This window comes from Methylobacter arcticus (assembly GCF_050917435.1).
Lineage (GTDB): Bacteria > Pseudomonadota > Gammaproteobacteria > Methylococcales > Methylomonadaceae > Methylobacter_A > Methylobacter_A titanis.
The window spans coordinates 3,161,123-3,391,808 of the sequence record NZ_CP159583.1; the positions used below are offsets into that span (position 1 = coordinate 3,161,123).

At 48.2% G+C, this 230,686-nt stretch carries 213 protein-coding genes, 5 tRNA genes and 3 pseudogenes (2 of these 221 cut by a window edge); 124 read left to right on the forward strand and 97 right to left on the reverse strand.

Annotation, left to right across the window (positions count from 1 at the left end; translation table 11 throughout):
* From ABXJ76_RS15025 to ABXJ76_RS15065, 9 genes are all read left to right on the forward strand, one after another.
* On the forward strand, positions 1-130 hold the 3' portion of the coding sequence (locus tag ABXJ76_RS15025; protein ID WP_432741565.1) for a recombinase RecT. It extends 638 nt beyond the left edge of the window; the window shows 130 of its 768 coding nt (coding positions 639-768); the start codon falls outside the window, past its left edge; it ends in the stop codon at positions 128-130.
* Between the two features lie 42 nt (positions 131-172).
* Positions 173-664 (forward strand): hypothetical protein, encoded by a 492-nt coding sequence (locus ABXJ76_RS15030; RefSeq protein WP_432741567.1) that lies wholly within the window; start codon positions 173-175, stop codon positions 662-664.
* Positions 657-1,784, forward strand: a complete 1,128-nt coding sequence (locus ABXJ76_RS15035; RefSeq protein WP_432741569.1) for a helicase RepA family protein — start codon at positions 657-659, stop codon at positions 1,782-1,784. The genes ABXJ76_RS15030 and ABXJ76_RS15035 overlap by 8 nt, the downstream gene beginning before the upstream one ends.
* Before the next feature lie 147 nt (positions 1,785-1,931).
* Entirely contained in the window at positions 1,932-3,338 is a 1,407-nt protein-coding gene (locus ABXJ76_RS15040) for a DEAD/DEAH box helicase (RefSeq protein ID WP_432741571.1), read from the forward strand.
* Positions 3,335-3,514 (forward strand): hypothetical protein, encoded by a 180-nt coding sequence (locus ABXJ76_RS15045; protein ID WP_432741573.1) that lies wholly within the window; start codon positions 3,335-3,337, stop codon positions 3,512-3,514. Before ABXJ76_RS15040 ends, ABXJ76_RS15045 begins: the two co-directional genes overlap by 4 nt.
* A complete protein-coding gene (locus ABXJ76_RS15050; protein WP_432741575.1) occupies positions 3,504-3,932 on the forward strand; it encodes a putative PDDEXK endonuclease in 429 nt (142 codons plus the stop codon). The genes ABXJ76_RS15045 and ABXJ76_RS15050 overlap by 11 nt, the downstream gene beginning before the upstream one ends.
* Before the next feature lie 917 nt (positions 3,933-4,849).
* Positions 4,850-5,113 carry a hypothetical protein gene (locus ABXJ76_RS15055; RefSeq protein WP_432741577.1) on the forward strand — a complete coding sequence of 88 codons (264 nt, stop codon included), beginning with the start codon at positions 4,850-4,852 and terminating at the stop codon, positions 5,111-5,113.
* A complete protein-coding gene (locus tag ABXJ76_RS15060; RefSeq protein WP_432741579.1) occupies positions 5,110-5,313 on the forward strand; it encodes a hypothetical protein in 204 nt (67 codons plus the stop codon). Before ABXJ76_RS15055 ends, ABXJ76_RS15060 begins: the two co-directional genes overlap by 4 nt.
* A complete protein-coding gene (locus ABXJ76_RS15065; RefSeq protein WP_432741581.1) occupies positions 5,310-5,621 on the forward strand; it encodes a hypothetical protein in 312 nt (103 codons plus the stop codon). Before ABXJ76_RS15060 ends, ABXJ76_RS15065 begins: the two co-directional genes overlap by 4 nt.
* A 159-nt stretch (positions 5,622-5,780) precedes the next feature.
* Here ABXJ76_RS15065 and ABXJ76_RS15070 read toward each other — a convergent pair.
* The 12 genes from ABXJ76_RS15070 to ABXJ76_RS15125 form a co-directional block, all read right to left on the reverse strand.
* Positions 5,781-5,856, reverse strand: a tRNA-Thr gene (locus ABXJ76_RS15070).
* 52 nt (positions 5,857-5,908) lie between these two features.
* A complete protein-coding gene (gene glk, locus ABXJ76_RS15075) occupies positions 5,909-7,021 on the reverse strand; it encodes a glucokinase (RefSeq protein ID WP_432741583.1) in 1,113 nt (370 codons plus the stop codon).
* Positions 7,018-7,479: a DUF411 domain-containing protein gene (locus ABXJ76_RS15080; RefSeq protein ID WP_432741584.1), complete on the reverse strand. Its 462-nt coding sequence runs from the start codon at positions 7,477-7,479 to the stop codon at positions 7,018-7,020. The genes glk and ABXJ76_RS15080 overlap by 4 nt, the downstream gene beginning before the upstream one ends.
* 39 nt (positions 7,480-7,518) lie before the next feature.
* Entirely contained in the window at positions 7,519-8,586 is a 1,068-nt protein-coding gene (gene hemE, locus ABXJ76_RS15085; protein WP_432741586.1) for a uroporphyrinogen decarboxylase, read from the reverse strand.
* Between the two features lie 104 nt (positions 8,587-8,690).
* Positions 8,691-10,208, reverse strand: coding sequence for an AAA family ATPase (locus tag ABXJ76_RS15090; RefSeq protein ID WP_432741588.1), 1,518 nt, complete (start codon positions 10,206-10,208; stop codon positions 8,691-8,693).
* Positions 10,195-11,277, reverse strand: a complete 1,083-nt coding sequence (gene aroB / locus ABXJ76_RS15095; protein ID WP_432741590.1) for a 3-dehydroquinate synthase — start codon at positions 11,275-11,277, stop codon at positions 10,195-10,197. The genes ABXJ76_RS15090 and aroB overlap by 14 nt, the downstream gene beginning before the upstream one ends.
* Positions 11,278-11,419: 142 nt before the next feature.
* Positions 11,420-11,944, reverse strand: coding sequence for a shikimate kinase AroK (gene aroK, locus ABXJ76_RS15100; RefSeq protein WP_432741592.1), 525 nt, complete (start codon positions 11,942-11,944; stop codon positions 11,420-11,422).
* Between the two features lie 73 nt (positions 11,945-12,017).
* Positions 12,018-14,378, reverse strand: coding sequence for a type IV pilus secretin PilQ (gene pilQ / locus ABXJ76_RS15105; protein ID WP_432741594.1), 2,361 nt, complete (start codon positions 14,376-14,378; stop codon positions 12,018-12,020).
* 14 nt (positions 14,379-14,392) lie between these two features.
* The gene (locus ABXJ76_RS15110) at positions 14,393-14,887 is read right to left on the reverse strand and encodes a pilus assembly protein PilP (RefSeq protein WP_432746540.1); all 495 of its coding nucleotides are present in this window, start codon (positions 14,885-14,887) and stop codon (positions 14,393-14,395) included.
* A gap of 104 nt (positions 14,888-14,991) precedes the next feature.
* The gene (locus ABXJ76_RS15115; RefSeq protein ID WP_432741596.1) at positions 14,992-15,609 is read right to left on the reverse strand and encodes a type 4a pilus biogenesis protein PilO; all 618 of its coding nucleotides are present in this window, start codon (positions 15,607-15,609) and stop codon (positions 14,992-14,994) included.
* On the reverse strand, positions 15,609-16,181 hold the full coding sequence (locus ABXJ76_RS15120; protein ID WP_432741598.1) for a PilN domain-containing protein: 573 nt from the start codon (positions 16,179-16,181) through the stop codon (positions 15,609-15,611). The genes ABXJ76_RS15115 and ABXJ76_RS15120 overlap by 1 nt, the downstream gene beginning before the upstream one ends.
* Positions 16,181-17,242 (reverse strand): pilus assembly protein PilM, encoded by a 1,062-nt coding sequence (locus ABXJ76_RS15125; RefSeq protein ID WP_432741600.1) that lies wholly within the window; start codon positions 17,240-17,242, stop codon positions 16,181-16,183. The genes ABXJ76_RS15120 and ABXJ76_RS15125 overlap by 1 nt, the downstream gene beginning before the upstream one ends.
* 325 nt (positions 17,243-17,567) lie before the next feature.
* On the opposite strand from ABXJ76_RS15125, the gene ABXJ76_RS15130 reads away from it, so the two are divergent.
* Positions 17,568-19,868, forward strand: a complete 2,301-nt coding sequence (locus tag ABXJ76_RS15130; RefSeq protein WP_432741602.1) for a penicillin-binding protein 1A — start codon at positions 17,568-17,570, stop codon at positions 19,866-19,868.
* A gap of 161 nt (positions 19,869-20,029) precedes the next feature.
* Here the strand turns inward: ABXJ76_RS15130 and secA are convergent, their stop codons facing one another.
* Positions 20,030-22,756 (reverse strand): preprotein translocase subunit SecA, encoded by a 2,727-nt coding sequence (secA, locus tag ABXJ76_RS15135; protein ID WP_432741604.1) that lies wholly within the window; start codon positions 22,754-22,756, stop codon positions 20,030-20,032.
* 514 nt (positions 22,757-23,270) lie between these two features.
* Here secA and hypF point away from each other — a divergent pair.
* The 7 genes from hypF to ABXJ76_RS15170 all read left to right on the forward strand — a co-directional run bounded on the left by hypF (position 23,271) and on the right by ABXJ76_RS15170 (position 31,287).
* Positions 23,271-25,490 carry a carbamoyltransferase HypF gene (gene hypF, locus ABXJ76_RS15140; protein ID WP_432746542.1) on the forward strand — a complete coding sequence of 740 codons (2,220 nt, stop codon included), beginning with the start codon at positions 23,271-23,273 and terminating at the stop codon, positions 25,488-25,490.
* A 3-nt stretch (positions 25,491-25,493) separates the two neighbouring features.
* A complete protein-coding gene (locus ABXJ76_RS15145) occupies positions 25,494-25,739 on the forward strand; it encodes a HypC/HybG/HupF family hydrogenase formation chaperone (protein WP_432741606.1) in 246 nt (81 codons plus the stop codon).
* Positions 25,740-25,797: 58 nt separating this feature from the next.
* Positions 25,798-26,892, forward strand: a complete 1,095-nt coding sequence (gene hypD / locus ABXJ76_RS15150; protein ID WP_432741607.1) for a hydrogenase formation protein HypD — start codon at positions 25,798-25,800, stop codon at positions 26,890-26,892.
* The gene (hypE, locus tag ABXJ76_RS15155; RefSeq protein WP_432741609.1) at positions 26,885-27,931 is read left to right on the forward strand and encodes a hydrogenase expression/formation protein HypE; all 1,047 of its coding nucleotides are present in this window, start codon (positions 26,885-26,887) and stop codon (positions 27,929-27,931) included. The genes hypD and hypE overlap by 8 nt, the downstream gene beginning before the upstream one ends.
* Before the next feature lie 61 nt (positions 27,932-27,992).
* On the forward strand, positions 27,993-29,219 hold the full coding sequence (locus tag ABXJ76_RS15160; protein WP_432741611.1) for a competence/damage-inducible protein A: 1,227 nt from the start codon (positions 27,993-27,995) through the stop codon (positions 29,217-29,219).
* Position 29,220: 1 nt separating this feature from the next.
* Entirely contained in the window at positions 29,221-31,128 is a 1,908-nt protein-coding gene (locus tag ABXJ76_RS15165; protein WP_432741613.1) for an ATP-binding cassette domain-containing protein, read from the forward strand.
* Positions 31,129-31,199: 71 nt separating this feature from the next.
* A tRNA-Ser gene (locus ABXJ76_RS15170) sits at positions 31,200-31,287 on the forward strand.
* A 27-nt stretch (positions 31,288-31,314) separates the two neighbouring features.
* Here ABXJ76_RS15170 and ABXJ76_RS15175 read toward each other — a convergent pair.
* The 4 genes from ABXJ76_RS15175 to ABXJ76_RS15190 form a co-directional block, all read right to left on the reverse strand.
* Positions 31,315-31,470 (reverse strand): hypothetical protein, encoded by a 156-nt coding sequence (locus ABXJ76_RS15175; RefSeq protein WP_432741615.1) that lies wholly within the window; start codon positions 31,468-31,470, stop codon positions 31,315-31,317.
* Positions 31,471-31,622: 152 nt separating this feature from the next.
* Entirely contained in the window at positions 31,623-31,772 is a 150-nt protein-coding gene (locus ABXJ76_RS15180; RefSeq protein ID WP_432741617.1) for a hypothetical protein, read from the reverse strand.
* Between the two features lie 12 nt (positions 31,773-31,784).
* Positions 31,785-32,342: a BRO-N domain-containing protein gene (locus ABXJ76_RS15185; protein ID WP_432741619.1), complete on the reverse strand. Its 558-nt coding sequence runs from the start codon at positions 32,340-32,342 to the stop codon at positions 31,785-31,787.
* Between the two features lies 1 nt (position 32,343).
* Positions 32,344-32,487 (reverse strand): hypothetical protein, encoded by a 144-nt coding sequence (locus tag ABXJ76_RS15190; RefSeq protein WP_432741620.1) that lies wholly within the window; start codon positions 32,485-32,487, stop codon positions 32,344-32,346.
* A 443-nt stretch (positions 32,488-32,930) separates the two neighbouring features.
* Here ABXJ76_RS15190 and ABXJ76_RS15195 point away from each other — a divergent pair, with 443 nt between their 5' ends.
* From ABXJ76_RS15195 to ABXJ76_RS15220, 6 genes are all read left to right on the forward strand, one after another.
* Positions 32,931-35,411 carry a DEAD/DEAH box helicase gene (locus tag ABXJ76_RS15195; protein WP_432741622.1) on the forward strand — a complete coding sequence of 827 codons (2,481 nt, stop codon included), beginning with the start codon at positions 32,931-32,933 and terminating at the stop codon, positions 35,409-35,411.
* A 39-nt stretch (positions 35,412-35,450) separates the two neighbouring features.
* Positions 35,451-36,506 (forward strand): IS701 family transposase, encoded by a 1,056-nt coding sequence (locus ABXJ76_RS15200; RefSeq protein ID WP_432741624.1) that lies wholly within the window; start codon positions 35,451-35,453, stop codon positions 36,504-36,506.
* 216 nt (positions 36,507-36,722) lie between these two features.
* Positions 36,723-38,153, forward strand: coding sequence for a hypothetical protein (locus tag ABXJ76_RS15205; protein WP_432741626.1), 1,431 nt, complete (start codon positions 36,723-36,725; stop codon positions 38,151-38,153).
* A gap of 177 nt (positions 38,154-38,330) precedes the next feature.
* Positions 38,331-38,588 (forward strand): type II toxin-antitoxin system RelE family toxin, encoded by a 258-nt coding sequence (locus tag ABXJ76_RS15210; RefSeq protein WP_432741628.1) that lies wholly within the window; start codon positions 38,331-38,333, stop codon positions 38,586-38,588.
* Positions 38,572-38,904 carry a helix-turn-helix domain-containing protein gene (locus tag ABXJ76_RS15215; protein ID WP_432741630.1) on the forward strand — a complete coding sequence of 111 codons (333 nt, stop codon included), beginning with the start codon at positions 38,572-38,574 and terminating at the stop codon, positions 38,902-38,904. Before ABXJ76_RS15210 ends, ABXJ76_RS15215 begins: the two co-directional genes overlap by 17 nt.
* Before the next feature lie 458 nt (positions 38,905-39,362).
* Positions 39,363-39,563 (forward strand): cold-shock protein, encoded by a 201-nt coding sequence (locus tag ABXJ76_RS15220; RefSeq protein ID WP_006890275.1) that lies wholly within the window; start codon positions 39,363-39,365, stop codon positions 39,561-39,563.
* A 200-nt stretch (positions 39,564-39,763) separates the two neighbouring features.
* Here the strand turns inward: ABXJ76_RS15220 and ABXJ76_RS15225 are convergent, their stop codons facing one another.
* Together ABXJ76_RS15225 and metH are read right to left on the reverse strand one after the other, a co-directional pair.
* The gene (locus ABXJ76_RS15225; RefSeq protein ID WP_432741633.1) at positions 39,764-39,994 is read right to left on the reverse strand and encodes a glutaredoxin family protein; all 231 of its coding nucleotides are present in this window, start codon (positions 39,992-39,994) and stop codon (positions 39,764-39,766) included.
* 10 nt (positions 39,995-40,004) lie between these two features.
* On the reverse strand, positions 40,005-43,685 hold the full coding sequence (gene metH, locus ABXJ76_RS15230; protein ID WP_432741635.1) for a methionine synthase: 3,681 nt from the start codon (positions 43,683-43,685) through the stop codon (positions 40,005-40,007).
* Between the two features lie 94 nt (positions 43,686-43,779).
* Between metH and ABXJ76_RS15235 the strand changes: the two genes are divergently transcribed.
* Positions 43,780-43,971 (forward strand): DUF2970 domain-containing protein, encoded by a 192-nt coding sequence (locus ABXJ76_RS15235; protein WP_340123631.1) that lies wholly within the window; start codon positions 43,780-43,782, stop codon positions 43,969-43,971.
* A 98-nt stretch (positions 43,972-44,069) separates the two neighbouring features.
* Here the strand turns inward: ABXJ76_RS15235 and ABXJ76_RS15240 are convergent, their stop codons facing one another.
* Together ABXJ76_RS15240 and ABXJ76_RS15245 are read right to left on the reverse strand one after the other, a co-directional pair.
* Positions 44,070-44,504, reverse strand: coding sequence for a hypothetical protein (locus ABXJ76_RS15240; protein ID WP_432741637.1), 435 nt, complete (start codon positions 44,502-44,504; stop codon positions 44,070-44,072).
* A gap of 20 nt (positions 44,505-44,524) precedes the next feature.
* Positions 44,525-44,911 carry a hypothetical protein gene (locus ABXJ76_RS15245; protein ID WP_432741639.1) on the reverse strand — a complete coding sequence of 129 codons (387 nt, stop codon included), beginning with the start codon at positions 44,909-44,911 and terminating at the stop codon, positions 44,525-44,527.
* Between the two features lie 643 nt (positions 44,912-45,554).
* On the opposite strand from ABXJ76_RS15245, the gene ABXJ76_RS15250 reads away from it, so the two are divergent.
* Both ABXJ76_RS15250 and ABXJ76_RS15255 read left to right on the forward strand, forming a co-directional pair.
* Complete coding sequence (locus ABXJ76_RS15250; protein WP_432741641.1) at positions 45,555-45,686, forward strand: hypothetical protein; 132 nt, start codon at positions 45,555-45,557, stop codon at positions 45,684-45,686.
* 147 nt (positions 45,687-45,833) lie between these two features.
* Positions 45,834-47,726, forward strand: a complete 1,893-nt coding sequence (locus ABXJ76_RS15255) for a DCC1-like thiol-disulfide oxidoreductase family protein (protein ID WP_432741643.1) — start codon at positions 45,834-45,836, stop codon at positions 47,724-47,726.
* Positions 47,727-48,394: 668 nt separating this feature from the next.
* Here ABXJ76_RS15255 and ABXJ76_RS15260 read toward each other — a convergent pair.
* The 5 genes from ABXJ76_RS15260 to ABXJ76_RS15280 form a co-directional block, all read right to left on the reverse strand.
* Positions 48,395-49,852, reverse strand: a complete 1,458-nt coding sequence (locus ABXJ76_RS15260; RefSeq protein ID WP_432741645.1) for a TrkH family potassium uptake protein — start codon at positions 49,850-49,852, stop codon at positions 48,395-48,397.
* A gap of 67 nt (positions 49,853-49,919) precedes the next feature.
* A complete protein-coding gene (gene trkA, locus ABXJ76_RS15265; RefSeq protein WP_432741647.1) occupies positions 49,920-51,281 on the reverse strand; it encodes a Trk system potassium transporter TrkA in 1,362 nt (453 codons plus the stop codon).
* Between the two features lie 100 nt (positions 51,282-51,381).
* Positions 51,382-52,269, reverse strand: a complete 888-nt coding sequence (gene sucD / locus ABXJ76_RS15270) for a succinate--CoA ligase subunit alpha (protein WP_432741650.1) — start codon at positions 52,267-52,269, stop codon at positions 51,382-51,384.
* A 1-nt stretch (position 52,270) separates the two neighbouring features.
* Positions 52,271-53,482 carry a malate--CoA ligase subunit beta gene (locus ABXJ76_RS15275; protein ID WP_432741652.1) on the reverse strand — a complete coding sequence of 404 codons (1,212 nt, stop codon included), beginning with the start codon at positions 53,480-53,482 and terminating at the stop codon, positions 52,271-52,273.
* Between the two features lie 114 nt (positions 53,483-53,596).
* The gene (locus tag ABXJ76_RS15280; RefSeq protein ID WP_432741655.1) at positions 53,597-54,544 is read right to left on the reverse strand and encodes an HpcH/HpaI aldolase/citrate lyase family protein; all 948 of its coding nucleotides are present in this window, start codon (positions 54,542-54,544) and stop codon (positions 53,597-53,599) included.
* Between the two features lie 325 nt (positions 54,545-54,869).
* On the opposite strand from ABXJ76_RS15280, the gene ABXJ76_RS15285 reads away from it, so the two are divergent.
* Together ABXJ76_RS15285 and ABXJ76_RS15290 are read left to right on the forward strand one after the other, a co-directional pair.
* On the forward strand, positions 54,870-56,036 hold the full coding sequence (locus tag ABXJ76_RS15285) for an aminotransferase class V-fold PLP-dependent enzyme (protein ID WP_432741657.1): 1,167 nt from the start codon (positions 54,870-54,872) through the stop codon (positions 56,034-56,036).
* A gap of 136 nt (positions 56,037-56,172) precedes the next feature.
* The gene (locus ABXJ76_RS15290) at positions 56,173-57,144 is read left to right on the forward strand and encodes a 2-hydroxyacid dehydrogenase (RefSeq protein WP_432741659.1); all 972 of its coding nucleotides are present in this window, start codon (positions 56,173-56,175) and stop codon (positions 57,142-57,144) included.
* A gap of 330 nt (positions 57,145-57,474) precedes the next feature.
* On the opposite strand, the gene ABXJ76_RS15295 is transcribed toward ABXJ76_RS15290, so the two are convergent.
* The 7 genes from ABXJ76_RS15295 to ABXJ76_RS15325 all read right to left on the reverse strand — a co-directional run bounded on the left by ABXJ76_RS15295 (position 57,475) and on the right by ABXJ76_RS15325 (position 64,674).
* On the reverse strand, positions 57,475-58,119 hold the full coding sequence (locus ABXJ76_RS15295) for an HAD family hydrolase (RefSeq protein WP_432741661.1): 645 nt from the start codon (positions 58,117-58,119) through the stop codon (positions 57,475-57,477).
* A 230-nt stretch (positions 58,120-58,349) separates the two neighbouring features.
* Positions 58,350-58,586: a hypothetical protein gene (locus ABXJ76_RS15300; RefSeq protein WP_432741663.1), complete on the reverse strand. Its 237-nt coding sequence runs from the start codon at positions 58,584-58,586 to the stop codon at positions 58,350-58,352.
* A 257-nt stretch (positions 58,587-58,843) separates the two neighbouring features.
* Entirely contained in the window at positions 58,844-59,791 is a 948-nt protein-coding gene (locus tag ABXJ76_RS15305; RefSeq protein ID WP_432741665.1) for an EamA family transporter, read from the reverse strand.
* A gap of 516 nt (positions 59,792-60,307) precedes the next feature.
* Positions 60,308-61,570, reverse strand: a complete 1,263-nt coding sequence (locus tag ABXJ76_RS15310; RefSeq protein WP_432741667.1) for a hypothetical protein — start codon at positions 61,568-61,570, stop codon at positions 60,308-60,310.
* A 1-nt stretch (position 61,571) separates the two neighbouring features.
* Positions 61,572-63,089, reverse strand: coding sequence for a hypothetical protein (locus tag ABXJ76_RS15315; RefSeq protein ID WP_432741669.1), 1,518 nt, complete (start codon positions 63,087-63,089; stop codon positions 61,572-61,574).
* A 71-nt stretch (positions 63,090-63,160) separates the two neighbouring features.
* Positions 63,161-63,598, reverse strand: coding sequence for a cobalamin B12-binding domain-containing protein (locus ABXJ76_RS15320; protein WP_432746544.1), 438 nt, complete (start codon positions 63,596-63,598; stop codon positions 63,161-63,163).
* 95 nt (positions 63,599-63,693) lie between these two features.
* A complete protein-coding gene (locus ABXJ76_RS15325) occupies positions 63,694-64,674 on the reverse strand; it encodes an asparagine synthetase A (protein ID WP_340124099.1) in 981 nt (326 codons plus the stop codon).
* Positions 64,675-64,964: 290 nt separating this feature from the next.
* On the opposite strand from ABXJ76_RS15325, the pseudogene ABXJ76_RS15330 reads away from it, so the two are divergent.
* From ABXJ76_RS15330 to ABXJ76_RS15345, 4 genes and pseudogenes are all read left to right on the forward strand, one after another.
* Positions 64,965-65,435: pseudogene (locus ABXJ76_RS15330) on the forward strand (transposase); the annotation flags it as partial.
* 851 nt (positions 65,436-66,286) lie between these two features.
* Entirely contained in the window at positions 66,287-67,681 is a 1,395-nt protein-coding gene (locus tag ABXJ76_RS15335) for a PLP-dependent aminotransferase family protein (RefSeq protein WP_432741671.1), read from the forward strand.
* Between the two features lie 381 nt (positions 67,682-68,062).
* Positions 68,063-69,058 (forward strand): annotated as a pseudogene (locus tag ABXJ76_RS15340) (aminotransferase class V-fold PLP-dependent enzyme); the annotation flags it as partial.
* Positions 69,059-69,194: 136 nt separating this feature from the next.
* Positions 69,195-70,166 (forward strand): 2-hydroxyacid dehydrogenase, encoded by a 972-nt coding sequence (locus ABXJ76_RS15345; protein WP_432741673.1) that lies wholly within the window; start codon positions 69,195-69,197, stop codon positions 70,164-70,166.
* Between the two features lie 128 nt (positions 70,167-70,294).
* Here ABXJ76_RS15345 and ABXJ76_RS15350 read toward each other — a convergent pair whose 3' ends face one another.
* Positions 70,295-71,776, reverse strand: a complete 1,482-nt coding sequence (locus ABXJ76_RS15350; RefSeq protein ID WP_432741676.1) for a bacteriohemerythrin — start codon at positions 71,774-71,776, stop codon at positions 70,295-70,297.
* Between the two features lie 425 nt (positions 71,777-72,201).
* Positions 72,202-73,383 carry a pyridoxal phosphate-dependent aminotransferase gene (locus ABXJ76_RS15355; RefSeq protein ID WP_432741678.1) on the reverse strand — a complete coding sequence of 394 codons (1,182 nt, stop codon included), beginning with the start codon at positions 73,381-73,383 and terminating at the stop codon, positions 72,202-72,204.
* A gap of 148 nt (positions 73,384-73,531) precedes the next feature.
* Here ABXJ76_RS15355 and uvrB point away from each other — a divergent pair, with 148 nt between their 5' ends.
* A complete protein-coding gene (gene uvrB / locus ABXJ76_RS15360) occupies positions 73,532-75,544 on the forward strand; it encodes an excinuclease ABC subunit UvrB (protein WP_432741680.1) in 2,013 nt (670 codons plus the stop codon).
* A 76-nt stretch (positions 75,545-75,620) separates the two neighbouring features.
* Here uvrB and ABXJ76_RS15365 read toward each other — a convergent pair whose 3' ends face one another.
* From ABXJ76_RS15365 to ABXJ76_RS15385, 5 genes are all read right to left on the reverse strand, one after another.
* Positions 75,621-75,953: an ASCH domain-containing protein gene (locus ABXJ76_RS15365; RefSeq protein WP_432741682.1), complete on the reverse strand. Its 333-nt coding sequence runs from the start codon at positions 75,951-75,953 to the stop codon at positions 75,621-75,623.
* A gap of 479 nt (positions 75,954-76,432) precedes the next feature.
* Positions 76,433-78,178 carry a P-loop domain-containing protein gene (locus ABXJ76_RS15370; protein ID WP_432741684.1) on the reverse strand — a complete coding sequence of 582 codons (1,746 nt, stop codon included), beginning with the start codon at positions 78,176-78,178 and terminating at the stop codon, positions 76,433-76,435.
* Positions 78,179-78,215: 37 nt separating this feature from the next.
* Positions 78,216-78,641: a hypothetical protein gene (locus ABXJ76_RS15375; protein WP_432741686.1), complete on the reverse strand. Its 426-nt coding sequence runs from the start codon at positions 78,639-78,641 to the stop codon at positions 78,216-78,218.
* A gap of 4 nt (positions 78,642-78,645) precedes the next feature.
* On the reverse strand, positions 78,646-79,086 hold the full coding sequence (locus ABXJ76_RS15380; RefSeq protein ID WP_432741688.1) for a single-stranded DNA-binding protein: 441 nt from the start codon (positions 79,084-79,086) through the stop codon (positions 78,646-78,648).
* A gap of 299 nt (positions 79,087-79,385) precedes the next feature.
* Positions 79,386-79,559 carry a hypothetical protein gene (locus ABXJ76_RS15385; protein WP_432741690.1) on the reverse strand — a complete coding sequence of 58 codons (174 nt, stop codon included), beginning with the start codon at positions 79,557-79,559 and terminating at the stop codon, positions 79,386-79,388.
* A gap of 741 nt (positions 79,560-80,300) precedes the next feature.
* Between ABXJ76_RS15385 and ABXJ76_RS15390 the strand changes: the two genes are divergently transcribed.
* The 19 genes and pseudogenes from ABXJ76_RS15390 to ABXJ76_RS15480 all read left to right on the forward strand — a co-directional run bounded on the left by ABXJ76_RS15390 (position 80,301) and on the right by ABXJ76_RS15480 (position 97,155).
* A tRNA-Val gene (locus tag ABXJ76_RS15390) sits at positions 80,301-80,377 on the forward strand.
* A 61-nt stretch (positions 80,378-80,438) separates the two neighbouring features.
* Positions 80,439-82,346, forward strand: a complete 1,908-nt coding sequence (gene thrS / locus ABXJ76_RS15395) for a threonine--tRNA ligase (RefSeq protein ID WP_432741692.1) — start codon at positions 80,439-80,441, stop codon at positions 82,344-82,346.
* Positions 82,347-82,421: 75 nt separating this feature from the next.
* Positions 82,422-82,892, forward strand: a complete 471-nt coding sequence (gene infC, locus ABXJ76_RS15400) for a translation initiation factor IF-3 (protein WP_432741693.1) — start codon at positions 82,422-82,424, stop codon at positions 82,890-82,892.
* A 148-nt stretch (positions 82,893-83,040) separates the two neighbouring features.
* The gene (gene rpmI / locus ABXJ76_RS15405; protein ID WP_006892999.1) at positions 83,041-83,238 is read left to right on the forward strand and encodes a 50S ribosomal protein L35; all 198 of its coding nucleotides are present in this window, start codon (positions 83,041-83,043) and stop codon (positions 83,236-83,238) included.
* Between the two features lie 16 nt (positions 83,239-83,254).
* Positions 83,255-83,617, forward strand: a complete 363-nt coding sequence (gene rplT / locus ABXJ76_RS15410) for a 50S ribosomal protein L20 (protein WP_292433402.1) — start codon at positions 83,255-83,257, stop codon at positions 83,615-83,617.
* Positions 83,618-83,751: 134 nt separating this feature from the next.
* Positions 83,752-84,771: a phenylalanine--tRNA ligase subunit alpha gene (gene pheS, locus ABXJ76_RS15415; RefSeq protein WP_432741696.1), complete on the forward strand. Its 1,020-nt coding sequence runs from the start codon at positions 83,752-83,754 to the stop codon at positions 84,769-84,771.
* A 69-nt stretch (positions 84,772-84,840) separates the two neighbouring features.
* On the forward strand, positions 84,841-87,216 hold the full coding sequence (pheT, locus tag ABXJ76_RS15420) for a phenylalanine--tRNA ligase subunit beta (protein ID WP_432741698.1): 2,376 nt from the start codon (positions 84,841-84,843) through the stop codon (positions 87,214-87,216).
* A gap of 2 nt (positions 87,217-87,218) precedes the next feature.
* Entirely contained in the window at positions 87,219-87,515 is a 297-nt protein-coding gene (gene ihfA / locus ABXJ76_RS15425) for an integration host factor subunit alpha (RefSeq protein WP_340122605.1), read from the forward strand.
* A complete protein-coding gene (locus ABXJ76_RS15430; protein WP_432741701.1) occupies positions 87,499-87,852 on the forward strand; it encodes a MerR family transcriptional regulator in 354 nt (117 codons plus the stop codon). The genes ihfA and ABXJ76_RS15430 overlap by 17 nt, the downstream gene beginning before the upstream one ends.
* A gap of 103 nt (positions 87,853-87,955) precedes the next feature.
* Positions 87,956-88,032: transfer RNA gene (locus ABXJ76_RS15435), tRNA-Pro, on the forward strand.
* Positions 88,033-88,360: 328 nt separating this feature from the next.
* Positions 88,361-90,556, forward strand: coding sequence for a restriction endonuclease subunit M (locus tag ABXJ76_RS15440; protein WP_432741703.1), 2,196 nt, complete (start codon positions 88,361-88,363; stop codon positions 90,554-90,556).
* On the forward strand, positions 90,543-91,952 hold the full coding sequence (locus ABXJ76_RS15445; RefSeq protein WP_432741705.1) for a restriction endonuclease subunit S: 1,410 nt from the start codon (positions 90,543-90,545) through the stop codon (positions 91,950-91,952). Before ABXJ76_RS15440 ends, ABXJ76_RS15445 begins: the two co-directional genes overlap by 14 nt.
* A gap of 12 nt (positions 91,953-91,964) precedes the next feature.
* Positions 91,965-92,537 (forward strand): zeta toxin family protein, encoded by a 573-nt coding sequence (locus ABXJ76_RS15450; RefSeq protein WP_432741706.1) that lies wholly within the window; start codon positions 91,965-91,967, stop codon positions 92,535-92,537.
* Positions 92,534-92,734: a hypothetical protein gene (locus ABXJ76_RS15455; protein WP_432741707.1), complete on the forward strand. Its 201-nt coding sequence runs from the start codon at positions 92,534-92,536 to the stop codon at positions 92,732-92,734. Before ABXJ76_RS15450 ends, ABXJ76_RS15455 begins: the two co-directional genes overlap by 4 nt.
* 393 nt (positions 92,735-93,127) lie before the next feature.
* Complete coding sequence (locus tag ABXJ76_RS15460) at positions 93,128-93,637, forward strand: YkgJ family cysteine cluster protein (RefSeq protein ID WP_432741708.1); 510 nt, start codon at positions 93,128-93,130, stop codon at positions 93,635-93,637.
* A 119-nt stretch (positions 93,638-93,756) separates the two neighbouring features.
* Positions 93,757-93,854: pseudogene (locus ABXJ76_RS15465) on the forward strand (transposase); the annotation flags it as partial.
* Positions 93,855-94,225: 371 nt separating this feature from the next.
* Positions 94,226-94,483, forward strand: a complete 258-nt coding sequence (locus ABXJ76_RS15470; RefSeq protein WP_432741710.1) for a hypothetical protein — start codon at positions 94,226-94,228, stop codon at positions 94,481-94,483.
* Between the two features lie 375 nt (positions 94,484-94,858).
* Entirely contained in the window at positions 94,859-95,854 is a 996-nt protein-coding gene (locus ABXJ76_RS15475; protein WP_432741712.1) for an RHS repeat protein, read from the forward strand.
* 437 nt (positions 95,855-96,291) lie between these two features.
* The gene (locus ABXJ76_RS15480) at positions 96,292-97,155 is read left to right on the forward strand and encodes a hypothetical protein (RefSeq protein ID WP_432741714.1); all 864 of its coding nucleotides are present in this window, start codon (positions 96,292-96,294) and stop codon (positions 97,153-97,155) included.
* A 239-nt stretch (positions 97,156-97,394) separates the two neighbouring features.
* On the opposite strand, the gene ABXJ76_RS15485 is transcribed toward ABXJ76_RS15480, so the two are convergent.
* The 3 genes from ABXJ76_RS15485 to ABXJ76_RS15495 all read right to left on the reverse strand — a co-directional run bounded on the left by ABXJ76_RS15485 (position 97,395) and on the right by ABXJ76_RS15495 (position 104,690).
* A complete protein-coding gene (locus ABXJ76_RS15485) occupies positions 97,395-99,299 on the reverse strand; it encodes a transketolase C-terminal domain-containing protein (RefSeq protein ID WP_432741715.1) in 1,905 nt (634 codons plus the stop codon).
* Positions 99,300-99,516: 217 nt separating this feature from the next.
* Positions 99,517-103,350 (reverse strand): AAA family ATPase, encoded by a 3,834-nt coding sequence (locus ABXJ76_RS15490; protein WP_432741717.1) that lies wholly within the window; start codon positions 103,348-103,350, stop codon positions 99,517-99,519.
* Positions 103,350-104,690: an exonuclease SbcCD subunit D C-terminal domain-containing protein gene (locus ABXJ76_RS15495; protein ID WP_432741719.1), complete on the reverse strand. Its 1,341-nt coding sequence runs from the start codon at positions 104,688-104,690 to the stop codon at positions 103,350-103,352. The genes ABXJ76_RS15490 and ABXJ76_RS15495 overlap by 1 nt, the downstream gene beginning before the upstream one ends.
* A gap of 869 nt (positions 104,691-105,559) precedes the next feature.
* Between ABXJ76_RS15495 and ABXJ76_RS15500 the strand changes: the two genes are divergently transcribed.
* The 14 genes from ABXJ76_RS15500 (at position 105,560) to ABXJ76_RS15565 (ending at position 112,574) form a co-directional block, all read left to right on the forward strand.
* Positions 105,560-106,768 carry a tyrosine-type recombinase/integrase gene (locus tag ABXJ76_RS15500; RefSeq protein ID WP_432741721.1) on the forward strand — a complete coding sequence of 403 codons (1,209 nt, stop codon included), beginning with the start codon at positions 105,560-105,562 and terminating at the stop codon, positions 106,766-106,768.
* A gap of 8 nt (positions 106,769-106,776) precedes the next feature.
* Positions 106,777-107,007, forward strand: a complete 231-nt coding sequence (locus ABXJ76_RS15505; protein ID WP_432741723.1) for a DUF433 domain-containing protein — start codon at positions 106,777-106,779, stop codon at positions 107,005-107,007.
* Positions 107,004-107,336 carry a DUF5615 family PIN-like protein gene (locus ABXJ76_RS15510; protein ID WP_432741725.1) on the forward strand — a complete coding sequence of 111 codons (333 nt, stop codon included), beginning with the start codon at positions 107,004-107,006 and terminating at the stop codon, positions 107,334-107,336. Before ABXJ76_RS15505 ends, ABXJ76_RS15510 begins: the two co-directional genes overlap by 4 nt.
* A 110-nt stretch (positions 107,337-107,446) precedes the next feature.
* Positions 107,447-108,154 (forward strand): hypothetical protein, encoded by a 708-nt coding sequence (locus ABXJ76_RS15515; RefSeq protein ID WP_432741727.1) that lies wholly within the window; start codon positions 107,447-107,449, stop codon positions 108,152-108,154.
* Between the two features lie 338 nt (positions 108,155-108,492).
* A complete protein-coding gene (locus ABXJ76_RS15520) occupies positions 108,493-108,633 on the forward strand; it encodes a hypothetical protein (RefSeq protein ID WP_432741728.1) in 141 nt (46 codons plus the stop codon).
* The gene (locus ABXJ76_RS15525; protein WP_432741730.1) at positions 108,630-109,076 is read left to right on the forward strand and encodes a hypothetical protein; all 447 of its coding nucleotides are present in this window, start codon (positions 108,630-108,632) and stop codon (positions 109,074-109,076) included. The genes ABXJ76_RS15520 and ABXJ76_RS15525 overlap by 4 nt, the downstream gene beginning before the upstream one ends.
* On the forward strand, positions 109,073-110,653 hold the full coding sequence (locus ABXJ76_RS15530) for a DUF3631 domain-containing protein (RefSeq protein ID WP_432741732.1): 1,581 nt from the start codon (positions 109,073-109,075) through the stop codon (positions 110,651-110,653). The genes ABXJ76_RS15525 and ABXJ76_RS15530 overlap by 4 nt, the downstream gene beginning before the upstream one ends.
* Entirely contained in the window at positions 110,654-110,947 is a 294-nt protein-coding gene (locus ABXJ76_RS15535) for a hypothetical protein (protein WP_432741734.1), read from the forward strand.
* Between the two features lie 35 nt (positions 110,948-110,982).
* Positions 110,983-111,276 carry a hypothetical protein gene (locus ABXJ76_RS15540; protein WP_432741736.1) on the forward strand — a complete coding sequence of 98 codons (294 nt, stop codon included), beginning with the start codon at positions 110,983-110,985 and terminating at the stop codon, positions 111,274-111,276.
* Positions 111,277-111,311: 35 nt separating this feature from the next.
* Positions 111,312-111,713 carry a DUF5681 domain-containing protein gene (locus ABXJ76_RS15545; protein WP_432741738.1) on the forward strand — a complete coding sequence of 134 codons (402 nt, stop codon included), beginning with the start codon at positions 111,312-111,314 and terminating at the stop codon, positions 111,711-111,713.
* Positions 111,710-111,904: a hypothetical protein gene (locus ABXJ76_RS15550; protein ID WP_432741740.1), complete on the forward strand. Its 195-nt coding sequence runs from the start codon at positions 111,710-111,712 to the stop codon at positions 111,902-111,904. Before ABXJ76_RS15545 ends, ABXJ76_RS15550 begins: the two co-directional genes overlap by 4 nt.
* 2 nt (positions 111,905-111,906) lie before the next feature.
* Positions 111,907-112,128, forward strand: coding sequence for a hypothetical protein (locus ABXJ76_RS15555; RefSeq protein ID WP_432741742.1), 222 nt, complete (start codon positions 111,907-111,909; stop codon positions 112,126-112,128).
* Positions 112,125-112,295 (forward strand): hypothetical protein, encoded by a 171-nt coding sequence (locus ABXJ76_RS15560; RefSeq protein WP_432741744.1) that lies wholly within the window; start codon positions 112,125-112,127, stop codon positions 112,293-112,295. Before ABXJ76_RS15555 ends, ABXJ76_RS15560 begins: the two co-directional genes overlap by 4 nt.
* Positions 112,296-112,574 (forward strand): hypothetical protein, encoded by a 279-nt coding sequence (locus ABXJ76_RS15565; protein ID WP_432741746.1) that lies wholly within the window; start codon positions 112,296-112,298, stop codon positions 112,572-112,574.
* Between the two features lie 341 nt (positions 112,575-112,915).
* On the opposite strand, the gene ABXJ76_RS15570 is transcribed toward ABXJ76_RS15565, so the two are convergent.
* A tRNA-Leu gene (locus ABXJ76_RS15570) sits at positions 112,916-113,002 on the reverse strand.
* 88 nt (positions 113,003-113,090) lie between these two features.
* Positions 113,091-113,633: a Slp family lipoprotein gene (locus ABXJ76_RS15575; RefSeq protein ID WP_432741748.1), complete on the reverse strand. Its 543-nt coding sequence runs from the start codon at positions 113,631-113,633 to the stop codon at positions 113,091-113,093.
* A gap of 397 nt (positions 113,634-114,030) precedes the next feature.
* Between ABXJ76_RS15575 and ABXJ76_RS15580 the strand changes: the two genes are divergently transcribed.
* The 4 genes from ABXJ76_RS15580 (at position 114,031) to ABXJ76_RS15595 (ending at position 119,371) form a co-directional block, all read left to right on the forward strand.
* Positions 114,031-117,279, forward strand: coding sequence for an SNF2-related protein (locus ABXJ76_RS15580; protein WP_432741750.1), 3,249 nt, complete (start codon positions 114,031-114,033; stop codon positions 117,277-117,279).
* 42 nt (positions 117,280-117,321) lie between these two features.
* A complete protein-coding gene (locus ABXJ76_RS15585) occupies positions 117,322-117,777 on the forward strand; it encodes a hypothetical protein (RefSeq protein WP_432741752.1) in 456 nt (151 codons plus the stop codon).
* A 135-nt stretch (positions 117,778-117,912) separates the two neighbouring features.
* Positions 117,913-118,857: an IS1595 family transposase gene (locus ABXJ76_RS15590; RefSeq protein WP_432740442.1), complete on the forward strand. Its 945-nt coding sequence runs from the start codon at positions 117,913-117,915 to the stop codon at positions 118,855-118,857.
* 352 nt (positions 118,858-119,209) lie between these two features.
* Entirely contained in the window at positions 119,210-119,371 is a 162-nt protein-coding gene (locus ABXJ76_RS15595) for a hypothetical protein (protein WP_432741754.1), read from the forward strand.
* Positions 119,372-119,906: 535 nt separating this feature from the next.
* Here the strand turns inward: ABXJ76_RS15595 and ABXJ76_RS15600 are convergent.
* On the reverse strand, positions 119,907-120,293 hold the full coding sequence (locus ABXJ76_RS15600; RefSeq protein WP_432741756.1) for a type II toxin-antitoxin system VapC family toxin: 387 nt from the start codon (positions 120,291-120,293) through the stop codon (positions 119,907-119,909).
* Positions 120,293-120,514: a DUF2281 domain-containing protein gene (locus ABXJ76_RS15605; protein WP_432741758.1), complete on the reverse strand. Its 222-nt coding sequence runs from the start codon at positions 120,512-120,514 to the stop codon at positions 120,293-120,295. The genes ABXJ76_RS15600 and ABXJ76_RS15605 overlap by 1 nt, the downstream gene beginning before the upstream one ends.
* 215 nt (positions 120,515-120,729) lie before the next feature.
* Between ABXJ76_RS15605 and ABXJ76_RS15610 the strand changes: the two genes are divergently transcribed.
* From ABXJ76_RS15610 to recQ, 3 genes are all read left to right on the forward strand, one after another.
* Positions 120,730-121,014, forward strand: a complete 285-nt coding sequence (locus tag ABXJ76_RS15610; RefSeq protein ID WP_432741760.1) for a DUF1778 domain-containing protein — start codon at positions 120,730-120,732, stop codon at positions 121,012-121,014.
* Entirely contained in the window at positions 121,011-121,511 is a 501-nt protein-coding gene (locus ABXJ76_RS15615; protein ID WP_432741762.1) for a GNAT family N-acetyltransferase, read from the forward strand. Before ABXJ76_RS15610 ends, ABXJ76_RS15615 begins: the two co-directional genes overlap by 4 nt.
* Before the next feature lie 232 nt (positions 121,512-121,743).
* Complete coding sequence (recQ, locus tag ABXJ76_RS15620) at positions 121,744-123,879, forward strand: DNA helicase RecQ (RefSeq protein ID WP_432741764.1); 2,136 nt, start codon at positions 121,744-121,746, stop codon at positions 123,877-123,879.
* Between the two features lie 152 nt (positions 123,880-124,031).
* On the opposite strand, the gene ABXJ76_RS15625 is transcribed toward recQ, so the two are convergent.
* Positions 124,032-124,283, reverse strand: a complete 252-nt coding sequence (locus ABXJ76_RS15625) for a hypothetical protein (RefSeq protein ID WP_432741766.1) — start codon at positions 124,281-124,283, stop codon at positions 124,032-124,034.
* Between the two features lie 30 nt (positions 124,284-124,313).
* A complete protein-coding gene (locus ABXJ76_RS15630; protein ID WP_432741768.1) occupies positions 124,314-125,489 on the reverse strand; it encodes a cation:proton antiporter in 1,176 nt (391 codons plus the stop codon).
* Positions 125,490-125,779: 290 nt separating this feature from the next.
* On the opposite strand from ABXJ76_RS15630, the gene ABXJ76_RS15635 reads away from it, so the two are divergent.
* From ABXJ76_RS15635 to ABXJ76_RS15645, 3 genes are all read left to right on the forward strand, one after another.
* Positions 125,780-126,571 (forward strand): sterol desaturase family protein, encoded by a 792-nt coding sequence (locus ABXJ76_RS15635; RefSeq protein ID WP_432741770.1) that lies wholly within the window; start codon positions 125,780-125,782, stop codon positions 126,569-126,571.
* A complete protein-coding gene (locus tag ABXJ76_RS15640; RefSeq protein ID WP_432741772.1) occupies positions 126,568-127,209 on the forward strand; it encodes a TIGR04282 family arsenosugar biosynthesis glycosyltransferase in 642 nt (213 codons plus the stop codon). Before ABXJ76_RS15635 ends, ABXJ76_RS15640 begins: the two co-directional genes overlap by 4 nt.
* A gap of 443 nt (positions 127,210-127,652) precedes the next feature.
* Positions 127,653-130,499, forward strand: a complete 2,847-nt coding sequence (locus ABXJ76_RS15645) for a cation-transporting P-type ATPase (protein ID WP_432741773.1) — start codon at positions 127,653-127,655, stop codon at positions 130,497-130,499.
* A gap of 9 nt (positions 130,500-130,508) precedes the next feature.
* Here the strand turns inward: ABXJ76_RS15645 and ABXJ76_RS15650 are convergent, their stop codons facing one another.
* The 3 genes from ABXJ76_RS15650 to ABXJ76_RS15660 form a co-directional block, all read right to left on the reverse strand.
* Positions 130,509-131,564, reverse strand: coding sequence for an IS701 family transposase (locus tag ABXJ76_RS15650; protein ID WP_432741775.1), 1,056 nt, complete (start codon positions 131,562-131,564; stop codon positions 130,509-130,511).
* Between the two features lie 117 nt (positions 131,565-131,681).
* On the reverse strand, positions 131,682-131,996 hold the full coding sequence (locus tag ABXJ76_RS15655) for a hypothetical protein (protein ID WP_432741777.1): 315 nt from the start codon (positions 131,994-131,996) through the stop codon (positions 131,682-131,684).
* Between the two features lie 30 nt (positions 131,997-132,026).
* Positions 132,027-132,308, reverse strand: a complete 282-nt coding sequence (locus ABXJ76_RS15660; RefSeq protein WP_432741779.1) for a hypothetical protein — start codon at positions 132,306-132,308, stop codon at positions 132,027-132,029.
* A 222-nt stretch (positions 132,309-132,530) separates the two neighbouring features.
* Between ABXJ76_RS15660 and ABXJ76_RS15665 the strand changes: the two genes are divergently transcribed.
* Both ABXJ76_RS15665 and ABXJ76_RS15670 read left to right on the forward strand, forming a co-directional pair.
* Entirely contained in the window at positions 132,531-135,212 is a 2,682-nt protein-coding gene (locus ABXJ76_RS15665) for a GNAT family N-acetyltransferase (RefSeq protein WP_432741781.1), read from the forward strand.
* Between the two features lie 8 nt (positions 135,213-135,220).
* The gene (locus ABXJ76_RS15670; RefSeq protein WP_432741783.1) at positions 135,221-135,736 is read left to right on the forward strand and encodes a septal ring lytic transglycosylase RlpA family protein; all 516 of its coding nucleotides are present in this window, start codon (positions 135,221-135,223) and stop codon (positions 135,734-135,736) included.
* Positions 135,737-135,861: 125 nt separating this feature from the next.
* Here the strand turns inward: ABXJ76_RS15670 and lnt are convergent, their stop codons facing one another.
* Positions 135,862-137,394, reverse strand: coding sequence for an apolipoprotein N-acyltransferase (gene lnt, locus ABXJ76_RS15675; protein ID WP_432741785.1), 1,533 nt, complete (start codon positions 137,392-137,394; stop codon positions 135,862-135,864).
* 142 nt (positions 137,395-137,536) lie between these two features.
* Between lnt and ABXJ76_RS15680 the strand changes: the two genes are divergently transcribed.
* Positions 137,537-137,707, forward strand: a complete 171-nt coding sequence (locus ABXJ76_RS15680) for a hypothetical protein (RefSeq protein WP_432741787.1) — start codon at positions 137,537-137,539, stop codon at positions 137,705-137,707.
* 20 nt (positions 137,708-137,727) lie between these two features.
* Complete coding sequence (locus ABXJ76_RS15685; protein WP_432741789.1) at positions 137,728-138,684, forward strand: peptidoglycan DD-metalloendopeptidase family protein; 957 nt, start codon at positions 137,728-137,730, stop codon at positions 138,682-138,684.
* Positions 138,685-138,732: 48 nt separating this feature from the next.
* Here the strand turns inward: ABXJ76_RS15685 and ABXJ76_RS15690 are convergent, their stop codons facing one another.
* Positions 138,733-139,647, reverse strand: a complete 915-nt coding sequence (locus tag ABXJ76_RS15690) for an AEC family transporter (RefSeq protein WP_432741791.1) — start codon at positions 139,645-139,647, stop codon at positions 138,733-138,735.
* A 117-nt stretch (positions 139,648-139,764) separates the two neighbouring features.
* Here ABXJ76_RS15690 and ABXJ76_RS15695 point away from each other — a divergent pair, with 117 nt between their 5' ends.
* The 4 genes from ABXJ76_RS15695 to ABXJ76_RS15710 are packed head-to-tail and all read left to right on the forward strand — an operon-like array spanning position 139,765 to position 142,624.
* On the forward strand, positions 139,765-140,148 hold the full coding sequence (locus tag ABXJ76_RS15695; RefSeq protein WP_432741792.1) for a rhodanese-like domain-containing protein: 384 nt from the start codon (positions 139,765-139,767) through the stop codon (positions 140,146-140,148).
* Between the two features lie 34 nt (positions 140,149-140,182).
* Positions 140,183-140,917, forward strand: coding sequence for an orotidine-5'-phosphate decarboxylase (gene pyrF, locus ABXJ76_RS15700; RefSeq protein WP_432741794.1), 735 nt, complete (start codon positions 140,183-140,185; stop codon positions 140,915-140,917).
* A gap of 9 nt (positions 140,918-140,926) precedes the next feature.
* Entirely contained in the window at positions 140,927-141,655 is a 729-nt protein-coding gene (locus ABXJ76_RS15705; protein ID WP_432741796.1) for a sulfite exporter TauE/SafE family protein, read from the forward strand.
* A 9-nt stretch (positions 141,656-141,664) separates the two neighbouring features.
* On the forward strand, positions 141,665-142,624 hold the full coding sequence (locus ABXJ76_RS15710) for a sigma-54 interaction domain-containing protein (protein WP_432741798.1): 960 nt from the start codon (positions 141,665-141,667) through the stop codon (positions 142,622-142,624).
* 94 nt (positions 142,625-142,718) lie between these two features.
* Here the strand turns inward: ABXJ76_RS15710 and pdxJ are convergent, their stop codons facing one another.
* The 15 genes from pdxJ to cobO form a co-directional block, all read right to left on the reverse strand.
* Positions 142,719-143,483, reverse strand: a complete 765-nt coding sequence (gene pdxJ, locus ABXJ76_RS15715; protein ID WP_432741800.1) for a pyridoxine 5'-phosphate synthase — start codon at positions 143,481-143,483, stop codon at positions 142,719-142,721.
* Positions 143,484-143,623: 140 nt separating this feature from the next.
* Positions 143,624-144,385 carry a DNA repair protein RecO gene (gene recO / locus ABXJ76_RS15720; RefSeq protein ID WP_432741802.1) on the reverse strand — a complete coding sequence of 254 codons (762 nt, stop codon included), beginning with the start codon at positions 144,383-144,385 and terminating at the stop codon, positions 143,624-143,626.
* Positions 144,378-145,259 carry a GTPase Era gene (gene era, locus ABXJ76_RS15725; protein ID WP_432741804.1) on the reverse strand — a complete coding sequence of 294 codons (882 nt, stop codon included), beginning with the start codon at positions 145,257-145,259 and terminating at the stop codon, positions 144,378-144,380. Before era ends, recO begins: the two co-directional genes overlap by 8 nt.
* Positions 145,256-145,939, reverse strand: a complete 684-nt coding sequence (rnc, locus tag ABXJ76_RS15730; RefSeq protein WP_432741806.1) for a ribonuclease III — start codon at positions 145,937-145,939, stop codon at positions 145,256-145,258. The genes era and rnc overlap by 4 nt, the downstream gene beginning before the upstream one ends.
* On the reverse strand, positions 145,936-146,313 hold the full coding sequence (locus ABXJ76_RS15735) for a DUF4845 domain-containing protein (protein ID WP_432741808.1): 378 nt from the start codon (positions 146,311-146,313) through the stop codon (positions 145,936-145,938). The genes rnc and ABXJ76_RS15735 overlap by 4 nt, the downstream gene beginning before the upstream one ends.
* 287 nt (positions 146,314-146,600) lie before the next feature.
* Positions 146,601-147,377 carry a signal peptidase I gene (gene lepB, locus ABXJ76_RS15740; RefSeq protein ID WP_432741810.1) on the reverse strand — a complete coding sequence of 259 codons (777 nt, stop codon included), beginning with the start codon at positions 147,375-147,377 and terminating at the stop codon, positions 146,601-146,603.
* A 112-nt stretch (positions 147,378-147,489) separates the two neighbouring features.
* Positions 147,490-149,289, reverse strand: coding sequence for a translation elongation factor 4 (gene lepA, locus ABXJ76_RS15745; protein ID WP_432741812.1), 1,800 nt, complete (start codon positions 149,287-149,289; stop codon positions 147,490-147,492).
* Between the two features lie 121 nt (positions 149,290-149,410).
* The gene (locus ABXJ76_RS15750) at positions 149,411-150,214 is read right to left on the reverse strand and encodes a DUF3530 family protein (RefSeq protein WP_432741814.1); all 804 of its coding nucleotides are present in this window, start codon (positions 150,212-150,214) and stop codon (positions 149,411-149,413) included.
* Positions 150,214-151,269, reverse strand: coding sequence for an AI-2E family transporter (locus ABXJ76_RS15755; protein WP_432741816.1), 1,056 nt, complete (start codon positions 151,267-151,269; stop codon positions 150,214-150,216). Before ABXJ76_RS15755 ends, ABXJ76_RS15750 begins: the two co-directional genes overlap by 1 nt.
* Before the next feature lie 123 nt (positions 151,270-151,392).
* Entirely contained in the window at positions 151,393-151,608 is a 216-nt protein-coding gene (locus ABXJ76_RS15760) for a zinc ribbon domain-containing protein (protein ID WP_432741818.1), read from the reverse strand.
* Positions 151,527-151,880, reverse strand: coding sequence for an RNA-guided endonuclease TnpB family protein (locus ABXJ76_RS15765; protein WP_432741820.1), 354 nt, complete (start codon positions 151,878-151,880; stop codon positions 151,527-151,529). The genes ABXJ76_RS15760 and ABXJ76_RS15765 overlap by 82 nt, the downstream gene beginning before the upstream one ends.
* A gap of 112 nt (positions 151,881-151,992) precedes the next feature.
* Positions 151,993-152,517 carry an RNA-guided endonuclease InsQ/TnpB family protein gene (locus ABXJ76_RS15770; RefSeq protein ID WP_432741822.1) on the reverse strand — a complete coding sequence of 175 codons (525 nt, stop codon included), beginning with the start codon at positions 152,515-152,517 and terminating at the stop codon, positions 151,993-151,995.
* 345 nt (positions 152,518-152,862) lie between these two features.
* Entirely contained in the window at positions 152,863-153,192 is a 330-nt protein-coding gene (locus ABXJ76_RS15775; RefSeq protein ID WP_432741824.1) for a cold shock domain-containing protein, read from the reverse strand.
* Positions 153,193-153,414: 222 nt separating this feature from the next.
* Positions 153,415-153,786, reverse strand: coding sequence for a hypothetical protein (locus tag ABXJ76_RS15780; RefSeq protein WP_432741826.1), 372 nt, complete (start codon positions 153,784-153,786; stop codon positions 153,415-153,417).
* Between the two features lie 169 nt (positions 153,787-153,955).
* Positions 153,956-154,492, reverse strand: a complete 537-nt coding sequence (gene cobO / locus ABXJ76_RS15785) for a cob(I)yrinic acid a,c-diamide adenosyltransferase (RefSeq protein WP_432741828.1) — start codon at positions 154,490-154,492, stop codon at positions 153,956-153,958.
* A gap of 343 nt (positions 154,493-154,835) precedes the next feature.
* On the opposite strand from cobO, the gene ABXJ76_RS15790 reads away from it, so the two are divergent.
* From ABXJ76_RS15790 to ABXJ76_RS15810, 5 genes are all read left to right on the forward strand, one after another.
* Entirely contained in the window at positions 154,836-156,017 is a 1,182-nt protein-coding gene (locus ABXJ76_RS15790) for a hypothetical protein (RefSeq protein ID WP_432741830.1), read from the forward strand.
* Between the two features lie 103 nt (positions 156,018-156,120).
* A complete protein-coding gene (locus ABXJ76_RS15795) occupies positions 156,121-156,483 on the forward strand; it encodes a hypothetical protein (RefSeq protein ID WP_432741832.1) in 363 nt (120 codons plus the stop codon).
* 27 nt (positions 156,484-156,510) lie between these two features.
* A complete protein-coding gene (locus ABXJ76_RS15800) occupies positions 156,511-157,206 on the forward strand; it encodes a C39 family peptidase (protein WP_432741834.1) in 696 nt (231 codons plus the stop codon).
* An 18-nt stretch (positions 157,207-157,224) separates the two neighbouring features.
* Positions 157,225-157,713, forward strand: coding sequence for a hypothetical protein (locus ABXJ76_RS15805; RefSeq protein ID WP_432741835.1), 489 nt, complete (start codon positions 157,225-157,227; stop codon positions 157,711-157,713).
* A 470-nt stretch (positions 157,714-158,183) separates the two neighbouring features.
* The gene (locus ABXJ76_RS15810; RefSeq protein WP_432741837.1) at positions 158,184-159,500 is read left to right on the forward strand and encodes a transporter; all 1,317 of its coding nucleotides are present in this window, start codon (positions 158,184-158,186) and stop codon (positions 159,498-159,500) included.
* A gap of 111 nt (positions 159,501-159,611) precedes the next feature.
* On the opposite strand, the gene ABXJ76_RS15815 is transcribed toward ABXJ76_RS15810, so the two are convergent.
* From ABXJ76_RS15815 to ABXJ76_RS15835, 5 genes are all read right to left on the reverse strand, one after another.
* The gene (locus tag ABXJ76_RS15815) at positions 159,612-160,535 is read right to left on the reverse strand and encodes a PhzF family phenazine biosynthesis protein (RefSeq protein WP_432741839.1); all 924 of its coding nucleotides are present in this window, start codon (positions 160,533-160,535) and stop codon (positions 159,612-159,614) included.
* Positions 160,532-160,888, reverse strand: a complete 357-nt coding sequence (gene nirD / locus ABXJ76_RS15820; protein ID WP_432741841.1) for a nitrite reductase small subunit NirD — start codon at positions 160,886-160,888, stop codon at positions 160,532-160,534. Before nirD ends, ABXJ76_RS15815 begins: the two co-directional genes overlap by 4 nt.
* Positions 160,889-163,426 (reverse strand): nitrite reductase large subunit NirB, encoded by a 2,538-nt coding sequence (gene nirB, locus ABXJ76_RS15825; protein ID WP_432741843.1) that lies wholly within the window; start codon positions 163,424-163,426, stop codon positions 160,889-160,891.
* A 683-nt stretch (positions 163,427-164,109) separates the two neighbouring features.
* Complete coding sequence (locus ABXJ76_RS15830) at positions 164,110-165,024, reverse strand: hypothetical protein (protein WP_432741844.1); 915 nt, start codon at positions 165,022-165,024, stop codon at positions 164,110-164,112.
* 183 nt (positions 165,025-165,207) lie between these two features.
* A complete protein-coding gene (locus ABXJ76_RS15835) occupies positions 165,208-165,465 on the reverse strand; it encodes a hypothetical protein (protein ID WP_432741846.1) in 258 nt (85 codons plus the stop codon).
* A 170-nt stretch (positions 165,466-165,635) separates the two neighbouring features.
* Between ABXJ76_RS15835 and kdpF the strand changes: the two genes are divergently transcribed.
* The 10 genes from kdpF to ABXJ76_RS15885 all read left to right on the forward strand — a co-directional run bounded on the left by kdpF (position 165,636) and on the right by ABXJ76_RS15885 (position 179,112).
* Positions 165,636-165,725, forward strand: coding sequence for a K(+)-transporting ATPase subunit F (gene kdpF, locus ABXJ76_RS15840; RefSeq protein WP_432741848.1), 90 nt, complete (start codon positions 165,636-165,638; stop codon positions 165,723-165,725).
* Entirely contained in the window at positions 165,725-167,467 is a 1,743-nt protein-coding gene (gene kdpA, locus ABXJ76_RS15845) for a potassium-transporting ATPase subunit KdpA (protein ID WP_432741850.1), read from the forward strand. The genes kdpF and kdpA overlap by 1 nt, the downstream gene beginning before the upstream one ends.
* A gap of 201 nt (positions 167,468-167,668) precedes the next feature.
* On the forward strand, positions 167,669-169,738 hold the full coding sequence (gene kdpB, locus ABXJ76_RS15850) for a potassium-transporting ATPase subunit KdpB (protein WP_432746546.1): 2,070 nt from the start codon (positions 167,669-167,671) through the stop codon (positions 169,736-169,738).
* Positions 169,739-169,947: 209 nt separating this feature from the next.
* On the forward strand, positions 169,948-170,523 hold the full coding sequence (kdpC, locus tag ABXJ76_RS15855; RefSeq protein ID WP_432741852.1) for a potassium-transporting ATPase subunit KdpC: 576 nt from the start codon (positions 169,948-169,950) through the stop codon (positions 170,521-170,523).
* A gap of 15 nt (positions 170,524-170,538) precedes the next feature.
* Positions 170,539-173,283, forward strand: a complete 2,745-nt coding sequence (locus tag ABXJ76_RS15860) for a DUF4118 domain-containing protein (RefSeq protein WP_432741853.1) — start codon at positions 170,539-170,541, stop codon at positions 173,281-173,283.
* The gene (kdpE, locus tag ABXJ76_RS15865; protein WP_432741855.1) at positions 173,276-173,977 is read left to right on the forward strand and encodes a two-component system response regulator KdpE; all 702 of its coding nucleotides are present in this window, start codon (positions 173,276-173,278) and stop codon (positions 173,975-173,977) included. Before ABXJ76_RS15860 ends, kdpE begins: the two co-directional genes overlap by 8 nt.
* A gap of 494 nt (positions 173,978-174,471) precedes the next feature.
* Entirely contained in the window at positions 174,472-175,644 is a 1,173-nt protein-coding gene (locus tag ABXJ76_RS15870) for an EAL domain-containing protein (RefSeq protein WP_432741857.1), read from the forward strand.
* A gap of 46 nt (positions 175,645-175,690) precedes the next feature.
* Entirely contained in the window at positions 175,691-177,922 is a 2,232-nt protein-coding gene (locus ABXJ76_RS15875; RefSeq protein ID WP_432741859.1) for a methyl-accepting chemotaxis protein, read from the forward strand.
* 101 nt (positions 177,923-178,023) lie between these two features.
* Positions 178,024-178,416: a DUF2721 domain-containing protein gene (locus ABXJ76_RS15880; RefSeq protein WP_432741861.1), complete on the forward strand. Its 393-nt coding sequence runs from the start codon at positions 178,024-178,026 to the stop codon at positions 178,414-178,416.
* Positions 178,417-178,536: 120 nt separating this feature from the next.
* Positions 178,537-179,112, forward strand: a complete 576-nt coding sequence (locus ABXJ76_RS15885) for an ANTAR domain-containing response regulator (RefSeq protein ID WP_432741863.1) — start codon at positions 178,537-178,539, stop codon at positions 179,110-179,112.
* 54 nt (positions 179,113-179,166) lie between these two features.
* On the opposite strand, the gene ABXJ76_RS15890 is transcribed toward ABXJ76_RS15885, so the two are convergent.
* Positions 179,167-180,084 (reverse strand): GAF domain-containing protein, encoded by a 918-nt coding sequence (locus ABXJ76_RS15890; RefSeq protein ID WP_432741865.1) that lies wholly within the window; start codon positions 180,082-180,084, stop codon positions 179,167-179,169.
* A 510-nt stretch (positions 180,085-180,594) separates the two neighbouring features.
* Between ABXJ76_RS15890 and ABXJ76_RS15895 the strand changes: the two genes are divergently transcribed.
* From ABXJ76_RS15895 to ABXJ76_RS15920, 6 genes are all read left to right on the forward strand, one after another.
* Positions 180,595-181,986 carry a CmpA/NrtA family ABC transporter substrate-binding protein gene (locus ABXJ76_RS15895; RefSeq protein ID WP_432741867.1) on the forward strand — a complete coding sequence of 464 codons (1,392 nt, stop codon included), beginning with the start codon at positions 180,595-180,597 and terminating at the stop codon, positions 181,984-181,986.
* A 226-nt stretch (positions 181,987-182,212) separates the two neighbouring features.
* A complete protein-coding gene (locus tag ABXJ76_RS15900; protein ID WP_432741869.1) occupies positions 182,213-183,229 on the forward strand; it encodes an ABC transporter permease in 1,017 nt (338 codons plus the stop codon).
* A gap of 48 nt (positions 183,230-183,277) precedes the next feature.
* Positions 183,278-185,035 carry an ABC transporter ATP-binding protein gene (locus ABXJ76_RS15905; RefSeq protein WP_432746548.1) on the forward strand — a complete coding sequence of 586 codons (1,758 nt, stop codon included), beginning with the start codon at positions 183,278-183,280 and terminating at the stop codon, positions 185,033-185,035.
* A 31-nt stretch (positions 185,036-185,066) separates the two neighbouring features.
* Complete coding sequence (locus ABXJ76_RS15910) at positions 185,067-186,326, forward strand: alginate export family protein (protein WP_432741871.1); 1,260 nt, start codon at positions 185,067-185,069, stop codon at positions 186,324-186,326.
* A 186-nt stretch (positions 186,327-186,512) separates the two neighbouring features.
* A complete protein-coding gene (locus tag ABXJ76_RS15915; RefSeq protein WP_432741873.1) occupies positions 186,513-187,991 on the forward strand; it encodes a NarK family nitrate/nitrite MFS transporter in 1,479 nt (492 codons plus the stop codon).
* Positions 187,992-188,010: 19 nt separating this feature from the next.
* Positions 188,011-189,735, forward strand: a complete 1,725-nt coding sequence (locus ABXJ76_RS15920) for a protein kinase domain-containing protein (RefSeq protein WP_432741875.1) — start codon at positions 188,011-188,013, stop codon at positions 189,733-189,735.
* A 320-nt stretch (positions 189,736-190,055) separates the two neighbouring features.
* Here ABXJ76_RS15920 and ABXJ76_RS15925 read toward each other — a convergent pair whose 3' ends face one another.
* Both ABXJ76_RS15925 and ABXJ76_RS15930 read right to left on the reverse strand, forming a co-directional pair.
* On the reverse strand, positions 190,056-192,785 hold the full coding sequence (locus ABXJ76_RS15925; RefSeq protein ID WP_432741877.1) for a molybdopterin-dependent oxidoreductase: 2,730 nt from the start codon (positions 192,783-192,785) through the stop codon (positions 190,056-190,058).
* Between the two features lie 94 nt (positions 192,786-192,879).
* Positions 192,880-194,097, reverse strand: coding sequence for an NAD(P)/FAD-dependent oxidoreductase (locus ABXJ76_RS15930; RefSeq protein WP_432741879.1), 1,218 nt, complete (start codon positions 194,095-194,097; stop codon positions 192,880-192,882).
* 429 nt (positions 194,098-194,526) lie between these two features.
* Here ABXJ76_RS15930 and glnL point away from each other — a divergent pair, with 429 nt between their 5' ends.
* From glnL to ABXJ76_RS15975, 9 genes are all read left to right on the forward strand, one after another.
* The gene (glnL, locus tag ABXJ76_RS15935; RefSeq protein WP_432741881.1) at positions 194,527-195,588 is read left to right on the forward strand and encodes a nitrogen regulation protein NR(II); all 1,062 of its coding nucleotides are present in this window, start codon (positions 194,527-194,529) and stop codon (positions 195,586-195,588) included.
* A complete protein-coding gene (gene ntrC / locus ABXJ76_RS15940) occupies positions 195,581-196,990 on the forward strand; it encodes a nitrogen regulation protein NR(I) (protein ID WP_432741883.1) in 1,410 nt (469 codons plus the stop codon). The genes glnL and ntrC overlap by 8 nt, the downstream gene beginning before the upstream one ends.
* A gap of 867 nt (positions 196,991-197,857) precedes the next feature.
* On the forward strand, positions 197,858-199,111 hold the full coding sequence (locus tag ABXJ76_RS15945) for a hypothetical protein (protein ID WP_432741885.1): 1,254 nt from the start codon (positions 197,858-197,860) through the stop codon (positions 199,109-199,111).
* The gene (locus ABXJ76_RS15950) at positions 199,086-200,144 is read left to right on the forward strand and encodes an Ig-like domain-containing protein (protein ID WP_432741887.1); all 1,059 of its coding nucleotides are present in this window, start codon (positions 199,086-199,088) and stop codon (positions 200,142-200,144) included. The genes ABXJ76_RS15945 and ABXJ76_RS15950 overlap by 26 nt, the downstream gene beginning before the upstream one ends.
* A 171-nt stretch (positions 200,145-200,315) precedes the next feature.
* Positions 200,316-201,038: a hypothetical protein gene (locus tag ABXJ76_RS15955; protein ID WP_432741889.1), complete on the forward strand. Its 723-nt coding sequence runs from the start codon at positions 200,316-200,318 to the stop codon at positions 201,036-201,038.
* A 180-nt stretch (positions 201,039-201,218) separates the two neighbouring features.
* Positions 201,219-202,256, forward strand: coding sequence for a multicopper oxidase family protein (locus tag ABXJ76_RS15960; protein WP_432741891.1), 1,038 nt, complete (start codon positions 201,219-201,221; stop codon positions 202,254-202,256).
* A gap of 22 nt (positions 202,257-202,278) precedes the next feature.
* A complete protein-coding gene (locus ABXJ76_RS15965; RefSeq protein ID WP_432741892.1) occupies positions 202,279-202,935 on the forward strand; it encodes an SCO family protein in 657 nt (218 codons plus the stop codon).
* Between the two features lie 569 nt (positions 202,936-203,504).
* Positions 203,505-203,849: a response regulator gene (locus ABXJ76_RS15970; protein WP_432741894.1), complete on the forward strand. Its 345-nt coding sequence runs from the start codon at positions 203,505-203,507 to the stop codon at positions 203,847-203,849.
* A gap of 49 nt (positions 203,850-203,898) precedes the next feature.
* The gene (locus ABXJ76_RS15975) at positions 203,899-204,147 is read left to right on the forward strand and encodes a helix-turn-helix domain-containing protein (protein WP_432741896.1); all 249 of its coding nucleotides are present in this window, start codon (positions 203,899-203,901) and stop codon (positions 204,145-204,147) included.
* Here the strand turns inward: ABXJ76_RS15975 and ltrA are convergent.
* From ltrA to ABXJ76_RS16010, 7 genes are all read right to left on the reverse strand, one after another.
* Positions 204,140-205,510, reverse strand: coding sequence for a group II intron reverse transcriptase/maturase (ltrA, locus tag ABXJ76_RS15980; protein ID WP_432741898.1), 1,371 nt, complete (start codon positions 205,508-205,510; stop codon positions 204,140-204,142). The two genes, ABXJ76_RS15975 and ltrA, sit on opposite strands and share 8 nt — an antisense overlap.
* 391 nt (positions 205,511-205,901) lie before the next feature.
* Complete coding sequence (locus tag ABXJ76_RS15985) at positions 205,902-206,996, reverse strand: RNA-guided endonuclease InsQ/TnpB family protein (protein ID WP_432741900.1); 1,095 nt, start codon at positions 206,994-206,996, stop codon at positions 205,902-205,904.
* Positions 206,997-207,429: 433 nt separating this feature from the next.
* Positions 207,430-207,621 carry a hypothetical protein gene (locus ABXJ76_RS15990; protein ID WP_432741902.1) on the reverse strand — a complete coding sequence of 64 codons (192 nt, stop codon included), beginning with the start codon at positions 207,619-207,621 and terminating at the stop codon, positions 207,430-207,432.
* Complete coding sequence (locus tag ABXJ76_RS15995; RefSeq protein ID WP_432741904.1) at positions 207,618-209,765, reverse strand: hypothetical protein; 2,148 nt, start codon at positions 209,763-209,765, stop codon at positions 207,618-207,620. The genes ABXJ76_RS15990 and ABXJ76_RS15995 overlap by 4 nt, the downstream gene beginning before the upstream one ends.
* 134 nt (positions 209,766-209,899) lie before the next feature.
* Positions 209,900-210,688: a hypothetical protein gene (locus ABXJ76_RS16000; protein WP_432741906.1), complete on the reverse strand. Its 789-nt coding sequence runs from the start codon at positions 210,686-210,688 to the stop codon at positions 209,900-209,902.
* Positions 210,648-212,630: a hypothetical protein gene (locus tag ABXJ76_RS16005; RefSeq protein ID WP_432741908.1), complete on the reverse strand. Its 1,983-nt coding sequence runs from the start codon at positions 212,628-212,630 to the stop codon at positions 210,648-210,650. The genes ABXJ76_RS16000 and ABXJ76_RS16005 overlap by 41 nt, the downstream gene beginning before the upstream one ends.
* Before the next feature lie 746 nt (positions 212,631-213,376).
* Entirely contained in the window at positions 213,377-213,727 is a 351-nt protein-coding gene (locus tag ABXJ76_RS16010) for an FUN14 domain-containing protein (protein ID WP_432741910.1), read from the reverse strand.
* Between the two features lie 229 nt (positions 213,728-213,956).
* On the opposite strand from ABXJ76_RS16010, the gene ABXJ76_RS16015 reads away from it, so the two are divergent.
* Entirely contained in the window at positions 213,957-214,085 is a 129-nt protein-coding gene (locus ABXJ76_RS16015) for a hypothetical protein (protein WP_432741911.1), read from the forward strand.
* Positions 214,086-214,354: 269 nt separating this feature from the next.
* On the opposite strand, the gene purM is transcribed toward ABXJ76_RS16015, so the two are convergent.
* Positions 214,355-215,401 (reverse strand): phosphoribosylformylglycinamidine cyclo-ligase, encoded by a 1,047-nt coding sequence (gene purM, locus ABXJ76_RS16020; RefSeq protein WP_432741913.1) that lies wholly within the window; start codon positions 215,399-215,401, stop codon positions 214,355-214,357.
* 216 nt (positions 215,402-215,617) lie between these two features.
* Here purM and ABXJ76_RS16025 point away from each other — a divergent pair, with 216 nt between their 5' ends.
* The gene (locus tag ABXJ76_RS16025) at positions 215,618-216,022 is read left to right on the forward strand and encodes a hypothetical protein (protein WP_432741915.1); all 405 of its coding nucleotides are present in this window, start codon (positions 215,618-215,620) and stop codon (positions 216,020-216,022) included.
* Between the two features lie 85 nt (positions 216,023-216,107).
* On the opposite strand, the gene ABXJ76_RS16030 is transcribed toward ABXJ76_RS16025, so the two are convergent.
* Complete coding sequence (locus ABXJ76_RS16030; protein ID WP_432741916.1) at positions 216,108-216,575, reverse strand: nucleoside deaminase; 468 nt, start codon at positions 216,573-216,575, stop codon at positions 216,108-216,110.
* A gap of 90 nt (positions 216,576-216,665) precedes the next feature.
* Here ABXJ76_RS16030 and ABXJ76_RS16035 point away from each other — a divergent pair, with 90 nt between their 5' ends.
* Positions 216,666-217,610, forward strand: a complete 945-nt coding sequence (locus ABXJ76_RS16035; protein WP_432740541.1) for an IS1595 family transposase — start codon at positions 216,666-216,668, stop codon at positions 217,608-217,610.
* Here ABXJ76_RS16035 and metA read toward each other — a convergent pair.
* The 4 genes from metA to ubiA all read right to left on the reverse strand — a co-directional run bounded on the left by metA (position 217,601) and on the right by ubiA (position 221,009).
* Positions 217,601-218,677: a homoserine O-succinyltransferase MetA gene (gene metA / locus ABXJ76_RS16040; protein WP_432741918.1), complete on the reverse strand. Its 1,077-nt coding sequence runs from the start codon at positions 218,675-218,677 to the stop codon at positions 217,601-217,603. The two genes, ABXJ76_RS16035 and metA, sit on opposite strands and share 10 nt — an antisense overlap.
* A gap of 18 nt (positions 218,678-218,695) precedes the next feature.
* Entirely contained in the window at positions 218,696-219,541 is an 846-nt protein-coding gene (locus ABXJ76_RS16045; protein WP_432741920.1) for an ATPase, read from the reverse strand.
* 15 nt (positions 219,542-219,556) lie between these two features.
* Complete coding sequence (locus tag ABXJ76_RS16050) at positions 219,557-219,856, reverse strand: DUF6763 family protein (RefSeq protein ID WP_432741922.1); 300 nt, start codon at positions 219,854-219,856, stop codon at positions 219,557-219,559.
* Between the two features lie 286 nt (positions 219,857-220,142).
* Positions 220,143-221,009 (reverse strand): 4-hydroxybenzoate octaprenyltransferase, encoded by an 867-nt coding sequence (gene ubiA, locus ABXJ76_RS16055; protein WP_432741924.1) that lies wholly within the window; start codon positions 221,007-221,009, stop codon positions 220,143-220,145.
* Positions 221,010-221,091: 82 nt separating this feature from the next.
* Between ubiA and arsC the strand changes: the two genes are divergently transcribed.
* The 5 genes from arsC to ABXJ76_RS16080 are packed head-to-tail and all read left to right on the forward strand — an operon-like array spanning position 221,092 to position 224,020.
* On the forward strand, positions 221,092-221,439 hold the full coding sequence (gene arsC / locus ABXJ76_RS16060; RefSeq protein WP_432741926.1) for an arsenate reductase (glutaredoxin): 348 nt from the start codon (positions 221,092-221,094) through the stop codon (positions 221,437-221,439).
* Positions 221,440-221,450: 11 nt separating this feature from the next.
* Positions 221,451-222,044, forward strand: coding sequence for an NAD(P)H:quinone oxidoreductase (wrbA, locus tag ABXJ76_RS16065; RefSeq protein WP_432741928.1), 594 nt, complete (start codon positions 221,451-221,453; stop codon positions 222,042-222,044).
* On the forward strand, positions 222,041-222,394 hold the full coding sequence (locus ABXJ76_RS16070; protein ID WP_432741930.1) for a DUF2069 domain-containing protein: 354 nt from the start codon (positions 222,041-222,043) through the stop codon (positions 222,392-222,394). Before wrbA ends, ABXJ76_RS16070 begins: the two co-directional genes overlap by 4 nt.
* Before the next feature lie 2 nt (positions 222,395-222,396).
* On the forward strand, positions 222,397-223,101 hold the full coding sequence (hda, locus tag ABXJ76_RS16075) for a DnaA regulatory inactivator Hda (protein WP_432741932.1): 705 nt from the start codon (positions 222,397-222,399) through the stop codon (positions 223,099-223,101).
* Entirely contained in the window at positions 223,094-224,020 is a 927-nt protein-coding gene (locus tag ABXJ76_RS16080) for a ketopantoate reductase family protein (protein WP_432741934.1), read from the forward strand. The genes hda and ABXJ76_RS16080 overlap by 8 nt, the downstream gene beginning before the upstream one ends.
* A gap of 87 nt (positions 224,021-224,107) precedes the next feature.
* Here the strand turns inward: ABXJ76_RS16080 and ABXJ76_RS16085 are convergent, their stop codons facing one another.
* The 3 genes from ABXJ76_RS16085 to sodB all read right to left on the reverse strand — a co-directional run bounded on the left by ABXJ76_RS16085 (position 224,108) and on the right by sodB (position 226,012).
* Positions 224,108-224,608, reverse strand: coding sequence for a DUF3455 domain-containing protein (locus ABXJ76_RS16085; protein ID WP_432741936.1), 501 nt, complete (start codon positions 224,606-224,608; stop codon positions 224,108-224,110).
* A gap of 5 nt (positions 224,609-224,613) precedes the next feature.
* Positions 224,614-225,309: an SDR family oxidoreductase gene (locus ABXJ76_RS16090; protein ID WP_432741938.1), complete on the reverse strand. Its 696-nt coding sequence runs from the start codon at positions 225,307-225,309 to the stop codon at positions 224,614-224,616.
* A 121-nt stretch (positions 225,310-225,430) separates the two neighbouring features.
* Positions 225,431-226,012 carry a superoxide dismutase [Fe] gene (sodB, locus tag ABXJ76_RS16095; protein WP_432741940.1) on the reverse strand — a complete coding sequence of 194 codons (582 nt, stop codon included), beginning with the start codon at positions 226,010-226,012 and terminating at the stop codon, positions 225,431-225,433.
* A 317-nt stretch (positions 226,013-226,329) separates the two neighbouring features.
* On the opposite strand from sodB, the gene ABXJ76_RS16100 reads away from it, so the two are divergent.
* Both ABXJ76_RS16100 and ABXJ76_RS16105 read left to right on the forward strand, forming a co-directional pair.
* Positions 226,330-227,199, forward strand: a complete 870-nt coding sequence (locus ABXJ76_RS16100; protein ID WP_432741942.1) for a phosphate-starvation-inducible PsiE family protein — start codon at positions 226,330-226,332, stop codon at positions 227,197-227,199.
* A 65-nt stretch (positions 227,200-227,264) separates the two neighbouring features.
* Positions 227,265-227,789, forward strand: a complete 525-nt coding sequence (locus tag ABXJ76_RS16105) for a DNA-deoxyinosine glycosylase (protein WP_432741944.1) — start codon at positions 227,265-227,267, stop codon at positions 227,787-227,789.
* A gap of 33 nt (positions 227,790-227,822) precedes the next feature.
* On the opposite strand, the gene ABXJ76_RS16110 is transcribed toward ABXJ76_RS16105, so the two are convergent.
* From ABXJ76_RS16110 to ABXJ76_RS16125, 4 genes are all read right to left on the reverse strand, one after another.
* Entirely contained in the window at positions 227,823-228,713 is an 891-nt protein-coding gene (locus ABXJ76_RS16110; RefSeq protein ID WP_432741946.1) for a fructosamine kinase family protein, read from the reverse strand.
* Entirely contained in the window at positions 228,713-229,216 is a 504-nt protein-coding gene (locus ABXJ76_RS16115) for a M48 metallopeptidase family protein (RefSeq protein ID WP_432741948.1), read from the reverse strand. The genes ABXJ76_RS16110 and ABXJ76_RS16115 overlap by 1 nt, the downstream gene beginning before the upstream one ends.
* A 6-nt stretch (positions 229,217-229,222) precedes the next feature.
* A complete protein-coding gene (locus tag ABXJ76_RS16120; protein WP_432741950.1) occupies positions 229,223-230,155 on the reverse strand; it encodes a hypothetical protein in 933 nt (310 codons plus the stop codon).
* Positions 230,156-230,236: 81 nt separating this feature from the next.
* A protein-coding gene (locus ABXJ76_RS16125) for a carbon-nitrogen hydrolase (RefSeq protein WP_432741952.1) crosses the window boundary here: on the reverse strand, positions 230,237-230,686 show its 3' portion. It continues 435 nt past the right edge of the window; only the last 450 of its 885 coding nucleotides appear in the window; the start codon falls outside the window, past its right edge — the gene reads right to left on this strand; it ends in the stop codon at positions 230,237-230,239.

Sequence of the window (230,686 nt, forward strand, 5' to 3'; positions counted from 1 at the left end):
CCTTAACCGAGCAGCAGCCTTAGACGAACACAGTGAGGCAGGAATAAGCGATACCGCCGCCGTTGCTGAGTCGGTCATTGATGGTGATTATCAGGTTTTGAATGGAGGCGGCGTGCATGACACCCAATGATTTAATGATGGTCATGTTTTTATGGCTCACTTGGTGGCGATTATGAGCGCCATAAACCACGCCCTATCCCCGGCCACACACCGAGGACAAAGGCAATCACCCAACCACGCGCCTATTTTACCGAGATTCGCCGCTTACGGCAAAGCCCTTACAGATAGGCAACAATTCGGCAATAGGCCGCGCCTGGTCGTCGTGTGTATCGGCGGCAATGCGTGGAACAGCGCGAAATCTTGGAACCTGAAAGATGATGTCTCAGCCTTGGTTTTAACCCATGAGCAAGCACACAGCCTCTTACATTGGCCGGTCAAAGGCTGTCAGGTCATTATTGAGTGGGGATTGTCAGCACCGAAGCAGTTAATCGTTGACTTGGTGAAGTGCCTTTTAAGGTCCGGCGCAAAATCAGCCACGATTGTTCCGACTTGGGTGGATTTTGCCACAAGGTCTGGAGGTTACGACACAACGCAATCGACACCCCTGTTTGTGCCGGAACGCCAAACCATCAAAACCTATTTTGCCGAGGTGTCCCATGCTTAATGATTTTGAAATGCCCGAGCATATCCCTTATGACGACGAGCAGCCCGAGCAGCGGCCTAAGTTTAAGCTGATACCGGCCACCGACCTCACAACTCAACCGCAAGGCATACGCTACCTGATTGAAAGCTACATTCCAGAAAGTGCGCTGGCGGGAATTTTCGCGCCGCCGGGTGATGGCAAGTCGTTTGTTGCACTCGACTTAGGCTTTTGTGTTTCAACAGGTATCGAGTGGCACGGGTTAAAGACCCGTCAAGGTGTTGTCGTTTATATCGCTGGCGAGGGTTACAGCGGCATAGGGCAAAGGCTAAAGGCGCTGGAACTCAAGCATGGGATACCGGCAAGCAACTTTTACGTTTCGACCCAACCCGCCAGTTTAACCGACGAAGAAAACGCCGCTTGGGTGGCTGAGGCCGTCGGGGAATATAACGCCGACCTAATCATCATCGACACCTTGAGCCGTAATTTTGGTGGCGGTGATGAAAACAGCAGTCGGGACATGGCCGCTTTTGTTAGCAATATCGACATACACGTTAAGGGTAAGGCGGCGGTTTTGGTTGTTCACCATACCGGCTTATCTGAAAAGACCCGCGCGCGAGGTTCCAGCGTCTTAAATGCGGCGCTTGATTGTGAGTACAGCGTATCGAAAGCGGGGAAGTTAATCACCTTTGCTAATACCAAAATGAAAGAGTCGGAGCCACCGGACAGCCTTGTTTTTGAAATGGTCACGCAGTCAACCGGCTGGCTGGATGATGACGGCAATATCATCAATTCGATTGTGTTGGAAAAGTCAGATCAGAAACCGAGTGAGGTAAGCAATCCCAAGAGGAAGTTATCAGCCCGTGACGATGCGATTTTGACCACGTTAAATGATGCGATTGCCGCGCATGGTGTCGAGCCAAACGCTGAGATTAAAGCCAAATTTTCAGGGCTTGAAACCGTGTTCGAGGACGTTAAAAAGGTCGTGTCGATTGAGCGGTGGCGAACACTCGCATATAAGGCGATTTTAGTTGATGCCAATACTGAGGACGCGAAGCGAATGGCTTTTAAACGGTGTCGAGATAAGCTGTTGAATCAAGGTCTTATCGTTGAGTATGACAATTTTGCTTGGCGTATTTACTAGCGAACAACACCGAACAGAACAGAACATTCTTTTGATTTTGTTCGGTTAATACGACGAACGAACACGAACACACCTCTTTAGAGGTGTTCGGGTGTTCGGTGAACCCATTCATTAAACCAAGACAGTAAAAAGATAATAAAAAAGACAATGAAAATTACATTAAAAAACCATATTGAAATAACCGACATTGACGAGCAAGAGCAAGAGCTAATCGAAATGCTTTGCACCCACGACAACCCAAAATTTGAGGAAGCAAAAAAGCAAGGCCGCTATACCGGCAAAATTCTACGGGAGATTAAGACGTTTTCCCGAGTTGATGATGGTCTGGTCGTACCTATCGGCACATTATCTTGGCTGGAAACCGGCCTGTATGACAATGAGCCAACAACACGGGAGAAACAGGACGATGGTTTTATTCCTGACTTGAGCCATTGGCCGGAGATCGACGACCAGCGAAACAGTCACCCGGTCACAATTCCATTCATGGGCGAACTGAGACCCTATCAAGAGGCATTTGTGCAAAACCTTATCAATGCCGAGGGTGGTGTGGGTGGTGTGGGTGTTGCGGCTACAGGAGCAGGTAAGACCGTTTCAGGCATAGCATTAGCGGCACGATTGGGACAGCGCTGTTTAATCTTGGTTAATTCTGGCGCACTGGCGACCCAATGGCAGGCGGCAGGCAAACAATTCACCGGCTTAGAGTTCGGCATGATCGGCGGCGGCAAGAATACCCAGGGCGAACAGTTCACTATCGGATTGGTGCAGACCTTGGTTAACCGGAACTTGTCAGCATTGGACTATGGCCTTGTGATTGCCGACGAATGCCACAACGCACCTGCAAGCCAATTTTACACGGTCATTAATGGAATCAACGCCCAATACAAATACGGCTTGTCAGCGACCCCACAGCGCAGGGATTCGATGGAATTTATGATACATGCGGCACTGGGAGAGATAACGGCAACGATTGAGGCAGATCAACTTATGGGTAAGGTGTTGCCGGTCGAAGTGCGAACTATCAATATCGACTTTGATGGTGAGGTAAACGACTGGAACGGCTTTGTTAAAACCCTCATTGATGACGACTCGCGTAATGATTGGATTATTCGCCTAGCACGGCAACAGGTCCGGCCAACGATAATCTTGTGTTCACAGGTTAGGCACTGCGAAATCTTAACCACGTTGGCAGCAGAAGCCGGTTTAAAGCCGCTGCTTATCCACGGCCAACTTCAAGCCAAAGTACGCGCTGAGCGCATGGCAGCGGCGCAGACAGCGAGGTTAATCATTGGCACGGCTCAATTGATGGGTGAGGGTTTGGATATTCCACACTTGGAGGTTTTAATCTTTGCCGCGCCAATGTCAGCCGTGATTGAAAAGGCGGGTGAACCAGCGGCAACCAAACTCATTCAGTCGATAGGAAGATGCAGACGGCCATTTAAGGGCAAAACTCACGCGATTGTTTACGACCTGATTGACCGTTGCGGGTTCGGGATTGCAGCCGCCAAAAAGCGCGGTCAAATTTATCGACTGCAAGGTTTTGAGGTTGGGGCATGAGCCTAACAGATACCGACGACGAGCCGGGCTATTGCAGCACATGCGCCGGTTCAGGTGAGGGCATGCGTGACGGCTCGACCTGTTCAACCTGCAAGGGTTCAGGGCATGAACCTAATAACGATGACAACGACGACAACTTTCTTCAAGACTGGGAGCAACAACACGATGACTATTAACAGCAGAACCAAGGGCGCAAGTGCAGAGCGCGAATTTTCCAACGAGTTATATAACTGGTCAGGTGTCCGGCTGGTACGCAATCTTGAGCAAACCAGATCAGGCGGCTTTGATTTAATCGTGCATCCTGATGAAGTCGGCAGCATGGCTGAGGCGTTCAGGGGCTTGGCTATCGAGTGCAAGCGTTACGGTAAGGTTACGCCTGGACTAATAAAGACGTGGTGGGAGCAGGCAAGAGCGCAAGCAGCACCGAGAAATCTGCATCCTGTTTTAGCCTACCGAGCCGACCGGCAAGACTGGCATGTGATCGCGCCATTGTGCTTGGTGAATCCAGACCTAACCCGCAACCTAACATTAGACTGCACCGCCTCGATGGGTGTGGTGGCGTTCTGTTCTATTGTCAGAGAGGTGGCAGGGTAAAAGGTACTCCCTAGCACTTGTCCGTGCGGGTAATTCGAACCCCGTTTTCGGTGCAGTTAAAGACTATGAAAGTTACTGAACAACCGGTTATTGTCAGAACAAACCCACTAGCGGTGCTTGTTCGATGGCCGGATGTTCAGTAACCAATTAAAATCATATGGCCGTAGGGGTATCAGTTGAGACTAATAAGGGCGCAAAAACTCAAAAAAACCGGGGTTCGAATTACCCGCAATGGCTATATGGTCTGGAAGTACCTTTTACCCCCCTTACCCCCCTTACCCCTCGCCAAACATCAGCGAAAAATCGGGGCTCGAATTACCCGCATTCAAGAATCATGCCAGAGGTACCTTTTGCCATGGCGACTACGCGGCGAAACAATGACAGGCATTAGGGGGGTATTAAATCCCTACCGCATTCCAGGCATAGACCGTTCCCCCTTATCTTCATGCAAGCGCGGGAGTTTCAGAGGAGGGGTATATCAACAGGTGTGGGGGGTATTAAATCCCTGAGCCTTGCCTATACCTAGACCGCGCATCCAGTGACATTTTTACATGCTCTATTTTGGATAGAGAAAGCCCATCGAGAAGATAGGGCATAGACCGCACCGGCCGCATGCATACAGGGTCAACACTTCCGCTACCTCTTGACAGCTTCATTCATGGCGGCTATTCTTGCCCCGCTGTCGCCACATGTGGCAGTGCGGGGTGAGAGCCGGAAAAAACAAGAGATGCCAATTCAAGCGCGTCTACTTCATAGATTGCGTTATCACATGCAACAAATCATCTATGGTGGACGTTATTTGGAGGGCGAAAGCTCGCAGGATTCTCTTGTCCTGTCTCTCAATCCGGATAACGTTCACCGCCCAGATTTTGAAAGAGTCAGGCGGTGTTCTCTAACTTTCAAGAGAGATCAACACCATGCCACAATCTAATTCCGTTCACGCCCAAACAGATCGAGCCACACCAGATCGACAGGATTTAAACAAATTCGCTCACCGTGTGCCGGTCATGGATGCGGCAAGTGATGCGCTCAATCGGGCGATAGCTATAGCCGATTTATTGGAGGTTTGCACCGAAGTTGCCGATATGTGCTCTTTTCATCCGGAAACAGTGTGGCGAGTTGCCCAAGCAATCCGGTTCGAGATTTTGGACGCACAAGCCTTGCTAGAGGTGAGGTCATGAATATGTCGATTGATTTATCAAATGTACCCGAGAAAGAAACGCTAGGCATTCCCATCGCCAGCAAGGCTATTGCCCTGCTTTACAAAAAATGTAGAGGTGAATCCCATGCGGTTATGGCAGTATCATATCTCGCCGTATTACAAGCTGATTGTACGTTGCTGGCAAGTGTTGCCCAAGAGTTAAAAGGCGGTGCAGCATGATTGCCACTGCAGCCAACGCACTCACAGAACTATTTGAACACGCCAAAGACACGCTATCCGATGAAAAACTTGATTGGTTAGCAGGCCTTGATTCAGTAGCAGAATGTGAGTCAACGAATATTTCCATGACGCTCATTAATCTAGCTATTGCTCAAGGCTCAGAAGATCGATCCACCTTGCCGAACAGTAGTCAATTAGCAGCTATTTTATTTGGTCTGTCTGCTCAAGTTGAAATGATGTCGGCGTTAAGCTCAGTCAGTAGCGAAGCGGCCTATATATTGGCGCAAAAAGCCAAGTCGCAGGCATAAAAAATCATCAAATCACCAAAGCCGGGTAATACCGGCTTTTTTGTGTCTGAATTGTTGGCAAGTGTTGCGGGTGTTTTTTAGTGATTGCAGAAAAATTGCAGAAAATACAGTTTTTCGCATAAAAAAAGACTTGATAACTCTCATAACATATTGAATATATGGAGCCAATGACGAGAGTCGAACTCGTGACCTACTGATTACGAATCAGTTGCTCTACCAACTGAGCTACATCGGCTTTGATGTCTATCGTACAGTAGAGCACCACTGCAAGACTATTTAAAACTTGGCTATAATTGACAATTACCCTGATCTTTTATTTCTTTGGGAACACTCATTTTCATGGCTTTAACGTAGTGTTTTTGGGCGTAACTTAACGCACCCAACAAGGCGACTTCTGGGTTAGTACAGACTTTGACCGATATTTTCTGCAAGATAGTCCGGCAGCGTCCTTTTGCCAAAAAGCCGCGCATGAATTCGCCTTGTTGCAGCACAGGCAAGATTTTTGCACCGATGCCTCCGGCCAAGTAGACACCCGCATAAGGTAAGCATTTAAGCGCAAGGTTTCCCGATTCAGAACCATATAATCGACAAAACAGCGTTAATGCCTCAACGCATAAGGTATCACTGCCTGCAACGCCTGCTTCGCCGATAACGGCGGCTGGATCTCGCTCAGTCATTTGCCGTTCGATTTCCGGGGCGGTTGCTGCGTGGTTAATATGCTGGAGAAATTGATAAATATTAACCAGGCCTTCACCGGATATAAGTCGCTCACAGCTGACATGCTCAGGATATTTTTCCCGCATGTAACCGAGCAAGGCCATTTCCTGCTCGCTATTCGGAGCAAAATCGACATGCCCGCCTTCGCTGGCAATAACATGGTGGGCAGCGCCATCCCATGCGATGATTGCCTCACCCAGACCGGTTCCGGCGGCAACCACGGCAATATTGCCTTGCTGAGACTGCGCATCAGCATTCAACTCAACAAGGTTGTGTTCCGGCAAGCTCAGCAAGCCCCATGCGGTGGCTTCCAAATCATTCAATAACCAGACATTTTGAGTATTGACGCGTTCGCCGATTTCTTGACTGCTGAGCACCCACGGTAAATTGGTGGTTTCGCAACGACTATTGATAACGATACCGGCCACGCCGATACAAACTGCCGTTATCTGGATGCAATCTGCATCAGTCAAAAATGAGGCCAGTAACTCAGCAAATATTTGATAATCAGCACTGAAAAATTGTTCTTTTTTTAGACACTTAAGCTCATCGCCATCAGTCTCAAACAGCGCCAGGATAGTTTTTGTACCGCCGACATCACCCGCCAGATAAACCTGCTTGGAGTGGATTGGTCTGTCAGGCGTATGCAGCGAGTCGGGCAGCGACAGCCCGGCATCAGTCATTTCGTGCCTTCGTAGCTATTAAATACTTGGGCATGATTTTCATGATCGAAACTCACTACTTTATAGGGATCGATTCTATCGCCCATTTCCATGCCGGGAGTTCCAGTAACCATACCGGGAACCGCTATTCCGACAACTGTAGACTTGGTTTTTAATAAGGTTTTAATGTCATTAGCAGGCACATGGCCTTCGATAACATAACCCTCGACGATCGCGGTGTGACAGGACGCCAGTTCCTGAGTCACACCATATTTATCCTTTATAGCCTGTACGTTATCGGTAACGACATCAGTTACCGTAAAGTTATTTTGTTTCAAATGTGCCAGCCACTTGCCGCAACAAGTACAGGTCGGGCTTCTATGAACGACGATATCAATAGGCTTGTCTAGGCTCTCAGCGCTAATGCCAACATTGGCAACCAGCAAACCGATTGTCAAAAAACTTTTCACTATTTTCATGGCCGCAACCCCTTTATTAATTAAATGATATTCAATATTTTAAGCTTGATGATAAGCACGACTGTGTTCATGCACCGCATCAACCATCACTTTAACGTGATCAGGGTTCATATCAGGCAAAATACCGTGTCCCAAATTGAACACATGACCTGAACCCGAACCGTATTTATGTAAAATAGCTTTTACTTTTTCAGTGATAACTTCAGGACTGGCATAAAGCGAAACCGGATCCATATTACCCTGCAAGGCGACTTTGTCACCCACGCGAGTCCGCGCCGAACCAATATCGGTCTGCCAATCCAAACCCAAGGCATCATAGCCAGAATCGGCCATGGCTTCCAACCAAAGCCCACCGCCTTTGGTGAATAAGATAGTGGGAATCTGCTGCCCGTCTACGTTGGTGTTAAGCAATGATCTGACTTGCTTGGCATAATATAAAGAAAATTCGACATAATCTTCGCCCGTTAACATGCCGCCCCAGGTATCGAACAACATCACCGCCTGAGCACCCGCTGCAATCTGCGCATTTAAATAGACGGCGACCGATTGCGCCAGCTTATCCAACATGACATGCATCAGCTTGGGCTGTTCGTACATCATGCCTTTCACTTTTTGAAAGCTCTTACTACTGCCGCCCTCAACCATGTAAGTCGCCAGCGTCCAGGGGCTACCGGAAAAGCCGATTAACGGCACGCTGCCTTGCAGGGTTTTTCTTATCAGTCGAACCGCATCAACCACGTAGCGCAAATCGGTTTCCGGGTCTGGAATCGGCAATTTATGGACATCCGCCGCCGTTCTGACCGGGTTAGTGAATTTAGGTCCTTCGCCTTCGGTAAAATAAAGCCCCAAGCCCATCGCATCGGGAATGGTCAAGATATCCGAAAACAAGATGGCCGCATCAAAATCAAAGCGTCGTAGCGGTTGCAAGGTAACCTCACAAGCCAGTTCAGGGTTGGTGCACAGGTCTAAAAAACTGCCGGCCTGCTCTCTGACTTTGCGGTATTCCGGTAAATAACGCCCCGCCTGGCGCATCATCCAAACCGGTGTGTATTCAACAGGCTGTTTTAACAATGCTCGGATAAAGGTATCATTTTTTAATGCGGTCATGGCTTTATTTATTCAGGTTTAAATTTAGGGTGTTATCACAAAACAACTGGCTTGACTGTATCGACAGTTACAGAAATCCATCTTTATGCATGCGGGCGAACCAACTAACGTTTGATCGAACTCATTTTTTTGACGAGTGCATTACGAAATTCAGCAGGCAATGATTGCTTGGCTTTATTGGCTGATGCTACGTCGGAATATGAACCATATTCTACAATAAACACCTCTTTGCCATTGGCTGAGGATTTAATAGTCCTAAAGCCCGATTTCATTGCCGGGTATTTTTTTAGCATGTTGTCAACCGAGGCTTGTTTTGATAACGCCATAAGTTGCAAGGTGAAATTATTGGCTGACGGCAGCAACGATTTTTCAGGCGCCAATTGTTTAGACGTCGGCACTTTTAAGACTCGCGGCTCAAGAGCTGCGGCAACGGCTACCGGCTTTGCCGGTAGATGAATTGTTTCCAGATTATTAGGCGTAAACGGCTTTACACGATCAACCGCTTCACTTAACTGCACTTGTTGTGGTTGCTCGGGTGATGCCACAGGCGGTTTAGGCTGTACTGATGACAGCATGACATCATTTTCTTGATCCTCGGAGCTCAGATCAGAAGATAAAGCATCCCTCAAGCTTGCACTAGCTTTGACCGGAGACTCCTCCTCATTTTCTTCATTCTCCGGTATGAATTGCTCCGATGACTGAACAACTGGCTGAGCGGGCGGCAGCATAAGCATTATCGGGGGCTCTGACGGTGATGAAGTCATTTCGCCACCGTCTGCTTTCTGGTCAACCGCAACAAGCGCTATGACGTCTTTATTATTTGACGATGCCAGCCACTGAACGCCTACCGCTATAGCACACGCGGTCACGACAATAAGGGGAAGCATCCATTTCATTTTTCCACTTTGCTTAGCGCCTGATGCACCGGACATTTCGGCGATAATTCTTCCCGGAACACCGTGTGTTTCCCGGTAGATATGCGCAATCATGTTTTCGCTGATGGCTTTAGCCGACAAGTTCAACGCAGGTTTTGTTGACAGATAACGTAAAAAATCGCCGCACTGCTTTTCTGATAAGGTTGGGATTTCAACGACATGACAATCATCAACAGCCCGATCCGATCCGCGTTTCACCTGCAATTCGTCATGTGTTAAGGCGAAGATCATCCTTAAAGCAGAATGTGCCGCTGCATATTGAATCATTGCCGTAATCAAGCCGGGCACTAATTCACCCGCATTATCGATAATCAATACGACTTGCTTATGTTGACCTTGATACTGCGCTAAAGCCACTGATAACGACTGGCCAGGCTGACTGCCGAGAGCCTGGGTTAATTGCTGCAAAATAGCCTCAAAACTTAAGTCAGTATTACCTTGCATCAGGCAATATCGCCATGATTCAGTGTCACGCGCTTGCAAAACGTTAAGCAGCGTCGTCTTACCAATGCCTTTCGGGCCACAGACCACAAGGGTCCGTGTCAGGTTTGAAAGCAGATGACTTAATAAATCAAGCTTCTGCATTCGTTCCTTTGTTATCAAGGAATGAGCCGTCGTATTGATCGGAACCTTATTTATCGGATCATGGGATTGCTGGTTCATCCAGAGGACATCATCTTCTACCATAGGTTTTAAGCGTTTTCTCCAATAGTTCCAGGGCTACTTCGACGGGCAATGTTGCCATGCCGATTTTTTGTAATAGAATCAGCCTGATTCGGCCGTCCACATTTTTTTTGTCTACGGCCATTAAGTCTAAAAACCGGTCTGAATCAATTTGTTCGGGCGGATCTACGGGCAGTTTGGCTTTTTTAAAAAGCGCAATAATTCTGGCGACATCTTGATCGCTTAACCAGCCTTTTCTTCTGGAAAGATCGGCGGCCTGGCAGGTGCCGATGGCAACCGCCTCACCATGGAGATAGTGCCCATAACCGGCGCCGGTTTCTATCGCATGGCCAAAAGTATGGCCTAAATTTAACGTCGCCCTGATTCCGGTTTCAGTTTCATCTTCGGCGACAATTTCAGCCTTATTCATGCACGAGCGTTCAATGGCATAAGCCAATGCCTGCTTATCTCTGGCCAGTAACGCGTCGATATTATTTTCCAGCCACTCAAAGAACTCAACGTCCCTGATCAGCCCATATTTAATCACTTCGGCCAGTCCGGCAGATAATTGACGATCATCCAGCGTATCCAATACATCGGCATCGGCGATAACACATTGCGGCTGATAAAAAGCGCCAATCATATTCTTACCCAGCGGATGATTAACCCCGGTTTTGCCGCCTACCGAAGAATCAACCTGCGCCAGCAATGTGGTGGGTATTTGCAGAAAAGCAATACCTCGCTGATAGCAGGCTGCCGCAAAGCCGCCCATGTCACCAATAACGCCGCCACCTAAAGCAATCAAAGTGGCATTACGACTAAACTTACTAAGCAGCAGCTTGTCAAAAATTTGAGCGACCGAATCTAAGGTTTTAAATTGCTCGCCATCGGGCAATATGACTGTTTCAACGGTATAGCCCTGCAAGTTTTTTAAAACCGCATTCAGATACAGAGGCGCAATGGTTGCATTGGTAACCACAAGAACCTGCTTGGACTTTATATGCTTTATGAACAGTTCAGACTGGCTCAGTAAATCAGAGCCTATATAGATCGGGTAACTACGGTCACCTAATTCAACCAGTAATTTTTTCATAGTTATTAATTTTTGGAGCTGCCAGAAACAGAACGCAGATGATTATGATTTAATCAGATATTTTGAGTATCCTGCGTTCAGGGTATCTATCTGCGTCATCTGCGTTCCATTGTATTTAATGGCGCCGCGTAGGTTTTGTCTATTAACGATTAACCGAATGGTATTCTTCTAAAATATGACTGACGACTTCTTTGCTTTGCATCACGCCCGTGTCAATTTTAAAGTCGGCGCAAGACAAATACAGCGGCTCACGTTGCGCAAATAAGCTTTCTATGCGGTCTCTGGGATTATCTGATTTCAGCAATGGACGCTGTGTATCTCTGCGCGTCCGCTCCAAAATTCTTTCTACCGAACATTGCAGGTAGACAATAAAGCCATTTTCTTTCAACAACTTGCGATTTTCTTCACGCAAGATTGCACCGCCGCCGGTAGCCAACACAATGCCCTCCATTTGGGTCAATTGCTGAATCATTTTCTGCTCTCTATCCCTAAAGCCTTCTTCGCCTTCGAACTCGAAGATAGTCGGAATATCTACGCCGGTTCTTTCTTCAATCGCCTTGTCACTGTCATAAAAAGGCAATTTAAGGGCTCTGGCTAACTGTCGCCCTATCGTCGTTTTTCCTGCACCCATGAGGCCAATTAAATATATATTCTCTGATCGCGTCATGACCTGCCTTCCTGCGGGTTAAACCATTAAAAAAGGGGGCATTATGCCCCCTTTTTGCTCCAAGTAGAAGTAATCAATCGCTGGCTAGATTATCTTTGATGATTTTTGGGGTAACAAAAATCAACAATTCTTTTTTGACATTATTAACGGTTGAGTTGGTAAATAAGAAGCCGATACCCGGTAAATCAGCGAAAAAAGGGATTTTATTCTTGCCACTTGATTCGTCACCCTCATAAACCCCGCCTAAAACAACGGTCTCGCCATTTTCAACAAGCACCGATGTTTTAATCTCCCGTTTATCAATCCCGGGGTTACCCGATATAGGATTTCGTGTTGCCGTGTTCTCTTGATCTTTCTTAATCAGCAGATTCATGATCACCGACCCGCTAGGTGTGATTTGCGGTGTTACGTTTAATTCAAGAACCGCATCTCTATAAGTGACTGTTGGCGGTTGGTTTGCCGTCTGCGGCATGGTCACTGGAATTTGGACACCCTGCATCATAACCGCCGTACAGCGATCCATGGTCATTACCCTGGGATTGGATACTATTTCCGCCTTGCCTTCAATTTGTAAGGCCTGAAGCTCAAGATTCAGCACATAATCGGCGCCTCTGGCCAGCGTCATGCCCAACGCGCCTGGAGGGGTAGCCGTTAACGCAGTCACGCCTAAATCAACTAATAAGTTATCATTTATCGTACCCATATTGCCGTTCGAATCAGGATTGATTGCACCACGAGTCCCGGCCCCGCCAATACCAAAGACCTTATCAGAACCAACAGTTGCTGACTTTGCTGCGCCGAACTTGACACCTAAATTTTCGGTGAAACTGTCAATGGCAATAACAACCCGCGCTTCAATCATCACCTGACGCACCGGCACGTCAAGCTTACGTATCAGCTTTCTTATCTCTTCCAAACGTTTTGTGGTATCGCGAACAATCAAAGTATTGGTTCGGGCATCGACAACAACCGACCCGCGAGGCGACAGCATGCGTAAATCGTCATTGCTGCCTTGCGCGCTTGCGCCGCCTCCAGCGCCTTGCGGACTTGATTGCGCATTGCCCAATGATTGAGCAATGGAAGGCTTTTCATCTACCGAACCGACAGTGGCAGCAACTTCGGCGGTGCCGGTCACCCCGCAAGCACCAAAAGAACCGGCATCAGTGCCATTCAACAGCGCCCTAAAACTGGCAGCCTTCGCGTAATCGATTTTAATGTACTCAGTCACCATCGGATCTAACTGGGCCACGACTTTTTCTGTTTCCTGCTGCTTCCGCTTGTAATCCTTAATCTTATCCAGCGTTGAAATCAGGGTGACATTGCCGGACTCATACTTGCCCAACTCCTTGGTCATCATGATAAAATCCAAGGCCTCATCCCAGGGAACATCGTCCAGCTTCAGGGTAATCGTGCCGGTTACATCCTCACCGGCGACCACATTCTGTCCGGTAAACTCGGCCAGAATCGCAATCACGCTGCGTATTTCAATTTCCTGAAAATTTAACGACAAGCGGTCGCCAGAATATTGGGTACGCGATCTATCCAACGCGTCTTTCTCTTCATAGCTTAAAGGACGAAATTCAACGGTCAATAAGCCATCTGCTTGAAACACCGAATAGTCGTAAAGCTCATTTTGCATGGCCACGGTAATGGTGGTTTGCCGGTCAGACGAGACGGTATCAATAAACTTAACCGGCGTTGCAAACTCGGAAACATCCAACCGTTTAGCCAGGCTTTCAGACAACTTGGTATTGAGAAAGCTGACAATAACTTTCCCGCCTTGTTCCTTGGAGTTAACAATGGTGTTGGGATTAGCCAGCGTTATCAGTATGCGTCCTTCGCCTTTATCGCCACGCTTAAAATCAAAACCGCTAATATCTTGTACGGGAATTAACGCCGCAACCACCTGATTAGTTGTCTTTGTTAGAACAGGCGCTGCAACCGGCTTTGCCACAACCGATTTTAATGCAGCAGGCATTGCAGCCTTTGCAGAAGTCAAGGTCAGCAACACTTTATTGCCAACCACTTTGGTTTCAAACGGTGTGGTCTCAATCAGATTAACAACAACACGCAGTCTGCCGGCAGCTTCCACCACATAAACACTGCTCGCTGCGCCTTGATTTATTGGGTACATTTTTTTAGGCAGCGCACTTTTTACACCGGGAAAGTCCAGAGCAATACGTGCAGGATTGTCAGTCTTAAATATTTGGGGGGTAGTGGCAGGCCCCGTCATTTCCATTTCAATCTGCAGTTTACCGCCTAACTGTGTCGCAAAATCTATCGCTGATAGCGCTAGATCCGAGGCTTTGACAGCGGCACTTTGGCATACAAATAACAATAGCCCTAAACCGATGTAAGCAGATAATGACTGTGGGCGCGAATTGATTCGCGCTCTGTGGATAGTAGGCACAACACCGCCTTGTTCATTATTCATCTTTTTATCCTTTTTCATTGCTCTGTCAACGCTATTGAAACGGGTTGTTCACGCCATGTTCCCGGTTTATCAGGGACTATTTCCATCAATTCAATTTTATCGCTGACTATTCGTATGATTTTGCCATGATTTTTGCCCATATAATGCCCTACCTTGACGCGATAAATTGTGCCCTCGCTTGCTTTTACCAATCCCCACAAAGTCGACCTCATATCGATAGTGCCCACCATTTTTAAGCCATCCAGAGGAAACGATTCCAATTCTTCTTTACGCCGGGTGGTATCCGGCTTTATACCGTTACCTGTTGACACATCCACGCCTTCAGTCTGTTCAGGCTGCTCCAGCGGCCTAAATGGATCGCGCAGACCTTCTGGTTTAAAAATAAAAGGTTCAATCACTTTGATTTCAGGCAAGGATTTAATCGGTTGTTTAGGCCTGGCCTTAACTTCTGAGATATACCGATTTAAATCCGAAAAATCATCATTGCCGCAACCTGCCAGTAAAGCCATAAAAAACACGCAACTGACCTGCAAGTGTGGACGCGAATTTATTCGCGCGATAGGTGCTAAAAAGCGCGAATAAATTCGCGCCCACAGTAACTTGTCGTATTCCATTACTTTTGACCCCTTTTCTTCTTGGTCACTGTTTTTACGGTTTCGTCATCACCTTCGTTATAGGTTTTTACCGTTGCAGCCATCCTCATTTTCCCTTCCTTACTTTCCGGAATAATGCTGACATCATGTACGGTAACGATGCGAGGCAACGAGGCCAAACCACTCACAAATAAACCCAGCGCTTCATATTTACCAATAACTTCAATATTGATAGGCAGTTCCGAGTAAAAGTCTTTACGAATTGGAGTGCCGGGCTTGAATAACCTGAATTCAAGCCCGCTCGCTAAGCCGGTCTTGGAAATATCAATCAGCAGGCTTGCCACTTCTTCTTCGGTCGGCATTTGCCGAATCATATCTTCCAGCTGTATTTCAATTTGCGCCAATTGATCCTGGTAATCTTGCAGGTTGATTGATTTTTTTTGTTTCACCTCAAATGACTGCTTTAAGTCCAGCTCTTTTTGTTCGGAAACATCAAGCGCCGCCAACTGGTCAAGCGTGTCATAGTAAACGCCCGCACCGAAAACCAGAATGCATATCACCACAATCGTTGCCGCTTTAATGGGTAACGGCCAAGTCCCAGCCTCATTAGGATCCCAATTAATGTCTGACAGATTCATTAGTTACCCCCAACTGGGCTCTGGGCATTTTGATTACCCTGCCGGGCATGCAGAGTAAAATCGCTTAACTGTTCAGGAGTCACTTTACTGACCGACTTAATCACATCAAGCATCGGGATTTTCAACCAAGCTGAAGATTCAATGGCGCTCATGAATGCAGAAACACGTGCATTCGATTGCGACTTGCCCTCAAAAGTCAGCTCTGCACCCACTTGAGTAAATTTGGTCAGAAAAACCCCATCAGGCGTAACCCTGGGCAGCTCATCAAACAAATGCACAATCTCCGGACGGCTTTCCTGTAGCTTCTGAATCAATTCTATTTTGGTCAGCAACTTAGCTTTCTGTTCCTCAATCGTTTTAATTTGAGCAATTTTTATATCCAATAGCGCTATTTCATCCTGTATGACTTTATTTCTTTGTTCCTGATAGGCCTTTAGCCCCTCGATATACAGATGCACGCCGGCAAATATAATCACTGTACACAAAACAGCCACGCCAATAGCATTGATAAAATCTTGCTTTTTCTGCGCCCGAAGCTCTTCACGCCAGGGGAGTAAATTGATTTTTGCCATTAATCAAAGCTCCTCAATGCTAGCCCACAGGCAATCATCATTGCCGAAGCATCATTGCTCAATGCCTGGGGTCTTACCTTGTTGGATAAAGCCATGTTGATAAAAGGATTAGCGATGACGGCAGGAACCCCCATCGCCTGTTGAACCAACTTGTCGATGCCCGGTATGGTTGCACAACCGCCCGCCAGAATAAGACTATCGATATGTCTATTGGCGCTTGATGACACAAAAAATTGTATCGACCGCTGAATTTGCTGAACCATTGCGCGCTTAAACGGATCAAGGACATCAACGGTATAATTGTCCGGCAGTCCGCCCAGCTTTTTTGCCAAGCCCGCCTCTTCATAAGTCAATCCGTAACGGCGCTGAATTTCTTCAGTCAACTGCTTGCCACCAAAACCCTGTTCTCTCGTGTACACGGTACGACAATTATATAAAACATTTAAAGCGGTCATGGTTGCCCCGATATCTACGATGGCAACCGTTTGGCTTTCTACGTCATCAGGCAATTGGTCAATCAACAAGGCAAAGGCGTTCTCCATCGCAAAGGCTTCAACATCGACAATTTTGGCCTTTAGACCCGCTTTCGCCAACGCTTCAACACGATCATCAATAATTTCTTTTCTCGATGCCGCAAGCAGCACATTGACCATTTCCGGGTTGCTTTCATTTTCGCCCTGCACTTCAAAATCGAAATTAACCTCATCAAGCGAATAGGGCACATACTGATCTGCCTCAACCATAATTTGCTCTTCCATTTCATCATCGGTTAATGAAGCAGGCATCGGGATAACCTTGGTCATCACTGATGATCCTGCAACAGCAACTGACGCTTGCTTTAGCTTTGACCCGGATTGCTTTAACGCAATTCTTATCGCATCGGCTATCACGTCGATGTTTGCTATATTTTTATCAATAACCGCGTCTTGCGGCAGAGGCGCTACTGCATAACTCTCAACCCGATAACGAGCACCGACCTTGCTCAACTCGAGTAACTTTATAGCCGCTGTACTGATATCAATACCAAGAACAGCACTCTGTTTCTGACTAAACCAACTCATGAAATAACCCTTGAAAAACTTGATACCTACTGCAATCAATTGTGACCGATCTGTTTGCAAAACCGACCTATGGAGCAACGCTACGCTACTCAATGCATTACTCTCGGCAACTGCTCCTGCGTTGCTCTAGCTCCTGCATCCATGCAGTCGTCGGCTATAATTAACATTTACAAACCTTATTTACCGGCGAAAGTATAGTAGCCTTTTTTATTTTGATGCTTAAAATGTTTGATTTATTTGTTCGACCTGTTATTTTCAGCTCCAGCAAAAACACTGTAAGGGACGACTTTTTTATCTTTGCCCTTACCGTTTCCCAGGATCACTTGTGGCTAAAATTTTAAAATGGTTAGTTATTTTTTTTATGACCATCACGTTATCCGCTGCCATTTCAGGCTATTTTTTATACAACAAGCTTTCAGTCGACCTACCTGATATTAAGACCCTGCATAATGTTAAATATCAGATACCTTTAAGCATTTACACCAAAGATAATCTGCTGATTGCCCAATTTGGCGAAAAGAAACGCACACCGATTAATATAGAAGACGTTCCTCAGCAACTGATTAACGCCTTCATTGCCGCAGAAGATGACAGTTTTTATCAGCACCCCGGCGTCGACTTTAAAGGCTTGCTTCGAGCTGGTCTGCAACTCGCCTTAACCGGCAAGAAAAAACAGGGAGGCAGCACTATCACCATGCAAGTTACCCGAAACTTCCTGTTGAGCAATGAAAAAACTTACACTCGCAAGCTAAAAGAAATCATGCTGGCGTTAAAAATAGAACAGGAATATCCGAAAGAAAAAATTCTTGAACTCTATTTAAATCAAATATTTATGGGGCACAGAGCCTATGGTATTGATGCCGCCGCTCAAACTTATTACGGCAAACCGTTATCTGAGCTTAGCTTGGCCGAACACGCGATGATTGCCGGCCTGCCTAAAGCACCTTCCCTATACAACCCCATCACTAATGAGACACGAGCTATTGAAAGGCGTAATTATGTCCTGCAGCGCATGCTTGAACTTAACCACATTACTCAACGGGACTATGAGAATGCATCCCGGCAACCCTCCAGCGCAAGGTTGCAATCGATTTCCCCTGAAATTTCAGCACCTTATTTAGCTGAAATGGTGCGACAAAAAATTTTCGAGCTCTATGGCGAGCAAGCCTACACCTCTGGATTCAAAGTCTATACAACCCTAAGCGGAGCGCTGCAAACAACGGCAAATCAGGCACTTACCGATACTTTACACGCCTATGATGAACGCCACGGATACCGCCATTCAAGCATTAACAAAGACGGTAATTTCAGCGAATTACCTGTTATTGGCGATACCTTACCCGCTACCGTAATAGGCGTAAAAAATAATCTGCCAACCGTTAGACTTCAAAATAACACCCTTATTGAAATACCGAAGGAAAACATAAAATGGGCAGTAGGGACAACCGGTCGGCCGCCCCTACAAGTCGGCGATATTACCCGTATTCGTCAACTTCAAAATAATACGTGGGCTTTAACACAAATACCCGAGACGGAAGGCGCATTTGTTTCATTAGATCCATCCAATGGTGCCATTTTAGCATTAACCGGTGGTTTCGATTTTTTTCGCAACAAATACAATCGCGTTACTCAATCAAAAAGACAGCCTGGGTCAGGCTTTAAGCCGATTATTTACACCACGGCTCTGGAACAAGGCTACACCGCTGCCAGCCTTATTAACGACGCACCGATCATCGACAATCCCGGCAAGGAAAACGAGTGGCGACCCGAAAACTACAGTAAACGATTCTATGGCCCAACCAGCATTAGGTCGGCGTTAACCCACTCAAGAAACATTATTTCCATTCGCCTGTTAAAAGAAATGGGCGTTGAAAAAGCCGTTACAACGGCATTGCGCTTTGGCTTTACTGAACAGCAAATACCTAAAACGTTATCCCTGGCATTAGGTAGCGGTTACGCATCCCCGCTACAAATGGCCAGGCTTTACGCTACCTTTGCCAATGGCGGCTTCCTGATCAAACCCTACTTTATTGAACGCATTGAATCCAACGAGGGTGAAATTATTTATCAGGCTAAGCCTAAAACTGCCTGCCCTAGTTGCGATAGCAACCAGGAATTAAACCGCAACTACGCACCCCGGATTATTACCCCGCAAATTTGTTTTCTGATGAATTCGTTATTAAGAGATGTCGTTCAACACGGCACGGCAACAGGCGCTAAAGTACTGGGTAGACAGGATCTTGCCGGAAAAACAGGCACGACAAATGAACAGCGGGATGCCTGGTTTAACGGCTATACGCAGTCCAATGTAGCCATTGCGTGGGTTGGATTTGATGATTTCTCGCCACTGGGAAATCGTGAAACAGGCGGCGTCACTGCATTACCGATGTGGGTTGATTTTATGAGGACGGCGCTGAAAGACACAGCGGAAAACCCTCTTGAAGTGCCGACGGGCATAGTCAAGGCTTTTATAAGCCCCAAGACCGGCCTGTTAACCACATCCAATAATAGCGATGGCATATGGGAGTTCTTTCAAGCAGATCATGTACCCACTAGCTTCAGATCGAACGACTCGACAAAGAGTTACGATCATGCTGCCGAAAGATCGATAGAAAACTTGTTTTGAAACAGGTCGGCGTAGATATGGATGAACACTCAGTCGTTAGAAAAACGGCACAACGACCAAAGCCAGCTTTACCTACATGGATGTAGGTAAAGCTGGCTTTGGATTTTCAAAAACGTCATACCAAGCTTCGCGATGCGCGTTAACTCCGCATCTAAATCAAATCAACTTAACTTGCCGTGACACTGCTTAAACTTCTTGCCTGAACCGCAAGGACAAGGATCATTACGACCCACTTTATTGCCATCCCTGATAAATGGCTGCTCTGTAGCAGCGACATCTTCCTGTTCAGGTTCAGCAAGCAACGACTGCTCATAAGCATCCAAAGCAGGCGCCGGTGCATGCTCAAAATGCATTTCTTTGGGTACTTGCATTTGCTCATCAATAGCCTGAACATCTTCTTCCTGTCTGATCTGAACTTTAAATAAAATTCCTATCACTTCATACTTGAGATGTTCAAGCAGACTGGTAAACATCTCAAATGCTTCGCGCTTGTATTCCTGCTTAGGATCTTTTTGCGCATAACCTCTAAAATGTATACCCTGACGCAAATAATCCATCGCCGCCAGATGCTCTTTCCAGCTATTATCCAACACTTGCAACATCACCGACTTCTCAAAGTGTTGCATCACGTCTTTAGACATCTGCTGCTCTTTGTCTTTATGACTTTGCTCTAAAACATCGATAATACGCTTACGTAAAGAATCTTCATGCAAGGCGTGATCTTCAGCCAGCATTTTACGCACGGGGATTTCAACATTGAATTCCTGATGCAAATGATCTTCCAGCCCCTTGGTATCCCACTGTTCGACCATAGTTTTTGGCGAGATATACTGGGTAATCACATTATTGACCACATCTTCGCGTATCGCAGTGATGATACTGGAGATTTCCTCTGCCGCCATCAGCTCATTACGCTGCGCGTAAACCACCTTGCGCTGATCATTGGCGACATCATCATAGGCCAGGATTTCTTTACGCACATCGAAGTTACGACCCTCAACCTTACGCTGAGCGCTTTCGATAGAACGGGTTACCCAAGGATGCTCAATGGCTTCGCCATTGCCCATGCCTAATTTCTGCATTAAACCGGCCACCCGATCCGATGCAAAAATACGCATCAAATCATCTTGCAGCGACAGGTAGAAGCGGGTTGAACCGGGATCGCCCTGACGACCCGAACGGCCTCTTAACTGGTTGTCTATACGACGCGATTCATGACGCTCCGAACCGATCACATGCAAACCGCCGGTGGCGATAACTTGCTCGTGCCTGTCCAACCAAGCGCCACGCACCCGTTCTTTATCGGCGTCACCGGCATCCTCTCCCAATGCCGCCAATTCCGCTTCCAGATTGCCGCCGAGTACAATATCGGTACCCCGTCCGGCCATGTTGGTGGCGATAGTGACCGCTCCCGGCATACCGGCTTGTTCGATGATATGAGCTTCGCGCTCGTGTTGTTTGGCGTTAAGCACTTCGTGTTTAATGCCTTGCTTGTTCAATAACGCAGACAGTCGCTCGGAGTTTTCAATCGACGTGGTTCCTACCAACACCGGTTGTCCACGACTAACGCAGTCTTTAATATCATCGGCAACGGCGACATATTTCTCGTCGGTAGTCAAAAACACTACGTCGCCCAAATCCTTACGAATCATGTTGCGATGCGTAGGAATAACGACAACTTCAAGACCGTAAATCTTGTTCAATTCGAACGCTTCGGTATCTGCAGTACCGGTCATGCCAGACAGTTTTTCGTACAAGCGAAAATAGTTCTGGAAAGTAATCGAGGCCAGGGTCTGGTTTTCATTTTGAATGGAGACATGCTCTTTGGCTTCAATCGCCTGATGCAAGCCCTCCGACCAACGCCGTCCCGGCATGATCCGACCGGTAAATTCATCAACGATAACGACTTCATCATTGGCAACGATATAATCAACATCTTTTCTGAATAACACATGTCCGCGCAATGAGGCATTAATGTAGTGCATCAGGCGAATATTGGTCGCATCATACAAACTACTGCCTTCCGCCATCAAACCATGTTCGACCATTAAACTCTCAATCCGTTCGTGGCCTGCTTCGGTCAGATACAACTGGCGTACTTTTTCATCAACCGAATAATCGCCCGGTTCGCCCTCTTTTTCCTGCTTGGTCAGGAACGGGATGATCTCGTTGATTTTGATATATATTTCAGTGCTTTCTTCGGTAGGTCCGGAGATAATCAATGGGGTTCTCGCCTCATCGATAAGAATCGAATCGACCTCATCAATAATAGCAAAGCTTAAATCCCGCTGGACTTTCTGCTCAAGACTAAAAGCCATATTGTCGCGCAGATAATCAAAACCGAATTCGTTGTTGGTGCCATAAGTGATGTCTGACGCGTAGGCTTTACGCCGCTCGTCGCTTTCCATCTGACTGATAATCACACCGGTAGTCAAGCCCAGAAAGCTGTATAGCTTGCCCATCCATTCGGAATCGCGCTTGGCCAAATAATCATTAACGGTAACAACATGTACGCCGCGTCCTGGTAAGGCATTTAGATAGGCCGACAAAGTAGACATCAGGGTTTTACCTTCCCCCGTTTTCATTTCGGCAATTTTACCGTCGTCAAGGATCATGCCGCCGATCAATTGCACATCGAAATGGCGCATACCAAAGACTCTGGTCGACGCTTCCCTGACTGTCGCAAATGCTTCTGGAAGCAGATTGTCCAGCTTTTCACCTTGCGCTAAGCGATCACGAAACTCCTGAGTTTTTGCCTTTAAGGCATCATCAGATAATTTTTCGTACTCAGAAGCCAAGGCATTGATCTTTTTGACCACTGCTCTTTTCTTCTTTATCAGCCTGTCGTTACGGCTCCCTATAACAAATCTAACCAACTTACCCAGCATGTTTTTTTCCGGTATGAATTTAGTAAATGATTGATTGACATCCTCCCCCACCTAAAGAAAAGGGATTCCTGATGTTACTCAGGAGTGAGTGTGCATTGCTACTACTCACTGGTTTCTGCTGCTGGCAACATGACGGCATTGCTCACTTCACAGACTAACCCCGTATATCCTACGGTTCTTTACTGATATACTTTTATTTTTAAGATTTTACTGCCACAGCCTGGTTTTCGCAGAAACAGAAACAAACCTTCACTTCTATTTTTATCCTAGCATTAGGGAATGATTTGAGACAACGACATATCGATAGCAGCGAATTGATCCGCTTACATCCTCGCTCTTAACTGTGGAATTTTATGCTACTCCAGGATAAAGCCATGAAATTATATACCGTCTACTGTTTTAGTGACAGCTAAAAACACGGGTCACCCCACAGGCAAAAGGCTTTAGCATCAACAAAGAACATTTAAAAATCAATATCAAAGGCTTCGTTCAGGGACTTGGCTTTCGCCCATTTATTGTTCGTCTTGCCAGGCAACACCAACAAAAAGGCTCGATTGCCAACACCAACGGCGGAGTAACCGTAGACATTGAAGGCCTACCCAAACAACAGCAGGACTTTATTGACAGCCTGAATAATCGACTGCCGCCTCATGCAAAAATAGAATCAATAACCATAACCAGCGAACCTCTGGCCGACTTCGATAATTTTCAGATTACAGCCAGCACCAGTGATGGCGAACAATCCGCCTTTGTCTTGCCCGACATAGCCACCTGCCCGGATTGCATCCGCGATATTTTCGACCCGGCCAGCCGCTACTATCACTATCCATTTACCAGCTGTTGTCATTGCGGGCCACGCTACAGCATCATGATCCGCCAGCCTTACGACCGCAGCCAAACCAGCATGGCGGCATTCATCACCTGTAGCGACTGTGGCCGGGATTACCAAAATATAGACAACCGGCGCTACCACGCTCAAACCATCGCCTGCCCGGAGTGCGGCCCGAGCCTAAACCTACTCGGCGAATCCGGAAATCTTTTAGCCGAAAAACACGACGCTTTAATCGCCGCAATCCAACAATTACGAGCCGGAAAAATCGTCGCCATTAAAGGCATCGGCGGCTATCAATTACTGGTCGATGCAACCAACCAGCAAGCCGTCGAACGCCTGAGATTACGCAAACATCGCCCACAAAAACCCTTTGCGCTGATGGTCGCCGATTTGGCAACAGCACAGCAGCTTTGCATAATCAACGACCTTGAACAACAAGCCCTGACTTCTGCTGCTGCGCCTATTGTGTTGTTAAAGGCCAAATCTTGTGGGGGCGAATTTATTCGCCCAAAGGCGACTGAAGTCGCCCCCACATCTGCCGTAGCGCCCGGCAGCAACCTACTCGGCATCATGTTGGCTTATTCGCCGCTACACCACCTGTTGCTGAACAAAGACAGTGGCCTGCACACCCTGGTCGCAACCAGCGGCAACCGCCAAAACGAACCCATTTGCATCAATGAAGACCAGGCATTAACCCGGCTTGCCGGTATTGCCGATTATGTCCTAAGCCATAACCGCCCTATCTTGCGTCCGCTTGATGATTCCGTCGTCCGTCTCATCAACGACAAAATCACCGTATTGAGGAGAGCCAGAGGCTACACCCCGCTACCGCTCACCTTAAAGACAGCCATGCCCGAAACGCTGGCCGTGGGCGGCCAGTTAAAAAACACCATCGCCATCAGTCATGGCAAGCATATTATCTTAAGCCAGCATCTTGGCGATCTTGATGTCGAAGCGACCCAACAACAATTCCATACCACGCTGACCGACTTGCAAAAATTTTATCAAATCACCCCGACCCGGATTATGCACGATCTGCATAGCAGCTATGCCAGCAGCTTGTTTGCCGCCAATTTAGGCCAGAAAACCCACCCAGTGCAACACCATTACGCCCACGCCTTATCCTGCATGGCCGAACACGGCCTGGAACCGCCCGCACTGGGCATTTGCTGGGACGGTTCGGGTCTGGGTACCGACAACACCCTGTGGGGCGGCGAATTTTTGCTGATTAACAGCCAAGGCTTTGAGCGCTATGCCCACTTTGCGCCGTTTTCATTACCCGGCGCACATAAAGCCATGCAGGAACCCCGGCGCGCCGCATTAGGACTGCTCTACGAAGCCTTTGGAAGCTGCGTCTTTGAGCGCGAAGACCTGCCTTTTTCCGCACAAGAATTAAAATTATTGCGGCCTGCCTTAAGCCGCCAACTCAACTGTCCGCGCACCAGCAGCGTCGGACGCTTATTCGATGCGGTTGCCAGCTTGCTGGGGCTATGCCATATCAATCAGCATGAAGGCCAAGCGGCAATGGCTCTGGAAATGAGCGCAACATCAAGCGCATCCGACCAACATTATGATTTCCGCATCGAATACACAACGCCCATCGTTATCGACTGGAAAATCACCCTGGAACAGCTTTTGGAAGACAGATCTCACAGCCCGGTGGAGTTAATTGCCGCCAAGTTTCACAATACCTTGGCCGAAATTATAGTGGCCATAGCCCGACAGGCCGGGCAAAAAACCGTATTGCTAAGCGGCGGCTGTTTCCAAAATGCTTACCTCACGACAAAAGCCGCCAAACGATTAAAATCCGACGGCTTTGCGGTATACTGCCACGAAAACATACCCCCTAACGACGGCGGATTGGCTCTCGGCCAGTTGCTTGCCGCAAAATATATAGGATAACTTATGTGCCTGGCCATACCCGGACAAATTACCAGCCTGTCTGATCACAGCGATCCTTTAGCGCGTACCGGACGCATCAACTTTTCCGGCATTAGTAAGGACATCAGTCTGGCTTATGTGCCCGAAGCCAAAATCAACGATTATGTGATCGTTCATGCCGGTTTCGCGCTGTCGATTCTTGATGAAGCGGAAGCTCTGGCCAGCCTGCAGGCGTTCCAGGATTTAGCGGATTTCGAGAGTACGTTATGATAAATTTGCCTGGAACAACAAACAGAACACCACAAGGCGCTGGACAGGAGAATCGTGCATGAACTACCTGGACGAATTTCGCGACCCGGCAACCGCAAAAAAAATAACCGCCGCGATAAAAGCCATCACCACGCAGCCGTGGAACATCATGGAAGTGTGCGGCGGTCAGACTCATAGCATCATTAAGTATGGCATCGATCAACTGCTGCCCGATCAAATCAACCTGATCCACGGCCCCGGCTGTCCGGTTTGCGTTACGCCGCTGGCTTATATCGATAAGGCGCTGGCAATTGCCGTGCAACCTGAGGTCATTTTCTGTTCTTTCGGCGACATGCTGCGCGTCCCTGGTTCGCATCATGATTTACTCAGCCTGAAAGCGCAGGGCGCCGATATTCGCATCGTTTATTCGCCGCTGGATGCGTTGGCTATCGCTAAGATCAATCCCGATAAACAGGTGGTATTCTTCGGCGTGGGCTTTGAAACCACCGCCCCGACCACCGCCCTGGCCGCCTACCAGGCCAAACAGCAAAAACTGAATAACTTCTCGCTGCTGATTTGCCACGTCCGCGTGCCGCCGGTAATGCAGGCGCTGCTCGATTCGCCCGCCAACCAGGTGCAGGGTTTTTTGGGCGCAGGCCACGTCTGCTCGATTATGGGTTACCACGAATATTTGCCGCTGTCCGCACGCTATAAAATACCTGTCGTGATCACCGGTTTTGAACCGGTCGATATTCTGCACGGGCTGTATCTGTGCATCAAACAACTGGAAGAAAAGCGTTATCAGGTTGAAAACGAATACCGCCGCGTGGTCAAAGAACAAGGCAATCAGCCCGCGCAACAGCTGATAAGCCAAGTGTTCGACGTCGTCAATCAAAGCTGGCGCGGCCTCGGTGAAATCGCCGCTAGCGGTCTGGCGCTCAATGCCGACTACGCCGACTGTAATGCTGAACTGCGTTTTGAGGTCGCCGCCATTAACACCCAGGAACCTGCCGCCTGCCGTAGCGGCGAAGTGCTGCAAGGCCTGATCAAGCCCGCGCAATGCGCAGAATTCGGCACGACTTGCACACCCGAGCACCCGCTGGGCGCCACCATGGTTTCCTCCGAAGGCGCATGCGCCGCCTATTACCGCTACCGTCGCCATCAACATGTCTGATTTAAAACTGAACTGTCCCCTGCCCCTGCACTACGAACAAATCGTCATGGCTCATGGCGGCGGCGGCCGCCTGATGCAACAACTGCTGGACAGCGTCATCCAGCCGGTATTTAGCAATCCCCTGCTAAACCAGAAACACGACAGCGCTGTACTAACCGTCAACGGCTCCAAGTTGGCCTTTACCACCGATTCCTATGTGGTCAAGCCGCTGTTTTTTTCCGGCGGCGACATCGGCAAGATGGCGGTATGCGGGACGCTGAACGATTTGGCCATGAGCGGCGCCTTACCGTTATATCTGAGTTGTGCGCTGATTATTGAAGAAGGTTTCGCGATCAGAGACCTGCAACGCATCGTCGAATCCATGCAGCACACCGCGCAGCAGGCCGGGGTGTTGATCGTGACCGGCGACACCAAAGTGGTCGATCACGGCAGCGGCGACGGCGTTTATATCAACACCGCCGGCATCGGCCTCATAGCCGAAAACATCAGCGTATCGCCTGCCCAAATTCAAGTCGGCGACAGCATCATCCTCAACAGCGACATAGCGCGGCACGGCATCGCGATCATGCTGGAGCGCGAAGGCATGAATTTCGACAGCAGCATAGCCAGCGACTGCGCCGACCTGTCCGGCCTGGTTCAGGATCTGATTCAAGCCGACATTAACATCCACTGCATGCGCGATTTAACGCGCGGCGGCCTGGCCAGCGGCCTGATAGAACTGGCCGTCACCTCGCATCATGCACTCGAAATCGACGAAGCGGCATTGCCGATACATCAGGATGTCAGTAGCGCCTGTGAAATATTGGGTTTTGATCCGCTGTACATCGCCAACGAAGGCTGTTTTGCGCTGTTTGTGCCCCAAGCGCAAGCCGCGCATACCCTGAGCGTGTTGCACCGGCACCCATTGGGCAAACAAGCCTGTCAAATCGGCACCGTTACAGCGACTCACTCGAAAGGCTCTGTTACCCTGAAAACAGCAATGGGCATCAGCCGGGTGCTGGATTTACTGAGCGGGGAGCAGTTGCCTAGAATTTGTTGATTCATCTTGCGCGATGCGTGCAGCGCACCCTTGCACTTTTATTTAGCCTTGAACCTTGAACATGGACCCAACGTTAGAAATATTTTCCCAGGGCGCAGAAATCGTTACCGGGCAAACCGTCGATACCAATGCGGCATGGTTGTCTGAACACGCCGTCAACATGGGATTGACCGTAACCCGGCATACCGCAGTGGGCGACAAACTCGATGACCTGATAGCCTTACTGCGGGAAATTTCAATCCGTGCAGATTGCTGTATTTGCACCGGCGGACTGGGACCTACCAGCGATGATTTGACTGCCGAGGCAGTCGCCAAAGCGTTCGACCTGCCGCTGGAATACGACGCCGTTGCCTTTGAGCAGATTAAACGGTTTTTTGCGCTAAGAAACCGCGAAATGCCCGACTCCAACCGCAAACAGGCGATGTTCCCGAAGGGAGCCGAGCGTATCGACAATGCCTGGGGTACTGCGCCGGGTTTTTCCTTGCAAGCCGGCCGCTGCTGGTTTGCGTTTGTGCCCGGGGTACCTAGCGAAATGCGCCATTTATTTCTGGAATCGATCCAACCCACACTGGCAAGCCGGTTTTTATTGCAGCCTGATCGATTAATCACCATCAGAACCTTAGGCATCGGCGAGTCGGCCATACAACAGTGCATTGGCGCAATTGAACTTCCGGATCACGTTTACCTGGGTTTTCGGGCCAGTCCGGACGATGTGCAAACCAAGCTGCTGTTCCCTCAAAATTATCCTGAAGCAGCGATGACCGCCTTGGTCGACAAAGTTGCAGCTGCTCTGGGCGCTCATGTTTTTGACATTGACGGCTTAGGTCAGGCAAGCGGCGATCTGGCTTTTACCGTCGGCCAACTGATGGCTGCCGGAAAACACACGCTAGCCGTGGTGGAGACCGCCAGTCAGGGCTTGTTGGCGGCCAAGTGCCTAGGCGCTCAATGGCTGTTGGAAAGCCGCTATCAGCAATCCCTGGAAAAGCTGGGACAAAGCCTGGCGATTACGCTTAATGCCGATGATTTGCCGTCAAGCGCACAGGCCATTGCCAGCGAAATATACCAGACCGGCAGCGCCGAATTTGTGCTGGTTCAGCTTTACTCCGGGGACGATAAAACATTTCACGATAAAGACCAGGCCATTATTCTATATAATATACTGCTGACTGGAGATGGATCTCATCAAACGACCCATTCAGTGGCAGGCCCTATCGAACGCAAGCAAAATCAGGCGGCGTTACTGGCACTGGATTTATTACGACGCTATTTACAACATAAAGAATTTTAAAATGCCCTTATTACGACTGACCAATGTTTCCATCGCTTTTGGAACTCACGCTTTATTGAAAAACTCCGACTTTCAGCTGGATGCCGGAGAACGGGTAGGCTTGCTAGGCCGCAACGGCGAGGGTAAATCAACCTTGATGAAGATCATAGCCGGCAATATCCAGGCCGATCATGGCGATATCTGGCGGCAACCGGAATTAAAATTGGCCTGGTTGGAACAAACCCCGGATTTGCCTGAGGACGCGACCATTTACGATGCCGTTGCCGGTGGTTTGGGCGAGCTGGGCGAGTGGCTTACCCGTTATCACGCGCTGTCGTTAACCATGGACTACGATGATGACAAGGCCCTGAATGAATTGGGCGATCTGCAGCACCAGCTCGAAACCCATAACGGCTGGCATTTTCAACAACGGGTTGAAACCACCTTAAGCAAACTGGATTTGCCCGGCGAATTAAAGATCAGCGGCTTATCCGGCGGCTGGAAACGGCGCGTGGCCTTGGCCAGAGCCTTGGTGATAGAGCCGGAAGTATTGTTGCTGGATGAACCGACCAACCATCTGGACTTTGAAAGCATTACCTGGCTCGAAGACCAGCTGCTCAATTTTCAGGGTGCGGTATTGTTTGTGACCCATGACAGGTCTTTCCTGCAAAAACTGGCGACCCGGATTGTCGATCTGGATCGCGGTAATTTAGTGTCCTGGCAAGGCAGTTATGACGATTATCTGGCCAGAAAAGCAGCAGCCCTAGAAGACGAAGCCAATCAAAATGCCGAGTTCGATAAGAAGCTCGCCGATGAAGAAGTTTGGATCAGGCAGGGTGTAAAAGCCAGACGTACCCGTAATGAAGGTCGAGTCAGGGCGCTGGAAAAATTGCGTGACGAACGTAGCCAACGCCGCAACACTCAAGGCACCAGTAAAATGTCCCTGGAGAGAGGCGATGCCTCCGGTAAAAAAGTGATAGAGGTCAACGACATCAGCTTTGCTTATGAGGACAGACAGATCGTTAAGCATTTTTCCACACTGATTCAACGCGGCGACAAAATCGGTCTGATCGGCCCTAACGGTGCCGGTAAATCGACCTTGTTAAAATTACTGCTAAAACAATTGGAACCCAACAGCGGTACCGTAGAACAGGGCACCAAGCTTGAAATCGCCTACTTCGACCAGTTGCGCGACCAACTCGACCCGAACATGACCGTTGCCGAAACTGTCGCCGATGGTAATGAGTTTGTCGAAATCGCCGGTAACCAGCGGCATGTGATGTCGTATCTCGGGGATTTTCTGTTTGCCCCGGCCAGAGCGCGTTCACCGGTAAAAAGCTTGTCGGGCGGCGAGAAAAACCGCTTGTTACTGGCGCGGTTATTTACCAAACCCTCCAACCTGATCATCATGGATGAGCCGACCAATGACCTGGATTTGGAAACCTTGGAGCTGTTAGAAGAAAAACTGGTCGACTTTGACGGCACCTTGTTGCTGGTGAGCCATGATCGGGCTTTTCTGGACAACGTCGTGACCAGCGTTTTTGTACTGGACGGCACAGGCGAAGTCGATGAGTTTGTCGGCGGCTATACTGATTGGATGAACCATGTTAAGCAGGCCAAGCAGCGCAAACCTGCCAAGGTAAGCAAGCCCGAAAAACCTGCGGCAAAATCCGCTGCATCTACAGTAACGAAAAAAAAGCTCAGCTTTAAAGAACAGCAGGAACTGGACAAATTACCGGAACTGATTGCTGAACTGGAAGCTAAGCAGGCCGAATTAAATCGGCAAATCAGTGCGCCTGAGTTCTATAAAAAAGATCAGGCTGTCACGGCCAAGACTCTGGACGAACTTAAACAGATAGATGCCAAACTGGAGCAAGTTTACCAGCGGTGGGATGAACTGGAAGCGCAAACCGAAGCAAGCGGCGGATAAAGATCATTGCGTCAAAACGCAATATCGATTATTCTACTCGGCTTCCCGTGATCTACGGGAAGCAAAAAACAGGAGAGATGGCCGAGCGGCCGAAGGCGCACGCCTGGAAAGTGTGTATACGGCAACGTATCGAGGGTTCGAATCCCTCTCTCTCCGCCATATAAAGTATTGATTTTAAACATAAAATCAATTTTCAAAATAAAAATTTGGCGATAATTGGCGGTTGATAGTCTCCATTAATCCCCGTATCAGTTCAAAAAATGCCGGTTCAATTTTTCGCTCTATTCCTCCGGCAATCGGCTGTTTCGCCGCTTTAGCGATAACCCGTGCTTCAAAATTCATTTCAGTGAAAAAAAATTTCGCAAAAACAGCGCGGGTGAGGAGGAGTGATTTTCAGGCGGGCGGATCGATAGGTTGGCGTAATGGTTGGCGTGGGGATAATTGGCGGTTATAGCGGTGAATGTGCCGGGCTTGGGACCCGGCTTAGGATGAGGTTAGTGGATGGTTGCGGATAGTTGTTGGATCAGGGTTTTGAGTAGGCAGTAGATCTGTATGGGGGTGATGGTCTCTTGCTCTACTGCGGCGCTGATGCCTTGGGCTGCACCGTTTAGGGCGTGGATGAGCTGTTCTTGTTCTTCTGTCATCGTCTGCTCCTGTTAGCTTAACTTGGCGGGTGAGCCATCGAACAGGTCTACCTGGTTGCAGTCCATTGCTATCCAATCGTCCGGCGGTATCGGCTGGTTGACAATGTTGCAGAGTCGGCGCAACTGGTCTTGTAGCAATTTTCTTCTGAACGCATTCTTATTATTTACGATTTGTAAGGATACGCTTTCAATCTGCCTTGATATACTGATTTGATCTTTAATACTGATGGTGCCGAAGAAACCGGTTTTGCGGATCTCGGGCAGAACGGTTTCACAAACCCAGTTGGCGAACTCTTTGGCTTTGGGTTTATTAGAGCGAAAGATCAGGTGATAAAGACCGGCTTCGTTGATGAAATAGGCGTCTCTTTCGCCTTTTATGGTCATGAGATTCATGACCATAAACCAGTTATCCGGCATGTTTTCGAGAGTGATTGATGCACCTGACCAGACAATATCGAGCGCAGCGCAAACATCTTTAGCGCAGAACCAGACCTCGCTGTGTTCGTCGGTGGCGGTGCGGATATCCAGATCGGCGAACTGGAACGGATTGGCTAAGGTTTTTAAATCCATGTTACACCTCCCGAGTTAAAGCAGGGGGTAACAGCTGGGCACGCAATACACGCTTTGCGCGTTGGTAGCGGATTTGAAAAACACGGACGGGGATTTTGTGGCGTAGCGGCGCATTGGCGACTAGCCAAGTTAATAGCTTATTCATGGGTGACTCCTGAACTGCGGTTGATTTACCACCGGACGGAGCTACCAAACTCAGGGCGGCGGATGATGTATCGGGTTAGTCGACCGGGTCAAGGATCCGGCGAGCCTCACGGCTCCCCAATACGCCACCCACCATAACTGTGAGAGCATAAAAAAAGCCATGAACCTTCATAGGCGCATAGCTGCTGCGCCTGAACCATTCGGGCTACCAAACCCGACTCTCGTTTTTTACGAGAGCGTAATTAGGTTAGATGTTAATTTTTTTGTTTGTCAAACGAGGAATAGATAATTAGCTCCGTATATTCGGCAATATCTTATCGTTTTGGAATGTAGGGCATTAAGGGCATGCTCTACCAAGACTAAAACTAATTGGCTCAAATCGGCCAAAGCCGCCATCCAAAAATAGCGTCAGTATTTTTAAAATAACTCAAAGAGGAAGCCAGTGTGGTCGATTTCAAGAAGCACTTAGCAGGAAAAAAGACGGAAAAACCAGTTGATCCCGTAAAACTTTACGATACTCTTGACCGCGCCCATGACAAAGGTCCATTGCGGCCAGCTCAAGAGTCAGTCCTCGCGGAATGGTTTAATTTTCATCGAACATCGCGTGATGTTATTGTGAAATTACATACAGGCCAGGGAAAAACATTGATTGGCTTGCTCTTGCTTCAAGCAAGACTGAATGACAATAAGGGCCCTGCACTTTACTTATGCCCAGACAATTTCCTAATTTCACAAACATGTGAACAAGCGAAACAGTTTGGTATAGCAACGTGCATAACCGATTCTGAACTACCGCCTGAGTTTTTGCATGGCGAAAGGATTCTTGTCACTTCGGTGCAAAAACTATTTAACGGTCTTACTAATTTTCATCTAAACCGATCTTCCGAAACTGTGGGCACGCTACTGATGGATGACGCCCATGCATGTGCCGATAGGATTCGTGGAGCATGTCGCATTCGTATCCCCAGTACTGAGCCAGCTTATGCCAGTCTGAAAGCACTTTTTGCCGAAGAATTAGAGCAACAAGGAATTGGTACTTATGCTGATATTTGCAATAACAAGCGAGACGCTCTATTACCTGTTCCCTATTGGACATGGCTTCAACATGAAACTGATGTCGCAAACATTCTGTCTTCCAATGCGGATCGAGTCTCGATTAAATATGCATGGCCGTTGTTGAAGAACATGCTTGGAGGCTGTCAATGTGTGATTTCGGGGATTGCCATAGAGATTGAGCCATACATTCCTCCCTTATCTGTGTTTGGGAGTTACTGGAAGGCTCCACATAGAATTTTCATGTCTGCTACCGTCACTGACGATGCGTTCCTCGTAAAAGGCTTGCAACTTGAACCAAAAACAATCACTAAACCTATTACCTACGCTAAAGAAAGTTGGTCAGGGGAAAAGATGGTTCTGCTGCCTTCGTTAATCCATGAGGATCTTAATCGGGAACGAATAGTCGAATTATATGGTGAGCCAAATCCAAAAAGGCGTTACGGTCGTGTTGTCCTGGCACCTAGCTTCCTAAAAACAAAGGACTGGGAGGCTTATGGGGCTCTTGTGGCAACTAAAACTACCTTGCCTAAAGTTATAGATGACCTTCGTAAGGGTCAATATGAAAAAACCGTTGTCTTGGCGAATCGCTACGATGGTATCGACCTTCCCGACAATACATGCCGCGTCCTGATTTTTGATGGCAAACCATTTTCAGAGAGTCTCATCGATCTGTACCAAGAGTCTTGTCGCCCAAATAGCGAAGCGACTCTAATACGGACAGTTCGCACAGTCGAGCAGGGTTTGGGCCGGAGTGTTCGTGGAGAGAAAGACTACTCGGTTGTTATAATCATCGGAACCGATATAACCAGACTGGTTCGTAACAAGGAATCCAGAAAATATTTATCACCACAAATGTCGACCCAGATCGAAATCGGGCTGGAACTTGCGGATATGGCACAACAAGAAATAGAAAATGGGGAAGAACCATCAGCTGCATTTAGTGGTTTAATCCGACAGTGCCTGAAGCGCGACGATGATTGGAAAGCTTTTTACGTTGAGCAAATGGCAGACGTAAAACCTGCTGGGGCCAACGAACACATTTTGCAAGCTTACGCGGCTGAATTAGCAGCGGAGGAGGCATACAGTCTCGGTGATTACTCTAGCGCAAGCGATATACTTCAAAAGCTTTTGGATAGTGGAAAAATCAATCCAGAAGATAAAGCGTGGTATCTGCAAGAGATGGCTCGTTATCACTTCCTCTCTAATCGTGTCGAATCTCAGCGCCTGCAAATTGCTGCCTATAAGATTAATCGTTTGCTATTGCGACCAGCATCTGGAGTAACCGTGGCAAAGCTCACTGTAGTGAGTCAGGGACGTGTGGAGAGAATTGCTGCGTGGTTAGGCGAATTTGAAAGCTATAGTCAACTTGAAGTAACTCTTTCCGATATTCTTGGACGACTTGTCTTTGGTAGCAAAGCTGATCAATTTGAACAGGCATTGGATGAACTCAGTTTCGCATTGGGTTTCGCTGGGGAACGACCTGATAAGGAGTGGAAAGAAGGTCCTGATAATCTTTGGGCGCTTGACGATACACACTATATCGTTTGGGAATGCAAAAATGAAGTTGATATTACTCGCTCAAGAATCAACAAACGGGAGGCTGAGCAGATGAACCGTTCGAGTGTTTGGTTTGAAAAACATTATCAAGGATTGAAAGCGAAGCGGATAATTATTCATCCAGCGAATGCTGTGGAAAGTGCAGCTGCGTTCACTCATGAAATAGAAGTCATGAGAGTAAGTGAACTCAAAGGCTTTGTAAGAACCATTAGGGATTTTTTTAAGTCATTCGAATCAGCTAATTTCAGAGATTTCTCTCCGATCCAAATACAGAAGTTACTAAATTCTCACCAACTTGCAGTTAATGACTGATGTTACGCACCCACCCCTCAAAAAGCGTATTATTTCGGGATGGAAAAAATAAAACTAGAATTATACACAGACTACCTGATCTGCAATAACGGGTTTGCGACGGCGACCGGATTGTCGGCAATGATGGAAGGGGATATAAGCCATGACCAGATGACGCGTTTTCTGGCATCGAAAGCATTTACCTCCAAAGACCTGTGGGGGCAAGTTAAAGCGACAGTACGCCAGATAGATCGGGAAGATGGTTGCTTGATATTTGACGATACCATTCAGGAGAAGACCTGGACGGATGAGAACGAAATCATGTGCTGGCACTATGATCACTGCAAAGGGCGTTCGGTCAAAGGAATCAATTTGCTGAACGCCCTATACTATAGTGGGGAAGTTTCAATTCCCGTCGCCTTTGAAGTGGTGCGCAAGCCTTACCAGTTCAGTGATGTGAAGACCCGCAAGGTCAAGCGGGCCAGTGAGTTCACCAAAAATGAGCTGATGCGGGAGATGATAGCGACCAGTGTGGCGAATGCCATCAAGTTCCGCTATGTGTTGACGGACAGTTGGTTTGCCAGCAAGGAGAACTTTGAGTTTATCCTGAAGAAAGGCAAGCACTTCATCAGCGCCCTAAAGGATAACCGCTTGGTGGCTTTAACAGAAGAAGACAAGAAAGAAGGCCGTTTTGTACGAATCAGTCAGCTGGAATTGGCGGATCAGCAGGCGGTGCGCGGTTGGATGAAAGGCTTTCAACAGGAAGTGCTTTTCGTCCGCCGGGTCTTTACAAACAAAGACGGCAGCATCGGCCTATTGAATCTGGTATGCAGTGATTTAGCGTGCAATGGCGAACAAGCCGCCACGATCTACCAAAAACGGTGGAAAGTTGAGGAGTTCCACAAGTCATTAAAATCCAATGCGGGGTTGGCAAAATCACCAACCCGTACGGTCACTACCCAGAACAACCATGTCTTCATGTCGATCTATGCGGTGTTCAAGCTGGAATGTCTGAAGATAAAACACAAGGCCAATCATTTTGCGCTAAGAACTAAGCTGTTTATCAAAGCGAACCAGATAGCTTATGAAGAGTTGCAAAAATTACTGGCTGCGTAACATCAGTTAATGATATTTTAGACAACTACACGAAGAAGCCGAAGAATTTAAAATAAAGCCGAGTAGATACCGTCTCACTGTCCTTTATGCAAACGTAAAATGAGGGTCAAATGGTTTACTCGATTTGAGGATAGAAAAGGCAATATTCACTAGTTCTGTCGTCGGGCATGTTATTTATGCCCGACGTTATCACTAACACTATTTCTCCCAGATAATATGACTTCAGATTCACGTAACTTAATATATGAAAGTAAAGACGAGCTTAAGCTCACCTATGATATTTTACCTGTTGTAAATAAATATTTCCTAGATATCAGTAATTTTTCTACTATAAAAAATGACGATTTAGGCGGAATTTGTAATATTTCATTTCACTGCAAAGATGAGATAAGAAACGAATCTCATGAATTCCTACTTCATATTAGTATTGAAAAATTTAAAGACGGATCAAGTAAAATAAAAAGTACAATTATAGAATTAATAACAGAAGGAAAAAATATAAACCTATACGACCTAGAATCATATTTGAATAGTTTATATTATAAGATTCTTTTGAGTAGAAATAACAACGCCACGACAAAATATATTGTGAGGTTATATTCAAAAATATACAACTCGCATCAAATAGTAGGAAATTATTTAATAAAATATAAATATAAGACGCTATTGAAACCAGCCGAATCGGTATCTAAGCAAGAACCTAACACAGAACATATAATAACATTTGACGTTGAATTAAATGCTGTTAGCATCGAACATGCAAGAACACTAGCCTATGAACACGTCTATAATTTACACGCATTTCTTTCCATTTTACTTGATGTAGGTTTTGAATTTGTAGATTCAGAGTATAGATGTTTTGTTTTTCATAAAAGACATCCTCAAGGAAGCGTATTCTCAGTAAAGCGTCATAGAACTGGCTACTTTGATCCAGAGTTAGGGCTCGTCGTCCGTGATAATTTAAATTATTTACGACATTTATCTGACAAAGAGGATATGAATGGTTTTTTTTCTGGAAAGGTTGGTCTTTCTTTGGTAAATGAAGATGAGTTAAATAATAAAAATGAATGGATAATGTTTGATGCATCCGCGAAGCCAAATTTAGAGAAAGTCTTTTTGGAAAGAACGCTTGGTAAACCTTCCTATAATAGTGCAAGTTTAAGGGAGGGGTTGCAAAGGCAGCGACACTTCTCCAACCTTGAAATAAAATTCCCGCGTGAAATAAGAAAGTATTTCATCGGTATAGAAAGATTAAATAATGAAGAACTAGAGTCATTTCTCGCTTGCTCACGAATGTATAATTTAGCCCTGAAATTACATAAATCAGAACCAACGGCTTTCGTCTCTTATTTAATCTGTGCAGTTGAATCTCTTACTCAACACAAAAAAATTAGTTTTTCCGAGTTTTTGAACCAGTATAACGATGGAAAATATGATAAAAATCTATGCGACTATTATTATGCAATTCGCAGCTCACACTTTCATTCAGGTAAGTTTCACTTTCACGAAACAAATCCTAGCTTATTAACAGAAACAGATATTGCTTTTGCAAGTAAAAGAACATTATTTAATGATTTTTATAACATCATTAGGGGAGTCCTAGTTAAATGGGTTGAAGACGAAGTATTGGAGCTAAAAGTACTATAAAGCTGTAAGGTGAATTCGCCGCTAGGCAATCCACCACACTGCGACAGGCTGTAATCGACGTCGTGCGTATGAGGCGGTTTGCTACGCGAAACCACCCTACAAATAATCCGCCTTACAGCGATTAATCCTTCCCGCCTTATCGTTGACAAGTCTTATAAAATACTTATAATTTGGCTTATGAACTCGATCAACTGGAAACCCAAAGCCCTTAAGCAGCTTGAAAAGATCAAGGAAATCGCCATGCGTCAGCGGATTTATACCGAAGTGCAGGTATTGGCTGATTTCCCGAATTGCCAGGGCGTTAAAAAGCTGACTAACCATGCTTACAGCTACCGCCTGCGGGTGGGTGATTTCCGGGTGTTTTTCGAGTTCGACGGTGACGTACGTATTATTGACATTGAAGAGGTGAAAAAACGCGATGAGCGCACTTACTAACTACCAAACCATTCTAGGCGACGACGGCAAACCGGCGTTTGTAGTGCTGCCCTATGCCGATTTTGTTAAATTGCCCGGCGTTGTCCGCCCCGGCATGATTCCGAACGCTGTCGTTGGTAAGCGCGTCATGGATGGGGTCAGTCTGCTGCAAGCTTGGCGTGAATACTTGATGCTGACTCAAACCGACATGGCAGAACGCATGGGTATCAGCCAAGCAGGTTACGCGCAAATTGAGGCCGCCAAGCGTCCACGCAAAGCCACACTGCAAAAAGCCGCAGATGCTTTGGGGATTACGCTGGAACAGTTGGCTTATTGAGATGAATGGCTTTGCTGGAGGCTGGGTTATCGGCAGCGTAACCCAACACAACAAAGCCTTTATTTCTCCAACCGCCCCACCGCCCCATCAAACTCCCCTGCCCCCGTCTTACACCCTCTGTCTCTCTCGCAATTGCTTAATCTCTGAAAAATTATTTGGGGCGAATTTTTAATTAGCCTACTTATAAACTCAAGTGCCTCGACTATTCCGAACACAGTGAAGCGCTTTAATCCAAATTATTTAACCCGTATGGTCACCTACATGACAATCTAAAAGCTTGACATTGCCAGATTCCAGCTATAAAATCCCCCCAGCTTGAAATAGTTTTACCGTTATGCTTATCTTTACGAAGTTCTTCTTGTAATTGTTCGTCCTGTTATCATTAAGTAATTCTCTAATTTCCCGGCTCCATCAGCCCTAATAAGGCTATTAATTACTAAAAATAGGATTACATTCAAATGACTACAGGTACAGTTAAATGGTTTAACGCTGAAAAAGGCTTCGGTTTCATTCAGCAAGAAAATGGCCCAGATGTTTTTGTTCACTTTCGCAACATTAACAGCTCAGGCTTTAAATCTCTTGATGAAGGACAGAAAGTACAATTTACTGTCACTCAAGGACAAAAAGGCCCACAAGCAGAAGAAGTAACAATCATCTAATTGCAGGCAAAAAAACCGTAGCTCTTTCGGGGGCTACGGTTTTTTTATGTCTACCGATAAAGCAAAGCAGCTAATACTTTCCGTTACCTTCCCAAACGAATCGCCCGGCCACCGAATAGTTCGGATATAACGAAAAAATCAGGATCTCGTCAATCTAAAAAATCGCTCAAGATATTCTGGTCTTCGGGAAAGCGTTTAGGCTACAGACTAACTACGCGACCAATAAAATCACCGACTTCCGCCAAATCAAACGGCCATCCCAAGTCCCGCTTGGTCCTTGGATCATATAAAACAGGAATGCGAATAGCGTATTGTTCTTGCCACTGCTCCTGTTCGGCAATATCGACATAGTCGACGCCGCCCGGCACACAGGCATTAACAATAATTTCCGCCTGTTCGCAAAGATGGCAGCCGGAGGTGCCAAACAGCATCAAGCGCATATTAATGATGCAAATGCGCCGCCAACCAGCGCTCGGCCACTTCTTCGGCGATGCCTTTGCGCCTGGCATAATCTTGCAGCTGGTCTTTATCTATCTTGCCGACATTAAAGTACTGCGATTCGGGATGGGAAAAATACCAGCCGCTTACTGCTGATGCAGGATACATGGCGTAACTTTCTGTAAGTTCTATGGTGGTATGCTCAGTCACATTGAGCAACTCAAACAGCTTGCCCTTTTCGGTATGATCGGGACACGCAGGGTAACCGGGTGCAGGTCGTATGCCTTGATAGGCTTCATTGATTAACTGATGAGCCTCCTGAGCTTCATCTTTGGCATAACCCCAATACTCTTTTCTGACCACCTGATGCATATACTCTGCAAATGCCTCGGCTAATCTGTCGGCCAGCGCTTTGAGCATAATCGAACTGTAATCATCGTTATCCAGTTCAAATTCATGCAGTTTTTGCTCTATGCCGATGCCGGTCGTTACCGCAAAAGCGCCGATATAATCGGCCTTGCTGCTACCAACCGGGGCGATAAAATCGGACAGGCAATAATTTGGCCTGCCCGGCGCCTTGACATTCTGCTGACGCAAATGCTGCAAGATTTCTTTTTTCTGGGTACGCGTGTCGTCCGCGTACACCACCACATCATCGCCGTCACTGTTGGCCGGGAAGAATCCGACCACGGCGCGGGCGCTCACCCACTGTTCGCTGATAATTTTTTTCAGCATCGCCTGCGCATCTTCGAACAGTTCTCTGGCTTGAATGCCGATGACTTTATCATCGAGTATTTTGGGATAACTTCCGGCCATTTCCCAAGTTTGAAAAAACGGCGTCCAATCGATATACCAGACCAGCGTGTCCAAGGGGAAATTATCAATGACTTTTATGCCCAAAAACGCTGGCTTAACCGGTTCATAATTGCCCCAGTTGAATTTATTACGTCGGGCTTCTTCTAAAGAGTGTTGCTTGGTTTTGGCTTCCCGGCCTTTATGCCGCTCCCTGACGACCTCGTATTCTTCCCTGACGCTGCTGACGAACTCGTCTTTTAACTCAGTGCTGAGCAAGTTGCTGGCGACACCGACACCGCGCGACGCATCGGTCACATAAATAACCGGCCCTTGGTAATGCGGGGCGATTTTTACGGCGGTATGCGCGCGCGAGGTTGTCGCGCCGCCTATCATCAACGGCATAGTAAAACCCTGGCGCTGCATTTCTTTGGCGACATGCACCATTTCATCCAGCGACGGTGTAATCAGGCCGCTTAAGCCGATAATATCAACATTTTGCAATCGTGCGGTTTGCAAAATCTTTTCGGCGGGCACCATCACGCCCAGATCAATCACTTCATAGTTATTGCATTGCAAGACCACGCCGACGATGTTCTTGCCGATGTCATGCACATCGCCTTTGACAGTCGCCATCAGGATTTTGCCGTTGGTTTGCCGTTCGCCTGCGGCTTTATCGGCTTCCATAAACGGCATCAAGTAAGCCACGGCCTTTTTCATCACCCGCGCCGATTTGACCACTTGCGGCAGGAACATTTTGCCCGCGCCGAACAAATCGCCGACCACGTTCATGCCGTCCATCAGCGCGCCTTCGATGACATGTAGCGGCCGCTCAGCTTCCAGCCTTGCCTGTTCGGTATCTTCGTCGATGTAGTCGGTAATACCTTTTACCAGCGCATGCTCCAGACGCTTGGTGACCGGCCAGCTGCGCCATTCCAAATCCTGTTCTTTTTCTGCGCTGCTGCTGCCGTCACCGCGATATTTGTCGGCAAGCTCCAGCAACCTATCGGTACCACTGCCGTCGTGAGTATTTAAGATGACCGCTTCAACCGCATCACGCAGATCTCTGGGTATATCCTCATAAATCGCCAATTGCCCCGCATTGACGATACCCATATCCATGCCCGCCTGTATCGCATGGTATAGAAATATCGCATTTATCGCTTCCCGCACCGGGTTATTGCCCCGAAACGAAAACGATACGTTGGAAACGCCGCCGGAAATCAGTGCGTAAGGCAGGGTACGTTTAATCTCGCGGGTGGCTTCAATAAAATCCAGGCCGTAATTGTTGTGCTCGTCGATGCCGGTGGCAACGGCGAATATATTGGGATCGAAAATAATGTCTTCGGGCGGAAAACCGACTTGTTCGGTGAGAATCTTGTAAGCCCGCTGACATATTTCGACTTTCCTGGTCTTGGTATCCGCCTGCCCTTCTTCGTCAAAGGCCATGACAATAACTGCCGCACCGTAGCGACGCACCAGTTTGGCGTGTTTGATAAATGCCTCTTCACCTTCCTTTAGCGAAATGGAATTGACCACACCTTTGCCCTGAATGCATTTAAGACCGGCTTCCAGAATATCCCATTTGGACGAATCCAGCATAATCGGCACTTTGGCAATGTCGGGCTCGGACGCGATCAGCATCAAAAAGCGCACCATCGCTTCCTTGGACTCCAGCATGCCTTCGTCCATATTGATGTCGATGATTTGCGCGCCGTTTTCAACCTGCTGTTTGGCAACATCCAGTGCCGCTTCAAAATCGCCTTCGATAACCAATCGTTTGAATGCCGCCGAACCGGTCACGTTGGTGCGCTCGCCGATATTGACGAATAATGAGTCCGGGCCGATGTTCATCGGTTCGAGCCCGGATAACCGACACTGTTTAGGTATATCCGGAACTATTCTGGGGCTATAGTGCTGTACGGCCTCGACTATCGCTTTAATCGTCGCAGGCGAGGTTCCGCAACAACCGCCGATAATATTCAGGTAGCCGCATTTAGCCCAATCGGCAAGCTCTTCGGCCATCGCTTCGGGCGTTTCATCGTATTCCCCGAACTCGTTAGGCAAGCCTGCATTGGGATGAGCAGAAATATGCGTATCGGCGATACTCGATAATTCATCGATATACTGGCGTAATTCGGTTGCGCCTAACGCGCAGTTAAAGCCGAAAGAGATCGGCTCAACATGTTTCAATGAATTCCAAAAAGCGGCAACGGTTTGCCCGGACAGCGTTCTGCCTGACGCATCGGTAATGGTGCCGGAAATCATCACCGGCAATTTATAGCCTATCTGTTCAAAAACTTGTTCTACCGCAAAAATGGCGGCTTTGGCATTCAGAGTATCGAACACGGTTTCAATCAGGATAATATCCGCGCCACCGTCAATCAGGCCATGCGTGGCTTCCGTGTAGGCGACAACTAATTCGTCAAAAGAAATATTACGAAAGCCCGGATCGTTAACATCGGGCGACATGGAAGCTGTACGATTGGTAGGGCCTAATACGCCGGCCACAAAACGCGGTTTTTCCGGGGTTTTTTGGGTGTATTCATCGGCCGCCTGTCTTGCCAAACGCGCCGCCTCAACATTGATTTCATACGCCAGCGATTCCATTTTGTAATCGGCCATCGCGATACGGGTAGCGTTAAAGGTATTGGTCTCGACAATGTCGGAGCCGACTTCAAAATAAGCACTATGAATCGCTTTAATAATGTCCGGCTGGGTCAACGACAAAAGATCGTTATTTCCCTTAAGATCGACTTCCCACTGGGCAAAACGCTCACCACGATAATCTTTTTCTTCCAGCTTATAGCTTTGGATCATCGTACCCATCGCACCATCGAGAAATAAAATGCGCTGGGATAATTGCTGTTTTAGTAATTCTGTTTTGCTCATAAGGATCGGGTCAAGGTTTATTGATTTGGATATAATCATTGCTTAAAAGGCAATCAAGCACTATTATTTTTCACTATTTATATCGGAGATGAGCATGTCAAAACCAACGATTACTCAAGTCATCAAGAGCGTTTTAGCTGCCGCTATTGGTGTACAAAGTAATGATAACAGGCAAAAAGACTTCGAACAGGGAGCTCTCTCAACCTATATTATTGTGGGAGTGGTATTTACCGTGCTTTTCGTTTGTGGGCTCATCTTTCTTGTTTCTACTATTTTAGGCAAATAGCCTCTGGAAAATCAGAACCTATAATCTGCAAAATAGTGTACAGCCATAAAAAAAGCCCAAGTATCGCTTGGGCTTTTTTTTATAACCAACTTTGTCCCTTACTTGTCGTCAGCTGGCGTTTTAAAGCTTTGTTTAATGCCCTGAAACATTTCTTTAATGTCGCCAAATAAATTACCCAGTGTAAAGGCCTCTTTGGTAATAAATTTTATCCTGATCAATGCTGCCGCTAGAACACCGACGATTTGCGGCATTAATTCCATATACACTGAAAGCAAAATACCGCCAAATCCCTGAAAACCGCCTTCATTTTTTCTATCGCCAATAGTCGTTAAATCACGCTCGTAGTCGCCACCACCTTGACTGCCTTTTATTGCCTCTAAAATGTAAAGATTGATATCGATAAACGCTAGTTGCACTACAAAAAAAACAACCGCACTAATCGCGACCCACATTATCACATTATCCACCTTAGCTCTCATAGCAGACTGGTAAATCCAGAGAGCCACTAGAATCATTAGTATGCCACCTATCATAGCTATATCCTTTTTTTAAATTATTTTTTTGTTAGAAAGAAGTAAAGATATGTACACTTTAAAATCATGTTTGAACCCTCTTTTTCAACAACTTTGCAGGATTCATATTTTTCTCGCCCAGGAGTTGTCTGTTTTTTAATTTCGCCATTTTCGACGGAATATTTAATGGCTATTTTCATTTCTTTGGTTCGGCCAACAGAATCTGTTGACGTTGTTTGCAGAGTGCCATCCTTTTTAAACTCCCATTCAATTTTAACGGCTTTTTGCTCCCCATCCAATTTAGCCGCTTCTGCATATAAATTCCATTCTCCAAGGATTTCAGAGCTATCTTTTAATGCAACTTCAGCATTGGCCGATAACGTAAAGAAAATTGCGACCAGTGGTAATATTTTAACGTATCTATTCATTATAATTCCTTATCTTAAAACCTATCCGCACTCAAAAAAAAGATTCTAACCTATAACACATCGTATATCGAACATTGACACCCTCCCCCAGCTAAAGCAAGGAGATTCCTGATGTAACTCAGGAGCAGGCATATATCGCTATTACCTGCTGGTTTCTGCTGCTGGCGACATTGTTGCATCGCTCACTTCACAGACTAGCCCCGTCAGCCCGACGGTTGTTTTGTACTTTTTAAGCGCTTATTCAAGACCTCACACTGGTTGCTTGGTTTTCGCTGAAAGTGAATTTGAAGTCTTTTTTAAAACTAAGTTGCCGTCATGGAGCGAGCCGATAGCGTTCTCTGGTAGCATTTTTTAATTTTAACACAATAGAGATTCATACTATGGAAAATACGAAACTGAGCCGCTTACATCACCGCCATGAAAGCATAGCGAGCCAATAACTTGTGTAGATGGCTATGCCTTGAACGGTGGGGTTTTACGCTACACATGGATAAATTCAACCGAGAACAAAATTCATATCTTATCAATATAAGCACTGAACAATAAGCCTTGACTTTAACTTTTCCTAAAGTATTATGATCTTTCCGTTTGCTATGTAATTAGCAATATTTCTAAAAATACAAAATTATAGGTAGGACATCCCATGGGAGCGATCTTAGATATCACCGAAATGTTAAAAGAACCAGCCGGTATGATCGGCGCGGTTGTAGTTATAGCTGCTGGCTACTTCCTCGTAAAGTGGGTATTCGCCGAACACCCAGACGATGAAAAATAAGTCTTAACCGATTTATTCTTAACTTAGGCCGCTTACTTCAATTCACTATGAGTTGAGTACGGCCTTTGTTTTGTCTACACATTTAAACGCATAAACCCTACATTTCTTATATAATTTATACATCCTCTCGATTTTCCAAATCATGAAATGTATAAACTTATCTCCGCTAAAATTTTAGAACTTCACTCCAAGCAAGCTCCTGCTACCGGCATTGGCTTATTCCGGATTTTTTACGGCCTGATCACGCTACAGGAAATTATTTTCCTGCTGTACTTTAATCATTTAATTTTCGACCCTATCCCTTATATAGATATCGAATTCCCGATGATTCCTTTTTTCTTGTGTCTTTGGGGCGTTATTGCTGCTTTTATTGTGACCGGTTATCGCTACCAGTTTGCGATGACCTGCAACTACATTATTTGGATCATTTTTGTAAACTTTACCCCGATGCAAAGGGACTTTGATGGCGGCTTTGATTTATTCATGATCGGAACCGGGTTTTTTCTGCTTTTTATGCCCGGAGATCGGGCCTTTTCAATCGACAATCTTCGACATAAACTGAGCACACCTTTTACCCATTACAGTACTTATCCAAAGCCAACAGTCTCAGTCCTTGCCTACTACCTGCCCGTTGCCATCTGTCTCGGTTTCCTCTATTTTGACTCCGCCACACACAAAATGTTTGCCGAACACTGGCTTAATGGCTTGGGCACTTGGCTACCAGCAACGCAGCCTTATTATGTTTCGGCTATCGACATGTCGCATTTACTAAACAACAAACTACTGCAAAACATCCTCGGCTATACCATTTTAATTTTTCAATTTACCTTTATATTCTTTTTTAACCAGCGTCAATTGCGTATCGTCTATTTATTAATCGGCCTTATGCTGCATCTTGGCATTACCTTGTCTTTTAATATTTATCCTTTCGGCTTGGGCATGCTCATTTTTTACACCTTACTGATTCCTTTTAAGTGGTGGCGCTGTATCGGTCGCCTAATGACAGCTAATGAGCCATCACTCACAGTATTTTATGACCAGCTGTGCCCACTGTGTAATCGCACCGCGCTCATCATTAATCATTTCGATATATTCAGTCGCATAGCTTTCAAAAACGCTCAGGAACATGCCATACACTACCCGGCACTGGCGTTCATCAACAACGAAACGCTGTTAACCGATTTATACGCACTGGATCGCAACAACCGCATTTATTCAGGCGTCGACACCTACAGCCAGATCTTTATAAAAATGCGCTATCTATTTCCACTTGGTGTTATTCTGAGTCTTCCGGGAATTCATCAACTGGCTTTAAAAAAATACCGGTCTATTGCCGATACGCGCAATCGCGTCCCATGCACATCAACATGCCTTACCCCACAAGCACTGCCGGACACCACTTTTTACCATCAATTTGCTGAAGGTATTGCCGCACAAAAACCCAAGGCATTTTCCAGAAGACTGACAAAAATATTGATTGCGCTACTCGCTTTGCAATTAAATAGCTCCATTCATTACGGCCTTATTTACAGGCTTAATGCTGACAGCCCTAAAAATCCCATATCACAAGCCAGCAATGCTGTGTTAATGGTCTCGCAGACATTTTTAGGCATCACCCCGCACGCGCTTTATCTACACGACCATTTCGCAGGCTATGATCATATTTTGGCGATCACCTACACCGATCAAAATGGCTCTGAACACTGGCTGCCGTTTGTCAATGAACAAGGACGGCTTCTTTCACCCAACTGGGGCCGAGTTCATTCTATGTGGGCCAATATTGCCGTTACGCCAAACATTGACAACAAGCGTTTGCATAAATTCATCATGAAAGTCACCGCTTTCTGGGGGAAAAATTGCGGCTTAAATCTTGACAACGTTGTGTTCAACATAAAACTTAAAAAAATCAGCGCGCCCTCACACTGGGTTCGCGATCAATTACACAAAAATTTTACCTCTCCATGGAGCACTATCGGAACCGCTAAATGGACCGATCAAAAAATCTCTGTTGATTTACCTGACAACATCAATCAGCTTTAATTGCACGGATATTTTCCGGTTTTTCTCGAAAAGCACCGTAAAACCTTGCCGTTTAGGGTGAGAATGTAAGGCGTGCTCTTGACTTGGTTTTTATCTTTACTCATAATTAAATTTCCTTAATTAGGATACCGTTGGAAATCAGCGGTACTGCCAGTGGAGGAGACATAAGACTCATGCACATAATGCCGAGTATCACCCCGTTGAAGCTGGAAGCTCCGTCTTTTAGGTCGGATAATTCACTATTGCATCATCATTCTAATCATGATATAAAATGCACGTGCTTTAATTTATTGGCGCAACTTAATAAAAATAATTGAAACCCCTTTGGAGGATATTCTTATGAATAAAATTTTATCTGTTCTAGCTATGACATTAATGATTGTTGGCTTAACTGGCTGTTTGGACAATCCTGATGATTCTAAGCAAAAAGTTTCTAGTTCTATTCAACTGTAAATAGAATTTTTAGCAGCACCAAAAAACCCAGCTTTTGGCTGGGTTTTTTGTTTTTACAAACCTTAAATTTACTTGCAAAAACACAAGCTTACAACTCCTCTCAATCCGTATCATTCATACACGCACAATCACCTTTTGTTAAGGCTAGTTAATTCGCAGCCTTTAGCTTTCCTCACTAAAAAATTCAAACTCTGCCGCACTTACTCGGACGCAGATTATTTTCTCCAAAATTCAGGCACAAATAAAATAACAATCGAAAATATTTGCACCCGCCCCAATAGCATTGCAAAGGCGCAAACACCCGTTTGAAAATCGCTCAGACTGGCGTAATTGCTGGCAGGTCCTACCTGATTAAGACCGGGGCCAGCGTTGTTAAAACAGGCGACAATAGCCGAAAATGCGCTGATAAAATCCATGCCGCTTAACAACAGCATAAACACCAGAATGACGATGCTAATGAAATACAGGAAAATAAATCCAGTCACCGAGGTGACGATTTTATTGCTGACCACGGTGTCGCCGATTTTCATCGGTTTAACTGCAAAGGGATGAATAAATTTAAACAGCTCCAGGCGCGCCTGTTTCATCAGGATAATGGTGCGAATCATCCGGATACCTCCGCCGGTGGAGCCGGAAGAAGCCGAAATACAACATAAAAACAGCATCCACATCGGCACAAAAATGGGCCATTGATTAAAGTCCTGAGAGGCAAAGCCGCAATCGGTAGCGATCGTAACCAGATTAAACGTTGCATGACGTAATGCAGTCAAAAAATCCGGATAGGTGCCTTCGCTCCACAATACCAAGGCTGCTACCAGACAACTCCCCAATACTAAAACAAGAAAAACTCTCGCCTCCCTGTCATCGGCGTAGGGATTGAATGAACGTTTTCGAAGCGCTACAAAATGAGTGGCAAAATTGATCGCCGCCAGCAATTGAAAGATAGTCAGCACCATCTCAATGGACAGCGAGTCGAAATATCCGATACTGCTGTTATGAGTGGAAAATCCGCCCAAACTCATTGCGGAAAACGCGTGACAAACCGCATCAAACCAATCCATACCTGCCAAACGCAAGGAGATAATACAAGCCAGAGTGATGCCCGCATAAACCGACCACAACGCTTTTGCGGTTTGCGCTATACGCGGCGGCAAATCCGATTCTTTGACTGTTCCCGGCGATTCGGCAATATACAATTGCATGCCGCCGATACCTAGAATAGGCAAAATGGCGACCGCAAAAATAATGATACCCATCCCCGCTATCCAACATAATTCATGCCGCCACAAATTGATCGACATGGGTAACTGATCGACGCCGCTGAATATGGTCGCGCCGGTCGTAGTAAGGCCGGAAACGGTCTCGAAATAAGCGTCGATAAAGCTGAGTTCCGTCAGGTAAAGCATCAGCGGCAAGGTGCAAAACACGGGTATTATTGACCAGGTAATCGCTACCAACAAAAAGCCTGTTTGCCGCGTCACCTTTTTTGGTATGCGTAGCGTTGGAATAAACATCAACGCACCCGACAACAAGGTAATCAAAGTACCCTGAAAAAAAGCCGTAGTAGCCCCATCATCCGCTATAACAGCGGTCAATAAACAAGTGACCATCAAGCCACCAAAACCTATGGTGACCAGGCCGAAAATATTAACGATGGTAAAGATGACATTCATGGAATAAGTTCAAGACGAAAGACGAAAGACGAAAGGCTAAGGTTTTTGGCCTTTCGCCTGCCCTTACTTAAAGAGGCTGGAATTTTTTCTCGATATTAACGACCAATTTTTTATCCATCACAAACATCACTACATGATCGCCCTCTTCAAACACCGTGTCACAGTGTATGCAAATAACCTGCTTGTTACGTATCAACGCCCCCATCACTATGCCTTCGGGAAAACTGATCTCATCCACCCTGCGCCCGACAACTGAATTCAGATCGACACTTTGATGGGCAATAGCCTCGATTGCCTCGGCGGTGCCGCCGCAAAGGGAGCTTACTTGCGCCACATCACCGCGACGTACGTGCTTTAGAATACTGCCCAGCGTTTCCTGATTGGGCAACACGGCTACATCAATCCCTGTTCCAAGCAATAGCTTGCTGTACGAAACATGATTGAGCAAACAGATGGCTTTACGCGCCCCCAAGCTTTTTGCCAAAGAGGCGGAAACGATATTAACGCCGTCATTTTCAGTAATCGCACAAAACAAATCGGTACTATCGATAGACTCATCAAGCAACATCGCTTCATCGGCGCAATCGCCCAAAAGCACCACGGCATGATCAAGATCATTGGCTATCTTGTGAGCACGTCTGGGATCTTTTTCGATGATTTTTACTTGGTGGTCTTTTTCCAACGCCAGCGCCAGACGCTTGCCGACATGACCGCCACCGGCAATGATAATTCGCTTTAACGGAGCCTCCAGCTTGTTCAGCTCCTTCAATACTCGACACACCTCTTCACGAGGCGCCACAAAAAATACTTCATCACCGGTTTCAATAACGGCCTCACCGTTTACTACCATCGGAATCCCTTGCCGAAAAATAGCCGCCACGCGAATTTTACCGCCGACCAGGCGTTCTTTCAGGGTTTTAATTTCTTTGCCGGTTAAAATGCCGTCCGCCACCACCTTGACCGAAAATAGTCGCACCAGGCCATCGGCAAAATCGGAAATATGCTGAACACCGGGAAACTCGATTAAATTGCGGATAGCCTCCATAACGATTTGTTCCGGACTGATGACAATATCCACCGGAATACCGTTCGGGCCGAATAATTGCGGATTTTTCAGATAATCGACAGCACGCACCCGGGCAATCGTTTTCGGTCGACTGTAAAGCGCATTGATGATCACACACGCCAGCATATTGGTCTCGTCGCTGTCGGTAACCGCGATAATCATATCGGCAGTCCGGGCTCCGGCCTGTTCGAGCACTTTCGGATGCGCTGCGTTACCGGCAACCGTGGCAATATCGAAACGCTCTTTTAACGCATCGAGCAACTCCGTCCTGAAATCAACGACGACAATATCGTTCTCCTCGCTTGCCAGCGCCCCGGCAACCGATGAACCGGTCACACCGGCTCCAAGAATAAGTATTTTCATTTATGCCTTGTGGGTATTAAAAAATAAAAGCAGGCAAAGGGCGAAAGACAAAAGGTGAAGAAACTCCCCCCTTTGCCTTTCGCCTTTTGGTATCTTTCCCTTACAACCGGGCCAACACTGCCGCTACCGTTTCGCCCATGGCCGCCGGTGTTGGGCAGATGGTGACTCCCAACTCTTTCAGTATAGCTACTTTTTCTGCGGCGCTTTCACCAGCAGATGAAATAATCGCACCGGCATGACCCATGCGCCGACCTTCCGGTGCAGTTAACCCAGCAATATAAGCGACGACCGGCTTAGTCATGTGAGCTTTGGCAAATATGCCGGCTTCGACTTCCTGAGGACCGCCGATTTCGCCAATCATAAGAATGACTTTAGTTTCAGGATCGGCTTCAAATTTTTCCAGAATATCACGATGCGAACTGCCGTTAATAGGATCGCCGCCGATACCGACTGAAGTTGAAATACCGATACCCAAACGTTTCATCTGATCGGCGGCTTCATAACCTAAGGTGCCTGAACGGCCGACAATACCGACATTGCCTTTCATGTATATATGTCCCGGCATAATGCCCAGCATGGCTCGCCCCGGACTGATAGTACCGGCGCAGTTGGGGCCGGTCAGGATCATTCTTTGCTCCATCGGCAAACGACGCAGAAAGTTTTTAACCGTCATCATGTCCTGAGTAGGAATACCATCGGTAATCGCCACGCAATATTTAATGCCCGCATCGGCGGCTTCCATGATCGAATCGGCGGCAAAGGCAGGCGGCACAAAAATAATGCTGGCTTCGGCGCCCACCTGTTGCACAGCTTCCTTGACGGTATTAAAAACCGGCAAGCCTAAATGGGTTTGACCGCCTTTACCGGGGGTAATGCCGCCAACGACATTAGAACCGTAGTTAATCATGTCCTGAGCATGGAAGCTGCCGATTTTACCGGTAAAGCCTTGAACAATAATGCGTGTTGTTTCGTCAATTAAAATAGCCATGTTATGCTCCCTGTAGGGGCGACTGGCCGGTCGCCTCTTCGTGTGCAACCGCTTCATTGCGCGCTTGCACCGCTTTTTCAGCCGCTTCGGCCAAGGTTTCTGCGGTAATAATAGGCAGGCCACTCTCGGCAATAATCCGGCGACCCTCTTCAACGTTGGTACCGGATAACCTGACGATCAACGGTATTTTCATGTCGATTTTCCTGACCGCTTCAACCACGCCTTCGGCAATCCAGTCGCAACGGTTGATACCGGCAAAAATATTCACCAGCATGGCTTTTACGTTCTTATCGGCCAATACTAAGCGAAAAGCTTTTTCGGTGCGTTCGGCCGATGCGCCGCCGCCTACGTCGAGGAAGTTGGCAGGTTCGCCACCGGCCAGCTTAATCATATCCATGGTCGCCATCGCCAAACCGGCACCGTTAATCATGCAGCCGATGTCGCCATCCAGACCGACATAACTTAAGCCGCGATCGGCAGCCGCCATTTCCCGAGGATCTTCCTGGGTTTTATCGCGCAATTCGGAAATTTTCTGTTGACGGAACAAAGCATTGTCATCAAAGCCCATCTTGGCGTCCAGCGCGATCAATTCACCGCTACGCGTAACCACCAGCGGATTAATTTCCAACATGCTGACATCAAGATCGCGCAGGGCGCGATAACAGCCCTTGATGGTTTTAACCGCATGACTCATCAATTCAGGCTCCAGGCCCAGCGCAAAAGCCATTTCGCGCGCCTGGAAGTCGCGCAGACCCACCGCAGGTTCGATATAAATTTTGGTAATTGCCTCGGGATTGTTTTTGGCCAGTTCCTCGATCTCCATACCGCCTTGAGCGGAACCGACCATCACAATACGCTCGAAACTGCGGTCAACCAGAAAACAAAAATACAGCTCTTTGACAATATCGGTTCCGGCCTCGATATACAACCGGCCGCACACCTTACCGGCCGGACCGGTTTGATGAGTGACCAGTCTTTTGCCTAACAAGGCTTCTGCCGCCGCTTCAACCTCGTCATGAGTCTTGCAGATTTTAATGCCGCCCGCTTTACCGCGCGCACCGGAATGAACCTGCGCCTTGACCGCCCAAATGTGTCCGCCAATATCTCTGGCGCGTTGCACGGCTTCTTCCGGGCTGTAAGCCATACCGCCTTCGGCGATTTTAACGCCGTAACCGCTTAAAATTTCTTTCGCCTGATACTCATGAATATCCACAGCATCTCCTGCTTATGTGTTAGGTAGGTTGGGTTGATGCTTTTCTCAACCCAAGATTTCTGACCGCCATAAGTCGGGGTACGAAAAAACCGTAACCCAACCTAATTAAGACTATTATTTTTTTGCTGCGATAGCTTCAGCGGCTCTGACCACGTTATTGGCCATTTTTTCCGATGCGGCATCGATTAATCGACCATCTAATGCTGCTGCGCCTTTACCTTGAGCGGCCGCTTCTTTCAAGGCGACCAGTATACGCTTGGCCTTGTCAACTTCGGCCGCAGGCGGAGTAAATATTTCATTGGCCAATTCGACTTGCGACGGATGGATCGCCCACTTGCCTTCACAACCTAAAGCCGCCGCACGTCTTCCGGCCGTTTTATAGCCTTCGGGATCTTTAATATCGCCAAAAGGGCCGTCGATAGGACGCAAGCCATAGGCCCGACAGGCAACCGTCATCCGGCTGATTGCAAAATGCCATTGATCGCCGGGATAATCGGGGTTTAAACCGCCGATGTTGGTGGTTCTGGCCCGATTGCTGGCGGCGTAATCTGCTACACCGAAATGCAAAGCTTCAAGACGACCTAATGCGCCATTGCGGGCAATATCTTCAACGTTTGCCATGCCCAGCGCGGTCTCAATCAAGGCTTCAACGCCGATTTTGTTTTTCAGTCCCTGCTGCATTTCCAATTGATTAAGCATCGCTTCAACCATGTAAACATCGGCATAAACGCCTACCTTAGGAATCAAAACCGTGTCCAGCTTTGCACCGCACTGCTCGACCAGATCCACCACATCACGGACCATGTACTGAGTGTCCAGGCCATTGATACGCACCGAAATAGTGACGCCATGTCCCTTCCAGTCCAGATCATTAATCGCTTCAATAATGTTTTTTCTGGCTTGTAACTTGTCGTCAGGCGCTACGGCATCCTCAAGATCCAGAAAAATAAAATCAGCGCCACTTTTCATCGCTTTTTCAAACATTTCAGGGCTAGAACCCGGAACGGCTAATTCACAGCGCTGAACTCGTTGAATTGACGCTGCATATAAGGTGTGGCTCATTGGTATTTTCCTAATGTCATGGGTGTAAATCAAGTCGCAGGTTGAGTTAGCAATAGCGCAACCCAACATTTTTCGCATTAATCATGTTGGGTTAAGGCTACCGCCTAACCCAAGCTACAAGGCTTAAGACGAACATAAATTAACCGCACATTTTACTTCTAGGGGTATCAAAGTCAATTTTTATAGCGTGTTTAACGGCTCAAGCCCTAATCTAACCTTGCCGATTTTTAGCGGCTATGTCATTATTGTTGGTTTTTGGACTTTGGCTTTTTCAAAATTCCAAGCTGTGTTAATCACTCAACTACTATATTAAAGAGGCAATTCAATGGCTGGTCGTAACCACCTATATATTCCAGGCCCTACCAATGTGCCGAATGAAATCCTGAATGCTATGCATATCAACATGGAAGACCATCGGTCTCCCGTGTTTCCTAAACTGTTGACGCCTCTTTTACAAGACCTGAAAAAAGTCTTTAAAACCGAAACCGGGCAAGCCTTCATTTTTCCTGCTACAGGTACTGCTGGCTGGGAAGTTGCATTGACCAACACCTTAAATCCGGGCGACAAGGTTTTAATCTATCGCTTTGGACAATTCAGCCATTTATGGGCTGAAATGGCAAAACGCTTGGGCTTCGATGTCGAAATTCATCAGGAAGTCTGGGGCAAAGGCATTCCTTTGGACAGAATGGAAGCGCGTTTAAAGGAAGACACCCACCACGAAATCAAGGCCGTTTTGGCGACGCATAACGAAACCGCCACTGGCGTTACCAGCGACATTGGCGGTGTTCGTAAAGCCCTGAACGCGGCAAATCACCCGGCGCTATTATTCGTTGACGGCGTTAGCTCTATTGCCAGTCTCGACTTTCGCATGGACGAATGGGGCGTTGACGGCGCCATCAGCGGCTCACAAAAAGGCTTTATGATGCCCGCCGGCGGTGCATTTTTGGCATTCAGCCAAAAAGCGTTAAAAGCCGTTGAGACATCAACCTACCCGCGTTGCTTCCTGGACTTAAAAGACCAGATGAACACCAACAAAGACGGCTACACCCCCTACACGCCGGCGCTACCCATTCTATACGGCTTGCGCAAAGCGTTAGACTTGTTGCAGGAAGAAGGCCTGGAAAATATTTTCGCACGTCATCACCGCTTGGCCGAAGGCGTTCGTAAAGCCGTTGCCGCCTGGGGATTAACAACATGCGCCCAACCCGGTTTCGAGTCGGACACGGTGACTGCGATTATTGTCCCGGAAGACAAAGATGCCAGAGACGTGATCAGCACCGCTTTTAGCAAATACGACATTTCTTTAGGCGCCGGTTTATCCGAGCTTGCCGGCAAAGCTTTCCGTATCGGCCACGTCGGCGACATGAACGACGTTTCGATGCTGGGCGCTATTGCAGGCGTTGAAATGGCGATGCTGGACAATGGCTTTGATTTCAAGCCAGGTTCCGGCGTTGCTGCGGCGATTGAATACTATCGTTCAACAGCACAGTAAATATCGTAATTGTGTAGGCTGGGTTAACCGCTTCGCCTGAAGCGCCTACTGTTGGTATCGTTAACCCAACACACGGAGCATCAAATGTTGGGTTGCAAAAAGCGCAACCCAACCTACGCCATTGGAAAGATAACCCATGAGCAAACCCAAAGTCTTTGTTACCCGCAAGTGGCCTGCCTCAGTCGAAGCAAAATTAAAAGCCCTTTACGATGTCACTTTAAACGAAGATGACCGGCCTTTAAGCGCAGACGAGTTCAGATCCGCGCTGCAAAATTACGATGCCGTTTGTCCTACCGTTTGCGATTCATTGCCTGCCGACGTGATCAACGTCGAAAACAAGCGTTGCAAAATTCTGGGCAACTTCGGCGTAGGCTACAACCATATCGACATTAACGCCGCCAAAGCGCAAGGTTTAGTCGTAACCAACACCCCCGGCGTGTTGACGCACAGCACCGCCGATATTGCGATGACCTTATTATTAATGTCCGCGCGGCGCGGCGCAGAAGGCGATCGCCTGGTTCGCGCCAAACAATGGAAGGGTTGGTGCCCAACGCACATGCTGAGCAGCGATGTAACCGGCGCAACTTTAGGCTTGATCGGCTTCGGTCGTATCGCACAAGCCATGGCCAAAAAAGCCCATCACGGCTTCGGCATGAAAATCGTCTATTTCAAACCCAGCCCTGCCGACGAAACTATCACCGACGACCTTAACGCCACCCGTTGCGAGTCTATAGAAGACCTGCTGCAAACGGCCGACTTCGTTTCGTTGCACTGCCCCGGCGGCGATGCCACCCGGCATTTAATCAACGCCGACATGCTTAACCTGATGAAACCGTCCGCGCACTTAATCAACACCGCCCGAGGCGATGTCGTTGATAGCGCCGCGCTGATAGCCGCGCTTAAAAATAAGCGGATTGCCGGTGCCGGTCTTGATGTGTATGAAGGTGAACCCAATGTACCCGAAGGCTTCCTGAGCCTGGATAATGTGTCGCTACTGCCGCATTTGGGCAGCGCCACCTTAGGAACGCGTACAGCCATGGGTGAAAAAGTACTAGCAAACCTGGCCGCATTCTTTGCCGGGAATCATCTTCCTGATCGGGTTGCCTGATAAACCCTGACTACAACTACAAACAAGCCCGAATGCACTTTATTTCGCAACGCATCCGGGCTGAACAATCTTTTGTGTAACGAAAACGCTTAACGATTATCGTCAGTCAGAGAGATAATTTCTTTAATTACCGTTCGGTTTCTCCAGTATCTGGTATGCGCCAAAACCATAGGTTGCCAATGTTTATTTATTTCAATAAATGGAAAATCGCTGATGCTATGTATTGACCAATTGTCACTTGAACTTCGTCAATATTATCGCCTGACGCCTAACACAATATTTCATTAACACATTGGTTTAAAATGGCTTAAAAATCCCTAGGGGTTGGGCTTAGAACCCCTTCAAGAAAGAAGCGAGGCTTTGTTGTGATGGTAGTATGTGATCTGGATCAAAAGCTGAAAGATAATCCATTGGTTGATATCCATAGCCTACAGCCGCAATACGGATTGGGACTCCCCTGCAATACAAAATATCCGAAACCATATCGCCAAAATAAATAGCTTCTGATGCATCAATTCCCACATTTTTAAGTAGATTCGAAATCTTCGCCGTTTTGGTTTGTCGATATTCTCTACCGAGAATATCGGTAAACATGTCATCATTATAAAAAGTACTTTTGGACAGCACTGCCCGCACAGTTTCACTGCATGATGAAGTGACAATTGCACAACGTCCTGCCACAGATTCGCTGATAGCTCTAAGCACGAGTTCAAACGGTATCAATTCATCAACATGCTTACTCATTTGTTCGGTGTGCAAATCAAAAAATTTGATAACGTCTTGTTCATCCAAGCCAAATCTTTTAAAAGAAGTTCTGAAAAGTCCTGGATAAGCTAACGCCATATCCTCCTGATTTACGACTTTTGGTAAGCAAGGAAAGTACTCATCCGCGATTAAGTTAAACATTCGACATGCTGTCGAAAGCGAATCGATTAGCACTCCATCGGCATCAAAAATATAATATTTTGGGCTCATGCAACAATCTCATTAATGATCTTTGAAAATATCGGGCTTGTCCAAACAGGCTGTGCCGCAAATATTTATAAGGCTACAAACCGCACTTATCAGCAGGTAAAGTGACCCGGCTAAGGTTATAAGCTGCTGAAATGCCGGTATGCTTCCATCTGAAAGCAGCTCTGTTCGAATCATGTGCGGAGTTTTAAATCTCATTATGGGTTGGTGATTTTTTTAATAAACCGATGGCCTTATTCAATCAGGTTGTGCAAATATTGAATCGGGCAAGTTTCTATAAAGCTAGCTGAGCCTGCTGCTGACATCACCAGCATGTTGATGCTTTCAATACCCGCACCACTGTTATCCGTAACGATATTTATGAAGGAAGAAAACCATTGGCATTGATTGTTTTTACGAAAAAACCGGGGAGTCGCTATTTTTGCGAAAGCTTTTATGGGCATCCCTGCCCAACAAGCGGCAAAAAACACGCGACCGCTAATGCCTTTGGCTGCCCCAGCCGTCCTGCTTCATTCGTTGGATACCCAGCAAGGGGTGTCCAACATCCTTCTCGCAATGACTCGACGCGATTTCGGAAAGCCTGCATTTTCACTACGCAAAAAAACGCTTCGTGAAAACACATGCATTATCGCTTCTGGGGACTACTCGACTCCTGTCTCGCAGCGGTTGAGAATTTGCCTCTGAATTTGGAAAACTTTGCGATATAACCGTCCAATGCTGCTTAAATTTAAATATCTTCGGTTTTTGCCAGTTTGCGACGGAACGCAAATATTCGATTACCAAAGATTATGATCAGCAATCCCATCATGACCAACGCACATCCCTGCCATTGCCGCTCATTCAGTTGCTCGCCCAGCACCAGAGATGCCGTAAGTAACCCGAAGATCGGCACAAGTAATGAAAAAGGCGCAATATGTCCAGCAGGATAACGAGAAAGTAATCCGCTCCATACGCCGAATCCGAACAATGTCGCGCCAAAGGCAAGATAAGCGATTGCAGCAAAAGACAAAATGTTGAAATTTTGCAGGGATGCTATAACCGTTTCACGGCCATCTAATCCTAATGAAAGAAGGAGAAATGGAATCGGCGGCACAAGACTTGACCATACTACGAATCTGAACATGCTGAATTGACTGTCACGAGCAACTGCCTCCCGCCAAGCACTCCTCACTAAAATATTTGATACCCCCCAAAAAGCGGCTGCGCATAACGTCAATATAAGTCCAACAAGAGGAATTTCACTGAATGCCTTGTACAGTGTTGGCTCAATATGCGAATTGCCAATTACTATAAGTCCACCGCCGGCTATAATAAGTCCCAGCACTTGGGTCATATACCAACGTTCACGCAGAAATAAACTTGCAAATACCAGAGTAAACAATGCCTGCGATTGGAGCACTACCGATGCGAGTCCCGCTGGCATCCCTAGCTCAATTGCGTAAAAGAGAAGTCCGAATTGACCAACTCCTGCAGTCAGTCCATATGCTGCGATCCATCGGAATGAAACTGCCGGGGGTGAGATGAAAAGGACAGCCGGAAAAGCAGCGAGCAAGAAGCGAAAACACCCCAAAAGCATGGGCGGCATCCCTTCCAGCCCCAACTTAATTACGGTGAAATTAACCCCCCAAACAATCACAACTGATAAGGCAAGAAAAAGGTCACGTAGTGAAATCATTTGGTTTTGTTTCCGGTTATTGACGACTATGACTAAAGGGCTCCTCGAAAAACCCCATCCTATGAGATAATGACACCGCCATACAGCCATTTCTGACTCGCCATGATCAAAGAAAACCTGTTTGCCCGAGTAACGCGAAACCAAACTAAACCGGTTGGGCGAGGTGTTGCAACTGCTGGAGAAGCACATCGACTTTGCTGTCCAGCTGATGTTTCTCACCAAAATCATAGTGCGCACTACTCATTCGGCAACTCTATAACCTCAGCAACGAGCAGTTGGAGTTCCAGCTACTTTCGATCAGCACCGTGAAGGCGATGTCGAACGTGATGCGGCCTGGCTGGCGGTTGAATAGCCCGTAGGACATTGTCCGTCCCGTTCCCTGTCAATTAGGCAGTATTTCTAGGTGCCCTAAAGTACGCGATAAGTTTTTATGCTCAGGACCTTACTGAATCTCGAAATAACCTACATAAGCACATCACTACCCCAATCCTGAAAATACGATAGATGCAAATATAATCAACAAGTTACGCAATCATATTTATTGGCTACGTAATTCAACATATTAAGTAACTCTGAAGACGAAACATCATTCTGCCTGCAACACAAATATCGTAGATTGGATGGTATAGGTACTGATCCGCTTCTAGCCCAGCGTAACGCACCATTTGTATCGATATACGAGGACGTGCGGCCTGCGTTATCCGCATGTAAACAATATGGAATATCAAGTAGTCCACTATTGAATGCCTTCAATAGACATTGACCAACATCGACATCAAGACTCAGAATTTCGTCGAGCAATATTTTGGCTTCTAGGTATATCTCATCTCGATAAGCTACTTCCTGCTGTGAAAGCATCTTCATAGAGTGAATATCATTAGCAGTCTTCGATGACAGTTGAAGTGAATATAAGTTGTCATCCACGCTAGGAATTTGCCGCGCTTCCTGGATGGTCTTCACAATAATACGCTCACAACCAGTTTCCTTTCCCAGCTGTGCACTATCCCGGATTAACGCGGTAGCACCTTCGAATGATGAGGGAAAAACTCCCATGTATGTATATAACACCACATGCCAATCCAATCCACTGAGATATTGTCCTGCTAGTTCCCTTAATGCGGCAATTGCCCCACGATCCTGAATTAGCGAGGTACCCTGGGCGTAACTAATCGACACACTATGCACACCATGTTGGTGGAAAAACAAACATTCAAGTACAGCCACAGCTATTAAAACAGATGGTGGACATAATTGCCCAAGCAGGCAACCGCCAAAACTTTCGATATGAGCACGCTCGGCGCCGTCGCTCAAAATATGGCAACTTTCGGCCCACGCCTCTATTGCTTTATATAATGGTATATTGCTGTAAGGGAGGCAGTACGACACGGGGCCGCCTTCGCTCGCATCAAGCCCGATTTCCACGAGTTTCCTAAAAATCGTCTGAGGTAACGCTGTGCCATGCCTGACTTGCACGGGGAAGTTGGTTCCGTAAAGGCCTTCTAACATATTGCGTGTAGCTTCCGCTGAATGGGTAACTATGGGATAACCATTGAGCCTTTCTCCCTTATCAAGACACACTTGTGGTGTCCTATAGTCACCTACCCTGGTGTAACTATCGAGCGTAATCGTACCTATAACAGGGAAATCCAATTTCGCTACATCGGATAACCCCGATCGCATCTCTACGACGGTTCCGAATCCCATTCGTGGCTGCACCACTAGCAGTCCAGCATCTCTACAGCGCCGGATAAAGGAACTGAAATAGCTATTCACATTCATCTTAGCGTCCAGAAATTAATTCTGTGATTTCTTCGCCGGATCTAGGATCGACAGTTTTGATACGCTTCTTGTGCGGATCGCCGACGCGAACCCTGGCAATTAGCGAATCGTTACTTTCAAAATCCACCAGACTGTTGCGATAAAGGGCACGTATCTCCCGTAAACTCATACCACTGATATTCTCAAGCCAGGTTTGCAGTTGCAACAGATTGTTAGGCACCTGCTTATCATCGGCCAGTAGACTATGTATATTGGCCTCTTGCGTAACATATTCCGGATGATAAACTTGAAGAAAGTATGGTAGAGATTGACCTCGACCAACAAATGGTGAAAACACTAGACACACGAACTGTTGCTCGCTCACACCGTATGCCTGTTCAGCAAAGGCGTTAATTTTGTGACGCATGGTACATATCTTTATTTCATTGTCGTAACGGGAAATAGCCATCCGAATAAGATTTTCAGGCATTTCTTTCTTAACCATTAGACTCTTCGCCAATTCAAGGTATTCCTCGATTCCTATGCGATAACTACGTCCCTGCACGTACTGAGCTTTTAGGCCACGTAGGTGCGCCATCAGGGCCGGGTTTGCGCAGTCGGATTCGGTGAAACTGAAGGCGAGCTCATCAAACTGAAAACCTAAAAAATCAGTTACGAAGTTCCAGTGGTCGTTAACTCGATAACTGACATGCTCATAAATCGAAATGAACGTTGGTATCATGTCCGCGAATCCACTGTGAACGCGCCGCAAAGGCACCTCTGCATCTAAGTCGGCACCAAATAACTCCCTATAATAAGCTTGTGATACACAGTCCAGCACTTTGAGCAAACCATGGAATCCCAACTCCCGGTACTCTTCTATGTTCATGCCGGCATTTTGTGCAAGCCGCATTATCCATGTGAAGTAATGCTTCTGCTCTTTGAGCGAATCGCCCGTCACAACCACATCCACGCCACCACGCCACCAGGCAGAAATACCGTAAAAGCTTGCTACGCTCAAGTTGCAACTATTGCAGAACGTAGGACGTCCATCACCAGCGGTGCGATGACCGTTCATCAGCATATTAAGCCTGTTAATCGTGTGCAGATGCTGTGGAACCGGCAAATCTCGCGTAAATTGTGATACTTGGTCGTGATCGATGACAATTAATTCCGCAGTGATATCATCGATGAGCCCAAGACGCAGGTAGACGCGTTCAATATTTTCCATCACTGAGTAAGGCATTCCAGACTGCCGCATGGTGGCGATACGCAGGATAAAAGTTCGCCCCAGCATGTTCTCAACATACAATTGCACGGTGCGTATGAATCCCACAGTATAAGTACTATCCTTCCCCCCACCATAGGCGACCATTACTCTGCGACGGCCAATATCTCGGCCGTGTTCGAACATGTTTACCAATTTGGTAGCCAGCAACCTCACGCTTTCCTGATCCTGTGGCGTTAGATATGCCATTAGTTCACAAAAAATTGCTTGGCGTTGCGCTTTTATTGACAATTTCGAATTTGGTTGCAGCATTTATGTTAGCCCTTTGGAGGTAATAGAATGTCTCTGTTGATCTGATTCTACAATCTTCGAGAAAAAATGGCTTAACCCGACGCCACGGCCTGTTGCCGGAACTCTTGCAGGAAGAGAGTAAAATCGTCAATCGCTGACTTCCCGACAAACACCCTGTCATAACCAGCTTCCTGTAGATCGACTCTGATCCACTTGTTATCCTCTTCTACGGTTGTCAGCTTGCCGCCGACCACGAATACAGGACGGTATGCTCCGAGCGCCTGAACTGCGTTTGCAATTAGTTCGCGACCCTGATGAAAGCCATGACCATTGACGCTCGACACCACAACCAGATCAGGCCGGAAGCCCTTAATAGCATCCACGGTTTCACCAGGAGACACACAACATCCAAGAATCTTGGCTAGACCTCCATGCTCATGAATGAACCGTTGCAAGTAGACAAGATTCCATGTATGGGAATCGGATTCTATTGTCGTTAATAAACACTTGAAATGTGGTGCCGTTTGCATAATCAATTTACTCACTCAAATAAATGGCCGCATTATTTGGTCGTTAAAGCTTATCGACCAAGATAAGCAAATGGATGACTCTTTCTCACACATTGTTAGAATAGAAAGCTTGTGGCAATGCTACGATCAAACAGCCCGATATCCTTTATTTCGGCCTTTCCGCAAATGAAACGCAATAAACGCTCTATACCAATACCCGCGCCTGCGGTACTCGGAATGTCTCCCCGCTTGGCCGCATCCAAATAGTTCCGATAAGGATCAAGATCCATTTGTAGTTCATTCATCCTATAAATGATCTGCTCATGCTCGTATTCACGTTCTGCACCAGACAGCGCTTCTCCATAGCCTTCCGGATAGATTAAATCAAAGTTATTATATTCATTGCGTTTGTCTGGGTTTTCTCGATCATAGAACTCCCTTTTAAAATTTGTCACAAAACAAGGTGTGGTAGCTGTTTCGGAAAGGATTTGCTCAAAGTTATCACCATACTTCTCACGTAATTCATCAGAACTGTAGATCGGAAACTCCAGAGCATAGTCCGGCAACTTCCGACCCAATTTATTCAACTGCTCCCCAGCATGTGCATTTACTTGATTGAAGACGTGCGTCATTAATCCATTTATAAACTTCATGACGTCGTATATAGTGGCGCCTTTTATCTCAAGGTCGAATTGGGAAAACTCCAGCAAGTGGTTTGCAGAACTCTTGATGGTGCTTTTCTCTAACCGGATATTCGGGGCAACGATAAAGATCTTTTCTAATCCTTCTGCACGTAACGCTAACTGCTTGTGAAAGATCATGCTTGCTGTCAACCTCAACGGACGTCCTTCGTACTGTATTTCTGCCGGATATACAGCATGATTGAGCGGATCGGTGATTGGTGACATCAATATCGGCATGAGTTGGTAGAACCCTGCGTCCTGCGTGTAGCTTTGTAGCGAGCGCAGCACTACATTGCGGATATGTGCAATATCTACCACATCCGATCTTTTGAGACGTGTTACAAATTCATCCAGATCGATATTATCCACTTCTGAATTTTCAATTTTTACAAAATCCGCCACTTCACAGTTCATATTCAAACATCCTATTGCAAGTAAGTTAGTAAAAAAATATTCATCTTCTATTAAGCATGTAACGCATCAATCTGGGTCTAAGTATATGGATGAGCGTTTATACAAACGATATACAGAATCCAGCAAAATAACTGTACAGATCTGTTAGCTTGATTCTCTAAGCAGCTAGGGACCCTGTCGGACTTATCAACTTTTAAGTTTCACCTGTTGTAAAATAGCCCTGAACTCAACAATTTCGCCGGTATGATTTTATAAGTTGCTTTATACAATTTGATTGAGACCAACAATATTTGCTCCCGCCGTTGGTGGATGAATGATTGCCGGAAGGATACTTGGCGCGGTTTATCGTCGAGGTGATCGATCAGCTCGATTTGTCAAAGTTGACGCGCCGTTATGCCGGGAGTGGTTCAGCTGCTTATCATCCTGCCATGATGTTGGCCTTGCTGGTCTACGGCTATGCTGGCGGTACCTTCTCCAGCAGCAAGATCGAGAGGTCGACTTACGATTCGGTAGCATTCCGGTTCATTGCCGCCAACCATCATCCCGACCACGACACTCTGGCTCATTTTCACAAGACCTTTTTAATGGAGTTGGAGGACTTGTTCGTACAAGTTCTGCCGCTGGCTCAGGCAATGAAGCTGAGACAGATTTCGCTGGATAGCACCAAAATCAAAGCCAATGCTTCAAAACACAAGGCGTTGTCGCACGGCCACATCGAAAAACTGGAAGCGCAGCTGCGTGAAGAAATACCGGCCTTGCTGAAAGCGATCACCGATGAGCTGTTCACCCCACTGACAAAACTACCGGCTGAAAATCGCATTTTTATTGTTCATGTGCTTGCCGAAACACTGATGCGTAGCGTGGTTCTAGCACGCGTTAGAAACCATTTCCGGCACCACAAAAATTCAGGAGAGGAACATGCGAGTTGAAGTGATAGGGGCATTTCAGATTAACCGTGCCGTTAAATCAGGCTGGATACTATAAAACCGAGCGCCATAAAAGATGTTTTTCAGCAACACATTGGACCCAACGCGTACAGCGAAATTGCGCAACAAAATGTTACGGGCAGGCTTACCGATATAAACCGTCAGTCGCAATTAATGTGCGCCGAAAATAGCGAGGATTGCGAGCCCGGCTGATTTCGATTGCAAGCCGTTACACATATCCGTTATGCTGTCTGAACATCGTGATGAAGCGACGGCAACTGCTTTTTTCGTAAAAACAATCAATGCCAATGGGTTTCTCCATAAAATAGTTATGAATAACAACGGCGCGAACGATGTGGGCATTGAAAATATCAACATACTGTTAATGCTAGGAGGATCGGTTTGCTTTATAGAATTTTGCCCGATCCAATATTTGCACAACCAGATTGAACAAGACCATCGGTTTATTAAAAAAAGCACCAACCCATGATGGGGTTTAAAGCGTCACACTCCGCACAGGCAACCATCGAAACTGCGCACATGATCCGAACAGGGCTGCTTTCAGATGAAAGCATACCCGCATTTCAGCAGCTTATGGCTTTAGCAGGGTAACTTTGCCTGCTGATAAGTGCGGTGCAGTCTTATAAATATTTGCGACACAACCTAACCGTTACATAGGTAACCCGATGGCATTCGAATATCAAAAGGTGTGCGACTATATTTGCTCACTCATTCATAATCACCAACTGCGTAAAGACATGAAACTGCCTTCTTTGAGACAAATGGCGCAAAAGTTTGATCTATCAATACCAACCATCCATCGCGCATACTGCCAATTGGAAAAACAGGGTATCGTGCACTCAATGCCACGATCTGGTTTTTACATAGCGAAAGCCGCTGAGAACCTACATTACGAGTCCGGTTGTAGTTTATTAGAGACGGTATATATAAACTCGCGTAAGCCGGGTGTAATTCCTCTTACGATAGATTCACCAGCCTGTTTATTGTCACTTGATCGCGAGCTGCGTCGCGAAGAGCTGCGATTGGCTAGCAGCGCTCTCAATTCTCCACTAAAACAGGGCATTTTATATGGTGACAGTGATCTACGTGCGGCAGTGGCCCATAGATATACCAGCGATTTGGATAAACCCTGGTATCCAGATGACGTGTTTATTACCGATAGTTATCATTCTGCACTTCTAGCTGCTGCAAGGGTTTACAATCGAGGCGGCTCCGTAATTGTGGAATCGCCGTGCTCTTGGGCCATCATCAAGACATTGGAAACGCTGAATCTGGATGTTGTCGAACTTCCAGTAACGCTAGGTTCCGGTTTGAATCTGACGTGTTTGAGCAACTTGCTGAGCCGTACAGATATTTCTTTTGCCATTCTTTCCTCGCATATAAATTCTCCAACCGGTACTGTCATTCCAACTAAACAAAAGCTCACAGCCGCGAGCATGTTAATTGAGGCAGGAATTCCGGTCATCGAGAATGACATTTACGGCGATCTGTATTTTGGGATGGCGCAACCGCTGTATTACCGTGACTTCATTGATCCCGAGATGTTGGTCATATGCAGCAGTTTCGACAAGATAATCGGCCCCCCAGCTTCGTTCGGCATGGTTCTTTGCAAAGGCGATCGTGACGGGCTACGCAAGGTATTACTATCTCATACCCATAAAATCTCAAGCCCCGCCCGCCAAAAGGCGATAGGCAATTTGATACAGAGTGGTCAGGTGATGAGTCACATTCATAACTTGCGAAAATTACTGGAGGCCAAAATGCTTCAAATGCATGATCTCTTGCAAAAGTATTTGCCGTCCGGATGCAGCTATCAATTACCGCAAGGTGGGGCTGTATTTTGGGTGGAATTACCGGATGGTGTCGATTCCTCAGTATTGTTATATCGCCTCATGAAAAAGGGGATCGTTGTGGCACCAGGGTATTTGTTCTCATCTTCCAATCGCTACGCCAATTACATTAGGATCAGCTATGCTACCGATTGGACGATGGACATTGAAAACAGTATTTTTTGTCTTGCCGAAAACATCCGCGAACTTACGGAAAGCCCTCCCGTTTAAGCAATAAATTTTCATCAACAAGTTGATTTTCCGTAGAATTCGCGTTTTCAAATTTTGGTGAAGTGGTGGTTTTGACGGACATCGAGCGATAAAGTCTGCCGACGACTCTCACGGTGATGCCAACTTATTCTGAATACAGGTCGAAAACTCTCGTTGACTGGCGAACTCCAGCTTTAACATACCCAATCAGCCAAATTTCCTCGCCAATACAACGATGGAAACTTAATTTACAGAGAGCGATCATGGACGAGCAAGCGTCACACGGATGCATCAATTGCCACGGCTTGGCCGACGAAACAGACTTGAACTTCCAGCTGACTAGAGCCTATTCACATCCGGCCCACTTTGCCAAAACATTTTTTAAGAATCACGGCGTAAGCCTTCATTTTTCCTGCTACAGGCACCGCAGGCTGGGAAGTTGCATTGACCAACACCTTAAATCCGGGCGACAAGGTTTTAATCTATCGCTTTGGACAATTCAGCCATTTATGGGCTGAAATGGCAAAACGCTTGGGCTTCGATGTCGAAATTCATCAGGAAGTCTGGGGCAAAGGCATTCCTTTGGACAGAATGGAAGCGCGTTTAAAGGAAGACACCCACCACGAAATCAAGGCCGTGTTGGCGACGCATAACGAAACCGCTACAGGTGTAACCAGCGACATTGGCGGTGTTCGTAAAGCCCTGAACGCGGCAAATCACCCGGCGCTATTATTCGTTGACGGCGTTAGCTCTATTGCCAGTCTCGACTTTCGCATGGACGAATGGGGCGTTGACGGCGCCATCAGCGGCTCACAAAAAGGCTTTATGATGCCCGCCGGCGGTGCATTTTTGGCATTCAGCCAAAAAGCGTTAAAAGCCGTTGAGACATCAACCTACCCGCGTTGCTTCCTGGACTTAAAAGACCAGATGAACACCAACAAAGACGGCTACACCCCCTACACGCCGGCGCTACCCATTCTATACGGCTTGCGCAAAGCGTTAGACTTGTTGCAGGAAGAAGGCCTGGAAAATATTTTCGCACGTCATCACCGCTTGGCCGAAGGCGTTCGTAAAGCCGTTGCCGCCTGGGGATTAACAACATGCGCCCAACCCGGTTTCGAGTCGGACACGGTGACTGCGATTATTGTCCCGGAAGACAAAGATGCCAGAGACGTGATCAGCACCGCTTTTAGCAAATACGACATTTCTTTAGGCGCCGGTTTATCCGAGCTTGCCGGCAAAGCTTTCCGTATCGGCCACGTCGGCGACATGAACGACGTTTCGATGCTGGGCGCTATTGCAGGCGTTGAAATGGCGATGCTGGACAATGGCTTTGATTTCAAGCCAGGTTCCGGCGTTGCTGCGGCGATTGAATACTATCGTTCAACAGCACAGTAAATATCGTAATTGTGTAGGCTGGGTTAACCGCTTCGCCTGAAGCGCCTACTGTTGGTATCGTTAACCCAACACACGGAGCATCAAATGTTGGGTTGCAAAAAGCGCAACCCAACCTACGCCATTGGAAAGATAACCCATGAGCAAACCCAAAGTCTTTGTTACCCGCAAGTGGCCTGCCTCAGTCGAAGCAAAATTAAAAGCCCTTTACGATGTCACTTTAAACGAAGATGACCGGCCTTTAAGCGCAGACGAGTTCAGATCCGCGCTGCAAAATTACGATGCCGTTTGTCCTACCGTTTGCGATTCATTGCCTGCCGACGTGATCAACGTCGAAAACAAGCGTTGCAAAATTCTGGGCAACTTCGGCGTAGGCTACAACCATATCGACATTAACGCCGCCAAAGCGCAAGGTTTAGTCGTAACCAACACCCCCGGCGTGTTGACGCACAGCACCGCCGATATTGCGATGACCTTATTATTAATGTCCGCGCGGCGCGGCGCAGAAGGCGATCGCCTGGTTCGCGCCAAACAATGGAAGGGTTGGTGCCCAACGCACATGCTGAGCAGCGATGTAACCGGCGCAACTTTAGGCTTGATCGGCTTCGGTCGTATCGCACAAGCCATGGCCAAAAAAGCCCATCACGGCTTCGGCATGAAAATCGTCTATTTCAAACCCAGCCCTGCCGACGAAACTATCACCGACGACCTTAACGCCACCCGTTGCGAGTCTATAGAAGACCTGCTGCAAACGGCCGACTTCGTTTCGTTGCACTGCCCCGGCGGCGATGCCACCCGGCATTTAATCAACGCCGACATGCTTAACCTGATGAAACCGTCCGCGCACTTAATCAACACCGCCCGAGGCGATGTCGTTGATAGCGCCGCGCTGATAGCCGCGCTTAAAAATAAGCGGATTGCCGGTGCCGGTCTTGATGTGTATGAAGGTGAACCCAATGTACCCGAAGGCTTCCTGAGCCTGGATAATGTGTCGCTACTGCCGCATTTGGGCAGCGCCACCTTAGGAACGCGTACAGCCATGGGTGAAAAAGTACTAGCAAACCTGGCCGCATTCTTTGCCGGGAATCACCTGCCTGATCGGGTAATTTGACAGAGTCAACGCGCCCACCTTACCTGACTCACCCGATACGATTTCCATCAGATTTTTTGTAAAAAATGCGCTCCGCTGATACCCGAGGAACGGGTAACACTCCTGGAAGATGAAGCATCAAACAGCAATCATTTCGTGCTCATGCGAATCTTAACGACAGGATTGTTACCGGTGTTTTCTCTTAATGCTACGATAATGTCGATTAGTTTTTGATCTGCAATACAATTTTTAACATAAGGTGTATTATCAAAATAGATACCTTCTATTTCCATGCCGGGCTTCAATTGAGTCCATGAAATCTCAAAAACCAGGCAATCCAAGGTATTTTGCGATGTACTGAGGAGCCTACTGTTCTTCCATGACTTTTTAATCGCAGGAAGCTCCTCTTTGATTTCAACGGTTATATCTTCTTTGAGTATCTTAATGAAAGCGTCAACAATAGCCGGATCATAATAGCTTTCTTTCCGATTCATTAATTGACTGATTGCGGCGCTGCCGGACATGACTTCACCCGTCATCGAGCCCTCAAGATACCCGATATAATCAGCGACAACACTGAGAATACGTGAGCCCATCGGAATGCTTTTTTTAGTCAAGCCATCGGGCAGGCCTGAGCCGTCATAGCGTTCGTATTGATGCCGGATTAAAATAGACGCACCTTTTAACTGTATCAATCCATTTAATAAAGCTTCACCTTCTACTGCATGATTTAAATAGCGTTGTTTGTCGGCAAGAGATATTGAGTAAAACGACTCTGCCAGCAAGGTGTCCGGCAAACTCATCTTGCCGATTTGCATCAGTAACCCGGCATAAAGAATATTTTTCTTTTCTTCTGCATTCAGGTTCATTTCACGGGCAACCAACGTGGCTTTTTCGATGATATATTTTGATTGTCCGCTCTTAACGCCAGGGCGCATTTCAATAATATGTGCGAATGTCTTAATGGAATCAATATATTGTTTTTTTAGATCTTTATTTGCCATGTCAAGAGACCGTACCGTACGCTTGAGCTGTTCGGCAGAAATGCGCAGCTGCTGTTCGGTTTGTTTGCGCTTCTCTGCCTCCTTCATCAGCTGTATGCTATTAACCGCAAGACTGCTGTAAGTCGAGAGCACCATGTTAATCAGCAATCCAATCCCATCACGCAATTGATCATTTGCTTGCTTCTTTGCCTGTTCCTGTGACAAACCGGATTGCATAGCCAGCACCACTAAGGCCAGGTATTTGTCGTTTTCCAGCATATGAGCTGCCAACCAGTGAACTAAAAACGCAAGGACTTCGCTTACCATGCTATCGACTGAATGGATGTCTTCTCCTGCCTTTAGAATAAGAACAGTTGAGATAAAGTTGTCATGCTCTTCTTTATGTTTTGTTTCTAAAGGACTTTCCTGGAAATATTCGTGCCAAATGGCTTCTTCAGTCTGAAAATGGTAAACAGCATAGTCGGCAAGTTCTTGGAAAATGGTATCTAAGGTCTGAATATCAGCATGAAAAGCCATATGACTGGCCAAGCGATTCAATAACTGAACTAGTTTTTGGTGCTGTTCATCAATCGTAGCTATGCCGGTATTGAAATGTTCATTCCATGGAAAGACATTAATTGATTTCATGAGTATATTCTCATATTGTTTATCCGTCATGAGGCGCCAACTCGGTATTCTTGCTTGTCAAAATGGTCATCGTTTTATCACAATTTATTTTTCAATTGCCTCATAAGCAGCCTATGATGGCGTTATAACGATTGAAGGTCTTTATGAGTGAGACTTGTGTCGCGTAGAACTAGCGAATAGACGATACGTTAATACCTTGAGCGATACTCAGATTCTTGATAATGGGAAACAAGCCGCCTTATTTTTCGATACACTTCGCGGCGTACACTCATTTTTACAACCCGTATGCGCAAAGCACGAGCCTTTAATCACGTAAGATAGGTAGAGCAAGCGACACCCATCACATCGACCCTTGATTATGATGGGTGTCGAACGCCTCTCCACCCATCATACCCAGCTCCTACCCAGCGTTTTTTTACAAGAACCTAAATCGCTTTCTTAATCCGCTCCAACGCATTTTGCAGATTGGCCATGCTGGTGGCTATCGAAATTCTGATATGCCCCGGTGTGCCGAACGCGGAACCCGGCACCAGCGCAACGCCAGCTTCTTCGATCAAATATTCGGAAAAGTCGAGATCGTCATTAATATTATCCAGTCTGGCAATCAGCTTTTCCACGTTAGGGAACACGTAAAACGTACCGTCGGTTTTAAGGCACTCAACGCCGTCTATGCTGTTGAGTTCGGCAACGACATAATCGTGGCGCTTTTTAAACTCAATACACATGTTGTCGATAAAACTTTGGTCGCCGGTTAACGCGGCTTCGGCGGCATGCTGTGAAATCGACGTCGGGTTGGAGGTGCTTTGCGACTGGATAGTGGTCATCGCCTCAATCAAATCCGCAGGCCCTGCGGCATAACCGATACGCCAGCCGGTCATCGAATAGGCTTTGGATACGCCATTCATAACTACCGTGCGGTCATAAAACTCAGGATGCGCATTTAATATGTTAACAAACGTGCCCTTGTTCCAAAGAATGTGCTCATACATGTCATCGGTGGCGATGATAATGTTGGGGAAATCCTTCAACACGTCGCCCAGCGCTTTAAGCTCTTCCAGGCTATACGCAACGCCGGACGGGTTGGACGGGCTGTTGATAAAGATCAACCGGGTTTTATTGGTGATGGCAGCGCGCAATTGTTCCGGCGATATTTTAAAATTCTGCGCCTGGGTGGTTTCGATAATAACCGGCACACCATCCGCCAATAACACCATATCAGGATAAGAAACCCAGAACGGCGCGGGGATGATAACTTCATCACCGGAGTTAAGCAGGGCCTGGGTCAGGTTGAATGAGCTTTGCTTGCCGCCGCAGGAAACCAGGATCTGGTTGGCTTGGTAATCAAGACCGTTATCGTTCTTGTACTTGGCGATAATGGCTTTTTTCAGGCTGGGTATGCCGTCAACTGCGGTGTATTTGGTGTAGCCATTTTCAATAGCCTTAATCGCCGCCGCCTTGATATGATCCGGGGTGTCAAAATCCGGCTCGCCTGCGCCAAGACCGATAATGTCTTTGCCTGCAGCACGCATTTGCGCGGCTCTGGCGGTAACCGCCAAAGTAGGTGATGGTTTAACTGCCTGGACTCTGTTAGAAAGTTTGATGCTCATGTTTCCCCGTGTAAAATCAATGTCAAAGATGGAGTGGATTATACATTATGTATAATGGCTTACTAACAACTAGGTGTTAAATTATTGGCATCGTTCCCATGCTCCGACGTGGAAACGATAAAGTAATTGCGTTTATTGAGAAATCCAAGTGAAAAAGAAGTTCAAACTCCACAGCCGATTCCAGCCTGCCGGTGACCAGCCTACCGCGATACAAGCCTTGGTCGAGGGCTTGAGCGACGGCGAAGTGCATCAGACTTTGCTGGGCGTGACCGGTTCCGGCAAAACCTTCACCATCGCCAATGTGATTAACCAGGTGCAGCGTCCGGCGATGATCATGGCGCCCAATAAAACCCTGGCCGCGCAGCTCTACGGCGAGATGAAGGAGTTTTTCCCGGAAAACAGCGTCGAATATTTCGTCTCGTATTACGACTACTACCAGCCGGAAGCTTATGTTCCGGCCTCCGATACCTTTATCGATAAAGATGCGGCGATCAATGAGCATATCGAACAGATGCGCTTATCGGCGACCAAGGCGTTAATCGAACGGGACGATACCATCGTCGTCGCCACGGTTTCGGCGATTTACGGCTTGGGCGAGCCGGAATCGTATTTCAAAATGGTGTTGCATCTGGTCAAGGGCGACATGGTTAACCAGCGCGACATCCTGCGGCGACTGGCGGAAATGCAATACACCCGCAACGACATCGATTTGCGCCGTGCGACCTACCGGGTGCGCGGCGAGGTGATCGACGTGTTTCCGGCCGAGTCGGACAGCGAAGCGTTACGGATAGAGTTATTCGATGACGAAGTGGAACGCCTGTCATTATTCGACCCCCTGACCGGCGAAATCATCCGGCGACTGGCGCGTTACACAATTTACCCGAAAAGCCACTACGTCACGCCGCGAGAGCAACTATTGGAAGCGGTTGAATCCATCAAGGTCGAGCTTAAAGAACGCCTGGAGCAATTGCGCTCGCTGAATAAACTGGTCGAAGCGCAGCGGCTGGAGCAACGGACGCTGTTCGATATTGAAATGATCTTGGAAGTCGGCTATTGCTCCGGCATCGAAAACTATTCCCGCTACCTGTCCGGCAGAAGTGCAGGCGAATCGCCGCCGACCATGTTCGATTACTTGCGCGACAATGCACTGGTAATTATCGATGAAAGTCATGTCGCCGTGTCGCAGATCGGCGCGATGTACAAGGGCGACCGGTCGCGCAAGGAAACGCTGGTTGAATACGGTTTCAGGCTGCCTTCCGCGCTGGATAACCGCCCGCTGACGTTTAATGAATTCGAGGCCAAAGCGCCGCAGCGGATTTATGTGTCGGCAACGCCGGGGCCCTACGAAAGAGAGCATTCAGGCGTTTTTGCCGAGCAATTGGTCAGGCCGACCGGCTTGCTTGATCCAATAGTGGAAGTGCGCCCGGCGACGACTCAGATCGATGATTTGTTATCGGAAATCAACAAGCGCGTTGCCGTAAAAGAACGGGTACTGGTAACTACGTTAACCAAAAGAATGTCGGAAGATTTGACCGAGTATTTGTCGGAACACGGGGTGCGGGTGCGTTATCTGCACTCCGACATCGATACCGTGGAACGGGTCGAGATCATCCGGGATTTGCGGCTGGGGCAGTTCGACGTGCTGGTCGGCATCAACCTGTTGCGCGAAGGATTGGATATACCGGAAGTGTCGCTGGTTGCGATACTGGATGCCGACAAGGAAGGCTTCCTGCGTTCGGTCGTATCGCTGGTGCAAACCATCGGCCGGGCGGCGAGAAATATCAACGGCAAGGCTATTTTGTACGGCGATAAAATCACCAAATCGATGCAGCAGGCGATAGAAGAAACCGACCGTCGCCGTGAAAAACAGCACCAGTTTAATATTGAGCATCGTATAGTACCGACGTCCATTGTTAAGTCGGTAACCGATATTCTACAGGTATCGATACCCGGTTCCGGGCTGACCAGTGCCAATAAGCTACTGAGCAAAGTGGCTGAATTTCCAGCCGACTACAAGGCATCCCTGACACCCAAGCAGGCGGGCAAGAAACTGAAACAACTGGAAGACGCCATGTACCAGCATGCGAAAAATCTCGAATTTGAGCAAGCTGCGAAGATCCGGGATGAGATTAAGGTGTTGCAGGAGTTGATGCTGATCTAATGTACAGGTTGAATTACGACTGCATGGACAGACCTTTGCGCCGCAATCCAACGAGTGGACATTGTCCGATGGTTAACTAATCGGCCTTAGCCGCAAAACTATGCACCCATACCAGACTGTCGGCTTCCCAGGTCATTCCGGCATGCATTTTTAAAATTATATCGCGGTATAGTTCAAGACTCGGATAGCCTTCCGCCCGGGCATCGGCATCAGTCATATCGCCTAAGCGCTGACGCTTTAAATCGGTAACGACAAAAGTCATCCCGTCCAAATCGAAGGTTTCGCCGGGCAAGCCATAGATGCCATCACGACGCTGCTGTGTTTTCATTCCGGCTTTTGTCGCTTCTACCAATTTCGCATGAGTGACCAGTCGGTCTATCGAACAGGTTTTCTCGGGGTAAGCTTCCATTGTCTATCCTAATCTAAAAAAAATCCTATTGTACACCACGCATGAGACTGGACTACTGCGGCAATACCCTGTCTTTGATGTTGCCTAAATTCATTTCGATATAAATATACCCTGAGCACTTAAGTTTTCGGTTTTTACAAGTCACTAAGTCCATGTGAGGGCGACTTCGCCTAAAGCGCCGACTGTTGGTAGTCGCCCTGGGCGAATGAATTCGCCCCCACAATACCTGCTTCCTAAATCCGTGCGGACGCACTAAACGAAAATTCGACCAGATGAAGTATGCAAACACTGCCGCCAAACAAAAATAGTGTTATATAAGTATTCGTACGGATAAATCCCATCAGCATATTTTGTTAGCCTATAAGCGACAGGTAGGGCAGGATGCTATATTTTGTCGAATTATCTCTTTTACAAAGGCCACCTGAGGCTTGCGCCTCTTTCTCTCTCTGGGGTGGTCTTTTTTTTGATCTCGATGTTCATCATTGCTGAAAAACCCTTAACGACCTGATTCTGTTAATAGCGGCAGCCAGTTCATATTTGCGCGGCATCGAAAGGGTTCCCGGATAATCAGGCGCCAATACGGCCAGCCCGTGTTTGCTAATTTCGCCCTCCAACCAATCTATCCAGAAACGAATAGCCTCAGGTTTACTCGACTGCTTTAATTGAGTTCGCAATGCCAACAGGCAATAACCGATGGTTAACATCTGCGGCGCTTCGGCGATTTGCACTACCGCGTCCAGATTGATCAGATCCATGCCGTATTCCAGTTGTCTCAGTGCGCTGCGTAAATCTTTTATGCGTTTTGCCAGGGTCTTGTTCAGACGCTGATTGGTATAAGCGGGATCGAAATTATCGGCGTCCAAACAGCGCGATACGGAGAAATCGGCAATCGGCGTATCCTCCTCGGCTATCGCCCCCAGCCTGTCGCGCACTTTAGCGGTAATATCCGCGCAACGGTAATTGTCCATCAACAGACAGGTATCGGCTTTTTGCAAAAAATAACCCAAGCCGCCGACCACGAAAATCATCGAGACCTGCTGTTTTTTCCGCAGCGAGCGCACCGTTGAATATAGCGGCTTGATCGGTTCTTGCGCCGCATCCACAATTTTTTTGATCAGTTCGTCGCGTACCAGAAAATTAGTTGCGCAGGTATCTTCATCAAACAGCAGCAATCGGCTGCCGCTCTCGATGGCCTCGACAATATTGGCCGCTTGCGAGGTGCTGCCGCTGGCATTATCGGATGAAAAACAATCGGTTTTAAGGCCGTTCGGCAAATTGCTGATAAAAGGGCTGATATCGACATGACGGATGCTGCGACCTTCTTCAGCCCTGATAAAAACAGCATCCTCCCGAGTCACTACATATTCCCGCCCGTCTCCCGGAATATGCGCATAAACCCCGGCTAAAATCGCCTGCATCAAGGTCGATTTGCCATGATAGCCGCCGCCGGTAATGCAGGTGATGCCCTGTCTAATGCCCATACCGGTTATGCTGCATCCACCCGGCAAGGGAATAGTTATTTGCAACGACGAAGGAGATTGAAAGGCTTTAACAGGCTCGTCCATAGCAGGCCGATCATCGACGCCGCTTTGCCGTGGCAACTTGGCATCATTGGCGATAAAGGCGAGCAGATCGTGCCGTTGCATAAACCGGATAATCTCGGCGCGTGTTTTTTGTACATCGACAAACTGCTGAAACAGCGCGCGGGTTTGCTCGTCGTAATGTTGGTAAAAAAAGCAGTCGTCAACAATGGCAACCAGTTCCCGGCTCAGCATGATCCACGCCTGTTCTGCATCAAAAATGCCGCCGCCCTGCCCTTTTGCCGGCAGACTGATCATAAAACGCAAATAAACCGCATCGTCATCGAACAAAACGCTATCCCTGATCAGCATCGTTTGACTCAGGGCAATAGTGTTAAAGGAGCCGCTGCCGTCTTTGCCGCGATTTTGCTGTGCAAACCGGGCTATGCCGTCACGAAAACGCCGAATCAAAAAATCGGCTACCGCCAGTTTACGCTCGGCTGTATGCAAAAAATTCTCGGGGATTTTACTATCTTGTAACGGTATTTTTACCGCTGCAATGGAAGCAGGGTTAGCGCCAGCGCTGCCCTGCATTTTGATGAAGCTGAGCTCAAATCGGGGGAAGTGATAAGAGCCACGCAGCTTTTGTATAGCCTGAAAAGACTGGTCGGCAATAGAAGCTAGTAACGCTTGTAGTGTGTACACATCCCCTCCTGTCTTGCCGATTTAAAAACCGGAGAAGTCAGCTGCCTTTAAGATCATTTCCGTGACAGTCCATTCCGGCAATCAGCTTCATTTTCACCAAATTGTCGTCAATGCCCAAGGTCTTAAAAGCGGCCTTTATACCCATGCCTTTTACTGCGTCAACAGAACCGAATCTAAAACCAAACAGCCGGTTTCTCTTGCCCTCAGGAAAACTGCGCATTATTTGCTTGATGCTGTCGTCAATAAGCGCCCTTGCCTCGTTCAGCTCTGTCGCAACTTCCGAATTCAAGCCGGTTAACAGCTGTTTTTCAGGGGATAGCGCGGCAGCAACCGGCAACTCCGATTGTTGCCTTTTGCGGATGTCCGCCAGTTTTTTATTTTGCCCATGAGCCACCAGCAGGCTACGCTCAGTAACACTGACCTTCTGCCGGTCGGCTCCCGGGTTATCCGCTATTTTCCCCATAAATTTAGAATGGGATGTCGTCATCATACGGTGCATCGAAATTATCATGGCTCGGGGCTTGTTGGGCAGATGGCTGGCCTTGCTGCGCACCTTGCGCTTGATAGTTTTGTTGCGATGGCTGGTTAGACTCGTTTCTTTTGCCGACCAAATCGATAATATTGGCGTTAAGCTCCAAACTGGTTTTAGTCGAGCCATCTTGCGCCCGATATTCACTTTGACTCAGTTCACCCGAAACGAACACCTGTTGGCCTTTTTTCAGGTAATTTTGCAACTGCCCTTCGGCGCGTTTACCCCACACCGCACATCGGATCCATAAGGTTTGCTGCTTTTCGCCAAAGCCGATATTGTTAGCTACGGTAACATTCAATACCGCTTGGCCTGACGGCAAATATCGGACTTCCGCATCGCGACCCACAGTCCCGGTAAAACTAAAGACGTTGCTCATTTTTTCTCATTCCTGGTTAAATTAACAATACGGCTATTATCAACTGGTTCCACTAAAAAGAAAATGCAAAACCTCAAACCTGTTTTGATTACCGCTCGACAAAATTCTGTTGTTTAACTGAATGGTCTAAATAATGCGTTTTTTACAGCGGGTATTTATTTTGAATAAAGCAATGGGTGAGAAATAGAGAACTAGCAAAGGGGGGATAAAACGATGGGTAGCTTAAAACAAAAAACTTCCAAGGCTGTTAAGCCTTGGAAGTCTTCAAGTTGTTTGGTTAAGCAACTCAGGCAAAGGGGTCATTCGCATGATAATTGACCTGATTTAACGCGTTTACGGTTCATGTTAACATTGCTGGCAATGGCCGCTGATGCGAACAGCGTCGATGAAATAATAAATTCGCCGGAAATAAATCCGAGTAAACCGGTTATAAATACTACTCCGGTTAAAATATCTTTGTAAAAGTCGTTCATGGGTAAATCCTCGAATAAAGTTGAAAGGTTTTTATAAATGATGTCTTAACTATACGGAAGAGGCCTATTGTTAACAACAACCCTAGGAACATATAGATTGTTTCCCAATTTGATACATTGAATTCATAAACCATTCATATTAATAGTTTACTATTCACCCTCCTGCCTTAAGACCGACGATTCATAAGACGATCAAACAGCTTTTTCCTGAGTCGCTTCGGACAAACTCCTGTTTCAGAAGAATAGCGTGACCGCACCGACTCTTCACCGTCCTGTGTAGATTTCCTGGCGCAAAAAACAATTAACGCTATCGTGGGAAATAGACATCTCTTCCCCCAAAACGACAACAATCTGACTGTTTCCGCTCGTTCTATAAAAATCCTATGTACATCGATAAAACACAACAGAGGTTTGTTAAAAACGCTCCAAATAATGTCGTACTGGGTGGCGCATCATTGAATTGCTGGAACTTCTATCCCAAACCGGCTTTCTTCCGCCAGATGACCGGACTTTTAATTTCATACCAAACTTACCCGGTAATATTTTGTGAAATAGCACCGTATCAAACACATAGAAAACGCAACGAAATACACAATAATCAACATTCACGATTAATCTATAACGTAAACTCATAGGTACAGGAAAGGTTGAAAACTGCACAGTTACAACAAAATGTTGGTTTAACAGTTGCGTAACAGAAATCCATTGGTATAATGGCCAGCTCGAAGTTACATAAACTTCAGGCGCGTAGCTCAGTTGGTTAGAGCACCACCTTGACATGGTGGGGGTCGGTGGTTCGAGTCCACTCGTGCCTACCAAACATTTAAAGCACTGCGCTGCAGTGCTTTTTTTATTGTAGACACAAAATACAGATAAAAAATGCCGGTAATTACCCTTCCTGATGGATCCAAGCGAGAATACGCCAACGCTGTAACAGTAATGGATGTTGCATCGTCCATCGGTTCGGGATTAGCTAAGGCGACCTTGGCAGGCAAGGTTAACGGCAATCTGGTTGACGCTAGTACGTTAATCGATCAGGATGCAACACTTCAACTGATTACCGCAAAAGATGACGACGGTATCACCGTTATTCGCCATTCAACTGCACATCTATTGGCTCAGGCCGTCAAACAGTTATTCCCCTCAGCACAAGTCACTATCGGGCCGGTTATCGAAAACGGTTTTTTTTACGATTTCGCCTACGAAAGACCTTTTACGCCAGATGACCTCAGCGCCATTGAAAAAAAGATGGCGCAACTGGTTGCCGAGGATTACCCGATCAATCGCTCGGTGCTATCACGGGATGAGGCGGTCAAATTCTTCAGAAATCTCGGCGAAGCGTATAAAGCCGAAATCATCGAATCTATCCCCGCTAATGAAGATTTGTCTTTGTATGAGCAGGGCGGATTTACCGACTTGTGTCGCGGCCCACATGTGCCCAGCACCGGTAAATTAAAATCCTTTAAGCTGATGAAGATTGCCGGGGCCTATTGGCGCGGGAATTCCGATAACGAAATGCTGCAACGCATTTACGGTACAGCCTGGGGCGACAAAAAAGAATTACAGGCCTACCTGCATCGCCTGGAAGAAGCGGAAAAGCGCGATCACCGCAAATTGGCGAAAACCTTGGATTTATTTCATTCTCAGGAAGAAGCTCCCGGTATGGTGTTCTGGCATGAAAAAGGCTGGGTCATCTATCAACAGGTTGAGCAGTACATCCGCGAGAAATTACGGGTAAACGGTTACGGCGAGGTTAAAACGCCGCAGGTGGTGGATCGTTCTTTATGGGAAAGATCAGGCCATTGGGAAAAGTTTGGCGAAATGATTTTTACCACGCATTCCGAGAATCGTGATTACGCGATCAAACCGATGAACTGCCCTTGTCATGTGCAGATTTATAATCAGGGGCTTAAAAGCTACCGTGATTTGCCTATTCGTCTGGCGGAATTCGGCTCCTGTCATCGCAACGAGCCTTCCGGCACCTTGCATGGCTTGATGCGAGTCAGGAACTTTGTCCAGGATGATGCGCATATTTTCTGCACCGAAGCCCAGATTCAGGACGAAGTATCGACCTTTATCGACATGCTGTTCGATGTTTACAAAGATTTCGGCTTTGAAGAAGTTATCATTAAATTATCCACCCGCCCTGAAAACAGGGTCGGCGATGATTCGGTCTGGGATAAAGCGGAAAATGCCCTGGAACTGGCGCTGAATACCAAAGCCTTGAAATGGGATTTGCAGCCGGGTGAAGGCGCTTTTTACGGACCTAAAATCGAATTCTCCTTAAAAGACTGCATCGGACGAGTCTGGCAATGCGGCACGATTCAGGTGGATTTCTCGATGCCGGGCCGTCTGGATGCCACCTATATTGCCGAAGACGGATCAAAACAAGTGCCAGTCATGCTGCACAGAGCGATACTCGGCTCCCTTGAGCGCTTTATCGGTATTTTAATTGAGCATCATGCAGGCACCTTCCCGCTGTGGCTGTCTCCGGTGCAGGTAGTCATACTGAATATTACCGACCGACATGCCGAATATGCGTCGCAAATTATGCTGGACCTTGAGAAACAAGGTATTCGGGTAAAATTAGACTTGAGAAATGAGAAGATCGGGTTTAAAATTCGCGAGCACTCTATGCAGCGCGTACCGTATATTGTCATTATTGGCGACAAAGAATTAGAACAACAAAACATTACAGTACGCACGCAAAAAGGTGACGACTTAGGTAGCCTGACAATCCATGAATTTACCGAACGGTTAAAGCAAGAGATGACAGGTAGACAATGAATGATTTTGGAGGATTAGAATATCGCTGCTAAAAAAGACGAAACGCGCCTGAATGACGCAATCACCGCAAGACGCGTGAGAGTAACAGGTGCAGATGGTGAGGCGTTAGGCATTATGTCATTAGATGAGGCCAAACAGATTGCTTACGCTGCAGACTTGGATTTAGTGGAAATATCACCGAATGCGGATCCTCCGGTTTGCAAGGTGATGAACTACGGAAAATACCAGTTTGAGTTAAATAAAAAACTGGCCGTTGCCAAAAAGAAGCAAAAGCAGATTCAGGTTAAAGAAATCAAATTTAGACCTGGAACTGACGAAGGCGATTACCAGGTTAAAATGAGGAGCCTAACCAAGTTCCTTAGCGATGGCGATAAAACCAAAATCACCTTGCGTTACCGTGGCCGCGAAATGGCGCATCGGGAAATCGGTGTTGATCTGTTGAAGCGCATAGAAAAAGACTTGGAAGAGATAGCCATCGTCGAGCAATTCCCTAAAATGGAAGGTCGCCAAATGGTTATGGTTATGGCACCGAAAAAGAAAAAATAGCAGACCCTGCAATGCAGTGTCTCTACAGCGGCACAGGATGAGCCGCTAAGTATCAATAAATGATACGGTTAATTCTTCAGGGCCATGCATTTTGCCTTGCTGGGTTACAAACTCAGGGATTCATATTTTAATTTATTGGAGCAAAAAAATGCCAAAGATCAAAACTAACCGTGGAGCAGCCAAGCGTTTTAGACGCACAGGCAACGGCGGTTTTAAATGTGGCCAGTCCCACAGACGTCATATCCTGACTAAAAAATCGACTAAGAGAAAAAGACAGTTACGCTCGCCGGCAACTATTCATCCGTCAGATGTGCGCATGGCTGCACGTATGATGCCGTACAGTTAATCTAAGGAAATAAATCATGCCTAGAGTTAAACGCGGCGTAACAGCCAGAGCAAGACATAAAAAAGTATTAAAGCAAGCGAAAGGTTACTACGGCGCACGAAGCCGGGTTTATCGCGTTGCCAAACAAGCGGTAATCAAAGCCGGTCAATATGCCTATCGTGACCGTAAACAGAAAAAACGCCAATTCCGCGCTTTGTGGATCGTTCGTATCAATGCGGCGGCCCGTTTAAGTGGAATGTCATACAGTCGCTTCATCAATGGCTTAACGAAGGCCAATGTGAAAATCGACCGTAAAGTACTAGCTGATATTGCCGTTCGTGACATTAACGCATTTGCAAAGATTGCGGAAATTGCCAAGGAACACCAAAGCAAACCTTAAGGAACGACCTGGATTTTAATGAACTGAAATCCAGCTATTCCCCCTCCTCTTTCTGAGGAGGGGCGGGATTTGGTTTTAAACATTTCCCGACAAATAAAAATTCTCCCTCACTCCCAAACACAGCGAGCTAAAACGTGTCCGCTACCCTAGAAGAAATTCTCGCGCAGGCATTACATCAGCTTCGCGACGCACAAGACCTTAACCAACTCGACCTAGTTCGCGTTCATTATCTCGGGAAAAAGGGTTTATTTACCCTCCAGATGAAAGAACTCGGTGCGCTTGATCCTGATCAAAGACGCTCTGCCGGTCAAATCATCAATCAAGCCAAAGATCAATTTCAACAGCAACTGGAAGCCAAAAAAGAGCTGCTGCAAAATGCCGCCTTGGAAGCAAGACTGGCCAGCGAAGGCATAGACGTTACACTCCCTGGCAGAGGTCAAACTGTTGCCGGCTTGCATCCGGTGACTACCACCTTACGCCGCATCTCCAAGATTTTTGCCAGCGTTGGCTTTCAAGTCGTTGAAGGACCTGAAATCGAAGACGATTATCATAATTTTGAGGCATTGAATATTCCTGCTCATCACCCGGCAAGGGCGATGCACGATACGTTCTATTTTGATGCCCACACCGTATTAAGAACCCATACCTCACCGGTACAAATCCGGGTCATGGAATCGGAAAAGCCGCCGCTGAAAGTAATAGCTCCAGGCCGGGTATATCGTTGCGACTCGGATATTACCCACACACCGATGTTCCATCAGGTAGAAGGCTTTCTGGTTGATACCGATGTTAGTTTTGCCGACTTAAAAGGCGTAGTTTACGAATTCCTGCGTGCTTTCTTTGAAAAAGATATACAAGTACGCTTTAGGCCGTCGTATTTTCCCTTTACCGAACCATCCGCAGAAGTCGATATTGAATGCGTGATGTGCGGCGGCAAAGGCTGCCGCGTATGCAGCCATACCGGCTGGCTGGAAGTGATGGGCTGCGGCATGATACATCCCGAAGTTTTCAAAGCGGTCAATATCAACAGTGAAATCTATAGCGGCTTTGCCTTTGGCATGGGCGTAGAACGCCTCGCGATGTTGCGTTATGGCATTAACGATTTAAGATTATTTTTTGAAAACGATCTTAAATTTTTAGAACAATTTAATTAAACAGGCGCCGCACTTGCTTTCGGCAGGCTTGCGGCATACACACCCATCTCTGGAGATAAAGTTTGAGTTATGCAAATTAGTGAAGCCTGGTTAAGAGAATACGTCAATCCCGCAATAAGCACCGAACAACTGGTCGAACAATTGACCATGGCTGGTCTTGAAGTCGATTCGGTAACACCGGCTGCGGCAGCATTCAGCGGCGTGGTGGTCGGCGAAGTCATTGCCATCGAACCTCATCCCGATGCTGATAGATTAAGAGTTTGCCAAGTCGCAGTAGGCGAAACGGAACCGTTGCAAATTGTCTGCGGCGCTAGCAATGTCCGGATCGGCCTAAAAATCCCTGCGGCATTGATCGGTGCAGTATTGCCGGGTGATTTTAAAATCAAAAAATCCAAACTCCGTGGCGAAGAATCTTTCGGCATGCTGTGCTCTGAAAAAGAACTGGGCCTGGCCGCCGATGCCAACGGCTTAATGGAGCTGGCGACCGATGCACCCGTAGGCGTTGATATACGCGACTACCTGTCGCTAAATGACAACATCATCGAAGTCGACCTGACCCCCAACCGGGCCGATTGTCTGAGCGTTGAAGGCCTAGCGCGTGAAGTGGCGGTACTGAACCAAATGGACTGGTCAATCACTCATGTTGAAAAATCAACCGTCAACCATGCCGACACTTTAACCGTCTCCGTAAAAGCGACTAATGCTTGTCCGCGTTATTTGGGCCGATTACTCAAAGACGTCAATGTTAAAGCCGAAACTCCGTTATGGATGCAGGAACGTCTGCGCCGCTCGGGCATAAGAAGTTTAAGTGCAGTGGTTGACGTGACCAATTACGTGCTGATCGAATTAGGCCAGCCGCTACACGCCTTCGATGCCGCCAAATTAACCGGTAGCATTAACGTTCGCTATGCTCAAACCGATGAAAGCCTGGCTCTGTTAAACGGCCAGACCATTAAACTGGATAATGAGACCTTGATTATCGCCGACGATAAACAGGCGTTGGCCTTGGCTGGCGTCATGGGTGGCAGCGAATCTGCGGTTACAGACGAAACCCAGAATGTATTTCTGGAGTGCGCGTTTTTTAGCCCGCTAAGCATCGCCGGTAAAGCGCGGAATTACGGCCTACACACCGACTCATCGCACCGTTTTGAACGCGGCGTAGATCCGTCCTTGCAGGAACGCGCCATAGAGCGCGCCACCCAACTGATTATCGACATTGCCGGTGGCAGCGTCGGCGCAATTACCGACGTGACAACGGCAGCAACCTTGCCGCAACGCGCTGCAGTATTGCTCAGAAAATTGCGCCTGGAAAAAACCCTGGGTATCGATCTGGCTGACGAACAAGTCGTCGATATTTTTCAGCGCCTGGGGATGTCCGTACAAACACAGTCCGATGGCTGGTCTGTGACTCCGCCAGGATGTCGTTTCGATATTGCTATTGAAGCTGATTTAATCGAGGAAATAGCCCGTATTGTCGGCTACAACAAGTTGCCGAGCAGCAGCTTGTTAATGCGCTCGGAACTGGGCAAAGCCACTGAAGCGGTACTGGATCTGGATCGGGTTAAAGATTTGCTGGTTGACCGGGGCTATCAGGAAGCGATTACCTACAGCTTTGTCGATGAACAAATACAACAAGCCATCGCCCCAAATGATGACCTTATCCGCCTAAAAAATCCGATTTCCGCCGATTTATCGGTAATGCGCACTACCCTTTGGTGCGGCTTGTTAAAGGCTGCCTTGCACAACACCAATCGCCAGCAAAACAGAGTTCGTTTCTTTGAATCCGGCCTGCGCTTTGTTAATAAAGGTGACCACACACAGCAACAAAGAATGCTGTCGGGACTGGCCTTAGGTAGCGCCTACTCTGAGCAATGGGGAATCGCAACCCGAAAAGTCGACTTTTTCGATATTAAAGCCGATGTACAGGCCATGGTTGCGTTGACCGATGCAGAGGTGGAATTTATTCCGGCTAAACATCCTGCATTGCATCCAGGACAAACCGCTGAAATCTTATCACCGCAAGGCGAAAAAATAGGCTGGCTGGGCATGTTGCATCCAACATTGGAAAAGCAGTTGGGTTTTGATACCCAGGTTTTCCTGTTTGAATTGGATCAGGATCTGTTACTGAACAAGCAAATCCCAAAATTCAAGCCACTGTCAAAATATCCGTCAGTACGTCGCGATATTGCCTTGATTGTTAAAGAAGAAGTCGCCGTTAGCGCGATAATAAATTGCATTAAAGACTGCGACGAGCCCACCTTACAAGATATAGTAATCTTTGATATATACCGGGGTAAAGGCGTCGAAGAAGGCAGTAAAAGCGTCGCTTTAAGTTTAATCATACAAGATTTTTCACAAACGCTAACAGATTCTGGAATAGATGCTATATTTAGCGGACTGTTAGAAACATTGACCACAAAAATAAGTGCAAAGCTGAGGGATTAACAATGGCATTAACTAAAGCAGATTTTGCCGAAAGGCTGTTTGACGAGCTTGGCTTAAACAAGCGCGAAGCAAAAGATATGGTCGAAATATTTTTTGAGGAAATTAAAGCCTCCCTGGAACAGGGTGAGCAAGTAAAAATTTCCGGTTTTGGCAAATTCGAACTACGAGATAAAAGCAGTCGCCCCGGCAGAAATCCAAAGACAGGCGAAGAAATCCCCATAACAGCCCGTCGCGTGGTAACATTCAGATCAGGTCAAAAACTAAAAGCCAGAGTAGAAGCGTATGCTGGAGCCGAGTAATAATAATGAGTTGCCAGTCATACCGGCAAAACGCTATTTCACCATAGGTGAAGTCAGTGAATTATGCGGTGTAAAACCTCATGTACTGCGCTATTGGGAACAAGAGTTTACAGAGCTTAATCCGGTAAAAAGACGCGGCAATCGTCGTTATTATCAGCGCCATGATGTGTTGATGATACGGCAAATAAGATCATTATTATACGAACAAGGCTACACCATTGGCGGTGCCAGAGCTCATTTAAGCAGCGACGACGCCAAAGAAGACTCAACCCGCACCAAACAATTGATTCATCAAATGGTTAGCGAACTGGAAGAAATTCTGGAGTTGCTAAAATAGATTCATGACTCAATGCGGCAAAATGTAGTATAATTTGCCGCATTGAATTATTGGGGATTGTGATCATAATCCTTTCAGCTTTAAATTCTTTATTTCATACTGTCGGGGCGTAGCGCAGCTTGGTAGCGCACTTGTCTGGGGGACAAGGGGTCGTAGGTTCAAATCCTATCGTCCCGACCAATTGAAATAAAGGCTTATACTATTTATTGTTCTTTCCTGTCTAAATTATTTTCTTCTGTTTAGTGAATTTGTCACAACTTTTAGAATTTCCCGAGTACTCTTCAAGATGTACATTCGACAGATGAGCGCACCTTAACACCATCGATAAATCAGCCTAACCGTCCGGCTCTTTCAATACAGGTAGAGGCGTACCGTTTTGGATGTCAATAATATGGCAATCATTGACCATATGAATCACCTGCCGGGTGATAATCTGAAATAAAATTCAAAGCTGAAGCTTGCTACGTCAAAGCTAATTGTTCTTACCCATCACCCAACAACACAATAAATGAAAGAAAACCAAGTCATTGACTACATACAGCTCGGCATCGAAAAAGAGCTAATCAAAATCCTCGATGACGGCAAACGCATCGAATATGTTGAGCAAAAGAAAAGCCGCTTATACACCAATCCCGAAGAACAAGTACAAGCCGAAACCTATTGCCGGTTGATACTCGAATACGGTTATCCCAAACACAGGGTACAGAACTTTGTCGTAGTAACGATGGGGTCCGGTAAAAAAGAGGCGGATATTGTTGTTTATAACGATGATGAATGCTTAGAGCCGCACATTTTAGTCGAGTGCAAAAAACAGGAAGTCTCCGAAGCCGAATTTACCCAATCCGTTAATCAAGCCTATTCATACGCCTTTGCCTTACCTAACAACGTCAAATGGGTGTGGGTAACATCAAAAATTAAAAACGACTATTTTCAGGTTGATAAACGCAAAAATACCCGTAAATCCGAGTCTGATATTCCGCCTTACGGTGTGGACAAATTGGCGCCTTATAAATTTGTTAAAGGTGCGGACAACCTGAAATACAAAGCGGGCGAACAAAAGTTTTTCGAGCTGCATGTGGTTGCTGAAGATGAACTGACCCGCCGTTTTAAACTAGCGCACAATGCCTTATGGGCAGGTGGCCAACTTAACCCATCAGAAGCCTTTGATGAACTGGACAAACTCATCTTTTGCAAAATCTGGGATGAGCGTGCGTATCATGAGAAAGGTAAACCGTATGATTTTCAAGTCATTCAAGAAGACGGTAAAGGTAAAACGGAAGAAGAAAAACAACGCGATGCGCTTACAAAAACCAACGAAGCCTTATTAAATCGTGTTAAAGCACTCTACGAAAAAGGTCGAGAGCAAGACAAAGAAGTATTCCGCGACAATATTCGACTGACACCTGAACGTGTGCGTACGATTGTTGAATACCTGCAAGACATCAACCTGAACAAAACCGATTTAGATAGCAAAGGCCGTGCCTTTGAGACCTTCATGGATTCCTTCTTTCGCGGCAGTTTTGGTCAATATTTCACCCCGCGCCCGATTGTAAAATTCATCGTCGATGTCATGCCGATCACCCATGAATCTTTGGTATTAGATACCTCCTGCGGCAGTGGCGGCTTTTTATTACATGCGTTGGATAAAGTTCGCCATAAAGCAAGCCAATTATATCCAGATCATGAAACCGATCCTGATGAACGCATCCGTTGGCATAAATATTGGCACGACTTTGCCGAAAAACGCTTGTACGGCATCGAAATCAACGAACAAATCAGCCGTGCCGCCAAAATGAACATGATTATTCATGACGACGGTCATACCAACGTCATCAGCGCCGACGGCTTGCTTAAAGACAATAAATTACAAGAACTCACCACCAACAACGGTTTTAAATACGGCCGCTTTGATTTCATTATCACCAATCCGCCGTTTGGCAGCGCGGTAAAACTGACCGAAAAAGCCTATTTGGATACCTACGCTTTCGGACAAAGAGACACCTCCTGGTTAGACCTTAAAAACAGCGGCGTTAAAAACCGCGACACCCAAAGTACAGAAGTCTTGTTTATCGAACAATGTCACCAGTTCTTAACCGCTGGCGGCTATTTGGCGATTGTCCTCCCTGACGGCGTACTCACCAATAGCAGCCTGCAATACGTGCGCGACCAAATCGAAGAGTGGTATCGCATCGTTGCCGTCGTCAGTCTGCCGCAAACCACCTTTACCGCCACCGGCGCAGGCGTAAAAAGCAGCGTCTTGTTTTTGCGCAAATACAGTGAAGATAAAACCCACGCTTTGCAACAGCAAAAACTCGGCTTACAAACTGCCTTATTGACTAAAAATTGCTATCAATCAGAAGTTACTAGAATTGAAAAGGAAAAGAAAAAAGTTATTGACCAAGCTACCGGTGCAATCTATGAAGGCGAGCTAAGCAACTTTAAAAAAACCGAAGCCTATAAAGCCTGGAAAACCGAGAAAAGTGCCGAATACACCGAACAAATCAATGAATTTAAAGAGCGTTTGGAAGAAGCTTATTTGCTCAAAAAACAAAGCGAATTGCCTGACTACCCGATTTTTATGGCGATTGCCGAAGATATTGGCTATGACGCCACGGGGAAGCAAACAGGCAATAACGAATTAGAAATTATTGGCGCAGAATTGGCGCGGTTTATCAAGACAGAGGTAAATCGTGAGCCAAATTAGTACTGAAACTAATATACTTAATGGCAGGGTATTTAAAGTTAATCGCTCGGAATTAGTTGGAAGATGGGATGCATATTTTAATTATGCTTTAAAAATTTCAACCTTAAAAACGAAATACCCGACAATTTCGATCAGTTCGGCATTTAAGTCTTATAGCGGAGGAACACCCAGTAAAGCGAATTTAAGTTATTGGAATGGTTTTGTACCTTGGGTTTCACCCAAAGACTTTAAAGCATTAATGTTGGTAGATACTGAAGACCATATTACTGAAGAAGCCATAAGCAATTCTGCTACCATAATAGCTCATAAAGGTAGTCTGCTTATGGTGGTGAGAAGTGGTGTTTTGGCACATACAATCCCCGTAGCCATAACAACAAAGCCAATGGCATTTAATCAGGATGTTAAAGCGTTTATTCAACAAGCAGACATTTCAACTAAATTCTTAGCGGTCTATTTTCAGGTGTATAACGATCAACTATTACCGTTAATTGTTAAGCATTCTACAACTGTTCAAAGTATCAACACCGTACAATTGAATACATTAAAAATCCCTGCACCTCCAAGTGACTTACAAGAAAAAATTGTTCATTTGTACTTGGATGCCGTGGCTGAAAAAAAACAAAAAGAACAACAAGCCCAAACACTTTTGGCAGGGATTGATGCGTATTTATTGGCGGCGTTGGGTATATCACTACCGCAACAAGACAATACGCTTGAAGGACGTATTTTTACAACTACGTTTAAAGAAGTTTCTGGCAGTCGCTTAGATGCTTATTTCTATAAAAACGAATATCAACTTTTAATTGACCGCATAAAAAACGTCAAAAGCTATAGACTTAAGGATATTATCTGTTTCTCTTCAGAAACTTGGAATCAGCAAGATCATTTTGTTGGAACCTTCCCCTATATTGAAATCAGTGAAATTGACTTGTGGTCTGGTGAAATTAAAAACATAAAACATATTTCTATTGCTGAAGCTCCCAGTAGAGCAAAAATGTTGATTAGAGAAGGTGATATTATTGTTTCAACTACTCGCCCCACGCGAGGTGCGATTGCCCATAATCAATTCCAAGGAATACAAATTGCATCAACAGGTTTTGCTGTTATTCGCGAAATAAAAGGAAACGCCATTACGAAAGATTTTTTATTCCACGTTTTACGATTGTCGTCCTCATTGAAACAGATGGGCCAGCGTAGTACTGGCGGGAATTATCCAGCTATTACACAAGAAGAACTTGGCAATATATTGATCCCTTATGTTGATATAAACCAGCAAGAAAAAATTGTGATGCGTATTAATGAAATCTATAGTCATGCCAAACAACTCCAAACCGAAGCCGCGCAAATTTTAGCCGATGCCAAGGCCGAAGTGGAACGTATGATTTTGGGTGAGTAAGGAGACGGACAGATGCCAACCTGCTGGATAATCGCTGGGCCAAACGGATCAGGTAAAACCACCTTTGCCCTGGAATACCTGCCTACCGTAGCGGGTTGTTGGCGCTTTATTAATGCCGACTTAATCGCAGCCGGCTTATCGCCACTGGCACCGGAACAGCACTTACTGGCCGCGAGCCGCTTGTTTCTCCGTGAGCTTGAGGACTGCATTGCCGCACAGCAGGATTTTGCTTTTGAAACCACCCTCTCGGGACGCAGTTATCTTAAACTGATAGACCGCTTACAAGCCACCGGCTGGCGAGTAGAGCTAATCTATCTGGCCTTACCCAGCGCCGAAATGTCACGTCTGCGGGTGGCGGAGCGCGTGACTCACGGAGGCCATAATATTCCTGAAGCCGACGTCATGCGGCGTTTTCCGCGTAGCCTGCACAATCTGTTAAATGTCTTCGCGCCCAAGGTTGATCAAGCACAGTGTTACATGAATAACGGCGCAAGCCCTGAACTGGTATTTCAGCAAGAAGGCGCTATACGCACCATCTACCACCCCGATTTTTTAGTGTTTTTACAGCAGAAGGCCCAATCATGAATGCCGATGTAAACCCTACACCCAAAGCAGATATTCAAGCCACGCTAGATTGCTTGCGTTTAGCCGTTAGCAAAACCCTGGAACGCAAACGCCGCCTAGGTCAGTATTCAGTGCAATGGAATGGTAACGCCCCCTTCGCCATAGGCGAAGATGCCCCAGAATTCTTACAATTGCCGCAACAATCGGATCATTATTGAGCGGCTAGTACTCAGTCAGCTTTATTCTGACGGTCAAGCAACTGGATGTGGGGGCGACTTCAGTCGCCTCCACAGTTACAGCATAGCTATCTACACAAATTATCCGCTCTCCCGTGGCACTGTCATTACGTTAGACTGAAAAGACAGTGATGACTGAACAGTGTGGGCGCGAATAAATTCGCGCCCACACTAATGCCAAGCCCTTAACCTAATGGCGGTGATGCCACCCGCGAGGGACATGTTTTTTTAAAAATTTGCGCATGGGCAGTCAGTCCAATCAGGATGTAGTGTAGATAGCTATCCCCCAAAACCGGAAATATTAGGCGCTGTTTTATAAACAATGGGAGAATTACGCGGTTTTGGACTTACAACCTCATTCAACTATAAGCAAAAATGAACACACTTACTCAAATCCATACTGATATCGATGCGCGCGTACAAGCCATTCGTGATGACAATCTTGATTGGCTATGCGGCTTGGGTTGCGACGGCTGTTGTCATCGGCTCGCCGAAATACCCCGACTCACTGCGGCGGAATGGGATTGGCTGCGGGAAGGCTTGGCCGCGCTGCCCCCGGAGCAGCTTCGGGAAATTGGCCAGAACATCGCCGCGTTGGCTGAGCAGTCATCACGTCCCATCATCTGCCCGTTGTTAGATCAGTCGGCGGGCGCTTGTAAGGTCTACGTCCACCGCCCGGTGGCTTGCCGCACCTACGGGTTTTATGTCCAGCGTGACCAAGGGCTTTACTGCAAGGACATCGAGTCGCGCGTGGCCGGTGGGTCTTGGGCCGAGGTAGTGTGGGGTAACCAGGATGCCGTTGATCACCGTCTTTCCAGTCTTGGTGAAACCTGCGATTTGACCGAGTGGTTCGCGGACTGGAAGCCGAACGAGGACATGCCTTGAAAGGATCAGCATTGTCCGGGCGAAATATCAGTCTCAGATAAGAGCCGTAGGGCGAGACGAAAGGCCCAAGAAAAGCCTTTTTCCGAACGTCAGCCCTTGACCCTATCTGGGTCAAAAAGAACGAAATAATGAGGAGAATGAAAGGAAGAAGTTCGATAAAGCTGTTCGAAACCTTTCCGGATTTGAAAAAAACGGCTATTGGGCGTGTCATTTTTGGCTCAGTTACATTGACCACCAACAGATAAGCCAAACACAAAATTAATGACTGATGTTACGCAGGCAAACTAAAAATCAATAACTTACGAAGCAAAAAATGAGCGTAAGTTATTGATAACTTGTAGTCGGTGCGTAACATCAGTTAATGATATAATTTCATCAAATTTCTTCGCTGGTCTGAAACCTCACCCTTCAGGGGATTATTTGAGTTTGACAACGATGCACTGGCATCGTTATCCTTTTTGGGAACCTCCTCGTTCACGGGGAGGAACAATCCACCGACCTCTATCCGTCGGCGGTTGTCACTCGACGGATGAGGTCGAGTGTGGATTGAAACATATATTTCAAAGTATCGTTATAGCGGCATAGATAATGAGATTTCTGTTTGCAACGGTCTTGAGTGATTGTTACTTTCCACTTGGGATCGCTGTAAAGCATTTTCTCGCCGACACCGATTTTCTACAGTTGAACGACTGGATGGCGGGGCGATCGACCCAATATGATGCCAATGAACGTATTCTCGGTTTTGGATTGTTTGGCTCGAAGTTGCAGATGAGTGTTATCAACTGCGACGACAGTGAGAAGACCTACACGCACGCAATGGATCAAGATATTCTAGAGTTTTGTTAGTGAAAAAGACAATAGACATCTTTCCCAAATACAGCCATGTAGGCTGGAATAAGTCGGCTCAAGCGATAGCGAGAATCGGTGTTCCGGCGCACCCCACGAATTTGCCGGAAACGCTACCACGCGCTACGTTTGGGTAGCCTTATTCCAGCCTGCGTCATTATTTAGGAAAGATGTCTAATAAAGAACCACGAATTATCATGACAATCATAAGCAAAATCCGCATGAATAGTTAATTTTTCCGCTTTCTCTCTATGTGCATTGTCTCGAAATGGTTTTTACGCCCGCTTCGCAAAGCAAGCACTTAACTGGGCGGGAACCCAACTCAACGACGCAGAACAGTTACCTTTTTTACTTCTTATTACGGAGATATATCATATGAAATTTGTTATTTCTTACCCTCAAACTAATTGGGATTACGCGAAATTTAGGCTCGAAAGAATTATAAAAGGTAAAGATCGTTCGAATGAAGTGTTCAAAGGAGAACCCGGGGGGAAAATTCAACTGTTAGATCATCAGGGGCAATTGGGTAAGATCCAATTACTAGACGAAATCTATCCGACTAAGCCTTTTGGTATGGAATTTGTTGAGGGTGAGGGTTTGTATTACATTTGCGGACTTCCCTGCGCAGAAGATGGAGTCGCAGGTGATGAGCATATCGAAAGGTTAAATGATAAAGGTGAAGTTGATTTAAAAATAAGAAGTCCATTATTTTCGCAATTGCGCTCGCTACGCCGTACCAAGGACGGATTTCTGGTAACAGCCAGTGGCATCGATGCCATATTGGAAGTCGACTTCGAAGGCAATGTTATCTGGTCGTGGTGGGCAACAGAATGCGGTTATCCTAATGCCTATGGAGGGGGAGTTAGACAGATCGATAAGACCATGGATCATCGACTCAAATGTTATTCAGGAAAATTGCAATCGACGCACTTGAATTCAGCCATAATCGATCCTTACGATAACAATAAAATTTTGACTATTTTGTTTTATCAAGGTGCGGTTGTTCGTATCGACAGAAAAACATTAGCGTTAGACGTTGTTATAACCGGACTGAACGGAGCGCACCACATCCGTCCTCACTCAAAAGGTTACATGCTGTCGAACTCTCGAAAAGGTGAAGTCCTAATTTATGATCATGATTTTAAATTGACTGATCGCATCAAAGGGACAAATGCATTGTTCCCGGTTAAATGGGTTCAAGACGCTTTTGAAATGCCAGGAGGCCTATCCCATTTAATAGCGGACTGTAATACTTTCAATCTAAGAGAACGGGACTCGGAGGGCAACGAAAAAACATTTAATACTCGCATGCCAAATCGTATTTTTCAAATTGAACCGGTTTCGGATGCTTTTTCGTTCAAGGGATATTAGTCTGAATGCTTAATAAATCCTTACACAACTTTATCCACTAAATAGCGAAAAATCCCGCCGTTCAGGGCGGGGATGTAAGCGGCTCAGTTTCTTGTTTTCCATAGGTTTAAATCTCTATTGTGTTAAAATTAAACAGTGCTACCAGAGGACGCTATCGGCTCTCTCAATGACGGCAACTTAAGTTTTAAAAAGACTTCAAAAACCACTTTCAGCGATAACCAAGCTAACTGTGTGAAGCCTCAAATAACCGTACAAAAGTAAACCAACCGTCGGGCAGACGGGGCTAGTCTGTGAAGTGAACGGTGCAGTAATGCCGTCAGCAGCAGAAACCAGCAGGTAATAGCGATATACGCCTGCTCCTTAGTGATAAGGAATCCCCTTCCTTTAGGTGTGGGGGAGGATGTCAATAGCAAGCTATTTTTATTTAGGAAAAATACATGAAAAATTGTAATAACATCGGCGTGTTGCTTTTGCTTTCGTTGCTTGGCATCCAGGCCGCCGTTGCTGAAGAGGCTACAAAAAGTCCTGAGAATTGGCTAAAGTCTGCCCAAAATCCACTGGCTCCGGTATTAAGCGTCCCTCTTACTTACACGCATCACGGTGGAGCAGATAACGGCGATGTGTCAATCGGCAGTATACAGCCTATTATTCCTGTATCACTCGGCGAGTGGAACATGATTAATCAGTTGTCGTTAAATTTTATAGGTACCCCCGGCGTAGTAACAGGTATTTCCGAGTTGCCTGAGCCATTTCCAGGTTCAGGGGTAGCGGGTCTCGCTGATACTAATTTCACTTCTCTTTTTACTCCGGTAAGTTCCGGAAATATTTATTGGGGGGTTGGGCCAACTTTCGTTTTTCCAACGGATACTCTTCTTTCTGATACAGAGGATCGTAGATCGCGGGAACTGGGTAGCGGAAAGTTCAGCGTTGGCCCTGCATTGGTGTTTGTGGTCCAACCCGGGCCATGGTCAATAGGTTTAAAATCCAGACAAATATGGTCTGTAGTGGGTAATGATTCTCGTAACGATGTCAGTCAACTCGTCGTTGAACCCTTTGCTAATTACAATCTTGATGAAGGTTGGTATTTGACGACTAATATGGACACTGTTGCCAACTGGAATTCCAGTTCTGATAACCGATGGACAGTTCCGGTAGGCGGCGGAGTGGGTAAATTATTTGCCTTAGATAATTATGCCGTCAACACTAAATTAGAAGGCTACTACAACGCAGTAAAACCGGATTACGCGCCGGACTGGTCATTAAATTTCACCTTACAACTCATGTTACCTGATCTTTATTGAACCATTGACATCCTCCCCGTCTAAAGGAAAAGCCATCTACACATCTTTACAGTCAATTGATTTTATTAAAGATGGCTTTTTATCGAACGCCACCGGCTAAAACGGGTGGTTGTTCAGCTACTTTGTCGAAAATTAAAACCGCTGTATTTCACCTAGAGCCAGAATATTGCTTAATGCGCCGCTGACGTTTTTTAAGCAAAAAAAGGGGCGCTCTATGCGCCCCTTAACGATAAATCCGATTAAGCTTTCAGCAGATCCTTAACTTTAGCCATAATCCCGGCAGGATCAATGCCTTGATGAGGGAATTGTTCCCACAGACCGCCGCAGCCTTCTTTATGCGTTGCAATATGCGCATATTTTGGGGTCAAACCACGTTCCAGCAACCAGGAGCCAAAACGGCTGCCTAATCCGGTTTTGCGGTTATACGACTCGACCACCAACACCATCGGCGAATTGCCAATTTTAGCCATCATTTCTTCATCGATGACATTCAAGGTAGGTTTGTTGATCAAACCCACATCGATGCCTTCTTGTTTTAGACGCTCGACGGCATCCAATGCCCGGTACAACGATTCGCCAAAGCTGATGATGTAGCCTTGAGTACCTTCGCGGATAACCTCATCTTTGCCGGAAACAAATTTATAGTCGCCACCAAAGTAGTCCTGACCGTCAGTATTCAAAATAGTCGGTACTTTAGAGCGGGTCGAAAAGACAAAACGCAAGCCTGGATTAAAAAAGATGGTTTCCAAGCAGGCTTTCATTTGCAACGGGTCGGCAGGAAAGTAAAGGTTGGTCGCATAGCCGTCACTCAAACCATTATCGGCAAACATGTTGTTCAGACCGAAATGACAGGTATTGTCAGCCATGTCGTCAATCCCGGAGTGCGAGAAATGACTGAGCACATTAGAATTATTCAACCGCGCCATGGTGATTTCAGACAGCAGCATTTCCAAGAAGGCGCTAAAGGTACCAAAAATACCCTGCTTGCCCGCTTCCATACCGAAACCGGCGGCTGCCGAGAAGTTGCCACGCTCCATAATACCCGAAGAGATAAAGACTTCAGGGAAAGCCGCGTGAATTTTGAACAAACCGCAAGAGCCTTCCAGATCACTGTCAACAACACGGATTTTTTCGATACGTTCGGCTTCGCTCAATCTGCCCATGATTTCAACGGCTGCATCGCCGAAAACGTTGCGGTTGGCATCCCACTTGTCGCTGGAACCTAAAAATACCGCGTCATTCTTTGGCGCTTTAATGCCTTTAAGGTGATCGGCTGCCGCTTGTTGACCACGAGACTCAAGATACTCGACCGCCACTTTGACAGAAATGACGTCATGACCATGAGTAGAACCTTCCAGGCCGACAATGCCGGGACACATGGGGCGATGGTTAATGACGGCGACCGGGCCATCGGTGTTTACGGCAATACAAATACGTTTGTAAAGATCATCAAGATCTTCACCGTCGCCTTCTAATACGGTGACGCCTTGACCCGCCAAGGTTTTAGCCGTGGTGCAACCGGGCAGATAATGTGACGGATGACCGGCAATGGTGACGTTATTGTCGTCGATAATCAGCTTGACATTCAGTTGTTGAGCAACGGCCAGACGCGCGGCTTCTGCGTCGTTACCTTCCTGCTGCGAGCCATCAGAACCCAGGCAGAACAGGGTTTTAGTTGAATTAGCGATAGCCACGCCGTTGACGTAAGGCCACATATGACCTAATCGTCCCGAGCTGAATTTTACGCCGGGCGTAAAGCCCAGTTCAGGGTGGCCCGGTAAATGAGAATGCGCAGCGCGGTATTCCATCAGACGTTCTGCGGGCAGATCGCCGTTAAGCGTAGACATCAGATATTGGGTGGCTACGCGATGTCCGGCTTCGTCAAAGAAAATAGGCACGTATTTATCCGCATCGCCCCGGAACAAAGCATCCATAATCATCACTTCCGGCACGGTATCGTAAGGACCGCCGGTATGACCGCCGACGCCTCTGGCAGCGCCGGTCGCGGTAAAAAAGACGATGGCGTCGCGACACAGTTGAATATTCGCCTTAAGACTGGCGCGTTGCTCGTCGGTCAGCGTGCTATTGCTTGCGTTTAAAGTGATGCGTTGATAAGCACCAAGATCGATTGGAAATGAATTCATAATTAAGCTCTTGTTATTATAGTAATGAGTATAGTGGATCGCTGTTCCTCTGCGCCTACTGGCGATCCCTGTGGCTTGGCTGCCACGATATTTAGGCTGCTGAAACCATTGTCACTATGACTAGCCTCGGTGGTGAAATAATGGCCCGGGCAATATTACCAAACGCATCAAGGATTGTCAGTCTTTTGACGTTATTTAACGCAATAGATGCGCTACGCTAAGCGCCGCCCGCAACAATCACAACACGACTGCGCCCCCCGCCCTGTTTCTCCACCATCACCTTGGCACCGATACGCTCAACCAAAATAGGCACATGCGAAATAACGCCGACTTTTCTGCCCAGCGCTTGCAGGGTGTCCAGGCTGGCGATGGCTATGTCCAGCGTTTCCGGGTCCAGACTGCCGAAGCCTTCGTCAATGAACAGCGATTCAACCTGGGTTTTATTGGATGAAAGCGACGCCAAGCCCAAAGCCAGCGCCAGCGATACCAGAAAGCTTTCGCCGCCGGACAGGCTGTGTACGCTACGCACGTCATCGGCCATGTCGCGGTCGATAATTTGCAGCTCCAGATCGCTGCCCGGCACCCGTTGCAGGGCATAACGCTTGGCAAAGTCTTCAAGATGCTGATTGCTGTGCGCCAGCAACGCTTCCAGGGTCAGGCTTTGGGCAAAAGTACGGAACTTGGCGCCACTTCTTGAGCCTATCAATTCATTCAGGCTTTCCCACTGCTCCCAGCATTGTCGTTGGCCGTCCAACGCTGCTTTCAACAGCCGTCCTGCTTCGATTTTTTTATCGTCTTCCCGTAGCAGGATGACTTGCTCTTGTTTCTGCGTATGCACTGCCTGTCTTTGCTGCTGCAATTCAACCGACAGTTTATGGGCGTCTTCCTCCACTATTTCGACAGGATGGCTTTGGTCGCATGGGTTCCCTGCCCCTTGCGACACTTGCACCATCCATGGCGGTCGTTGCTTAAGACAATCGTCGGATTTAACTTTTAATAAGGTTAAAGACTCTTGCAAAGTGCGCTCCAGCGCCCCCATTTTGGTTTTCTGTGCAGCCAGCCAATGCTCGTCTTTTTCCAGCAACAGGCTTAACTGCTCAAGATCGATGGCCTGTTTTTCCAGCGACTGGTTCAATGCACTTAACGCTTTTTCCAGATTGCGGTAACGTCTGCCGGTCTCGGTTTGCCAATGCTGCTGATTTTGTTTGCAGGTTGCCAGCTCGGTTTCCGCCTGACTGACGGCTTGACCGGCTTGCTGATGAACGGTTCTTGCTTTCTGTAGGCTTTGGTTAATGCTTTGCTGATAATTATCAGCGCTAATCTTTGGCAGCACAGCCTCGCGCTGTTGCGACAGTTTGTGCTGTTCTTCTGTTTGGGTATTTAACTCGGCCTGTTTGATTTGGTGCTGTTGCAGGCATTGATTCAGCGCCTGCTCGGCGAGTTTTTGATCGTGGTTGATTTTTTCCAGGGATTTGGCGGCGGTTTCAATCTGCTGCTCGGTGCGCTGGAATTGCTGCGCTTTTGCCGCGCAATTATGCCTGAACTCTGCTATAGAAACCTGCAAACAAGATTGCCAGTTTTCCACTTGCCGGAACGGTGTCGCCAATAACTCGACAATCGCTTGCAGTTGTTTTTCCTGCTCCTGAATGCTGATTACGACATGCTCCAGATCGGCTTTATTTTTGGCGTACTGCTTATCCATCGTGGCGTATTCGACAGATAGTTTTTCCTTATTCCTCTGATCCGCATCGAATAAATCCTGCGCCGCTTTAAGCTGTTTTTGTAATTCGAGGGCCGCTTTTTCCTGTTGCTTGATGAGCTCCAACGCTGAATTTATCTGTTTATCGTGGATTTTAAGTGCAGGCAAAAGCTGAATATCGGTGATGGAAAAATCAGGCGACTGCCAAGGATGGTGGAAGTGTCGCAATCGGTCGGGAACCGATGCGACCTTATCGTGCATAGCTAATACGGCCCAATCATTGCCGCATTGAGCCAGTTTTTCCAGCGCCTCGGCCAGCTTGTCAGTCAGCGCTGTTTTTTGTTCCTGTCCTTGGCTGATGCTTTTGGTCAATTCGGCGATAGCTTTAATCAGCGTTTCATTTTGATTTTCCAGCTCTGCGACCCGTGCCGACTGTGCCGCAGCCTGTTCATCACCTATGCTGACCTGACCTTTCCAGGGATGTTCCAGTGCCCCGCAAACCGGGCAAGGCTGATTGTCCTGCAATAACGAACGGAATTGCTCGGCGTTTTTGTGGGTGCTTGCCTGAATCAGTTCCAAAGCTTTTTTAGCCTCGCTTAACCCGGCACCATTAGCTATCCGCTGCTGATTGACTGTTTGCAGTTGCAGCGTACTGTCATTGATCGTCTGTTCGGTTGCTGCCAGTTTATCCGTGTCCTGCTTGATAGCCTGTTGCAGCTCCTGGGCATGGTTCGTCAAATTCAGCGCCTTGATGACTTGCTCGCGCTTGATTTCAAACTCGTCTTTTGAACGATGCAGGTCTTCAAGCGATTGCCGGCTATCCTGCGTTTTCAGTTGCGCCAGCGTCTGTTGCTGCAACTCCCCTTTTTTGTGACTGTCATCAATCGCCAGCTTTAATGCTGCCAAGCTGCGTTCATCCTGGGTAACGGCTAGTCTTAACTGCTCCGCGTTCAGTATATCGTCTGCTTTCCGGGCATTCAGCGTTTGATAGCGGTCCAACTCAGCATCCCACCGACTCCATTCGGCGGCGATGGGTTTGATCGCCTGATGTTGTCCCAGCCAAACAGTTAGCCGTTGCAACGTCGTCGTTTGTTCGGCCTGTTCAGCCAATAAGGATTGATGGTGTTTTTCGGCGACATCCCATGAAGTCAGCAGCCGGTTTTCATCAAAAGCCAAGCTACTGACAGTTTGCCGGATGACATCAAGGCGCGTATCTAATGCCCGCGCATTGATTAATACCGGTTGCGCCTGCTGTTGTTGCTGTTCGGCCGCCACTAACGCGCCTGCCAGCAAACCGAGCTGTTCCTTTGCCGTTTGCAGCCTTGTTTCAGCGGCGAGGTGCTGGTTACTGCTGTCTTTGAGTTGGTGCTGGGCATCCAAATATTCGGCGTTTGCCGTTTGGTACTGACTTAACAGCGGTCTTAAAGGCTGCGCAAGTTCAACTTGTTGTATCAACTGGCGTTCAGCGTCTGCCGCATCCCACGCCTGTTGGCTGACGGCAACGACCTCACGCGCAAGCTGTTCAGCAGCTTGCCGTTTTTTCAGTTCGGCATACCAGTCGATGATTTGCTGGTTGCTGGCGATGTGTTTATCCAGATCGGCCAACTGCTCGGTGAATTGATCGCGTTGCTGTTCCAATAGTTGACGAGCCGTATCATCCAGCGGAATTTGATCCTGCATCCGGTTTGTAATCTGAGTTAACGCGTTCTTTTCCTGACTGGCACGGTCGAAGGCGGCAATAGACAGCACCGAATACAGTTCGGTACCGGTGATGCGCTCCAACAAACTGGAACGCTCGTCTTTTTTGGCTTTTAAAAACGCGGCAAAATCGCCCTGAGCCAATAACACCGAGCGGCGGAACTGGTCGAAGTTAAGATCAATCAACTCGCTGATTATTTCCAGCGTGTTTCTCTTGCCCTGCCCGATGCGCTGGCCGTCGTCAATTTTGCTTAAGATGACTTCTTGTGCCTGCAAGCGTCCGTCCGCTTTGCCGCGCGCTTTGCTGACTTCCCAGCGCGCACGGTAATGCTGCTTGTCCTTGCCGATGAAATCCACTTCGGCATAAGCATGGCTGGTGCCCCGACGTAATATCGAACGTACGTCGGTACTGATCACGCGCAGATTTTCAGCTTCATCCTTATGGCCTACCGCAAAACCGTGACCGTCCGGCAGGCGCGGAATTCTGTCGTACAGCGCCAGACACAAGGCATCCAGAATCGTGCTTTTACCGGCTCCGGTTTGTCCGGTAATGGCGAATAATCCGGCCTGCTCCAAGGGACCTGCATTCAGCAAAATCTCGAACGGCTCGGCAAGGCTGGCCAGGTTTTTTCCGCGTATCGCTAAAATGCGCATTATTCCCTTCCTTGCAGATTTTCAACCAACTCATTAAATAACGCATTCATCATTTCAGGCGTTTCCCGGTCATACTTATTTTGATAACAGCGCTGAAAAACATCCAAGGGTTGCAATTCTTCTAGGCGTTCTTCGATTTTCATGTCAGCCAGACTTTTTTCGCTGCCGCTGTAAGCGGTGGATATTTTCAATAAGCGCAGCGGCAGTTTGGCGATGGCTTCTTCAATCTGCTGGCGCAATCCGGGTTCCGGTTTTTCCAGCCTGATGCGCAATTCAAGCAGCGGTCTTTGCTCTATCGGCAGATCGCCCAGAATCAGGTTTTCCAATTGTTTGATCACCTCAGGTAATAGCGCAAAGTCTTTGCCGTTGGGGATTCTGAGTAATTGAACGCTGCGGGGAATTTTAACGGCGACGGTTTCGACCGGCTGACCTGAACGGACATCGACCTGAACCACTTGATGCGCATAATCGGTTTCATCAAATGACAACGGAATAGGCGAACCGCTGTAGCGAATATGCTCGTTCGCACCGACCTGTTGCGCCAGATGCAAATGGCCTAAGGCCACATAAGCAATATCGTCGGGAAATAATTCGACCGGCAGCGCATGTTGGTTGCCGCCCAGTATTTTGCGTTCGCTCAATTCGGACAACGCGCCGTTGACCATATAACAATGCCCGGTCAGGATAAGGCTTTCGGCATTGCCCGCCTTTTGTTGCAGCTTTTCGAACAGCTCGGCATACAGCGTTTTCATGCCGGAGATTAACGGATCGCTGTCTTGTTCGCCGGGTCGCATCGGTTCCATACCGCTTGCGACACTCCTAACCTCCATGGATGGAGGAAATGCCGGCGACTGCAGGGAGCAGTCGCGGCCGCCATCCCTGGCAGTCGGCAGATCGGCATTGCGCAAAAACGGCATGGCCCCGCACCAGGTTTTAATCTGGCCCGTCGCATTGGTCAGCGGCACCAACAAGCGCTCCCAATCGATACCGCCCTGATCGTCACGCGACAAGCCGCCGACCACAGTAACGCCCAACGCATTAAGAATGGGCGATGGCGCATCCAGGCGTGACGCCGAATCGTGATTGCCGCCGATTAAAACAATATCCAAATTCGGTTGCTGCGCTTTAGCCTTGACCAGAAAATCGTACAGCTGCGACTGCGCTGCCGAAGAGGGATTGGCCGAGTCAAAAATATCACCGGCAACCAGCAGCGCATCGGCCTGTTTGCTTTGCAATTCCAGCAACAGCCAGTCCAGAAACTGCTGATGCTCCAGTTGCCGAGAAACGCCATGTAGATGATGTCCAAGATGCCAGTCTGCGGTATGAAATAGTCTTAACATGAGTTTTCTTTTTTAGAAGAGATTGATGGTGTGCCATATACCAACAAAAAGCTGTCTGCAGGTATTGACTCAGTCCCATCATATATTGAAGCGGATTCCACAATCATCGCCTCATATCATTGTCGTGAGGCTTTATCGTAACACTCGATAGGTAATAGCACTTATTGATTGAAAAAGTTGAACTCCCTATCCTACGACTAGCCTATATAATAACGACCGTTTTTTTAGGCTTATCTGACTTAGTCTGTAATCTTCAAAATTGAAACACACTAAAGCAGTTTATTGTGCCATTTTCGACGTAGATGTGAAATAAAATGATGCTTAGGAAATTAACAACAGAGGCGTGGCTTCTTTATCTGAAAATCTTAAACGCTGAGCAGATCTCCGATCTTCCCATGAAGAACGAGGATAGGCAGTACAAATTAGCAGATAGAGCTTATTACAGATACAGACGGCGACGCGCGTCAGATGCTTAGTGGCCGGAAATAACGGCAACCTGGCGGAGGGCTTTTTGTATTACGGATTGTTATGGGGTTTTATTTTGACCTGCCGCCAGCGGGTCTATAGCGGTCTATAAAAGCGACAGGCATAAAAAAAGAGCTTTGCAGATTACATAAGTCCTTGATTTTTATGGTGCCTCGGGCCGGAGTCGAACCGGCACGTCCTTACGAACGAGGGATTTTAAGTTCCCAGACACACGCACTTTGCAGCCCCCGCGTTTTCTACAAACAACCCCTGCAAGCCTTGCTATTACTGAAACAATGACCTTTCTTGACATTACCCTATCATTCCCTAAAATACGTAAAACAGTGTTAAAAACATGACCCGGCCATGACCCGGATCTTTACCTATAACAGGGGATTTTTGAAATGGCAGAAAAAATAAACTTTACTCAGGAGCGAATTAGAAACTTGCCCACTCCAAAAATTGGCCGCGTCGACTACTATGACATCAAGGTTCCCAAGCTCACATGCCGGGTAAGTAGCACTGGCGTAAAATCGTTTGTCGTACTCAAATGGACGGGTAAAACCATGCAGCGTGTTACTTTGGGGCGATTCCCTGATCTGACGGTAAACGACGCGCAAAAATTAGCACAGACAGCATTAACAGACTTATCCCAAGGCATTAACCCAACAGCCGAAAAACGCGCGGAAAAAGCCAAAAGGTTGATGCTATCCGAATTGATGGAAAAATACATTGACCAAAAAGGCTTAAAATTAAGCACGGGTACAGCAGCCGATTATCGTAAAAAACTAGGTGAAGGCTTTCCTGATTGGCTAAATAAGCCCGTCAACAAAATCAGCCGCGAAATGGTAGCGAAGCGCCATAAAGATTTACCCGGCAACAGCACATCAAGAGACAACAAAATGCGAGTATTACGGCTTTTAATGAACTCAGCATTGGCGCTAAAGATTATCACTGAAAACCCTTGTGATGTTCTTAAAAAATCAGAGCTGGATTTGTGGAGCAAGCCCACGCGCAAAAGTCGTATTATCCCTGCCGATAGTTTAAAAGATTGGTATGAAGCAGTGTTACAGCTCACCAACTCCAAAGCAAAAACTTATCTGCTGCTATTGCTTTACACCGGACTGAGAGCCAACGAAGCGCTGCACCTGGAATGGAAAAACGTAGACTTTAAAAATGACACTGTCACGGTGATGGACACCAAAAACCACAGCAACTTTACCACCTACATTCCCAAACAATTAAAACCTTACTTGCGAAATCTGCAAGAGCTTACCGGTGATAATATTTTTGTTTTTCCTGGCGATAATGCCGATGGAGTTATGGCGATTCCTCGTTGGCCTTTAGATCAAGTCACTTTAAAAACAGGCGTTGAGTTCAGCAGTCACGACCTTAGGCGCACATTTGCCACGATTGCCGAAGCCTCGTTACTGCCCGAAACAATCATTAAAAAACTGTTGAATCACATTACCGACAATAATGTGACCGGCGGCTATATCCGCACCGAAGCCAACACACTCAAACAAGCTGTTGATCGGATAGCCGGATTTATTCAGGATCGCGCCACACCGGATGGCGAAAACGTCATTAATCTAAAAACCGCTACCAAGTGAGACAAACCATGAGCATTGACTACCACAACATTATTACTATTGAGCCCGGTAAACGCAGCGGAAAGCCCTGTGTTAGAGGATTACGGATTACCGTCGATGACATTCTTGATTGCTTTGCATCGGGCATGACCGAGCAAGAAGTTTTAGAGGATTACGACTATTTGACCCAAGATGACGTTAGGGCATGTTTTGCCTATGCCGCCGATAGAGAACGGCACACCCGCGTTATTGCTGGATGAAGCTGTTATTTGATGAAAACCTATCGCCTAAAATGGTGATGGCTTTGGAGGATGTTTTCCCCGATTCCGTCCATGTTGACCGGATCGGATTAGGTGGCGGTTCTGATGATGACGTTTGGCGTTATGCCAAAGATAATGGCTTTATGATCGTGAGTAAAGATTCTGATTTTTACGAAAAAAGTATTTTATACGGACATCCTCCCAAGGTAATCTGGGTAAAACGCGGCAACTGCACCAACCGACAAATTCAACTGATACTGAGAAATAAAGTAGAAGTAATCACTGAATTTTATCAAAATAATGAGGTTTCATTTATCCGTATCACCTGATATTGATAATGTGGTCAGTATTTTAAAGGCGGTATAATCAAATTTAACCGGATAGCTCGACGGAGCGATAAGCAAGACTCATTACCTTGTTTCCGGTTAATCCTTTCGTAATGAATAATGCTTTAATGGAGTGTTGGCTAATGCTAGTTAATCGAAGAAAAATAGATATTAAATATCCTGACTATAGCGTCAATGAATTGTCCTTAGCTTTTTATGACAGAATTAATGCTACTAAAGATGCCGCAATTGATGAAATAAACAAATTGACTGGAAATGATGACCTTGAAATATTCAGAATTCAAATGGCTATAGAGTGGTACATGGCTAAAAATGCGCAAGATGTAGATTTTTCTGAGTTTGCGCCGTTCGATTTAAGTGTGCTTAAGGATAAAGAGCCGACGACTATAGAAATATTCCTTTCAGCGTCCCTTCACTCTTCATATTTTGGGGAGGATCATTTTGAGTCTGGGAATTTATTAGAAGCATTTGATTGCCTTGCCCAAGCAAGTGAAACGCTTGGACTTGCACAGGGGTATAGGTTGGCCGAAGATTTTAAAAACGAGGAAACTTTGATAAAAAAAATTATCATTTCTGATAAAGCATCACAAGCCCGGCACGCTGAAAATAGATCTATAAAGAATGCTTGCATTGATTATTATGCGTCAACCTATGAAAGCAAAATCAATAGTTTAGATAAAAAATATCAGGCCGGGGCAAAAGATAAAGCGGCTACGGATCTAACCACTCAGCAGCCAATAGTATATAGAACAGCAAGAAAATATATAGACGAGTATCTCAAAGAAAAAACAGTGTCCTAGGAGACTGTACAGCCTACCAGTACAGCGTACAGCCTGCTAGTAGCAGGCTTTCTACCCCTCCCACCTTTCGCCAGAATAACCACTACTTAAACAAAGAGAGTGATTATTATTTATGGCAGCAACCCGCAGCATTTCATTAGACGACAATATCATTGTCGATACATCCGAAGCATCAATACTTATTATTTGCACACCTGAGAAGTCATTAATCAAATGGCGCTCAACTGGCGCTCAACTGGCGAACATAATATCCCCTTCATCAAGATTGGTCGTAATGTCAGATACAGGACTAAAGATTTAAGAGAGTGGATTGAGGCGCGTATTCAAGGTGGTGTAGCATGAAAGCCACCACCGGGCGGGAACCCGGCAGCGTAAAGCAACAACACCCTGATTTTACGGCAGTTTTTCTTCATATTAAAGCGGCTTTTGCGGTGGCCTCAGTATGGTTTCTGGCGGTTTTCGTGTGGGACTTGTTATGAGCAGCACACAACAAACGACATCATTTTTATCAAAATACCCAGCCTACGGCAAAATCCTTGCTGATCGTAAAGACTGGGACAATCTGCCGATGTTTATCTTTATCTGCCTGGGCGGCGATGCCTTTAGATCAGCCAAAAACCATAACAAAGACCGCGATAAATGCGCAATGGTGCTAACGCCCGGACAAGAACCCAACTCGCTTAAATGGCCTGTTAGTGGCTGTCCGGTCATTATTGAGTGGGATGGTAGCGCACCGAAAGACCTAATCATTGAGCTGGTTAAATGCCTACTAAGAGCGTTAGCAATATCCGTTACTGTCTGGCCTACCTGGGAGGACTTCACAACCCCGATAGGTTTCTTCGATAAAGCACAGCAGCCGATTAAATTCATTCACAGCCGTGAAATTATCCGCACTTATTACTCAAAGGCGATGCAGTCATGATGCCCGATGAAATTGATTATGAAGAAATGGCGCCGGAAGCTCAACAGCCCGATGCTGAAATCATCCAAAAACTATCAGCCCTTAATTCTATCGACTATGACCGACAACGCGATGCACACGCAAAAACTTTGGGCGTTAGAGCGCCAACATTGGATAAAGAGGTTAAAGCGGTAAGAGGAGCCGATAAAGAAGCCGGACGCTTGCCATTCGCTGCAATTGAGCCGCACCCAACCTCGATAAATCCTGATCAATTGCTTACTGAGATCGCCGGAGCTATTCGCCAGTTTATTGTGTTGGATGACTATCAGGCCGATACAGCCGCGTTATGGTGTGCACTGACCTATTTCATTGATGTTATAGATGTCGCCCCTCTTGCAATCATCAACGCGCCGGAAAAAGCATGCGGAAAAACTCAGCTTTTGAATGTGATGGGAAAAATGGCTTATAGGCCTATACCAGCGTCTAATGCTTCTGCTTCCGCACTATTTAGAGCCGTAGAGCTATGGAAACCAACGATATTAATAGACGAAGCCGACACTTTCTTTAGAGATAACTTAGAGCTACATGGCATGGTGAACGCTGGCTATTTGAGAGGCGGTTTTGTGTTACGGAGTGAGGCAGTTGGTGATAGCTTTGAACCACGGATGTTTTCTGTTTACTCAGCAAAAGCCCTAGCAGGTATAAAGTTAGAGAAGCATTTGCCCGATGCCACTATGAGCCGTGGAATTGTTTTTAATCTCAGGCGCAAGTTATCAGGTGAAAGCGTTAGCCGGTTAAGACATGCCGACCCTGATCTATTTACGGGCTTAGCATCGAAGCTGGATAGATTTGCATTGGATTATTCAGAGCAAGTAAGAAAAGCACGTCCGGGGCTACCAGAGGCTCTTTCAGACAGAGAGCAAGATAACTGGGACGGTATGTTAGCAATCGCTTCATGTGCTGGTGAGGAATGGATAAATAAGGCTACAACAGCAGCGTTAAAAATGGCCGAAGTCTCCAATGATAAAACCGTCAGTGCTGGAAATGAGTTGTTATCAGATATTCAAAATATATTTGAAACTAAGCGTATCGACAAAATATCTACAGCGGATCTGTTAACGGCTCTTTGTGACGATGATGAAGCCCCATGGTCAACTTATAATCGAGGGAAGCCAATTGTGCCAAGGCAGTTTAAAAAGCAACTTGAACCTTATCAAATTGAATCAAAAAAGATAACGGTAGATTTTCGAGAGGTGCGTGGGTTTAGGATGGAACAATTCACTGATGCTTTTATGCGTTATCTCACCCCTCCGATTTTATCCGTCTATCCGTCGATAATGCCAACAAACCCACGAACGGCGCGGCCTATAGCGCCGACAGATAACCCGACAGATAATTACTTATCCGTCTATCCGTCTGAGGTGAAATCCGTAGCATCGACAGGTAACCCGACAGATAGACAGATAGGCATTTATCCGTCGGGGCTACAGCCCACGAACGGCGAGGCCTCCGACAGCAAGACAGATAAAACAGCGTTTTTAGAGGTAGGGGTAAACGCACCGATTAACGACGATAATAATGATACGGAGTATTTTTAAATGAGCGCATTATCGAGAATTGAAAAGGCAGGATTTTCTATTGTGCTTGCTGGCGATAGCTTGGAAATCACCCCGGCAAGTTTATTGACTCAACCTCAACGAGAGTTCCTGAAATCTCACAAAGCCGAAATCATAACGGAGCTATCCACCTATCAGAAAATTATCAACTGGCTGGCTTCCATTGGCGAAGATGATCAGGAAATGATTGATGAAATTATCGACCGATGCAAAGCCGACCCTGAGACGCTCAGTTATTTTTTGCAGAGATCCAACGGCACAGCAAAACCCCATTAATTTAAATGCCGAACACCGGCAAGGATCGAAAACAAATGAACATCGAACAAGAAATTAAGAACGCAGAACAAAACCTGATGATGTCACAAACAATGGAACGCTTGTGGCAGTTATCGCAAACATCCCCAACTAACGCAAACAGTCGAGAGGATTTAAAGGTGGCGTTTAGTTCCTGTGGTGTTGACTTAATTAACGCACTGGACAATAACCGTATTCATTTTGACAAGATGGAAGATAAGGCTATTTTTTACGGCCTGTTAAGCGTGGTCATAGATTATGTGATGGATGGCAGACTAAAAACCAGCTTTACCCAAGCAACGATGAATTAAGCGGTTTTTATCTGCAATTAACAGGAATCGAACAGATGAAGGAATCAACAAAGTTTCAGCCGGGCGTGTCCGGCAATCCCAAAGGAAAGCCAAAGGATAAAACACCGGCCACCCTTTTAAGAAAATCCATTGCCGAAGCGATGCCGGAAATAATCTTAAGTCTGATTGAGCAGGCCAAAGCTGGCGATGTGGCAGCGTCAAAGTGTTTGCTTGATAGGGTATGCCCAACGCTCAAACCCCAAGCGATGCCGATATGCCTGCCGGTTAATGGCTCATTGGCTGACCAAGGCGGCGAAATTATCCGGGCAACAATGGCCGGACAGATACCGCCTGATATTGGCAGCCAGTTAATAACGGCATTATCGAATCAAGGAAAATTGGTTGAGTTGCAAGAACTTACCCGGCGGATTGACGAATTAGAGCAGGTCAAGAAATGAGCAGCTTAAAAGGGCGTTTAAACGCATTGGAACGAATCGCAGAAGATGCATTACCGCTCCTGCCTGGTGTGGTTTTGTTTCGTGATGGAGAGCTGACAGAGGCGCAACAGCAAACGATTGCCGAAGCAGAAGCCAATGGTCAAGAGATTATCATTTTTAACATTGTCGATGCCAGCATTGCAGAGGAATAACTATGGCCACATTAAGAACACGTTTAGCGTCGCTTGAATCGGCTGTACCCAATAAGCCTTGGTTGTGCCTGGACATTAACGGAGATCCAACCGCACAGGAACAAGAACAGATGACCGAGGCGCACATGGACGGGCGTGAAATCTATATTTTCCAAACGCTGGGCGATACCCTAGGAGTTTGGTTGATTGGTGCAGATGATGTGGTGTGGAGTGATAAATTATGAGCTTAAAGAACAGACTGGCTGCACTTGAAGCAATGGCGCGTAGTGTTAGAAAGATTGTGCGTTTTTGGCATGTAGTCTTGGATGATACCGACGAAGCACAGGCCAAAGAAATCGCTGCCATCGAGAAGCAAGGCGGCAAGGTCCGCTTATTTCATGTGGTGGAATAGATGGGATTACACGCCAGATTATCAAGATTAGAATATTTAGTTCCACCGGCACAGGAAAACAGATATATTTTTACGACTAGGGCAGGCTTCGATAACAGCCAGATTACCGGCTTTAAATATAAAGAGTTAGACGTTGCGCGAGCAGTTGGTGAGTCACTGGAAATTTTAAAAGATCGGGCAGCAGTACTCTTTGCTGAAAATAATCCGGCTCAGGACAATTTTTTCATCCAGTCACTTTATGATAGAAGATTCACCAACTGGCGAAACAACAGCGGCTAAACGGATTATTCGTAATCGGTCAATCAGGGATGACCGTGCGGCAGGTGTAGCCATTCGTGAGCTGGTCGGCAAGTATGATCTAAGCGGCAGACATATACTTTTTATTTGTGCAGACAAAGATATTAAGAAATAAATTGAAGGTCGGGTAACACCGGCCTTTTTTGTGCCTGAAATTCTGGCAGGTGTTGCGGGTGGTTTTGTACCATTTTGATCAGACTTTGAGAGCAGTTTAAACAATCCTGTCTATTCTGCAATCCTCGTTAAAACATGACCTCGCCATGACCCGTAAATTTCAGGCATAAAAAAAGAGCTTTGCAGATTGCATAAGCCCTTGATTTTTATGGTGCCTCGGGCCGGAGTCGAACCGGCACGTCCTTACGAACGAGGGATTTTAAGTCCCTTGCGTCTACCAATTTCGCCACCGAGGCATCGATAACTTTGGTAAGCCGGGTATTATATAGCAACAAAAAAAATAAACTAGACTTATTGCTAAAAAAGGCGCGCTAGCATTTAAACTTAATAAAAAGGTGAGCGCATAAAGGGGGAATACGCTGGCCAATAGTAATCGCCCCAAAAATAAGGATAACCGCCATAGTAAGGACCGTAACCATAGCCGAAACCGCCGTAATAATCGTAACGATAGTCGTACACATAAACCGGCCAAAGATGAATGTTCGTGGCGGCAACCAACGGCAAGTGCAGCACTTTTTTGCCTATTGTGCGTTCGACATCACCTGTAAGTGTTCCCGCAACTGTGATTTTCGTATTTCTGGTGTAGACAGCCGGATCGAGAAACTCAGGGCTTTTGATCAGGAATCGTCCCTCATTCGGTTGATCTGTCTGGGGGCGAGCATTGCTGCTTAACGGATAATACAGCACCTGAATCAGACTGAAATTTTGTTCATTTTCCACATCAATAATAACGCCGCCCCAACGCACCGGCGCATTTTTATAATTGGCAATCTGCTGGATTGCCTGAGCATAAGAAATGTCATGCAGCGGGGGATTTTTTATCGCGGGCGGCAAACTTGAGCAAGCGCCCAACAATAAACAGGTCATTGACATCCACCCCCAGCTAAAGCGAGGGGATTCCTTAGTACAGCCCTCCATGCCCGAAGGGGACGGCTCTGAAAGTCGTCTTACTTCACGCCATCTCAGTGTAAACCTAATGACAGGAGATATGCAGCAACAACGCACCCAACAGAAAAAATGATAGATGAACAAACAAAATAAATCAAGGGCATCCTTACCTCCCCCACCTAAAGGGAGGGGCTTTACGGACTTTTTTGGTAAAAAATATCGTTTCATATTTTTTCTCCTGAAATGTTCAAATTTTATTGACCCTACTTAATCAGAAATTACCTGAAAACGCTATTGTTGAATATACCTATTCCTGCAATGGCGCCTAATTGCAGTACAATAAACGCCCCTTGTTCAACTGTGTACCCATGCCTTCATGAATCAACAAAAGAAACTGCTACGTTCCGATATACGCCACGAATGTGGAGATGCTTTTTATGAGCGTGGGCGCGGCTATTTTGAAACAAACCGAGTGATTAATCTCGCTGTTAAAAGCGAAGGCGCTTTTTTTGTACAGCTCAATGCCGCCGTTACCGGCAACCATAAAGACCCGTACCGGCAAAATATTCGCATCGTCTGGCGCCCAGACTATAGCGAGGCAGAAATTGAAGGCGATTGTACTTGCCCTGTCGGTTTTAACTGCAAGCATGTTGCGGCAGCTTGCCTGATGTATCAAAATTCCGGTCAAAGCCTTGCTATATCGAAGAAAAAATCCAGTTGCCTGGATTGGCTCAACAGCCTTCATCAGCAAACGCCGGGGCAACATAATGTCCATCAGGAATTTATTGCTTACATCCTCAAGCCCGGCCCTGCTAAACACGAATTCACGATTGATTTTTTAATCACCAAAGCAAAGAAAACAGGGGGGTTAAATAAAGGCAGAAAAACGACCTTAAATAACCTGCGCTACAGCTACTCCTATGCCAGTTATATTGGACAGGAAGATCAGGAAATTGCCAAACTGCTGACGGCTAACTTATCGTTAAGAGGCACACCCTCAATTGACGGCGCTACAGGTTATTTAACCTTATCTAAACTGCTGAAAACACGTCGGTTGTTCTGGCAAGACACTGAGCGCGCTCCGCTAGCAAAGGGAACCGACCGCGAGTTAAAATTTAACTGGCAGACAGCCGATAACGGCGATTATCAATTAACGGTCGAAATCGATCCTTCGGCCCTATTGCTGCTGACCGATCCGCCGCAATACCTGGACGGCGCATTGGGTTTAATAGGCACGCTCAACGCTCATAAGCTCTCGATAGATCAACTTAGAAACATTCTGGCCGCCCCGCTAATTCCGGCCGAATATGCCGATGAATTCAGTCAGCGCCTGATTATGGAACACCCGGGCCTGCCGCTCCCAGCGCCAAAAAAAGTCGAATTAATCGAAGCCGATCAGCTAACGCCTATACCGAAGCTATTGCTGCTCGGCCGTCAGCTATCGCCCCAGCAGTACACCCATTTTATGGCAGTCAGTTTCAATTACGGCGAGTGGACGCTTTCTGCGATCACCCCGGAAGACTATAGCGTGGTAAAAACCGAGCTAGGACTGGTGCGGATTAAACGCGACCTAGAAACCGAGCAGCTGGCAATACATCGCCTGACCGAACTCGGATTTGCCCCGGCTCCTGCTCTGGAATCAGGCATACAAGAACTGCTGTTGTTCAGTCGGGCACAAACCGTAATGGACAGCGCCGCACGCTGGGGGGACTTTCTCCAAAATACCCTACTGGAGCTGGAACAGGACGACTGGATTATCGACATAGACGAGAGTTTCCTGCTTAATTTTCAAACCGCCCAGAACTGGGAGGCCGAAATCAGCGAAAGCCAGAATGACTGGTTTGAAATGCGCTTTAACATAGACATTGACGGCCAGTCCTTGCCTTTACTGCCGTTGATTATGCCGGTACTGGAAAACTACGACCTGGAAAACCTGCCGGAAATGCTCAGCATCCCGCTGGGCGAGCACAACTACCTGACCTTACCCAGCGACAAAATCAAACCGTTTCTGAACGTGCTGATAGAGCTGTTTAACAGCAGCACGATGGGCAAAGACGGCTCCTTGAAACTGTCCCGTTTTAACGCCGCCGCGCTGGCCGACATGGAAGAACATAGCTATGGCCTGTTCAGTATTAACGGCGGCAAAGAGTTACGGGAACTGGGACAAAAACTTAAAAACTTTACCGGCATTGAAGATGTCGCCCTGCCCAACAACTTGCAGGCAGAACTGCGTCATTACCAACAACAGGGACTCAACTGGCTGCAATTTTTGCGAGAATACAAGTTCTCCGGCATTCTGGCCGACGACATGGGCCTGGGCAAAACCATACAGACCCTGGCTCATTTGTTAATAGAAAAACAAAGCGGCCGGATGAGTCTGCCCAGCCTGATCATCGCGCCGACCAGCCTGATGAGCAACTGGCGACGGGAAACCGAACGCTTTACGCCCGACTTAAAAATCCTGATCTTGCAGGGCACCGAACGCAAGCAGCTGTTCTACAAAATCAGGGACTACGACCTGATCCTGACCACTTACCCCTTGCTGACACGGGATGAGGAAACACTGCTGGAACATGACTATCATTATCTGATTCTCGACGAAGCCCAGGTCGTTAAAAACCCGCTGTCCAAAGCCGCGCAATTGGTGCGCCGTATAAAGTCCAATCACCGCTTATGCCTGACCGGCACACCGATGGAAAATCATCTGGGCGAACTGTGGACCCAATTCGACTTTTTGATGCCGGGTTTTCTTAGCGACAGCGCCACCTTTAAAAAACGCTACCGCACTCCGATTGAAGTGCATGGCGATAGCGAGCAAAGATCACGGCTGTCGCGTCGCGTTGCACCGTTCATGTTGCGCCGTACCAAGCAGGAAGTCGCCACCGAATTACCGCCTAAAACCGAGATTATTCGCTCAGTGCCGCTTTATCCGAAACAGGCCGCTTTATACGAGAGCATCCGCCTGACCATGGAGAAAAAAGTCCGCGATGCGATAGCCCAAAAAGGCCTGTCGCGCAGCCATATCACCATCCTGGACGCCCTGCTTAAATTGCGCCAGACCTGTTGCGACCCACGCACCCTGCGGCTAGTAGAAGCGCAAAAAGTGCAGGAATCCGCCAAACTCGATTTGCTGATGGAGCTATTGCCGGAACAACTGGAAGAAGGTCGCCGCATTCTGGTATTCTCGCAATTCACCCGCATGATTGCGCTGATTGAAGATGCGTTAAGCGCCCAAAAAATCGGCTACACCAAACTGACCGGCCAAACCCGCAACCGCGACGAAGCCATAGAACGCTTTAAAAGCGGCGAAGTGAACGTGTTCCTGATCAGCCTGAAAGCCGGCGGAGTCGGCTTAAACCTGACCGAAGCCGACACCGTGATTATTTACGATCCGTGGTGGAACCCCGCCGCAGAAAGCCAGGCCGCAGACCGCGCCTATCGTATCGGTCAGGACAAGCCGGTATTCGTGTATAAACTAATTACCGAAAATACGGTAGAAGAAAAGATTATCGCGATGCAGGATAAAAAACGCGCCTTGGCCGAAGGGATTTACCAGAAAGGAGCCAAAGAGGAATCGTTGAAACTGACGGCGGAGGATCTGACGGCTTTGTTTGAGCCGTTGTAAGACGTTAAGGCAATAACATAAAGCCATGGAACCGCAATAAAAATGAATATAAAAGTTCGCGTTATTTTAAAAAAACTATCAAATCCTCGCGTTAGAAGGCGATTAAAAATTGGCCTCTGTGCTTACGGTGGTGTGGTTATGATGGGTCTGTTATTTAAGCTTGTCTATGATATTGGTTATTTTAACGCGCAGTCATTTAACAATGATAAAAACGCTGAGCTACCTATTACGCATCCAGTACTGACCATAGAATCTGCTCAGCGTATTGTGTCTGGCGCGCTAAAAGAAGACCCGACCAACCCAAAAACCATGGTGAATCAGATTATTGATAGCAATCATAATCTTTCAACCATTATCATAGAAAACAATACGCTAAAAAAAATTGCCTGGATTATAGATAGGCGTTTATTTTTTACCGGCGATCTATTCAATGACGCCGGTTATAATTTAACCGAAGGTATTGAGCATCAATACAATATCAAGCGTGATGATCATTGATTGCTCGCAACAGGACTAGCCGGGCATTAAAACAAAAACTTACCTGATTACCCATAAAGAACAGCCAATGTTACAAAAATGTCTATACTGACAGTATCTACATATGCAGTATCTACATATAAATGGGATAACGTCATGAAAAACAAAGTTCAATTTCAAAAAGGCTATAGCCTAGGCGAGTTCATGAAAAATTATGGGAGTGAAGATCAATGCCGAAAAGCCTTGTTTCAGTGGCGCTGGCCTCAAGGCTATGTTTGTCCTGAATGCGGCGGGCAAAGCTACTGCACCCTGAAAACACGAGCGGTTTATCAGTGCAATCGCTGCCACCATCAACATTCCCTCATTAGTGGTACCATTTTTTCTGCGACGAAACTCCCGTTAACGATTTGGTTTCTCGCGATCCACTTGACCACACAGGCAAAAACTGGCGTTTCTGCCCTTTCACTGCGCCGCCAATTGGGTGTTTCATACAATACCGCCTGGAGCATCAAACAGAAGCTGATGCAGGTAATGAAGGAGCGTGATGATAGTAAGCTATTATCCGGCGTCATCCAGCTGGATGACGTGTATTGGGGCGGCGAACACCGGGGAGGCAAGCGTGGACGGGGTTCCCCCAACAAAACACCTTTTGTGGCGGCGGTGTCGGTCAACGAAAAAGGGCATCCTATTGCCATGAGCATGACTGTGGTCAAGGGGTTCCGCTCCAAAGAAATCGCTCGTTGGGCTAAGCGCCACCTTAGCACCGACAGTCACGTGGTCTCGGACGGACTGGCCTGCTTCGCCGCTGTTAAGGATACAGGATGCCAGCACACCTACATCGTAACCGGTGGCGGCCCTGAATGTGTCTCACTGGAGTCTTTCACTTGGGTAAACACCATGATAGGTAATGTCAAAAGGTCGATTGACGGGGCGTATCACGCTATCAATCACAAACACCTTCCACGCTATTTGGCAGAGTTTTGTTATCGCTTCAATCGGCGATTTGTCCTTGAGGATATGCTGCCCCGCCTATGTTACGTTGCAGCCAGAACGCCACCTATGCCTATGCGGCTACTGAAGATGGCTGAGGATTATGGGTAATCAGGAAAACTTATGGTTGTCTAGGCTAATCAGAGAATCGTTCTGGAATTAGCGGAGCTGAGCACCTCAGTACGGCCAGGAAGAGACAGACACTGGGTGCCAGTGAACCGTCGGTTAGGCCTTGAAAGCGGTCATTCAGAGGCTGTCAGAGATCGTTAACCACACACCAACAACAGACAGTCATATCATTTTTTCAAATATTTTGGTATTTTGATGCCAATGTAAGGCGCATAAAACCTAGCGCGTGGTTTTGAACAGTAGACAAAATGGTTCAAAGTGTCTGATTCTATCAACATGTTTTAATTTCGTTTGATAACCCCCTTTTTTCATACACAACTTCTCAATTCAAATAATGAAACCAAGAACAAAAATTAAAGGAAGAAACATAAAAAATTCATTGAAACGATATGAAGAGTTTATTGATGAAAAGCTAGGTACTGTTTTAATCAATGACTTCATGCAATTAAGCCAAATTCTTGAATCTTTACAAAGACAGCGACAAAAAAGCATTTAACGCATTTTATGCCATCATATCTGAAAATATCGAGCTAAAAGAAGAGCTCAAAGAAAGAGGAGCTAGGATTGTCAAGTTATCAATAGGTAGAACACAGCCAAAGTAACCTAATCAGTGCTCTATGCTTATCTTGATTCCAGTTATGCTATTAGACAAAACGTATCGAATTGTCTAATATTGTGCGGATTCCATCTTGCCACCTAAAAATCATAACAAGCTTATTATTGCGTCCTATTTATTGTCTATCAGATGCTTGCATTGTTCGGAAATAATCATCTCGGAATGATTCGTGCATTTTTTGGGCGGCTTTACTTGCAAAGAAGGGCCGTAGGATGTGCTGAACAAAGTGAAGCGCATCAATCGCGAACGATGCGCCTCCTATCGTCGACAGCATCCTGCACCACCTCAAACCCCGTCACGCTTCAACACAGATATATCAGTCCGCATTCTGCGATGCTGCATATATAAACTACATCGTATAATGAGCGGCTTAATATAAGTTTTGTAAAGGTTTTACGCAGGCTTACAAGCCCTATCAAGACCTTAACATCACGTCCAAAATCGGCACATCATAAGATTTGAAAAAACCATCATCCGTAATCACGGTAAATTTTTCTACTATTGCCTGCGCAATTATTATTCGATCAAATGGGTCGCGGTGATGAAAAGGTAAATTTTTTAAATGGCCGATATGTTCTATGTTTAAAGGCAAAATAATAATCTCTTTAGGCAATAACGTCTCAATAGGCTGCGTTATATCCAATTTACCAATGTTTCGTTTGATTTCTATTTCCCACAAACTCACGATACTCAAAAATTTTTGATGGTCATCGTTTTCTATCAAATCACTGGCTTCAAAACTCAATTTCGGATTATCGGCCAAATGCCAAAGCAGAATATGCGTGTCTAATAAAAGATTCATCACATATAGTCCTTGAAATCATCTAATGGTTCGCAAAAATCATCGGCTATAAAGGTAATCATTTTTTTTGCAGAACCACGTTTTAAGCTTACTGTTTTATCTTCATAAGCCGGTTTAGTTGTTAATTTGCTCATTAATGACATTTGCGTTTCGATGGTTTTGATATATTGCTGAACAATATTGGCGGGTAAATCATCTGGAATATTAAGTGTAATTTGCATAATTTTTTCCTGATTTTAAGTTTTGACACTTCGATTTTCTGGCTGACGCACTCACTCGGCAATTCCAAAGCTATGCGTTTTAGGGTAGGTGACATTGTATCTTATTTGCGATTTTGCTGGAATGACAAGGACTTTGTAGCTATTTTGGCGTTGTATAATATTTGACATTGTCCGGCTGTATTCCGTACACTGCAAAAAAGAACGAGGGAATCATCATGCCAACAGAACCCATACGCACATCCCGGATTGAAGCCCGCATTGCGCCGGATGTGCTTGCCGTCGTCAAACGTGCCGCAGAGCTTCAAGGTCGTAGCGTCAGCGACTTTGTCGTGACCGCCGCGCAGGAGGCTGCGTATCGTACTATTGAAGAAACCGGCATCATCCGCATTTCCGCTGAAGATCAACGGCGCTTTGTAGACTTGCTGCTCAATCCATCCACTCCTCCGCCTGCATTGGTGCGCGCTAAAGAAGCCCACGATCAGTTATTCGGTTCGCAGTGACAGGCCGGTTTCGTATTGAGGTTTTAAACGCTCAACACGACAGGGAAAAGTTTTCTTGTGGCGTGGAAGCCTTGGATCGTTATTTACTGGAGCGCGTCACACAAGATGTGCGCCGCCGAGCTACGGCCTGTTATCTGGCATTGGAAACCGATACAGACCGCGTTGCAGGTTACTACACCCTTGCGGCCGGCGGTGTTCCTTTAACCGATATGCCGGAAGACATTATAAAGCGTCTTCCGCGCTATCCATCAGTACCCGTTGCCAAATTGGGGCGACTCGCCGTTGATGCTGATTTTCAGGGGCAGCGGTTGGGTGGAGCGCTGCTCTGGGATGCCGTTATGCGGACTTTGCGTTCCGAGATGGCGGTTTTTGCCGTTGTAGTTGATGCCAAGAACGAACATGCGGAAGCTTTCTATCGCCATCACGGCTTTACTAGTCTAGGCTCTCTACCTAAGCAACTCATTCTCTCGCTTACGAATCTTACTTTTAAAGGATAAATCCCCTTAACCCGTAGGCGGCAGTAGGCGCTAAACATATTGTGCGGCATAATGACATATAGTGTTTGCACATCTTTAGTCGGTTTTTTAAAATCTCCTCACCCTAACCCTCTCGGCAATTGCTCCTGCATTGCTCTACTACCTACACATCCGTGTAGGCATCCAGCAGGAAAGGGAACAAAAATACCGATTTTTTGATATACGATAGATATAGACCGATCCAAAAAATGTTATGAACAACAAACCAATCGAAGTCCTCAAAGCCGTTTTCGGCTATGACAAATTCAGGGGTCAACAACAGGAAGTCATCGAACGACTCATAGCCGGGCAGGATGCGTTGGTGCTGATGCCGACCGGCGGCGGCAAGTCGTTGTGCTACCAAATTCCTGCTCTCATCCGGCCCGGCGTGGGCATAGTCATTTCGCCATTGATCGCGTTAATGCAGGATCAGGTCAACGCCTTGCTGCAATTGGGCGTCAAAGCTGCGTTTCTTAACTCGACCTTATCGCTGGAACAATCCCGCAGCATCGAGCAGCAATTGCTTAACGGCGAGCTGGACTTGCTGTATATCGCCCCGGAGCGGTTGACTTCGGCGCGTACCGGCGCATTGTTCGAGCGCATCCAGATTGCGCTGTTTGCGATTGATGAGGCGCATTGCGTTTCCCAATGGGGGCATGATTTTCGGGTGGATTATCTCCAGCTTTCGCTACTGCACGAGCGCTTTCCCGACATTCCCCGCATCGCGCTGACCGCAACCGCCGACGACAAAACCCGCGCAGAAATCAAATTACGCCTGGGACTGGAACAAGCTCAGCTCTATCTCAGCGGTTTCGACCGTCCCAACATCCGTTACCGGATCGTGCAAAAACAAAATGCCCGCGACCAGCTGATCGATTTTATTCGGGCCGAACATGCCGGTGATGCCGGGATTGTCTATTGCCTGTCGCGGAAAAAAGTCGATGCCACCGCCGAATGGCTCAGAACCAAAGGCGTCAACGCCCTGCCCTATCATGCCGGCATGGCGTCCGATTTGCGCTCCAAGCATCAGCACCGGTTTTTAATGGACGAGGGTTTGGTCATTGTGGCGACCATCGCGTTCGGCATGGGTATCGACAAGCCCAATGTGCGCTTTGTCGCGCATCTGGATTTGCCCAAAAGCGTTGAGGCCTATTATCAGGAAACCGGCCGCGCCGGGCGTGACGGCCTGCCCGCCAACGCCTGGATGGCTTACGGCTTGCAGGACGTGATTACGCTACGGAAAATGCTGCAGGACTCCAATGCCGATGAGGCGCATAAACGGGTCGAATTCCACAAACTGGATGCGATGCTGGCTTTGTGCGAGCAGGTTCACTGTCGCCGCCAAGCCTTGTTGGGCTATTTCGGCGATTTGCTGGAGCAGCCCTGCGGCAACTGCGACACCTGTCTGGAGCCGGTCAACACCTGGGACGGAACGGTGGCTGCACAAAAAGCACTGTCCTGCATCCACCGCACCCAACAACGCTATGGCGTCGCCTATTTAATCGATGTGTTACTAGGCAAGGCCACCGAGCGCATTGTCAATGCCGGTCATGATAGCTTGTCGACCTTCGGCATCGGCGCGGATCTTGAGCAACAGCAATGGCATTCGGTGTTCAGGCAGCTGGTCGCACGGGGTCTGGTTGCGGTCGATTTCGACCGCTTTGGCGCGTTGCAACTGACCGAAGCCTGCCGCCCCATTTTGCGCGGCGAACAGCAGCTGATGTTGCGCAAGGACTTGAAAGCTACAAAAGTGAAGGGCAGCAAAAGAGAAAGCAGGCAGTTCGGCAAAGCTGACGATACCCTGTTGTGGAATGCCTTGCGCGCCAAGCGCAAGGCGATCGCCGAGGCTCAGGACGTGCCGCCTTATGTCATTTTTCATGACGCCACCTTGATGGCGATGCTGGAAGCGAAGCCGACCAACCGCCAGCAAATGAGCCTGCTGTCCGGTATCGGCGAACGCAAACTGGAACTTTACGCCGATGAATTTCTGGCGGTGATCAAAGAATTCGCCAACCTTAACAACGGGCCGATTGGTCTGTCGGATACCATGGCCGAATCGGTCGCCTTATTCCGGCTGGGATACAGCGTCAAGCAGATTGCCCAGCAACGAGAGCTTAAAGAAGAAACCATTTACAGCCATCTGGCCGAGTCTTTGGAACAGGGGATGTTGATGCTGGCCGATGTGGTTGAATTGCCCGAGCAGGAAATCAGGCGGATAGAGGCCGCTATGCTCGATTTGCCTGAGGATCAAAGGAACGCACTTAAACCGGTTTATGAGCAGTTTGAGGGACAATACAGTTATGGAATTTTGCGTTGCATCCGGGCGGCTTTACAGCATCAAACCAGGTGATGGCAAGCCGGGCTAAAGGTAGAAAATAGTGTCGAACAGCACCAAAGAAAGGCGTGGGCAGCTGTGTGGTTGTGGGGGCGACTTTAGCAATGAAAAGGACATAACTCATAGCGCAGCACAAGGGGCGACCGGCCGGTCGCCCCTACCCTTTATTATTTTAATTTCGGCTTATAAGGCTCGCACAGCGCAAGATACAACGGCACTGAAGTAAATCCCATGACAACAGGCGGCATGACAAAATCAAACCAGGGATATTGTAGCGAAAGACTGCGGTAGGCTTGAGTCGCCCATTCGCTGAGCGAGGTCATCATAACGATAACCAAGCCGACAATGATTGCGCCTACCCAGAATACGAGGCGTTGTTTCCAGGCGATATAGGAAAGAAAAACCCTACGTTTTTCCACAATAAGCCCCAAACCCAAAGTTACCTTGGATCACCAAGGCAGCGTGAATTTTCCGCGTAATTTTACGGCCAGGATGGGAAATAACAATACCGAAATCATACCCGCGCTCACCAGTATGGAGGCTCTGTCCTGTGGCATAAGTCCGGAGGAAACGCCGATTTCGCTGATGATAATAATCAGAGGCAGACCTGTAGCAGAATAAAACGCGAAAGGCAGTTTTTCTTCGGGTGTCAGTTCCTTCTTGTATAGCAGCAACGGAACGCCTCGAATCAACAGCATCAAAGCCAACAAAAGAGCTATTTGTACCGGAGCCAGAGGGGCAGACCATAAGGCGCTGACTTCAAATTTCATGCCTGCAACGATAAAAAATATGGGTATCAGAAAACCATAACCGATCGCATCCAGCTTATGCCGCAACAATTCGCCCTCATTTCCTTTAATGGCAAGACCGACCACCATGCCGGCAACAAATGCCCCCAACACGATATTCAGGCCAAATGTAGCGGCAAGCGTGACCAATAGAACCTGCAACAAGAGACAAATTCTGACCGGAAGCTGGCCACTGCTCTGCATGGTGTGCGCCAGCTTTTCAATTAATGGGGATGAGCGCATTTGTAGGGCAATATTGGCCACGATTAGGGCAAAGATGATAAAAGTCACCATGAACAGCGTATGCAGAAAAGTGTCCTTAGCAGGGATCACCACAAGCGAAATTAACATCAAAGGAACAAACTCACCGACAGCGGCTGTTGCCAACATATACTTCCCGAAATCGGTGTTCAGTTCTCCCCGGTCACGCAGAATGGGGGCCAGTATACCGAAAGCGGTAGTGGATAAGGCGACTGCGGCCAACATTACCGGCGTCTCGATGAGTCCGATGCTATTGAAAAAGAACATACAAAGCATCGCCAATAAGAACGAAAGAAACCAACCACCTACCGCCAATGACAAGGCTTTGCCGCGAATTTTATCAAAATCGATCTCAAGTCCGACCATGAATAACAAAAAAGCTAAACCAAGCTCTCCCAATGTACCGATCATACCGCCCGGAGTGGCCAAGTTGAACATATGAGGCCCTATCAGCATGCCCAAAACGACTTCAAGAACCACGACAGGTATGCGAACGATACTAGGCAACTCCCTAAGAAGCGCCGCCAGCATGGCAACAAATGCAATCAGCAAGAGTTCAGAAGGATATGATTCCATAGTTTGTATCCATTATTGGTTTAATTAAACTTAAGGGGCTTGAGTTTAAATCAGTTATCCATCACAAACCATTTTTTAGTAGTAGAATTCGTCTAACTGCTCAGTAGTTACAGCGATTCTTTGTAACTTCAGCTACAGACAATTGGGCGCTTTTATTCACCACGAAGATCATAAAAAAAGCTGTCTTTCGTACTCTTCGTGGTTATGATTTTTTAAGCCTGCCTATCGATTTTTTGTGGATTTAGCTGCGCTAATAAGAAGCTACGATTCTTTAACACAAGGAGACAATTTTGGAAACCATCATCCGTTTAAGCGCAGCGCTCGGTATTTTCTGCATCATGATTGCCTGGGAATATGTCAGTCCCAGAAGAATCAAGCATATCAGCCGCAAACAACGCTGGCCGGTTAACCTGGGGCTCGCCGCATTCAACATCGCGATCATGCGCTTAAGCCTGGGCGGCATTGCCTACCTGAGCGCGGTTACCGCCGCAGACCAAGGTTACGGCCTGCTAAACCAGTTGCCAACGCCCGAGTGGCTGTCGATTATCGTGACTTTGCTGTTCCTTGATTTTGCCATTTACTGCCAGCATATCCTTTCGCACAAATGGCCGCTGCTTTGGCATTTACATCAGGTGCATCATACCGATCTGGAATTCGACGCCACCACCGCCGTGCGCTTTCACCCGCTGGAGATTATGATTTCCATGCTGTACAAGGTGCTGTGTATTGTTTTGATCGGCGCCGACCCGTGGGCGGTCATCGCTTTTGAAATTATCCTTAACGGTGCTGCAACCTTTAATCACAGCAATATCAACATTCCACCGGCAATTGATAAAAAACTGCGCTGGCTGGTTATCACGCCGGACATGCACCGCATCCATCACTCGACTATTCCGGCCGAAACCGACAGCAATTACGGCTTTTCCATTTCCTGCTGGGACAGGCTGTGCAAAACCTATGTTGCCGAACCCCGGCAGCCGCAAACGACCATGGCTATGGGTTTAAAGCCTTTCCGCCAGCAACAGGAATTAGGCTTCATGCAGTTATTGCTGCTGCCTTTTAAGGCGTTACGGAAACGATGACTTACCAATATCCCAATGCCGTGCTGATGATTTTCTGCAAAGCCCCGATTCCCGGCCAGGTCAAGACCCGTTTAATCCCGGAATTAACCGCCGAACAAGCTGCCGAACTTCATATCGAACTCAGCACAAAAACGCTGCAACGGGCTATACAAAACAACTTATGCCCCGTACAACTCTGGTGCGCACCGACAACCGACCATGACTTTTTTACGGCGTCGAAAGCCGCCTATCCGTTAGTGCTAAAGCAACAACAGGGAGCCGATTTAGGCGAACGCATGCACCACGCTTTTTGCTCGGCACTTGCCACCTATTCCCGCGCCTTGCTAATGGGCTGCGATTGCCCGTCATTAAGCGGACAGGATTTGGAACAAGCGTTAACCGCCTTAAATCAGGAAAATGAAATCGTCATAGCCCCCGCAGAAGACGGCGGTTATGTGCTGATCGGACTCAACCGACCCCACCCGGAACTCTTTGACAACATGCCCTGGGGAACGGCGCGAGTGCTCGACCAAACCCGTAACCGTATCGCTTACTATAAGCTACGTCATCATGAACTGAGTGAGCAGTGGGATTTGGATACGCCGGAGGATTTGGCGCGGTATCGGGGGGCAATGACTCTGAACATCTCTTCAAGTTAGTCAGTCCGCATTTCATAATTTTTCCTCGTTCCCTCGCGGGTGGCATTACCGCCATTAGATTAAGAGCTTGGCATTAGGGTGGGCGCGAATTTATTCGCGCAGTGACAGCCAAATGCGCGAATAAATTCGCGCCCACAATGTTCAGTCATCACTGTCTTTTCAGTCTACCTTAATGGCAGTGCCACGGGAGAGCCAATAAGTTATGTAGATACCTATGCTTCTTGACAGGGATTGACTCCGCGTTCTAGCCGGTTTCCGGAATGACGGCAATATGACTTATGTAACCCTGCAAACCGAATTGCCTCACCACGAATTGTCCGGCATACTTAAAGTTGAATAAGTTGATTTTTATAGCCATAACAAGCTTAGTCCCACGAATGATTTTTCAGCAATTACTTTAAACATACCCCAAAACGCACCCTGATAAAACACAGGACATCATTATGAAAGATTCAGTAATTTGGCATTACCTAGCCTCACTCACGTTAGATGACCTATCACTGACCCTGGTGCTCTCATTCGTTTTTGGCTTAAGCGCTCTTTGGCAGCTGTCACGAGTGCGCCGAAAGCGCCATACCCAGACAACAACCGGGGCAGAACCGATAACCGACACCCCGGACTGGCATACCATGACAGCTGAAGCGGCGCTGAAAGCGTTGCACGTCGATGCCGAGCAGGGTCTCAGTGACGCTGACGTTGAACAACAGCTTGCGCTGCACGGGCCAAATCATTTACCTGAAAAAAAACCGCCCAGCGCTCTGTTACGCTTTATCAGCCAATTTCATAATCTGTTAATTTATGTGCTACTCGTCACGGCTGCCATTACCGCCTTGCTGGACCACTGGACTGACACCCTAGTTATTCTGGGGGTGGTCTTGGTCAACTCAGTCATCGGCTATGTGCAAGAAGGTAAAGCCGAGGATGCCTTGCGTGCGATCCGACAAATGCTGTCCTCCCATGCCATCGTGCTGCGCAATGGCAAAAAAACCACCCTGGCTGCCGGAGACCTGGTTCCCGGCGACATCGTCATGCTGCAATCAGGCGATAAAGTGCCTGCCGATATGCGCCTGATTAACGTTAAAAATCTTCAAGTTCAAGAGGCTGCTTTGACTGGCGAGTCGGTGCCGGTCGAGAAAAAGACCAATCCGGTCGATATCGACGCAGTGCTTGGCGACCGGATTAATCTGACCTATTCAGGGACTTTAGTCACCGCTGGTCAAGCAAAAGGCGTGGTCATTGCTACCGGTGCCAACACCGAAATCGGCCATATCAGTCGGATGGTTGCCGATGTACAAACCCTGACGACCCCGCTGCTCCTGCAAATGGCAGTGTTTGCCCGTTGGATCACTGCTGCTGTTATTGTGTTATCCAGCTTGGTTTTTGCGTTCGGCATGATCGTGCGTGGCGGCAACGCAATAGATATGTTTATGACCGTGGTCGGGCTTGCGGTTGCTGCTATACCCGAAGGTCTGCCCGCGATTTTAACGGTGACATTAGCCATAGGCGTACAAAGCCTGGCCCACCGTAACGCCATTATCCGGCGATTGCCTGCGGTTGAAACACTGGGAGCGGTGAGCATTATTTGCTCCGATAAAACCGGAACACTCACCCGAAATGAAATGACGGTTCGTTCGGTGGTGACCGCCGATCGACAATTGGAGGTCACCGGAACCGGCTATGAACCGGTCGGCGAATTCCTATTCGACGGAAAAGCACTGAGCCCGGATAGCGATGCGGTACTACTGCAATCGCTGCAAACCGCAATCTATTGTAACGACGCCAGCGTTGAGCAAAAACACGAAACCTGGAAAGTACACGGCGATCCGATGGAGGCGGCGTTACTGATTGCCGGACTTAAAGCCGATTTACACGCCGAAGAGGCATTAACAGCATGGCCGCGTGTCGACATCATTCCTTTTGAGTCGGAACATAAATTTATGGCGACGCTGCATCGCAATCATCAGGGCGACGCCATGATTTATCTGAAAGGCGCACCTGAGCGCCTGCTAAAGCTGTGTTCGCTTGAACGCGCAGCTGATGGCGACCGGCCTATCCAGCGCGATACCTGGAATACTGCGATAGAAGCGCTGGCCAAGCAAGGGCAACGAGTGCTTGGCGTCGCCTGCAAACCGGCACAGACGCATCAGGCCGAACTCGATTTTAATGACCTTGACCAAGGACTGGTTCTTTTAGGGCTGTTCGGCTTAATCGATCCGCCGCGCACCGAGGCCATTGCCGCTGTCAAAGAATGCATTACCGCCGGTATTCGGGTAAAAATGATTACCGGCGATCACCAGGTGACAGCTTGCAGCATCGCCGCCCAATTAAATTTACAGAACAGTCGAGAAGCGATTACCGGTCAGATGATCGATACCTTCAGCGATGAGGAATTGCTGGCGCGCGTTCAAGACGTCGATGTTTTTGCCCGGGTCAGTCCCGAGCATAAATTGCGCCTGGTCAGCTTGTTGCAAACCGGCGGTGCCATTGTGGCGATGACTGGCGATGGCGTTAATGATGCGCCAGCGCTGCGCCGCGCCGACGTAGGTATTGCGATGGGGCACAAAGGCACCGAAGCCGCCAAGGATGCATCGGAAATGGTGATTACCGACGATAATTTTGCGACCATTGTCCATGCCATCGAGCAAGGGCGCACCGTTTATGCCAATCTTAAGAAAGCGATTGTGTTCTTATTGCCGGTCAATGGCGGCGAATCCATGAGCATCATCGTCGCTATTTTATTGGGTTATACCTTGCCGATTACCCCGTTACAAATTCTCTGGGTTAACATGGTCAGCTCGGTTGCTTTAGCCATGGCCTTAGCCTTTGATCCGGCCGAACCCGACCTGATGACGCGCCCGCCGCGTCCAGCTAAAGAACCAATTCTTTCGGGCTTTTTAGTCTGGCGTATCGCCCTGGTATCGGGATTATTTGCGCTGGGCGTATTTAGTATTTTTTATTGGAGCCAACGGCAAGGCTCCAGTCTGGAAGAGGCTCGTACTTACGCCGTCAACACGCTGGTCGTCATGGAAATATTTTATTTGTTAAGTGTCCGTTATTTAAGGGTTTCCACATTAAGTTTTAAGCGCATGTTTAACTCCATGGCGGTTATTTATGCTCTAGGCACTGTGATAACACTGCAACTTATTTTTACTTATGCACCGTTCATGGAGCGCTTTTTTGATACCCGGCCGATCGATTTTGTCCATGGTCTTGAAATTCTGGGTATAGGCTTGGGTTTATTTCTCTTATTGGAGCTGGAAAAAAGCGTACGCAGAAAATTTTTCAATTAAAGACTGATGTTACGCAGCCAGTAATTTTTGCAACTCTTCATAAGCTATCTGGTTCGCTTTGATAAACAGCTTAGTTCTTAGCGCAAAATGATTGGCCTTGTGTTTTATCTTCAGACATTCCAGCTTGAACACCGCATAGATCGACATGAAGACAGGGTTGTTCTGGGTAGTGACCGTACGGGTTGGTGACTGTGCCAACCCCGCATTGGATTTTAATGACTTGTGGAACTCCTCAACTTTCCACCGTTTTTGGTAGATCGTGGCGGCTTGTTCGCCATTGCACGCTAAATCACTGCATACCAGATTCAATAGGCCGATGCTGCCGTCTTTGTTTGTAAAGACCCGACGGACGAAAAGCACCTCATGAGGAAAACCTTTCATCCAACCGCGCACCGCCTGCTGATCCGCCAATTCCAGCTGACTGATCCGTACAAAACGGCCTTCTTTCTTGTCGTCTTCTGTTAAAGCCACCAAGCGGTTATCCTTTAGGGCGCTGATGAAGTGCTTGTCTTTTTTCAGGATGAACTCAAAGTTTTCCTTGCTGGCAAACCAACTGTCTGTCAACACATAGCGGAACTTGATGGCATTCGCCACACTGGTCGCTATCATCTCCCGCATCAGCTCATTTTTGGTGAACTCACTGGCCCGCTTGACCTTGCGGGTCTTCACATCACTGAACTGGTAAGGCTTGCGCACCACTTCAAAGGCGACGGGAATTGAAACTTCCCCGCTATAGTATAGGGCGTTCAGCAAATTGATTCCTTTGACCGAACGCCCTTTGCAGTGATCATAGTGCCAGCACATGATTTCGTTCTCATCCGTCCAGGCCTTCTCCTGAATGGTATCGTCAAATATCAAGCAACCATCTTCCCGTTCTATCTGGCGTACTGTCGCTTTAACTTGCCCCCACAGGTCTTTGGAGGTAAATGCTTTCGATGCCAGAAAACGCGTCATCTGGTCATGGCTTATATCCCCTTCCATCATTGCCGACAATCCGGTCGCCGTCGCAAACCCGTTATTGCAGATCAGGTAGTCTGTGTATAATTCTAGTTTTATTTTTTCCATCCCGAAATAATACGCTTTTTGAAGGGTGGGTGCGTAACATCAGTTAAAGAATAAAATCATCGCGGTACCAATCAGATTCTGCCCGGATTTTTCCAGGCAGATTCTGTTATGCCATGATCAAACCCGCTTGTTAAAATCCTTCTCCCCAATCACCAGAACCAGAACCATAGCAATCATTACCATTATCTTAGTCACCGGAATACCGACCAGAAACACAAAGTGCTGTTGCTGTGGATTACCCGAAGCCGCTTGTAAGGTGATATTAAGCCTGTAGATGCCGCGCTGCCGGATGGTTTGCGAAATTGACGGCCCAGAGTTCATAGACTGTTCCGGCTGCCGCTTAATCACGGTAAATGCCTGGGCGGGATTTAACCACGAAGTCAATGCCGCTAATTCCAGTGCGACTAAGGTCTTTTCCTGTTCTGCTGCCATTGGCTCCACCGCCAACACGATTTGCCCAAGTTAGGGAAAAAAGTGGCAAAAGTGTTTGCCTACAGGACGTAGGTAAGGGGCGTGAGCAGGAGCGGAAGCTTTGCCTACAGGACGTAGGTAAGGGGCGTGAGCAGGAGCGGAAGCTTTGCCTACAGGACGTAGGTAAGGGGCGTGAGCAGGAGCGGAAGCTTTGCCTTCCAGCTCCGGCTGAAAGGAGTAACCGCTGATTCGCAATCGGGTTTCGCCTACTGTCATAAAACAACTTTTGTTGTGATCGACTCCGGCATGGGCCAATACCGGTTGATAAGTCATTAAGCTAAAAAGTGCGCCGATCAGAAGGCGCGCGCGGCAAGCCCTACTCCGCTGGGTCAGCAATCGTTTCAAAATATTTCCCGTCAAGTCGAAAAGGCTAGTGTAGCAATTTATCTCGCCGCTTATGACCTCGTCATTAAAATTTAATCAGCTCAATAGGTCATCAATGTTAGAATTTTTAACTATAAACCGCATTTTCATTACCTTATTTCCGGAGCACCGATGGGCCCTCATTATCTGAACCGTTTTTTCACCCCCAAATCCGTTGCTATCGTTGGCGCTTCCGAGCGCGAGGAAAGTGTAGGCTACCGGTTATTGCTGAACATGCAGGAAGCGGGTTTCAAAGGCGGACTTTATCCGGTCAACCACAAACGCGAAACCTTATTAGGTTTAAAAGCTTATCCTGATCTCAATGCCGTTCCCGAGGATCTCGATCTGGTGGTGATTGCGACACCGGCACTTAGTGTGCCAAGCGTAGTACGTCAGTGCGGCGAAAAAGGCGTTACCTCGGCGATCATTATCAGCGCCGGTTTTGGCGAACTCGGTGCCGAAGGCAAACGGCTGCAACAGGAAGTTCTGGACATCGCCCGTCGCTACAATATCCGCATCATCGGCCCGAACTGTCTGGGCGTTGCTCGTCCCAGCGCGCAGCTTAATGCAACGTTCGGCGACGGCACCATTAAAGACGGCAATCTGGCGCTATTGTCCCAATCCGGCGCGGTGTGTACGGCGATTTTGGATTGGGCCAAATCCCAGGACATCGGCTTTTCAACGGTGGTTTCAATGGGCGGCGCGGCGGATATTGATTTCGGCGAAGTTTTGGATTATTTGGCGACAGACGGCAAAACCACCGGTATTTTGATGTACGTTGAAGGCATACGCGATGCCCGTCGTTTTTTAAGCGGTCTAAAAGCTGCGGCACGGTTAAAACCGGTAATTCTGATTAAATCGGGCCGACATGAAGCCGGCTGCAAGGCCGCTATGTCGCATACCGGGGCGATGGTCGGCGGCGACAATGTATTCGATGCGGCGATTGCCAGAGCCGGTGTGGTCAGAGCCTACAATATTAACGAATTGTTTTCTGCGGCCCGCGTTTTGGCCAACAATTATGTGGTCAAAAAAGACCGCCTGGCGATTATCACCAATGCCGGCGGCCCCGGCGTGATGAGTACCGATCGCGCCGAAGATGTCGGCATCCAAATGGCGGAACTCAGCCCTGCCAGCATCGCCGCGCTGGACGAGGTGTTGCCGGTACACTGGTCGCATGCCAATCCGGTCGATATTCTGGGTGACGCGACTTCCGAGCGTTACCAAAAAGCCTTGGAAATCTGCCTTAAAGATAAAAATATCGACGGCATCCTGGTCATACTGACGCCCCAGGCGATGACCGATCCGACCCAGGTCGCCGAATGCATTATCGAAGGCGCAAAAACCAGCAAAAAACCGGTGCTGGCTTCATGGACCGGCGGAGCACGGGTTCAGGAAGGCCGTAATCTTTTTGACAACAGCAAGGTAGCTCACTTTAGTACGCCTGAAGTCGCTGTCGATGCGTTTGGATTCCTGGCCAGCTATGCCCAGAATCAAATCCTGCTGAAACAAATCCCCTCGCCTACCGATGAACTGGCGACTCCCGATGTTACCGGCGCCCGCCTGATTATCGAACGGGTGCTTTCAGAAGGCCGACAGGTGTTAACCGCGCAGGAATCCAAGGCCATCCTGGCCGCATTCCATATCCCGGTCACCCAAACTATCAAAGTTTCCAGCGCCAAAGATGCGATGATTGCCGCTGAAACCTTGCGCTTTCCGGTGGTGTTAAAAGTCAATATGGCTGAATTCAGCCATAAATCCGATATCGGCGGCGTGCGGCTTAACATCAACAGCGTTCAGGATATTTCCCACAATTACCTCGAAATGGAAGCCGAGATTAAACAAAAATATCCCGAGATCACCGAAGTCGGCATGACGGTTGAGCCGATGTTTAAATCGCCGAGCGGCCGCGAACTGATGATAGGCGTGGTCAGGGATCCGGTATTCGGCCCTGCGATTAGCTTTGGCCTTGGCGGAACCATGGTGGAAATCTTGCAGGATAATGCGGTCGCCCTGCCGCCGCTGAATGCTTATATGGTTGAGCAAATGATTGCCAAAACCAAGGCAGCCAAATATCTGGATGCGTTCCGTCAATTGCCGCCCGCCAATAAGAAAGCGTTGGTGGATGCATTGCTGAATATATCGACGATGGTCAGTGAATTGCCGGAGATTTTAGAGCTGGATATTAATCCGCTGATCGTCGATGAACACGGCGTAATGGCGGTTGATGCCCGTATTAAAGCGGAAACGTCGCATCAGTTAAGCCCGTATTCGCATATGGCGATTCATCCTTATCCGCATGAGTTAATCCAGCATCACCTATTGACTAACGGCGTCAATATTAGCATCAGGCCGATTCGCCCTGAAGATGCAGGCATGGAAAAAGATTTTGTCCATCGCTTATCCGAACGCACGAAATATTTCCGCTTCATGCAATCCTTGCAGGAATTGACCCCGGAAATGGTGGTGCGCTTCACCCAAATCGATTATGACCGGGAAATGGCTTTTGTTGCGGTAACCGACGATAAAAGCATGCCGAACGAATTGGGTGTGGGCCGCTACATGGTTAATCCGGACGGACATTCGGTAGAATTTGCGCTGGTCGTTGCCGACGACTGCCAGCATTTGGGTATTGGCACCAAGCTGATGAAAACCTTGTTGCAAACCGCCAAAGCCAAAGGCATGTCATTCTTTGAAGGTGAAGTGCTGGCTGTTAACAAGCCGATGTTGTCGCTGGTAACTAAGCTGGGTTTCAGCATCGAAAGTATCGCCGATGATCAGGAAGTAGTGCGGGTTGTTAAAGATTTGAGGAAGTAATCATTACCATGAACACTCCGCTGGAGTCTTATTTTGATCGCAGTCGCCATTATTTCGGTTCCGGATTATTAGGGCTGATGGTGCTGTTAACCGGCTTATTAGGCGGTTGCGCGTCTGAACCGCCCTTATCGTCGTCTATAGGACCGCACGTTTATCGTCATGCGACTAAGGCCTATAACCGGCCTTATAAAGTTCACGGAAAAACCTACTATCCAATGGCGTCAGCAGCCGGTTACAGCGAACGGGGCATGGCTTCATGGTACGGTTCCGAATCCGGCAATAAAACCGCGATGGGAACCCGTTTCAGACCCCAAGGGATCACGGCCGCCCATAAGACCCTGCCGTTACCGAGCAAGGTACGGGTAACCAACCTGCATAACGGCCGTTCCATTGATGTCGTGGTGAATGATCGCGGCCCGTTCAGAAAAAATCGGCTGATTGATTTGTCTCATGGTGCCGCCAAAAAATTGGGTATCAGAGGCACGGCTGAAGTCAAAGTCGAATATATCTCGAATGCAGACTAGCCGAACGGAACAAACTCAAGCTGCCACGGCCCATTTTTGCTATCACATTACCTGCTATGATCATGTGGGTATAGCTGCTCCCAAGCCAGACGGGGTTTGCAAACCCCGGTACACCAAAGACAACACTACTCTATTAATTTAAAAAACCTGGCATACCCCAGCAAAGCCAACGACAAAATAACCATTAGCCCAATAACCGGCTTATCGCCCCATCTGGCATAAGGCGTCATGCCGCCCATCGGGATTATCGTTCCGGTCAGCGCGGTTTCCTCAAACAAAGGTGCTTGACTGATAATTTCGCCCTTTGGCGAAACAATAGCAGTCACGCCGGTATTGGTCGAACGCAATAAAAAGCGCCCGGTTTCCAGCGCCCGCATACTTGCCATTTGCAGATGCTGATGCGGCTCAATCGAATCGCCGAACCAGCCGTCATTAGTTACGTTAACCAGGAAAGCTGCATCCGGTAAGCCGCGAATACTCAAATCACCAAAAGCATCTTCATAACAGATCAAGGTGATGAACGGATAGCCGCCCGCTTTCAACAAAGGCTGATTGTTGGCTCCAGGGGTAAAATCACCCAGCCTTATATTGATCGTGTTCAGCACAAACCCCGACAAAGGTTGTAGCGGCAAATATTCCCCAAAAGGCAATAAATGGGTTTTACGATAGATACCTTGTTCCCTGCCTAGGGTGATTACCGCATTGAAGCTTTTCTTCGGGGCGACTTCCTGAACGGGAACGCTGATGATCAAATCGGTATGGTGCAATTTGGCGTCGTTACCTAAGGGAACTAAAAACGCATCGTTAACCTGATCCAAATAAGCGGGAATGGCGGTTTCGGGCCAGATAATGATAGTGGAATCCCAATGGGCTTCGGTCATCTTTTTATATTTCAACAGCGTATTGATTTTATTCTCAGGCCGCCACTTTTGATCCTGCGCTATATTGCCTTGAATCATCGACACGCGAATGGGTTGGCCGATTTCATGCGTCCAGGTTTGATGGCGCAACAAGCCGCCCGCGCTCCATAGGATTACCAGCATCATGATTAACTGCAGGTGCGACGCAAGGCGCCCAAGGCGACTGAAGTCGTCACTACAATACGCTGCAACTCCCCGAACAATCTCCACGACAACCGAAGCCGTTAACGCCAAGATAAAGCCGGTACCGTAAACACCCATTACCGGTATGTATCCGGCCAGAGGCGTCTCCAATTGGGAGTAAGCAATCTGCAACCAGGGAAAGCCGTTCAGCAGCCAATAGCCCCGCAGATATTCAACCAGTATCCAGATAACCGGCACCAGCATGATCCGGCTTTGTCCGTTCGTTTTTGCCGAAAGATAACCGGCCAAAGCCGGAAATAAGGCCCAAAAAGCAACGAAAAGGCCGGTCAGCACACTCGAACCCAGCACACCGGCTCCGCCAAAATCATGCATGCTGATATAGACCCAGGACACGCCCGAACCGAATGCGCCCAAGCCGAATAAATAGCCGCGCAAGGCCGCCCGTTTAGCCGAACCGTTCTGCCAAGCCGCAAACAAAAAAACCAATGCTGCCAACGCTAAATAGGAATAATCAAAAGGGGCAAAAGATAGGGTGAGTAAAAGTCCGGCAATGGGAGCGCAAAAATCCCAATATTTACTGTTCGAATGCTGCATGTTTACGTTTAAATCGGTTTATGGGCGTCTTTTGTCAGTGGACGCCCATTGAAATTAACTGTCATAATACCAAAATATATAGGATCAGCCGAAAACGTGTCCCTATCACCCCAACTAGGCTATTTACCCTAAGGAGCATAGTTTGAAAATTGTTAAAATGCCAAGACCGATGCGTATGGTCTGGGGAAGCCTGGTAGCTTATTGGCTGGCTGGTATGATTAATCCCGCTTTTGTTGCGATTGCAGTGATGATTGCGCTGTTTATTCCGGTTTTTATCGTTGACCCTTTGTTCCCCAGCCGACCTGAAAACTGAAGCTCGGCAGGTTTTTTGCAATGAAAATATCACTGTTAATTTTCATACTATTGTCACTGTGTTCAGTTAATGCCGTCGCTCAAAAACTCTATAAGTTCCAGGATAAACAGGGCATATTTCACTTTACCGACAAGCCGCCGAAAGCAGAGCAAAAAGGACTTGAAGTCAGACAGCTTAAAGTTGCGCCCAAACAATTAGTTCGGCTATTGCAGTCGGGCGAAGAACGACGCCCCCAATACTCTATCCGCAATGATTATGCAGGCCCTGTTGAAGTCGAAATCGATTTTTCCGAGCGGGACAATGTCCGGGCTACGCCTGACTTGCCCAGGCTGTTTGTTATTGAACCGGGAAAATCGGACACGCTTTTTCAGATAAATGCCATCAATGCGCGTGAATCATCGAAACTTGCCGTTAAATACCGCTACATTATCGGCAGTCCTTTAGCGCATTACCGTTCCACGGCACCCTATTTGCCGCCGATAGCGCCCAACACCTCGTTCCAGATTTCTCAGGCTTTCGGCGGCAGTTTCAGCCATACCGACGAACAAAACCAATTCGCCGTAGATATTGTGATGCCGATTGGCACGCCGATTCATGCGGCCAGATCGGGCGTTGTCCTGGAAGTCGAGGATGACTTTTTTAAGGGCGGCACCAATAAGGCCTACGGCTCCGAAGCCAACAACATCAGAATTTTGCACGATGATGGTTCTATGGCTGTTTATGCCCACCTGGAACTGGAAAAAGCCCAGGTTTATCCGGGCTTGGCGGTGGCAGCCGGACAATTGATTGGTTATTCGGGCAATACCGGCTTTTCCACCGGCCCGCATTTGCATTTTGCGGTTCAGATCAACAAAGGCATGGCGCTGGTTTCAGTGCCGTTTACCTTTATCGATCAGCAGGGACTAGCCGAGGAACCGGCAATCAGCGCATGGCTTAAAGGAGTTGCTCCGTCCCAGATGGGGCATGCTCTTGAATGAAGCCGGGCAACGGTTCCGCCTAATAACAGGACGGGGCATGTTTTGCCCCTACAAAAACCGCCCGCCGTTCATCAGCACCCCATGCCAGAACGGCAGTGCTATCAAACTGATTACCGTCGTCACCGTTACCGCCATCGCATACAGCGAACTATCCAGCCGGTAGCGGTCGCAAAAAACGATGCCCAGCAGCATGCTCGGCATGGACAGATCAAGCACCGCCGCCGCACGGTATTCGCCGGTTATAGGCAAATACCCGACCAAAACCATCGCAAACAACGGCATCAACGCCATTTTAATGACCATAACCGGAATGATATAAGGGATATTTCGGACGGTTACTGCCTTCCAACTTAATGCCAGTCCCAAAGAAAACAGCATCAACGGCACCACTGCGGCGGATAATTTTTGTAACACGCCTAAAAGCCAAGCCGGAGCGACAACGCCGTTCATATTTAGCATAACCGCAAGCGCCGCCGCCCAGAATGGCGGCGCATTAAAAAACAGCCAGACCGGCCTGGATTTTTCCGCTGTCTCTTCGCCGTAGTGTCGCGCGACAAGCGCACCGACGGTAAACAATAACGGCGTGGTAGCAAACAGGTCCATTTGTATGACCACCGATCTAGCCCAACTGCCAAAGGTTTGCTCTAAAACCGGCAAGCCCAGATAAGTCACATTGGGAAATGCCGCAGCCAATATCATTGCACCCATGCGCCGGTCTTCAAACTTGAATAGTACGCCAATCATCCAGATGCAGAGCATGGCTAAAGCAATACTACCCACGCCCAGCAAGGTATACTGGAACGAGTGCAAACCGATGTCAGCAGACCACAAAACCTCCAGAACCATGGCCGGCAGCAGCATATAATAAACCACTGTAGTCAAAACCTGCCGCGTGTGCTCTGCGGACAAGCCTGCCGGTTTTGCAAATCGCCACCCTGAGCCGCACGCCATTATCAAGGTCATTTGTATCAATATTAAGTTCATCATCGAGCACTATTGTGACAATAGTGCATTTTAACATTCACCGTTAAAACAAGTTCCGGTAATATATAGCGACTTAAATCTTCTGGGAGCGTTTACATGCGTCTATTTTCCAAGTATTGCCAACTCGGTGTTCTTTTATTAATAACCGGTCCTTTTGCTTTAGCGGAGACGGATACTGTCTCACCTAAAGCAGCGTCAGCAATGCAGGGCGAAGACAAAGCCGTGATCGTCGATGTGCGTGAAGATGACGAATGGAATGCGCATCATATTCCCGGTGCTATTCATATTCCGCTAGGTCAACTCAATGAACGACTGGCAGAACTTGAACCTTACAAAAACCGTCCAGTAATCACCCAATGCCAAAGCGGCTTACGTTCCGCAAAAGCGCAACTGACATTAAATTCAGCCGGATTTTCCAAGGTTTATAGTATGGATGGCGGAATACAAGCTTGGGACGAACAAGGCCTGGCAACTGAATAAACTTTCCTTTCACCTTTCACCTTTCACCTTAAATATGCCCCAGTCATTTATCTCAACCAAACCCATCCCCGTCCGCGAACGACTCATCATGGCGCTGGATGTCTCCAGCATTCCCGAAGCACAGGCGTTGGTCGAAGAACTCGGCGATTCGGTGGTCTTTTACAAAGTCGGCATGGAACTGTTTATGTCGGGCGATTATTTCGGCTTCATTGAATGGCTAAAACAACACGATAAAAAAATCTTTGTCGACCTGAAGTTTTTTGATGTACCCGCCACCGTGGGCCGTGCCATTAAAGCCTTGAGCAGCAAAGGCGTCGATCTTGCCACCATTCACGGCAACGACGCGATCATGGAAGCCGCTGCCAAGGAAAAAGGCGATCTCAAAGTACTGGCCGTCACTGCGTTAACCAGCCTGGATCGTGGCGATCTTGACGATTTAGGCTTTAAATGCGATGTCCGTGAACTGGTTTTATCCCGTGCCAAACGCGCCCTGCAAATCGGCTGCGACGGCATAGTGTCATCCGGGCTTGAAGTCTCTATGCTGAGAAAGGAACTGGATCATAAGCTGTTAGTCATCACTCCGGGTATCAGACCGGTCGATAACCGCGAAGAAGACGATCAAAAGCGCGTAGTCAGTGTAGAAATGGCCTTCCAGAATGGTGCTGATTATATCGTCGTCGGCAGACCTATACGCGATGCTGAAAACCGTAAAGCCATGGCTGAAAAAATTCAAGGCCAAATTCTTGCGCAGTTTCAATCGGTTCAATAAATTCAAATCATGGAATTTGGTCTCGCATTTACCACCTCACATCTGGTCGCATTTACCATGGGACTGTTCAGCAGCATGCATTGCATCGGCATGTGCGGCTCGATTATCGGAACATTAACCTTAAGCCTTAGCCCCGAAATACGGAACAATAAAAATCGGTTACTTCCCTTTGTGTTTAATTACAACATTGGTCGCATCACCAGTTACACCATAGCCGGGGCATTGGCCGGCATTATTCAAGCGTTAATCACGATGCCGATGGGCGACATCAGCGGACACCGACTGCTGCAATTGCTGTCCGCTGCCGTTATGAGCGGAGCAGGACTCTATATAGCCGGGTGGTTCCCGCGCTTTGCCTATATTGAAAAAATCGGCCTGCGTTTTTGGAAAATGATTGAACCTTTCGGCCGTAAACTGATCCCGGTAAAAAATTACACTCAGGCTTATCTTTTCGGCATGGTGTGGGGATGGCTGCCATGCGGTTTGGTCTATTCGGCTTTGGCGCTCGCCGCAACTGCAGGCGACATCAGACAAAGCGCGTTGACCATGTTGTTTTTCGGACTGGGCACTTTACCTGCCGTCATGGGAGTCGGTATAATGACCGGCATATTAACAAGGCTGTCCAGAATGCAGCACTTCAAACAGGCTATCGGCCTGTTCATGATTGCACTCGCTTTACTGGCGGCCCTGCCCTGGCTTAACCCCATGGCGATTACATCACATTCGGCATTACATTAAGAGGGTTTTATGAATCATTTTAGCGCGATCATCGGTCAATCTCCTGCAATCGATTCCTTAATTCGTAGTGCCAGAATCGTTGCCGCTACCGACGTTACCGTGTTGCTTAAAGGTGAAACCGGCACCGGCAAGGAAGTGCTTGCCACCGCGATACAACAGGCCAGTGCTCGCGCCAATAAAGCCTTTATTAGCTTAAATTGTGCTGCATTACCCGAAAGCCTGATCGAATCCGAGTTGTTCGGCCATAAAAAAGGTTCGTTTACCGGGGCCAGCGCCGACAAACAAGGCCTGTTTCAGGCAGCCGATGGCGGCACCCTGTTTCTCGATGAAATCAATTCCTTGCCGCTATCGATTCAGGCAAAATTATTACGCTGTCTTGAATCAGGCGAATGCCTTGCCGTTGGTGATATCAAGCCTTACAAAGTCGATGTCCGCGTCATTTCGGCAACCAACGCCGACCTCGATAAACAAATTAAAGCCGGTGAGTTTCGATCGGATTTGTTTTTCCGTTTGAATGTTGTGCCTTTAGAGCTGCCACCATTGGCTCAGCGCACTGAAGATATTGAGTCGCTGATCAAACATTTCATGGTCTTGTTCGAAGATACCTATACGCTGACGGCGCCCAAATTCAGCAAGCCCGCTTTAAAAACGCTAAAAGCCTACTCATGGCCGGGCAATATCCGTGAATTGCGTAATTTATGCGAAAGACTGAGTATTTTATTAGCTGGCAGAGTTATCGAAGCAGAAAATCTACCGCCTGAATTTAACAACAAAATCAGCAGCAATGCGCCTATTGCAACCGACTTCACTTTACCTGAAACCGGCTTAAAGCTGGATACCTTAGAGGCTAATTTAATCTATCAAGCGCTAAACCGTACTAAAGGCAATCGCAGCCAGTCCGCAAAACTGCTGGGCATTTCCCGTGATACCCTGCTTTACCGTATGCACAAGCACGGTTTTGCCATGTAAAACCGATAGCCTCTAAAAATCTATTTTGGAGGCTATTCTTTCAAAACCAAACACCCTACTGCACAAATCCGCCGGGAGCGGATTTGCATTTACCCTAAGGGTGCCGGGCAGGACAGCCCTGCATGAATCTTGCGCTGCGCATGATCTGCTTCAAATCCCTAACAGTCTGAGCCAAGCCTGAAAACACCGCCTGCGCGATAATCGAATGGCCGATATTAAGCTCTGCTATTTGCGGTAGCGCACAAATGGGTTCAACATTATAAAAATTTAAACCATGCCCTGCATTAACTTGCAACCCGGCACTATGTGCATATATAGCAGCGTGCCTGATGCGTTCTAATTCATCCGCTTGCTGTAACGGACTACGTGCCTCTGCATAACACCCGGTATGCAATTCAATAACCGGAGCGCCTGCTTTTACCGCTGCATCAATCTGCATTTCATCCGGGTCGATAAACAGCGACACTTCAACGCCCGCAGCCGCCAACTTATCACAAGCCCATTGTATGCGCTGCAAATTGCCGACGACATCCAGTCCACCTTCGGTGGTCAATTCTTCCCGTTTTTCCGGCACCAGACAGCAAGCAAATGGCTGTACCTTCACCGCGATACCGACCATCTCGTCGGTCACCGCCATTTCCATATTCAGCCGGGTATGCAGCATGTCTTTTAACAGGTAGATGTCTCTGTCCTGAATATGTCGACGGTCTTCACGCAAATGCGCGGTAATGCCGTCAGCACCGGCCTGTTCTGCAATTAATGCAGCTTGAATCGGTTCAGGGTAAAGTGTGCCTCTGGCCTGTCTCAAGGTGGCAACATGATCAATGTTCACGCCTAATAGGATATTTGTTTTATTCATTTTTAGTGTAATTTTATAAGGGAAAACGGATGCCAAAAGTAGGCGCCGCTAAGCGAAACTGATCATTATGTTGATTAAAAAGATTAAAGACGAACGGCTAAGGGTAATCATGTTGAAGCTTAGGTTTTTTCGCCTTTCGCCTACCGCTGAACAGTTGCGAAGACTTTATTTATAACTCCCCGGCTTTTAAGTTGCCTGCCCTGCAAATACACATCAATGATCATTCTCATCAGTATTTTTGCTTCGCTTAACACCTGCGGATCGGCCAATTCTCTGGAACTGAGCGCCTGAAAAGTCCGACCTGAAAACTGTCCACCCGCAACATCAACCGGTCCCTGACCCACATTGAAACCATATTTTTTTAATGCTTCGACGGGATTGTTATGGTCGTCATGGCTCAACTGCAAGCCGTAGCCCGAACACTCAAGCAGTCTAAGCTCAAACAGGCGCAATGCCGCTTCCATACTGAAGCCATCCGCCAGACTCGATAAACATTCATGGTAATAGTCAAATACTTCGGGGTGAGGGTCGTATTTATGCAGAAAACAAGCAACCAACTCATTGATATAAAAACTGCAATAAAGTGCAAGCCCCTTTATCTCGCCAACCGAATGAACCCTATCGCCAGGGATGGTGTGTATGCCGCCAACTTGGCGAAAATAGTCGCGGCGCTCGACATCAGTCAGCGTTTTTAACTCTGCCTTACCAAAAAAAGAAAGGGTTAACGGGATAAAGGGTTGCAGCAACCCTGCTGTTTTGGACTTGGCTTTTCTTACGCCTTTGGCCAGCAGGGAGATACGGCCGAAATCCCGGGTTAACGCATCAATAATCAGACTGGTTTCCCGGTATTTACGAGACTGCAAGATAAACGCAGGCTGTAAATAAACGGCGGATTCAGTCATTAAATCCCAGACTTTGTAAGGCGCGTTCACTATCCGACCAGCCTTTTTTAACTTTAACCCATAGCTGTAAATAAACCTTCTGCCCGAGCAGCTTTTCTATATCCAGCCGGGCATCGGTACCGACTTTTTTCAGCATCTCGCCATCCTTGCCAATCACGATGTTCTTTTGAGTCAAGCGTTCCACCCAGATAATGGCATATATTTTGGTAATGCCGGGTTTTTCCTCGTAGCGTTCAATCTCTACCGTCAGCGCATACGGCAGCTCATCGCCTAAGCGCCGGGTCAGCTTTTCTCTGACAATTTCAGCGGCCAAGAACCGCTCGGATCGATCGGTAACCTGATCCTCGGGATAGATCAAATCCCGTTCAGGCAACAACGCCATGATCAAACTTTCCAGCTGCTCAAGATTGGTTCTTTTTAACGCAGAAATAGGCACCAAATGCTTGAACGGAAAACGATGCTGGGCATCGTTAAAGAACGTCAAAATAGCTTCTTTGTCAGCTACCTTATCGACCTTGTTTACCGCAAGAATAACCGGCAAACCCGCCTGCTCCAGTTTTTTGAAGATGACCTCATCATATTCATGCCAGGACAAACCATCAATCAGCCAGACTATCACATCGACACCCAACAAGGTCGTCTCCGCCGTCCGGTTTAAATAACGGTTCAAAGCTCGCTTTTCACTGTTATGCATGCCCGGCGTATCCATATAAATGGCCTGCCCTGCGTCAGTGGTGTTAATGCCGAGAATTCGATGCCGGGTTGTTTGCGGCTTGCGCGAGGTAATACTGATCTTCTGCTTCAACAAATGATTCATCAATGTTGATTTGCCGACATTGGGACGCCCAATCAGGGCTACGAAACCGCAATTCATTTACTATCCTTATTTAATAATTCGAGCATAAGCTCTGCCGCCGACTGCTCGGCTTTTTTTCTGGAATTTCCCATACCAACACAAGACCCTGTTGTTAATGGCGTAGTACATTTAACCTTGAAAGTTTGTTCATGTGCAAGTCCGGACATGGTCATTAAGGTATAATCCGGCAGCTCCATTTTTCTGGATTGCATTAACTCCTGCAATTGAGTTTTAGGATCTTTCCGCCAATTATCCAACGATAAATTGGCCAGCTTTTCTGCAAATAATTGCAAGATCCATTGCTGACAAACATCCATACCCTGATCATTGTACAGCGCACCTATAATGGCTTCGACTGCATCGGACAGAATGGAATCACGACGAAAGCCGCCGCTTTTTAACTCCCCCGAACCTAGCAATAAATAATCGCCTAACTGATGTTTTCTAGCCAACTCTGCCAACGACCCTTGATTAACCAAACTCGCTCTTAACCGACTTAAAACACCTTCACTGGCACTGGGGAACAGTTCATATAATTTTTGGGCAATAACAAAGCCTAAAATCGAATCACCCAAAAATTCCAAGCGTTCGTTATTGTTAGAACTTGCGCTCCGATGGGTTATAGCCACGGTAAAAAGCTGTGGATCATTAAATACCAGGCCCAGTTTTTTACATAACACTTCGGGCTTTTTTATCACTCTTGGCCAGCCTCGAAAGAATCATGAAACTCGGCTAATAAACTCAGATTATCGACCAATTTCACGACAGTCTCATACTCGATATCCACTTTCACATAATTGCCCTGTTTGACGACCTTAATATCATCCTTGGTGACATCGTAGACATAATTGATGTTAAAGCGCTTGCTTAAGCTGTCCCTGATTTCAAACTCGCTTTTCGTTTGGATATCAGGCATTGCTTGTAAGGCCGCCAAAGCACTTTTTACCTTGCCGTGATCCAGGTAAATCGGAACCACCTTAAGTGTCAATACGACAAAAAATCCGATGAGTCCCAGAATTAAAACAATCGAAATCAAGGTTAAACCTTGCTGATTTTTAGGTGACGAATTCATTTTTTCTCCAGATGATTGATTAAATAAACGTAACTACTCAGTAGTTAGAAAAATGGAACACAGATAACGCTGATCATTAAGATCAAATAAGATTTTTTCGAGTTATCCGCGTTTATCATATTTATCAGTGTCGCCTACAGGGATGTAGCCGCTTAGCGTGAGCACGACTTGCATGGACGCAGGAGGTAGAGCAATGCAGGAGCAGTTGCCGAGGAGGGGCAGCTGCATCTGCGTTCTATTATCATATTGATGGCTGAGTAGTTACAAATAAACAACTATAACGCAGGTTATTTTAACACCGTGCCAATACGATCAAACCCCACGCCTTTATGTTGCCAATCCCAGCTCATCCAGATAAAAAATGCTTTTCCAACCAGATTTTCTTCAGGAACTGTGCCCCAGTAACGGCTATCGTTACTGTTATCGCGATTATCGCCCATCACAAAATAACTCCCCTTCGGCACCACATAAACACCTTCGGCTGAAGCGGCACCATTTCTGATCAGAATATTGTGCTCAACACCGGTTAAATCTTCTAATATAAGCTCATTGCCGGTCATGTCCTCGCCTTGCCCTACACCCTGATAACGCCCCAAAGACACTTGGCTGACGGGTTGTTCATTGATATGCAGCTTCTTATCGTAATAGGCGACCCGGTCGCCCGGCAAGCCAATCACCCGCTTGATATAATCGACAGCCGGATTTTTAGGATACCGAAAAACGACGATATCCCCACGCTTGGGTTGATTCATTTCAATGATTTTTGTGTTTAAAACCGGCAAACGTATTCCGTAAGTAAATTTATTCACCAGAATAAAATCGCCTATCAGTAAAGTCGGCATCATCGATGCTGAAGGTATGCGAAAAGGCTCGGCTATAAATGAGCGCAGCACCAGAACAATCAGCACAACCGGAAAAAAAGAGCGCGCATACTCTACCAGTACGGGTTCATTTTCTTCATCAAAAGCCGCTCCCGTTGATTTGAGCACCAGCAAATACCCGCCCCAAATAACGCCGGTAACCAGCGTGGCGACGGCAAGAAAAAAGGAAAAATCGTAGTCCATAATTATATACTTTAGGTTAAAGGTTTAAGGCGAAGGGCTAAAGACGAAAGGCAAAGGCGATGTAATTGAAGCTTGGTTTTTTCGCCTTGCGCCTTTTGCCTTTCGTCTGCTCTTATTCTTTATTAAGCTGCAAAACAGCCAGAAATGCCTCTTGAGGGATCTCAATATTGCCGACCTGTTTCATGCGTTTCTTACCGGCTTTCTGTTTTTCCAACAATTTTTTCTTACGGCTAATATCGCCACCGTAACATTTGGCAATCACGTTTTTACGCATCGCTTTAACGGTGGAGCGGGCGATAACCTTGGAACCAATCGCCGCCTGTATCGCAACCTCATACATTTGCCGCGGGATCAGCTCTTTCATTTTTTCGACCAGATCCCGACCCCGGTTATTGCTTAAGTCGCGATGCACGATGATAGACAAGGCATCCACTTTTTCGGCATTGATCAATACATCCAGCTTGACCAGCTCGGCCGGCTGGAAGCGCAAAAACTCGTAGTCAAACGAGGCAAAGCCCCGACTCACCGACTTTAAACGATCGAAGAAATCCAGCACCACTTCGCTTAGCGGCATTTCATAATGCAACGCCACCTGCCTGCCGACGTACTGCATGTCCTTTTGCACGCCACGCTTTTCTATGCACAGCGTGATTACGCCGCCCAGATAAGCCTGAGGAACCAGGATATTGGCCCGGATAATAGGCTCCCTGATCTCCTTGATAGTGCCCATATCCGGCAGTTTAGCCGGATTATCGATCATCAAAATCTGATCGTTATGGGTAATAACTTCATAGACAACGGTGGGTGCCGTAGTAATCAGATCGACATCGTATTCCCTTTCCAAACGCTCCTGCACAATCTCCATATGCAGCATACCGAGAAAACCGCAGCGAAAACCAAAGCCTAAAGCCTGAGAGGTTTCCGGCTCAAAGTGCAAGGAAGCATCATTCAGATTCAACTTATTGAGCGCTTCGCGCAAATCTTCATAATGATCCGAAGTCACCGGATACAGGCCTGCAAAAACGCGCGCCTGAACCTTTTGAAATCCAGTCAACTGTTCGGCAGCCGGATTATCCGTCCAGGTAATGGTGTCGCCGACCGGCGCACCAAAAATATCTTTGATACCGGCCACGACATAACCCACTTCACCGGTATTGAGTATGTCTTTTTCCAGCCGTTTGGGCGTGAAAACGCCGACTTTTTCAGCAATAAACGACTTGCCGGTGGACATGATGGTGATCTTTTGTTTTCTGCGGATACTGCCATGCATAATTCTGACTAGCGACACTACGCCCAGATAGCTATCGAACCACGAATCGATAATCAAGGCCTGTAACGGGCCGTCTATATTGCCTTGCGGCGGAGGAATCTTGAGCACCAGCTGTTCCAGCACATCCTCAACACCTAAACCGGTTTTAGCGCTGATCATCAGCGCCTCGTCAGCAGAAATACCGATCACTTCTTCGATTTCGGCCTTCACCCGCTCAGGCTCGGCAGAGGGCAAATCGATTTTATTCAGCACCGGCACCACTTCCAAGCCCTGCTCTATCGCCGTATAACAATTGGCAACACTTTGCGCTTCAACACCCTGAGCCGCATCGACGACCAACAGCGCGCCTTCGCAAGCCGCCAGAGACCGGGAAACTTCATAAGAAAAATCCACATGTCCCGGGGTATCGATGAAATTAAGCTGATAGGTCTCGCCGTCTTTCGCCTTAAAATCGAGGGTGACGCTTTGCGCCTTAATGGTGATGCCCCGCTCTTTTTCAATATCCATCGAATCAAGTACTTGCGCTGACATCTCCCTGACGCTTAAGCCGCCGCATAGTTGAATAAAACGATCCGCCAGCGTCGATTTACCATGATCGATATGCGCGATAATGGAAAAATTTCTTATATGTTTTAAATCCACTTAGTTTTCAACTTGTTATGATAGTGTTAATGCGTTGTGCCAACGTCTGCCGTTATCGTATTTGCACGCCTGTTTTAGCCGTATATTGTAACAGATTTAGGCCTGTTAAAATAACCACAAGTCATTGAACTGAGGGTTCGGGAGCAGGAACCTTCACCGCCACCCCCAGCCAACTGTATATCCGTTTAACCAGCAAGCCTTCATCATGCAGATAAGCATGGCCTTCATCATTGATCTTAATCTGCCGATAAGCCGTATTTTCTTTTGCCGCCAAGCGCCGATCTCTGGCGCTGCCGGTAACATCCGCCACGTCTAATGCGCCATAAATATCCAGCATCGGAACCTTGATCTTCTTGATAAACTCCAGCGTTTGAGCCGCCTTGTTTTCGGTCTTCGGCACCGGCAAACTAATGGTTATCAGCGCCATAATATCTGCCGCCGACTCACTTAGCGCATAAATTCCCATCAGACCGCCCAAACCATAACCGACCACAACAATATTTTCTGCACCGCTGCTCTTCGCATAGCTAATTGCGGCCTGAATCCGCGCCACTGCCTCGGGAAACAACGCATAGTATTCTTCTCTTGCAACGCCAATTTCCCGAAGCGGCATTTGCAGTGACAGCGTTGCCCACTTATGTTCGGGTAAAAAAACTCTCAACCCGTAAATGAGTTGCCGCTGATTGGGATTTCCATCCATATCATGAAGAATAATAACAACGCCATTGCCACTCAATTTTTCTATTTCTGTATAAAGACCGAGAAACTTTTTTCCTTCAGCCTCCAGCCAGACCGCCTTACCGATAGCCAAGGTCTTATTGATGCTTTCGGCAAAATCAGCCTCCCGCTTTTCATCGCTAGCCCAGCACACATCGCCCAGAAACCGCGCGATACAAAGCATCAAAATGACAGTTCTAAGTAACATTATTGACGAACGTAAAAATCGCTATCTCGATATAAATCATGCATATGCCGTAATAACACCATACTGATCGACGCGACAGGCAATGCCAGCAAAACACCCAAAAAGCCGAATAATTGACCGCCAGCCAATACCGCAAACATCACAGCAACTGGATGCAAGCCAATTTTGTCGCCCACCAACATCGGCGTTAACAGCATACCTTCCAGCGATTGCCCTATGATAAAAACGATGGCGACCGGCACCAGTTGTATTAACTCATGAAATTGCACCAAAGCCGCAATACCCGCGATAACGATGCCGACAATAGAACCCAGATAAGGCACAAAACTGACCAGACCTGCCAGCATGCCTATCAGCAAAGCCAAATCGAGGCCCGTCATCCACAGCCCGATACTGTAAATACAGCCCAAGGCCAGCATCACATAAAATTGCCCCCGAACAAAAGCCGATAATACCGTGTCAACTTCGCCCGCGAGCTTGGCTGTGATCGGCGCTATACGCCGGGGCAATAAATCATGCATTTTGACAATCAGGCTGTCCCAATCGCGCAATAAATAGAAAGTGACCACGGGAATTAGCAGCAGATTCATCACCCATTCGGCCAGCACCCCACCGGAATGCGAAACAGAGCTCATAAGCGCCGCAGCAATGCCGCCCGCCTGCTCCCAATGATTTTTAACCAGATTAATAATCTGATTGAGGTTAACCGGCTTGATGCCCAGATGAAATCGGCGCTGCGTCCAGGGAATGACAGTCTCATTCAACCATGAGACATAAGCGGGCAGATTGCTCAAAAAACGCTCGATTTGGTATTCCAGAAGGGGAACCAGCAGCAGTAAAACCAGTACAAAAACCAGCGTCATCGCCGAAAAAACGACCAATACTGCTTTGGTTCTGGATAATCGGTAAGTTTCCAGCTTATCGGTCAGCGGATCGCCTAAATAAGCCAACATTGCTGCAAATGCAAACGGCATCAATACCGGGGCCAGCAGGTAAAGCAGCCAGATCGAACCTGAGATAAAAGCGAAAACCAGCCATTTTTGTGAATCAGTCATTACAACTCCTTAGCGTATGCCTCTATTGGAATCCGCTTTCAAACTGACCGCATCGCTCCATGCGAAAGCTATCAGTTAAAATTGGGTCGAGTTTCACAGCCGTTTGATACAAGCATTCCACCGCTAGGCGGCTTTATCAATTTGGTATACATCTCCACTCAGGACTAACCCAGCCCTTTTAATATTGAGCGCGGCATTTAAGTCGCGATCAATAGTTAAACCACATTCGCACGCATAAACCCGTTGCGATAATTCCATCATACGGACTTGACCGCATGAACTACAGGTCTTGGTACTCGGCTCCCAGCAGCTAATCTTAACGACCGTTTTCCGTACCATGCCGCTTTGTATTCAATCTGTCGATTCAACTCGAAGATGCACACATCAGCAATCGCCTTGCTTAAACAGCGGTTTTTCATCATGCCGGACACATTCAAGTCTTCAACACAAATTACATCATTTTCGCTTACCAGTTTCGTGGTAAGTTTGTGCAAGAAATCCTTCCGGGAATTGGCTATCTTCTCGTGAATCCTCGCTACAACAAGCCGTTGCTTTTTCCATCCGTTACTGCCTTTCTTTTTCCGGCTTAAAACCCGTTGCGCCTTGCTCAATCTGCGCTGGTAATAATACGTGATTTCGGTGCGCCTGAGTGAAAACCATCACTGGTAACAACCACGTCCTTGATGCCAACATCAATACCCACAACTTTGCCAGTCATTGGCTTTAATTCCTGCTCGACCTCGCACATAAAACTGACAAAATACTTGCCGCTGACTGACTCACGGTTACCATCTTGGGTATTCCGCCCGGTACTGGTGACCATTTCACTGTTAATTCACCCAGTTTGGGTAATTTCAGCAATTCCCCGGCATGATAATTATTCAGCACAATCCTTTGATCCAGCTGGTAGCGTATGCTTTGTGCGTGGCTTTTCTTTTTGAACTTGGGAAAACTGGCCCGACCCTTGAAAAAGTTATCAAAGGCTTTATCTTGATCCATTAACTTCTGTGTTAAAACACCTGCTGTCGCCTCGCTTAGCCACGGATACTCTTTTTTCTTATACTGCGTGATATTGCTGCCAATATCATGAGCCGCGTTTAAGCTAACGCCCCACTCCTTGAAGGCATAACCCCGTTCAATCAACGCCCGATTCCAAACCCATCTAGCGCAACCAAATTCACGTACAAGCTGTTGTGCTTGTTGTGCGTTTGGATAGAACCTGAATTTATAGGATTTCTGGATTTTCATGTGCTAATATCAACACACTTATTAGTAATTACAATTACACCATTACGCACATGAAAAGCAAGATTAAAACTGAACGATTCCATATCGTCATGCCAACTTGGTTACTTGGTTACTTGGTTACTTGATTTCATGAAAATGGACGCTGAAAAGTTAGGTGTTTCAACATCAGACTATATTCCTAATATTTTAAAAGCACATCAAAAGCAGAAAGTAGATGCTAATTAATCGGCCCTCTCGCTCGATGCTCCACTATGTTACGCAATCTTACTGGAGGGTCGGCTTCGTCCATGAAGCCTTCAATGTAGCGCGACACATCGGCTTGTAGAAAAATATCCTCAGCTTTTCTTAACTGGCAACAAATACAACAACTGCGGCAATAACCGCTAAAGCCAGCGCTAACAGCATGACGCCTGTCTTGGTATTAAAAAAGCCGGAAGCTTTGTCCTCCAGAATTTCAACGCCGTCAATATAGGCGTCAACCGCTTTGAACTTGCCCCGGTTATCTCTTGCAATCTGATAATAAATAACATCGCCGGTCACGGGACGACGGCTCGTACCTTTAAGCGCAGAAATATGGATAAAAACATCTTTTCCGCCATCATCAGGGCTGATGAAGCCAAACCCCCGATCTTCTTTCCATGTCTTTAAAACTCCCTTAATCATTGTTTTTGTCATAAAAATTTCTTTTTGTTGTTTTTAGCCTTATCTACATGCATGTAGATTAAGGGGCGTTAGCCTTGTAGTATCTATGTTTTACTGCTGCTTTTAGACTGAACAAACAAAACATATTCCAGAGTCACGATAAAAAACACCGCTCAATAAATCTAATGGCATGCACATCAGCTGATTTGGATCAAGTCATGCCTGTCGTGTGATTTGATCCAAATTCCACGTAACCTAGATTTTTTTCTTTATGATGACCTTATCATCAATAATCAGTTCCGAAATTCCACCCAAAGACGAGTGCAAAGTACATGATGCGTTTTTAAATCCACCCTTTTCAGCATTTTCGCCCACCCATTTTAAAGTGAGGTAAGTCTCCTTATCACTCTCGGTTTCAGACGTAAGATATACCTGCTCTCCTGTTATCTCTTTAATTTTCTCGGGGCATTTTTCATTTGCCATCATTTGCATGGCAACGACGGCTCTAATCTTTGCCGCGCTTTCCATTTGTTCTATAGTTTGATCCTCTTTACTGGCGCTGACCAAAACGAAACCCATTATAAAAACGGCTGCAACAGCCATGATGATTTTTTGTACTTCAGACATACTTCTTCTCCTCATTTATAACAATCAATTTTTATTTTACAGGTTGCCGAGAGCATTTGCCTTAAAATTCTATATGATGATCTACCTAGCCTCAACAACTTATGTTGTACCGATTCAACGTTTTGCACCCGCTACACTAGCCAATACTACCGATCAAATAACCCGCACTTTAAAATTCAATGCCCTGTTCGGCTTTAATCCCTTGTTCAAAAGCGTGTTTTATTTTGGTCATCTCGGTTACGGTATCGGCACAACTGATCACTTCGGGAGCGGCATTGCGACCGGTCAAGATCAAATGCGTCCAGGACGGTTTTTGCTCGCGAATAAAATCGGCGATTTCCTCGCCGGAAATCCAATTATAGCCGCAGCAGTAATTGATCTCGTCCAGCAACACCAGATCAAACTCTCCAGACAGAATTTTAGCCTTACTAAACTCCCAAATTTCCCGACTGGTTTTAATATCCTGCTCAGGATTCTTAGTATCCCAAGTAAAGCCGTCACCCATCGCATGCCATTCAATATTATCAAAACGTTCGGCGGCTTTTTGTTCGCCGGTTTGCCATTGCCCCTTAATATATTGAATCACACAGACCTTCATATCCCAGCCTGCGGCACGAAAAACCATACCCAAAGCACTGGAAGATTTCCCTTTGCCTGTGCCAGTGTTGACTAAAACCAGCCCCCGTCTTCTATCTCTCGATTTCATAAAGCTTATTCCGTCATTTGAGCGCGCATAAAAGCACGCGTGTCATAGTGTGGCCCGCATTATCACCTGAATCGACTTCAAAACAAACGACAAGCCTTATTAAATACACCTCGCAACACGTATTTTGACAACAATGAAAATTGGACAGCCCTATTAACCATACGCCTTAGCACCTAAGTAATTCTACGTATCTAAATGATTTTTAATGTTTTTTTGATATTGCTTCTATGGAAATTTAAGAACCAATTAAGGATACTGCAACCGTGATAACCAGTTATCTTGCCGAAAGGGGGGATAGGCGGTTGTTCCAGTCTCATCAGATATTATTAACGTGCAATATCCGATGATTTTTGAATATATTCATGGAGTAACAACAATGAAACAATTTAATAAAAAAATATTAACCGCAAGTATTCTTCTTGCATTAGGCTCAGTTTCCAGTGCATGGGCGAATCCTACCAACACAACGGGTGGAGCAGCATATGGCGATCAGACTGCAACGGCGACTAGCGACCAGTCTGGAGCAAGTACAGCTGCAAATGAATTTTCGACTGCGACTGATAACACTAACAACAGTGATAACTCTACAAACGTTCCTGTTACCGTTTCTGACAGCTTAAATGACAACTCTGACAACACTAACAACAGTGATAACAGCAATAACAGTGACAACTCCACAAACGTCCCTACTACCGTTTCTGACAGCTTAAATGACAACTCTGACAACACTAACAACAGTGATAACAGTAATAACAGTGACAATTCCACAAACGTCCCTGTTACCGTTTCTGACAGCTTAAATGACAACTCTGATAACTCAGATAACTCTACTACAGACAACAGTACTGCAGCTACTGCAACCGATGCAGCGGCTAACGGAACCAGTCTCGCCATATCAGATCGTTCAGATAACTCTGACAATTCTGACAATTCTGATAACAGCGATAACTCTGACAATAGTGCTGCTACTGCAACTGACGCAGCGGCTAACAATGGCAGTAATGCTTGGTCGGATCGCTCGGATAATTCTGACAATTCTGACAATTCTGATAACAGCGATAACAGCTTGGCTGATGCAAGTGCTCAAGGATCAGCTGCGGCTAATAATGGCAGCACTGCAACGGCAACTACAGACAATAGCCAGGCAAATGCAAGTGGAATCGGATCAGCTGCGGCTAATGGCGGCGGCGATGCAATTACAGACAACAGCAACCACTCTGATAACAGCTATGCGAGTGCAGGTGGAGACGGATCGGCTGCGGCTAATGGCGGCGGTGATGCAAGTAGCTATTACAAAGTCAACAATCAAGATTTGACCGGTTCAGTTACAGGTCTTGCTGGCACTATCCCCGTCAGTTTGGCATTTAACAATGTACCCGTTGGCAATAGTATCGATCACTCGATTGTAGGCAACGCAGGTATTACTCAAACCTTTCAAAACTCTGGCAATGGTTTAGCGCAACAATCTGTATTAGTTGACGGCACTGTAAATGTTACCCAAGGCTCTGCATCTATTGCTCCTTAAGATTTATTAACGGTATTCGTTAATAAGCTTCAGTTTGCCGGTGAGTGAGTCATTGCTCACCGGCTCTTAACTGGCATATCATTAAATAGGTAAGGAGTATGTCATGGGAACAAGTTTAAAGAGCTGTTTGTTAACGCTACTTGTCGTTATTATGCAAAATCAGGCGGCGAATGCTGATTCTGCTCAACATCAGGATACGTTACTTTTTTCTGCTACGGAAACGGTGCAGTTAGAAGAGCTGGACAATGCGCGGGGGCGTGAAGGAGTAGATATATTGACTCTTAATAACATGAACTTGCGTGCCACCCTGACTGATAACCAAGCAAGCAACACTATAAATGGTGCCAATATAATCGATGGAGGCTCCTTTACGCAGGCAAGCGGCATTACCAGTGTTATTCAAAACAGCGGTAACAACGTCATTATTCAGGATTCGACTATCCTTAATGTAACGATCATACCTTAATCATTTTTTATTCAGTGGAACTGCGACATGAGACGATTTTTTGCTAAATGTGCTCTTCTGATGCTGCCTACGCTTTGTAGTCATGCAGATTCCCTCGACTTTAATGGCGGCATTGCAGGTGGCGGTAACTATAACGTTCCTGTGACCAGTTTTTTAGAGCGACGCTTCAAGACGGTATACAAGCAACAGTACGATTTCAGTTGCGGCTCGGCAACTTTAGCCAGTCTGCTGACTTATCACTATGACGATGTGGTAAACGAACAAAGTGTGTTTGTTGATATGTATAAAAATGGCGATCAGCAGAAAATTCAAAAGCAGGGGTTTTCGTTACTGGATATTAAACTTTTTCTGGAAAGACGCGGCTATCGCTCCGATGGTTTCAAGATCAACTTGGATCAATTGATTACAGCCAATGTGCCGGCAGTCACGATTATCAATAATAACGGTTACATGCATTTCGTTATTATTAAAGGACTCAATGAGCAGGAAGTTCTGGTGGGAGATCCCGCTGTAGGTATAAAAGCAATACCTCGCGATGAGTTTGAACAAATGTGGGGCAACCGTATTTTATTTTTAATCCATGATAAACAGGATGTAGCGGCCAGGCATTTTCAAGATCAGCAAGAGTGGGCGCTTAGGGTCAAGGCGCCGTTAGGTTCTGCCGTTGATAGAGCCAGTTTAGGTCAATTCAATATGTTGCAACCTGGACGCTGGGATTTTTAATTAAGCGGAGTGTTTAACGTGAAAGCATATCAATTTAACGTCTACCGGAAATTTATCAAGGCTGTATTTTGCATAGTCGTTTGGGGCGGTTCCGGCTTCGCCTGTCAGGTAGTGGCCGATGAAATTTCAACCATTGCTGCCCACCAGTTTGACAACTGGGAGCGAGCATCTGACAGTGAACTGGATCAACTAAGAGGCGGCTTTATACTTCCAAACGGAGTGAACATAGATTTTAGTTTAGAGAGAATTACTTCGTTGAATGGCGCGGTCGTTTCTTCCTCGTTTTTCCAATTACCGGGCAATGCTTCATTGTTTCAGAATGGCAATATGAATCAAGCTCAAGATTTGGCGATGCCAGAGCTGGGTTCTGTTATTCAGAATAACCTGGATAATCAAGTTATCAGCACTGTTACCGATATTAATATAGCTGTCAGTAACTTAAAAAACTTGAATTCAAATAGTAACGGTATGGTTTTTAACAACCTTATCTTACCCAACATGCGTTAACTGAATTTAAGAATTCGACGCTCGACGAGATCACGATTAACTGCGACTAAACAAATCAAAGTCTTACCGCAGCCTGCCATTTAAGCCGAGACAACCCTTTAAAACTTGATAGCACTGATGCTATATCCATATGGGAGGGAGCGCTGCTATCATCGCGATGAGAGTGTCGTTACCGCAAGATAGCGCTGCCATAATGGTCCCAACTGTCCCCGCTTAAGTTAAAAACGCTTACCACTTATTTCTGTCGAAGGACTAAACCGGCGTTCTTCTAAGTATTTACACTAATTGCCCTGATGGAACTAATAACTTATAAAGTCAGCGGGATGATTGATTTATTCGCGCATGTCCTTGTCATGACGTTTTTTACTTGCGAATAAGTCCTTAAAAGTCATTGCAATTGGATTGAACCCTTAAATCTAGCGGGGAATTCAATAGCTCTTACTTTACTACTGAAACAGGGAAACAATCATATGAAGATGTATTTTAAGAAGGAGCAGTTTTTTTTATTCGGTGCCATTAAAGGGTTCATTTTTATCTGCTGTGTTTTTTTTGTAAATCCGAGCTATGCAGAAACCGGCAAGCAAAATAATTCTGTGGCGCAATATAAGAAACTGCTTGCCGAACAGCAAAAAGAATTTCAACTACAACGGCAGATTATTGCTGAGCAAGGCAAAGCGCTGGAACAACTAAAATTGCGCCTTGATTCTTTGACAAATCAAGGCGCAGAGAAACAGATGCCGGTCAAACAGGCATCTAATAAACCCCAAATTGTCGCAGCGAACACTAAAAAACAGCCATCAACATCGCCTAATCCGCTTCCATCCAAGCCAGTTGGCCAGGCACCTCCCGGAGCAACAGAAAAACCACGACCACCGGAAATACCCAGATTAAGCAATACCGTGGGCGGCGTGTTAACCCGAAAAGGGAATATTGTTTTTGAGCCATCCATGCAATACGCCTACACCAGTAACAACCGGGTATTTCTCGATGCATTTACCTTTCTTCCGGCCATTGCCATCGGTCTGATTGATCTTCGCGAAGTTAAGCGGCACAGTTTTATCGGCACGCTGGGGACTCGTTATGGGGTGACGGATCGACTGGAAGTGGAGTTTAGGCTTCCTTATGTCTACCGTGATGATACCCAACGCTCACGACCGGTAAGTATTGGTGCGGGCGCTGATGAAACGTTCAATGCCACCGGAAATGACATCGGCGATCTTGAATTTGCCGGACGCTACCAACTTACCAACGGATCTAATGGCTGGCCGATTCTTGTTGGCAATATAGTGGCAACGGCGCCCACAGGAAAAAGCCCTTTTGATGTTGAATATGTACAAGCTCAAGGGGTGCCCGGCGCAACATTTCCAACCGAATTACCGACGGGTGCCGGATACTTCAGTTTTCAGCCCAGTCTTACCGCGCTTTATCCAACGGATCCGGCGGTTTTTTTCGGCAATCTTAGCTATAGTTACAATGCTGAAACCAGTACGAATTTCGGCAAGGTTAATCCTGGGGATACGCTAGGATTAAGTTTTGGTCTGGGCTTCGGCATTAATGAACGCTCATCATTTAGTTTAGGGTACTCGCACAAACATGTTTTAGAATCTGAAATTGATGGCAATGCAATTGGGGGGAGTACATTGGATATAGGGCAGCTCCTGGTGGGTTATTCGTTCAAATACACCCCAAAAACCACTTTCAATTTATCTTTAGGTATTGGCACGACTAACGATGCACAAGACGTTTCACTGAATTTCAGGGTGCCAATGACTTTCAATTTTTTATAGCCCGAAAGACCCGCTAAGGAATGAAAATCAAATAACTCAGCCCTTTGCGCAAAGGGCGACCAACCGACCGGTCGCCCCTCGGATTTATCGCGTGTTCACGTTATGTAGATTTCATTCCTCAGCCGGAATCGTCATCACCCCTTCCGCCACCATCACCGCCGCGCCACCGACCCGAATAGTCAGCGTGTATTCGCCTTTATGATCCATTTCCAGGTTCAGCACACTGCGGCGGCTGTTTTGATCGCCGCGATCCACAGCAAAGGTGTACGTGCCTTTTTTCATAAAATCAAATGAACACAGATACGAGGCAAAGGCGGGCATCGCATTGCCGACCGGCGGATCTTCGTGCATGCCGATACGGGGACCGAGCAAGCGGGCATTAAAATCCGAATCCGCAAACGGAGTTTTCGGGGAAAACAGCAGGATTTCCTGGGCGGCAGTTTGCGGGGCGCTAGACTGACTCCAGGCCGCGTAATTGAATTTTGCTGCCCTTACGCTTTCATATTGCCAAACGGGAACGACCAGATACGGAACACCGCAAGACACCAGGCGCGTGGCATATTTTTTATGATCGAGTTCCGACGGCTGTATCGACAGAAAACTTGCCAACTCCTCATCACTGGGGGTGAATCGGTCAATGATAGACGTCACTTTGCGGGTGAACTGCACAAAGCTGGGCTGATCATTTTCAACGGAAATATTGACTTTAACCGGGCCGGTATTTTGCTCAAACACCATCGGCGTAATCGCAGCGCTCAATTGAATATCGCCGCAACTCGCCAACACGAAGGCGGCGGCGATAATAGGGTGTCCGGCAAAATCGATTTCGGCCTGCGGCGAGAAAATACGCATCACGCGCGTGGTTATTGGTTTATCGGAAGGAAATACAAATACCGTTTCCGACAGATTCAACTCCCTGGCCACCCGCTGCATTTGCTGTTGGCTTAAACCTTCGGCATGAGGGAAAACAGCGATTTGCGCGCCATTGAAAATCTGCTTGGTAAACACATCGGCGATGTAATAAGGGTATTTCATAACGCGGCTCCGCCATGCTGTAATAATGAAAGATTGACTTTAACGCTGCCGTTTTCAATGCGTATCGGGTAAACAGGTATTTGCACGGTTTCATCTTCCAGGCAAACACCGGTTTGCAGGTTAAAATGCTGTTTGTATAGGGGCGATGCAACCACCGGCTGGCCGTTAATGTCACCGATTAAACCGCGCGATAACACATTGGCCTTACCGAACGGGTCGTAATTGCCGACCGCATAAATACGTTCAGCTTCCGGCAGGTAAAAAATCGCCACCTGCTCCCCGTCAAGCAACGCGCAAACGCCGGAATCAGGCTGTAAATCATCAATACTGCAAACCTCTATCCACTTAGCCATTTACGCCATCTCCACCAGTTTGAAATGTTTCCGTTCATCGTCATCCGCAGGGCGAATTTGACCGCGTTCTTCGACAAACACCACATTATCGTCGGGCCGGTCGCTGTTAACAAAATGCCTAAAGCGCTTGAGTTTAGCCTCATCTTCAATCGTAGCTTTCCATTCGCATTGATAAGTGTCGATCACATACTGCATTTGCTGTTCCAGCTGATCGCACAAGCCCAGCTTGTCTTCAAGCACCACCGATTTTAAGTAATCCAGCCCGCCTTCCATGTTTTCCATCCATACTGCCGTGCGTTGCAAACGGTCGGCGGTGCGCACATAAAAGCTCAAGAAGCGGTCGATGTATTTAATCAGGGTTTCCTTATCCAAACCGGTGGCGAATAAATCCGCATGACGCGGTTTCATGCCGCCGTTGCCGCAGACATAAAGATTCCAGCCGTTTTCGGTGGCGATAATGCCGACATCCTTGCCCTGCGCTTCGGCGCATTCCCGGGTGCAACCGGACACCGCAAATTTAATTTTATGCGGAGAGCGCAAACCCTTGTAGCGGTTTTCCAATTCTATCGCCAGTCCCACGCTGTCATCGACTCCGTAACGGCACCAGGTGCTGCCGACGCAAGATTTAACCGTACGTAGCGATTTGCCGTAAGCATGACCCGATTCGAAACCGGCATCGATCAATTCTTTCCAGATATGCGGCAGTTGATCGACCCGCGCGCCAAACATATCCACGCGCTGGCCGCCGGTAATCTTGGTATAGAGCTTGTATTTTTTACCGACCTGCCCCAACGCAATCAGCATGTCAGGGCTTATTTCGCCACCGGTGATGCGCGGCACCACCGAATAAGTGCCGTCTTTTTGCATATTGGCTAAAAAGGTGTCGTTGGTGTCCTGCAACCCTAAGTGATCTTTTTCCAGCACATGCTCATTCCATTGCGACGCCAGGATATTAGCGATGGTCGGTTTGCAAATTTCACAACCCAAGCCCTTGCCGTGTTTATGCAGCAATTCGGAAAAAGTTTTGATTTCATTAATCCGAATCAGGTTATGAAGATCCTGCCGGGTATAGGCAAAGTGCTCACAGAGATCGGTATTCACTGCAAAACCCTGTTTCGACAGTTCCGAATCCATGACCGATTTCAGCAACGCCGCACAGCCGCCGCAACCGGTTGCGGCTTTGGTTTCGGCTTTTAAAGCGCCCATCGTCATGCAGCCGCCTTCTATCGCCGAACAAATCGCGCCCTTGGTCACATCGTAACAGGAACAGATTTGCGCCGAAGCAGGCAACGCATCCGGGCCCAAGCCGACCGACTCATCGGAGCGGTGCGGTAAAATCAGCGCATCGGGGTTCGCCGGCAGTTCGATACCGTTCAGGCAATACTGCAATAAAGTACTGTAACCCGACGCATCACCGACCAATACTGCGCCCAGCAATTGTTTTTTATCCTGACTGACGACCAGGCGTTTATACACTTCGCTATCGCCATTTTGGTAGGTATAAACCATCGCGCCCTGGGTTTTGGCATGAGCGTCGCCGATACTGGCGACATCCACACCCATCAGCTTCAGCTTGGTGCTCATGTCCGCGCCGGTAAAACTGGCGACATCGCCTGCCAAATCAGCCACCACGGTGCGCGCCATCGCATAACCCGGTGCGACCAGACCGTAAATCATGCCATTCCACAACGCGCACTCGCCGATCGCATAAATGCTGTCATCGGAGGTGCGGCATTGGTTATCAATGACGATGCCGCCGCGCTGACCGACTTCAAGGCCGCAGGCCCTGGCAATATCGTCACGCGGACGAATCCCTGCCGAAAACAGCACGATGTCGGTTTCCAGCTCTTCGCCGTCGGCAAAGCACATTTTGTTGATGCAGTGTTCGCCGTCGGTAATGATGCTGGTATTTTTGCCGGTATGCACGATCACGCCCAAATCCTCGATCTTACGCCGCAGCATCGCACCGCCCGCGTCATCGAGCTGCACCGCCATCAAGCGCGGCGCGAATTCGACCACATGGGTTTCCAAGCCTAAATCCATTAACGCCTTGGCCGCTTCAAGACCCAACAAACCGCCGCCGACCACGGTGCCGACCTTGCCGGTTTTGGCAGCGGCAGCCATGGCCTCAAGATCCTCAATGGTGCGATAAACCAGACATTGAGGCCGATCATGCCCGGGAACGGGCGGTACGAATGGATAAGAACCGGTCGCCAGCACCAGCTTGTCGTAAGCAATGCTTACACCTTTTGCCGAGGTGACGGTTTTAGCAGTCCGGTCGATGCTTGCGGCCTTGTCGCCCAAATGAAGAGTGATACCATGCCGCTCAAAAAAACCGTCTTCGACTAAAGACAACTCCTGTGCCGTGGTGCCGGTGAAAAAAGACGACAAATGCACCCGGTCATAGGCCGCTCTGGGTTCTTCGCAAAAAGTGATGATTTCGTACTGTTCTTTAAGGGTACTTTCGGCCAAACCTGCGAGAAAATGTTGCCCGACCATGCCGTTGCCAATGACGACCAATGTTTTTTTTACGCTCATACTACAACTCCGATAACAATGTTTGCTGTTTAGGGGTTATAGAGCAATGGCTATGCCAAAATAAACAAGCTATTGATTTTAAAGTAGCGGTAACTTGTTAAGATGAAAATCAAGCTTGTTGATGAACTAGATTGGTGCGCAGAGAAAATTAATGCGAGGTAACGGTGCACCGTCATTAAGTGAAGCGGAAAATAGTTAGAGTTGAATATCGTTGGCGCGAATTTATTCGCGCGATAGATATTAAAAAGCGCGAGTAAATTCGCGCCCACGATAGATTACGAAACGGGACGCTGGAGCGTCCCGAACTGCATTCCCACGCCGGAGAAATTGTGAAAGTTTTATCTAATTCAAGCTGAAAAAATGTTTTACCACAAAGAACACGGAGAAAATAACAGCATTAATTCAAGGCATTAAAAACTTCGTGCTCTCGGCAACTGCTCCTGCGTTGCTCTCGATTGCTGTTCCAGACGCAATTCTACCTCCTGCATAATCCACAGGGATGTGGTGAATGCAGATATTGCATAACGCCATGGATGGCGTGTAGTAGAGCAACGCAGGAGCAGTTGCCGAGGAGCAAATATCTGTCCTTGCAGTCGTCCGTGCTCTTCGTGGTTATTTTCTAAATACGAATAGTTTCGCAGTCTCCGGAGCATGGGAACGATAATTGCCGTAGTGCGATACCCTTATTTGCGATATTTTTTCACCCAGCTTTTCACCACCGGCAAGCCGCGTGTTAGCCACTGTTCGGTGACAAAAGCCGCTGCGGGTTTAATCTGCTTTGCCAGCAGCTTAAGATAAAACCATGTCCGATCCACAAATGATGCCTCAGTACTATCGCGCCGTTGTAAATAACGCGCACCCAAGCCATTAATAAATACCGGTTTAAACAGCCACATTTCCAGAATAGACGTGACCCACATAAACATGAATGAAACGCCCATGCCCATACCGGCAAAAATAACCAACCAGGCAAACATCGGATGAATCTTGGTCAACCACCACGACAATATATCGGCCACCAGAAAGGCATAGGGCATGCCGATAGCAATACATTTATATTGAGTGGTCGTGGTCTCCGAAAAACTAAAAATCAGTCCCACAAACATAAAAATAAAACTGATACCGAACATATGCACATGGGAAACACGGGTTAGCGAGGCGAAGGTAGCGCCGGTATCCTGTTCGGATAAGGCTTGTAACGCGGCAAAGTCGGTAAAATCCGGTATCCCGGAGGCTTCCTTGTTATGGCACATCACACAACGGTTCTCAATGATTTTGTCGACACCTTCATCTTTATAGGCATCAATATCCGCTCCCTCTCTAACCCATTCCATGATTTTAAAACGCTCCAGTTCCGGCGCTTTATCTTTCATCGAACCATTCAGTTTCTGCTCCAAAACCGTGCCGGAACGGTTGCCGTAATAACTGTAAACGATATCGTCAACAGACAAACCGAATTTGCCGTCCGCCATCCCATGCGTAAACAAAATCTGGATTAGGGCGAAAAAATAACCTAGGGCCACTGTACACAAATAACCGGTAAATAATACCTTGATAGGGGTATCGTGATCTTTTAGGGGAGTATATTTTGTTGTCATAATATCGATTAATAATTTAGTGTATTGCAGGTTCAATCATGAACCCGTGATGTTGATGCCTGATGCATCGCAGTACGAATCAATGCTAAAACTACGAATGAGACAACATTATAACTGATATTGAACAGGCGATTATTACCGTTCCGTCAATGCGTTGTATCCGCAGCGCGACGCCCTCTTGCTTCATCGACCTCGCGACTGAAAAACAGCGCAGCAGCAAATAAGACAAAACAAGATAGCACTTTTTAGGCCAACCAAAATCTGCAGCAGGCCGATAGCCAGAAGCCCGGCCATACCGGCCAATTTCATCGACAAACCCCAAAAGCCAAAATACTCGGCTGAACGCGATAACGGCGTAAATAAGCCTACCAGAGTCCGGGTAGACGACTGACAGGAGCCCAGACTTAACCCTGCCACGCAGCCGACCAGCAAAAACGCCACCGCAATAAAAGGTTCTCCTGATGAATCGTGCCTCTGCGCACCCTCCTATAACAGCACTTCTTCAGCCTCGGTGATCCTGGCGCTATAACGATATACCGCGATTTTTACAGTTTTTTTATAACAACAACGTTACATTAACTACTCGGAACATCCATAAAAAAGAGGTAACCATGACCATTATCTACGGCTTGAGCGGCTTGCTCGCATTCGCTTTATTCATTTATCTGCTGGCGGCGTTATTTTATCCGGAGAAATTCTGATGACTGCAAACGGCTTATTGCAAATCTCTTTATATTTTGTCGCCCTGCTGCTGTTGGCTAAGCCATTGGGTGTGTATATGGCGGCGGTATATGAAAACCGCCCGTTACTTCTTAAGCGCATCTTGGGGCCTTTGGAAGCAGGGTTTTATCGTTTGAGCGGCGTTAACCCGGAACAAGAGATGAGCTGGAAAAGTTACGCCGCCGCCCTGCTCTGGTTCAATCTGTTCGGCGGGCTGGCGGTATTCGCATTGCAAATACTGCAATCCCATTTGCCGCTGAACCCGCAGCAGATGGCTAATGTGACCGTCGATTCGGCATTTAACACGGCGGTCAGTTTTGCCACCAACACCAATTGGCAAGGGTACGGCGGCGAAACGACGATGAGTTATTTGACCCAGATGCTGGGTTTGAGTGTGCAAAACTTCGTCTCGGCGGCCACCGGCATGGCGGTTTTGGTCGCCATGATACGCGGCTTTCAACGCACTCATGCGGACGGCATCGGCAACTTCTGGGCGGATCTGACCCGTGGTACTTTATATATCCTCCTGCCGCTGTCGTTTCTGCTGGCGTTGGTGTTGGTTGGGCAAGGCGTGGTGCAAACCTTCAAACCTTACCAAACCATTCCGTTAGTTGAGCAAGTCAGTACAGCAACGGAAAAGACTACACAAACCTTGGCAGTAGGGCCTGCCGCTTCGCAAATCGCCATCAAGCAACTGGGCACCAACGGCGGCGGTTTTTTTAACGCTAATTCCGCGCATCCTTTCGAAAACCCAACGCCGTTGGCTAATTTCCTGGAAATGCTGTTACTGATACTGATCCCGGCAGCGCTATGCCATACCTTTGGCACGATGGTCGGCGATCCGCGTCAGGGTTGGGCAATTTTGGCTGCGATGACGCTGGTGCTGGTCAGCTTGCTATTTGTCGCCGTTGGTCTTGAGCAAGGCGGTAATCCTGCGTTGACTACACTTGGCGTTGAACAAAGCGTTAGCGTTGATCAGTCAGGCGGCAACATGGAAGGTAAGGAAACCCGTTTCGGTATCGTCAATTCGGTGATCTGGGCGACTGCGACTACCGCCGCATCCAATGGATCGGTCAATTCGATGCACGATTCTTACACGCCGTTGGGCGGCATGATTCCGATGTGGCTGATGCAACTCGGTGAAGTCATTTTCGGCGGTGTCGGTTCAGGCCTTTACGGAATGCTGATTTTTGTACTGATCGCGGTGTTTGTCGCCGGTCTGATGATAGGCCGTACGCCGGAGTATCTCGGCAAAAAGATTGAAGCCTTTGAAATAAAAATGGCAGCTATCGTTATTTTAATTCCGGCTTTCTTCATTCTGGGTGGAACATCGTTGGCGATCATGGTGGAGGCTGGCAAAACAGCGGTTGCCAATCCCGGCGCACATGGGTTTAGCGAAATTCTTTATGCATTTTCCTCTGCGGCCGGCAACAACGGCAGCGCGTTTGCCGGTCTTAGCGCCAATTCTCCGTTTTATAACACGGCGTTGGGTATCACGATGCTGGTCGGGCGCTATGGCATCATGATCCCGGTACTCGCTATTGCCGGTTCATTGGCTGCAAAAAAGACGGTGCCAACCACCGTCGGCACTTTGCCGACACATACGCCGTTGTTCGTGATGTTGCTTATCGGCACCGTAGTTTTGGTTGGTGCGTTGACTTTCGTGCCCGCGTTGGCTTTAGGGCCGGTGGTCGAGCATTTAATTATGAATACAGCTCTGTAGACCGGAATAAGGCCATCCAAGCGCGTAGCGGGCTGTGGCGTTGCCTACATGGATGTAGGTAAGGGGCGTGAGCAGGAGCGGAAGCTTTTCCGGCGAATTTGGGAAGTGTTTGCCGGAAACGCCAGTTCTTCGCTGCCGCTCGAACCGGCTTATTCCGGCCTACGGCAAGACTATGAATTTAAGCAAAGTGAGAAACAATCAATGAGCACAAAAAATCATAAGCAACAGCTATTTAGCAGCCGGATCCTGTGGGCTGCGCTAGGTGATACCCTGCGCAAACTGGCGCCTCAACAACAATGGAAAAACCCGGTGATGTTCGTGGTCTATACCGGCAGTTTACTGACCACCGGACTCTGGCTGTGGGAATTGTTTTCCGGAGACCACACGCAAACTGGCTTCATGTTGGCCGTGACCTTCTGGCTGTGGTTCACGGTGTTGTTCGCCAACTTCGCAGAAAGCGTCGCCGAAGGCCGCAGTAAGGCGCAAGCGGCTTCATTGCGTAGCGCCAAGCGCGACATCATGGCGAAGAAACTGGATAAACCGTGTTACAGCACCGATTACGCCAAAGTCACAAGCTCATCATTGCGGCGCGGCGACATCGTACTGATTGAAGCGGGCGATTTTGTCCCCGCCGACGGCGAAGTCATCGAAGGCGCCGCCAGTGTCGATGAAAGCGCTATCACCGGCGAAAGCGCGCCGGTGATTCGCGAATCGGGCGGCGATTTCAGTTCGATAACCGGCGGTACGCGGGTATTGTCCGATTGGCTGGTGGCGCGGGTCGTGGTCAATCCTGGCGAAGCGTTTCTGGATCGCATGATTGCGATGGTGGAAAGCGCATCGCGGCAAAAAACGCCTAATGAAATCGCCCTGACCATTTTGCTGGTGGCGCTGACGCTGATTTTCCTGCTGACCACGGCGACGCTGCTGCCTTTTTCCCTGTACAGCGTGGAAACTGCCAAAGCCGGTACGCCGGTTTCAATCACCGTGCTGGTAGCCTTGCTGGTCTGCCTGATTCCTACCACCATCGGCGGTTTGCTGTCCGCTATCGGTGTTGCAGGCATAGGCCGAATGATGCAGAAAAACGTCATAGCCACATCCGGTAAAGCCATTGAAGCGGCAGGCGATGTGGATGTGTTGCTGCTGGATAAAACCGGCACGATTACTCTGGGTAACCGGCAAGCTTCGGCATTTTTTCCGATCGGCTTGGTCAGCGAAAAAGAATTGGCCGATGCCGCGCAACTGGCGACGCTGGCCGACGAAACGCCGGAAGGCCGCAGTATCATCATTCTTGCCAAGCAGAAATTCGACATCCGGGAGCGCAATATTCACGAGCTGGGTGCGACGTTTGTCGCCTTTAGCGCACAAACCCGGATGAGCGGGGTCAATATCGGCGACCGTCAAATTCGTAAAGGCGCTGTCGATGCGATACGTGGCTTTGTGGAAGCCCAAAATGCAAAATTTCCCGCAGAAGCGACACGAATCGCCGATACGGTCGCACGTCGGGGCAGCACGCCGCTGCTGGTTGTCGACGGCGGACAGGTATTGGGCGTTATTGAGCTGAAAGACACGGTCAAGGGCGGCATCAAGGAGCGTTTTGTCGAGCTGCGAAGCATGGGCATTAAAACGATCATGATCACCGGCGATAACCGCTTGACCGCGGCGGCGATTGCGGCCGAAGCGGGCGTCGACGACTTTTTGGCCGAGGCGACTCCGGAAGCCAAGCTCAAGCTGATCCGCGAACAACAAGCCGAAGGGCGCTTGGTGGCGATGACCGGCGACGGCACCAACGATGCGCCTGCTTTGGCCCAGGCCGATGTGGCGGTGGCGATGAATTCGGGCACCCAGGCGGCCAAGGAAGCCGGTAACATGGTCGATCTCGATTCCAACCCGACCAAGCTGATCGAAATCGTCGAAACCGGCAAGCAAATGCTGATGACGCGCGGCGCGTTGACCACGTTTAGTCTGGCTAACGATTTGGCCAAATATTTCGCCATCGTTCCGGCCGCGTTTGCCAGCACTTATCCGCAACTTGGAGCACTTAATATTATGGGACTTAGCAGCCCTAACAACGCGATACTTTCGGCGGTTATTTTTAATGCGTTGATTATCGTCGCCTTGATTCCCTTAGCCTTGAAAGGCGTGACTTACCGGCCGCAAAACGCGGAGGCATTGCTGCGCAATAACTTGCTGGTTTACGGTGGCGGCGGCGTTATCGTGCCGTTTATCGGGATTAAGTTGATCGATCTTGGCTTAACTGCGTTATCGTTCTGATTATGAGGAGATTACTGTGATTAAGTTCTGTAGGATGCGCATCACGTACCATTTTCAAAGCGTTCCTGTTAAGCAATCGCCATTAAAGTCCGCGCGTTCCGCTCGTTCCCAAGCTCCAGCTTGGGAATGCAGTGCTGGAAGCTCCAGCTTCCAGTCACACAATGCTGGAGCTTGGGAACGCGCACAAAAAACAAATACAGGAGTCATCAATGACAAAGCACATTAAACCCGCAATACTCATGCTATTGTTTTTTACCGTGCTGACCGGCATCGCCTATCCATTGGCAGTCACGTTCAGCGCACAAACCCTGTTCCCCAGCCAGGCAAACGGCAGTTTGCTTGGCGGCAAAGAACACCCGGTCGGTTCCGAATTAATCGGCCAAGCGTTCAGTCGTCCCGAGTATTTTTGGGGACGGCCTTCGGCGACTTCGCCTGCCCCCTATAACGGCGGCGCATCCGGCGGGTCCAATCAAGGGCCGACCAACCCCGCACTGATCGATGCTGTTCAGGCACGCATCAAAGCGTTGCGCGATTCCGACCCCAGCCATTCGGAAGCGGTACCCGCGGACTTGGTGACCGCCTCGGCCAGCGGACTTGATCCGCACATCAGCCCTGCGGCGGCCGCCTATCAAATTAGCCGCGTTGCCAGAGTCAGACATATGTCGCCGGATAGCGTGCGTGAATTGGTTGGGCGTTATACTGAACCTCGGCAATGGGGTGTGTTGGGTGAACCTCGAGTGAATGTACTAAAATTAAACTTGGCGTTGGATCAGCGTCTTAAGTAAAAACTGGACTCACGCATGAACGACACACGACCAGACCCTGACGCCCTGCTTGCCCGTGTAGAACGCGAGGAAAACCAGCGGCGACGCGGCCGTCTCAAGGTTTTTTTCGGCGCGGCAGCAGGCGTTGGCAAAACCTACGCCATGCTGTTGGCGGCTCAAGCCAAGCGGGCTGAAGGCGTCGATGTGGTGGTGGGGCTGGTGGAAACCCATGACCGGCAAGAAACCGTCGCGGTATTGCAAGGCCTGGATGTGCTGCCGCCCAAGCTGGTCAAACATCGGGGCACGGTGCTGCGCGAGTTCGATCTGGACGGCACGCTGAAACGCCGCCCGGTCCTGGTTTTGGTGGACGAGTTGGCGCACAGTAATGCCCCCGGCTGCCGTCATCCCAAGCGCTGGCAGGATGTCGAAGAATTACTCAATGCCGGTATCGATGTTTACAGCACGCTGAACGTCCAGCATCTGGAAAGTCTCAACGACGATGTCGGTCAGGTGACCGGCGTGCAGGTTAGGGAAACCGTGCCGGACACGGTATTCGAGCTGGCGGACGAAGTCGAATTGATCGATTTACCGCCCGATGAATTATTGCTGAGGCTCAAGGAAGGCAAGGTTTATGTGCCGCAACAGGCGGAACGGGCAATGCTCAATTTCTTCCGTAAAGGCAATCTGATTGCGTTGCGGGAGTTATCCTTACGCCTGACTGCCGATCGGGTCGATGCGCAAATGCAGGACTACCGGGACGACCACGCGATACGCGATGTTTGGCAGGTCGGTGACAGGATATTGGTCTGCATAGGCCCCAATACGATCGCCGAGCGGCTGGTGCGCGCCGCCAAGCGACTCGCTACCAGCCTTCATGCGCACTGGATCGTGGCCTACGTGGAAACGCCGGAGCTGCAACGTCTGCCTGCCGAACGTCGCGACGAGGTGTTGCGGGTACTGCGTTTTGCCGAACAGCTGGGCGCCGAAACGGTGACCTTGTCAGGCCCGGACATGAGCAAGGAAATCCTGGGGTTTGCCAAAAATCGCAACGTCACCAAAATCGTGCTGGGCAAACCCCGTCGCCGGGGTTGGAAGCGCTGGGTGCTGGGCTCGGTCGTCGATACCCTGATCACCGAGGCGCATAACATCAACGTCTATTTGCTGGGCAGTCCGCGCGGCGAAGACGCCTTCGAGCAAAAAGCGCCTAAAGTAATGCCGGGGGTAAAAGTACTACGTCCCAGTTATCCCTGGGGGCGCGCCAAGCGGCGCTGGTTAAATTGGGGCTGGGCGCTGGTGATGACCGCTTGCACCAGCTCGCTTGCCTGGTTAATGTCCGGAAAATTCGAATCGGCTAATCTGGTCATGGTTTATTTGCTGGGCGTAGTTTTTATAGCGGCCCGTTTCGGTCGCGAGGCATCCATCCTGACCTCGGTGCTGAGCGTTGCCGCATTCGATTTTTTCTTTGTAAAACCAATTCATACCTTTACGGTTACGGATGCCCAGTATTTAGTGACATTTATCATTATGTTGTTGGTAGCGTTGATCATCAGCCACCTGACCAGCAATATGCGTTCCCAGGCGAAGGTTGCTTCGCATCGGGAGCGGCGCGCCAATGTTCTTTACGCGCTGAGTGAAGAACTGGCGGCCAGTCGTACTGTGGCAGATACGGCCAGAATCGCCGTGCGTCATATTCAGGATGAGTTCGGCGGCGCCGGCGTCTTGCTGTTTCCCACCGATGACAGCCGGATCGTCTACCCGATAGACCCGCCCGTGCCGCAATCCTTACGCGATTGCGATCTCAGCGTGGCGCAGTGGGTTTACGACCACGGACAGATGGCGGGACAAGGCACCGATACCTTGCCCGGAGCCAACGCGGTGTTTTTTCCCATGTCCGGTTTTCGCGGCGTCATCGGTGTGCTGGTGTTGCGTGCCGCCAATCTGCGCCGGGTGTTTCTGCCGGAACAGCGTCGGCTATTGGATACCTTTATCAGCCAGATTGCCCAAACCGTTGAACGGGTGCGTCTCTCCGAAGAGGCGCAACAGGCGCAATTGCGCATGGAATCCGAAACCCTGCGCAATTCCTTGCTCAGCGCCATTTCCCACGATTTGCGCACGCCGTTGGCATCGATCGTCGGCGCAGCCAGCACCTTGGTGGAAGAGGATGCCCAGCTGGCCTCTTCGGATCGACAGGAACTGAGCCTGACCATTTATGACGAAGCGCTACGCATGTCGAACCTAACCAATAATATTCTGGACATGGCTCGCCTGGATGCAGGGCAAGCGTCACTCAACCGGCAATGGTATCCGCTGGATGAAATAATCGGTGGAACCTTGACGCGGATGCGCAAGCAACTTGCAGGGCGCGCCGTCAACGCCAAACTGCCGGATGGGCTCTGTTTGGTGCGGGTCGATGCGGTGCTGATCGAACAGGTGCTGGTCAACCTGCTGGAAAATGCCTGCAAATATACGTCGGCGGGCAGTCCCATCGACATTATCGCCGAACTCTCCGCCCATATGCTAAAGGTGACCGTGGCCGATCGAGGCCCAGGCATACCGCCGGGAGAAGAGGAAAAACTGTTCGATAAATTCTATCGGGTACACCGGGAAGGCACGCAAAGCGGCGTCGGTTTGGGACTGGCTATTTGCAAGGCCATCATTATCGCGCATGGCGGCGTTATCGGTGCAGCTAATCGGCAGGGCGGCGGGGCGCAATTCTTTTTTCTGCTCCCCGTAGACGAAGCGCCGCCGCAACTGGCAGCGGAGCAGTTGCAAGATGAATAACATTAAACCCGTCATTGTGGTTATCGAGGACGACCCGCAAATCCGCCGGTTTTTGCGTACCGGCCTGAGCGTGCAGGGATTTCAGGTGATTGAGGCCGGAACCGGCGAACGGGGCGTGGTGGAAGTCGGCACCCGCAAACCGGAGCTGGTCATCCTCGACCTGGGTTTGCCGGGCATGGACGGCATAGAGGTGATCCGCAAGGTTCGCGAGTGGTCCGCGGTGCCGATCATCGTGCTGTCGGCCAGGAGTCAGGAAAGCAACAAGATAGCCGCACTGGATGCCGGAGCGGACGATTACCTGACCAAACCGTTCAGCATCGGCGAACTGCTGGCGCGTATCCGCGTATCGCTGCGCCATGCCGCGCAGCTTGCCGGGGACAGCGTCGAAACGCTGTTTAGCGTCGGCGATTTGCAGGTTGATTTATCCCTGCGCAGCGTACATATCGGCGACCGGGAAATTCATCTGACCCCGATCGAATACCGGCTGCTGACCGTGTTGATCCATCATGCGGGCAAGGTGCTAACGCACCGGCAGTTATTGCGGGATGTTTGGGGGCCGGCCTACGTGGAACATGCCCATTATGTACGGATTTACATGGGGCAATTGCGCCGGAAGCTTGAGACGGATCCTACTCAGCCGCGTTATTTGCTGACCGAAGCGGGCGTAGGTTATCGTCTGGCGTATAGGGAGTGAAGTCCTGAGACGGATTGCCAGTTGGAATGCTTAAAATAACTGCCCGGCACATTCATGCAGACTTGCTTGCCATTTGCATCAAACAGGTAAAGCAGGTTATGAATGGTTATGCCATGCGCCTCATATTTCTCAATAAAACATTGAGATGACTCATTTTAGATATGCTCTGATCCTCAGAATTAATGATGACTACCCAGATTTCAGCAGATTTTATACCCAGAGATCAAATTGAGCGTAAACCGATCTACGCGATCCAAGACGCCCGGTATCGGAGGACAAAAATAACTTAATTGGTGCAATGCTTTGGGAAACCGCACAAAATTGAGGCGCTATCGCACCAAGTCTAGCAAGCATGCCGCATCAGATAACAGCTATAACCATTTAATCTGAACAAACAAAACCGGCATCATGATAGTTTGCTAATATTGGCACATCGCTTGCTTTAGGCGTATCAAGGACGCCAATGCCGCCCTCTTCAAAAAAATCCTATTAACATGAACCCAGAAAAACAACTGTTCCCTTATTTTCAGCCCATTGTCGGTGCCGCCAGTGGCACGATTATCGGCTATGAGGCCTTAGCTCGGCAACACGATACCGAAGGCCGGGTTATTTCCGCAGGCGAATTGTTTTCTTCTCCAGATATTGCGCCCGATCAACTGATAGCCTGGGACCGCATGGTTCGTCGGCAAGCGCTGGAGCAATTCAGCCAAACAAATTTCAACGGTTATTTAACCCTCAACATCTCGGCCGCCTGGATCGACCGAATCACCGACCTGAATGCATTACCGACCCTGCTGATGCTGGACGAGTTTACTATTGACAGAAGCCGCATCATTATTGAAATAACCGAATCGAAAGGCGATCTGGACAATCTCGTTGAAATTGCCGCCATATATCGCAAGCATGGCTTGAAAATAGCGATTGATGATTTCGGTGCCGGCTTTTCTCAGCTGGAAAGAGTCATGGCCATTCAACCCGACATCATCAAATTGGATATGCAGTTATTCCAGAATGCGGCCAAAGGCGGCATTGCCAGGGATATCGTGCATTTGATATCCCGTCTGGCGAAACGCACCGGTTGTCGTATCGTTTGCGAAGGCGTGGAAACCGATGAAGACTTCTATTTCGGTTTGAGCTGCGGTGCCCAATATATGCAAGGCTACCTGTTTTCGCCCGCCACCGCCCAATTCAAACAACCGCTGCATTTTCAACAACAAATCAGCTCACTCAGAAAGACCTTCCTGAAAAGAACCTTAGTCAAAGAAGAACGCAAGATACAGTTTATCTCCCACATTAAGGACTTGGTCGAAGTCCTGAGAAAAGCGCTGGAAACCGATTTCAACCTTAATCAATTAGCAGCGCAGCCCTTCGAAAAAAGCGGCGTGCTACGGTTCTATTTATGCAATAACCAAGGCGACCAAATCTCATCCAATTTTAATTTTGCCGATGGCAAGTGGTTCGATGACGCCACACAACTGGGTTTTAACTGGGCATGGCGACCTTATTTTTACCAATTGCTCGCATTGGAGTCAGAAAATGACTGCTACCGCATTGTAACGTCGGAACGTTATCGGGATGTTAATACCGATATACTGTGTAAAACCCTGTCACTTAGACTGGACGACGAGCGTGTTTTATTAATTGATATTGCCGCCGAATGGCTATGATTTCAACTAGCCATCAACATTGGGTAATAAAAAACAGGTATGCATCATGTTAAATAACATAAAGAATTTTGGCCGGTTAACCATCAAAATGCGTTTTACGCTCATCGTAGGCACCTTGGTTATCGGTTTTTCGCTGTTCGGTTTCGCAACATTCAAGGCCATGAATACACTGAATGTTAATGGCCCGATTTATCAGCGTATTGTCCAAGGCAAAGATATTATTGCCGATGTACTGCCGCCGCCTGAATATATCATCGAATCCTATCTGGTGGCGCTGCAACTGACCCAGGCTAACGACCCTGTCGAAATCAGTGCCTTGGTGTTGCATTTTCAAGCGCTAAAAACAGAATACCAGTCGCGTCATAGCTATTGGTTAGGCCAGTCTTTGGAACAGGAGCTTCATACGCCTTTACTTGAACACTCTTATCGGGCGGCGCAAAGCTTTTATGATGAAGCCGAGCACAATTTCCTGCCAGCCATTCAGTCCGCAGAACGCAACGGATTAATGCTTAGCCTCCAGAAAATGCGTCTCGCTTACGAGCAGCATCGCACTGCTGTTGACGAAGTCGTGCGGCTTACAACGGCCCGTAATGCAGAAGATGAGGCGCAAGCACTGAGCACCATACACGGATACAAAATCGTCTTGGCTGGCATTTTTGCATTCAGCATTGCCATAGCCGTTGTATTGACTATCCTAATCAGTCGCGGTATTTTACGCTCGCTTAAAACCGTCCAACAGGTGGCCGGAGCCATTGCGGTTGGTGATCTGAACTCCAATATCGATATTGATCAAAGCGATGAGATCGGGGATGTATTGCGCTCCATGAAAACCATGCAGAATTCTATTAACGCTTTCGTTACCGATTTAGATACTATGGCGCAAAAGCACGCAGAAGGCATGGTCAAAGAGCAGCTGAATGTTGCAAAATTCTCCGGCACCTATGCCAAAATGGCGCATGAAGTTAATGAATTGATTCAATCGCGTATCGCGATTAATAGAAAGCTGCTCGGTATCGTCACTCAGTATGCCAAAGGCGACTTTTCTATTGATATGGATATTCTTCCAGGTGAAACAATCGTCATTACCGAGACCATGAACAGCGCAAAAAAGACCTTCCTTGCCATTAACAACGAAATCAAAATGCTCGCAGAAGCAGGCGCCAAAGGCGATTTCTCCCTGCGTAGTGATGCGGATAGATTTGAGTTCATGTTCAAAGGGATTTTGACTAATTTCAATAACCTGATGGAAACCTGCGATATCGGCTTCAACGACGTATTGCGGGTCGCCAATGCACTATCTCAAGGCGACCTGACCCAAACCATCGACAAAGACTATCCCGGCACTTTTGGCGAGGTGATTGTCGGCATCAATAGTATTGTAGAAAACATCAAAGGCTTGGTAGGAGACATCAAGGACTCCACCAACAGCATTAATACCGCAGCTAAAGAAATTGCCGCCGGCAACAATGATCTCTCGCATCGCACTGAGGAGCAAGCGGCCAGCCTGGAACAAACCGCCGCCAGCATGGAACAACTGACATCCACCGTCCAGCATAATGCCGCAAACGCCAAGCACGCCAACCAACTTGCTGTTGATGCCTCCAGCATAGCCAGCAAAGGTGTCGAAGTGGTCGAGCAAGTCGTTATGACCATGGGTGATATTAATGAATCTTCGCGTAAAATCGGGGATATTATTTCGGTAATCGACGACATCGCTTTCCAGACCAACATACTTGCCCTCAATGCTGCGGTAGAAGCGGCTCGTGCCGGAGAACAAGGCAGGGGCTTTGCCGTGGTGGCGGTTGAAGTGCGCAATCTTGCACAACGTGCCGCGATGGCTGCTGGAGAAATTAAAAGCCTGATTAATGATTCAGTAGACAAAGTCTCAGGAGGTAGCAAACTGGTTGCCCAGGCAGGACTCACCATGGAAGAAATCGTCAACTCCATCTCTGGCGTTACCAAGATGATGGCCGAAATCACTGCGGCTTCAATTGAGCAAACCTCCGGCATCGAACAAGTCAATCAAGCCATCACTCAAATGGACGACGTAACCCAACAGAATGCAGCACTGGTAGAACAGGCAGCCGCTTCAGCAGAATCGCTGGAAGACCAGGCGCAACACCTGGTAACCACAGTCGATGGATTTAAACTGGATAATAATGCCGTTTATAAAACACTCGTTCAAAAAGAACCGGCATCCGTTAGAAAAAACCCAAAGGCAATAAGTCATAAAACGCCGGAGCTGGCTGTTGTTAATGGCGACTGGGAAGAATTCTAATGTTGTGGGCGCAAATTTATTCGCGTAGCAGGATTAAATTCGCGCCCACGATATAAACTTAATGGCATACCGCACTTACAGTAACCCTTATTTAAAAAGCCATGGACATCACCATCACCACACCTGCCCTGTTGTTTCCAGCCATTTCAGTTTTGTTTTTAGCCTATTCCAATCGCTTTCTGGCGATTGCCGGCCGGATCAGGGAACAACATAACCTGTTTAACAAAACCCAAAGCCCGATTGCCAAAAAACAGATCGACAGCCTGAGGCAGCGCATCCGCTTTATTGTGGCGATGCAGTTGCTGGCGGTCATCGGCATTATCTGCTGCATAATCGCCATGGGACTGATCTTTTACGGACTGCAATATGACGGCAACCTTGCTTTTGGCTTCAGCATGATTTTTATCGTGTTATCGCTATTAGCATCCATAAGCGAGCTGTTGCTGTCAACCAAAGCGCTCAATATTGAGCTGGAAGATATGGAAGCGCATTAATTATCGATGTGTCATCAATGCTACAAACAGGCAAAAAATGCACCCGCTTGTTGCATTACCGTCATGTTGATACCCTACCCTCCTTTTAATAAACGGCGTAGTTTGTACTGACTATTTAAAATGAACGCCTTAACGATATTACTTATTGAAGATGAAACTGCCGATCAGTTATTGGAAAAAATACTGATCGCCAAGGGCTATTCGGTCGCCAGCACTGCAATGCCTGAAGCGAACATACAATCCTTAGTGGCGAACAACGACACCGAACTGCTTATGTTTAATATTGACAGCCCTAAAAAATATTTTCAGGACATCGCTTACCTAAACCGGAATCATCCGCTGCCCATGATTATTTTTGCCACTGACGACACGCCTAACACCATTGATCAAATCATTAAGGCCGGAGTCGGTGCTTATGTTGTCAACGGCCTGGAAATCGGTCGCATTGACAGTATTATCCACATCGCCGTGGCAAGATTTAAAGAACGGCAACAGCTTAAAAACGAACTGGAAAAAACAAAATCCAAGCTAGAAGAAAGAAAACTGGTAGACAGGGCGAAAGGCATTTTGATTAAAACCCGTGGTTTTACCGAAGACGATGCCTACCACACCCTGAGAAAACTGGCGATGGATCGCAATATCGCCATCGGAGAAATGGCAAAAAACGTTATTGCTATGGCTGAACTTCTCAAATAGTGAATGTTGGGGTGCAAAAAGATGCAACCCAGCCTAGGCGGCAAGTCTCCTTGGCTAAAATAAAAAAGTAACCACTGCTTTCAGCTTTCCACCGTCTATCACCGGCATTGCCAGCATCGAATTCAAGCGGCCTTCTACCACAGCGCCATCTGAGTTATTTCGGATAGCCGGAACCCCGGTCAACCAGACTCTACCCAATAATCCCTCGCCTTTGCGCACCGAGACGGTTTCAAGTATTTCGGCCAGTTCATCATTGTGTTTGCTATATCCCGACTGGCACACCAAATACTGCCCGCTTTGATCCGGCACCCATATCTGTAACCGTTGGGCAATTGGCGTCGCTTTGGCCGATAAAAAAGTCATGATGTAAACCTGATTGGCAACCACCGAAACCGGAATACCCAGCGCCGTGGTTATCCCGGCTTTTCCGGCATCCGCGCTTCGGATAAAAGCAGACGCAAGCCCCATATCTTCTATAAGCATAGGCATGCCTGTTGCCCATACCCGCCCAGGCAAACCGCAACCGCTGCCGAATTTCATATTTCTGGATATACGTTCAAAATCATCCAGCGTACCGTAATAGCCGTCAATAACAGTCAGTTCAGTCTTTTTCCCTAAACTGTTACTCCACACTTCTATGGCACCGGCATGGTGTTGATCGTCCCCGCACAAAAAAACCACTACAGCCATTAAAAACTCGCCTGAAAAAACAGGCAGGGCAATACCGCAGGGTAAACCGGCCTTTTTAGCCGATGGTGTTCGCTTAAAATAAGAATGATCGAATGCCGTTAATACCACAGGATGACCGGCAGCCCATGCTTTGCCGGGCAAACCTTCGTCATAAGCGAAAGATTCCTTTTCGCTGGCGACGCGAAACTCAGTCAAGGCGCCGTACAGTCCGGCACCAAATTCCAATCGGGTCCGATCTTTTGTCGGCAGCCAGATTTCCGTTACTTTAATAAATGTATTCATGTTGAATGAGTAGCATAGGGCGTTATGTCAATATGGGCGCCGCTCCCACAAGAGTCTCAACTCTCCCGGTTTAGGTTAGAAGCCGACAACTGCTTTGACAAAGCAGATTCTATGCCGGATTGCAGAAACAAGATAAAACCGCCGTGCCTTATCGGTACTTAGGGAAAAATCGCCCACGACATGCCCATTAAAAGAACTCAATTGGTGCATAACACCGGGAAATCGCCCAGATTCGATGCGTTGCCTGCAACAGACTTGCTCTCATTGCCAGCCCAAAGACAAGACATAACAAACTGTATTTATTAAACAAACCTTATAAAAACAGTTAACAGGCGATTTTGGCATAACATTTGCCTTTAACAGGATAAGGCTCCAATGGCGGAGCACTAAAAAAATCTTGGTTCAACGGCGAACCATATTGACAAAGGCGTCTAACCGGACTGAGTGCATCGGACATTCTGTTTGGCGACGCTTTTTTTTGCTCGATTTTTTCAGCTTGATGAGGTCATCATGAAACAAACCCGGATAGTGATTATTAAGAAACTGGCTGCGGCATTAACGGCTGCATCTCTATTAACTTTTAGCTTAAGTGCCAATGCGGCTGAAAAGCTGGAAAAAGACAGCCTCAAACTCGGCTTCATCAAACTGACCGATATGGCGCCTTTGGCGGTTGCCTTGGAAAAAGGCTATTTCGATGATGAAGGTCTTTCCGTACAAGTGGAAGCGCAAGCCAACTGGAAAGTGTTATTGGATCGGGTGATAGGCGGCGAACTGGATGGAGCGCATATGCTGGCAACCCTGCCCTTCGGCACCGCCATCGGTTATGGCACCAAAGCCGATATTGTCAGTGCCTTCACCATGACCTTAAACGGCGATGCGATTACCGTATCCAACGAGGTCTGGAAGCAGATGAAGCCGCAGATTCCGCTCAAAGACGGAAAACCGGTACATCCGATCAAAGCGGATACCTTAAAACCGGTGTTGGAAAAATACAAAAGTGCAGGCAAACCCTTCAACATGGCGATGACTTTCCCGGTCGGCACGCACAATATGAAACTGCGTTACTGGCTGGCGGCCGGCGGTATTAAGCCCGGTTTTTACGCACCGCCTGAAGATACGTCCGGTCAAATTGACGCCGAAGCCATGCTGTCGGTCACGCCGCCGCCGCAAATGCCGGCCACCATGGATTCAGGCACGATTGTCGGCTACTGTGTCGGCGAACCGTGGAATCAGCAGGCGGTATTCAAAGGCATCGGTGTGCCGGTCATCAGCGATTACGAACTGATGAAGAACAGTGCTGAAAAAATCTTTGGCGTGACTAAAGAATGGGCCGATAAAAACCCCAATACCCACAAAGCGGTGATCAAAGCCTTGATTCGCGCCTCGATGTGGCTGGATGCGGAAAACAACAAAAATCGCAATGAAAGCGTGGAAATGTTGTCGCAAAAACACTATGTCGGCGCTGATTACGAAGTGCTGGCCAACAGCATGAACGGCACCTTCGAGTATGAAAAAGGCGATAAACGCGATTTACCCGATTTCAACGTATTCTTCCGCCATAACGGTTCTTATCCTTATTACAGTGATGCAGTTTGGAGCCTGACCCAAATGCGCCGCTGGGGACAAATCAACGAATACAAATCCGATGCCTGGTTTATGGAAACCGCTAAGAAAGTGTATCGCCCTGATATATACATGGCTGCGGCAAAGACTTTGGTTGCCGAAGGCAAGGCCAAAGCCAGTGATTTTCCTGCCGACAGCGAAACCGGCTTTAAAGCGCCTAGCGGTGATTTTATTGATGGCGTGGTCTTTGATGGCACTAAGCCCAATGATTATCTGACTAAGTTTTCTATCGGTCTTAAAGGCAAGCAAAAAGTGGTCGGCGGCAAGGTAGTTGAGTAGTTGATATTTTCAGTACTCCCACGCGCTGCATCACTGCCATTGAGTTAAGGATTGGGTCTATTGTGGGCGCGAATTTATTCGCGCCCACAAAGATACAACCCTAACTATATTCAGACGTAATTTAATGTCAGCAACGCATGGGAACGATGCTAAGTTGAGTTAGCGCAAGGACGCACCTTTTTTACCTTTAACTTTTTTTTACCACCTGCTTTTAGAGGTACCGACCATGTATAACCGACTGATCAAATTTTTAAACATAACCGGACTCACCTGGTTTGTTCCTCTGGCAAAAATAGCGGCCGGAGAGAATCCCTCGCTGCAAATCCGCCAACTGTGGCTGATCATGGGCGTGCCGATACTCGCTTTTATGATTTTCCTTGGACTGTGGAGCTTTTCCGCATCCAAGGTTAACACCAGTCTGGGCACTATTCCCGGGCCGGTCGCGGTGTGGCACGAAGCAGGCGGATTGCTTGACGATCATTACGCCGAACGCGCTAAAGAAGCCGAGTATTACCAGCGCCAGCAAACCCGCAATGAGCAAAAACGTGCCGAAGATCCCAATGCCCAAATCAAAGTCCGTCCCTATAACGGCCAGGCTACCTATCTGGATAAGATTTATACCAGTCTGTACACGGTGTTTGCAGGCTTTGTCATTGCCACACTGATCGCCGTGCCGCTGGGTCTGTTCTGCGGCATGAGTCCGGTGTTTAGCGCCGCGATCAATCCGCTGGTGCAGATTTTCAAGCCGGTATCGCCGTTGGCCTGGCTGCCGATTGTCACGCTGGTAGTCAGCGCCGTGTATGTGACCGGCGATGACTCCTGGTTTGAAAAATCGTTCCTGACTTCCGCAATTACCGTCACCCTGTGTTCGCTGTGGCCGACGCTGATCAATACCGCTATCGGCGTGTCATCGATAGACAAAGACCTGATCAATGTCGGCAAGGTGTTGCGCCTTGGCTGGAGCACTCAAATCAGGAAGATCATTTTGCCGTCCGCGTTGCCTTACATTTTCACCGGCATGCGTTTGTCCTTGGGTGTCGGTTGGATGGTGCTGATCGCTGCGGAAATGCTGGCGCAAAATCCGGGGCTGGGCAAATTCGTCTGGGATGAATTCCAGAACGGCAGTTCCAACTCCTTAGGGAGAATTATGGTCGCGGTGTTTACCATCGGACTGATCGGCTTTGCCTTGGACCGCATCATGCAGTCACTACAAAACCTGTTCTCTTTCGGTAGAGCACTTTAACCAGGAGCCGAGATGTCTGTCGTAAACCTAAAAATTGCGAATAAACACATGCAAAATAACCCGCCTGCGCCATCGAATGACGCCCATCAGCCTTTGCTGGAATTAAAGGCTGTATGCAAAAGCTATGGCGCGACATCCATACTCAACAACATCAACCTGAGCATTAGAGAAGGCGAGTTCGTTGCGATAGTCGGTTTTTCCGGCAGCGGCAAAACCACGCTGATTTCAACCATTGCCGGATTGATTCAGGCCGATAGCGGCGAGGTGCTAAAACAAGGATCACCGATTACCGCACCGGGTCCGGATCGCGGCGTCGTGTTCCAAAACTACTCGCTGATGCCGTGGCTGACGGTGTTCGAAAACGTGGCTCTGGCGGTCGACCAGATATTCCAACACTGGCCTGCCGATCAGCGTCGCGCGCATACCGAAAAGTACGTCAGGATGGTCAATCTCGGCGCGGCGATGGCTAAAAAGCCCGCCGAACTGTCCGGCGGCATGCGCCAACGGGTCAATGTCGCCCGCGCACTAGCCGCCAGCCCCGATATTTTGCTGCTGGACGAACCGCTCAGCGCACTGGATGCGTTGACACGCGGTAACCTGCAGGATGAAATTTTGCAAATCTGGGAGCAGGAAAAGAAAACCGTCATCCTGATTACCAACGATGTCGATGAGGCCATCTATATGGCGGATCGGGTTATTCCGCTTAATCCCGGACCCGATGCGACCTTCGGCCCGGATTTTCCGGTCAATATCGAGCGTCCCAGAGACCGGACTGCGTTAAACCATAACCCCGAGTTTAAACGCTTACGCGCCGAAATAACCCGTTATTTAATGGACATCGGCATCGAAAAAAACCTGGGTTCGAGCGTTGATAAAATCGTCCTGCCCAAAATAAAACCTAACACCGACAGCGACTGGAATCGCGACTACTATTCGGCCTTCGCCGCGCCTGCTCCCGGCAGGCTTGCGGCATACACACCCTCCCTGGCGATAAAATCCGGGCATGATGAGATTGTCCGCCCGCGTTATCTGGAGTTTTCAAAGCTGTGTAAAATTTATCCAACCCCTGACGGCAATAGTTCGGTTAAGGTCGTGGACGGTTTCGACCTGAAAATGAAAAAAGGCGAATTCATCTCGATCATCGGCCATTCCGGCTGCGGTAAATCCACGGTGCTATCGATGACCGCTGGTTTAAACAGCATCTCCGAAGGCGTTATTATCCTGGACAACAAGGAAGTTGACAGCGCCGGTCCCGATCGCGGCGTGGTGTTTCAGGCGCCCAGCCTATTTCCCTGGCTGACCGCCTTTGAAAACGTGATGTTGGGCGTTGACAAGGTCTATCCCCATGCGGCCAAATCGGAACGCAATGACATCGTCGGCTATTACCTGACCCGCGTCGGTTTGGGCGACTCGCTGTACAAAAAAGCCGGCGACATGTCCAACGGCATGCGCCAACGGGTCGGCATTGCCCGAGCCTTTGCCTTGTCGCCCAAGCTGCTGTTGCTGGACGAGCCGTTCGGCATGCTGGATTCTCTGACCCGCTGGGAACTGCAGGAAGTGTTGATGGAAGTCTGGGAAAGAACCCAGGTCACCGCCATTGTGGTCACCCATGATGTCGACGAGGCCATCCTGCTGGCAGACCGGGTGGTCATGATGACCAACGGCCCGCACGCCAAAATCGGCAAAATCGAAGACATTGACTTGCCCAGGCCGCGCAGCCGCAAAGCCCTGCTGGAACATCCCGATTACTACAAATACCGGGAAAGCATCTTGAGCTTTCTGACCGAGTGCGACCATACGCATTAACAACCGCTTTAATAATACTTTAGGAGGCTTTATGCCGCAGCAGCAAAGAAAAATCTCATTATCTGCATCACTATTGGCCCTATCGGTAGCGAGCGGTTCAGCCTTAGCCGATGTTACCCAGGACGTTGAAGACGCGCTCAATTTTTATCATTACGGCAAAAACGGCGCGGTCAAGATTGACTTGAATTACCGTTACGAAAATGTCGATCAAGACCGAGGCCCGCAAAAAACCGCCAATGCCAACACCGCACGCCTGCGGGCAGGCTTGCTGTCGCCGACTTTTCACGGCCTGCAAGGCTATGCCGAATACGAAGGCAATCTGGCCATGCAGGAAGATTTCAACAGTACGCGCAACGGCAATACCGGCTACTCAACAGTGGCCGATCCTGAAAAAAGCGAACTCAACCAACTATGGCTCAGCTATGCCGGCATTCCCGATACGGTGATTAAAGGCGGACGGCAACGCATCAAGCTCGACGACGACCGCTTTATCGGCAACGTCGGCTGGCGGCAGATGGAAACCACCTTCGACTCGGTGCTGATCACCCACAGCAATCAACAGCTGTTCGGCCTGACCGTTAACGCAGGCTATATCGGCAACGTCAATACATTTACCTCCACCACCGAAAACATCGAAGCCCCGATTCTGAACATCAGTTATAAAGTCGGCGATTACGGCAATCTGGTCGGTTACGGCTACTGGCTGGATTATACCGAACGCGAAAATTATGAAAAATCCAGCCAAACCTACGGCTTGCGCATGACCAACTATCAAAAACCGGGAGACGCTCTAAAGCTGAGTGATAACTACGGCGTGGTCTATACCGCCGAATGGGGACATCAGGAAGATTACGGGCATGGTGCAACCCGCTACGCTACCGACCGCGTCAACCTGATGGGCGGCGTTACCGCCTATAACTTCACTTTCCAAGGAGCAGTTGAACAACTTGACGGCAAAGGGCTCAATAAAACCTTTGATACGCCGCTAGGCACCAACCATGCATTCCAGGGCTGGGCGGACTTATTCCTGGTTACGCCTAGAGACGGTATCCGCGATGTATCCGGCGCAGTGCACGCCGTACTGGATCGCGGCAGCGTGGTATTAACCGGTGTTTACCATGATTTTACCGATGACGCCGGACAACTTCATTACGGCAAGGAATGGGATTTTCAGGCCACTAAAAAATTCGGCAAGCATTATTCCCTGTTGGCCAAATACGCTTATTACGATGCCGATCAATTTGGCACCGACACCCAAAAAATCTGGGTGCAGGGGAATATCAGTTTTTAAGCCCTTGCGCCGCACCATAATGATGCAACCAGCATTATTATGGTGCTTCTTAATCACTAAGCATTAGCCGCTTTTTTCGTTTTATACCGCTACGTGGCCCAAATAACCCGGTATTAAACGGTCTTTGCCGGTGTGGCATGCAACCTGCATTTCCCCGAGTAAATCTTTACTAACTGGGAATCAACCATGTCATCTTCACACCTTAACCTGCTGTCCTTCTCGGGGAAAACCAAAATTCTCCATATGAGCTGGATGGCTTTTTTTATCAGCTTTGTGGTGTGGTTTAACCACGCGCCGTTAATGATGGTGATCGCTAAAACGCTGGGTATGAGCAGCTCGGAAATAAAAACCATCCTGATTTTAAATGTCGCCTTGACCATTCCGGCGCGGATTGTGATCGGTATCCTGGTCGATAAGTTCGGCCCTAAACGGACTTATTCAACACTGCTGGCAGTCGGCAGTATTCCCTGTTTTATGTTCGCTTTTGCCACCAGTTTTGAACAGCTGGCCCTGGCCCGTTTCTTGTTAGGCTTTATCGGCGCCGGTTTTGTGATCGGCATACGCATGGTCGGCGAATGGTTTCCGGCCAAACAAGTGGGCATTGCCGAAGGCATTTACGGCGGTTGGGGAAATTTCGGTTCAGCCGCTGCGGCCGGAACTTTACCTGCTCTCGCCTTGATCTATGGCGGCGACGAAGGCTGGCGCTATGCGATTGCAACCACCGGCGCCATGTCCCTGATCTATTCGGTCATCTATTTTTTCAGTGTCTCCGATACCCCCAAAGGCTCGACTTATTTTAAGCCTAAAAAAGCCGGGGCGATGGAAGTGACCAGCATCAGGGACTTGTTCTTCTATGTTCTGATGACTATTCCGTTGTACGCCACCTTAAGCCTGTTAACCTGGAAACTATCGCCAACAGGCGCTAACCTGTTATCGAACGTCGCCGCCATTGGCATTTATATCGGCATTTGGGTTTTATTCCTCTATAACGTCTATAAAATTATCCACGTCAATGAGGAACATCTGCAACAACCGATAGATCCAATCCATCAATACAAATTCAAGCAGGTTGCCATTCTGAATTTGGCGTATTTCATTACCTTCGGCTCGGAACTGGCGGTAGTTTCGATGTTGCCGCTGTTTTTCTTTGAAACTTTCCATGAATCGCAAGGCATCAGCATGGTGCAAGCCGGTTTACTGGGCGGGAGTTTCGCCTTTATCAATCTGGTTGCGCGGCCGCTTGGCGGCTGGGTTAGCGACAAATTCGGCCGTAAACTGTCGTTAAGTATTTTTGTTTTGGGTCTGTCGGCGGGCTATTTTTGCATGTCGCTGATTGATCCGGAATGGTCTATTGCGTTGGCGGTATTGGTCACCATGGCCTGCTCTTGCTTTGTATCGGCCGGCTGCGGTGCCGTCTATGCGATAGTTCCGTTGATAAAACGGCGGATGACCGGACAGATTGCCGGCATGGTCGGCGCTTACGGCAATGTCGGCGGCGTACTGTTTTTGACTATATTATCGTTCGTTACCCCGGCGGCATTTTTTACAGTCATCGCGGTCGTGGCATTATCCGTGTTGGTCGCCGTACAGTTTATCGATGAACCCAAAGGACACATGGCCGAAGTTCAGGAAGACGGCACCGTGGAAATGATCGAGTTGAATTAATTATCCATAAACATAAACCATGCCCAAACCAACACTCAAAGTCAGCATCGGCTCTGCCAGCGATAAAGGCATCAAGCCGGATAATGAGGATTTTTTCGGTTCGTTAATACCGGAAGGCCCGCAGCTTATCCATAAAGGCATAGCCGTTGCGATCGCCGACGGCATGAGCGGCAGCGACGCCGGGAAACAGGCCAGCCACTGCTGTGTGATCAGCTTTTTAAGCGATTATTACAGCACCCCGGACTCGTGGTCGGTCAAACTTGCCGGGCAGAAAATTCTTTCCGCGACCAATTCCTGGCTATACAGTCAGGGACAAAGCCGCTATGAATCGACCAAAGGCATGGTCAGCACGCTCAGCATCATCGTCCTGAAATCGACCACGGCGCATATTTTCCATATCGGCGATTCCCGCATTTATCGCTTGCGCCAAGGTAACTTCGAGCAGATAACCCGCGATCACCGCATCTGGGTTAAAGAAAAGAATTATCTTAGCCGGGCCATGGGCATAGAGCCGCGCCTGGAAGTCGATTACCAGGCGCATCCTGTGGAAAAAGGCGATCTGTTTTTGCTGACGACTGACGGCATACACGATTTTCTCGATGAAAAAATCCTGAAAAAACTCGTCCAAGAGTCTGCGGATTTAACGCTGGTTGCCGAAACAATTTTGCAACAGGCCGCAGCCAATCATAGCGACGACAATCTGACCTGCCAGCTGCTCAGAATCGATGAACTGCCCGAAGCCAACGAAGACGAGATTATTCGCCGCCACAGCAACCTGCCCTTCCCGCCGCCGCTGGAACCCGGCATGGTCATCGACGGCTACCGGATTGAGGCCGAATTGCATGCCAGCAAACGCACCCAGATTTATCGGGCATTCGACACCCAAACCCACACGCAGGTTATTTTAAAAACCCCGTCCATCCTTTATGACGACGACACCCATTACATCGAGCATTTTCTGCATGAAGAATGGGCGGGGAAACGCATTCATCACGACAATGTGCTGAAAGTTCTGAGCGCCGATCGGGAAAAAAGCTGCATTTATTACGTCACCGAATTTCTCGAAGGTCCGACGCTTAGACAATGGATTACCGACCACCCCAAGCCTGACATTAAAGCAGCCAGAAAAATTGTCGAGCAGATTGCCAAAGGTCTGCGCGCTTTTCATCGCATGGAAATGCTGCATCAGGATTTAAAACCTGAAAACATCATGTTCGATAAAAACGGCGTCGCTAAAATCATCGATTTCGGTTCGGTTAAAATAGCCGGCATCGCAGAAATCACCCCGCTGGATCGAGGCGAGGCCGACAACATACTCGGCACCTTAAATTACGCCGCGCCCGAATATCATCTGGGGCAGCGGGGCACGGTAAAATCCGAGCTGTTTTCGCTGGCGGTGATCACTTACGAGATGCTGAACAACGCCCTGCCCTTCGGCCAGGACATGCCTGAAAAACCCGATAAAATGAATCTGGCAAAACTGCACTATGTGCCCAGTTTTCATCACAATGCGATGGTTCCTCTCTGGATTGACGGCGCCTTGGAAAAAGCGACCGCAATAAGCCCGCAATTTCGCTACGACAATTTATCGGAGTTTCTGTATGACCTGTCCACACCCAACCCTAGATTCCTGAGCGCTAAAGAGGCTATCCCTTTAATTGAGCGCAATCCGTTATTATTCTGGAAAGGCTTATCGGCAATCCTGCTGCTCACTAATCTGGTGTTGCTGTATTTGTTGACCTAGAGCCATCGTCCACGAACAGCACGGCCTGCTCAATACTTACCCTCGTTCCCACGCTCCCGAGACGGTGAAAGTATTATCCAGATCGAGCTGAAAAAATTATTTACCACAGAGAACACGAAGGACACGGAGAAAACAACAGCATTAATTCAAGGTATTAAAAACTTCGTGCTCTCGGCAACTGCTCCTGCGTTGCTCTACCTCCTGCATCCTTGCAGTCGTCCGTGTTCTTCGTGGTTAATTTCTAAATATGGATACTTTCACAGTCTCTCCCAGTGGGAACCAGAGACAACAAGATTTCCGGGTTCCCAATTACGCCGTCATCACAACAGCGCCTTGATCTCCGGCACACAGGAACCGCAGTTGGTTCCGGCTTTAAGACAATGACCGACGTCCTGATGGGTTTTGAGTCCTTGTTCCCTGATCGCGTTTTGGATGGTAAGTTCCCCGACATTGAAGCAGGCGCAAACGATAGTGCCGACATCGGCGACGCCTAAGGGCGGCTTGCCGGTCAATAAGGCCATGCGTTCCGCTATTTCCAATTCTGTTTTTACAAACAGGGAGAGCAACCAATTGCGTTCCGGCAACGCAGACTCGGTCGCGATAAAAACCACGCTTTCCAGCCGATTGTTGACGATACGCGCGGCCCGGTAATTGCCCTGAGCGGAATCTTGATATTCCTGCCATTGGGCAGTTCCGCCAGCGCTGTCGCAGAGGTTCTGTTGCGCCCATGCCTGCCAGTTTTCGGGCAAGGTCATCCCGGCCAGTTCATAGCGGTAAACCTGTTCGCCTTTCATTTTTACCCAATAGTCGGGATCGCTGATGCTTAACTCGCGCCGGGACAGGATAAAACCTTGCCAGGCAGGTTGATAGGCCTTGATCCGCACCGGCGTATGCTTGCTTTCCGGTTGCTTGGAAATCGGATCGACCACCGCATTGACTAGCGCGCCCATGCGTCCGCGACTGGCGTATTGTTCGGTCCAGTGCATCGGCACGAAGATGCTGCCTTGCTGTTGACTGTCGGTAATCTGTACCCGCGCAATCATTGAACCCCAACGGCTTTCAATGATGGCCAAATTGGGTATATCAGCAAGCTGTTGTGGGCGCGAATTTATTCGCGCAACCGGCGTAGCGCGAATAAATTCGCGCCCACAGAAAGGCTCAGCGCACTCTTTTGGGCTTAAGTAATGTGCATCAGCAGGATGCACTTCGACAAATGGCTCGGGCTTGTGCTGATTAAGTTGCGCCGCAATAGCGGTGCGGGTCATGGTATGCCACTGGTCGCGCAAACGGCCGGTATTTAAAATCAGCGGATAAGCCTGATCCGGCGGATTGACCGGTGGGCGTGGCGTAACCGCAATAAACCGGGCTTTGCCCGATTCGGTATAAAACCGCCCGTCCTCGAACATTCTGCTTCGGCCTTGCGGATAGGCCTGATTAACCGGCCACTGGATCGGCTGCAAACGGTCGTAATCGTGCTGAGTCATGTCGGCAAACGCCGATATGTCGAAGTCACGTTGGCCGTTATTTTCAAAGCCGGAAAGCCGGGCGTGTTCGCGAAAAATCTCCACCGGGCTTTGATAATGGAATGCCTGTTCAAAACCCATGCGCCTTGCGACTTGGGTAACGATCCACCAATCCGGTTTGGCGCTGCCGGCAGGTTTAAATAACGCCCGTTGCCGTGAAATGCGCCGCTCGGAATTGGTGACCATGCCGTCTTTTTCACTCCAGCCTTGCGCAGGCAACAGCACATGCGCCAGAGCGGTGGTATCGGTATCGTTGATGCAATCGGACACCACCACAAACTCGCAACGCTGCAAGGCCAGTTTGACTTTATTCGCATTGGGCAGGCTGACCACCGGGTTGGTGCCCATAATCCACACGGCTTTGATGTTGCCGTCGTAGATGGCGTCAAACAATTCCACGGCCGGATAACCCGGCTTTTTGGCAATGTTTGCCGTATTCCAGAACCGCGCGACCCGATCTATGTCGTCGGCATTGAAAAAATCCATATGCGCGGCCAGTTGATTCGACAAGCCGCCGACTTCGCGTCCGCCCATCGCATTGGGTTGTCCGGTCAGCGAGAATGGCCCGCAACCCGGTTTTCCTATGCTGCCCGTTGCCAGATGGCAGTTGATAATGGCATTGACCTTGTCGGTGCCGGATGTCGATTGATTGATGCCCTGGCTGTATAAACTCATCACTTTTTTATGCCCGGCAAACCATGCATAAAAACGGTGCAGGTCGTCTTTATCTAGCCGGCAAGTCTTTGCAACCTGTTCAATACCGATACCGGCAGCATTCAGGGCTTCAACGAAGCCTTCGGTATGCGCTTTTATATAAGCCGAATCCAGCGCGTTTTGTTCGCTTAAAAAATGCAGCAGGCCGTTAAATAAGGCGGCGTCACTGCCGCTCGCCAGCGGCAAATGCAAATCGGCGATGTCGCAACTGGCGGTGCGGCGCGGGTCGATCACCACGATTTTTAACGCCGGATTGGCTTCCTTGGCTGCGCGTATCCGTTGGAAACCGACCGGATGACACCAGGCGGCATTGGAGCCGATCAGCACGATCATCTCGGCGCGTTCAAAATCTTCGTAACAGCCCGGCACGGTATCCGAGCCGAAGGCGCGTTTATGCCCGGCCACCGACGACGACATGCACAAGCGGCTGTTGGTATCCATATTGCCGCTGCCGATAAAGCCTTTCATCAGCTTGTTGGCGACGTAATAATCTTCGGTCAACAATTGCCCGGAGCCGTAAATCGCCACCGAGTCGGCGCCGTATTTTTCGATAGCGCGGATAAAGGAGTCGGCGACCAGATCCAATGCTTGGGTCCAGCTGGTTTCTCGCCCGTAGACTTGCGGCTGCAACAGTCGGCCTTTGAGTTCAACCGTCTCGCCGAGCGCGGAACCTTTGGAGCATAGCCGCCCGAAATTGGCCGGATGCGAGGTGTCGCCGCCGATTTTAAGGCGATGGTGGACGTCATCGACTTTCGCGCTAATGCCGCAGCCTACGCCGCAGTAAGGGCAAGTGGTTTGTATGGTTTTAGTCATGATAAGTATCAGTATATCAACAAGCTGTGGGCGCGAATTCATTCGCGCAATCGGCACAGCGCGAACGAATTCGCGCCCGCATTGGGTTCACAACTTACCCCGCATAAGCTTTACCAAAAATCAGCGCATCCCTTATCTCGGAAATAGTCTCTTCCTGCTCCAGCAATTGCTGGTACCAGCTGCCGTCTGCGGTGTCGCCATAGAGCACCGCGCCGATCAGCTTGTCGGCCTTAATGACCAGTTTCTTGTAAATACCTATCGCAGGATCGGTAAAACAGAGGCTTTCAGAATGTTCATCACCTTGAAAATCGCCAACCGAAAACAGGTTGATACCGGTGACTTTAAGCTTGGTCGCGGTCGGCAAGGTAATATATTCGGCCACGCCATGCGCACTGAGATGATTGGCGCAGACTTTGGCTTGCTCAAACAACGGAGCGACCAGGCCGAAGGTAGCGCCGCGATGCTGAATGCATTCGCCTACCGCGTAAACGCTGGGATCGTAACTTTGCAAAGTATCGTTAACGACGATGCCGCGCTCGCAATAAATCCCCGCTTCCTGAGCCAGCGCCATGTTGGGGCGTACGCCGATGGCCATAATGAACAGGTCGCAGTCGAGTTGGCTGCCATCATCAAAACAAACAGAGGTGATATGACCATTTTCATCCCCCAGTAATTGCTTAAGTTTGGCGGCCATCTTAAATTTCAGGCCGCGTTGCTCCAGTTCCGTTTGCAGCATTTTTGCTGCGGGTCTGTCCATTTGCCGGTTCAGCAAGATTTCATGATTATGGATCACGGTCACATCCATGCCTCTTAAAACCAGACCGTTGGCGGCTTCCAGGCCTAGCAACCCCCCGCCCAAGACCACCGCTTTTTTATGGCTACGACTGTAGCTAAGCATTTTGTTGACATCGACAATATCCCGAAAGCTGATCACGCCCTCCAGATCATTGCCGGCAATCTCCGGTATAACGGCTTTGGAACCGGTAGCGATTAACAGCCGGTCATAGCCGGCAAATGTGCCGTCTTGCGCATAGACTTTTTTGTTTTTCCGGTCTATCCGCGTCACGGCTTTGGCTTCGCCCGCATAGAGCGTTATGCCGTTGTCGAGGTACCACTGACGGTTATTGATCACAATATCCTCAATGGTTTTTTCGCCGCACAGCACCGAGGACAGCATGATGCGGTTGTAGTTGCCGTAAGGCTCGGCGCCGAACACGGTAATGGCGTATTTATCCGGCGCGGCGGTCAGCAGTTCCTCTACGGTACGCATACCCGCCATGCCGTTGCCGATCACGACCAAGCGTTGTTTCATCGGGTGTTCCTTATGATTGAATGCTATGTTCAATATTCCTAAGCAATCTGTATGCCTACTCTAACGCTGTAGGCCGGAATAAGACTGTTCGAGCGCCAGCAAGAACTGGCGGTTCCGGCAACACGCGCCGGAACCGCCACCTCGCGCTACGCCCTTCGGCAAGCTCAGGACAGGCTTGGGTGGCCTTATTCCCGCCTACATTTAAAATTTTTATGCGCTAAAATGGTGCGAAACTAAACTGCTGGCGCACTTAATTGGACAGTCAGGTAAAAAGACAGACGAAAAGCAAAAGGCGAAAGACGAAAAGGGAAAAAATCTTTTGCCCTTAGCCCTTAGCCTTTAGCCTTTAGCCTTTTCTCTGCCTTTGTCGGCCCACAAATTGCTTTAAAAAACGATAACACTCTTTCTTTAAACAACCTTAAGCAAGCCATGCATAAACGTATACTTGATCACCTTAATACCGCCATCCTGTTATTTGATCGCGCCCTAACGCTCACTTACATCAATTCTGCCGGTGAGATTTTGCTTGCCGACAGCTCGCGCCACTTGGTAGGCCTCGGCGCTTATGAGTTATTCAAGTCTTCCGATCCCGCGTTGCTGGTGAATTTGCAGCAATGCCTGACCATGGCGGAACCGCTGATGGACCGTGAGCTTATTCTGGATCGTATGACCCACAGCCTCACCATTAATTTGAGCTTAACGCCGTTATTGAAAAATGAGCGGGTCAACGAGATTCTGGTCGAATTGCAACAAGTCGATAATCATCTGCGCATATCCAAGGAAGAACACTTATTAACCCAGCAGAACACCGCCAGATTGCTGGTCAGGGGCTTGGCGCATGAGATCAAAAATCCGTTGGGCGGTTTGCGCGGCGCGGCACAATTGCTGGATCTGGAGTTACACGACCCGGAACTCAAGGAATACACCCAAATTATCATCGCCGAATCCGACCGTCTGCAAGGTTTGATGGATAAAATGCTCGGCCCCAACAAACTACCCAATAAAAAGGCCATCAATATTCACGAAGTGCTGGAGCGGGTCAGGCAGTTGGTTCAAGCCGAAGGAAGCTCCAGTCTCACCGTTAAATCCGACTATGATCCCAGTATTCCCGAGATCCTGGCCGATAAAGACCAACTGATCCAGGCTATTTTAAATATCGCCAAAAATGCCGTTCAGGCGCTGAATGGCGAAGGCGACATTAGCATCAGAACCCGGATTCACCGGCAAGTGAACATCGGTCGCAAGCGCTACAAATTAGCGGTCAAATGCGACATTATCGATAACGGGCCGGGCATCGACGCCGACATGATGAACCAGATATTCTACCCGATGATTACCGGACGCGCCGACGGCACAGGACTGGGATTATCCATAGCCCAAGCCTTGATCAATCAGCATAACGGTTTAATTGAATGCAATAGCGAACCCGGAAACACGGTGTTTTCAATCTTCTTACCGATTATTACCCAAGGGGAATCAGAAAATGACTAAAGCCGAAACTGTCTGGATCATCGATGACGACAAATCGATACGCTGGGTTGTCGAAAAAGCCCTGCAAAAAGCGGACATCATCACCCGCAGTTTTTCCGGTGCGGCCGAGTTGCTGAGTGCCTTACAGGACTACCTGCCCGATGCGCTGATTACCGATATTCGCATGCCCGGCATGGACGGACTGGAACTTTTGGACAAGATCCAACTGAGCCACCCGAATCTGCCGGTTATTGTGATGACCGCACATTCCGATCTGGAAAGCGCGGTCTCGGCATTCCATGGCGGTGCCTTTGAATACCTGCCCAAGCCCTTCGATATTAAGGAAGTCGTCGATCTCGCCCATAGAGCCTGTATTCATAGTCGGCAACAGCAAATCTCGGATTCCCCGACGTATGCGGCAGAAGAAACCACGCCGGAAATCATCGGCGAAGCGCCGTCGATGCAGGAGGTATTCCGCGCTATCGGCAGACTGGCCAGATCGCATATCACCGTACTGATCAACGGCGAATCGGGGACCGGCAAGGAACTGGTCGCCAAAGCCCTGCATCGCCACAGTCCCAGAGCGGGCAATCCGTTCATTGCGCTGAACATGGCCGCCATCCCCAAAGACCTGATGGAATCGGAACTGTTCGGCCATGAAAAAGGGGCTTTCACCGGCGCGCAATCACGCCGCGCCGGACGCTTTGAGCAGGCCGATCGCGGCACCTTGTTTCTTGATGAAATCGGCGACATGCCCGCCGAACTGCAAACCCGTTTATTGCGGGTGCTGGCCGATGGCGAATTCTACCCGGTCGGCTCATACGCCTCCGTTAAAGTCGATGTGCGTATTATTGCTGCCACCCATCAGGACCTTGAAACGCTGGTGGAGCAAGGGCGCTTTCGGGAAGACTTGTTCCATCGCTTAAACGTGATCCGCATCCACATCCCGCCGCTGCGTGAACGCAAACAGGACATTCCCTTGCTGCTGCGCCACTTTTTAAATCAGGCGGCGCTCGAACTGAATACCGAAATTAAAGTGTTAAAACCTGACGCGGAGGCTTTTTTAAGCACGTTGGACTGGCCGGGCAACGTCAGGCAATTGGAGAACAGTTGTCGCTGGCTGACGGTGATGGCCTCGGGCCGGGAAATTCATCTGCACGACCTGCCGCCCGAGTTGCTAGCCACGCCAGCAGAAAAAAATGCTGCCGAAAACGGCTGGGAAACCTTACTCAGAAACTGGATAGACCAACAGTTATTGCGCGGGAACGAGGCCGAAATCGCCAAACAAATCATCCCTGCTGTTGAGACTATTTTGATTGAAGCGGCGTTACACTTTACCCACGGCAAGCGCCACGAAGCGGCTATTTTATTAGGCTATGGCAGGAATACCCTAACCCGGAAGATTCAGGAACTGGGAATATGATTGTCGATCTATACACTTTCAGATAAAGAGAAATGATAACTTGTTAAGATACTGCGACAATATGTCACATTCCAATGTTCATCATTTATCGCTAATATACGTACAACTCTTGAGATGTAAATTTCCTCCTCGGAATTCAGAGTTTTATATCCTTCTCTAATGCGGCCTCATAGGCCGCATTTTTTTTGCCTACTGTTTAGGCAATCCAACCTGTACCCCACTAAATAGCTTGTTATATTTTGCGGGGATACCAAAATCCACTCATTATGTCCGCTCTATATCCATAGGACTTATGTGAATTACTCCTACCTAAAGCATAGCTATCTACACAAGTCACTACATCCCGACTGGACTGGCTGCCCATGCATCAATTTAAGAAAAAAAAACATGTCCTCGTTCCCTCGCGGGTGGCGTCACCGCTATTAGGTTAAGGGCTTGGCATTAGGTGGGCGCGAATAAATTCGCGCCCACACTATTCAGTCATCACTGTCTTTTCAGTCTAACTTAATGGCAGAGAGCGAATAACTTGTGTAGATAGCTATGCACCTGAAGGAAGGGGTTTTACAGACAAAATGGATAAATACCTATGCTCTATATCAGGTATTAACCTGAGTCCAAATCAGGGTTCCACCCGAGTTCATTTTCTTTGCTTTTCTTATACATTAATCCCAACGGAGTAAACCCTCAGACTGGTCGTCGGTGTTATTCGTTTCGTTTTCCGAAAGGAGTGTCGAACGGTGGTATTGATAACAAAAATTCAGTCGGGGAATGGACACAATGAAAAGCACAATGTATCTGGATGTTGTCGTCAATATCCAAATGCGCCTATTTGACTCTTTGCTAAGAATAACAATGAGGTAAATTCAAATGAAAACCAAACATACCGTAGCTGCGATAGCGCTCACTATGTTGAGCCTATCCGCTTATGCCGACCTGGCACGGGTCGGGCCGATTAACTTACCTTCCCCGGCAGGACACGGTTTTCCAAACTGGCATCAGGATTTGAACGGAACCGTCCTCGACTTATGCTTGCCTAATGCCAGCAATCCGGGCGCTGCGCAACAGAATGCCTGTTTGCTGGTCGGACCCGGCCTACCCGATCCGCCTTACAGTTTTCCAAACAACTTCCCCGATGAGGCCTTTTACTTTAATGCCACATCCTTATTGGATGTGCCTGGCGGCAAGCGCGCCACCCTGGTTCTGGCGCTGGAAGCAGCCTTCTTTGTAGGCGCGGTGGCTGTAGGCGATCAAATAACATTCACGCGCATCCGCGTATTTGCTGGCGTTCTGGAACCCGGCATTTACACCGTGACCCATTCTTACGGCGTCGAGACTTTCCCGGTTGATGCCGTTTCTGCCGGCAATAGCGATATCTGTTTCAGCGAAGACGTCGGCGTAACGCGCGGCGTGTTTGACGGCGCGCTCCAGAGCCGTCTGCAACGGTCCGCCAGCAGCGGTGGCGCGCCACTCGCACCGGTCACGCTTAACGGCGCTCAATTCCTGTCGAACGGGCTTGCCACGGAATTCATCACCGGCAGTCCCTTCGGCACCAACTATCTCGAGATCTGCGGCGAAACAGCCGCCGGCGCTCCCATTTTACTGGGAGACCAAGGGATCAGCGGTACGTGTCTTCGCTCCGACCAGTTCAGCCTGATGGGCCGCCTGCACAATTTTGTGGCAAGCCCAATCCCCAGTCCGCTGGATATCTACAATGGCTTCTACAAACGTGATGATGCTACCGGTACGCAGGTTGATGTGTATGCCCGCGACATCAAGGTATTGGCTTCTCAGCCTAATCCTTCATTGACAGCGGCTGCAGCAAACATAGCGCCTGTCAAGATGATCTCATTCGGCTCCACCGCGCTCGGGCAGTACTATACCCAAGGCATGGTGGATCCCAGCGGCAATTTGCCGGGTCCCGTATCGGTCATCAATAGCGCCGACACCCCGCCCAGCCTATTCACCAAGCATGTAGTCGATGTTGTGACGGCGGCTTCGGCGAATTACGCCAACCAGACGCTGACTGTAGTTGCGACCAGCAGTGACAAGGGCTTCGGAACCGGCCAACTACCGCCTGCACTGACGCTGGAGGGCTATGGCGACAGCCGTGTCAACCAATAACGGCAACGATCCGGCCGAAGTGACATTGACAGTGACCGGTGTCGACACACCGCCGGATACCGTTACCGTTAAATCGACTGCCGACGGCAGCGGGACATTCACCGTGGCGCGCGATCGGGTAACAACAATAGCCGGTGCTATCCCTGGGCCTGGCGTGCCGCTTGCCCTGAATGACAGCGCAACGGCAGAAGCAGGAGGTTCGTTCGTTGATATTCCGGTTACCGCTAACGATGTCGCGAATCCGGCAGCGCTGATCACCTCTGTGCAACTGGTTGGAGCGGCAATTCCAGCCGGCTCTGGCTCGGCGGCCGCTAATGGCACATCCATAACTTACACGCCGGGTTCTGTAAACGGCGATGTGACTTTCCAATATACGGCAGCCAACAGCGTCGGTCAGTCCAATGTGGCGACAGTAATTGTCGCAGTCGTGCCATCCGCAGCCGGGCCCGCTCCTATTGTTAATCCAGACGGACCGGTCAATGTGGCCATCAACCAGTCGGTAGTGATCGACGTTCTGGCCAACGACTCGGGCAATGGCGCTACGTTGAATCCGGCGCCGGTATTGGTATCCAACATCACCGGCGGCACGGTGTCTTCTCCTGATGCAACCGGCAAGGTAACTTTCGTGGGCGGTGCCACGGCAGGTAACTTCGGCTTCGATTACACCGTAGCCAATGACAACGGTCGTCAGGTTTCACCGCTTGCGCATGTCACGGTGACGGTCGTTAATACTGAAAACATCCAGACAACCGCATCGCAGTGCAAACGCATCAATGCCACTTCGGGAGAATGGCGCGTAACTGGAACCAGCACGGTACAGACTAACAACAATATCCAGTTGTACCTGGCTGCCTCTGTGCCAACCGACCTGAACACCAATAAACTGGGTTCAGCGGTCCCCGTAGTTGCAGGTACCCCTAACGGTACGTGGGACCTGCGGTTAAAACCAGGACCTGCCTGCACCGCACCGATCAGCTTGCGGTCATTAGCGACCGGCGCCACGAGGACAAATGTCGGCGTTACCATCAAGTAAACGCAAGGAACCAGAAACCGGCTCCGCAAGGGGCCGGTTTTTAAAGCCATACATTTAAATAATAACCCTATCGCCCAACCGCATGATGAGGCTATCGATCAGAAGCGCTGTTGAGCATCGAATAAAGAACGGTGAAAAATACTGTGTTAATACAGTTTCTTAAAAACTGTAATGAGGCGTGTCATGTTAAAGAAAATAATCAAGGTCACGAACATCAGCCAACGCGAGAAGACCGTCGCTCGCTATATGCAGGAAGTTAACGACATTCAAAAGGCCGGCATCACCCTGCGCGAATTATTCAAAATGGGTTTGACTGCAGGTATTGGCGGTCTGACCGCAATGGGTGGACGTCACTTTCTGCCCAATTTGGCTGAAGCGGCTAGCGTCGGTTTGATCAGTCCGCCCTGCAACAAGCCCTGGACGGAGCTGCTGCCGATCCCGAAAGCCTGCCTGTCGGTCGGATCAAATGTCGGTCCCACGCCGGAAAAAGGCAAATGCGACGAAAAACAGACGCTTTGGAATCCAGGATTGAATGATTTCGACGATTTCGAGGAAGCGCGCAACGAGGAGCATCAGCGCTGGGACGAGCTGGGCGGCCTGGATGCCTGTACGAAATACGAGCTGATGACCAAGGAAGTCGGCTGGAATTTTTATTCGACGGTGGAATACCCTGCATTCAACTCCAGGGTCTGGACCTATGTCGATATGAATTCGGATGCCGTCGGCGTGCTGCGTATCAATGCCCATTACGGCGAACCGGTACTCATGCGCATGTACAACGGCCTGCCCAAGGACAACAACGACAACCAGGGGTTCGGCATCAACCAGTGCACGCCGCACCTGCATAATGCCCATAACCCGCCGGAATCGGATGGCGGGCCGACCCGGTTCTAGGACTCCGGTAAGTGGTGGGACTACTGGTATCCCAATGTTCGGGCAGGCTTTGCCAGCACTCATAAAAACGGTACTGACTACAATGGAGCATGGTGTCCAGGCGACTGGAAGGAAACGCAAAGCACGCTGTGGTTCCACGATCACCGTTTCGACTTCACCGCCGCCAATGTCTATAAAGGCATGGCCTCCTTCTACACGCTGTTCAGCAACGGTATTAACCTCGATACCGGGGATGAATCGACCGATCTCAAACTGCCCAGCGGTGAATACGACATCCCGCTGCTATTCACCGACAAGGTGTTCGACCAGACCGGGCAGATGTTCTTCGACACCTTCAACCTTGAGGGCATCGTCGGCGACCACCAAACGGTCAACTTCAAGATCAAGCCCTTTATGAATGTCAAAAAACGCAAATACCGTTTCCGCTTCCTGGATGCCGGTCCCTCGCGTTTTATCGAATTGTTTCTGAGCAATGACGCCAAGTTCACGCGCATCGCCAATTGCGGTAATCTGCTGCCCAAGGCGCAAGTCGTTTCCAGCGTGCGCCTGGGCGTGGCCGAAAGGGCGGACGTAATAATCGATTTCAGCCAATACCCGCCCGGTACAGTAATTTACCTGGAAAACCGGCTGGAGCAGCTCACCGGCAAGGGCACCACGGGCAAGATTCTGCCTTCCAGCAGCAAGACCCAACTGCTCAAGTTCGTCGTATCCGGCGATCTGGTTGTAGATAACAGCGCATCGCTGAGTATGCTCCAGTCTCAGGTCATGGTGCCTATGCCGGCCAGAGCCAATCCGGTCAAGGTTCAGCGCCGATTCAAGTTTGATTCCAGCAACGGCGCCTGGACGGTCAATGGTCAGTTATTTGATCCCTCCAAAATCAGTGCGTATCCGGCAGAGGGTACGGCGGAACAATGGACGCTGGAATCGGGCGGCGGCTGGTCGCATCCGGTGCATACGCATCACGAGGAATTTCAACTGCTCAGCCGCAACGGCAAAGCCGAGAATCTGGCGATCGATGGTAAGTCCCGCAAGGACGTGGCCAGGATTGGCGATGGGGCCGTTGGCACGTCGGGAACTGGCTCGGTCAGCTACTACATGCAATATCGTGACTGGTACGGGGATTATCCATTGCACTGCCACAACGTCGTGCATGAAGACCACGCCATGATGATCCGCTTCCGCATCGTGCCGCCCGATGACTCCAAAGCCGGCAAGTAATCAACCGAACGAGGATACAGCCATGAACAAAAGAGAATTTATCAAAAATGTAACCGTTGCTTCTCTTGGCGCTGTGGGATTGGGTGCAATACCCCCGATATCAACTGCCGGGGAGCGCTCCCATTCAATCATGCCCAGCCGGGCCGAGCGTCGCAAAAAGTACTTCCCGAATGTGCCGCTGGTAACGCACGAGGGCGAGACAGTGCGGTTCTATGATGACCTGATCAAAGACAAGACCGTGCTCATTAATTTTATGTATGCGCGTTGTGCCGATATTTGCCCGGGCATGACCGCGAATCTGAAGCTGGTGCAGAAAGAACTGGGGGAGCGAATGGGGCGCGATATCTTTATGTATTCGATCACGCTTGAGCCGGAACATGACACGTCGGCGGCGCTGAAAGCCTATGCCGAGCTTTTTAGAGTCAGGCCGGGCTGGAAGTTTCTGACAGGCAAAAAAAGCGACATTGAGCTGCTGCGCAGGCAACTGGGATTTACTTTCTCGGATCCGGTGCTGGATCGGGACAAGACCCAGCACATCGGCGTCGTCAAATACGGCATCGAGCCGTTGAAGCGTTGGGGAACGTGCCCCGCCCTGGGTAATCCCAAATACATCGCCGAATATATTTACTGGATGGAACCCGGTGGGCTAAAACCGAAGCAGTCGGAGATGATGGGGTGAATCCGCATCAACAGGGAAGACGTCGGTTTAGCGCCATGGATGGCGAAGCCTATCCCTATGTGTTTTAAGTCAGAAATCCCGCAAAAGTGCGCATCAAAAAGGCCGTCCAGTTATCACTTTCTTACGCTCCGCTTTCGGCGGAAGTCTACGCGGCAAATTGCCATGCGTAACATCAGTTATATAAACATATGAAGCACATTTATCGACAAATTTAAGGGTGTGTTGGAGATACTCTAAAGGAGACAGGCCCATTGGACTGGTTCGGAAGCATTTTCGGGCCGGTCTTTTTTTTGCCTGAACAAAACCCGAAAAATCAACCGGCTGTCATTCCCTATTTTGGCGAAACCTCGTACTGGTACTTATTTATTGGCCAAGCAATTAAGCATACCATCAACCGCTCTAGGTAAATGTAGCGATGGTTTTCGTAACCGGCACACGAACTTCATTATATACAGTGATGATGTAGACGAATTTTAGTCCGCACTGCTTAAATAATATTTAAATTTGGGTTATCCGCGTAAGGATGGCCTCTTTCTAAAGACATCGAGGTATGCTGTGAGGGGATGGACATGTACAAGATTGCAATAATTGAGAGTGAACACATTATCAGGGAAGGATTGTGCGCTCTTTTAGCCAATGGCTCCGGTTTTACTGTCGATTTTCAGGCTTCTGCTCCTGTAGCGCTTTTTCGACAGGCTTGGCTTACTCCTCCTGACTTGGTTTTATTAGACATGATGATGCCAAAAAACTACGGCATAGAAGTGATAAAAGAAATAAAAAAACGCTGGCCAGCTACCAAAATTTTGATTTTCACTCTTAAAAGATACCGAAAAAGATATTTGCGCTGCATTCCGCGCCGGTGCCGGTGCCGATGGCTATATACTGAAAAACACAACAGTACCTCAATTAATTGAAGCGATAAAAAATTTTTTGTCAGGCCAGTATTACCTTTGCGCCGACATCTTGCCAAAGATTATCAATAGCTATCTTAAGGTAGAAAAAACACCCCAAGATAATCAGTTAAACTGGAACCTAACCAGCAGGGAGGCGCAGGTGCTGAAACTGATCGCCGCAGGGTACAAGAATAAAGATATCGCCGATAGTCTTTGCATCAGTTTGAACGGCATAGGGGGCAGCTTTAAGCTGCGCCCCTGCCACACCACCTGGCATGCGGGTCCGCACCAGGCGGTTCGAGAAGTTGAGGTCATGTGAGTTTCGGAATGCCAATGCTGTCAAAATAGCTCACCGTGAGGACTTTGTTCAAGGCAGAGCCACTGTGACTCCACCATCGACCACCACCACCCGCTGTTTGCAGGGCCAACTCGTGTGACGCGCCAAGCTTTCGTAGCCCACGATAGATTGTGGTGCCAGTCCGCCAGTGCTTCAGTTGAATCGCCCTGAGTCGATGTCGCAGCCAAGAGTCCAAATCTTTGAACGTCGTTGGCGTTTGCGCCAGTCGGAAGTAGGCCTTCCAGCCGGGCATATACGCTTGCAGTTGTTCAGCCACTTGAGCCATGCTTTGTCCACCCACCCGGCGTGTGATGAGCCTGATGCGTTGCTTAAACGTGTCGAGCGCCTTGGGTGCCACAGCAATTTTGACCGTATCGCCTGACCACCGCCGAAGGCAGTAGCCAAGGAACTTGCGCCCAAATACCGGACCCACCTCGGTTTTCTTCTCGTTCACCCGAAGGTGCAGCCTCTCATACAGGTTCCTCAGAAAGCGAAGCACCCGCTCGCCGGCTTTCTGACTGTGCAGGTAAACATTGCAGTCATCGGCATATCGGGCGAATCGATGTCCCCGTTTCTCCAAAGCCTTATCCACTTCATCGAGCAACACGTTGGCCAGAAGCGGCGACAGCGGCCCGCCTTGTGGCGTCCCCTGTTCTCGCTCCATCACCATACCCTTGGCCATGATCCCGGCTTGTAGATACCGCCTGATCAGCCGTAGAACGGCCTTGTCGGCAATACGTTTGGCAAGCCTGTCCATGAGGATGTCGTGATTAACCAGATCAAAGAATCTCTCTAAATCCACATCGACCACAACCCGGTAGCCTTCTTGCGCGTATTGCTGTGCTTTGAGCACTGCATCATGCGCACTTCGGCCAGGTCGAAAGCCATAGCTGGACTCTGAAAAAGTCGGATCGATCAGCGGCTGCAAGACTTGCAGCAAGCCCTGTTGGATCAGTCTATCGACAACCGTCGGTATCCCCAACTCCCGCGTACCACCTGCCGGTTTTGGAATTTCCACGCGCCGCACGGCTTGAGGCCTATACGTCCCGTTTAAAAGCTCTGACCGGATTCGTGGCCAATGGGTCTTGAGGAATTCCGGAGTCTGCCCGATAGTCAGTCCATCGACACCAGCACTTCCCTTGTTGGCTTTGACGCGTTTCCACGCCGCAGCCATGTTCTCACGCGAGAGAGCCTGAGCAAGCAAGTCCTCCCGCCCCAAGCCTTCTTGTTTATGAAACGCCGGACGTGTTTCATCGCGTGCCGCATCGGCTTGGGCTTCACCCTTGCCGGTCACGACCCGCTCCGGTTTCCCGGACTTCTGATGCAGTACATTTCCAAGATTCATAACTTTTCAGCTCTCCTTCTCGTTTGGCCCTTCGCTGGTCACCCAGCTACTATGGCCTCTGCTGACTTCTCGTCCCGGCTTACGCCGTCGCCCTTTCAGGCGTAAAACGAGATCTCCCCAGGTAAGAACGTGATCCTTCCCCGCACAACCGCCAGATCTACGCCACCTCTCATTGACCACAAAAGCTTCGCAGTAATGTGCCTGCTCGCCTTGATTGGACGCGCCTCATATCTGATTTTTGTTCATCGGCTCACGGTTTCTTTCCACGCTTCCTTCCCACGCTCAGTCACCTTTGCGCAGTTGCGCTTCCATTCGCTCGCTGTGGTCAGCTCACGGGAGGACTTTCACCTCCGAGATCGCGCCCATGCTGGGCGCACACATCCTCCCCGACCTAAAGGACGGGGATTCCTACCGCTAGACGCTTATGCCCAAGCGCGAGAATGTTCATAGCCGCATTCATATCTCTATCATGCGTCGTGCCACACTCGGCACACGTCCATTCTCTTATTCCAAGTCCCGCTCTACCTTTCGGACTACTGGCGCTTATGCAGCCGCAGCACGAACAGGCTTGGGTAGTGTACGACTCGTTGACTTCTATAAACACGCCTTGCGTCGCTATCGACTTATATTCAAGTTGTGTTTTCAGCATCGCCCAGCCTGCATCTAAAACGGACTTTACCATTTTAGTTTTCGCAAGGCCGGACGCGCTGACGTTGCCGACGACGATTAAACTGTTTTCTTTAACTACTTTGTTGCTGAATTTATGGATTGCATCCTTGCGTCGATGCTTAATCTTGGCGTGAATCGCCTTAATGCGCTTTTTATCCTTAGCCCGTTGCGCTATGCCCATCTTTGACTCTAAATTCCGGTAGCAGTCTTGGCGCTCCAAAGTATCGCCATTGGAACAGGTGGCTGTGGTCTTTAAGCCAAGATCAATGCCTATTTGACCGCCTTCCGCTGGCCTGATGTCAACATCAACATGCACCACGATATTGAAATACCAGCGGCCGCGCGAATCCTGGCTAAAACAGCCGGAACGAAAATCAAACTGGCTCAAGCCGTAGCTATCCCAGACCTTGAAGTAGTGACCGGCATAGCGGATCTGACCGTTCACCCATGTAGCCGCGCCTGATTTGAATGGAACCCAGCCTAATGCGCGTCTGGCTCCACCAGAGCAGCGCCAATTGAGCTTGTTTTTCTTGAATTGCTTTCTGGCTTTGGCATGAACGGCAATGGTTTCCTGAACCGCCGTCGAGTCGATGATCATGCCGCGCTCTTTGCGAATGCCTTTCAAGTCTTTCATCAGCTCAAACGCCGAGGTGCCACAATTTATGTAGCCGACTTCCGGCACAGGAACCCATGAAAACTCAGCCGAATACGCATTAGCAGCATTCCAAACCTGATTGACATCAAAAGCCATGCGATTCAACACACAGGCGTGTTTATCGCGGACTCTGACTGACAAGGTTCTGATTACGGGTTTCATGGTCGCCAACATACGGCCTGTCGATTGCGCTGTCAAAAAAAATCAAAAGCACACCTTACATCCGCGCCCTGAATGACAGGGCTTTACGGTGCTCTTTGGTAAAAACTGTAGAGACACATCGTGCCACGTTAATGAGGAAATTTAATGCTCATAATGTAGCCACATTGTTATCGGTTACAAACCAGACAGATCCCCGTTCTTCTCCGCAGCTCTGGTAAGGCCTTTATCTTTTTCTTTACTCTGCTGCTGTCAAATAAATGCGCTAGTTCCTGATCAGTGCACCGACTTCTATTTTTCGGCATTCCATTTAAACCGGGACAATCCTTTAAAATTTGATAGCACTGATGTTATCTCAATGTAGAAGCGATGCCATCATCGGGACGAAGGCGTCGCTCCGACAAGGATCTCAACTGTCCCGGTTTACGTTAGAAACCTATCTTTCTACCCGGAATACTCCCCACAAACCATTATCAAACTGGAACGATGCTTGATCCCGATACAGATAATCACCGGGGGTACCGTAATAGCCGCTCGCTCCGTTGGTTAACAGCAGATTAAGATGACTACCAGCACCTATGCCGGGCTCAGAACCTTTCCATTCAGACCAGTTATTTTTACCCATCACCGTTGTTGATCCGTTGGTATAGGGTTCTTCCTGCCAACCGTGCCCACATGCAACTGGAATACGTGGTTACGCGCGTGACCGCCCGGCTGCAACACACGCAGCCGAACGCTATCGCCGACTTTAGACTTGAATACCGGAGTTTCTGCGGGGCCTTGCAGTACGTTGGTGAAGTCTTCGTTGTGGGTTAACCCCAGTGCCGTTTCCGGAGTAAATCCCATCCGCGTCCACAGCGGTTCGGTCTTGTAGTTGAAGGCTTTCTGACCGGAGTCTTCGGAATCTTCAGACTGGGCAGTGTTTGGCACCGGCATTCCATTCTGCTGTAGATTCAGGTCGTCCTGAAAAATCAGCACATGTTCCCTGAATTTACCCTTTCCATCAGCCAGCGTAACCGTTGCCGAGGCGCGCGAGTCAACGTCCTCGACCCAGGTCGAACCCAAGGGTTCGACGATCATCGCGGCGATAGCACCCTTGCTGGTTTGCTTGATACGATCCGACGGCATCAAGTTGATTGCGCCGTATTCTACCGGCTCGGCAAAAAGGCGCTCTGAATTAACCTTGGCATTAGAATCGGTTTTAACCGTCATCCTACCCGCATACCATTTATAGCTGACCGATTTACCAGGTGCTGCGATGATTGAATCGCCTTTCCATAAAGTCCAATTCGAGCCCACACTCAAACCGCCGCCGGTCAGCGCATCAAACTCCAGCAATTGCGGGGTTAATCCTACATAACTGGAAGGCAGTATATCGTTATTGTTGAAGCCTTCAATAATCATCGGCAATGTGCTATAGCCGTCAGCTTGGGTGTCGTTTAGATCTGCAGGAAGATGGTTGACCAAATCCAGCTTAATGCAGTCCCCTGCTTTGGCGCGAAGAATCAGAGGTTCTATGGGAACACCGGGTTTCAGCCGGTTTGTTTTAATGTTCAAATCCTGATCACGTACATACAGCATAGCGCCTCGATCTTCGATTCCGGCACTGTAGTTATAGACCAGAGGACCGCCCAGCACATCCTGAGCCAGGAAAGCATGAACCTTGAAGCTAACCACAGGCGCATTAGTCGGGCAGACGCCGTTCATACCCGCGCAATTCGGATGACCTGCTTTACCTCCGGCACAGGTCATCAGCGGCAGCGCTGTCCCATTCGGATTGCTCGACAATTTCGCCAAAGTCGGCGTGGGATACTGTGTGGAGAAGGTTCCTTTGCCGTTATAAGCGCGCCGGATTCCCCAGAGGCCGTTCCAGATGTCGTCGGTCGCTGTGCCGGGGAAATAGGCGGGATCGGCCCACGGCGTTCCCGGCTTAACCGCGTCTACTGCCGGTATCTCAAACTCAAAGTGCTCGGAAATGCCCAGCATCTGCGAGTTTTTGTAGCCGGAGTCTTTCAGGGATGGCTCGAACAACCATTTGACGCCGTGTGCGCTGAAGTTATGCCCTTCTTCATGGGCTCCCATTAAAATCCTGATCTGAACTTTATCGCCGGAATAGGCTTTCAATAACGGGGTAAACGGATCGCCGGGCATGACATTCTTGGTTAATGGCCAGGGAAAAAACGCTGGTTGACTGTTCAATGCGGTAATGGCGCGATCTGTCCGCGACTCGAAAGCGAACGAAAGATCGCCCGGCTTACCGCTTGCCTGACCATTTACGCCATTATGTATGCGTTGGGCTATCGGTTCGTTTCGATAGTTTACGGTCATGGTGCCGGGATCTTCGGCGGAAATAGCTTCAGGGCAAGGCCTGGGAGCGCCGCCTTCACAGGTTGGCGCCACTGCCAGCAAATTATGCAGCCCGTCTTCCATTTTTCCGGGTGGGTTAACCGGGGTACCGTCAGGCCGGTAGGCGAGTGAAAAATCGCCCATTTCCAGCATAAACTCGCGGTAAGGTTTTTCGCCATTACCCGGTTCGATGGTGGCCTGCCAACTGGTCGGGCCGCCGTCGCCTCGACCGCCCAGAACTGCACCGGTTTCATTATGTTTCCATATTGAACCCACCGGTTCAATAACCAGTCCGGCATAAAGTCCGGGATGTTGATGAGTTGAGGGCCCGAAGTGGTCATGGGTAAATACCGTGCGTAGCGTCCGATCTTCCCCTACATTGTTGACGACATCATCTGCGTACCAGCGCTGTATTGTGGTTTGCACACAGGTCCCATTGCCTTTTTCAAATCCTGTCAAGGTACATACGCCAGGTTTGTCTATCTCCGTGTTGTCAGTATCCAACCAATGACCTGCCGTTCGTGGGTTTCTTCAGGGCTGAAAGTGCCGTCCTCGTAGTTCTAGCCGTTGCCGGAGCCGTCGGACGGGGTCACATCGAATTTAACCAGATGGATATGCTGGCCGACAATATCGGTCGGTGTCTCGACCTGAAAATCATCTTTTTTATAAACATTGGGCACCAAGTTGGTGTGCTCAAAGGTAATGCATTCGCCGCTGTTGGCTCTAAAAAACATCGGTTCAGGAGGCCTGATGCCATCAATCGTAGCTGCCACATCGTCCCATAAGGTCAGAATGCGCTGTTGCGGGAAATGCCAGCCAGTCTTGTTCATTTTAACGTCCAGCTGGATAGCTGCCGCATGGTAAAAACGGTTCCTGCCGGTAACGAGTTGCTGGGCATCGTTAATGCACGGGTCGGCATAGGGCGCACCGGCAACAGCAGGCAGGCCGTTGCCCTTGAATGAACCAGTGCCGCCATCCGGTTTCGGCGTGGTGTAATGATTCGGCCCCGCCGTAATGCCGTCGCCGCCATGAAATATCATGGCCTGCCTTTCCCGCGGAGTTCCTGTCTCCGGCAGTTTTTTAGCCGCCAGCGTGTTCAGTATTTTATTGAAATTATCCCGCTGTTGATAGCTGGTTGCGGTGCCGCCAGTGACGATATGACGGGGCAGTCCGCCATCGACAAGGGTATCCATCGGCGGATGCGGCGGACGATGTCCGGCAATGCCGGGAATAAAAAACGGATAACCGGAGTTGCCTGCTGCCACCTCCGGCAATTTGACCTGACCGGTCGGTGCACCCGCATTGTATTCAATCTCCACCTTGGCACCGGGCATTGGTGCCATAGCCATCGTCGGCATAGGCACCAACCAATGCCGGAATCGGCGTTCCCGCCTTGATTTCATAATCCGGCAGTGCCCTGGAACCTTGTGCAGGCCGGCCATCCTTGGCCAATACGGTGCCGGTCTCCAGCACGTCATGAACCCGCCATAATTCCCACATGCCTTGGGCAAAATGGGTGTAAAAATGGCAATGAAATATCGAATCACCGACCGTCCGGTTGCGGTTGCCGCTGCCGTGATGGGCAATTTCATAGGTATATCCGCCGCCCGGCCCAATGCTTTGGCTGTCTAAATGCGCGGAGTTGTCGCTATCGGGGCTATGCAGCCATTGGTGGGCGTGCAGGTGGAAGATATGATGTTCCTTGGGGCCTGCGTGCAGACTCCTGAATTTGACCCGATCATTGAGATAGCTGTGATGCACATTGGACGGATCGTCAGGAAAATAGGCTTTGGTCGCGAACTGGGGATTGTCGGCTACGCCCAACCCTCTGGCATTAACGCCCGCAGGCATATCGACCACCATCGCCGGATCGCCCAACACCCAAGAGGTTAAAAAGAATTCTTCATACTTGCACTCGACGCAGTCTTTCATTGGGCCGAGTTTTAACCGGTTAGCGATGATTTCCGAGCCGATGCCGCCGGAGCCGTAATTGATTGCAAATCCATCTCTGACACCATGCAAGGTGTGAATAAAGACTGGATCGTTATACCAGGCGGGAAATGCCTGTACTGCTTTGATTTCGTCATGAAAAATCACGGTAAATTCGCGGAACGGGTCGCTACGTCCCGGATAGACGGCGTTATTAGGTTCCTGATTCATGTCAAATGCACCTAAACCGCCTCCGGTGATGATCGCATTAAGGTCGGAATGAGCGATTTTGCCACCATCCAACATATTCAGTATCGGCGTTCCGGCAAAAGGATGGGGCGCAATGCCTTCGATCTTCCAGGTGTAAGGCGGTATTTCACTGTTAAAGGCTTCTGTTATCATCACCCTGGCCGAGCCATCGCTAAACACCTGTTCAATATGCGCCTTGCCTTGCTCTCCGCTCAAGGTTTTACCGACGTCATCGCCAATAAAGCCGATATTGCTGGTCAGAGTGGTCATGGTTGCCTGAGTGATGCCATCCGGGTTGGTGGCTAAGATCAATTGCTCGGACGGTTTTCGGGTTTCAACGGTGGGATAAACGGCATCGTAATTGATGACCGGGTAGTATTTTCCATTCGACTGAGTAGACCCCGTTGCTGCTAATGCCATATCCTGTTCGGTAACTTGACTGCGAAACCATTGAGAGCCCTTGTTTTCTACATTAACCGCTCCAAACAAGCCATGGGCCAGTGATCCGCCATTGCCTTCACCACCTGTAGACGCGGCCGTACTGTAAGCAAAATAGGTGCCCTCTTTTTGGGCATAAAAAGTGTAGGTTTTGGTTTCTCCGAGATTTGCCAGGCTGCTGGTATTATTCGCTACGTTGGAGCCATCCGATTCGATGCCTTGCGCCTGCATGCCGATAACATGGAAAGATGCGGTACGTGTGCTTGGGCCATCGTCATTTTTAGCCGCCGTCGCGTTGGGATTGGGAGTGCTGGGCGCGATAGGGTTCACTAAAGAGCCTGTTAAGCTAGGGCTTAGCCAGTTGGTGAAGTTGACGGCTAGACAATCGCCTTCGTTAACGCGCAGCACCAGAGGCCTGGGCCGCTTGTCAGATCGCAACATCGCATTGCCAGGGAATGGAGTCGTTCCGGTTATCGCAACGACATCACGCTTCAACGCATAAATCATCCCCGAAGGGTTCATCGCGCCGAGCCGGTTGTAATAGAAAACTTGGTCTAACGCAACCACATCGGCGGTTATGCAAGCCTGAGCCAAGTTGGTTAACACTAGCATCAGCATGAATAAACACGACTTAGCGGGCAATCCGGTCTGAACGTCTGCTGGTAATTTCATCATCCCCCTCCTTGATCCGTTTAAGCAAGTTGCGGCAACTTCCTTCTTGGATCATGCATGGTTGAAAAGCTCTCAGTTTTAGCATGATTAAACATGCATTTTTCTTGAGGAATCAACTCTACAACGTAGAACGGCAATAAAAAATCAGGTAAAATCCTGATCCTAATTACCGTAATACCTAGGGAAATAAAGCACTGCCATTAAGCTGTCGTAGTGGGCTTGTCGAACAGTTGAAGTTAAATATGAGTTCGCATGCGTCGCCTGATTTTTTAGGCTGAAAAAACGACCCAACTTCTGCGACACTCTGACACGCGGCAATTTGCCACATTCCATTGTTTAGCCTTTATCGCTAAGATACGTACAACTCTTGAGATGCAAACTTCCTTCTAGGAATTCAGGGCGTTATATCCTTCTCTAATGCGGCCTAATCAGCCGCATTTTTTTTGCCTACAAGGCAGTGATTGCTCCCGGCAATCATTCTGCATTTCCTCCATCCATGGAGGTCAGACGTAGGCAAGGCAGATAAGGCTCCTGCTATATCCGCATTCACCACATCCCTGTGGTTCGGGCGTGAGCACGACTTGCATGGATGCAGTCGTGCCGAATCGCCCCTACCCTTTATCGCGACAACGGGCCAATAACTTGTGTAGATACCTATGCCTTTAGGTAGGAGTAATTTACGCAGCAAAACTGCGCAACCTAAGCGGGTCTCATAAGCTAGGCTTAATCCGTTACTGATCCCGGAAAAACTAGCCTAACTTCAATCCGACAAAGAAGCCGCCAACCCCGCTGGCGCCCTTGCTGGTAATGCTGGTCAGGCGCTCAACCAGAAACCCGCCGGAGCTTTTTGCAGCTTCCGCCGCCGCACTGGCGGCATGCTGCAGCTTTTCATCGGTTATATCGATAACATCGTAATGCTCCGCGACAAACAACAGCACGATTGTCGCTCCTCCCAGAAATAATGCCGTACGCAACATTTTTTTGGCGAAATAACCGACCGCCAATCCGATAACAAACGGCGCGCCGACACTACCAATTAAAAAAGTCGAGGAAAAAATGTCGCTAGAAGAAGATGCTGCTTCGACTGAATGGGTGTTCATGGTTCTGAGTTTCCGCTGTTGTGTTTATTGCAATAGCACGTAGGATGGATTGAAGATGAATCTGGATATTATGGCGCTGCCGGACTCGCTACGTGCTCAAGGTGTTCCGTATTGCTATTGATGACTTTGGTATCGATTTTTCACGCGGGTTTATCTGAAGCACTTTCCGCTGAATAGGCTAAAAACCGACAAAAATTTTATCGACGCTATTCCCTTTTTGCAAGACGACATGGAAATTGCCGCCACTACTATTATTGCGGCAGGGCATATTCTGCGCTTTAAAATTCAAGCCGAAGGTGTGGCACACTTTGACACAACAGCAGAATTGCTTACGGGAACAAAGTGCGATACCTATTAAGGTTGCATCAAAAGCAGCGCCGTACCGGCAGAAACGTTTATTGAGCTATTACGCAACCAAGGAAAATTGAAACTTGCCGCGCATCAAGTTCAGCTGTAGGCCCGAATAAGACGGTTCGAGCATAAGCAAGAACGGGGTTTCACGTCAGGCTATCGTGCCTGACGCCCTTCGGGTAAATGCAAACCTGTTGCACACAGATTTATCCGCCACTCCATCCGAATTCGCCGGAAACACCACCCCGCGCTACGCTTGGGCGGCCTTATTCCGGCCTACGTCAGATAGATAACTTGCGGCTTGCCTTCAGACGCAACCAGTTCGCCGATAGTAAAAACTGTTTCGCCTAACTGGGTAAGCATCTCAAGCGTCGCCTGCTCATCTTCGGCAGCCACACAAACTATCATGCCGATACCGCAATTAAAAGTGATCAACATGTCCGCTTGCGATACCTTACCTTTCTCCTGCAACCATTTGAAAATAGGTGGAAATTCCCAGGAAGCAAGGTCGATATGGGCGTTAGTCCCGACGGGAAGCACACGCGGCAGATTCTCGGTTAAACCGCCGCCGGTAATATGAGCCAACGCGTGTACCGGCACTTTATCCAGTAGCGACAATAACGACTTAACGTAGATTCGGGTGGGTTCCAATAAAGCTGCGCCTAACGATTTACCTTCAAAGCTATCCGTCAACGCACTATGGCTGTGGGCAATGATTTTGCGGATTAATGAATAGCCGTTGGAATGCGGCCCGGATGAGGCAATGCCAATCAGCTTATCGCCGGTGCTGACTTTGCTGCCATCGAGTGCTTTGCTTTTTTCCACGATGCCGACGCAAAATCCCGCCAGATCATACTCGCCATCGGCATACATGCCCGGCATTTCTGCGGTTTCGCCGCCAACCAGCGCCGCACCTGAGAGCTCACAGCCTTTACCTATGCCTTCTACAACCGATGCAGCGGTATCGACATCCAGTTTTCCGGTAGCGAAATAATCCAGGAAAAACAACGGTTCTGCACCCTGAACGATAATATCATTGACGCACATGGCAACCAGATCAATACCGATGGTATTATGTATACCTAATTCATTAGCCAGTTTTAGCTTGGTTCCTACGCCATCGGTGCCGGAAACCAGAATCGGATGTTGATAACGATCCAACGGCAGTTCAAATAGGGAACCGAAACCGCCCAAACCACCCAAAACTCCCGCTGTACGTGTTCTGGCGGCAATAGGCTTGATGCGTTCGACTAAGGCATTACCTGCCTCGATGTCAACGCCGGCACTTTTATAATTCAAGCTTTCTTGATTTTGTTCGCTCAATGTTGCGTTCTCTTGCTAAAATTTAAATTACCGATATTGTACAAGACATCGTCGGTTTTGTCTGAAGGATATAAATGTGCATAGATTTTATCTATCAAATTTCCGTAACGTTTGCATAACCGTTGCGGCAAGTTGAAAAATGATTAACGCGATTCCTTAAGCACCCAGGAGTCAATCGCAATCACCCATAGCAACACCAAGTTTTTAGGAGTAGATATGAAAGTAACAAGATCATTTAGCCCGATACTATTTATTGCTGCGGCATTATTTACCGGCACAGTTTCCGCCTATGATCCCGGCGAGACCGAAATAGCTTGCAAAAAGCCTCAATTTAGAGACTTTAATCTTCCTGTCTATAGTGAATCCGAGAAAATCGAGGTTGCGCCGGAATCGACATTCTCCTTTACGCTCTCCCCTTGGACTGATCCACACAGCATAAAATTGACCGCTAAAAAACAAGATATCGACTTTACCGTTGAAAGTAACAGCAGTTTTCACCGCGTTAACGCAAAATTGCCCGCCGCTTTCACCGGTAAATTTGTCAGGATCAATAGCAATGCCAACGCGGTATTAGGCTGTTCCGAGAAGATTGGCTGGCTGATTAAAGTTGCCGATAAATGACAGAGGCGCAAGACGAAAGGCTAAGGGCGAAAAAACCCAAGTTTCAACAGGATCGCTCTTAGCCTTTTACCTTTAGCCTGTTTTTTTAATAAACGACTTTATCGCTCTTTTCAGCCCAAACAGTAAACGGTTGCATCGCATTCGGCAGGTTTAGATGCAGCATCGCGATGCGGCGCTGATGCGGCAACACCGAAATCTCATCATAAATAAAGCTGTCGTCAAAATTGGCGGCAGCGGCATCATGTCGACTACAAGCAAAATAGACTTTTGCCAGCCTCGCCCAATAGATTGCACCTAAGCACATCGGGCAGGGTTCGCAACTGGAATAAAGGATGCAATCCTGCAACTGAAAGTCATTCAGCTTTTTACACGCCAGGCGTATCGCCATCACTTCGGCATGAGCGGTAGGGTCAATAGTGCTGGTGACCTTGTTGCCGCTGGCGGCAATCAGCTGCCCATCTTTTACGATAAGCGCACCATAAGGGCCGCCCTGCCCTGACATGGCATTTTCTACTGCCAGGTCAACAGCTTGCTGCAAAAATTTCCTATCCACCTATAAACCTACCTGATTACCCATAAAGAACAGCCAATGTTACAAGAATGTCTATACTGACAGTATCTACCATACGGATGGGATAACGTCATGAAAAACAAAGTTCAATTTCAAAAAGGCTATAGCCTGGGCGAGTTCATGAAAAATTATGGGAGTGAAGGGCAATGCCGAAAAGCCTTGTTTCAGTGGCGCTGGCCTCAAGGCTATGTTTGCCCTGAATGCGGTGGGCAAAGCTACTGCTCCCTGAAAACACGGGTGGTTTATCAATGCAATCACTGCCACCATCAACATTCCCTCATTAGTGGCACCATTTTTTCTGCGACGAAGCTCCCGTTAACAACTTGGTTTCTCGCGATCCACTTGACCACACAAGCAAAAACTGGCGTTTCTGCCCTTTCACTGCGCCGTCAATTAGGTGTTTCATACAATACCGCCTGGAGCATCAAACAGAAGCTGATGCAGGTAATGAAGGAGCGTGATGATAGTAAGCCGTTATCCGGCGTCATCCAACTGGATGACGTGTATTGGGGCGGCGAACATCGGGGAGGCAAGCGTGGACGGGGTTCACCCAACAAAACACCTTTTGTGGCGGCTGTGTCGGTCAACGAAAAAGGACATCCTATTGCCATGAACATGACTGTGGTCAACGGGTTCCGCTCCAAAGAAATCACTCGTTGGGCGAAGCGCCATCTTAGCACCGATAGTCACGTGGTCTCGGACGGACTGGCCTGTTTTGCCGCTGTTACCAAGGCAGGATGCCAGCATACCAGCATCGTAACCGGTGGAGGCCCTGAATGTGTCTCGCTGGAACCCTTCACTTGGGTCAATACGATGATAGGTAATGTCAAAAGGTCGATTGACGGGACTTATCACGCTATCAATCATAAACACCTTCCGCGCTATTTGGCAGAATTTTGTTATCGCTTCAATCGGCGATTTGTCCTTGAGGATATGCTGCCCCGCCTATGTTACGTTGCAGTCAGAACACCACCTATGCCTATGCGGCTACTGAAGATGGCTGAGGATTATGGGTAATCAGGTAAACCTAAGGGATTGTTTGGGTCTATGCCATCCATAAAAGGCAGACCTCGTTCTTGATGGGTGAGTTGATATATTTTTCCCAACCAGTTGTTGAATACCGCTTTTGCGGTGTCGCTCCAGGTATTGTCAATATGCTCCAGAATCAGGCTTTCCGGGAATTCTTCCAGCCTCTTCCCGTTCTGCTTGGCTGATCTGACCTGCTGCTCATAATCGACTAAAATCTGCTGGACGATCTCATTAAAATAATTTTCGGGGAACGGCGGATAGTCGTTTATTTCGGCGCGATAAAAGCGCAGGACTTCACGCTTGTATTCTTTCAATAGGCTAACGTCATCATATTCAGGATGTCCCTGAAAAAACACGATACGAAAACCGTCCGGGCTAACGGCAAGATGCACACCCGCTTCTTTGCTGGCAGCCAGAACTTTGAGTCCGTGTTGCTCCATATCGCTTTGGAATATTTCATTAAACCGGGAATGCGGCACATCGAAACGGGTGTTGATTTCCGCAACCAACGGATGGCTGCGGTCGATTAGCTTATGCGAAAATACTCCCCAGCGTTTGGCCGGTAAGCGGGTGCGCTCGATACCGTAACAATATTGAATGACCGCATGAGTGGCAAGACATGAACACAGTATCGAAGTGACATTTTCCTTGGCCCAGAAAAAAACCTCGTTTAACGGCTCCCAAAAGTCTTCTTCGGGTAATCGAGGGCGAGTGACATTTGCGCCACTGATGATCAGCGCATCGAGGCCGTCCCGTTTGATTTGCTCAAAGGGTTCGTAATATTTAGCAATATGGGCTTTTGCTTCCGGACTTCTTTGCAGTCCTTCAATGGTAAAAGGATGCACATGAAATTGGACAATTTGATTGCACGCCCCCACCAGCCGGAAAAACTGTCTTTCTGTCGCTTCCAGCGCCGCATCGGGCATCATATTGAGCAGTCCGACATGCATTTCCCGTATATCCTGATTACTGGCGTGCTCAGGATCTAATATTTCCTCCCCTTCTTCACGAAGGCGTTGGAATGTGGGTAAATCAGTATAGGCAACTAAAGGCATAAGCGGACTCCATCCATATCATTGCTGTGAACCCAGCGCATCGGCGATAAGCCGGATAAAATCATCCTCACTTTTAACGGTGGCGACATCATTCGCATCGATAGTATAGCCGTATTGATCGGCGATAGCCTGATAACGAGGCAGTCGGGATTTAAATAATTCAGGAAAAACCCAGGAGACAAAATCATCCGGCGGCATATCATCCGTAGAAGCGTAGTTTTTAAGGCGCATGAATTCGGCAAGCTTTTCATCAAGAAACGCTTCCCGATAATAAAGCGGCTTGGGATCGGATTTAGCGCGTTCAATAATGGTTTGTTCCAACGCCGGAGGTATTTTGATATAAACAATCAGCGTGTTTTGTGCCAGCGTTTCCAGCACGTCCGGGCTATCCAGCTCACTGACGCTGCCCCCGGCGTCATTGACAAAATGCTTATAACCGTAAATATCTTCAACCTTGCTGATAAAATCCGGCACATCATTCATCGCGGCAATTTCAGCCTGATGATGCAGCTTTTGGCGACGCTTGAATTCCTGCAAAGACAATCCGCCCAAATCGGCATTGCCGAGCTTGCCAAGAAAGCTGGAAACAGGAGCCAGATTATCGACGGTTATTTTATTGCTGATATGAATGGAGTCGGAAAGCAGCAACTCGCGCAGAAAAGGAACACGCATAGCCTGACGTTTAATATTGTCCAGAATAGGCTCTTCCAGATATTTTGTGCCTATCCGGTAGTCGCCTGAATAGTGAAACCATTTGGCTTTGGGTAGTTTATTGGCCAGCGTGGTTTTACCCGCACCGGACATTGCCAGTAGGGTAATGCGTTTCGATTTCCAGTCCAGAAATTCCTGCGGACTCATTTTCATGTAATGGTTTCCTAATTAATCCAGATAATCTTCGATGTCTACGTCTTCAGGATTTGGCTTGTGTTTGTCGGTATCGGTATAGCCCAGATCATCGGTTTCAATGTCGTCAAAAGGCGCGCTCCAGTCTTCGGGATCCTCGATATAATCGAAAGTTGAGCTATACCAGCTGTCATGATCATATTCGCCGATATCGCCGTTAAGGTATTGAACTTCGATAGAGTCATCGCTTTCTTCAATGGCGACGACCTTAAACTTCAGATTGTTCTCTACATCCTTGTACCAACTACCGATGATGGGGTCTGTTATTGTTGTCATGATTATTCCTCAATACTTAGCTAAAATGATTCGATCCAAAATATCTAAAGGTAGGTAATATTACTAGGAAGGCTAAATAAAACACAACGGTATTTTGCATGATTCGGGATAAATTCAGCCCAAAGCCTTTTATATTGAAGTTAACGTTAAAGCCTGTTACGACCTGTTGATTAGTCGTATTCGTGCACCATATTGGCCGCTATGTTGCAAGAGTTCGGCGCGCTTGGATACTATCTGATACGAAAAACTGCTGGGGAAAACACCGGCCCAACCAGGCGCCTTTGTTTCATCGCAGCCAATAATCCACTAATAACCCAAGAAATACGACTAGACCAAACCAGTTATTGTTCAAAAATGCCTTAAAGCAAAGCGTTTTTTCCCGATGAAAAATCAATTTTTGCTGATAAACCGACAAGCCTGCCGCCAGTAAAAGACCGCCATAATATGGCCAGTTTGCGTCTATCATTTGCCCGACGGTCATCAGCAAGCCGAGTATGATAAGCTGCAATCCCCCCATGATTTCCCGGTCATAAGCGCCGAACAGGATGGCGGTCGATTTAACGCCTATTTTTAAATCATCCTCCTTATCGACCATTGCATACATGGTGTCGTAAACCAAGGCCCATAACACCACAGCCAAATACATCACCCAGGCCACCGGCGGAATGCTGTTTAGCTGTGCCGAAAAAGCCATCGGCACCGCCCAACCGAACGCAATACCCAAATAGGCCTGAGGCAGCTGGGTATAACGCTTCATAAACGGATAGCTGGCGGCCAAAAATGCGGCAACAAACGACAGCAGGATGGTGTAGCTATTCAGCAATAACACCAACCCGAACGCGCATAAACACAACACCACAAAAACCAGCAGCGCTTCCTTGGGCTTTACCTTGCCTGCGGCGATAGGCCGATGTTGGGTGCGCTGCACATGCGGGTCAAAGTCGCGGTCGGCGTAATCGTTAATCACGCAACCGGCAGCCCGCATCAGCACGACGCCCAGACAAATAACCGTCAAAACCAACACATCGGGCTTGCCGTCGCTGGCAACCCACAGTGCCCACAATGCCGGCCACAATAAAATCAGGATGCCGATAGGCTTGTCAAATCGCGCTAATATCCAATATTGCCTGAGTCTATCTATTGCTCTGTCCATAATTAGGGTTGTTGCCTTTTCAAGGCCTGTATTTTGTTAAAAATGCTATTATAGCTTTTTTATTTTAATGAGCGGGCGAACCATGAGCGTAAAGATTTATCACAATCCGCGTTGCAGCAAATCCCGGCAAACCTTGCAATTGCTACAACAGCAAGGCATAGCACCGGAGATTATCGAGTATCTTAAAACGCCTCCCAGCGTTCAGGAGCTGGACGACATCCTGCAAAAGCTGGACATGGAGCCGCGAAAGTTGATGCGCAAAAATGAAGCCGCCTATAAAGCCAACGGCCTGGACGATGCATCACTGGATCGGCAGGCGCTGATAGCAGCCATGGTGGACCATCCTATTCTCATTGAACGGCCCCTTGTTGTTGCCAACGGCAAGGCGGCGCTGGGCCGTCCGCCCGAAGCTGTACTCGCCATCCTTTAATTGCCCTGCTTATGACAAAGATCCTGGTGTTATATTTCTCCCGCAATGGCGCTACCGCCGACATGGCTAATCATATCGCTCGCGGCGTTGAATCCGTTGACGGCGTTGAAGCGGTACTCAGAACCGTCCCCGATGTTTCAGCTGTCTCTGAAAAAACCGCAGCCAGCATTCCCGACCATGGCGCAGTTTACGCGACCCTTGACGATTTAAAATCCTGCGACGGCCTGGCGCTGGGCAGTCCGACCCATTTCGGCAATATGGCCGCGCCGCTAAAATACTTTATCGATAGCACTACCGAAATCTGGTTCTCAGGCGCGCTATCCGGCAAACCCGCTGGCGTATTTACCTCAACCGGCAGCATGCACGGCGGCCAGGAAAGCACCTTGTTATCGATGATGTTGCCGCTCTTGCACCACGGCATGTTGCTGCTGGGCTTACCCTATACTGAACATGCGTTGCGTGAAACCACCAGCGGCGGCACGCCCTACGGCCCCAGCCACGTATCGACGGATCACGCGCGTTTAAGCGATCCCGAAAAAACCCTGTGCAGAGCGCTCGGCGCTCGGCTGGCTAAAACCGCGCTGCAGCTGAAACAATCGTCATGACCATAAAACCGATTTACTACTACATCATCGCCCTGACCGGTTTTTTCGGGCTATTCGCATTGCTAATGCTGTGGAATACCGTGCTCGCACCTTCGACCCGCTTACCGGTAGCCTTGGTTTTACTGGTCGCCGTTACGCCGTTATTGCTGCCGATGCGCGGCTTGCTGGATCGCAATCTTAGAAGTTGCGCGTGGGCGGCCTACATCAGCCTGATTTATTTTCTCCACGGTACTGCCGAAGCCTACGTTAATCCCGATGAACGGCTGTATGCATCGCTTGAAGTTATGCTGAGCCTGATGCTTTTTTTCGGCACCACATTTTATATACGCTTTGCGGGAAAACAGAACTGACCATGGCGCAGCAACTGCCTTTGCATTTTGAGTTCAGAGCTAATCAAACGTTTGAGGATTTTTTCCCCGGAGCCAATCAGGAAATCGTCACGCACTTACAACAGTGCGTTGCAGGCGTAGGTGAGCAGCAAATTTTCCTCTGGGGCAAATCGGGACTGGGCAAAAGCCACTTACTGCAAGCCTGTTGTCACCAAGCGCAGCGTCACAAGCTCAGCTCGTTCTATTTTGATTTAGCCCATGCACAACGGCCTGATCCGGCCATGCTGAGCGGACTGGATGACTATAATATCGTTTGTTTCGACAACATCGAAGCCATCGCCGGCAACGCAGCCTGGGAGCGGGCTTTTTTTAATTTCTTTAATCAGCACCGTGATCGCGGCCACAAACTGATCGTCTCGGCATCTTCCGCGCCCAATGCGATTGCTATCCAGTTACCCGACCTTAAAACCCGTCTTAATTGGGGGCTGACCTTAAAAATACAGCCCTTAACCGATAGCGACCGGGTGGCGGCATTGATCTTTAAAGCCGATCACATGGGCTTTGAAATCGCACCGCAAGCCGGACGCTTTCTGCTGACGCATTACCACAGGGATCTGGCCTCTTTATGGGCCTTACTGGAAAAACTGGACAGGGCATCATTGGCTGCCAAACGCAAATTAACCATTCCTTTTTTAAAGCAGATTCTGGACGAAGACAGCCGTGATTAAAGTGCTTGTTATTGGGGCAGGCGCCATCGGCGCCTTTTACGGCGCGCTACTGGCAAAGGTCGGCGCCGAAGTTTCGGTAGTGTGTCGGTCCGATTACGATCAGGTCAAGCAACACGGTTTTGTCATCGACAGCCATCCGCTCGGCCGCTGGAATTTTACCCCGGCTCAAGTCCTAAAAAATGCTGCGGATTTTGAAGGCGCGGCAGACTATATTTTACTGTGCACCAAAGTCATTCCGGCTCTGGATAGGGTCGCCCTGCTGCGCCCGGCTGTTACTGAAAACACGGCAATAGTCTTTATCCAGAATGGCGTGGAAATCGAACGGGAACTGCAGGATGCTTTCCCCAATAATGAAGTCGTCAGCGGTCTGGCGTTTATTTGCTGCAACCGGGTCGGTCCCGGCGAGATAGTGCATTTGGCCTATGGCCGTCTGGCTTTAGGCAATCTGCCGAACGGCGTCAGCCCTAAAACCGCGCAGTTGTGCGAACTTTTCAGGCAATCCGGCATAGACGGCAACGCGACCGAAAACATTGTTACCGGGCGCTGGCAAAAATGCGCCTGGAACGCGCCGTTCAACCCGCTATCGGTATTATCGGGAGGCTTGCCGACGCTGGACATTTTGCAAACCCAGGAGTCTTTCGTACGCAGCATCATGCAGGAGGTTTGCAACATCGCGGCGGCTTCGGGACATCCGTTGCCAGGCGATATTGTTAACATCAACATCGAACATACCTACGCGATGCCGCCTTATAAAACCAGCATGTTGCTGGATTATGAAAACGGCCAGCCGATGGAAACCGAAGCCATCCTTGGCAATGCATTGCGCGCCGCGCAACGGCTAGACGTAGCCGTCCCCCATCTGGAATCGGTCTATGCATTGATGAAACTCAGGGAATTGAAGCTAAGGAATGAAAATTAAATAACGCATGCCTTTGCGCAATGGGCGACCGATCGGTCGCCCCTATAATTTATCGCGTATTCACATTATGTAGACTTCATTCCTAAGTTATTTCCCGTAAAAAATATAATCTGCCGTATAAGCAACCCGCTTTTCACTGCCCAGATGATTAGCCGTACATCCCGACGAAGGCGGCAGACCGCCATGGGTATTGACCCGATTAATAAAGCTCACATCCGAAAACAGGCCGTCACCCTGATGCGAGACCACCTCGACCAGCAACCAGGAAATCGCCTTGCCCGGCGCCTTATCGATTTTGTTGACTACCCGACCGACGACGCGACTGCCTTCTTTATATTCCCAAAGCGGCCCAGCGCTGTGATTGCCGACCAGCTTCCCTTCCTCATCGAATAACTTGGCATCGGGCGCCAGCATTATCCAGGCATACTCGCCTTGATTCAGCGAGCATTGATAAATCTGATCACCCTTGGCATGCACGGTCAAAATAGGACTATAGCCTTGCGGCACTTTAATCTGTTCGGGTATGACAGTCTCGGCATAAGCCGCGCCTTGTAACATCACCGATAAAATAACGATCTTTTTAATCATAGCGTTCACCACGGCATTGGCGTTCCGTCATACTTGACGAAACTACCCGATTGATCCAATGAAAAATTCTCTATCAAAGCGCGCATTCCGCTAACGCTTTCCTCGGCATTAATTAAGCCATTAGGCCCGCCCATATCGGTTTTAACCCAGCCTGGATGGAAAATCAGCACACCGACAGACTGATCTTTCAGCTCTATCGCCAGGCTCTTCATCGCCGCATTCAACGCCGCCTTGCTGGAACGATACAAAATACTGCCGCCACCGGTATTATCGGCAATACTGCCCATCAGGCTGCTGATATTAACCACCAGTTTTTTATCGCTATGCTTAATTTGTCTTAAAAACGCGGCGGCCATTTTTACCGGGGCCTGGGTATTAACCACCAAAGACTTGATCCATGCCTGATAATCAAGCTGACCAAAACCGTCGCTCTGCTTGTCTCCGTAGATACCTGCGTTGTTAATCAACACATCGATACCGCAGTCTGATAATTTTCGCGACAGCGCATCAATTTGTTCAAATTTTGAAACATCCAGCTGTTCCAGTTGAATGTTAGGGTGACAACTGGCAAGATTATTTAAATCGAACGCATCATCCGGGTTACGCGAACAGGCGATAACATGCCAGCCGTCCGTCGCATATTGGCGGCAAAACTCCAGACCCAAACCGCGATTAGCGCCGGTAATTAACACTGTAGCCATTTTATTTCTCCCATAAAAAAACCTCCTGCATCGGCCGATGCAGGAGGCTTCATATTACTTCAAAATCAAGCTGAAAAGTTTTTTCGGTCGTTGGATTAGGCGAAGCCGTAACCCAACACAATTAAGCCGAAAAGTTTTTTGCAGCAAAATCCCAGTTAACCAATGCCCAAAATGCTTCCAGATAGGCTGGGCGTGCATTGCGATAGTCGATGTAATAAGCATGCTCCCAAACATCGCAAGTCAACAAAGGCGTTTGGCCTGTCGTTAACGGACAACCTGCATTGCTGGTGCTAACCAACGCCAAACTGCCGTCGGCATTTTTTACCAACCAAGCCCAGCCTGAACCGAAGGTGGTTACTGCGCATTTGGTAAATTCTTCTTTGAATTTTGCAAATGAACCGAAAGTTGCGTTGATCGCATCAGCTAAAGCGCCGGTAGGTTCGCCGCCCGCTTTAGGTGCCAAACTGTTCCAGTAGAAAGTATGATTCCAGACTTGCGCCGCGTTATTGAAAATACCGCCGGAAGATTTTTTGATGATTTCTTCTAGCGACAATCCTTCAAATTCAGTTCCCGGAACCAGATTATTCAGGTTGGTTACATAAGTTTGATGATGTTTACCATAATGAAATTCTAAAGTTTCTTCAGAAATATGGGGTGTTAATGCGTCTTTAGCATAAGGTAAAGCAGGAAGTTCAAAAGTCATGAGATTCTCCTAAATAAAGTTGTTGTAAGGTGTTACGCGCAAACAGCTGGCACAAAAACAAATCCCCAGTGTTTTAATAAACAATTACTTTAGCACTGCTAGCCGATTAAATAAAGCAAAGCACCCGTAAAAAGCTGTCAAACCGTTAAAATTGCTTGTGAATAATGCCCAAAAATTAACGATAATTAAAAAGATAGCTAACGTAAGGCATTCAGCTCATAGCAAGCTCTCCCTGATAGGTAACAGCGCTTATTGATTGAACCCGTTAAACGCCCTATCCTACAGACACGCGCACAAACACCAGCCGGTTTTGTAACATGATTAGACTGACTTATGCCAGCACCGCAATTAAAGACTTTAGCCCTGAAAATTTGTTGGAGCTGTTAAAAACCTGCAGAACGAATAATGGGGCTAACAATATAACCGGGATACTGCTTTATTCGCACGGCACTTTTTTTCAGGTATTAGAAGGCGACGAGACAGTCGTTGACAACACATTTGAAAGCATAAAAAAAGATAAGCGCCACAAGGACGTAACCTTGATTGATAAACTGCCGATAACGGAACGGGAATTTCCTTACTGGAGCATGGGCTTTGAAAAGCTCGAAAGCAAAGAGCTGAACGAAATAGACGGCTTGAATAATTTTTTTGAAAAGAATTTTACGCCCGCCGGTTTTGCCTCTCACAAGCACATTATCGGCCCGTTATTGGCTCATCTGCGCAGCAAACTGGTCAAACAGGTCACCGTGGAAAGTCACGAAGAACTACCCATGCAACACGAAGACCCGTTCATCCAATTCCTGCACCGCACCATACGCTTGGGCGTCAAGTTTCTCGCGTTGCTGATGGTCATAGTCATTTTATTTGGCATTATAGATGTTGTTTATGTGATTTTTGACAAAATAAGCCAGCCGCCGTTTATGCTGCTGAGCATTAATGACATGCTGGAAACGTTTGGGGCTTTTTTGGCGGTGTTAATCGCCATTGAAATTTTCCTGAATATTACCTTGTATATCAGAAGCGATGTCATCCCAGTAAAACTGGTGGTGGCGACCGCGCTAATGGCTATTTCCCGGAAAGTTATCGTGTTTGATTACAAAAAATTACCGGCAGAATATGTCAGTGCATCGGCTTTGGTTTTGGTAGCGCTGGGCATTACCTATTGGCTCATTCAAAAGAAAGAATAATCGAGTGCTGCGGCGTAACCATGTTTCATTAATTTTTTATCCGGTTAATTCAGCGGTTAAACCTCATGACCAAACCACTATTATTCTGTTTCGACCCCATCGCAGATTTGAACGCCGAGCTATTGATTCTGGGCAGCATGCCTGGACAGGAATCTTTAACGGCAAACCAGTACTACGCGAATCGCCGTAACGCTTTCTGGAAAGTCATGGCTGAAATAGTCAAGTTTGATCCCGGCGCTTCCTACGAGATCCGGCTACAGGCATTAAAGACAGGCCGCATCGCACTCTGGGATGTGCTGCAGTCTTGTACCCGAGTCGGCAGCTTGGACGCAAGGATAGACGCCAATTCCATCAGCGCAAATGACTTTCAAAGCTTCTTTCGTCGCCATGAAAATATCCGTGCGGTATTCTTCAACGGAGCAAAGGCGGAGTCGGCATACCGGCAACATGTCTTGCCTACCGTCAGTAGCGTTGCTGTCAGCTATATACGCCTGCCCTCGACCAGTCCGGCTCATGCCTCGCTTTCCTACGAACAAAAACTTCAGCTATGGCAGGCAGCGCTAAGACCCGAATGCAGCGCTGCACGTTAAAGATGCGGCTCGACATCGGGTTAAAACAACTGATTACGTCGCATGACTTTTTTCGGCCAATAACTGACTGATCCTGTTTTCTGCCTGATGCAGATAGCCTTGCCCGAACAGATTCAGGTGGTTGAGTATATGGTATAAGTTGTACAGGTTTTTTCGGCTGGCATAGCCTGGATCGAGCGGATAAACAGCTTGATAAGCCTGATAAAATGCCGGACTGAAGCCGCCGAACAATTCGGTCATCGCCACATCCGTTTCCCGGTCGCCAAAGTAGCAGGCCGGATCGTAAATAACCGGATTGCCCCGTTCGTCTGCCGCGACATTGCCGCCCCATAAATCGCCATGCACTAAAGCCGGTTGCGGCCGGTAGGCTAAAAACCAGGGTTTTAAATTGCTACAGAGTTTTTCGCCCAACCCTTGCAAGCGGCCGCCATAACCTTGGTCGGCGGCCAGCGCCAATTGATGCCCCAAGCGTTGCTCCTGCCAGAAGCTAAGCCAGTCGTCATAACGGCCGTTGACTTGCGGAGTAGTGCCGATGGTGTTGTCGCGGTGCCAACCGAAATAGGCCTGTTTTTGCCGATGCAGCTGCGCCAGTTGTTGTCCCAGCAACTGTTCGGAACGGCTATTGCGCTTATTTAAGGCGATAGACTCCAGCACTAAAAAGGCATAATCGGACGTTTGTCCGCAAACAATCAATTTCGGTACGCGGATAGTCCGGGTCTGTGCCAGCGCTTGCAGCCCTTCGGCTTCGGCCTCAAACATCGGCAGTCGATCTGGCGTGTTCAGCTTGACAAAAAAACGGCGGTTTGCCGCCTGCAACTGGTAAGCCGTATTCATATCGCCGCCGGCCAGCGGTTTGGCATTTTGCAACTGAAAAGGCTGTCCGGTCGCCGATTCAATCTGTTGCACAATAGCCTGCCAATGCATCAGTAAAGCTTGCCGACTAAATCCATATGTGTCAGGTACAGCCGCATATCCAGCTCGAACCGGTGATAACACGGTTCCATGTGTTGACACAGTTGATAAAACGCCTTGTTATGCTCCTTTTCCTTTAAATGCGCCAGCTCATGCACGACGATCATCCTTAAAAATTCCAGCGGCACCTGTTTAAACAACGAGGCCACCCGGATTTCATTTTTTGCCTTGTGTTTGCCGCCCTGCACCCTCGAAATAAAGGTATGCAGGCCTAAGGCATGATGCAAGTCTTTAATCTTGTCGTCATAAATCACCTTGCTCAGCGGCTGGGATTGTTTCAGCGAAGCATTTTTTATATCGACCGCATAACTATAAAGCGCCTTATCGGTTCTGACCGTGTGGGCGAGCGGATATTTTTTCAACAGCGTCTCGCCCAGCTTGTCGTTGTCGATCAGCTGGCGTACCTGGCTGGTTACGTTTTCGGGATAGCCGATTAAATATTTTAATTCCTGCATGGCCGATTACTTCAGGGTGTTCAATATTTGCTCTAACGGAGCCAGGGAAATCAGCGCCCGGTACAGAATCGTTTTATCTTCCATCAGACCGTAACATTCATAATGATAAGGCGATTCTATCGCATGGCCTATGCCTTCTTTCCTCTCTTCCGGTGGAATTTGCCTGATCAGTATATACAGTGCATCACCGGATTTGAGCAGCGCAAGGTAGCTGCGGTCGATGCTGATTTTATGCGACATATACACCAACGGATTGCGTTCAAAATCATGTTTTTCTATCACCGCCTTTTCCAGCAAGGCGCTGGATATCAGGCTGCACGGGAATATTTCAGGAAATACTGCTTTATCTTTAAAAGGGTCGAAAAAAGCATCCTGATCGACCAGCGAACCGCATAAAAAGTTTTTTGCATTGCTGGTGGTGATAAATTTTCGTTTCAGAAAAAAACTGCTATCAGAGATAAAAGACCGATCGGGATGCTGATTAAGGACGCCACACTGCGGAATATGCGGATTGGGCAGAAACAAGGCAAATTTGGATTCGGTTTTATAACCCAGCAAGGCCAATGCGCCGCCCGATTTAACCGTAATCCGGTTGCTGAGCATGGTCTCGGGATCTTGTTTAAATTGCGACTTTTTTATATCGATTAAGATCTCTTGTCCAGGCTTGACGGCGTTAACGAAAGAAAACTGGTAGTTACTAAAATGCAGGTTGTTATCGCTAATCAGTAGATTTTCATTATGTAACCGGCGATGAAGAAAAACTTTGTGTTCAACCAACGATTCCAATTGAAACCCAAGTGCAATCGGGCCTTTGAACGGATTGTGATTGATGCGCCGCCATCTGTTTCTATCGTGAAACAGGTTGAAATCGTCCGTTGCATTACGTGCAACATCAATATGTATTTGATGAAAAACATCCGAACTGTCTGAATTATTCATAGCGCCTCAACGAGAGAATCCCTGATTTGGTCAATTTAAGACAGGAAACTCCAGTTTCCATAACGTTTACGGCAGTGAGTTTTAATCAATAAAGCGTCTGGTCAAATCGCCATATTCATCAATTCGACGGTCGCGCAAAAACGGCCATATTTGCCTGACTCGCTCAACCCTGGCACTATCGATGGTGCAGCAGAGCAGCTTGGTTTCCGAATCATTGGCGCTGGTGATAATTTCCCCTTGCGGCCCCGCTATAAAACTATTGCCCCAGAAGTTAATACCGGTAGCCAAGTCCGGCGCTTGCTCAAAGCCGATACGGTTGCAGGAAATGACCGGAATACCGTTGGCGACGGCGTGAGAGCGCTGAATGGTTATCCAGGCATCCAGCTGGCGCTGCTGCTCCACCGGCGTATCTTCCGGGTCCCAGCCTATCGCGGTCGGGTAAATCAACATCTCCGCACCGGCTAAAGCCATCAGTCGAGCGGCTTCCGGGTACCACTGATCCCAGCAAACCAATACCCCTAATTTACCGAT

What these genes read in the sequence shown, in the direction of transcription:
- ABXJ76_RS15030 (WP_432741567.1), top strand. Translation starts at nt 173, where the DNA reads ATGAGCGCCATAAACCACGCCCTATCCCCGGCCACACACCGAGGACAA.
- ABXJ76_RS15035 (WP_432741569.1), top strand. Translation starts at nt 657, where the DNA reads ATGCTTAATGATTTTGAAATGCCCGAGCATATCCCTTATGACGACGAG.
- ABXJ76_RS15040 (WP_432741571.1), top strand. Translation starts at nt 1,932, where the DNA reads ATGAAAATTACATTAAAAAACCATATTGAAATAACCGACATTGACGAG.
- ABXJ76_RS15045 (WP_432741573.1), top strand. Translation starts at nt 3,335, where the DNA reads ATGAGCCTAACAGATACCGACGACGAGCCGGGCTATTGCAGCACATGC.
- ABXJ76_RS15050 (WP_432741575.1), top strand. Translation starts at nt 3,504, where the DNA reads ATGACTATTAACAGCAGAACCAAGGGCGCAAGTGCAGAGCGCGAATTT.
- ABXJ76_RS15055 (WP_432741577.1), top strand. Translation starts at nt 4,850, where the DNA reads ATGCCACAATCTAATTCCGTTCACGCCCAAACAGATCGAGCCACACCA.
- ABXJ76_RS15060 (WP_432741579.1), top strand. Translation starts at nt 5,110, where the DNA reads ATGAATATGTCGATTGATTTATCAAATGTACCCGAGAAAGAAACGCTA.
- ABXJ76_RS15065 (WP_432741581.1), top strand. Translation starts at nt 5,310, where the DNA reads ATGATTGCCACTGCAGCCAACGCACTCACAGAACTATTTGAACACGCC.
- glk (WP_432741583.1), bottom strand. Translation starts at nt 7,021, where the DNA reads ATGACTGATGCCGGGCTGTCGCTGCCCGACTCGCTGCATACGCCTGAC.
- ABXJ76_RS15080 (WP_432741584.1), bottom strand. Translation starts at nt 7,479, where the DNA reads ATGAAAATAGTGAAAAGTTTTTTGACAATCGGTTTGCTGGTTGCCAAT.
- hemE (WP_432741586.1), bottom strand. Translation starts at nt 8,586, where the DNA reads ATGACCGCATTAAAAAATGATACCTTTATCCGAGCATTGTTAAAACAG.
- ABXJ76_RS15090 (WP_432741588.1), bottom strand. Translation starts at nt 10,208, where the DNA reads ATGGTAGAAGATGATGTCCTCTGGATGAACCAGCAATCCCATGATCCG.
- aroB (WP_432741590.1), bottom strand. Translation starts at nt 11,277, where the DNA reads ATGAAAAAATTACTGGTTGAATTAGGTGACCGTAGTTACCCGATCTAT.
- aroK (WP_432741592.1), bottom strand. Translation starts at nt 11,944, where the DNA reads ATGACGCGATCAGAGAATATATATTTAATTGGCCTCATGGGTGCAGGA.
- pilQ (WP_432741594.1), bottom strand. Translation starts at nt 14,378, where the DNA reads ATGAATAATGAACAAGGCGGTGTTGTGCCTACTATCCACAGAGCGCGA.
- ABXJ76_RS15110 (WP_432746540.1), bottom strand. Translation starts at nt 14,887, where the DNA reads ATGGCTTTACTGGCAGGTTGCGGCAATGATGATTTTTCGGATTTAAAT.
- ABXJ76_RS15115 (WP_432741596.1), bottom strand. Translation starts at nt 15,609, where the DNA reads ATGAATCTGTCAGACATTAATTGGGATCCTAATGAGGCTGGGACTTGG.
- ABXJ76_RS15120 (WP_432741598.1), bottom strand. Translation starts at nt 16,181, where the DNA reads ATGGCAAAAATCAATTTACTCCCCTGGCGTGAAGAGCTTCGGGCGCAG.
- ABXJ76_RS15125 (WP_432741600.1), bottom strand. Translation starts at nt 17,242, where the DNA reads ATGAGTTGGTTTAGTCAGAAACAGAGTGCTGTTCTTGGTATTGATATC.
- secA (WP_432741604.1), bottom strand. Translation starts at nt 22,756, where the DNA reads ATGCTGGGTAAGTTGGTTAGATTTGTTATAGGGAGCCGTAACGACAGG.
- ABXJ76_RS15145 (WP_432741606.1), top strand. Translation starts at nt 25,494, where the DNA reads ATGTGCCTGGCCATACCCGGACAAATTACCAGCCTGTCTGATCACAGC.
- hypD (WP_432741607.1), top strand. Translation starts at nt 25,798, where the DNA reads ATGAACTACCTGGACGAATTTCGCGACCCGGCAACCGCAAAAAAAATA.
- hypE (WP_432741609.1), top strand. Translation starts at nt 26,885, where the DNA reads ATGTCTGATTTAAAACTGAACTGTCCCCTGCCCCTGCACTACGAACAA.
- ABXJ76_RS15160 (WP_432741611.1), top strand. Translation starts at nt 27,993, where the DNA reads ATGGACCCAACGTTAGAAATATTTTCCCAGGGCGCAGAAATCGTTACC.
- ABXJ76_RS15165 (WP_432741613.1), top strand. Translation starts at nt 29,221, where the DNA reads ATGCCCTTATTACGACTGACCAATGTTTCCATCGCTTTTGGAACTCAC.
- ABXJ76_RS15175 (WP_432741615.1), bottom strand. Translation starts at nt 31,470, where the DNA reads ATGAATTTTGAAGCACGGGTTATCGCTAAAGCGGCGAAACAGCCGATT.
- ABXJ76_RS15180 (WP_432741617.1), bottom strand. Translation starts at nt 31,772, where the DNA reads ATGACAGAAGAACAAGAACAGCTCATCCACGCCCTAAACGGTGCAGCC.
- ABXJ76_RS15185 (WP_432741619.1), bottom strand. Translation starts at nt 32,342, where the DNA reads ATGGATTTAAAAACCTTAGCCAATCCGTTCCAGTTCGCCGATCTGGAT.
- ABXJ76_RS15190 (WP_432741620.1), bottom strand. Translation starts at nt 32,487, where the DNA reads ATGAATAAGCTATTAACTTGGCTAGTCGCCAATGCGCCGCTACGCCAC.
- ABXJ76_RS15200 (WP_432741624.1), top strand. Translation starts at nt 35,451, where the DNA reads ATGGAAAAAATAAAACTAGAATTATACACAGACTACCTGATCTGCAAT.
- ABXJ76_RS15205 (WP_432741626.1), top strand. Translation starts at nt 36,723, where the DNA reads ATGACTTCAGATTCACGTAACTTAATATATGAAAGTAAAGACGAGCTT.
- ABXJ76_RS15210 (WP_432741628.1), top strand. Translation starts at nt 38,331, where the DNA reads ATGAACTCGATCAACTGGAAACCCAAAGCCCTTAAGCAGCTTGAAAAG.
- ABXJ76_RS15215 (WP_432741630.1), top strand. Translation starts at nt 38,572, where the DNA reads ATGAGCGCACTTACTAACTACCAAACCATTCTAGGCGACGACGGCAAA.
- ABXJ76_RS15220 (WP_006890275.1), top strand. Translation starts at nt 39,363, where the DNA reads ATGACTACAGGTACAGTTAAATGGTTTAACGCTGAAAAAGGCTTCGGT.
- ABXJ76_RS15225 (WP_432741633.1), bottom strand. Translation starts at nt 39,994, where the DNA reads ATGCTGTTTGGCACCTCCGGCTGCCATCTTTGCGAACAGGCGGAAATT.
- metH (WP_432741635.1), bottom strand. Translation starts at nt 43,685, where the DNA reads ATGAGCAAAACAGAATTACTAAAACAGCAATTATCCCAGCGCATTTTA.
- ABXJ76_RS15235 (WP_340123631.1), top strand. Translation starts at nt 43,780, where the DNA reads ATGTCAAAACCAACGATTACTCAAGTCATCAAGAGCGTTTTAGCTGCC.
- ABXJ76_RS15240 (WP_432741637.1), bottom strand. Translation starts at nt 44,504, where the DNA reads ATGATAGGTGGCATACTAATGATTCTAGTGGCTCTCTGGATTTACCAG.
- ABXJ76_RS15245 (WP_432741639.1), bottom strand. Translation starts at nt 44,911, where the DNA reads ATGAATAGATACGTTAAAATATTACCACTGGTCGCAATTTTCTTTACG.
- ABXJ76_RS15250 (WP_432741641.1), top strand. Translation starts at nt 45,555, where the DNA reads ATGGGAGCGATCTTAGATATCACCGAAATGTTAAAAGAACCAGCCGGT.
- ABXJ76_RS15255 (WP_432741643.1), top strand. Translation starts at nt 45,834, where the DNA reads ATGTATAAACTTATCTCCGCTAAAATTTTAGAACTTCACTCCAAGCAA.
- ABXJ76_RS15260 (WP_432741645.1), bottom strand. Translation starts at nt 49,852, where the DNA reads ATGAATGTCATCTTTACCATCGTTAATATTTTCGGCCTGGTCACCATA.
- trkA (WP_432741647.1), bottom strand. Translation starts at nt 51,281, where the DNA reads ATGAAAATACTTATTCTTGGAGCCGGTGTGACCGGTTCATCGGTTGCC.
- sucD (WP_432741650.1), bottom strand. Translation starts at nt 52,269, where the DNA reads ATGGCTATTTTAATTGACGAAACAACACGCATTATTGTTCAAGGCTTT.
- ABXJ76_RS15280 (WP_432741655.1), bottom strand. Translation starts at nt 54,544, where the DNA reads ATGAGCCACACCTTATATGCAGCGTCAATTCAACGAGTTCAGCGCTGT.
- ABXJ76_RS15285 (WP_432741657.1), top strand. Translation starts at nt 54,870, where the DNA reads ATGGCTGGTCGTAACCACCTATATATTCCAGGCCCTACCAATGTGCCG.
- ABXJ76_RS15290 (WP_432741659.1), top strand. Translation starts at nt 56,173, where the DNA reads ATGAGCAAACCCAAAGTCTTTGTTACCCGCAAGTGGCCTGCCTCAGTC.
- ABXJ76_RS15295 (WP_432741661.1), bottom strand. Translation starts at nt 58,119, where the DNA reads ATGAGCCCAAAATATTATATTTTTGATGCCGATGGAGTGCTAATCGAT.
- ABXJ76_RS15305 (WP_432741665.1), bottom strand. Translation starts at nt 59,791, where the DNA reads ATGATTTCACTACGTGACCTTTTTCTTGCCTTATCAGTTGTGATTGTT.
- ABXJ76_RS15310 (WP_432741667.1), bottom strand. Translation starts at nt 61,570, where the DNA reads ATGAATGTGAATAGCTATTTCAGTTCCTTTATCCGGCGCTGTAGAGAT.
- ABXJ76_RS15315 (WP_432741669.1), bottom strand. Translation starts at nt 63,089, where the DNA reads ATGCTGCAACCAAATTCGAAATTGTCAATAAAAGCGCAACGCCAAGCA.
- ABXJ76_RS15320 (WP_432746544.1), bottom strand. Translation starts at nt 63,598, where the DNA reads ATGCAAACGGCACCACATTTCAAGTGTTTATTAACGACAATAGAATCC.
- ABXJ76_RS15325 (WP_340124099.1), bottom strand. Translation starts at nt 64,674, where the DNA reads ATGAACTGTGAAGTGGCGGATTTTGTAAAAATTGAAAATTCAGAAGTG.
- ABXJ76_RS15335 (WP_432741671.1), top strand. Translation starts at nt 66,287, where the DNA reads ATGGCATTCGAATATCAAAAGGTGTGCGACTATATTTGCTCACTCATT.
- ABXJ76_RS15345 (WP_432741673.1), top strand. Translation starts at nt 69,195, where the DNA reads ATGAGCAAACCCAAAGTCTTTGTTACCCGCAAGTGGCCTGCCTCAGTC.
- ABXJ76_RS15350 (WP_432741676.1), bottom strand. Translation starts at nt 71,776, where the DNA reads ATGAAATCAATTAATGTCTTTCCATGGAATGAACATTTCAATACCGGC.
- ABXJ76_RS15355 (WP_432741678.1), bottom strand. Translation starts at nt 73,383, where the DNA reads ATGAGCATCAAACTTTCTAACAGAGTCCAGGCAGTTAAACCATCACCT.
- ABXJ76_RS15365 (WP_432741682.1), bottom strand. Translation starts at nt 75,953, where the DNA reads ATGGAAGCTTACCCCGAGAAAACCTGTTCGATAGACCGACTGGTCACT.
- ABXJ76_RS15375 (WP_432741686.1), bottom strand. Translation starts at nt 78,641, where the DNA reads ATGGGGAAAATAGCGGATAACCCGGGAGCCGACCGGCAGAAGGTCAGT.
- ABXJ76_RS15380 (WP_432741688.1), bottom strand. Translation starts at nt 79,086, where the DNA reads ATGAGCAACGTCTTTAGTTTTACCGGGACTGTGGGTCGCGATGCGGAA.
- ABXJ76_RS15385 (WP_432741690.1), bottom strand. Translation starts at nt 79,559, where the DNA reads ATGAACGACTTTTACAAAGATATTTTAACCGGAGTAGTATTTATAACC.
- thrS (WP_432741692.1), top strand. Translation starts at nt 80,439, where the DNA reads ATGCCGGTAATTACCCTTCCTGATGGATCCAAGCGAGAATACGCCAAC.
- rpmI (WP_006892999.1), top strand. Translation starts at nt 83,041, where the DNA reads ATGCCAAAGATCAAAACTAACCGTGGAGCAGCCAAGCGTTTTAGACGC.
- rplT (WP_292433402.1), top strand. Translation starts at nt 83,255, where the DNA reads ATGCCTAGAGTTAAACGCGGCGTAACAGCCAGAGCAAGACATAAAAAA.
- pheT (WP_432741698.1), top strand. Translation starts at nt 84,841, where the DNA reads ATGCAAATTAGTGAAGCCTGGTTAAGAGAATACGTCAATCCCGCAATA.
- ihfA (WP_340122605.1), top strand. Translation starts at nt 87,219, where the DNA reads ATGGCATTAACTAAAGCAGATTTTGCCGAAAGGCTGTTTGACGAGCTT.
- ABXJ76_RS15430 (WP_432741701.1), top strand. Translation starts at nt 87,499, where the DNA reads ATGCTGGAGCCGAGTAATAATAATGAGTTGCCAGTCATACCGGCAAAA.
- ABXJ76_RS15440 (WP_432741703.1), top strand. Translation starts at nt 88,361, where the DNA reads ATGAAAGAAAACCAAGTCATTGACTACATACAGCTCGGCATCGAAAAA.
- ABXJ76_RS15450 (WP_432741706.1), top strand. Translation starts at nt 91,965, where the DNA reads ATGCCAACCTGCTGGATAATCGCTGGGCCAAACGGATCAGGTAAAACC.
- ABXJ76_RS15455 (WP_432741707.1), top strand. Translation starts at nt 92,534, where the DNA reads ATGAATGCCGATGTAAACCCTACACCCAAAGCAGATATTCAAGCCACG.
- ABXJ76_RS15460 (WP_432741708.1), top strand. Translation starts at nt 93,128, where the DNA reads ATGAACACACTTACTCAAATCCATACTGATATCGATGCGCGCGTACAA.
- ABXJ76_RS15470 (WP_432741710.1), top strand. Translation starts at nt 94,226, where the DNA reads ATGAGATTTCTGTTTGCAACGGTCTTGAGTGATTGTTACTTTCCACTT.
- ABXJ76_RS15475 (WP_432741712.1), top strand. Translation starts at nt 94,859, where the DNA reads ATGAAATTTGTTATTTCTTACCCTCAAACTAATTGGGATTACGCGAAA.
- ABXJ76_RS15480 (WP_432741714.1), top strand. Translation starts at nt 96,292, where the DNA reads ATGAAAAATTGTAATAACATCGGCGTGTTGCTTTTGCTTTCGTTGCTT.
- ABXJ76_RS15485 (WP_432741715.1), bottom strand. Translation starts at nt 99,299, where the DNA reads ATGAATTCATTTCCAATCGATCTTGGTGCTTATCAACGCATCACTTTA.
- ABXJ76_RS15490 (WP_432741717.1), bottom strand. Translation starts at nt 103,350, where the DNA reads ATGCGCATTTTAGCGATACGCGGAAAAAACCTGGCCAGCCTTGCCGAG.
- ABXJ76_RS15495 (WP_432741719.1), bottom strand. Translation starts at nt 104,690, where the DNA reads ATGTTAAGACTATTTCATACCGCAGACTGGCATCTTGGACATCATCTA.
- ABXJ76_RS15500 (WP_432741721.1), top strand. Translation starts at nt 105,560, where the DNA reads ATGGCAGAAAAAATAAACTTTACTCAGGAGCGAATTAGAAACTTGCCC.
- ABXJ76_RS15505 (WP_432741723.1), top strand. Translation starts at nt 106,777, where the DNA reads ATGAGCATTGACTACCACAACATTATTACTATTGAGCCCGGTAAACGC.
- ABXJ76_RS15510 (WP_432741725.1), top strand. Translation starts at nt 107,004, where the DNA reads ATGAAGCTGTTATTTGATGAAAACCTATCGCCTAAAATGGTGATGGCT.
- ABXJ76_RS15515 (WP_432741727.1), top strand. Translation starts at nt 107,447, where the DNA reads ATGAATAATGCTTTAATGGAGTGTTGGCTAATGCTAGTTAATCGAAGA.
- ABXJ76_RS15520 (WP_432741728.1), top strand. Translation starts at nt 108,493, where the DNA reads ATGAAAGCCACCACCGGGCGGGAACCCGGCAGCGTAAAGCAACAACAC.
- ABXJ76_RS15525 (WP_432741730.1), top strand. Translation starts at nt 108,630, where the DNA reads ATGAGCAGCACACAACAAACGACATCATTTTTATCAAAATACCCAGCC.
- ABXJ76_RS15530 (WP_432741732.1), top strand. Translation starts at nt 109,073, where the DNA reads ATGATGCCCGATGAAATTGATTATGAAGAAATGGCGCCGGAAGCTCAA.
- ABXJ76_RS15535 (WP_432741734.1), top strand. Translation starts at nt 110,654, where the DNA reads ATGAGCGCATTATCGAGAATTGAAAAGGCAGGATTTTCTATTGTGCTT.
- ABXJ76_RS15540 (WP_432741736.1), top strand. Translation starts at nt 110,983, where the DNA reads ATGAACATCGAACAAGAAATTAAGAACGCAGAACAAAACCTGATGATG.
- ABXJ76_RS15545 (WP_432741738.1), top strand. Translation starts at nt 111,312, where the DNA reads ATGAAGGAATCAACAAAGTTTCAGCCGGGCGTGTCCGGCAATCCCAAA.
- ABXJ76_RS15550 (WP_432741740.1), top strand. Translation starts at nt 111,710, where the DNA reads ATGAGCAGCTTAAAAGGGCGTTTAAACGCATTGGAACGAATCGCAGAA.
- ABXJ76_RS15555 (WP_432741742.1), top strand. Translation starts at nt 111,907, where the DNA reads ATGGCCACATTAAGAACACGTTTAGCGTCGCTTGAATCGGCTGTACCC.
- ABXJ76_RS15560 (WP_432741744.1), top strand. Translation starts at nt 112,125, where the DNA reads ATGAGCTTAAAGAACAGACTGGCTGCACTTGAAGCAATGGCGCGTAGT.
- ABXJ76_RS15565 (WP_432741746.1), top strand. Translation starts at nt 112,296, where the DNA reads ATGGGATTACACGCCAGATTATCAAGATTAGAATATTTAGTTCCACCG.
- ABXJ76_RS15575 (WP_432741748.1), bottom strand. Translation starts at nt 113,633, where the DNA reads ATGACCTGTTTATTGTTGGGCGCTTGCTCAAGTTTGCCGCCCGCGATA.
- ABXJ76_RS15580 (WP_432741750.1), top strand. Translation starts at nt 114,031, where the DNA reads ATGAATCAACAAAAGAAACTGCTACGTTCCGATATACGCCACGAATGT.
- ABXJ76_RS15585 (WP_432741752.1), top strand. Translation starts at nt 117,322, where the DNA reads ATGAATATAAAAGTTCGCGTTATTTTAAAAAAACTATCAAATCCTCGC.
- ABXJ76_RS15590 (WP_432740442.1), top strand. Translation starts at nt 117,913, where the DNA reads ATGAAAAACAAAGTTCAATTTCAAAAAGGCTATAGCCTAGGCGAGTTC.
- ABXJ76_RS15595 (WP_432741754.1), top strand. Translation starts at nt 119,210, where the DNA reads ATGAAACCAAGAACAAAAATTAAAGGAAGAAACATAAAAAATTCATTG.
- ABXJ76_RS15600 (WP_432741756.1), bottom strand. Translation starts at nt 120,293, where the DNA reads ATGAATCTTTTATTAGACACGCATATTCTGCTTTGGCATTTGGCCGAT.
- ABXJ76_RS15605 (WP_432741758.1), bottom strand. Translation starts at nt 120,514, where the DNA reads ATGCAAATTACACTTAATATTCCAGATGATTTACCCGCCAATATTGTT.
- ABXJ76_RS15610 (WP_432741760.1), top strand. Translation starts at nt 120,730, where the DNA reads ATGCCAACAGAACCCATACGCACATCCCGGATTGAAGCCCGCATTGCG.
- recQ (WP_432741764.1), top strand. Translation starts at nt 121,744, where the DNA reads ATGAACAACAAACCAATCGAAGTCCTCAAAGCCGTTTTCGGCTATGAC.
- ABXJ76_RS15630 (WP_432741768.1), bottom strand. Translation starts at nt 125,489, where the DNA reads ATGGAATCATATCCTTCTGAACTCTTGCTGATTGCATTTGTTGCCATG.
- ABXJ76_RS15640 (WP_432741772.1), top strand. Translation starts at nt 126,568, where the DNA reads ATGACTTACCAATATCCCAATGCCGTGCTGATGATTTTCTGCAAAGCC.
- ABXJ76_RS15645 (WP_432741773.1), top strand. Translation starts at nt 127,653, where the DNA reads ATGAAAGATTCAGTAATTTGGCATTACCTAGCCTCACTCACGTTAGAT.
- ABXJ76_RS15650 (WP_432741775.1), bottom strand. Translation starts at nt 131,564, where the DNA reads ATGGAAAAAATAAAACTAGAATTATACACAGACTACCTGATCTGCAAT.
- ABXJ76_RS15655 (WP_432741777.1), bottom strand. Translation starts at nt 131,996, where the DNA reads ATGGCAGCAGAACAGGAAAAGACCTTAGTCGCACTGGAATTAGCGGCA.
- ABXJ76_RS15660 (WP_432741779.1), bottom strand. Translation starts at nt 132,308, where the DNA reads ATGACTTATCAACCGGTATTGGCCCATGCCGGAGTCGATCACAACAAA.
- ABXJ76_RS15665 (WP_432741781.1), top strand. Translation starts at nt 132,531, where the DNA reads ATGGGCCCTCATTATCTGAACCGTTTTTTCACCCCCAAATCCGTTGCT.
- ABXJ76_RS15670 (WP_432741783.1), top strand. Translation starts at nt 135,221, where the DNA reads ATGAACACTCCGCTGGAGTCTTATTTTGATCGCAGTCGCCATTATTTC.
- lnt (WP_432741785.1), bottom strand. Translation starts at nt 137,394, where the DNA reads ATGCAGCATTCGAACAGTAAATATTGGGATTTTTGCGCTCCCATTGCC.
- ABXJ76_RS15685 (WP_432741789.1), top strand. Translation starts at nt 137,728, where the DNA reads ATGAAAATATCACTGTTAATTTTCATACTATTGTCACTGTGTTCAGTT.
- ABXJ76_RS15690 (WP_432741791.1), bottom strand. Translation starts at nt 139,647, where the DNA reads ATGACCTTGATAATGGCGTGCGGCTCAGGGTGGCGATTTGCAAAACCG.
- ABXJ76_RS15695 (WP_432741792.1), top strand. Translation starts at nt 139,765, where the DNA reads ATGCGTCTATTTTCCAAGTATTGCCAACTCGGTGTTCTTTTATTAATA.
- pyrF (WP_432741794.1), top strand. Translation starts at nt 140,183, where the DNA reads ATGCCCCAGTCATTTATCTCAACCAAACCCATCCCCGTCCGCGAACGA.
- ABXJ76_RS15705 (WP_432741796.1), top strand. Translation starts at nt 140,927, where the DNA reads ATGGAATTTGGTCTCGCATTTACCACCTCACATCTGGTCGCATTTACC.
- ABXJ76_RS15710 (WP_432741798.1), top strand. Translation starts at nt 141,665, where the DNA reads ATGAATCATTTTAGCGCGATCATCGGTCAATCTCCTGCAATCGATTCC.
- pdxJ (WP_432741800.1), bottom strand. Translation starts at nt 143,483, where the DNA reads ATGAATAAAACAAATATCCTATTAGGCGTGAACATTGATCATGTTGCC.
- recO (WP_432741802.1), bottom strand. Translation starts at nt 144,385, where the DNA reads ATGACTGAATCCGCCGTTTATTTACAGCCTGCGTTTATCTTGCAGTCT.
- era (WP_432741804.1), bottom strand. Translation starts at nt 145,259, where the DNA reads ATGAATTGCGGTTTCGTAGCCCTGATTGGGCGTCCCAATGTCGGCAAA.
- ABXJ76_RS15735 (WP_432741808.1), bottom strand. Translation starts at nt 146,313, where the DNA reads ATGAATTCGTCACCTAAAAATCAGCAAGGTTTAACCTTGATTTCGATT.
- lepB (WP_432741810.1), bottom strand. Translation starts at nt 147,377, where the DNA reads ATGGACTACGATTTTTCCTTTTTTCTTGCCGTCGCCACGCTGGTTACC.
- ABXJ76_RS15750 (WP_432741814.1), bottom strand. Translation starts at nt 150,214, where the DNA reads ATGTTACTTAGAACTGTCATTTTGATGCTTTGTATCGCGCGGTTTCTG.
- ABXJ76_RS15755 (WP_432741816.1), bottom strand. Translation starts at nt 151,269, where the DNA reads ATGACTGATTCACAAAAATGGCTGGTTTTCGCTTTTATCTCAGGTTCG.
- ABXJ76_RS15760 (WP_432741818.1), bottom strand. Translation starts at nt 151,608, where the DNA reads ATGGTACGGAAAACGGTCGTTAAGATTAGCTGCTGGGAGCCGAGTACC.
- ABXJ76_RS15770 (WP_432741822.1), bottom strand. Translation starts at nt 152,517, where the DNA reads ATGAAAATCCAGAAATCCTATAAATTCAGGTTCTATCCAAACGCACAA.
- ABXJ76_RS15775 (WP_432741824.1), bottom strand. Translation starts at nt 153,192, where the DNA reads ATGACAAAAACAATGATTAAGGGAGTTTTAAAGACATGGAAAGAAGAT.
- ABXJ76_RS15780 (WP_432741826.1), bottom strand. Translation starts at nt 153,786, where the DNA reads ATGTCTGAAGTACAAAAAATCATCATGGCTGTTGCAGCCGTTTTTATA.
- cobO (WP_432741828.1), bottom strand. Translation starts at nt 154,492, where the DNA reads ATGAAATCGAGAGATAGAAGACGGGGGCTGGTTTTAGTCAACACTGGC.
- ABXJ76_RS15790 (WP_432741830.1), top strand. Translation starts at nt 154,836, where the DNA reads ATGATTTTTGAATATATTCATGGAGTAACAACAATGAAACAATTTAAT.
- ABXJ76_RS15795 (WP_432741832.1), top strand. Translation starts at nt 156,121, where the DNA reads ATGGGAACAAGTTTAAAGAGCTGTTTGTTAACGCTACTTGTCGTTATT.
- ABXJ76_RS15800 (WP_432741834.1), top strand. Translation starts at nt 156,511, where the DNA reads ATGAGACGATTTTTTGCTAAATGTGCTCTTCTGATGCTGCCTACGCTT.
- ABXJ76_RS15810 (WP_432741837.1), top strand. Translation starts at nt 158,184, where the DNA reads ATGAAGATGTATTTTAAGAAGGAGCAGTTTTTTTTATTCGGTGCCATT.
- ABXJ76_RS15815 (WP_432741839.1), bottom strand. Translation starts at nt 160,535, where the DNA reads ATGAAATACCCTTATTACATCGCCGATGTGTTTACCAAGCAGATTTTC.
- nirD (WP_432741841.1), bottom strand. Translation starts at nt 160,888, where the DNA reads ATGGCTAAGTGGATAGAGGTTTGCAGTATTGATGATTTACAGCCTGAT.
- nirB (WP_432741843.1), bottom strand. Translation starts at nt 163,426, where the DNA reads ATGAGCGTAAAAAAAACATTGGTCGTCATTGGCAACGGCATGGTCGGG.
- ABXJ76_RS15830 (WP_432741844.1), bottom strand. Translation starts at nt 165,024, where the DNA reads ATGACAACAAAATATACTCCCCTAAAAGATCACGATACCCCTATCAAG.
- kdpF (WP_432741848.1), top strand. Translation starts at nt 165,636, where the DNA reads ATGACCATTATCTACGGCTTGAGCGGCTTGCTCGCATTCGCTTTATTC.
- kdpA (WP_432741850.1), top strand. Translation starts at nt 165,725, where the DNA reads ATGACTGCAAACGGCTTATTGCAAATCTCTTTATATTTTGTCGCCCTG.
- kdpB (WP_432746546.1), top strand. Translation starts at nt 167,669, where the DNA reads ATGAGCACAAAAAATCATAAGCAACAGCTATTTAGCAGCCGGATCCTG.
- kdpC (WP_432741852.1), top strand. Translation starts at nt 169,948, where the DNA reads ATGACAAAGCACATTAAACCCGCAATACTCATGCTATTGTTTTTTACC.
- ABXJ76_RS15860 (WP_432741853.1), top strand. Translation starts at nt 170,539, where the DNA reads ATGAACGACACACGACCAGACCCTGACGCCCTGCTTGCCCGTGTAGAA.
- kdpE (WP_432741855.1), top strand. Translation starts at nt 173,276, where the DNA reads ATGAATAACATTAAACCCGTCATTGTGGTTATCGAGGACGACCCGCAA.
- ABXJ76_RS15870 (WP_432741857.1), top strand. Translation starts at nt 174,472, where the DNA reads ATGAACCCAGAAAAACAACTGTTCCCTTATTTTCAGCCCATTGTCGGT.
- ABXJ76_RS15875 (WP_432741859.1), top strand. Translation starts at nt 175,691, where the DNA reads ATGTTAAATAACATAAAGAATTTTGGCCGGTTAACCATCAAAATGCGT.
- ABXJ76_RS15880 (WP_432741861.1), top strand. Translation starts at nt 178,024, where the DNA reads ATGGACATCACCATCACCACACCTGCCCTGTTGTTTCCAGCCATTTCA.
- ABXJ76_RS15885 (WP_432741863.1), top strand. Translation starts at nt 178,537, where the DNA reads ATGAACGCCTTAACGATATTACTTATTGAAGATGAAACTGCCGATCAG.
- ABXJ76_RS15890 (WP_432741865.1), bottom strand. Translation starts at nt 180,084, where the DNA reads ATGAATACATTTATTAAAGTAACGGAAATCTGGCTGCCGACAAAAGAT.
- ABXJ76_RS15895 (WP_432741867.1), top strand. Translation starts at nt 180,595, where the DNA reads ATGAAACAAACCCGGATAGTGATTATTAAGAAACTGGCTGCGGCATTA.
- ABXJ76_RS15900 (WP_432741869.1), top strand. Translation starts at nt 182,213, where the DNA reads ATGTATAACCGACTGATCAAATTTTTAAACATAACCGGACTCACCTGG.
- ABXJ76_RS15905 (WP_432746548.1), top strand. Translation starts at nt 183,278, where the DNA reads ATGCAAAATAACCCGCCTGCGCCATCGAATGACGCCCATCAGCCTTTG.
- ABXJ76_RS15910 (WP_432741871.1), top strand. Translation starts at nt 185,067, where the DNA reads ATGCCGCAGCAGCAAAGAAAAATCTCATTATCTGCATCACTATTGGCC.
- ABXJ76_RS15915 (WP_432741873.1), top strand. Translation starts at nt 186,513, where the DNA reads ATGTCATCTTCACACCTTAACCTGCTGTCCTTCTCGGGGAAAACCAAA.
- ABXJ76_RS15920 (WP_432741875.1), top strand. Translation starts at nt 188,011, where the DNA reads ATGCCCAAACCAACACTCAAAGTCAGCATCGGCTCTGCCAGCGATAAA.
- ABXJ76_RS15925 (WP_432741877.1), bottom strand. Translation starts at nt 192,785, where the DNA reads ATGACTAAAACCATACAAACCACTTGCCCTTACTGCGGCGTAGGCTGC.
- ABXJ76_RS15930 (WP_432741879.1), bottom strand. Translation starts at nt 194,097, where the DNA reads ATGAAACAACGCTTGGTCGTGATCGGCAACGGCATGGCGGGTATGCGT.
- glnL (WP_432741881.1), top strand. Translation starts at nt 194,527, where the DNA reads ATGCATAAACGTATACTTGATCACCTTAATACCGCCATCCTGTTATTT.
- ntrC (WP_432741883.1), top strand. Translation starts at nt 195,581, where the DNA reads ATGACTAAAGCCGAAACTGTCTGGATCATCGATGACGACAAATCGATA.
- ABXJ76_RS15945 (WP_432741885.1), top strand. Translation starts at nt 197,858, where the DNA reads ATGAAAACCAAACATACCGTAGCTGCGATAGCGCTCACTATGTTGAGC.
- ABXJ76_RS15950 (WP_432741887.1), top strand. Translation starts at nt 199,086, where the DNA reads ATGGCGACAGCCGTGTCAACCAATAACGGCAACGATCCGGCCGAAGTG.
- ABXJ76_RS15955 (WP_432741889.1), top strand. Translation starts at nt 200,316, where the DNA reads ATGAGGCGTGTCATGTTAAAGAAAATAATCAAGGTCACGAACATCAGC.
- ABXJ76_RS15960 (WP_432741891.1), top strand. Translation starts at nt 201,219, where the DNA reads ATGGCCTCCTTCTACACGCTGTTCAGCAACGGTATTAACCTCGATACC.
- ABXJ76_RS15965 (WP_432741892.1), top strand. Translation starts at nt 202,279, where the DNA reads ATGAACAAAAGAGAATTTATCAAAAATGTAACCGTTGCTTCTCTTGGC.
- ABXJ76_RS15970 (WP_432741894.1), top strand. Translation starts at nt 203,505, where the DNA reads ATGTACAAGATTGCAATAATTGAGAGTGAACACATTATCAGGGAAGGA.
- ltrA (WP_432741898.1), bottom strand. Translation starts at nt 205,510, where the DNA reads ATGAATCTTGGAAATGTACTGCATCAGAAGTCCGGGAAACCGGAGCGG.
- ABXJ76_RS15985 (WP_432741900.1), bottom strand. Translation starts at nt 206,996, where the DNA reads ATGAAACCCGTAATCAGAACCTTGTCAGTCAGAGTCCGCGATAAACAC.
- ABXJ76_RS16000 (WP_432741906.1), bottom strand. Translation starts at nt 210,688, where the DNA reads ATGGCTATGGCACCAATGCCCGGTGCCAAGGTGGAGATTGAATACAAT.
- ABXJ76_RS16005 (WP_432741908.1), bottom strand. Translation starts at nt 212,630, where the DNA reads ATGATGAAATTACCAGCAGACGTTCAGACCGGATTGCCCGCTAAGTCG.
- ABXJ76_RS16010 (WP_432741910.1), bottom strand. Translation starts at nt 213,727, where the DNA reads ATGAACACCCATTCAGTCGAAGCAGCATCTTCTTCTAGCGACATTTTT.
- ABXJ76_RS16015 (WP_432741911.1), top strand. Translation starts at nt 213,957, where the DNA reads ATGGAAATTGCCGCCACTACTATTATTGCGGCAGGGCATATTCTGCGC.
- ABXJ76_RS16025 (WP_432741915.1), top strand. Translation starts at nt 215,618, where the DNA reads ATGAAAGTAACAAGATCATTTAGCCCGATACTATTTATTGCTGCGGCA.
- ABXJ76_RS16035 (WP_432740541.1), top strand. Translation starts at nt 216,666, where the DNA reads ATGAAAAACAAAGTTCAATTTCAAAAAGGCTATAGCCTGGGCGAGTTC.
- metA (WP_432741918.1), bottom strand. Translation starts at nt 218,677, where the DNA reads ATGCCTTTAGTTGCCTATACTGATTTACCCACATTCCAACGCCTTCGT.
- ABXJ76_RS16045 (WP_432741920.1), bottom strand. Translation starts at nt 219,541, where the DNA reads ATGAAAATGAGTCCGCAGGAATTTCTGGACTGGAAATCGAAACGCATT.
- ABXJ76_RS16050 (WP_432741922.1), bottom strand. Translation starts at nt 219,856, where the DNA reads ATGACAACAATAACAGACCCCATCATCGGTAGTTGGTACAAGGATGTA.
- ubiA (WP_432741924.1), bottom strand. Translation starts at nt 221,009, where the DNA reads ATGGACAGAGCAATAGATAGACTCAGGCAATATTGGATATTAGCGCGA.
- arsC (WP_432741926.1), top strand. Translation starts at nt 221,092, where the DNA reads ATGAGCGTAAAGATTTATCACAATCCGCGTTGCAGCAAATCCCGGCAA.
- wrbA (WP_432741928.1), top strand. Translation starts at nt 221,451, where the DNA reads ATGACAAAGATCCTGGTGTTATATTTCTCCCGCAATGGCGCTACCGCC.
- ABXJ76_RS16070 (WP_432741930.1), top strand. Translation starts at nt 222,041, where the DNA reads ATGACCATAAAACCGATTTACTACTACATCATCGCCCTGACCGGTTTT.
- hda (WP_432741932.1), top strand. Translation starts at nt 222,397, where the DNA reads ATGGCGCAGCAACTGCCTTTGCATTTTGAGTTCAGAGCTAATCAAACG.
- ABXJ76_RS16085 (WP_432741936.1), bottom strand. Translation starts at nt 224,608, where the DNA reads ATGATTAAAAAGATCGTTATTTTATCGGTGATGTTACAAGGCGCGGCT.
- ABXJ76_RS16090 (WP_432741938.1), bottom strand. Translation starts at nt 225,309, where the DNA reads ATGGCTACAGTGTTAATTACCGGCGCTAATCGCGGTTTGGGTCTGGAG.
- sodB (WP_432741940.1), bottom strand. Translation starts at nt 226,012, where the DNA reads ATGACTTTTGAACTTCCTGCTTTACCTTATGCTAAAGACGCATTAACA.
- ABXJ76_RS16100 (WP_432741942.1), top strand. Translation starts at nt 226,330, where the DNA reads ATGATTAGACTGACTTATGCCAGCACCGCAATTAAAGACTTTAGCCCT.
- ABXJ76_RS16105 (WP_432741944.1), top strand. Translation starts at nt 227,265, where the DNA reads ATGACCAAACCACTATTATTCTGTTTCGACCCCATCGCAGATTTGAAC.
- ABXJ76_RS16110 (WP_432741946.1), bottom strand. Translation starts at nt 228,713, where the DNA reads ATGCATTGGCAGGCTATTGTGCAACAGATTGAATCGGCGACCGGACAG.
- ABXJ76_RS16115 (WP_432741948.1), bottom strand. Translation starts at nt 229,216, where the DNA reads ATGCAGGAATTAAAATATTTAATCGGCTATCCCGAAAACGTAACCAGC.
- ABXJ76_RS16120 (WP_432741950.1), bottom strand. Translation starts at nt 230,155, where the DNA reads ATGAATAATTCAGACAGTTCGGATGTTTTTCATCAAATACATATTGAT.